General features: G+C 73.0%; 141 protein-coding genes, 4 pseudogenes and 1 riboswitch (2 of these 146 running past the window's edge). Of the genes and pseudogenes, 83 read left to right on the forward strand and 62 right to left on the reverse strand.

Going from position 1 to position 230,686, the window contains the following annotated elements:
* From ACGH2B_RS00265 to ACGH2B_RS00275, 3 genes and pseudogenes are all read right to left on the reverse strand, one after another.
* A protein-coding gene (locus ACGH2B_RS00265) for a GNAT family N-acetyltransferase (RefSeq protein ID WP_399082085.1) crosses the window boundary here: on the reverse strand, window positions 1–68 show its start. It extends 916 nt beyond the left edge of the window; only the first 68 of its 984 coding nucleotides appear in the window; its start codon is at window positions 66–68; its stop codon lies off the left edge, out of view.
* Window positions 69–488: 420 nt separating this feature from the next.
* Complete coding sequence (locus ACGH2B_RS00270) at window positions 489–1,112, reverse strand: endonuclease domain-containing protein (RefSeq protein ID WP_399096591.1); 624 nt, start codon at window positions 1,110–1,112, stop codon at window positions 489–491.
* A gap of 216 nt (window positions 1,113–1,328) precedes the next feature.
* A pseudogene (locus ACGH2B_RS00275) lies at window positions 1,329–2,355 on the reverse strand (IS630 family transposase); the annotation flags it as partial.
* A 119-nt stretch (window positions 2,356–2,474) separates the two neighbouring features.
* Here ACGH2B_RS00275 and ACGH2B_RS00280 point away from each other — a divergent pair.
* The 5 genes from ACGH2B_RS00280 (at window position 2,475) to ACGH2B_RS00300 (ending at window position 6,440) form a co-directional block, all read left to right on the forward strand.
* Complete coding sequence (locus tag ACGH2B_RS00280) at window positions 2,475–2,798, forward strand: hypothetical protein (RefSeq protein ID WP_399082088.1); 324 nt, start codon at window positions 2,475–2,477, stop codon at window positions 2,796–2,798.
* 805 nt (window positions 2,799–3,603) lie between these two features.
* A complete protein-coding gene (locus tag ACGH2B_RS00285; protein WP_399082091.1) occupies window positions 3,604–4,035 on the forward strand; it encodes an Rrf2 family transcriptional regulator in 432 nt (143 codons plus the stop codon).
* A gap of 93 nt (window positions 4,036–4,128) precedes the next feature.
* A complete protein-coding gene (locus tag ACGH2B_RS00290) occupies window positions 4,129–4,881 on the forward strand; it encodes an SDR family NAD(P)-dependent oxidoreductase (protein ID WP_399082094.1) in 753 nt (250 codons plus the stop codon).
* A gap of 158 nt (window positions 4,882–5,039) precedes the next feature.
* Window positions 5,040–5,456: a nuclear transport factor 2 family protein gene (locus ACGH2B_RS00295; protein WP_399082097.1), complete on the forward strand. Its 417-nt coding sequence runs from the start codon at window positions 5,040–5,042 to the stop codon at window positions 5,454–5,456.
* 237 nt (window positions 5,457–5,693) lie between these two features.
* Window positions 5,694–6,440, forward strand: a complete 747-nt coding sequence (locus tag ACGH2B_RS00300) for a Type 1 glutamine amidotransferase-like domain-containing protein (protein WP_399082100.1) — start codon at window positions 5,694–5,696, stop codon at window positions 6,438–6,440.
* A gap of 54 nt (window positions 6,441–6,494) precedes the next feature.
* Here the strand turns inward: ACGH2B_RS00300 and ACGH2B_RS00305 are convergent.
* A pseudogene (locus ACGH2B_RS00305) lies at window positions 6,495–6,616 on the reverse strand (DNA alkylation repair protein); the annotation flags it as partial.
* 213 nt (window positions 6,617–6,829) lie between these two features.
* A complete protein-coding gene (locus ACGH2B_RS00310) occupies window positions 6,830–8,173 on the reverse strand; it encodes an FAD-dependent oxidoreductase (RefSeq protein WP_399082103.1) in 1,344 nt (447 codons plus the stop codon).
* A 922-nt stretch (window positions 8,174–9,095) separates the two neighbouring features.
* Between ACGH2B_RS00310 and ACGH2B_RS00315 the strand changes: the two genes are divergently transcribed.
* Window positions 9,096–12,959 (forward strand): WD40 repeat domain-containing protein, encoded by a 3,864-nt coding sequence (locus ACGH2B_RS00315; protein WP_399082106.1) that lies wholly within the window; start codon window positions 9,096–9,098, stop codon window positions 12,957–12,959.
* Between the two features lie 182 nt (window positions 12,960–13,141).
* Here ACGH2B_RS00315 and ACGH2B_RS00320 read toward each other — a convergent pair whose 3' ends face one another.
* Window positions 13,142–14,023 (reverse strand): LysR family transcriptional regulator, encoded by an 882-nt coding sequence (locus ACGH2B_RS00320; RefSeq protein ID WP_399082109.1) that lies wholly within the window; start codon window positions 14,021–14,023, stop codon window positions 13,142–13,144.
* 74 nt (window positions 14,024–14,097) lie between these two features.
* Between ACGH2B_RS00320 and ACGH2B_RS00325 the strand changes: the two genes are divergently transcribed.
* Both ACGH2B_RS00325 and ACGH2B_RS00330 read left to right on the forward strand, forming a co-directional pair.
* On the forward strand, window positions 14,098–14,850 hold the full coding sequence (locus tag ACGH2B_RS00325; RefSeq protein WP_399082112.1) for a hypothetical protein: 753 nt from the start codon (window positions 14,098–14,100) through the stop codon (window positions 14,848–14,850).
* A gap of 46 nt (window positions 14,851–14,896) precedes the next feature.
* Window positions 14,897–15,892 carry a DMT family transporter gene (locus tag ACGH2B_RS00330; RefSeq protein ID WP_399082115.1) on the forward strand — a complete coding sequence of 332 codons (996 nt, stop codon included), beginning with the start codon at window positions 14,897–14,899 and terminating at the stop codon, window positions 15,890–15,892.
* Between the two features lie 61 nt (window positions 15,893–15,953).
* Here the strand turns inward: ACGH2B_RS00330 and dapF are convergent, their stop codons facing one another.
* From dapF to ACGH2B_RS00345, 3 genes are all read right to left on the reverse strand, one after another.
* Entirely contained in the window at window positions 15,954–18,008 is a 2,055-nt protein-coding gene (dapF, locus tag ACGH2B_RS00335) for a diaminopimelate epimerase (RefSeq protein WP_399082118.1), read from the reverse strand.
* A 136-nt stretch (window positions 18,009–18,144) separates the two neighbouring features.
* The gene (locus tag ACGH2B_RS00340) at window positions 18,145–18,849 is read right to left on the reverse strand and encodes a 2OG-Fe dioxygenase family protein (RefSeq protein ID WP_399082121.1); all 705 of its coding nucleotides are present in this window, start codon (window positions 18,847–18,849) and stop codon (window positions 18,145–18,147) included.
* A gap of 97 nt (window positions 18,850–18,946) precedes the next feature.
* Window positions 18,947–20,017, reverse strand: a complete 1,071-nt coding sequence (locus ACGH2B_RS00345) for an iron-containing redox enzyme family protein (RefSeq protein ID WP_399082124.1) — start codon at window positions 20,015–20,017, stop codon at window positions 18,947–18,949.
* 236 nt (window positions 20,018–20,253) lie between these two features.
* Between ACGH2B_RS00345 and ACGH2B_RS00350 the strand changes: the two genes are divergently transcribed.
* Window positions 20,254–22,062, forward strand: coding sequence for a BTAD domain-containing putative transcriptional regulator (locus ACGH2B_RS00350; protein ID WP_399082127.1), 1,809 nt, complete (start codon window positions 20,254–20,256; stop codon window positions 22,060–22,062).
* A 182-nt stretch (window positions 22,063–22,244) separates the two neighbouring features.
* Entirely contained in the window at window positions 22,245–22,823 is a 579-nt protein-coding gene (locus ACGH2B_RS00355; protein ID WP_399082130.1) for a hypothetical protein, read from the forward strand.
* A gap of 35 nt (window positions 22,824–22,858) precedes the next feature.
* On the opposite strand, the gene ACGH2B_RS00360 is transcribed toward ACGH2B_RS00355, so the two are convergent.
* Complete coding sequence (locus tag ACGH2B_RS00360) at window positions 22,859–23,764, reverse strand: type II CAAX prenyl endopeptidase Rce1 family protein (protein ID WP_399082133.1); 906 nt, start codon at window positions 23,762–23,764, stop codon at window positions 22,859–22,861.
* Between the two features lie 1,251 nt (window positions 23,765–25,015).
* A complete protein-coding gene (locus ACGH2B_RS00365) occupies window positions 25,016–25,174 on the reverse strand; it encodes a hypothetical protein (RefSeq protein WP_399082136.1) in 159 nt (52 codons plus the stop codon).
* Here ACGH2B_RS00365 and ACGH2B_RS00370 point away from each other — a divergent pair.
* The 5 genes from ACGH2B_RS00370 to ACGH2B_RS00390 all read left to right on the forward strand — a co-directional run bounded on the left by ACGH2B_RS00370 (window position 25,173) and on the right by ACGH2B_RS00390 (window position 30,575).
* Window positions 25,173–25,934, forward strand: a complete 762-nt coding sequence (locus ACGH2B_RS00370; protein ID WP_399082139.1) for a hypothetical protein — start codon at window positions 25,173–25,175, stop codon at window positions 25,932–25,934. The two genes, ACGH2B_RS00365 and ACGH2B_RS00370, sit on opposite strands and share 2 nt — an antisense overlap.
* 342 nt (window positions 25,935–26,276) lie before the next feature.
* Window positions 26,277–27,311: an N-acetyl-gamma-glutamyl-phosphate reductase gene (gene argC, locus ACGH2B_RS00375; RefSeq protein WP_399082142.1), complete on the forward strand. Its 1,035-nt coding sequence runs from the start codon at window positions 26,277–26,279 to the stop codon at window positions 27,309–27,311.
* Entirely contained in the window at window positions 27,308–28,459 is a 1,152-nt protein-coding gene (gene argJ, locus ACGH2B_RS00380) for a bifunctional glutamate N-acetyltransferase/amino-acid acetyltransferase ArgJ (RefSeq protein ID WP_399082145.1), read from the forward strand. Before argC ends, argJ begins: the two co-directional genes overlap by 4 nt.
* Window positions 28,460–28,470: 11 nt before the next feature.
* Complete coding sequence (gene argB / locus ACGH2B_RS00385) at window positions 28,471–29,382, forward strand: acetylglutamate kinase (RefSeq protein WP_399082148.1); 912 nt, start codon at window positions 28,471–28,473, stop codon at window positions 29,380–29,382.
* 47 nt (window positions 29,383–29,429) lie between these two features.
* The gene (locus tag ACGH2B_RS00390) at window positions 29,430–30,575 is read left to right on the forward strand and encodes an acetylornithine transaminase (protein WP_399096594.1); all 1,146 of its coding nucleotides are present in this window, start codon (window positions 29,430–29,432) and stop codon (window positions 30,573–30,575) included.
* Window positions 30,576–30,634: 59 nt separating this feature from the next.
* On the opposite strand, the gene ACGH2B_RS00395 is transcribed toward ACGH2B_RS00390, so the two are convergent.
* Together ACGH2B_RS00395 and ACGH2B_RS00400 are read right to left on the reverse strand one after the other, a co-directional pair.
* Entirely contained in the window at window positions 30,635–31,156 is a 522-nt protein-coding gene (locus ACGH2B_RS00395; RefSeq protein ID WP_399082151.1) for a GNAT family N-acetyltransferase, read from the reverse strand.
* A gap of 132 nt (window positions 31,157–31,288) precedes the next feature.
* Window positions 31,289–31,495, reverse strand: coding sequence for an MbtH family protein (locus ACGH2B_RS00400; RefSeq protein WP_399082154.1), 207 nt, complete (start codon window positions 31,493–31,495; stop codon window positions 31,289–31,291).
* A 236-nt stretch (window positions 31,496–31,731) separates the two neighbouring features.
* On the opposite strand from ACGH2B_RS00400, the gene ACGH2B_RS00405 reads away from it, so the two are divergent.
* Window positions 31,732–32,835 (forward strand): alpha/beta hydrolase-fold protein, encoded by a 1,104-nt coding sequence (locus ACGH2B_RS00405; RefSeq protein WP_399082157.1) that lies wholly within the window; start codon window positions 31,732–31,734, stop codon window positions 32,833–32,835.
* Window positions 32,836–32,920: 85 nt separating this feature from the next.
* Here ACGH2B_RS00405 and ACGH2B_RS00410 read toward each other — a convergent pair whose 3' ends face one another.
* From ACGH2B_RS00410 to ACGH2B_RS00445, 8 genes are all read right to left on the reverse strand, one after another.
* Window positions 32,921–34,648, reverse strand: a complete 1,728-nt coding sequence (locus tag ACGH2B_RS00410; RefSeq protein WP_399082160.1) for an ABC transporter ATP-binding protein — start codon at window positions 34,646–34,648, stop codon at window positions 32,921–32,923.
* Complete coding sequence (locus tag ACGH2B_RS00415; protein ID WP_399082163.1) at window positions 34,635–45,575, reverse strand: amino acid adenylation domain-containing protein; 10,941 nt, start codon at window positions 45,573–45,575, stop codon at window positions 34,635–34,637. The genes ACGH2B_RS00410 and ACGH2B_RS00415 overlap by 14 nt, the downstream gene beginning before the upstream one ends.
* Window positions 45,576–45,633: 58 nt before the next feature.
* Entirely contained in the window at window positions 45,634–47,421 is a 1,788-nt protein-coding gene (locus tag ACGH2B_RS00420; RefSeq protein ID WP_399082166.1) for an ABC transporter ATP-binding protein, read from the reverse strand.
* Window positions 47,418–48,473, reverse strand: coding sequence for an iron-siderophore ABC transporter substrate-binding protein (locus ACGH2B_RS00425; protein WP_399082169.1), 1,056 nt, complete (start codon window positions 48,471–48,473; stop codon window positions 47,418–47,420). Before ACGH2B_RS00425 ends, ACGH2B_RS00420 begins: the two co-directional genes overlap by 4 nt.
* 86 nt (window positions 48,474–48,559) lie before the next feature.
* On the reverse strand, window positions 48,560–49,426 hold the full coding sequence (locus tag ACGH2B_RS00430; protein WP_399082172.1) for an ABC transporter ATP-binding protein: 867 nt from the start codon (window positions 49,424–49,426) through the stop codon (window positions 48,560–48,562).
* A 40-nt stretch (window positions 49,427–49,466) separates the two neighbouring features.
* Window positions 49,467–50,522: a FecCD family ABC transporter permease gene (locus ACGH2B_RS00435; protein ID WP_399082175.1), complete on the reverse strand. Its 1,056-nt coding sequence runs from the start codon at window positions 50,520–50,522 to the stop codon at window positions 49,467–49,469.
* Window positions 50,519–51,613 (reverse strand): FecCD family ABC transporter permease, encoded by a 1,095-nt coding sequence (locus tag ACGH2B_RS00440; RefSeq protein ID WP_399082178.1) that lies wholly within the window; start codon window positions 51,611–51,613, stop codon window positions 50,519–50,521. The genes ACGH2B_RS00435 and ACGH2B_RS00440 overlap by 4 nt, the downstream gene beginning before the upstream one ends.
* A 151-nt stretch (window positions 51,614–51,764) precedes the next feature.
* On the reverse strand, window positions 51,765–53,117 hold the full coding sequence (locus tag ACGH2B_RS00445) for a lysine N(6)-hydroxylase/L-ornithine N(5)-oxygenase family protein (protein ID WP_399082181.1): 1,353 nt from the start codon (window positions 53,115–53,117) through the stop codon (window positions 51,765–51,767).
* A 261-nt stretch (window positions 53,118–53,378) separates the two neighbouring features.
* Between ACGH2B_RS00445 and ACGH2B_RS00450 the strand changes: the two genes are divergently transcribed.
* Together ACGH2B_RS00450 and ACGH2B_RS00455 are read left to right on the forward strand one after the other, a co-directional pair.
* Window positions 53,379–54,326, forward strand: coding sequence for a methionyl-tRNA formyltransferase (locus tag ACGH2B_RS00450; protein ID WP_399082184.1), 948 nt, complete (start codon window positions 53,379–53,381; stop codon window positions 54,324–54,326).
* Window positions 54,327–54,526: 200 nt separating this feature from the next.
* Entirely contained in the window at window positions 54,527–55,201 is a 675-nt protein-coding gene (locus tag ACGH2B_RS00455; RefSeq protein WP_399082186.1) for an HdeD family acid-resistance protein, read from the forward strand.
* 72 nt (window positions 55,202–55,273) lie between these two features.
* Here the strand turns inward: ACGH2B_RS00455 and rph are convergent, their stop codons facing one another.
* On the reverse strand, window positions 55,274–57,871 hold the full coding sequence (gene rph / locus ACGH2B_RS00460) for a rifamycin-inactivating phosphotransferase (RefSeq protein WP_399082189.1): 2,598 nt from the start codon (window positions 57,869–57,871) through the stop codon (window positions 55,274–55,276).
* A 639-nt stretch (window positions 57,872–58,510) separates the two neighbouring features.
* Between rph and ACGH2B_RS00465 the strand changes: the two genes are divergently transcribed.
* Window positions 58,511–59,200, forward strand: coding sequence for a heparin lyase I family protein (locus tag ACGH2B_RS00465; RefSeq protein ID WP_399082192.1), 690 nt, complete (start codon window positions 58,511–58,513; stop codon window positions 59,198–59,200).
* A gap of 312 nt (window positions 59,201–59,512) precedes the next feature.
* Here ACGH2B_RS00465 and ACGH2B_RS00470 read toward each other — a convergent pair whose 3' ends face one another.
* Together ACGH2B_RS00470 and ACGH2B_RS00475 are read right to left on the reverse strand one after the other, a co-directional pair.
* Window positions 59,513–60,661: a DUF2993 domain-containing protein gene (locus ACGH2B_RS00470; protein ID WP_399082195.1), complete on the reverse strand. Its 1,149-nt coding sequence runs from the start codon at window positions 60,659–60,661 to the stop codon at window positions 59,513–59,515.
* Window positions 60,662–60,789: 128 nt separating this feature from the next.
* On the reverse strand, window positions 60,790–60,921 hold the full coding sequence (locus tag ACGH2B_RS00475) for a hypothetical protein (RefSeq protein WP_399082198.1): 132 nt from the start codon (window positions 60,919–60,921) through the stop codon (window positions 60,790–60,792).
* A gap of 356 nt (window positions 60,922–61,277) precedes the next feature.
* Here ACGH2B_RS00475 and ACGH2B_RS00480 point away from each other — a divergent pair, with 356 nt between their 5' ends.
* Complete coding sequence (locus ACGH2B_RS00480; RefSeq protein ID WP_399082201.1) at window positions 61,278–62,183, forward strand: Rieske 2Fe-2S domain-containing protein; 906 nt, start codon at window positions 61,278–61,280, stop codon at window positions 62,181–62,183.
* A 169-nt stretch (window positions 62,184–62,352) separates the two neighbouring features.
* On the opposite strand, the gene ACGH2B_RS00485 is transcribed toward ACGH2B_RS00480, so the two are convergent.
* Window positions 62,353–63,882, reverse strand: coding sequence for an FMN-binding glutamate synthase family protein (locus tag ACGH2B_RS00485; RefSeq protein ID WP_399082204.1), 1,530 nt, complete (start codon window positions 63,880–63,882; stop codon window positions 62,353–62,355).
* Between the two features lie 347 nt (window positions 63,883–64,229).
* Window positions 64,230–65,210, reverse strand: a complete 981-nt coding sequence (locus ACGH2B_RS00490; protein ID WP_399082206.1) for an AraC family transcriptional regulator — start codon at window positions 65,208–65,210, stop codon at window positions 64,230–64,232.
* A gap of 489 nt (window positions 65,211–65,699) precedes the next feature.
* On the opposite strand from ACGH2B_RS00490, the gene ACGH2B_RS00495 reads away from it, so the two are divergent.
* Together ACGH2B_RS00495 and ACGH2B_RS00500 are read left to right on the forward strand one after the other, a co-directional pair.
* Window positions 65,700–66,920: a styrene monooxygenase/indole monooxygenase family protein gene (locus ACGH2B_RS00495; RefSeq protein ID WP_399082209.1), complete on the forward strand. Its 1,221-nt coding sequence runs from the start codon at window positions 65,700–65,702 to the stop codon at window positions 66,918–66,920.
* Between the two features lie 64 nt (window positions 66,921–66,984).
* Window positions 66,985–68,709, forward strand: coding sequence for a styrene monooxygenase/indole monooxygenase family protein (locus tag ACGH2B_RS00500; protein WP_399082211.1), 1,725 nt, complete (start codon window positions 66,985–66,987; stop codon window positions 68,707–68,709).
* Window positions 68,710–68,901: 192 nt separating this feature from the next.
* On the opposite strand, the gene ACGH2B_RS00505 is transcribed toward ACGH2B_RS00500, so the two are convergent.
* Window positions 68,902–69,516, reverse strand: a complete 615-nt coding sequence (locus ACGH2B_RS00505; RefSeq protein ID WP_399082214.1) for a TetR/AcrR family transcriptional regulator — start codon at window positions 69,514–69,516, stop codon at window positions 68,902–68,904.
* A gap of 103 nt (window positions 69,517–69,619) precedes the next feature.
* On the opposite strand from ACGH2B_RS00505, the gene ACGH2B_RS00510 reads away from it, so the two are divergent.
* A complete protein-coding gene (locus ACGH2B_RS00510) occupies window positions 69,620–70,309 on the forward strand; it encodes a nitroreductase (protein WP_399082216.1) in 690 nt (229 codons plus the stop codon).
* Window positions 70,310–70,523: 214 nt separating this feature from the next.
* Here ACGH2B_RS00510 and ACGH2B_RS00515 read toward each other — a convergent pair whose 3' ends face one another.
* From ACGH2B_RS00515 to ACGH2B_RS00525, 3 genes are all read right to left on the reverse strand, one after another.
* On the reverse strand, window positions 70,524–71,111 hold the full coding sequence (locus ACGH2B_RS00515; RefSeq protein WP_399082219.1) for a hypothetical protein: 588 nt from the start codon (window positions 71,109–71,111) through the stop codon (window positions 70,524–70,526).
* 99 nt (window positions 71,112–71,210) lie between these two features.
* Entirely contained in the window at window positions 71,211–72,209 is a 999-nt protein-coding gene (locus ACGH2B_RS00520; protein ID WP_399082222.1) for an LPXTG cell wall anchor domain-containing protein, read from the reverse strand.
* A 293-nt stretch (window positions 72,210–72,502) separates the two neighbouring features.
* Entirely contained in the window at window positions 72,503–72,877 is a 375-nt protein-coding gene (locus ACGH2B_RS00525) for an MmpS family transport accessory protein (RefSeq protein ID WP_399082225.1), read from the reverse strand.
* 208 nt (window positions 72,878–73,085) lie between these two features.
* Between ACGH2B_RS00525 and ACGH2B_RS00530 the strand changes: the two genes are divergently transcribed.
* The 12 genes from ACGH2B_RS00530 (at window position 73,086) to ACGH2B_RS00585 (ending at window position 86,717) form a co-directional block, all read left to right on the forward strand.
* Window positions 73,086–74,252 carry a sensor histidine kinase gene (locus tag ACGH2B_RS00530; protein WP_399082228.1) on the forward strand — a complete coding sequence of 389 codons (1,167 nt, stop codon included), beginning with the start codon at window positions 73,086–73,088 and terminating at the stop codon, window positions 74,250–74,252.
* Window positions 74,253–74,326: 74 nt separating this feature from the next.
* A complete protein-coding gene (locus ACGH2B_RS00535; protein ID WP_399082231.1) occupies window positions 74,327–74,983 on the forward strand; it encodes a response regulator in 657 nt (218 codons plus the stop codon).
* Between the two features lie 855 nt (window positions 74,984–75,838).
* Window positions 75,839–77,113 (forward strand): cytochrome P450, encoded by a 1,275-nt coding sequence (locus ACGH2B_RS00540; RefSeq protein WP_399082234.1) that lies wholly within the window; start codon window positions 75,839–75,841, stop codon window positions 77,111–77,113.
* Window positions 77,110–78,243 (forward strand): acyl-CoA dehydrogenase family protein, encoded by a 1,134-nt coding sequence (locus ACGH2B_RS00545; protein WP_399082237.1) that lies wholly within the window; start codon window positions 77,110–77,112, stop codon window positions 78,241–78,243. The genes ACGH2B_RS00540 and ACGH2B_RS00545 overlap by 4 nt, the downstream gene beginning before the upstream one ends.
* 4 nt (window positions 78,244–78,247) lie before the next feature.
* Entirely contained in the window at window positions 78,248–79,387 is a 1,140-nt protein-coding gene (locus tag ACGH2B_RS00550; protein WP_399082240.1) for a GNAT family N-acetyltransferase, read from the forward strand.
* A 44-nt stretch (window positions 79,388–79,431) separates the two neighbouring features.
* Window positions 79,432–79,905, forward strand: a complete 474-nt coding sequence (locus ACGH2B_RS00555) for a type II toxin-antitoxin system RatA family toxin (RefSeq protein ID WP_399082244.1) — start codon at window positions 79,432–79,434, stop codon at window positions 79,903–79,905.
* Window positions 79,902–81,158, forward strand: coding sequence for an aspartate aminotransferase family protein (locus ACGH2B_RS00560; protein WP_399082247.1), 1,257 nt, complete (start codon window positions 79,902–79,904; stop codon window positions 81,156–81,158). The genes ACGH2B_RS00555 and ACGH2B_RS00560 overlap by 4 nt, the downstream gene beginning before the upstream one ends.
* A gap of 35 nt (window positions 81,159–81,193) precedes the next feature.
* The gene (locus ACGH2B_RS00565) at window positions 81,194–81,472 is read left to right on the forward strand and encodes an acyl carrier protein (protein WP_399082250.1); all 279 of its coding nucleotides are present in this window, start codon (window positions 81,194–81,196) and stop codon (window positions 81,470–81,472) included.
* On the forward strand, window positions 81,469–82,716 hold the full coding sequence (locus ACGH2B_RS00570) for a beta-ketoacyl-[acyl-carrier-protein] synthase family protein (protein WP_399082253.1): 1,248 nt from the start codon (window positions 81,469–81,471) through the stop codon (window positions 82,714–82,716). The genes ACGH2B_RS00565 and ACGH2B_RS00570 overlap by 4 nt, the downstream gene beginning before the upstream one ends.
* 27 nt (window positions 82,717–82,743) lie before the next feature.
* On the forward strand, window positions 82,744–83,784 hold the full coding sequence (locus ACGH2B_RS00575; protein ID WP_399082255.1) for an SDR family oxidoreductase: 1,041 nt from the start codon (window positions 82,744–82,746) through the stop codon (window positions 83,782–83,784).
* A gap of 111 nt (window positions 83,785–83,895) precedes the next feature.
* A complete protein-coding gene (locus ACGH2B_RS00580; RefSeq protein WP_399082258.1) occupies window positions 83,896–85,410 on the forward strand; it encodes an arabinofuranosidase catalytic domain-containing protein in 1,515 nt (504 codons plus the stop codon).
* Window positions 85,411–85,685: 275 nt separating this feature from the next.
* A complete protein-coding gene (locus ACGH2B_RS00585; protein WP_399082261.1) occupies window positions 85,686–86,717 on the forward strand; it encodes a chitinase in 1,032 nt (343 codons plus the stop codon).
* A 111-nt stretch (window positions 86,718–86,828) separates the two neighbouring features.
* Here ACGH2B_RS00585 and ACGH2B_RS00590 read toward each other — a convergent pair whose 3' ends face one another.
* Both ACGH2B_RS00590 and ACGH2B_RS00595 read right to left on the reverse strand, forming a co-directional pair.
* Complete coding sequence (locus tag ACGH2B_RS00590; RefSeq protein WP_399082264.1) at window positions 86,829–87,590, reverse strand: chitinase; 762 nt, start codon at window positions 87,588–87,590, stop codon at window positions 86,829–86,831.
* 732 nt (window positions 87,591–88,322) lie between these two features.
* Window positions 88,323–88,961, reverse strand: a complete 639-nt coding sequence (locus ACGH2B_RS00595) for a class I SAM-dependent DNA methyltransferase (protein ID WP_399096597.1) — start codon at window positions 88,959–88,961, stop codon at window positions 88,323–88,325.
* A 194-nt stretch (window positions 88,962–89,155) separates the two neighbouring features.
* Between ACGH2B_RS00595 and ACGH2B_RS00600 the strand changes: the two genes are divergently transcribed.
* The gene (locus ACGH2B_RS00600) at window positions 89,156–89,644 is read left to right on the forward strand and encodes a carboxymuconolactone decarboxylase family protein (RefSeq protein ID WP_399082267.1); all 489 of its coding nucleotides are present in this window, start codon (window positions 89,156–89,158) and stop codon (window positions 89,642–89,644) included.
* A complete protein-coding gene (locus tag ACGH2B_RS00605) occupies window positions 89,641–90,564 on the forward strand; it encodes an RNA polymerase sigma-70 factor (RefSeq protein WP_399082270.1) in 924 nt (307 codons plus the stop codon). The genes ACGH2B_RS00600 and ACGH2B_RS00605 overlap by 4 nt, the downstream gene beginning before the upstream one ends.
* Before the next feature lie 244 nt (window positions 90,565–90,808).
* On the opposite strand, the gene ACGH2B_RS00610 is transcribed toward ACGH2B_RS00605, so the two are convergent.
* Both ACGH2B_RS00610 and ACGH2B_RS00615 read right to left on the reverse strand, forming a co-directional pair.
* Window positions 90,809–91,522, reverse strand: coding sequence for a B3/4 domain-containing protein (locus ACGH2B_RS00610; protein ID WP_399082273.1), 714 nt, complete (start codon window positions 91,520–91,522; stop codon window positions 90,809–90,811).
* Between the two features lie 82 nt (window positions 91,523–91,604).
* Complete coding sequence (locus ACGH2B_RS00615) at window positions 91,605–92,441, reverse strand: EamA family transporter (RefSeq protein ID WP_399082276.1); 837 nt, start codon at window positions 92,439–92,441, stop codon at window positions 91,605–91,607.
* Window positions 92,442–92,595: 154 nt separating this feature from the next.
* On the opposite strand from ACGH2B_RS00615, the gene ACGH2B_RS00620 reads away from it, so the two are divergent.
* From ACGH2B_RS00620 to ACGH2B_RS00635, 4 genes are all read left to right on the forward strand, one after another.
* On the forward strand, window positions 92,596–93,180 hold the full coding sequence (locus ACGH2B_RS00620; protein WP_399082279.1) for a helix-turn-helix domain-containing protein: 585 nt from the start codon (window positions 92,596–92,598) through the stop codon (window positions 93,178–93,180).
* Window positions 93,181–93,555: 375 nt separating this feature from the next.
* The gene (locus ACGH2B_RS00625; RefSeq protein ID WP_399082282.1) at window positions 93,556–95,118 is read left to right on the forward strand and encodes a protein kinase; all 1,563 of its coding nucleotides are present in this window, start codon (window positions 93,556–93,558) and stop codon (window positions 95,116–95,118) included.
* 158 nt (window positions 95,119–95,276) lie between these two features.
* Window positions 95,277–96,782 (forward strand): transferase, encoded by a 1,506-nt coding sequence (locus ACGH2B_RS00630; RefSeq protein ID WP_399082285.1) that lies wholly within the window; start codon window positions 95,277–95,279, stop codon window positions 96,780–96,782.
* Between the two features lie 578 nt (window positions 96,783–97,360).
* Window positions 97,361–97,981 carry a DUF4328 domain-containing protein gene (locus ACGH2B_RS00635; protein WP_399082288.1) on the forward strand — a complete coding sequence of 207 codons (621 nt, stop codon included), beginning with the start codon at window positions 97,361–97,363 and terminating at the stop codon, window positions 97,979–97,981.
* A gap of 91 nt (window positions 97,982–98,072) precedes the next feature.
* Here ACGH2B_RS00635 and ACGH2B_RS00640 read toward each other — a convergent pair whose 3' ends face one another.
* A complete protein-coding gene (locus ACGH2B_RS00640; protein ID WP_399082291.1) occupies window positions 98,073–98,615 on the reverse strand; it encodes a DUF3592 domain-containing protein in 543 nt (180 codons plus the stop codon).
* Between the two features lie 737 nt (window positions 98,616–99,352).
* On the opposite strand from ACGH2B_RS00640, the gene ACGH2B_RS00645 reads away from it, so the two are divergent.
* Together ACGH2B_RS00645 and ACGH2B_RS00650 are read left to right on the forward strand one after the other, a co-directional pair.
* Complete coding sequence (locus ACGH2B_RS00645; RefSeq protein WP_399082294.1) at window positions 99,353–99,730, forward strand: hypothetical protein; 378 nt, start codon at window positions 99,353–99,355, stop codon at window positions 99,728–99,730.
* A gap of 424 nt (window positions 99,731–100,154) precedes the next feature.
* Window positions 100,155–100,778 (forward strand): FMN reductase, encoded by a 624-nt coding sequence (locus ACGH2B_RS00650; protein WP_399082297.1) that lies wholly within the window; start codon window positions 100,155–100,157, stop codon window positions 100,776–100,778.
* Between the two features lie 18 nt (window positions 100,779–100,796).
* On the opposite strand, the gene ACGH2B_RS00655 is transcribed toward ACGH2B_RS00650, so the two are convergent.
* Together ACGH2B_RS00655 and ACGH2B_RS00660 are read right to left on the reverse strand one after the other, a co-directional pair.
* On the reverse strand, window positions 100,797–101,894 hold the full coding sequence (locus ACGH2B_RS00655) for an LLM class flavin-dependent oxidoreductase (RefSeq protein WP_399082300.1): 1,098 nt from the start codon (window positions 101,892–101,894) through the stop codon (window positions 100,797–100,799).
* 458 nt (window positions 101,895–102,352) lie between these two features.
* Entirely contained in the window at window positions 102,353–102,679 is a 327-nt protein-coding gene (locus ACGH2B_RS00660) for a hypothetical protein (protein WP_399082303.1), read from the reverse strand.
* A 519-nt stretch (window positions 102,680–103,198) separates the two neighbouring features.
* On the opposite strand from ACGH2B_RS00660, the gene thiI reads away from it, so the two are divergent.
* Complete coding sequence (thiI, locus tag ACGH2B_RS00665) at window positions 103,199–104,473, forward strand: tRNA uracil 4-sulfurtransferase ThiI (RefSeq protein ID WP_399082306.1); 1,275 nt, start codon at window positions 103,199–103,201, stop codon at window positions 104,471–104,473.
* A 231-nt stretch (window positions 104,474–104,704) separates the two neighbouring features.
* Window positions 104,705–105,280 (forward strand): histidine phosphatase family protein, encoded by a 576-nt coding sequence (locus ACGH2B_RS00670; RefSeq protein WP_399082309.1) that lies wholly within the window; start codon window positions 104,705–104,707, stop codon window positions 105,278–105,280.
* 190 nt (window positions 105,281–105,470) lie between these two features.
* Here ACGH2B_RS00670 and ACGH2B_RS00675 read toward each other — a convergent pair whose 3' ends face one another.
* From ACGH2B_RS00675 to ACGH2B_RS00685, 3 genes are all read right to left on the reverse strand, one after another.
* Window positions 105,471–106,229 (reverse strand): CbtA family protein, encoded by a 759-nt coding sequence (locus ACGH2B_RS00675; RefSeq protein ID WP_399082312.1) that lies wholly within the window; start codon window positions 106,227–106,229, stop codon window positions 105,471–105,473.
* A 22-nt stretch (window positions 106,230–106,251) separates the two neighbouring features.
* Window positions 106,252–106,470, reverse strand: a complete 219-nt coding sequence (locus ACGH2B_RS00680) for a CbtB-domain containing protein (protein ID WP_399082315.1) — start codon at window positions 106,468–106,470, stop codon at window positions 106,252–106,254.
* 61 nt (window positions 106,471–106,531) lie between these two features.
* Window positions 106,532–106,613, reverse strand: a riboswitch (cobalamin riboswitch).
* 172 nt (window positions 106,614–106,785) lie between these two features.
* On the reverse strand, window positions 106,786–107,427 hold the full coding sequence (locus tag ACGH2B_RS00685) for a DUF4232 domain-containing protein (protein WP_399082318.1): 642 nt from the start codon (window positions 107,425–107,427) through the stop codon (window positions 106,786–106,788).
* 238 nt (window positions 107,428–107,665) lie between these two features.
* Between ACGH2B_RS00685 and ACGH2B_RS00690 the strand changes: the two genes are divergently transcribed.
* From ACGH2B_RS00690 to ACGH2B_RS00720, 7 genes are all read left to right on the forward strand, one after another.
* Complete coding sequence (locus ACGH2B_RS00690) at window positions 107,666–108,649, forward strand: MerR family transcriptional regulator (protein WP_399082321.1); 984 nt, start codon at window positions 107,666–107,668, stop codon at window positions 108,647–108,649.
* Between the two features lie 76 nt (window positions 108,650–108,725).
* Window positions 108,726–109,385, forward strand: coding sequence for a Crp/Fnr family transcriptional regulator (locus ACGH2B_RS00695; RefSeq protein ID WP_399082324.1), 660 nt, complete (start codon window positions 108,726–108,728; stop codon window positions 109,383–109,385).
* Window positions 109,386–109,688: 303 nt separating this feature from the next.
* Window positions 109,689–110,069, forward strand: a complete 381-nt coding sequence (locus ACGH2B_RS00700; protein ID WP_399082327.1) for a hypothetical protein — start codon at window positions 109,689–109,691, stop codon at window positions 110,067–110,069.
* Window positions 110,059–112,131: a hypothetical protein gene (locus ACGH2B_RS00705; protein ID WP_399082330.1), complete on the forward strand. Its 2,073-nt coding sequence runs from the start codon at window positions 110,059–110,061 to the stop codon at window positions 112,129–112,131. The genes ACGH2B_RS00700 and ACGH2B_RS00705 overlap by 11 nt, the downstream gene beginning before the upstream one ends.
* A gap of 13 nt (window positions 112,132–112,144) precedes the next feature.
* Window positions 112,145–112,873 (forward strand): hypothetical protein, encoded by a 729-nt coding sequence (locus ACGH2B_RS00710; protein WP_399082333.1) that lies wholly within the window; start codon window positions 112,145–112,147, stop codon window positions 112,871–112,873.
* Window positions 112,870–113,142 carry a DNA-binding protein gene (locus tag ACGH2B_RS00715; RefSeq protein WP_399082336.1) on the forward strand — a complete coding sequence of 91 codons (273 nt, stop codon included), beginning with the start codon at window positions 112,870–112,872 and terminating at the stop codon, window positions 113,140–113,142. Before ACGH2B_RS00710 ends, ACGH2B_RS00715 begins: the two co-directional genes overlap by 4 nt.
* A gap of 66 nt (window positions 113,143–113,208) precedes the next feature.
* Entirely contained in the window at window positions 113,209–114,306 is a 1,098-nt protein-coding gene (locus tag ACGH2B_RS00720; RefSeq protein ID WP_399082339.1) for a hypothetical protein, read from the forward strand.
* 115 nt (window positions 114,307–114,421) lie between these two features.
* Here ACGH2B_RS00720 and ACGH2B_RS00725 read toward each other — a convergent pair whose 3' ends face one another.
* The 5 genes and pseudogenes from ACGH2B_RS00725 to ACGH2B_RS00745 form a co-directional block, all read right to left on the reverse strand.
* On the reverse strand, window positions 114,422–115,522 hold the full coding sequence (locus ACGH2B_RS00725; protein ID WP_399082342.1) for a C45 family autoproteolytic acyltransferase/hydolase: 1,101 nt from the start codon (window positions 115,520–115,522) through the stop codon (window positions 114,422–114,424).
* On the reverse strand, window positions 115,519–117,162 hold the full coding sequence (locus ACGH2B_RS00730; RefSeq protein ID WP_399082345.1) for an amidohydrolase: 1,644 nt from the start codon (window positions 117,160–117,162) through the stop codon (window positions 115,519–115,521). Before ACGH2B_RS00730 ends, ACGH2B_RS00725 begins: the two co-directional genes overlap by 4 nt.
* A 46-nt stretch (window positions 117,163–117,208) precedes the next feature.
* The gene (locus ACGH2B_RS00735) at window positions 117,209–118,654 is read right to left on the reverse strand and encodes a purine-cytosine permease family protein (protein WP_399082348.1); all 1,446 of its coding nucleotides are present in this window, start codon (window positions 118,652–118,654) and stop codon (window positions 117,209–117,211) included.
* A 205-nt stretch (window positions 118,655–118,859) separates the two neighbouring features.
* Window positions 118,860–119,210 (reverse strand): annotated as a pseudogene (locus tag ACGH2B_RS00740) (hypothetical protein); the annotation flags it as partial.
* Between the two features lie 93 nt (window positions 119,211–119,303).
* Window positions 119,304–119,858, reverse strand: a complete 555-nt coding sequence (locus ACGH2B_RS00745) for a heme-binding protein (protein WP_399082351.1) — start codon at window positions 119,856–119,858, stop codon at window positions 119,304–119,306.
* A 342-nt stretch (window positions 119,859–120,200) separates the two neighbouring features.
* Here ACGH2B_RS00745 and ACGH2B_RS00750 point away from each other — a divergent pair, with 342 nt between their 5' ends.
* From ACGH2B_RS00750 to ACGH2B_RS00780, 7 genes are all read left to right on the forward strand, one after another.
* Window positions 120,201–121,436 (forward strand): sensor histidine kinase, encoded by a 1,236-nt coding sequence (locus tag ACGH2B_RS00750; protein WP_399082354.1) that lies wholly within the window; start codon window positions 120,201–120,203, stop codon window positions 121,434–121,436.
* Window positions 121,433–122,071: a response regulator gene (locus ACGH2B_RS00755; RefSeq protein ID WP_399082357.1), complete on the forward strand. Its 639-nt coding sequence runs from the start codon at window positions 121,433–121,435 to the stop codon at window positions 122,069–122,071. Before ACGH2B_RS00750 ends, ACGH2B_RS00755 begins: the two co-directional genes overlap by 4 nt.
* A gap of 391 nt (window positions 122,072–122,462) precedes the next feature.
* Complete coding sequence (locus ACGH2B_RS00760) at window positions 122,463–123,764, forward strand: amidohydrolase family protein (RefSeq protein WP_399082360.1); 1,302 nt, start codon at window positions 122,463–122,465, stop codon at window positions 123,762–123,764.
* A 205-nt stretch (window positions 123,765–123,969) separates the two neighbouring features.
* A complete protein-coding gene (locus ACGH2B_RS00765; RefSeq protein ID WP_399082363.1) occupies window positions 123,970–125,196 on the forward strand; it encodes an amidohydrolase in 1,227 nt (408 codons plus the stop codon).
* A gap of 461 nt (window positions 125,197–125,657) precedes the next feature.
* Entirely contained in the window at window positions 125,658–126,062 is a 405-nt protein-coding gene (locus ACGH2B_RS00770; RefSeq protein ID WP_399082366.1) for a VOC family protein, read from the forward strand.
* A 117-nt stretch (window positions 126,063–126,179) separates the two neighbouring features.
* Window positions 126,180–127,304, forward strand: coding sequence for a hypothetical protein (locus ACGH2B_RS00775; protein ID WP_399082369.1), 1,125 nt, complete (start codon window positions 126,180–126,182; stop codon window positions 127,302–127,304).
* 54 nt (window positions 127,305–127,358) lie between these two features.
* The gene (locus tag ACGH2B_RS00780; protein WP_399082371.1) at window positions 127,359–127,919 is read left to right on the forward strand and encodes a DinB family protein; all 561 of its coding nucleotides are present in this window, start codon (window positions 127,359–127,361) and stop codon (window positions 127,917–127,919) included.
* A gap of 86 nt (window positions 127,920–128,005) precedes the next feature.
* On the opposite strand, the gene ACGH2B_RS00785 is transcribed toward ACGH2B_RS00780, so the two are convergent.
* The 3 genes from ACGH2B_RS00785 to ACGH2B_RS00795 form a co-directional block, all read right to left on the reverse strand.
* On the reverse strand, window positions 128,006–128,503 hold the full coding sequence (locus ACGH2B_RS00785) for a nucleoside deaminase (protein ID WP_399082374.1): 498 nt from the start codon (window positions 128,501–128,503) through the stop codon (window positions 128,006–128,008).
* A gap of 32 nt (window positions 128,504–128,535) precedes the next feature.
* Window positions 128,536–129,006: a cyanase gene (cynS, locus tag ACGH2B_RS00790; RefSeq protein ID WP_399082377.1), complete on the reverse strand. Its 471-nt coding sequence runs from the start codon at window positions 129,004–129,006 to the stop codon at window positions 128,536–128,538.
* Between the two features lie 79 nt (window positions 129,007–129,085).
* Window positions 129,086–129,679 (reverse strand): carbonic anhydrase, encoded by a 594-nt coding sequence (locus ACGH2B_RS00795; RefSeq protein ID WP_399082380.1) that lies wholly within the window; start codon window positions 129,677–129,679, stop codon window positions 129,086–129,088.
* Between the two features lie 257 nt (window positions 129,680–129,936).
* On the opposite strand from ACGH2B_RS00795, the gene ACGH2B_RS00800 reads away from it, so the two are divergent.
* Both ACGH2B_RS00800 and ACGH2B_RS00805 read left to right on the forward strand, forming a co-directional pair.
* Window positions 129,937–131,199 carry an amidohydrolase family protein gene (locus ACGH2B_RS00800; protein WP_399082383.1) on the forward strand — a complete coding sequence of 421 codons (1,263 nt, stop codon included), beginning with the start codon at window positions 129,937–129,939 and terminating at the stop codon, window positions 131,197–131,199.
* Window positions 131,200–131,262: 63 nt separating this feature from the next.
* Complete coding sequence (locus ACGH2B_RS00805) at window positions 131,263–131,913, forward strand: GntR family transcriptional regulator (RefSeq protein ID WP_399082386.1); 651 nt, start codon at window positions 131,263–131,265, stop codon at window positions 131,911–131,913.
* Between the two features lie 132 nt (window positions 131,914–132,045).
* On the opposite strand, the gene ACGH2B_RS00810 is transcribed toward ACGH2B_RS00805, so the two are convergent.
* Both ACGH2B_RS00810 and ACGH2B_RS00815 read right to left on the reverse strand, forming a co-directional pair.
* Window positions 132,046–133,623: a VanZ family protein gene (locus ACGH2B_RS00810; protein ID WP_399082389.1), complete on the reverse strand. Its 1,578-nt coding sequence runs from the start codon at window positions 133,621–133,623 to the stop codon at window positions 132,046–132,048.
* A 393-nt stretch (window positions 133,624–134,016) separates the two neighbouring features.
* A complete protein-coding gene (locus ACGH2B_RS00815; protein ID WP_399082392.1) occupies window positions 134,017–135,525 on the reverse strand; it encodes a glycoside hydrolase family 76 protein in 1,509 nt (502 codons plus the stop codon).
* Window positions 135,526–135,831: 306 nt separating this feature from the next.
* Here ACGH2B_RS00815 and ACGH2B_RS00820 point away from each other — a divergent pair, with 306 nt between their 5' ends.
* The 6 genes from ACGH2B_RS00820 (at window position 135,832) to ACGH2B_RS00845 (ending at window position 146,743) form a co-directional block, all read left to right on the forward strand.
* The gene (locus ACGH2B_RS00820; protein ID WP_399082395.1) at window positions 135,832–137,586 is read left to right on the forward strand and encodes a SpoIIE family protein phosphatase; all 1,755 of its coding nucleotides are present in this window, start codon (window positions 135,832–135,834) and stop codon (window positions 137,584–137,586) included.
* Window positions 137,587–137,710: 124 nt separating this feature from the next.
* Entirely contained in the window at window positions 137,711–138,580 is an 870-nt protein-coding gene (locus ACGH2B_RS00825) for a serine/threonine protein kinase (RefSeq protein WP_399082398.1), read from the forward strand.
* Window positions 138,581–138,584: 4 nt separating this feature from the next.
* Window positions 138,585–140,756, forward strand: coding sequence for a protein kinase (locus ACGH2B_RS00830; protein ID WP_399082401.1), 2,172 nt, complete (start codon window positions 138,585–138,587; stop codon window positions 140,754–140,756).
* Between the two features lie 23 nt (window positions 140,757–140,779).
* A complete protein-coding gene (locus tag ACGH2B_RS00835) occupies window positions 140,780–142,906 on the forward strand; it encodes a serine/threonine-protein kinase (RefSeq protein ID WP_399082404.1) in 2,127 nt (708 codons plus the stop codon).
* A gap of 215 nt (window positions 142,907–143,121) precedes the next feature.
* Window positions 143,122–145,866 carry a BTAD domain-containing putative transcriptional regulator gene (locus ACGH2B_RS00840; RefSeq protein ID WP_399082407.1) on the forward strand — a complete coding sequence of 915 codons (2,745 nt, stop codon included), beginning with the start codon at window positions 143,122–143,124 and terminating at the stop codon, window positions 145,864–145,866.
* A 166-nt stretch (window positions 145,867–146,032) separates the two neighbouring features.
* Window positions 146,033–146,743: a DUF4232 domain-containing protein gene (locus ACGH2B_RS00845; RefSeq protein WP_399082410.1), complete on the forward strand. Its 711-nt coding sequence runs from the start codon at window positions 146,033–146,035 to the stop codon at window positions 146,741–146,743.
* 150 nt (window positions 146,744–146,893) lie between these two features.
* Here the strand turns inward: ACGH2B_RS00845 and ACGH2B_RS00850 are convergent, their stop codons facing one another.
* Both ACGH2B_RS00850 and ACGH2B_RS00855 read right to left on the reverse strand, forming a co-directional pair.
* A complete protein-coding gene (locus ACGH2B_RS00850; protein WP_399082413.1) occupies window positions 146,894–147,286 on the reverse strand; it encodes a VOC family protein in 393 nt (130 codons plus the stop codon).
* Between the two features lie 155 nt (window positions 147,287–147,441).
* Window positions 147,442–148,116: a TetR/AcrR family transcriptional regulator gene (locus ACGH2B_RS00855; protein ID WP_399082416.1), complete on the reverse strand. Its 675-nt coding sequence runs from the start codon at window positions 148,114–148,116 to the stop codon at window positions 147,442–147,444.
* Between the two features lie 125 nt (window positions 148,117–148,241).
* Here ACGH2B_RS00855 and ACGH2B_RS00860 point away from each other — a divergent pair, with 125 nt between their 5' ends.
* A complete protein-coding gene (locus ACGH2B_RS00860) occupies window positions 148,242–149,456 on the forward strand; it encodes an SGNH/GDSL hydrolase family protein (RefSeq protein ID WP_399082419.1) in 1,215 nt (404 codons plus the stop codon).
* A 47-nt stretch (window positions 149,457–149,503) separates the two neighbouring features.
* Here ACGH2B_RS00860 and ACGH2B_RS00865 read toward each other — a convergent pair whose 3' ends face one another.
* Together ACGH2B_RS00865 and ACGH2B_RS00870 are read right to left on the reverse strand one after the other, a co-directional pair.
* A complete protein-coding gene (locus ACGH2B_RS00865; RefSeq protein WP_399082422.1) occupies window positions 149,504–150,994 on the reverse strand; it encodes a UbiD family decarboxylase in 1,491 nt (496 codons plus the stop codon).
* 22 nt (window positions 150,995–151,016) lie between these two features.
* Window positions 151,017–151,604 carry a non-oxidative hydroxyarylic acid decarboxylases subunit B gene (locus ACGH2B_RS00870; protein WP_399082425.1) on the reverse strand — a complete coding sequence of 196 codons (588 nt, stop codon included), beginning with the start codon at window positions 151,602–151,604 and terminating at the stop codon, window positions 151,017–151,019.
* A gap of 181 nt (window positions 151,605–151,785) precedes the next feature.
* Here ACGH2B_RS00870 and ACGH2B_RS00875 point away from each other — a divergent pair, with 181 nt between their 5' ends.
* The 4 genes from ACGH2B_RS00875 (at window position 151,786) to ACGH2B_RS00890 (ending at window position 167,485) form a co-directional block, all read left to right on the forward strand.
* Window positions 151,786–152,736: a helix-turn-helix domain-containing protein gene (locus ACGH2B_RS00875; protein ID WP_399082428.1), complete on the forward strand. Its 951-nt coding sequence runs from the start codon at window positions 151,786–151,788 to the stop codon at window positions 152,734–152,736.
* A 481-nt stretch (window positions 152,737–153,217) separates the two neighbouring features.
* On the forward strand, window positions 153,218–157,192 hold the full coding sequence (locus tag ACGH2B_RS00880; RefSeq protein WP_399082431.1) for an amino acid adenylation domain-containing protein: 3,975 nt from the start codon (window positions 153,218–153,220) through the stop codon (window positions 157,190–157,192).
* The gene (locus tag ACGH2B_RS00885; protein ID WP_399082434.1) at window positions 157,189–166,569 is read left to right on the forward strand and encodes an amino acid adenylation domain-containing protein; all 9,381 of its coding nucleotides are present in this window, start codon (window positions 157,189–157,191) and stop codon (window positions 166,567–166,569) included. Before ACGH2B_RS00880 ends, ACGH2B_RS00885 begins: the two co-directional genes overlap by 4 nt.
* A gap of 43 nt (window positions 166,570–166,612) precedes the next feature.
* Window positions 166,613–167,485: a TauD/TfdA dioxygenase family protein gene (locus ACGH2B_RS00890; RefSeq protein ID WP_399082437.1), complete on the forward strand. Its 873-nt coding sequence runs from the start codon at window positions 166,613–166,615 to the stop codon at window positions 167,483–167,485.
* A gap of 47 nt (window positions 167,486–167,532) precedes the next feature.
* Here ACGH2B_RS00890 and ACGH2B_RS00895 read toward each other — a convergent pair whose 3' ends face one another.
* Both ACGH2B_RS00895 and tatA read right to left on the reverse strand, forming a co-directional pair.
* A complete protein-coding gene (locus ACGH2B_RS00895; RefSeq protein WP_399082440.1) occupies window positions 167,533–168,333 on the reverse strand; it encodes a hypothetical protein in 801 nt (266 codons plus the stop codon).
* A 142-nt stretch (window positions 168,334–168,475) separates the two neighbouring features.
* Window positions 168,476–168,739, reverse strand: a pseudogene (gene tatA / locus ACGH2B_RS00900) (Sec-independent protein translocase subunit TatA); the annotation flags it as partial.
* A 135-nt stretch (window positions 168,740–168,874) separates the two neighbouring features.
* On the opposite strand from tatA, the gene ACGH2B_RS00905 reads away from it, so the two are divergent.
* Window positions 168,875–170,392, forward strand: a complete 1,518-nt coding sequence (locus tag ACGH2B_RS00905) for an LCP family protein (RefSeq protein ID WP_399082443.1) — start codon at window positions 168,875–168,877, stop codon at window positions 170,390–170,392.
* Window positions 170,393–170,419: 27 nt separating this feature from the next.
* On the opposite strand, the gene mgtA is transcribed toward ACGH2B_RS00905, so the two are convergent.
* The 4 genes from mgtA to ACGH2B_RS00925 form a co-directional block, all read right to left on the reverse strand.
* A complete protein-coding gene (gene mgtA, locus ACGH2B_RS00910; protein WP_399082446.1) occupies window positions 170,420–173,068 on the reverse strand; it encodes a magnesium-translocating P-type ATPase in 2,649 nt (882 codons plus the stop codon).
* Complete coding sequence (locus ACGH2B_RS00915; RefSeq protein ID WP_399096600.1) at window positions 173,061–173,351, reverse strand: ArsR/SmtB family transcription factor; 291 nt, start codon at window positions 173,349–173,351, stop codon at window positions 173,061–173,063. The genes mgtA and ACGH2B_RS00915 overlap by 8 nt, the downstream gene beginning before the upstream one ends.
* Window positions 173,352–173,719: 368 nt before the next feature.
* Window positions 173,720–174,667, reverse strand: coding sequence for a hypothetical protein (locus ACGH2B_RS00920; RefSeq protein ID WP_399096604.1), 948 nt, complete (start codon window positions 174,665–174,667; stop codon window positions 173,720–173,722).
* Window positions 174,668–174,828: 161 nt separating this feature from the next.
* Window positions 174,829–175,347: a lytic polysaccharide monooxygenase auxiliary activity family 9 protein gene (locus ACGH2B_RS00925; protein ID WP_399082449.1), complete on the reverse strand. Its 519-nt coding sequence runs from the start codon at window positions 175,345–175,347 to the stop codon at window positions 174,829–174,831.
* A 319-nt stretch (window positions 175,348–175,666) separates the two neighbouring features.
* Here ACGH2B_RS00925 and ACGH2B_RS00930 point away from each other — a divergent pair, with 319 nt between their 5' ends.
* From ACGH2B_RS00930 to ACGH2B_RS00940, 3 genes are all read left to right on the forward strand, one after another.
* A complete protein-coding gene (locus ACGH2B_RS00930; protein WP_399082451.1) occupies window positions 175,667–176,020 on the forward strand; it encodes a WXG100 family type VII secretion target in 354 nt (117 codons plus the stop codon).
* Window positions 176,021–176,045: 25 nt separating this feature from the next.
* A complete protein-coding gene (locus ACGH2B_RS00935) occupies window positions 176,046–176,366 on the forward strand; it encodes a WXG100 family type VII secretion target (RefSeq protein WP_399082454.1) in 321 nt (106 codons plus the stop codon).
* A gap of 77 nt (window positions 176,367–176,443) precedes the next feature.
* A complete protein-coding gene (locus tag ACGH2B_RS00940; RefSeq protein ID WP_399082457.1) occupies window positions 176,444–177,820 on the forward strand; it encodes an EsaB/YukD family protein in 1,377 nt (458 codons plus the stop codon).
* Between the two features lie 188 nt (window positions 177,821–178,008).
* Here ACGH2B_RS00940 and ACGH2B_RS00945 read toward each other — a convergent pair whose 3' ends face one another.
* On the reverse strand, window positions 178,009–178,752 hold the full coding sequence (locus ACGH2B_RS00945; RefSeq protein WP_399082460.1) for a response regulator transcription factor: 744 nt from the start codon (window positions 178,750–178,752) through the stop codon (window positions 178,009–178,011).
* Between the two features lie 400 nt (window positions 178,753–179,152).
* Here ACGH2B_RS00945 and ACGH2B_RS00950 point away from each other — a divergent pair, with 400 nt between their 5' ends.
* Window positions 179,153–180,160, forward strand: a complete 1,008-nt coding sequence (locus ACGH2B_RS00950) for a hypothetical protein (protein ID WP_399082463.1) — start codon at window positions 179,153–179,155, stop codon at window positions 180,158–180,160.
* Window positions 180,157–182,925: a right-handed parallel beta-helix repeat-containing protein gene (locus ACGH2B_RS00955; protein WP_399082466.1), complete on the forward strand. Its 2,769-nt coding sequence runs from the start codon at window positions 180,157–180,159 to the stop codon at window positions 182,923–182,925. Before ACGH2B_RS00950 ends, ACGH2B_RS00955 begins: the two co-directional genes overlap by 4 nt.
* Before the next feature lie 135 nt (window positions 182,926–183,060).
* Here ACGH2B_RS00955 and ACGH2B_RS00960 read toward each other — a convergent pair whose 3' ends face one another.
* Window positions 183,061–183,813: a hypothetical protein gene (locus ACGH2B_RS00960; RefSeq protein ID WP_399082469.1), complete on the reverse strand. Its 753-nt coding sequence runs from the start codon at window positions 183,811–183,813 to the stop codon at window positions 183,061–183,063.
* A 199-nt stretch (window positions 183,814–184,012) separates the two neighbouring features.
* On the opposite strand from ACGH2B_RS00960, the gene ACGH2B_RS00965 reads away from it, so the two are divergent.
* The 5 genes from ACGH2B_RS00965 to eccCa all read left to right on the forward strand — a co-directional run.
* On the forward strand, window positions 184,013–184,330 hold the full coding sequence (locus ACGH2B_RS00965; RefSeq protein ID WP_399082472.1) for a WXG100 family type VII secretion target: 318 nt from the start codon (window positions 184,013–184,015) through the stop codon (window positions 184,328–184,330).
* 142 nt (window positions 184,331–184,472) lie between these two features.
* Window positions 184,473–185,015 carry a WXG100 family type VII secretion target gene (locus ACGH2B_RS00970; RefSeq protein ID WP_399082475.1) on the forward strand — a complete coding sequence of 181 codons (543 nt, stop codon included), beginning with the start codon at window positions 184,473–184,475 and terminating at the stop codon, window positions 185,013–185,015.
* Window positions 185,016–185,148: 133 nt separating this feature from the next.
* Window positions 185,149–228,924 carry a hypothetical protein gene (locus tag ACGH2B_RS00975; RefSeq protein ID WP_399082478.1) on the forward strand — a complete coding sequence of 14,592 codons (43,776 nt, stop codon included), beginning with the start codon at window positions 185,149–185,151 and terminating at the stop codon, window positions 228,922–228,924.
* Between the two features lie 471 nt (window positions 228,925–229,395).
* Window positions 229,396–229,821, forward strand: coding sequence for a YbaB/EbfC family nucleoid-associated protein (locus ACGH2B_RS00980; protein WP_399082481.1), 426 nt, complete (start codon window positions 229,396–229,398; stop codon window positions 229,819–229,821).
* A gap of 64 nt (window positions 229,822–229,885) precedes the next feature.
* Window positions 229,886–230,686, forward strand: partial view of a type VII secretion protein EccCa gene (gene eccCa, locus ACGH2B_RS00985; protein ID WP_399082484.1) — the beginning only. It continues 3,294 nt past the right edge of the window; 801 of the gene's 4,095 nt are visible here — the first part of the coding sequence; its start codon is at window positions 229,886–229,888; the stop codon falls past the right edge of the window.

A 230,686-nucleotide genomic window follows, 5' to 3' on the forward strand; every position in this document is an offset into this window, starting at 1 on the left:
TCGTCGCCGCGATACGGCCGGAACCCGAAGCCGGCCGGAAGGTCCTGTCCTGGCGTGTCATCCGACATGCCCGGATGATCTCGAACTTCGAGACAGGTCCGCCACCTTATTCCTGCCGCGGCCTGCTGCGGCCTGCTGCGGCCTGCTGCGGCCTGCTGCGGCGGTTCAACGAGCCGGCCGCGTTCGAGGCGGGCCCCGGCGCGGACGAGGGCGACGAGGCGGGGTGCGTTCACGGCCCGCCACCGCTGCTGGGCGGACCTCGGCAGGGCGTTCGCGACATCGGCGGTCTTGTGAACCGGTCACGCTGATGGCGCGTCAGGGTCGGACAGGTGCCGGGTGAGCCTTCCCTGAGGGCTTGCCGCGCTCCGCGCCATCGACGAGCCCCGGTCACCCGGGCGAAACTTCAGCGGACCCCGCTTGTAGCAGACACGCAATGTGGTGGTCTGTGGCCGGCCTCCGTCCCAGGACGGAGCCCGGGCGTGACGGTGTCATGGGACGCCGCGCGGCAGATCCGCCAAGGCCGGTTTCCCGGCGTACTGCTCATCTTTGATGAAGGACCAGGAAGTGGGGAGGTACTGGTCGTCGCGGCCTTTGATGACTTCGGCCTCGGGTCTCTGGGCTGGGGGTGCGTCCAGGTAGGCGTTGATTCGGGGGCTGTCGCGCAGTTCCGGGGGCCATTTTTCATAGACGGGCAGCCGGTTGAGGTTGCACGGTTTGCAGAGAATTCCGCGCACACAGCACTTGCGTATGCGTGAAGGGCCACAACAGGCGTGGTCGTGGTCGATCTGCCAGATCGCCGGTGCTTCGTGAGGGATGCCACCGTCACACGCTTCCGAGTTGTCGCCGCACAGAGCGCACTGGAATCCCTGCGCTCTCCAGATGGCGTTGTACTTGGCTATCGAGAGGCCGTACTTCCCCATGCGCCGCTGCATGCGCCGACACCGGCGGCACACCCTGGTGCCCTCGACGAGACGCGGAACATACTCCTCGCACAGGGAGCAGTACTCTTCCGCGTCCTCCCAGCCCCATTCCCACTTCCCGCCACCCGCCCCGACCGGCATGAGACCCCCTCCGTCAGCCCTCTCAGTCCCGGCGGCAAGAAGATAGGCCATACCACTGACAGGCGGCGGGATCACCCTGTCGTCAGGGGCGGGCGCTTGCCATAGAGGCGGTGCCTGGAGGGCGAGGGCGGCGAACGTGACAGCGTCCAGGCCGATGATCCATGCCGGGAACACCACTCCCACGAGAAGGCCCGCGAGAGCGGGGCCCGCGATGGTCGCGCTCCACAGGCCGGTGCTGAGCACGCTGGTGGCCGCCAGATGCTGGTCGTCGGCGGTCTTCGTCCAGACGAACGGCTTGGGCTTCTTGTTGCACTCGTTGATCCAGCCGCAGATGTCCCGTTCGAGTTCGGCGACGCTGCGGTGGGCCGAACAGCGGAGTTTGCGGCAGGTCAGTTCGCGGAACCAGCGCTCGACGAGGTTGAGCCAGGACGCCGAGGTGGGGGTGAAGTGCAGATGGAAGCGGGGGTGACGGAGTAGCCACTTCTTGACCGGCTCGGTCTTGTGGGGGGCGTAGTTGTCGAGAACCAGGTGCAGTTCGATATCGCCTGGAACGGCGGCGTCGATGACCTTCAGGAAGCGCAGGAACTCCTGATATCGGTGGCGGCGGTAGTGCTGGGCGATGGCCGAGCCGGAAGTGATGGCGAAGGCGGCGAACAGGCTGGTGGTGCCGTGCCGGACGTAGTCGTGGGTCATCTTCGCCGACGTGGTCGGCGCCATCGGCAGCACGGACTGGGTTCGGTCCAGGGCTTGTATCTGCGACTTCTCGTCCACCGCCAGGACCAGAGCGTTCTCCGGCGGGGCGAGGTAGATGCCCACCACGTCGCGGGCCTTGGCCACGAACTGCGGGTCGGTCGACAGCTTCCAGGCCGCCACGATGTGCGGCCTGAGGCCGAACGCCCGCCAGATCCGCGGGACGGCCGACTACGACATGCCCTCCGCCTCGGCCATCGAACGCGTCGACCAGTGCGAATCACCCGTCGGGGGCGCCTGGCCGAGCGTGCTGGCGCCCAGGCTTCGACCTGCTCGTCGGGGATCCTTCGCGGTGGCCCCGAACGCGGTCGGCGCCGGGCTCTCCAGCCGGTTCGCGGCGCACCGGGACCGCCACTTGCGTACCGTTTCACGAGACACTTAGATCGTCCGCGACCCGCGCGTTCGGCAGGCCCTCCGCGCACGCCAGCACGATCCTCGACCGCAACACCAACGCCTGAGACACCGTCCGCCTACGCAACGAGCCCCGCAGCACCCGGCCTTCGCGATCGGACAACTCCAGCGACAACGGCTTCGGACCAGGCATCACCCACCCTATAACCGCAAGTAAACTAACTAACAACTCAGGACACTGGTGCTCCGACCGCATAATTCACCGGGTTAATTGAGTCGATACAGGCCCAGGAGTCCGAGTAGCCTCGCCCCGTGGTGGATCAAGAGCAGTACGTTCGGTATCGGGAAGACTCCAAGGTGCTGGCAGCGATCGGGAAGCATGTCGACGCCCAGGTCGGCCGTGTCTCGGTGCGACTGCCCAGGGCTGTGGCCGAGGCCGCGGTAGCCGCCTGGGAGCGTGACGAGTCGGACGACGTCGGCGAGGAGACCCATGAGCAGTACGAGCTGCGGGACCATGCTGGTGACCTGGCACTGATCGGCCTTGCGATCTCGGAGGGCGGCCGCTGGGAGGGCGAGGAGGTCGTCGTCGACCTGCATGTCCACTCCGCGGGGGCAGCCTGGTTGGCGTCGCAGTAGTCAGGCCGCAGCGGCCACCGGTTTGCCGCCCCAGCGGATGCCCTTCTCGCTGCGGATACAGGCTCGTTCACGGCGTTGAGCCTCGCCGCGCATGTCGATGGGCCCGTACCTCCTTTCTCGGGGTACGGGCCCTCGTGCGTTTTCTGGGGCTGGTGACCATGGAACCGAAGAGATACGGCGAGGCATCGGTTCAGGAGGTGATCTTGATGACGGTGCAGCAGGACCTGCACATCACGGCATGGTGAATACTGTCGAATCAGCCTTACTCAAGATCCTGACCACTGCGGACGGACCTTGTCGACCGGAAGAATCGCCGCTCTACGCTCCGTTTGCCGAACTGGTACTGGTGGCGCTGGCGGCGCATAGCGAACCGCTGCTTCGACAGTAACGATGGTCATCGATCGTCTGCCACCGCACTGCGGCCCGGCCTTCATCTGCGATGCAGAGGAAATGACCACCTACGCAAGGAGTGGGACGGCAGGCAGGAACAGCCAGTCGACGTCGCAGAGGCGGCTCCATAAGCGGCCTTGGAGCCCTCCTGGTTCGAGCAACACCCCACTCACCGGCCGGTTGGCGGACTCCTACCGACGTTCGGTTTCCGCTTGAGTGCTGGCCCTGGCGCATGCCACGGCTCGATGGGCGGTGGCCCCGGTCGGCGGAGGAGAGCTCTGCGATGACGTGCTCGCGGTGGGCGCACTCCTCCACGAAGCCGGGTCGACCGCACCGCAAAGGTTGCCGCATCTCGTTGTAATCATTATGGTTACGACTATCCGGCACCGGCAGGGCGAGGGAGGTGGAGTCCGACGTGAGCGCCAACAGCAGGCTGACCATCGCGGCGCACGCTCTGACGTGGATCGGGCTGTATCAGCGGCGGGGCCATGAGGTCGCCACCTCCGAGCAGATCGCGGGGAGCGTCAACACCAACCCGGTGGTGATCCGCCGCCTGCTGAGCGAGTTGCACAAGGCCGGTCTGGTCACTTCGCGGCGGGGCGCGGGTGCGGGCTGGATGCTCGCACGGGACCTGGCGGCGATCACCCTGCTCGACGTCTACCGGGCGATCGAGCCGGGACCGGTCTTCGCGCTGCACCGCGCGGCACCGAACCCCGAGTGCGTCGTGGGCCACGGCATCGGGCCGGCGATGACCGCCGTGTACGACGGCGTGGAGGCGGCGCTGCGCGAGGAGTTGACCAGGACGACACTGGAGGACGTACTGCGTGACGTCCTGAAAGCCGCCTGACCTCGGGCTGTCGACTTCCCCCGATCGGAGGAGGTCGCCTTTCACGCCCATTGACGTAACAACAATAGTTACATCGACGAACAGGAGATTCTCATGGGACAGCTCGACAACAGGACCGCCCTCGTCACCGGGGCCTCCAGCGGCATCGGGCTGGCGATCGCCCGCCGTTTCGCCGCCGAGGGAGCGTCCGTCCACCTGACCGGCCGCCGCAAGGCCGAGCTGGACGCCGCCGTCGCACAGGTCGGCCCCCGAGGTCACGCCGTCCAGGGCGACACCTCGGACCTCGGCGACCTCGACCGGCTCTTCACCGAGATCACACACCGCAGCGGCCGTCTGGACATCCTCGTGGCCAATGCCGGGGTCGGCGACTACGGCCCGCTCGGCGCGATCACCGAGGAGGAGTTCGAGCGCACCGTGTCGATCAATTTCAAGGGCACGGTCTTCACCGTCCAGAAGGCGCTGCCGCTGTTGAAGGACGGCGCCTCGGTGATCCTGCTCTCCTCCAGCTCGGCCCTGCGGGCCACCCCGGGCCTGAGCGTCTACGCCGCCACCAAGGCAGCGATCCGCAGCCTCGCCCGCACCTGGGCCGCCGAACTCGCCGACCGCGGAATCCGCGTCAACGCCCTCACCCCCGGCCCCGTCGAGACCCCGGGCCTGAACGGACTCCTCGCCGCCTTCCCGCCCGGCGACCGGCCCACCGCCGCCCACCCCGCCCCGCCGACCCCGCTCGGCCGTATCGGCCGCCCCGACGAGATCGCTTCCGCCGCCCTCTATCTCGCCGGCGACAACAGCACGTTCACCACCGGCGCGGAACTGTTCGTCGACGGCGGCGCCACACAGCTCTAGACGCGAATCGGCGGGACCGGCGAATCGGCAGGGTACTCGTACAGCTCGGCGGGCCGCTGAGGGCAGGCCTCCTCGTTACGGGGCCGCGGCCCGCCCGGCGCCTCAAGAAAGACCAAGAGACGGCAGACCGAGAGACACAAGAACGAAGGAGAAGAACGATGGCAGCGGACGCTCAGACCTCGCGGTCCGTGGCTGAGCAGTTCGTGGAGCGTCTCGGCAGGCAGGATCCCGACGGCATCCAGGAACTCTTCGCCGAGGAGATCGACTGGCACGTCCCGGGCAGCGCCGAACTGCCCTGGACCGGACGCCGCACCCGCCGGGAGGAGGTCGCCCCGTACTTCACCACGATGTGGCCGCACTTCGCTGCCGGCAGGAGCAGGGCCGAGCTGGAACGTGTTCTCGTCGACGGCGGTGACGCGGTACTGCTGGCGGTCTTCACCCACACCGTCGCCGCCAACGGCGAGGAGTTCACCACACCGGTGGCGATACACCTGGCGGTCGAGGACGGCCGGATCGTCCGCATGCACCTGTACGAGGACACGTTGACCGTGGCCGGGGCGTTCAGCGTCGGCTGAGCGGAAGAGACGTTCCGGAGCGCTGCGGCCCGGGGCGCCGCTGCGCTCCGGCGGGCCGGGCACCGTCCCGACCGTCGCGCCAGGACGGGCGCACGCCGTCCGCTGTCGGCCCTGGTCGCCCTGGATGGCCGGCGTATCGGGCCGTCAAAGGAACTATTCGTTTGCGGGCGTGGCCGATGGCTTGGCACGGTTCAGGGCATCGTGCGCGTTCGGCTTCTGAACTGAGGAGGCGCCCTCGTGGCTGTCATTCCTGAACGTCGGCTGGCTCTCCTCGGAGGCGGCTTCTCCACCGACGACGACGGTCTCCTGGATGACTGGGTGCTCGATCAGGTGCCCGTTCCTCGCCCCAGGGTGTGCTTCGTCCCGACAGCCAGTGGCGATGCCCCCGCCTACATCGAGCGGTTCTTCGGGGCATTCCGGTCACGTTCCTGCGAACCCGGCGTCCTGCGTCTCTTCCGGCGGGAGCTCGATGACGACGCCCTGCGCACGTTCCTGCTCTCTCAAGATGTCATCTACGCAGGCGGGGGCAGCACCGCGAACATGCTGGCGGTCTGGCGCGCGCACGGCGTGGACCGGCTGCTTCGCGAGGCCTTCGACCGGGGGACCTTGCTGTGTGGCATCAGTGCCGGTGCCAACTGCTGGGCCGAGGCCTCACACACCGATTCCTTCGGACCGCTGACGCCTCTCCCGGACGGCTTGGGCCTGCTGTCCGGCTCGGTGTGCCCGCACTACGGCAGTGAGCCCGGCTGGCGATCGTCCTATCAAGCGGCCGTGGCACATCGCGCGCTACCGGCCGGCTGGGCGGTCGAGGACGGCGTCGGCGCCCTCTTCACGGGCGGCCTGCTGACGGACTCCGTGACGCGTACGCCTCAGGCCCGCTTGTACCGGGTGGAGCCCGGCGAGGAGGGCGGAGTCGAGGAACAGGCCATGCAATGCCGCCTGCTCGTCGCACCACAGCAGCCGGCTTCCCGCATGAAGTGGTGAGGGGGCGGCCCTGCCTGGTACGAGGCCGACGACCGCTTCGGCATCCGGGGCTTTCTGCTGCCTCTTCAGCCGCTTCGCGAGCGCGCGCGGCTTGCCGAGGTCACGCCGTGATCGGCACCGTGTTTCTCGTTCGCCGTGCGGATTTTCGGGTCGTCGAGATCGGCCAGCTCGGCCATCGCCTCGGCAAGCGTCGTCCCGGCTACGTCAGCCACTTGTCCGTCACGTACGGAATTCACCCTATGCCGGTGTTTGCCCTGCCGTGCCTCACCGCTCGGTCCAGCGGGCGGGGAGGCGCGGCAGTGGCGGGGCTGGACACCGTGGCCGGGGCAGCGCCTGTGGTGCCCGGAGGCGGCGCTCCGGGGTGGCGGGTTTCCCGCCGTGCGGGGTGGCTACGCGCCACGTGGTCGCAGCAGCACCTTGGCGAGGATGCTCGGGTGTGCCAGCGCCACCGGGGAGGCCAGGCGGTGGAAGACCCGTACGAACACGCGCACCACGGCCGGATCGTGGACCGCGAGGCGCAGCAGCCGGGCCTTGTACCAGGCGACGGCGCGCAGCGGCAGCGGGGCGCGCCGGCCCTGTACCGCGTAGTGCCACATCCAGTCCTCGCTGGTGGACATGGCCCAGGGGATGCGGGTGAGCCGCGCGATCCGGCGCTGCAGCCGGCGGGTCGTGCCGTTCAGCTCCCGGCACTTCGTCAGCTCCCGGCCGAGTTCGACCGCTTCGCGCACGGCGATGTCCATGCCTTGGCCGAAGACCGGGTTGAAGGCGCACACGGAGTCCCCGACCGCCAGCAGCCGGTCCGGCCAGCGGCGCAGCGCGGCGTAGTCGTACCGCTGGTTGCGTGTCTGCTTGAACTGGTGCAGCGGCGCCAGCGGGGTGGCGTTCTTCAGCAGGATGTCCAGGTGCTTGTTGCCCAGCCCGGCGGCGAACTCGTTCCATCCCGCCTCGTCCGTGGGCGGGTGCTGGTTGCCGGCTCCGAAGAGGGTGACCAGCCAGCGGCCGTTGCCGACATCGGCCGCGTAGGCGCCGCCGGGCTGGTCGGGGGCCTGGCACATCTGCTGGAACCCGTGTATGCCCTCGAAAGGCCGCGGGACGGCGATCAGGCGGCTCACGTAGGCGAGATGGGGGTCCACCACCGTCCGGGACGGCGAGGGGTATCCCGCCTGTTCCAGCCACTCGGGCAGTTGGGAGAACCGTCCCGAGGCGTCGACCACCAGGTCGGCCCCCTCCGCCCGCGCCTGGCGCTCGGCGGTGGCGGCGGTGAGGCGGACACCGGTGACCCGGCGGCCGGCTGCGTCCCAGAGCAGCCCTTCGACCCGGGTGCCGTCCAGGACGGTGATCTGCTCCAGGGCAGTCACCCGGCGCCGCACCGCGGCTTCCAAGGTGTCCCGGTGCACGGTCTGGACCGTGATCCCGGTCTCGGTGGCGGGAAAAGTGCCGGCCACCACCTGGGTGCGGGCCCCGAGGCCGTGATCGATCCGGGGCGCCCCGGCCGCGCTGAGCTCCTCCCCCAGCCCGGGGAAGAACTCCTCCAGGCAACCGGCGCCACGGGCCAGCAGTCCGTGGACGTGGCGCGCCTGCGGAGTGCCCGGTCTGCGCTCATCCCCGTCCGGCAGCCGGTCCCGCTCCACGAGCACCACCTCCCGGAAGTGCTCGCTGAGCACCCGGGCAACCAACAGCCCGGCGATGCTGCTTCCGACAACTACCGCACGCCCCCACCGCTGCGTGAGCATCCCCGCCTTGCCTTTCCGCACATGAAGTACACAACTCGAAGATCGATACTGATGTCCGTCGCACAGCAAGATCCACTCTTCTCCTGTGCGCGTCCCCTCCGGCTGAACGGCCGGTTGCGGGAGGAGGGCCGGGCGCGAAACGTCGCGGCGAAGACCCGGTGGTCGGCGGGTCATCCGCGGCGCTGGTCCGATGCGCCCATGCCGCTGTCGTGGTTCAACTCGAAGGCGCGGAACCTCTCCGGCGCCACGCTCGTCCGTACGACGGTTTCCGGCAGCTCTTCCTCGCCGCCGGTACAGCGACCCGCCGCGCGGAGCACCGGCCGGATCTGTTTGCTCCCGCCGGTGAGGAACTCCCGCCGCCCGTACGTGATCTCGCCGTGAGGTCCGTACGCGAGGCCGGCGCGCTCCGCTCCCGGAAAGCTCCGAGGGGCTCTTCGGTGGAGCGCCGCGGCCCTGCCGTGTCCGAACGGGCGGCAGCGTTTATTAAGGTCATCGCCGTTTCCCCCGTTCCGACCGCCGCTGCCCGTCGCCGGTCACGGATCGCCACTTCCGCGCAGTAGCCGGCCCGCACCGATCGCAGCACGCAATCAAAAAATCGAACACGGTTGATGATCTTGCCAGCCGCCTACGCTCCCACACGGCGAAAATAGGCCAACAATTGAGCCAGGGGAACCGTTCGTCGGGAACTCGGCCCCACTCGGGAACGAGGCCCGGGGCGGTCCGCTCATCCCGTAACTTTTCGGCCAGGGCCGACGCCGCCCGGCGGCGCGCGGAGCCGGGCGCCGCGGACACCGCTCGCACCCAAGAGCCCGTCGCGCGGACTCCCGCTCCCCGTACGGCATCGCGGCCTACCATGGGCCGCGCACCGGCCGTGCTCGACGGACTCGGGGGACGCACACACATGGAAGAACACCGGCGTGATGTGACAAGCCGTCAGGAATCCGGACCGGGCAGGCACACCGTCGCGCAGATCGCCTGGGCCACGGAGCGCGGCAGCGTGTACCAGTCGGCGGAGAACATGATCGTCGTCAACGGCGGCGTGCTCCACCGTCATGAGCACTACCACTCGGAGGGCGAGGAATACGGGCGCGTCCTCTCCCCCGCGGCGGACGACGAGTGCCCCTACCCGGGGCTCCGCCCGTTCCGCAGGGACGAGTCCGCATGGTTCTTCGGCCGGGAAGCGCTGGTCAGCAAGGTCCTGGACCGGTTCGAGGAGTCCTTGGACGACGGCGTCCCGCTGGCCGTGGTCGCCCCCTCCGGCGCGGGCAAGTCCTCGCTGCTGCGCGCGGGTCTGCTCCCCGCTCTGGCCGAGGGCCGCCTGCCCGGAAGCCGCGACTGGCCGCAGCTCCTGCTGACCCCGACCGCCGATCCGCCCGCGGCGCTCATCGCCGGGCTCGCCGCGCTCACCGGGGCCGGGCGGACATCGGTCCGGGAGGCCGCGGCGGCCGGCCCCGGCGCGCTCGCCGCGCTGCTGCGCGAGCGGCTCGGACTGCCGCCGGAGGGCCGGCTGGTGCTCGTCGTGGACCAACTGGAGGAGGTGTTCACCCTCGCCCGGGAGGAGCCCGCACGCCGCCGCTTCATCGACCTCCTCGACGGGCTCACCGGCGGCGAGAAGCCCGTGGCCCTGGCCGTCTACGGTCTGCGCGCGGATTTCTACGGGTCCTGCGCCGCCTTTCCGCACCTGCGTGACGCACTGATGAGGCGTCAGGTCTTCATCGGCCCCATGACCGACGACGAGGTGCGCAACGCCGTGATCCGGCCGGCGCAGCGGGCCGGACTGTCGCTGGGCAAAGGGCTGGTCGACGTCGTCCTGCGCGATCTGCGCGGCGGCGCCGGGCAGGACCGGGGGACGTACGAGCCCGGCCGGTTGCCGCTGCTCGCGCATGCGCTGCGGGCCACCTGGCGGGAGCGCAGGGGCGACACGCTGACGGTGGACAGCTACCGCGACACCGGGGGCATCGACGGCGCGGTGAAGGCCACCGCCGAGGAGGAGTTCGAGAAGCTCGGCCCGGCCGCGCAGCGGGCGGCGCGGCGGCTCTTCCTCAGCCTCGCCAGGGTCAGTGAGAACGGCGAGGTGACCCGGCGCCGGCGCACCCGCAGGGATCTGCTGCTGACCGCTGCCGACCCGGAGGCGGTACCGGAGGTCGCCGAGCGGTTCACCCGGGCGCGGCTGCTCACCCAGGGGGTGGAGCGGGAGGAAGGCACCGTCGAGATCACCCACGAGGCGCTGCTGCGGGCCTGGCCCCGGCTGTGGCACTCGCTGACCGGGGCGGGCCCGGCCGGGGAGGCGGTCCGTCAGGAGCTGGAGGAGGCGGCCGTCGCCTGGGAGCACGGCGGGCGGAAGGAGGCGGCGGCGCTGTACCGGGGGGCGAAGCTGGAGGTGGCCCGCGCCTGGGCGGCGGACACCGCCCCGGAGGACCTCACGCCGCTGATCTCCGACTTCCTCGACGCCTCCGGGCGGCAGCAGCGCCGTACCCAGTTGCTCGGACGCGGCGCGGTCGTCGCCGTCACGGTTCTGGCGCTGCTCGCCTCGGGTTTGGCGGTGTTCGCGCTCGACCGGAGCCGCAGCGCCCTGGAACAGCGGGACAACGCGGTCTTCGAGCGGATCACCGCCGAGGCGGACCGGCAGCGCGACGCCGACACCGCGCTCGCCGCGCAGCTCGACCTCGTCGCGTACCGGATGCGCCCGACGGCCGCGCTGCGCACCCGGCTGATGACACAGGCGGGTGCCGTGCTGCCCACGACGCTGCCGGAGAGGTTCGGCACCGTCCACTCGGTCGCCTTCGGTCCCCACGGCGAGCTGGCCACCGGGGCACGGACACTGCGGTTCTGGGACCGCGCGGACCCGGCCCGTCCTGCCCCGCTGACCGGCGCGCTCGGTGCCGGGAAGGGCGTCGAGGTGCGGCCGGTCGCGTACAGCGCGCGGGGCGATCTGCTGGCCCGGGGCGGTTCGGACGGCACGGTGCGGATCCTGGACGTCTCCGACGCGCGGCACCCGGCGGCGCTCTCGGCCCCGGTGCCGGTGGCTCGGGGCCCGGTGTCGGGGGTGAGGTTCAGCCCCGACGGCCGGACACTGGCCGTCAGCGCCTACGGGGGCCTCGCCGACCCCGGACCCAGCACCGTGCAACTGTGGGACGTCGCCGATCCACGGCACCCGCGCCATCTGGCGACCGTGCTGTCCGTCCGGCAACAGAGCGTCTCCTCCGTCGCGTTCAGCCCGGACGGCGCCACGCTGGCCGCCGCCGGCGGCACCGTCGGCTGGACCGGCGACGCGTCACTGCTGCGGCTGTGGGACGTCTCGGACCCCGCCCACCCGGCCGCGCTGGGCGGCCCGGTCAGCGGCCACACCGGCATCGTCAACCAGGTGGCGTTCAGCCCGACCGGGCACGTGCTGGCGAGCGCCGGTGCCGACAGCGAGGTCCTGCTCCACGACGTGTCGGATCCGCGCCGGCCGAGGACGGTGCGGCAACTGTCCTTCGACGACCCGGCCAACTCGGTCGCGTTCAGCCCGGACGGCCGCGTCCTCGCCACCGGGGACCAGAGCGGGAAGATCACCCTCTGGAACGCCGGGGCGCCGGCCCTGACCCGGGCCCTCGGCCCCCCGCTGCGCGGCCACACCTCGATCGTCAGCAGCCTGGCCTTCGACGCCACCGGATCCACGCTGGCCAGCGGCAGCGCCGACGGTACGGCGCGGCTGTGGCGGCTGCCGCCCACCCTGGCCGTCACGGGCGGCGGGCTGAACGCGGATGTGCTGGCGCTCTCCGCCGGCGGACGGCTGCTCGCGGTCTCCTCCGGCACCGAGGTCACCGTCTGGGACGTCTCCGACCCCGCGCGCCTGAGACGCCTGGGCACCCTCCCCCGCTTCCGTACGGTCGTGAACGCGCTGGCCTTCCGGCCCGGAGCGGCCGGCGAGGCCGTCCTGGCCACCGGTGAGTCCGGCGGCGGCGTGCGGCTGTGGGACGTCTCGGCGCCGGCCCGCCCGGTGACGATCGGCGGGGCGCTGCCCGGACAGCGCAAGCCGGTCGGTTCCCTGGCCTTCGCCGCCGACGGGCACACGCTCCTCGCGGCGTCGGCGGTCTTCCAGGGCGGCTACGGCGGCGGCGTGCGCGCCTGGGACGTCCGGCGGCCGGACCGCCCCGCGCCGCTCGGCGACGGCGAACTGCCCGATCAGCGCCTGCCGGTCCTCGGGACGGCCGCCGCGCCGCGCGGCGGGTACGTCTACACCGGTGACTATTTCGGCAACATCCGCGTCTGGCGCACGGGTGAGGGAACGGCGCCCTCCCTGATGGGCCGGGCCGCGGGCCGGCAGCAGATCTTCGCCCTCGCCGCCGCCCCGCGCGCGCCGCTGCTCGCGGCGGGCAACAGCGACAGCACCGTCCGGCTGTGGGACGTGTCGCGGCCGCGGTCCCCGGCCGCCGTCGGACAGCCGCTGTCCGCCGGCGCCATGGTGACCGGCGTCGGCTTCGCCCCCTCCGGCCGGTTCCTCGCGGGCGGCACCGTCCACGGGCAGATCCGTCTGTGGGACACGGCCGACCCGCACCGGGCCACGGCCTACGGGGACCCCGTCACCGGCCATTCCGGCAGGGTCAGCGCGCTGCTGTTCGGCCCCCGCGCCGGACTGCTGATCAGCGGCGGCCAGGACGGCACCGTACGCCTCTGGCAGACCGACCCCGCACGCGCCCGCACGGTCCTGTGCGCCTCCACACGGCAGGCCATGACCCCCGCCCGGTGGGCGAAGTACGTCTCACCGGACCTGCCGTACGAACCTCCCTGCGCCGCCGGGTGACGCGGGCGCGCGGTTCCGGCGCGCGGCTCGCCGGTGCGGACGGCGGATCCGTGGCGCCCCGGGGTGCGTCCCTCGCCCGGGAACCGGTGCACCGCCGCCGGCCGCGGGTCGGCCCTGAGCGGCGGCCACGTCCGCCCGGTCCGGGACGGCGACGCGGGCGCGGCCACAGATCTGACGGTGCCTCACCTGAGTGACGCGACCAGGTCGTCCACGACCGGGGGGCCGTCCGCGAGGCGGAGCGCTTCGACGCGGTGGGTCAGCTCCGGTGCCGTCAGCGGGACGCCGGTCAGGTCCTGCCGCCCGGTGAGGACGGAGCGCGGGAGCAGACCCAGCCCCTGTCCTCCGGCGAGCAGTTCCGCGTACGTCCGCACGTCGAGGCCGTCGTAGCGCAGGGCCACGCGCAGTTCCGGGCCGTCCCCGAGCACGGCGCGCAGGTCCGCCAGGGGGGCGCTCACGTCCGGCGCGTCGATCCAGCGGGCGTCCACCAGGTCCGGCAGCCGCAGGCCCGTGCGGTGTGCCAGGGGGTGGGTGGGCGGCAGGGCCACCACCACCGGCTCCCGGCAGACCGGTACGGTCCGCAGCCTGTCCGTCCGGAACGGGCGCAGGGGGTCGTCCGGCAGGGCGAAGCCGTCGACCAGTCCGAGGTCCAGGGTGCCGGTGGCGACACCCTCGGCGACCGCCTGCCGGGGCAGGGTGCGCACCGTGAACTCGTGGACCCCGGCGCGCCGGGCGACCTCGCCGGTGATCCGCAGCGTCCGCGCGGTGGCCGCCAGCGGGCAGACGCCGACGCTCAGCCGGCCGGTGGGTCCGCTCGTCAGCCGCTGGATCTCCGCGCGGGCGGTGTTGATGCGCAACAGGATCGGGGCCACGTGATCCAGCAGCCGGGCGCCCGCCTCGGTCGGGCCGACCGGCCGGCGGCGGATCAGTTCGACGCCCAGCTCCGCCTCCAACGAGGCGATCTGCTGGGAGACCGCGGACTGTGTGTAGCCCAGTTGGCCGGCGGCCTTGGAGAAGGAGCCCTGGGTGACGACGGCCGAGAACGTCTGGAGCAGTCGCGGATCCATCGCATCAGTATCGCTTATCAAGCAATCAGAAACGATCGTTTGAGCTTTTCCCGGACGCCCTGGATGATTCCAGCGTGCTGACGATCACCGCTCCGCCCGACGTACGGCCCGCCCGCATCGCGCTCGTCGGCGAACGGTCGGCGGGCGTGCCCGCCCACGCCCGTTACACCCCGATGCTGGAAGCGCTGTGGCGGCGGGAGCGGCTGCTGGTCGACGCGTACTGGATGTCGACCGCCGAGCTGGGGGACGCGCGGGACCTGGCCGGGTTCGACGGTGTCTGGCTGGTGCCGGGCAGTCCGTACCGGAGCGAGGCCGGAGCGGTGACCGCGGTGCGCACCGCGCGTGAGCGGAATCTGCCGCTGCTGGCGACCTGCGGCGGCTTTCTGCACGCCCTGCTGGAATTCGCCCGCCATGTCTGCGCGATGGACGACGCCGCGCACGCCGAACACGCCCCCGGCAGCGGGCGTCCGCTGATCGTCCCGCTCCCGCACGACCTCGCGGGCCACGAGGCGACCGTGCACATCGAGCCCGGCTCGCTGGCCGAGGACGCCCTCGGCGCCCGGACGACGGTGGAGCGCTACCAGTGCACGCACACCCTCGATCCCCGCTACGCGGGCACCCTGCGCGACCACGGGCTGCGCTTCACCGGGCACGACGACGCGGGCCACCCCCGGATGGCCGAACTGCCGGGGCACCCGTTCTTCCTCTGCACGCTCTTCCAGCCCGAGCTGGCCGACGACACCTCCCGGCCGCATCCGCTGGTCCGCGCCTTCGCCGCGGCGGCCGCAGCCGCGGCGAACGGCCCCGGGTCCGGCTCCGGACCGTGACCGGCACGCCCCACCGCACCACGCCCGCAACCCGAGAGGACCTCACGTGGCAAATTCCGCAAAAGCCCTTTCCGATGTGCCGGCCAAGTCGTGGGTCCCGCATTTCATCGTCTGCTCGATGATCTGGGGGTCCGGATTCGCACTCATCAAGATCGGTGTCCAGGCCGGGATCGCCCCGGGCTGGGTCGCCTTCTGGCGCTGCTTCTTCGGAGCGCTGGTGCTGTGGGCCCTGGTGCTGGTGCGGCGGCTCGACGTCCCGCGTGACTGGCGGCTCTGGGGGCACGCCCTGGTGGTGGGGACGGTGCTCAACGCCTTCCCCTTCACCCTGTTCGCCTGGGGCGAGCAGTACATCAGCTCGGTCACGGCCGGGGTGTGGAACTCCACCATTCCGCTGTTCACCCTGGCCTGGGTGCTGATCATGTTGCCGGACGAGAAGCCGACGCTCCGGCGGCTCATCGGCATCGCCACCGGTCTGATCGGTGCCCTGGTGGTGCTCGGCGTGTGGTCCGGCGGGCAGTCCACGCTGCTGAAGGGCAGTCTGATCTGCCTGGTCGCCACCACCTCGTACGGGCTGGGCTACACCTACACCCGCAGGTTCCTCTCCCATGCGGACGTCCCCGCGATCACCCTGTCCGCCCTCCAGGTCGGCTGGGCGGCCCTCGAACTCGCCCTGTGCGCACCGCTGCTGAACGGCGCGCCCCACTGGGGCGGCTGGGGGGCGCTGGCCGCCATGGTGCTGCTCGGCAGCATCGGCACCGGCCTCGCCTACATGTGGAACCTGTCGGTGATCCGCGCCGTCGGCTCGACGGTCGCCTCCACGGTCGCGTATCTGACGCCGCTGTGGGCGGCGATCGTCGGGGTGTTCTTCCTCGACGAATCGCTGGGGTGGAACACCGTCGTGGGCGCCCTGCTGATCGTCAGCGGTGTGCTGCTGACCCGCACCTCGCCGTCCCGGCCGGCTCCCGCGCCCGAACCGGCCGGCGGGCCGGAGCCCGCGGACGACGGGGCGAGGTCCGTGGAGGCGGATCCGGCGAAGCCCTGACCGGGCCCCGGGCGTGAGTCCGGGCGGGACACCTGACGAAGGCGTCCCGCCCGGACTTCTCTCAACTGCCGGACGGGGCGGCCCGGTCCGGCGGGGCGGCCGCCGGACCGTCCGGCAGCAGGACGGTGTCCAGCCGCCGCAGGCCCTCGGCCACCGTGCCGGTGTCGCGGGCGAAGCCCAGCCGGAAGCCCTCGCCGGAGCCCATGGTCTCCCCCGGGGTCAAAAGGACGCCGGCCTCCAGCGCCCGGCGGCACAGCGCCAGGGACGGCTCGCCCGTCCGCAGCCGCACCCAGGCGAACGGCGCGCCCTCCGGCGGTACGAGCCGCACGGCCTCGGGGTGGCGGGCCGCCCATTCCTCGACGAGCCGCCGGCCCGGGGTGCACAGCCGGTGGTACTCCCGTACGTACTCCTCGTGCCGGTCCAGCGCCGAGCAGGCCAGGGTCTCGCAGAGCACGGAGTTGGCTATCGAGGTGAGGAACTTCCGTTCCGCGCACGCCGCCGCGACCTCCGGCGCGCCGTACACCCAGCCGGTCCGCAGCCCCGCCAGGCCGTAGGTCTTGGACAGTCCGGAGACCGAGACCACCCGGTCCTGGCCGACGGCCGCGGAGCGCGCCAGGTCGATCTCGTACTCCTCGTCGACCAGCAGGTAGGCGTCCCGCTCCGTGGCCAGTGCGGCCAGCGCGCGCAGTTCCGGCGCGGGGATCCGGCGGCCGGTGGGGTTGCAGGGTGAGTTCAGCGCGATCAGCCGCAGGTTGTCGCCGGCGGCCGCGGTCACGGCGGCGGCGTCGACGGCGAGGTCCGGTCCGTACGGCAGGACGGTGACGCGCGCGCCGAGCCGGCCGGGCAGGTCCAGGAGCGGCTGCCAGCCGGGGTTGAACGCGATCACCTGGTCGCCGGGGCGCAGCAACACGTCGAACAGCAGGAACAGCGCCTCCTGCGCGCCGTGGGTGACGGTGACCGACTCGGGCCGCCCGCCGTACAGTCCGGCGATCCGTTCGCGCAGTTCCACGGTGCCGCGGTCGCTGCCGTAGCCGAGTGTGAGAGCGGTGGGCACGGTCAGGTCGGAGAGGCTGCGGCTCGGGACGTAGCTGTTGCCGAGATCGATGTCGTAGCGGCCCGCGGAGTCGACGAACGTCCAGCGGGCGATGGAGTAGGGCGCCTCGGCCGCGGTGGCGGCGGGGGGCGTCATACGGCGGCCCCCTGCGCGGTCGCGGAGGCCGGTCTCCGGGGGGGTCTCGTCCGAGGTGGGCGGCAGTCCGAGGCGGGCGCGGAACCGCGGCGCCAGGGTCCCGGCGGCGACCTGCTCCACGGCGCCGGCCAGGGTGACCGCGCCGTGCGGGTCGATGGCCGTCTCGACGGCGCCGCCGGGCATGTGGACCCGTACCGTGCGGTCCACCAGGCCCAGGGCGTGGGCCGCGCTCGCCGCGGCGCAGGCGCCGGCGCCCGAGGCCATGGTGTAGCCGGCCCCGCGTTCCCAGATCTCGATGCGGACCTCGTCGCGGCCGAGCACGTGCAGGAAGTGCACGTTGGTGCGCTCGGGGAAGGCCGGATGGCCCGCGATCCGCGGTCCCAGTTCCTGTGCCAGCGCGGCGGACACCTCCGGGAGCGGGACGACGGTGTGCGGGTTGCCGTTGTTCAGACAGCTCACCCGCAGCCGCCGCCCGGCGACGTCCAGCGGCCGGTCGAGGACCGGTCCGGCCAGGCCCGGGGCGGGGATGTCCGCGGCCTCGAAGGTGGGCCGGCCCATGTCCACCCGGACGAGGCCCGCGTCGGGGTCGTCGATCCGCACCGCGGTGTCCCCGACGCGCGTGCGCAGGACGAAGTCCCGTCCCCCTCCGTGGTATTGGGATAAGTACAGGGCGAAGATCCGCAGGCCGTTGGCGCTCTTGCCGCAGGCGCTGCCGTCGGAGTTGAAGGTGCGCAGGGCGACCGGCTCACCGGCCCGCACCGGACCGGCCGGCCCCAGCAGCACCCCGTCGGCGCCGACGCCGAAGTGGCGGTCGCACAGCAGCCGCACGGCCTCCGGCGTGACGGGCGGACCGGGCAGGCCGGTCCGCGGCGGATCGACGACCAGATAGTCGTTGCCCAGGGCCTGGTACTTCACGAAGTCGTGCATGTGCCACCCGCTTCCGCTCGTCGCTGTTGGTATCCGGGAACCGTGGCCGTGCCCGGCCGGGTGCCGTCCCGCGCTCGGGGCCGTACACCGGCGTTCGGTGTGCGGCCCCGAGCGGTTCTTCCTCCGGACGGCGTGACTAGTTCGCCGACGGCTCCGGCCCGTCCTCCAGGGCCGATTCGTCGTGCTCGTCGCCGTACCACTTCTCGCTCCAGCGGGAGAAGGCGACGATGACGATGTCACGGTGCCCGGGACCGCCGTCGGCGGAGAGCACGTCGGTGACGTCGTGGGCGATCGCGCGGTCGTCCAGCAGCACGGCCTGTCCGGCTTCCAGGGTCCCGTCCCAGAACGGCTCCGCTGCGCCGGGCTGCCAGAGCCGGGTCAGACCGCCGGCGACGTTGTTGCGCCGCAGGACGGCGATCATCACGAATTCGTGCCCGTCGTGGTGGACGCCCTCCGGGGTCAGCGGGCCGGGCTTCGCGCCGGTCGCCCGGGTGCGGTTCTGGTGCACATTGATCTGCCAGTCGTCCGCGGTGTCCAGCGGGAACCCTTCGGCACCGGCCCGGATGATCGGCGTGAAATCCGCCTCGATCGGCAGATATTCCCGGCGGATACCGCCGCCGACCTTGTTGAACTTCTTGTACGCGGTGTAGTCCCGGTGCGGCAGGAGTTCGAAGGACCAACCGGCGCTCTCCGTATGGCTCATGCGGTACTGGGAGAACCGCTTGTACCGGGTGCCGTTGCCCATGTATTCGTCGACCGGGCAGTTGTCGTAGCTGTCCAGGAGATCCTGCTGGACCGCCGGGATGTCGATGAGGGAGAAACGCTGAGCGGTCAGTGGCATCGGGGCCGACTCCTTACCGTAAGGCGTGTTCCGCGAGATCTTTCCGGGGCTTTCCTTGCCGGTCTTTTCCGCCGGGCGGTCCGGGTACGGTGGCGCGTCACCCGCTGCCCAGCGGTACGGCGTCCCGGACGCCGTTCTCCCCCGCCGTGTCACCGGACATCCGCCCGGAGACCTCGGCCAGCCGCTCGTCGAGATAGCGGGCCGAGGAGTTGAGCCGCCACAGCGCACCGCGGGCCATACCCCGCCGCATGTACTCCGACGGCGCGGACGGCTTCACGATGTTGTGGAACCAGCCCGCCGCGTGCTGGGAGTCGACGGTGATGTGCAGACGGTGGTAGACGATTCCCACGTCCGGCAGGCCGAGGCGCTCCCAGGCGCCCACCACCTGCACGAAACGGTCCGGCACCAGCCATTCGGTCATCCCCAGGAATCCGACGGCCTCCGGATACCGGTGGCGGTACCGGCTGAGGAGTACCGCGAGATTTCCGCTGAGGAGCGCGGTGGCGGTCAGCGACTCCTCCAGTTCCTGCTCGGAGACGTCGAACACGTCGAATATCTTGTTGAAGAGATGGGTGTGAACCTCGGCGGGCTTTCCGTTCCCCATCTCGTCCCAGAAGTTTTCCGCGATCTCCAATTTCGCGGGTCCGGCGGTTCCCACCTGCATCAATGCCAGCAGATCGTCGAACCGGCCGTCGACCACGGACTCCTGGATCATGTACGTGCGCACATCCGCCGCGGTCGCGTGATGCCGGATGAAATCCATGTAGTACGGGTGCTTGAAAACCCGGTGACTCCGTGCCTGCCGCTTGAGCCAGGAAAGGAACTGGCCGGATTCCGCGGGCATGTCGTCCAGCATCGCGGCATCGAGCTGACGGTCCTCGCCACGCAGCGTCGCCTGCTCCAGCGAGCGCGTCACCTCATGCACCGCGATTGATCCCTCCGCGGTCGGCGCTTCGGGGATACGCAGGATCAGGTGGTGCATACGGGACAACAGAAGCTGCTGATGATAAAAGCTCTCCGCCTCTCCCGACAATGCTCTTTCGTTGAGTTCCGTGACCGCTGCCAGGATTCGGTCACGCTTCTTCCCCGCGAATGCGCGGTCCACCTCGTCGGCAGGCTTCGACAGCCAGCCGGATATTTCCTCGACCAGCGCGAACGAGTCGTACATGATCTCAACCCTTCGGTTTCGTGCAGCACGTTACGGAAGGTCTGCACGGCGATTCCCGGCCAAATCGTTGCCGTACGAGGTACGGCCACTAATCGACTTGTACCGCTTGGCGATCACCGGATGTATAAAGACTGGCAGGTGCTTGTGGCATCTGCGTTGCGGGGCGGTGGCGCGAGTTCTCGCCAGCACGGAACTCGATCATCGCGATCACGGAGAGTCGTCGACGGGAGACGCGAATGGTGACGCAGGGGGAAGGTTTTGAATTCCTTTTGCTCGGTCCGCTGCGCGTGCTGCACAGAGGGCAGGAAGTACCCGTGCCGGCCTCGAAGTTACGGATAATCCTGGCCTCACTGCTGCTCCAGGCCAATCGCATGGTTTCGGCGGATGAACTGGTCACGCACCTGTGGGGGGAAAGTCCGCCCACAGGCGCCCACATCACGCTGCGTTCCTATGTCATGAGATTGCGCCGGGTACTGCGTCAGACCTCCGACGAGCGGCTGGAGCTGATCCGGACCGTGTCCGGCGGCTATCTCGTGACCGCCGACGACTCCCGACTCGACCTGCTGCGTTTCCGCTCCACCCTGACGGCGGCCCAGCGCGCGGGCGCCGACGGCGAGCAGGCGCGCCGGAGCGCGCTGCTGCGTGAGGCGCTGGATCTGTGGAACGGCCCCGCCCTGTCGAACGTCCCCTCCGATTCCCTGCACCGCGATTTCGTCCCGGGGCTCACCGAGCAGCGCGACAGCGCGCTGGAGCAGCGCATCGACCTCGATCTGGAACGCGGGGCGCACCGTGAGGTCGTCGCCGAACTCCACGACGTGGTGCGGACCTCACCGTGGCGGGAACGTTTCTGGGCGCAGCTCATGCTGGCGCTCTACCGCCAGGGCCGCCAGGCCGAGGCGCTCGACGCGTTCCGCCAGGTCGGCGAGCGGCTGCGGAACGAACTCGGTATCGCCGTCGGCGCGGAACTGGGCCAGTTGCACCAGCAGATCCTCACCAACGATCCGGCGCTGGACCTGCCCGCCCGCGCCGCCCCGGCGGTGTCCGCCCGGCCGGCCACCGGTGCCGTACCTCATGAACTGCCCGCGGACATCTGCAACTTCGTCGGGCGCTTCGGTCAACTGAGCCGGCTGCACGAGCTGCTGACCGCCGAGGAACGGCGGATCACCGGAGCGCCGGTCCACGTGGTGGACGGCATGGCGGGCGTGGGCAAGACCGCCTTCGCCGTGCATCTCGCCCATCAACTGGCTCCGCACTTCCCGGACGGCCAGCTCTTCGTCGATCTGCAGGGTTTCGCGCAGCCCAAGCGGCCCGTCCAGCCGACCGCCGTACTCAAACTCGTGCTGCGTTCGCTGGGTGTGTCCGGTGCCGAGGTGCCGCCGAACGAGAGCGCGCGGGCGGCGCTGGTCCGCAGTCTGACGTGGGACCGGCGGATGTTGCTGGTGCTGGACGACGCCGAGGACGAGGCGCAGATCCAGTCACTGCTGCCGACCGCGCCCGGCTGCCGGGTGATCGTCACCAGCCGCCGCAGGCTGGCCCGTCTGGACCACGCGCGGCTGATCACCCTGGACGTCCTGCCCCAGGCCGAGGCGTCCCAGTTGTTCGCGGCGGTCGTCGGGGCGCGCCGTATCGAGGCCGAGCCGGTCCAGCTCGTCGAGTCGGTCGTCGAGCACTGCGGGCGGCTGCCGCTGGCCCTCAAACTCGCCGGCGCCCGGCTGCGGGCCCGCCCCGGCTGGAATCTGAGCCACTTGGCGGAACGTCTCTCCTCGGGCCATTCCGCCGGTGCCTACGGCGTCGCCCGCTCCCTCCGGCTCTCGTATCTGCGGCTGTCCGTACCGCAGCGGCGCATGCTGCATCTCCTCGCCCTGCGCCCGGAACCTGACATCGATATCAAGGCCGCCACCCTGCTCGCCGGGACCACCCCCCGGGAGGCCGAACCCCTGCTGGAGAGCCTCGCCGACGCCAACCTCCTCCAGGAGCCGACCCCCGGCCACTACCGCCTGCACAAACTGGTCCAGGCGTTCGCCGCCGGCCAGGACGGTCCGTGAGCCCCCGCGGCGGCGCCGGGGAGCGCCCGCTCCGAAGCCGCTGACGCTTTCCTCATCACGGCCTTCGCGGCAGCCCCCGCGAGCGCGGTGCCGGCGGTACAGGACGGCTGACCTGGTGGAACGGTGCCCCCGCCGGCCCCCTGACGGTCCGACGGACCACGCCGTCCGGGGAGAATCGTCCTATGCGCCTGCCTCACACCCGTCCGCTGTCCGCCGCCGTCCTGACCGCCCTGGCCGTCCTGCTGTCCGGCTGCGCGGACGGACGGACCGACGGCGGTGGGAGCGGGAGCGGGCCGCGGGAAAGCTCCGGACCCGCGTCGGAGCCGTCCGCGTCCGCCGGGGGCGCCCGCGCCTGGGAGCCGGACGACGCGTTGCGGCGCGCACAGCGTGCGCTGGACGCCGCCGCCGACGACGGTACGGAAGCGGAAGTCGCCGACTCGGGCACCGCGTACATCGGCTCGGGGCTGGACAAGTCCTTCCCCGCGAACGCCGGGCGGCCGTACCGGTTCGAGATCACCTGTGACACGGACGGGGCCGGGGAGCTGACCCTGACACTGTCCCGGGGCGAGGAGGAGCAGCCCTACGGGGTGGAGTGCCAGGACCGCGAGGCGGACCACTTCAACCTCCCGGCGGGCAAGCCCTTCACGGCGCGCGTCGCCCCCGACCAGCACGGCACGGGGCTCCTCGCATGGCGTCTCAGCGCGATCGCCCCCGGCGATGTGGACGGGTGCGACGACGACATCGACGGCTGCGAGGACTGAACGGTCCCGCTCCCGCGTACGGGCGCCGGTGAAGCTCACGTTCCGGTGAGCGGGCCCCGGTGCCCCAGCCGTCCTCGGGTCGTCAGGAGGAGGACGGCGGCCAGGAGCGCGAAGACGGCGTCCTGCACGAGTCCGTACCGGAGGGAGTCGGCGACGCCGGGGAAGAGCACCGGCAGGAGGGAGGCGTTGAGGACGGTGTGGAGCAGGACGGCGACGGGGCCGCTGCCGGCCGTGTTGTTGTGGATCCAGGTGAACAGGTACGAGACGGCGGCCGTGAAGCCGAGGAAGACCAGGTACGGGACGAGGAGCCCGGTCGGGTGGGACCCGGCGTGGTGGTAGCCCCGGATCAGGAAGAGCGGCAGATGCCACAGGCCCCACAGCAGGCCCAGTACGAAGGTGCCGAGCGCCGGACCGTAGCGGGCCTGGAGGCGCGGTGTGGCGAAGCAGCGCCATCCCGGCTCCTCCCCGAGCGGCCCGCCCGCCAGCAGCACGGCGGCGAACCCGGCGGCGTACCCGCCCAGCAGCCCGGGCGTGGGGTGGAACGCCGCCGCCGCGCCGGGCAGCGGCAGCACACAGAGCATCAGCAGGGCCGGGACGCCGGCCAGGACCAGCAGGTACCAGCGGATTCCGGCGCGCCAACGGGCCAGGTCGCGCAGGAGCGCCCGTACGCCGGTGCGGCCACCGGTGGCCGCGGTCACCACGAAGGCCGCCAGGAAGGGACCGAGGAACGGCGCGGGGAACATCCACGGCACCAGCGGGAGCCGCAGGACGAGGATGCCGACCAGCTCATAGGTCCAGGCCGGGACGTAGGCCAGCGCGAAGAAGCCGAGCAGCGGCCGGTTCCGGAGCGAGCGGACCAGCGGCCCGGGACGGGGCGGTGACACGGTGCCGGTCAGGACCACGGCGCTCTCCTCGATCTGGTGCGGACGTCGCGGGTCCACGCTCCACGGCGGCGGCCCTTCGCGGGTATCCGTCCTTGGAGGGATACACCAAAACGGAGCCGCCTTTCGGCGGAGGGACGCCCCGGCAGGGCTCTTGTACGGTCCCGGCCACGACCGGTGACGCGCGGTTCGGGCGCGGCCCGAACTCTCCGGCCGGAGCGGCCGTCGCGGTTGCCGCGGCGATCGCGGCGGTCACGGCGATCGCGGCGGTCGTCGGCGTGGTGGCCACGCCGACGGCGGGGGCCGGTGACGCTCCCGGCGGTCGTGGCCGTTCTCGTGCCCGTGGCGCCGGGTCAGCGGTGGCGCGGCCACCGGCGGGCGGGCGCGTCGGTCCGCGTCGCCAACCGCGTGGACGTCGCCGCCCGGGCCGGGAATGCGGGCCGCGCCCGGCCCTGACGGCGCGTCGCTTCCGGTGGCGGGCGCCCCCTCGGGACCGGTCGTCAGGACCGCGGCTCCGTACGCTTCCCCACGTCCCGGCCCCACCGCCGGATCGGCCGGCGCCCCTGTTTCCTCGGTGGGTTCCTCCCGTCACACGGCGGACAACGGCGTACCGGGCGGGGCCCTGGCCTGCTGCGGGGCCCGTCTGTTCCCACGTACGTACCCTGATCGGACGTGTGCACCATCCGCTTTTCCCACCATTGAGGGAACTCGTTGATCATCGCGGCTGGAGCGGCCGCGCGTCGCACAGACTCTGCCCGTGTGCCAACTCCACGTATTACCCCGGCCGATAACCGGCCTCGCCACTTTCCTGCTGCTCACCGGGTGCGTCTCGGTACCGGTCCTGGCCTCTTCCGCGGCGGCTGATCAGACGCGTCCCACCGGGGGCGGCGTCGTGCACCGTACGCCGGGCGGCTCCGGGCACGGCGGCGGACACGCCGCCGCCGGAGAAGATTCCGCCCACGCCTCGTCCGGCGACGCCACCGCGCACGCCGGGGACGGCGGGGCCTACGCGTCCTCCGGTGACAGTTGCGCCTACGCCGGGACCTGGCCGCCCGCCGGGATACCGGCCGGGTTCCCGATGCCGTCCGACTGGCGCTTCCCCTGCGCACGGCCGACGCCCACTCCCCCGCACGAACCCTCGCCGCGGCCCCGCCCGACGGAGTCCGGCCCGAGCCCGGCCCCCGCGACCCGGGCGCCCGCCCGGCCGCCCGCACCACCGCCGCCACCGCCTTCGCCGGTCCGTCCGGCGCCATCCGCCTCCGATCCCCGGCGGCCCTCGCCGGCTCCGGCCTCCCCGGCGCCCCCGCGCAGTTACGCGCCGGCGGTGCACGCGCCGCGCAACGGCGGCTCGATGGTGACCCGGACCTTGCTGATCACCACCCCGGCCGTACTGGCCGGGGTCGCGCTCCGTCCCCGCTCGCGCCCCTCGTCCGGTTCCGCCGGACGCCGTTCCTCGTAGGAGATATCCATGTCCCAATGGCTGGTACTGGCGATCGCCATGGCCGCCGCCTGCGGCGTCGTCCTGGCCATCACGGTGCTCAAGCAGCGCCGCATCGGCGACGACGACGACCCGTCCGAAACCCCTGACGTCATCGAGTACATGACGATGATGGTGGGTGTCGTCTACGCGATCGTCCTGGGTCTGGCGATCGCCGGGGTCTGGGAGGCCCGGGGTGCCGCGGAGGACACCGTGCGTACCGAGGCACAGGCCCTGCACGAGATCAGTGAGCGGGCGCGGGTCTACGACCCGGCGGTGCGCGACCGGATCCGTACGGACGTCGACCGGTACGTCACGTATGTGGTCCGGAAGGAGTGGCCGGTGATGGCCGACCGGGGCGAGATCACCGACCGCGGCACCGAGCTGCTGGGGAAGGTCCGCGCCGATGTCACCGATCACCGGGCCCGTGACAGCTTCGAGGAGCAGTCCTACCAGCCGCTGACCGATCAGGTCGCGGTGGCGGACGGGGCACGCAACGCCCGTGCCGACGCGGCCGGTTCGACCCTGCCGTCCGTCGTGTGGTTCGGGCTGATCACCGGTGCCGTGGTGACCGTGGGTCTGATCTTCACCCTGCAGATCCGGCGGTCGGGCAAGGAGCTGCTGATGGCGGGCCTGTTCAGCGCGCTGATCGCGTTCTTGCTGTTCCTGGTCTGGGATCTCGACGCGCCGTTCAGCCGTGGTCTGGCGGCCGGGGTCGACTCCTTCACCGCGCTCTTCCCGCACGCCGGCTGACCGCACGGCGACACCTTCCGAAAGGCGTCCGGCCTGGGCTTCCGCTCAGGCCGGACGCCTTTCGGCGTTCCGCGGCCCCGGCGGACCGGTGGTGCGGCGCGGGGAGGTAAGCGGTCCAGCGCGCGGGCGGCGCTCACCGGCCGTGCGCCGCACGGCAGTTGCTCATCGCCGGCCCGCGGCGTGCCGTACACCGCACCCCACCAACATCACATTTAGGTTAGGCTAAGCTAAGTCGCAGTGGCCTGCGGTGGGCCGCCCCCAGCGGTGGCGCGCACCCGCCGCCCGACCGGGCGTCACCCGGGCGCGCCGCCCGCCCCACGCACACCGAGAGAACGGAAGAACATGACCGTACGGGTCGCGGTGGCCGGTGCCAGCGGCTACGCCGGCGGGGAGCTGCTCCGCCTGCTGGCCTCGCATCCCGGCGTGGAGATCGGCGCGGTGACCGCGCACAGCAGCGCCGGCCGGCCGCTGGGCTCCGTCCAGCCGCACCTGCCCGAACTGGCCGACCGGCCCCTCCTGGACACCTCCGCCGCCATCCTGCGCGGCCACGACGTGGTGTTCCTGGCCCTGCCCCACGGGCAGTCGGCCGCCCTCGCCGGGGAGTTGGACCCCGGCGCGCTGGTGGTGGACTGCGGCGCCGACTTCCGGCTGCGGTCCTCGGCCGCCTGGGAACGCTTCTACGGCTCCGCCCACGCCGGGACCTGGCCGTACGGCCTGCCGGAACTGCCCGGCGCGCGCGAGGAGTTGCGCGGCGCCACCCGGATCGCGGTCCCCGGCTGCTACCCCACCGCGATCACCCTGGCGCTGTTCCCCGCGTACGCCGCGGGTCTCGTCGAGCCCGAGGCCGTGATCACCGCCGCCACCGGGACCCCCGGCGCCGGACGCTCCGTCAAGCCGCGGTTCCTCGGCTCGGAGGTGATGGGCTCCATGAGCCCGTACGGCGTCGGGGGCGGCCACCGGCACACCCCGGAGCTGGTCCAGAACCTGTCCCGGGTCGCCGGCGAGCACGTCACCGTCTCCTTCACACCGACCCTGGCGCCCATGCCCCGGGGCATCCTCGCGACGTGCTCCGCCCGGCTGCGCCCCGGGGTCCCGGCGGCGGAGGACGCGGTGCGCGCCGTGTACGCCGACGCCTTCGCCGAGGAGCCGTTCGTCCGGCTGCTGCCCGCCGGGCGGTGGCCCGCCACCGGCGCCGTCCTCGGCTCGAACACCGCGCAGGTGCAGCTCGCCGTGGACGCGGACGCCCGCCGGCTCATCGGTGTCAGCGCCGTCGACAACCTCACCAAGGGCACCGCGGGTGGCGCGGTGCAGAGCATGAACATCGCCCTCGGCCTGCCGGAACGGCTGGGCCTGCCCACGAATGGAGTGGCCCCGTGAGTGTGACCGCACCGCTGGGATTCCTCGCCGCCGGAGTGCCCGCCGGTATCAAGGAATCCGGCGACCTCGACCTGGCCCTGGTCGTGAACCGGGGCCCCGCGCGCGCCGCCGCCGGTGTCTTCACCTCCAACCGGGTGCAGGCCGCGCCCGTGCGCTGGTCCCGCTCCGTCCTCACCGGCGGACGGCTCTCCGCCGTCGTCCTCAACTCCGGCGGCGCGAACGCCTGCACGGGCCCCGGCGGCGCCGACGACGCGCGGACGATGGCCGACCGTACGGCGCTGGCGGTGGGTGCCGGAGCCGACGAGGTCGCGGTGTGCTCCACCGGCCTGATCGGGGTGCGGCTGCCGATGGACCGGGTGACGGCCGGGATATCCGCCGCGGCTGAAGGGCTCTCGGCCGAGGGCGGCGAGGACGCGGCCGTCGCGATCCGGACGACGGACTCGGTCCACAAGACGGCGGTGGCCACCGGCGACGGCTGGACGGTCGGCGGAATGGCGAAGGGCGCGGGCATGCTCGCCCCGGGCCTCGCCACCATGCTCGCCGTCCTGACCACCGATGCCGACGCCGGTGCGGACGTCCTCGACGCGGCCCTGCGCGACGCGGTGGCGACCACCTTCGACCGGGTGGACTCGGACGGCTGTATGTCCACCAACGACACCGTGCTGCTGCTCGCCTCGGGCGCCTCCGGCATCACACCTGCCGCCGCCGATCTCGCCGCCGCCGTACGGACCGTCTGCGCGGATCTGGCCCGGCAGCTCATCGGCGATGCCGAGGGCGCCACCAAGGAGATCGCGGTGGCGGTCGTCGGCGCGGCGTCGGAGCCGGACGCCGTCGAGGTGGGCCGCGCCGTCGCCCGCAGCAACCTCCTCAAGTGCGCCCTGCACGGTGAGGACCCGAACTGGGGCCGGGTGCTGTCCGCGGTCGGCACCACCTCCGCCGTCTTCGACCCGGACCGGCTGAACGTGGCGGTCAACGGCGTCTGGCTCTGCCGGAACGGCGCCGAGGGCGAGCCCCGGGAGGCGGCCGATCTGTCCGGCCGCCGGATCGTCGTCACCGTGGATCTGCGTGCCGGTGACGCCGCGGCCACCGTGTGGACCAATGATCTGACGGCCGCGTACGTCCACGAGAACAGCGCGTACAGCTCATGAGCGGAGTGGGGATGACACCGGTACAGACACCGGTCGCGATACCGGAGACGGCCGGCCTGCCGTGGCGCGAGGAGCTTCAAGGCCGGACGGTCGTCGTCAAGTTCGGCGGCAACGCCATGGTGGACCCGGCGCTGCACCGGACGTTCGCCCAGGACGTGGTGGAGCTGCGGCAGGCGGGGCTGCGGCCCGTCGTGGTGCACGGCGGCGGGCCGCAGATCAGCGCGCTGCTCGACCGGCTCGGGCTGGAGACGCGCTTCGAGGCCGGGCTGCGGGTGACCACACCGGAGACGATGGACGTCGTCCGGATGGTGCTCACCGGCCAGGTGCAGCGGCAGCTCGTCGGGGCGGTCAACGCCCACGGGCCGTTCGCGGTGGGCCTGTCGGGCGAGGACGCGCACACCATGACGGCCGTGCGGCGCCCGGCGTGGGTGGACGGCCGCCCGGTGGACCTCGGCCAGGTCGGCGAGGTGGTGGCCGTGGACACCGGCCTCCTCGACGCGCTGCTGGAGCAGGGCCGGATCCCCGTCGTCTCGCCCGTCGCGCGCGGCGCGGACGGGCAGGTGTACAACGTCAACGCCGATCTCGCGGCGTCGGCGCTGGCCACGGCGCTCGGCGCGGACCGGCTCGTGGTCATGACCGACGTCGCGGGTCTGTACGCCGACTGGCCGCACAGCACCGAGGTGATCGGCCGGCTGACCGCCGCGGAGTTGGACACGCTGCTGCCGGGGCTGGCGAGCGGCATGCTCCCCAAGATGGAGGGGTGTCTGCGGGCCGTGCGCGGCGGCGTCGGCCGGGCGCGGGTCGTCGACGGCCGGGTGGCGCACGCGCTGCTGCGGGGCGTGTTCACCGAGGACGGCCCCGGCACCACGGTGGTGCCGGACACCGGGTCCGGTGGGCCCGGTGACGAGGAGGACGGCGCGTGACCGCCGGCAACGCGGCCCCGCTCACCGACCGCTGGCGCGCGGCGGTGATGGACACGTACGGCACTCCCCCGCTGGCCCTGGTCAGGGGCGAGGGCAGCACGGTGTGGGACGAGGACGGCCGCGCCTACACGGACTTCACCGGCGGCATCGCCGTCAACGCCCTCGGGCACGCCCATCCGGCGCTGGTCGAGGCGGTACGGGCGCAGGCCGCGCGGCTCGGCCATGTGTCGAACCTGTTCGTCGCGGAGCCGCCCGTCGCGCTCGCGGAACGGCTGCTGGCGCTGGCGGGCAGGGCGGGGCGGGTGTTCTTCGCGAACTCGGGCGCCGAGGCGGTCGAGGCCGCCTTCAAGATCGCCCGCCGGACCGGACGGCCGCATCTCGTCGCGGCCGAGGGCGGGTTCCACGGCCGCACCATGGGGGCGCTGGCCCTCACCGGGCAGCCGGCCAAGCGCGATCCGTTCCTGCCGCTGCCCGCGGACGTGACGCATGTGCCGTACGGCGATACGGCCGCCCTGCGGGCGGCGGTCACCGGGCGGACCGCGGCGGTCGTCCTCGAACCGCTCCAGGGCGAGGCGGGCGTCGTCCCCGCGCCCGCGGGCTATCTGCGTGCCGCCCGGGAGATCACCCGGGCCGCCGGGAGCCTGCTGGTCCTGGACGAGGTGCAGACCGGGATCGGCCGTACCGGCCACTGGTTCGCGCACCAGGCGGAGCCGGGCGCGGATCCCGATGTGGTCACCCTCGCCAAGGGGCTGGGCGGCGGGCTGCCGATCGGCGCCACGGTCGCCTTCGGCGACGCCGCCCGGCTGCTGACGCCCGGTCAGCACGGCTCGACGTTCGGCGGCAACCCGATCGCGTGCGCGGCCGGTCTGGCCGTCCTGGACACCATCGAGCGGGACGGGCTCCTCGCCCGTGCCGCGCGGGTCGGCGAGCGGCTGCGCGGCGGCATCGCGGCGCTGCGGCATCCCCTGGTCCGCGAGGTGCGGGGCGCGGGGCTGCTGGTGGGCGTCGTCCTGACGGCGCCGGTCGCCGCGCGGGTCGGTCGGCTGGCGCAGGACGCCGGGTTCCTGGTGAACGCCGCGGGTGCGGATGTCATCCGGCTGGCCCCCGCGCTCACCCTGCCGCGGGAGCGGGCCGACGCCTTGGTGGCGGCGGTGCCGGCACTCCTCGACGCGGCGTCGGGCGAGGGCGTCTGACGCCGAGCGGTCGTACGGAAATGGGGCGGGCCCGTCGCGGGCCCGCCCCTTCGTGGTCGTTACAGGGCGCGGGCCAGGACGCGGGCGTCGCGGCGCGGGTCCAGGGACCGCGCCCAGTCGGGCGGCGCCAGGTCCGGGTCGGCGGGGGCGAAGCCGTGGCGGAGGAAGAGCCGGCCGCTTCCGGTCGTCGCGGTGAACAGCGTCGCCAGCGAGCTGCCGCGGGCACGGGCGAACGCCGCGTGCAGCAGCCGGCCGCCCATGCCCGATCCCTGCCGGTGACCGGCGACGCAGAAGTTGTACAGCACACCGGCGCCGGGGTATTCGCGCAGCCCGAGGCAGCCTTCGAGGGTTCCGTCGGGGGCCTCGGCGACGTGGAAGTCCGCGGCCCGGGACAGGTAGTGCGAGAGCGGGCGTTCGCGGAGCGCGCCGGTGCGGGCGAACGGCCGGGAGAGGGCGGCGAGCGCCCGTCCGTCGTCCTCGCGGGCCGGCCGCACCGAGAAGCCGGGGGCGCGGCGCCGCCGGACGGCGGGGGCCCGGGGCGGTGTGGCGAGGGCGGCGGGGGACGGCGGGGCCGTGGTCAAGACGTTCCTTCCTGGGGCGCACCGTTCACGGGTGCGCGGGGCTTCCGGGCGGCTTCCGGGGGCGGCGCGTGGCCGCCGTCGCCGGAGCGGACACGCGCCGCGCCCCGGTCCGGCCGGAGCGGCGGCTCCGGCTCAGGCGCCGGCCGTGAGGGAACGCGGGCGCAGATCCGTCCAGTTGGCCTCGATGTACTCCAGGCAGGCGGCGCGGTCGGTCTCCGCCAGGGCGACCGTCCACCCTCCGGGCACCTCGGCGAAGGACGGCCAGAGGGAGTGCTGGCCCTCGTCGTTGATCAGGACCAGGAAACGGCCGTCGGCGTCGTCGAACGGATTGGTGCTCATGTGGTGGCTCCTCCTGGAGCGGGCCGCGCCCGGCGGGCCCGCGGGGCGGTTCGGTGGTGAAGGCGGTGCGGAACACGGAGAGTTCAACACTTAGGTTAGGCTCGCCTAATTATAGAGCTTAACTTCTCCCCTCCTCCCTCACAAGGAGCACCGATGCCTCCACGCGAACGGGCGCGGGCCGGGAACGGCGCCGGCCCCCTCCCCCGGATTCCGGCGAGCCACCGGGGAGTTCGGCCATGACACGGACCACCCCGGACCCCGGCGCCGCCCACCCCTTCGCCGCCTTCGGCCTCCCCGGCGCGCCCGGGAGCGACGCGTTCTGGGCGGCGCCCTCCCCCGCGTACGTCCCGGACGGCGACGGCGGCTGGACCGCCCTGTTCCGGTGGCGCGGCGCCCCGGCGGTGGCCGAGTTCGAGAGCTGGTCGAAGCCGGTGCCGCTGGTCCGGTGGGGCGATACGGACTGCTGGTACGCCGAGGTGCGGATGCCCGCGCGGCTCCGCGTGACCTACCGGTTCCTCGTCGACGGCGCCTCGTACGCCGACCCCCGGAACCCGGCGGGCGCCGGCGGCGATCGCTCCCTCGCCGCCACACCGGACGCGCCGCCCCAGCCGCACTGGCCGGCGCTCGGCCCGGACGACGTCCTCCCGCTGCCGCGGACCCGGATCCGCTGGGCCGGTGGACGGCTCGGGGGCCGCCGCACGGTACGGATCCACCCGGTGGGCGGCGGCGGGCCGGTGGTCCTGCTGCTCGACGGGGACGACTGGCTCCATCTGCACCCCGCCATGACCGCGTTCGACGCGGCGCACGCCGCCGGTGAGATGCCCCCGGTCACGCTGGTCTTCCTGCCCGCCAAGGACCGGGCGGCGGAGTTCGGCTGCCGGCCCGAGCTGTGGGAGGCGGTACGGGACGAACTGCTGCCGCTGGTGGCGGAGAGCGGGGTCCCGGCCGACCCGGACCGGCTGGTGGTCGCCGGTCAGAGTCTGGGCGGGCTGAGCGCGCTGTACGCGGCGGTGGAGTTCCCCGGGCTGGTCTCCCGTGTCGCCTGCCAGTCGGGCTCCTTCTGGTGGACACCGCGGTCCGGGGAGGCCCAGGACCCGCTCGGCGGTCCGGTCGGCGGCGCTCTCGCCGCGCGGCTGGCCAAGCGTCCCGCCCCGCCCGGGCTGCGGATCGCGTTCGATCTGGGGGAGCACGAGACGCGGATGCGGCCGCACTGCGAACGCGTCGAGTCCCTGGTCGCCGGGGCCGGTGCGACCGTGCGGACGTCGCGGTCGGCGTCCGGCCACGACCGGGCGGGCTGGCGGCAGGCCCTGCTCAGGGATGTCGCCTGGGCCCTGGAGTGAGACGGCCGAGGGGCCCGGACTCCCGGCTTTCCGCCGGGAGTCCGGGCCCCTCGTCACAGGGTCACCGGATCACGCGGTCACCGTTTCACCGGGTCACCGCGCGCCGGTACGCCTCGTCGCCGGCGAGCAGTTGACGGTGGGTGCCTTCGGCGGTGACGACGCCGTCGTCCAGGACGAGGACCCGGTCGGCGGCGTCCAGCAACGCCGGGCTGCTGGTGAGGACGACGGTCGTCCGGCCCCGCCGCAGCGCCGCGAGGTTGCGCGCGACGAGCTGCTCGGTGACCGCGTCCACCGCCGTCGTCGGATCGTGCAGCACGAGCACCCCGGCGTCCGCCGCCAGGGCCCGGGCCAGCGACAACCGCTGCCGCTGGCCCCCGGACAGGTTCGAGCCGCGGTCGCGGACCTCGTACTCCAGCCCTTCGCGGTGCAGCGCGACGACATCGGTCAGCATCGACGCCTCCACCGCCTCGGCCACCATCCGGCTCGTCCCCGCCGGGTCGATGTTGGAGCGGAGCGTGCCGCCGAAGATCTCCGCGTCGGAAGGGTTCACCAGGAGCTGCGCGCGGACCGCCTCGACCGACAGGTCCACCAGCTCCCGGCCGCCCAGCCGGACCGCGCCCTCGTAGGCGGCCGGCGGGACGTTCACCGCCAGGACGGCCGCCAACTCGGCCGCCGCCCGCGGCTGGTAGGCCGCGATGGCGGTGAACTCACCGGCCGGGATGTGGAACTTGACGCCTTGCAGGGACCCGTACCGGACGCGGTCGACCTCCAGGGACCCGCCCGGCTCCGGGCGCTCCGTCCCGGGCTCCGCCACCGGCGGGGCGGACAGCACCAGCGCCATCCGCTCCGCCGAGGCGCGGGCCATCATCACGTACTTGGGCATGTCGGAGAAGAGCTTGAGCGGCTCCATGATGAACTGCGCCAGGCCCACCGCCATGACCAGCTCGCCGATGCTGATCCGCCCCTGGTAGGCGAGCCAGCCGGCGGTCAGCGTCACCGAGGCGGCGAGGACGGCGTTCAGGCCCAGCGCGGCGCCCGCGTAGGTGCCGTTCACCCGGGCGACGGTGATCGCCTGCCGCCTCGCCTCCGTGCTGACCCGCCGGTAGGAGCCGAACGCGGCGTGGTTGCCGCCGAAGCCGTGCAGCGGCCGCAACCCCGTGATCAGGTCGGCGACCTTCGCCCCCGCCCGCGCCACCCGGGCCTGCTGCTCCCGGGTGCTGCTGCCAATCCGCTTCGACATGACGCTCAGGACCGACAGGATGGCGACGGTCCCGGCGATGACCAGCGCGCCGAGCTGGAGACTCGCCATGCTCAGCGCGACCGCCGCGATCAGCACCGAGAGCAGGGAGCTGATCAGCATCGGCACCACCTCGACGATGTCGGCGGTCTGGTCGGCGTCCTCGGTGGCGATGGTGAGCACCTCGCCGGACTTGAGGTCCGTGTCCCGGGCCACCGGCTGCAGGCCGCAGGCCGCGACCCGCACCCTCCAGTGGTGGGCCTCGGTCGTGTTGGCCTTCTGCAGGATGCGCATGCCGAACCGCCACGACAGCGACACGACCGTGATGAGCACGGCCAGCGCCGCGATCGACAGGGCCAGCGCCGGCAGGCTCCGGTCCCGCATCGTGTGCTCGACGATCAGGCCGAGCGCGATCGGGAAGGCGGTCTCACCCGCCTGGTACAGGCCCATGAGGACGGTGCCCCAGAGCATCGCGCCGCTGTTGCGGCGGACGGCGGTCCGGAGGATTCCGGAGCCCGTTTCGGGTGCCGCTTCGGGGCCCGGTCCACGGGCCCCTGCGGTGTCAGGAGTTGTCATCGAGATGGCGGGCAATCGCTTCCGGGGTTCGCAGGGTGAACAGATCACGGATGGTGATCACAGGGCCGAATTCGCGGCGCAGCAGTCCGGCGAGCCGGACGGCCAGCATGGAGTGTCCCCCGAGGGAGACGAAGTCACTCACCGCGCTCACCTCGTCGTCGTCCAGGTCCAGGGCCTCGGCGAAGAACTCGCAGACCACGGACTCGGTCCCGCTTTCCGGGCCGCGCTCCCCCGACGAGGTCAGCGCGCCCAGCGGCCGGGGTTCCGGCAGGGCCTTGGTGTCGGCCTTGCCGTTGACCGTCAGCGGGATGCGGTCGACCTGGGCGTAGTGCGTCGGGCGCAGGAAGTCCGGCAGTCCGGCGCCCGCCTCGGCGGCGACCGTCGCCAGGTCGGCGCCGTCCAGCACGAGGTAGGCGGCCAGCCGGTACGCGCCGTCGACCTGCGGGTCGGGCTGCGCGACCGCGGCGGCGAAGCGGACCGCCGGATGCGCCGCGAACGCCGCCTCGACCTCACCCGGCTCGACCCGGTGGCCGCGGATCTTGACCTGCTGGTCGGTGCGGCCGAGGTACATCAGGTTCCCGTCGGGCCGCCGGACCACCAGGTCGCCGGTGCGGTACATCCGCTCGCCGGGCTCGCCGAACGGGGACGCGACGAAACGGTGCGCGGTCTGCGCGGGCTGCCCGAGGTAGCCGCGGGCGATGCCGGTGCCGGAGACGTACAGCTCACCGGGGACGCCGTCCGGGAGCGGCCGCAGCCACGGGTCCAGGACGTACACCTCGGTGTTGTCGATGGCCACGCCCACCACCGGGTCCTGGCACTCGAAGGTGCCGACGCCGAGGGTGTTGATGGTGTATTCGGTGGGCCCGTAGAGGTTGTAGCCCACCGTTCCCTCGGTGTCCGCGAGCCGCTGCCACAGCGCCGGGGTGACCGCCTCACCGCCCAGCAGGACCAGTGCGGGGCGCCGCCCGGGGATGTCGAGCAGCCCCTCGGCCACCAACTGCTGCGCGTAGGTGGGTGTCACGTTGACGACGTCGATGGCGTGTTCGCGGCAGTACGCGGTCAGGGCGGGTGCGTCGCGGCGCAGCTCCTCGTCGCAGATGTGCACCTCGTGGCCGTCGGCGAGCCACAGCAGCTCCTCCCACGACATGTCGAAGGCGAACGACACGGTGTGGGCGATCCGGAACACGCGGTCGCCGTGGTCGGCCAGCACCGGCGCGAAGATCCGCCGCTGATGGTTGATCAGCATGTTGGTGAGCCCGGCGTACTCGGTGACCACGCCCTTGGGCTTCCCCGTGGAGCCCGAGGTGTAGATGGTGTACGCGGGGTGGCGCAGCCGCCGCGGGTCGTCCGGCGTGAACGTCACGAACGGCTCGGCCGCCGGGAGCGGGCGGTCCAGTTCGATGAGGTCGCCGGTGAGCCGCGGCGCCACCGCGCCGACGGTGAGGATCACGTCCGGTCGGGCGTCCGCGACGATCGAGGCGATCCGCTCGGCCGGGTGGTCCAGCTCCAGCGGCACGTACGCGGCGCCGGTGCGCAGCACCGCGAAGAGCGCCACGATCGAGTCCAGGGAGCGCGGCAGCGCCAGGCCCACGGTCCGCTCGGGGCCGATGCCCCGCCCGGCGAGCACCCCCGCCAGCCGGCGGCTGTCGTCCCTGAGCTGCGCGAACGTCATGCTGCGGCCGTGTGCGACGAGCGCGGTCCGCTCCGGGGAGCGGTCCGCCGCCCGGTCGAACCGGTCGACCACGGTGTCCGTGCCGATGTCGGTACGGACCCCCGGCTCCGGTACTGCGCCAAGTCCCGGCAGGGCGCCCACCGGCCCGTTCGCGCGGGTGAGGTCGTCCAGGATCCGTACGTAGTCGTCGAGCAGGCGCCGGGCGTCGGCGGTGGAGCCGTGGCGGTGCTCCAGCTTGACGGTGAGCCGTTCACCCGGGGTGACGACCCAGGTGAACGGGTAGTGGGTGGAGTCGTCCGACCTGACCTCGGTGATGCCGTGGCGGGCGTTCATCGCCGCGAAGGCGTCCATGTCCAGGAAGTTCTGGAGCACGAAGAGGTTGTCGAAGAGGGTGTCGTGGCCTGCGGCCCGCTGGATCTCGCCGAGTCCGAGGTGTTCGTGCTCCATCGCCTCGACCCGGGCCGTCTGGACGGCCGTCAGATACTCCCGGACCGTGTGGTCGGGCCGGGCCCGGGTCCACATCGGCACGGTGTTGAGCAGCACGCCGACGATGTCCTGCGCGCCCGCGCTCTCGCGGCCGGACACGGTCACGCCGAACACCGCGTCGCCGCGGCCGGTGTGCGCGCCGAGGAGCAGGCCGAACGCGCCGGTCAGGACGGAGTTGAGGGTGACGCCGTGCCGCTTGGCCGTCTCGCGGAGCCGGTCGGACCGCTCGGCGGTCAGCGTGTGCACCAGGGCGGGCGGCAGACCGTCCGGGAGTTCGGGCGCGGGCCCGGCGAGCAGCGTCGGTCCGGTGAGCGGGGCCAGGTGCTCCGCCCAGAAACGCTCGGAGGCGGCGGGGTCCTTGGCCGCGATCGCCCGGGCGTACTCCTCGAAGCCGGGGGTGGCGGGGAGGACGGACGGCCGCCGGCCGCCGAGGACCGCCTGATAGGCGTCGAAGAGGTCGCGGAGCACGATCTCGCGGGACCAGCCGTCCCAGAGCAGCAGGTGGTAGCTGAGGAGGAGGCCGTCGCAGCCGCCGGGCCGCCGGATGACGGTCATCCGGATCAGCGGCGGTTCGGCCGGGTCGAATCCGGTGTTGCGGTCCTCGGTCCGCAGCGCCTCGATCTCCTCGTCGGTCGACAGCTCGACCGTGCGGACGCCGATCTCGCGGCCCGCCTTGAGGACCTGCACCGGGCTCCCGTCGGCGTCGGTGGTGAAGCCCGCGCCGACGACCGGGTGCCGGGCCATCACACAGCCCATGGCCTCGGCCAGGGCGTCGGGTTCCAGACGCCGGTCGAAGGCGAAGTAGCTCTGCGCGACGTAGTGTCCGGCCGCGCCGGCCAGTTGGGCCTGGAAGTACAGGCCGCGCTGGAGCGGGGTGACCGGTGCGGTGCGCTCGGCCGTCGTCGCGGCCCGGGCGATGGACTCCAGCGCCTCACGCCAGTGCCCGGTGAGCGTGTCGGGGACGCCCTCGGCGAGGGTGAACGCGGCGTGCAGGGAGCCGGTGGCCTCGTCGGTCCAGGCGTTGACCTCCACGGCGTACGGGCTTGGCCGGTCGCCGCCGGTGAGGTGCAGCGCCCGGGACTCGCCGCCGCGGCCGAGGTAGTTGAAGAGGACCTGCGGGCGGGCGGTCAGCAGCGGCGCGGTCTGCGGGTTGAGGTACCGCAGCCGGCCGTAGGCGGCGTGCCCGGCCTCGTCCGGCTGGCGTTCGGCCAGTTCGCGGGCGGCGGCGACCGGGTCGGTGTGCGCGGTGAGCCGGACGGGCGCGATGGCGGTGAACCAGCCGACCGTCCGCGTGTAGTCGTGCTCCTCCCGCGCCGGGACCCGGCCGTGCCGCTCCAGCTCGATGGTGAGATCGGCGGGCGACGGCTGGACGCGGGTGAGCGCGGCGCGCAGCGCGCCGCAGAGCAGCTCGGTCAGGGCGACGCCGAGCGCGGCGGGCGCGGTGCGCGTCACCAGGTCGCTGAGGTCCGCGTCGAGGACGACGGTCCTCTCGCGCAGGGCGCCGACGGCGGGCAGCAGCGGCGGTGCCTGGAGGGTGTCGATCCAGTGGCCGAGCGCGTCGGTGCCTTCGGCGGCGCGCAGCGTCAGTGCCTCGGCGTACTCGGCGTACGAGGTGGTCGCCGGGGCGAGGGGTGCGCCGCGCAGGGCGGATGCGAGGTCGTCCAGCAGGATCCGCCAGGACACCGCGTCGACCGCGAGGTGGTGGACGGTGACCACCAGGGTGCGGGCCGGGGCGAGCCAGGTGAAGGCGGCGATGTCGCCGGAGGCGGGGTCGAGCTTTCCGGCGGCCTCGTTCGCGGCGGCCGTGGCGTCGGTGGTCTCCGCGCGGACGACGGTGGCCGGCCGGGCCGGTTCGGTGACGAGGCTCCACACGCCGTGCTCGGTCCGCAGCCGCAGCCGCAGGGCGGGGTGGGCGGCCAGCAGGGCGTGGGCGGCGCGCTCCACCTCGGCGAGCCCGGCGTTCTCGGGCACCTCGACCGCCCTGGCCTGGGCGAACCGGGCGAGGGAGCCGCCCAGTTCCCGCTGGCGCAGGATGATCGGCGTCGGCGGCACCGGTCCGTCCGTGTGCCGTGCGGGCGCCGGGGCGGGCTGCCCGGTCCGGGGCGCGGCGGCGGTGAGGGACGCGGCGAGGGCCCGCGGTGTCTTGTGGACGAACACGTCGCGCGGGGCGATCGGCAGGCCGAGGGCGCGGGCCCGGTTGATGACGGTGATGGCGACGATGCTGTCCCCGCCGGCGGCGAAGAAGTCGGTGTCGGCGTCCGCCTCCGGGAGGGCGAGCGTGTCGGCGAAGACACCGATCAGCGCGTCGAGCGCGAAGCCGGCGGCCACGGGCGCGCCGGGCGCGGCGCCGGTGGCGGCCTCCGGCGCGTCGTCCCGTGCCGCCCGCGCGATCAGGGCCTTCCGGTCCAGCTTGCCGTTGACGGTCAGCGGCAGGGCGTCCACCGGCAGGACACGGCCCGGCACCATGTGGACGGGCAGCTTCTCGGCGAGCAGGACGGAGAGTTCGCCCGGCAGCCGGCCCACGACGTGGGCGACCAGGTGGTCCCCGCTGTCCGCCACGGTGACGGCCACGTCGGCCACCCCGTCGAGTTCCCGGATCGCGGACTCGACCTCGCCCAGCTCGATGCGGAAGCCCTTGAGCTGCACCTGGTCGTCGGCGCGTCCGGCGAACTCCAGCTCACCGCCGAGCGTGCGGCGGGCGAGGTCGCCCGTGTGGTACATGCGGGAGCCGTCGCCGGTGAACGGATTCGCCACGAACCGGCCGGCGGTCAGGCCCGGCCGTCCCAGGTAGCCGAGCGACACCTGGTCACCGGCGACGTAGATGGCGCCGACCGTGCCCGGCGGCACCGGCCGCAGCCGGTCGTCGAGGAGGTGGGTGACGAGTCCGGGCAGGGGGCCGCCGATGGGGCTGACGTCGTCGCCCGCGGCGAAGTCGTCGTCGGTCAGGATCCGGTGGGTGACGTGCACGGTGGTCTCGGTGATGCCGTACATGTTGACCAGTTCGGGCGTGGCGGTGCCGTACCGCCCGACCCAGCCGCGCAGCCGTCCGAGGTCCAGCGCCTCGCCGCCGAAGATGATCCGGCGCAGGGCGGTGAGGGGTTCACCGGCGAGCCGGTCGGCCTCGGCGAACTGGTGGAAGGCCGACGGCGTCTGGTTGAGCACCGTCACGCCCCGCTCCCGCACCAGCCGGTGGAAGTCGACCGGGGAGCGCGTCAGCCCGTAGTCGGGGACGAGCAGTTCCCCGCCGTGCGCCAGCGCGCCCCACAGCTCCCAGACCGCGAAGTCGAAGGAGTACGAGTGGAACTGGACCCAGACGTCGTCCGGGCCGAAGTCCATGTCCGGCCGGGTGTTCGCGAGCAGCGTCACCACGGCGGAGTGCGGGACGACGACGCCCTTGGGACGGCCGGTCGAGCCGGAGGTGTAGATCACGTACGCGGGATCGTCCGGTCCCGGCCCGTCGTCCGCCGGGGTGTCCGGGGCGTCCCGCGGTGGTGCGTCGCCCTGGACCAGCACCCGGGCGGTCACGCCCGCGCGCTCCAGCAGCGCCGTGAAGCGGGCGCGCTGGTCCGGGGCGACGAGGACGGCCTGCGGCGCGGCGTCGGCGAGGATGTACTCCAGCCGCTCGTCCGGGTAGGCCAGGTCCAGCGGTACGTAGGCGCCGCCCGCGGTGACGACGGCGATCAGCGCGGTGACCTGTTCCACGGAGCGCGGTACGGCCACGGCGACGCGGCGGCCCGGCCGGACCCCGGACGCCCGCAGCGTGGCGGCCAACGCGTCCTTCTCCCGGGCCAGTTCGCCGTAGGTCAGGGACCGGGTGGCGCCGTCGAGGGCGCACTGGGTGACGGCGGTGGCCGCCGGGTCGCGCTCGGCGGCGGTGGCGAAGAGGGCCCCGAGGGTCACCGGCGCGACCGGGGCCGGAGTCCGGGTGTCCGCCGGTGTCAGCTCGGCGACGGGGGCGTCCGGCCGGGTGAGGAGGGCGCCCAGGGCGGAGGTGAACCGGCGCAGGATGTCCTGGGCTCCGCTCTCGTCGAGCAGGGCGCCGTCGTGGATCAGGTTGAAGCGGGGGCGCCCGTCGGGGGAGCGCTCGACGACCAGGGTCAGCGGGTAGTGGGGGGCGCCCTCGTTGGCCAGGCCGGTGATGGTCAGGGTGTCGCCGGGGCGGCGCAGGGCGGCGACGTCGGTGGCGACGTCGAACACCACGAGGGTGTCGAAGAGGGTGCCGGTGCCCGCCGCGCGGCCGATCCGGGCCAGGGAGACGTGCTGGTGGGGCAGGACCGCGCCCTGGTGCTCGCGTACCGCGGTGAGCAGTTCGCGAGCCGTGGTGCCGCCGTCCCAGCGGGCGCGCAGCGGAACGGTGTTGATGAACAGGCCGACCATGCCGTCGATGCCGGGCACGTCCGCGTCGCGGCCGGAGACGGTGGAGCCGAACACCACGTCGTCGCGGTGGAGGATGCCGCCCAGGGTCAGCGCCCAGGCGGTGTGCACGGCCACGCTGAGGGTGGCGCCGGCCGACCGGACGGCGGCGTCGAGGTCGTACTCGGGCTCGGTGGCGGTGTCGGCGAAGCGGTCGGAGGGGGTGTGTCCCTCGGCGACGAGGGAGGGGCCGGGCAGTCCGGCGAGTTCGGCGGACCAGACGCGGTCGCTCTCCTCCTCGTCGCGGGCGGCGAGCCAGGCGACGTAGTCGGGGAAGCCGCCCGTCGGGTGGACCGTGCCCGGGGCGTGGTACTCGGCGAGCAGCGTGCGCAGCATCGGCGGGACGGACCAGCCGTCGGCGATGAGGTGGTGCACGGTCTGGACGAGGACGGTGCGGCCGGCTTCCGGGTCGCGGATCAGGGTGAAGCGCATCAGCGGGCCGGTGGCCAGGTCGAATCCGGCGCGGCGGTCGGCCTCGGCGTGGGCGCGCAGCTCGGCGTCGGTGATGCCGGGCCGGTCGAGGACGGTGAACGGTGCCTCGGTGCCGGTGGTGAGTACGGAGACGACGCGGCCGTCGGCGAGGGCGGTGAACCGCGCGGCGAGGTTCGGGTAGAGGGTCAGCAGCCGGGTGGCCGCGGCGGCGAGCCGGCCTGTGTCGACGTCGCCCTCCAGCATCAGCAACTGCTGTTCGACGTAGCTGCCCGCGGAGTCGTCGTCGAAGACCGAGTGGAAGTACAGGCCCTCCTGGAGCGGGGTCAGCGGCAGGACGGTGTGCAGCCCGGGGCCGTCCAGCGCGTCGACGTCGTCCTGGGTCAGGCGGACCAGCGGGAAGTCGCTCGGTGAGTGGCCGCCCGTGTCGAGTGCGGCCAGTGCGTCGAGCGCCGCCGTGTAGTAGCCGCCGAGGGTGTCGATGTCCGTTTCGGTGAACATCCCCTCGGGCCAGGAGACGGTGGTGACGAGGGCGTACGCGCCGTCGGCGGCGGGTTCGGCGATGGCGTTGAACTCCAGGGCGCGCGGCAGCCGCATCCGCGGGTCGCGCTTCTCGCCCAGTTGTCCGGTGGCTCCGGCGAGCTGCCAGTCCCCGGCGGCTCCGGCGTCGAAGCGGCCCAGGTAGTTGAAGAGGACCTGCGGCGCGGGGGCCGGGAAGGCGGCGTCGGAGAGGTGGCGCAGGGCGCCGTAGGAGAGGCCGTTGCGGGGGACGCGGGCGAGGTCCTCCTTGACCGCCTTGAGGGCGGCGGTGAGGTGCCCGGGGTCGGTGAGGCCGTCCGCGGTGCCGGGGTCGACGGTCACCGGGAAGAGTGTGGTGAACCAGCCGACGGTCCGCGACAGATCCGGTTCGGCGCCGGAGGCGTCCGCCACATGGCGCGCTTCGCGGCCGTGGCCCTCCAGTTCGATGTGGGCGAAGGTCTGCTCCTGGCCGCGGTCGCGGCGCCACCGGGCGAGGGCGACGGCGAGCGCGGTCAGCAGGACGTCGTTGACGCCCGCGTGGAACTTCGCGGGTATCTCGCCCAGCAGCGCCGCCGTGGTCCCGGGTCCGGTCGTCAGGGTGGTCTGCCGTTCCCGGGCGACGGTGTCGGCGGCGGTGAGCGGGCGCCTGCCCAGCGGGGCGTCCTCGCCGGGCAGCGGGCGGGCGTAGTGGGCGCGGTCCTCGTCGAAGGACGCGTTCTGGAGGAGCTGGGTCCAGCGGCGGAACGAGGTGCCCACCGCGGGCAGTTCGAGGCTCTCGCCCGCGCGGTACCGGCGCCAGGCGGTGGCCAGATCGTCCATGAGGACGCGCCAGGACACGCCGTCGATCACCACGTGGTGGGCGACGAGGACCAGTTGGCGGGCGGCGCGGCGCCAGACGGCCCGCAGCATCACGCCGTTTTCGGGGTCGAGCCCTTCGGTGGCGAGGGCCACGCAGTCGTCCAGCGGCCGGTCGCTCTCCTGCCATCCGGGGGTGGCCGGGCCCGTCTCCGGGATGTCGAAGCTCCAGCGGTCGCCTCGGACGAGCCGGGCGCGGAGCATGGCGTGCCGGGAGACGACGGCGGTGAGGAGCGCGTCGAGGGCGTCGGCGGTGAGGGCTTCGGGGGTGGTGAGGACGACCGACTGGACGAAGCCGTCGATCGCGTCCGTGGTCTCGCCGAGCCACTGGACGATCGGCGAGCCGGCGACGGGGCCGGTGGCGATGTCGTCGTGGTCCACGGGTGCGGTGTCCTGGCGGGTGGCGACGGCGGCCAGGGCGCCCAGGCGGCTGTGGGTGAAGATCTGCCGTGCGGTGACGTGGAGTCCGGCCCCGCGCAACGCGCCGAGCAGCGAGATCGCGAGGATGCTGTCCCCGCCGAGGTCGAAGAAGTCCTGGTCGACGCCGACTTCCTCCAGCCGCAGCACCGAGGCGGCGGCCGCGCACACCGCGCGTTCGTCGTCGGTGGCGGGCCGGACGAACGTACCGGTGGTCCGCTCCGGCTCGGGCAGCGCGCGCCGGTCGATCTTGCCGTTGGGGGTGAGCGGGAACTCCCGCAGGACGACGAGGTGCGCCGGGACCATGTATTCGACCATGTGCCCGGCGGCCCACGCCTTGACGTCCTCGGCCCGCAGGTCCTCGCCGCCGGCGGCGGGGATGACGTAGCCGACGAGGGAGGTGCCGCCCGCGCTGTTCTTCTTCGCGACGACGCAGGTGTGGCGTACGCCGGGGTGTTCGGCGAGACCGGCCTCGACGTCCTCCAGTTCGAGCCGCATGCCGCGGACCTTGACCTGGTTGTCGGCGCGGCCGAGGAAGTCCAGGGAGCCGTCGGGGGCGAAGCGTGCGAGGTCGCCGGTGCGGTACAGCCGGGAGCCGTCGGAGGCGAAGGGGTTGGCCACGAACCGGGACGCGGTCAGGCCGGGGGCGTTGACGTAGCCGCGGGCCAGGAGGAAGCCGCCGACGTAGAGTTCGCCGCCGACGCCGACCGGGACCGGGCGCAGTTCGTCGTCGAGGACGTAGAGCTGGGTGTTGGGGTTGGCCTTGCCGATGGAGGTCGACAGGCGTTCGGCCTCGCCCCGGTAGATGACGTGGGAGACGCCGATGGTGGCCTCGGCCGGTCCGTAGCCGTGGTACAGCGGGATGTCGAGCTTGGTGCGGAACCGTTCGTACAGCTCCGGGGTGAGGACTTCGCCGCCGCACCAGACGTGCCTCAGGCTCGCGAGGCGTCCGGATTCGCCGTCGATCTCCAGCAGGACGTCGAGCATGGAGGAGACGAGGTAGGTGAAGGTGACGCGCTGTTCGTCGATGACGCTCAGCAGGTGGTGCGGGTCGCGTTCGCCGCCGGGCCGCAGGACGACCAGCTTTCCGCCGCACACCAGGGGCAGGAAGATCTCGTTGATGGAGATGTCGAAGGAGAGCGGCGCCTTGAACAGGGAGGCGTCGTCGTGGCCGAAGCCGAGGATCTCCCGGGACTGCCACAGCAGGCGTTCGCTGATCGCCTCGTGCCGGATCATCGCGCCCTTGGGGCGGCCGGTGGAGCCGGAGGTGAAGATCACGTAGGCGAGGGCGTTGCCGTGGACGGTGACGCCGGGGTCTGCGGTGGGCTCGGCGCCGTACGCCCAGTTGCCGAGGTCGACGGCGACGGCGGGCGGTTCGGCGGCGTCGTGTGCGCCGTCGCCGTTGAGCTGCACCACGACCCGTGCGTCGTCGATGACGACGGCGCGGCGCGCGGCGGGCCACTGCGGGTCGAGCGGGACGAACGCGCCGCCGGCCCGGAGTACGGCGAGCAGGGCGATCACCATCTCGGCGGAGCGGCCCAGCGAGATACCGGCGAGCTGTTCGGCGGTGAGTCCGCGTCCGATGAGGTGGTGGGCCAACTGGGCGGAGAGGTCCGCGACCTGACGGTAGGTCAGGGAGCGGCGTTCGTCCACGACGGCGAGGGCGTCGGGGCGGGTCCGCGCCTGCTGGAGGAAGAGCTCCACGAGGGTGGGCCGGTCCCGGTCGGCCTCGGTGTCGTTCCACGCGGCCAGGGTGGCGAGCCGTTCGGCCGCCCCGGTCGCGGCGATGGTACCGAGGGGCCGGTCCGGGAAGTCCGTCAGATCGTCCAGCGCGAGCTGGACGCCGGGGAGCCAGGCGTCCTCGGGGACGGTGATCCGCATACCGTCCGCACCGGCGTCCCGGACCTCCCAGCCTTCGGGCGCCGTACCGCCGTTGGCGGCCCAGCCGAGGACGTCCGCGAAGAGCGTGCCCGGGGTGAGGTCCAGACCCGCCGGGCTCCGGCCGGTCGCCCAGTGGGCCAGTCCGATGGCGCACGCCTCGGCGATGGTCCGGTCCGCGTGGTCGCCGAGGCGGCGGCGTACGTCGGCCAGGCGGGCAAGGGGGATCAGCACGAGACGAGCGCTCGGTTCCATCATTTGAAGACTCAACACCCTTCCAAGGTACTAAGGTCAGCCTAACTTAAGTAAGGCTGACCTAACTACCCTCTCGCCAGGCGCGCCAGAGCCGCGCGTAACGGCCACCGAGGGCCACCAACTCGTCGTGCGTGCCCTGTTCCACGACACGGCCCGCGTCCAGCACGGCGATCCGGTCGGCGGCCACCGCCTGGGTGAGCCGGTGCGCCACGAACAGCGTGGTGCGGCCGGCACAGGCGGCCAGCACCGCCCGCTCCAGTTCGGCGGCGCCCTCACTGCCCGCCTCCGCCGTCGACTCGTCGAGCACGACGACGGGCGCGCGGCCCAACACCAGCCGGGCCAGGGCGATATGGGTGACCTTCGTACTGTCCAGCCGCTCCCCGCCCTCACCGACCCCGGTGGCCAGTCCGTCGGGCAGCGCCTCGGCCCACTCCGCGGCGCCCACGGTGCGCAGGGCGTCCCACAGCTCGGCGTCGCTCGCCTCCGGCGCGGCCAGCCGCAGATCGTCGGCGAGCGGGCCGGAGAACACATGCGTCTCCTGCGTCAGGATGCTGACCAGCGCCCGCGCCCCGGCCCCGTCCAGCCCGGCGAGGTCGGCCGTGCCGATCCGCACCGACCCGGCCTGCGGGGTCCCGATACCGGCGATGAGGGCGGCCAGCGTCGACTTGCCCGCGCCCGTCGCGCCCACCAGCGCCAGCGAACCGCCCGCCGGGATCGTCAGATCGACGTCCCGCAGGACCGGCTCCTCCGCCCCGGGGTAGGCGAACGTCAGTCCTGACACCGTCACCGGATACCCGGAGCCGTCCACCGGCGCCGGGTCCGCGTCGCCGACGAGGCGTTCCGCCGTGGACTCCGACACCACTCCGACGAGCCGGGTCAGGCTCGCGCCCGACTTCTGCGCCTCGTCGAAGGTGAACATGATGGCGCCCAGCGGGGTGAACAGCCGGTGGAACACCAGCGGAGCCGCCGACACCGCGCCGAGGGTGGCGGAGCCGGTCTCCAGCAGGGCGAAGCCCACCAGGAGGATCAGGACCAGACCGATGAACTCCGCACGGTTCTCCCGCCCGACGAACCGGCCGAAGAGGCGGAACACCTCGATCCCCAGGTCCCGCACCCGCCGGGAGCCGCCGGCGACCTTCTCACGGAAGTCCGCCTCCAGACCGTAGGCCCGTACCGTCTCGATCCCGTCCAGGCCGCTGATCAGCGCCTGCGCACGGTCGGCCTGGGCCGCCCGCTGCGTGCGGTAGAGCGGCGCGGAGCGGGGCAGGTACCAGCGCAGGGCGAACCCGTAGGCGGGCAGCGCGCAGGCGCCCGCCAGACCGAGCCGCCAGTCGAGGCCGAACATGCCGACGGTGGCGATGGCCACCAGCACCCCGGCGGAGAACACCGTCGGGATGGCCTGCCGGATGCCCTTCGACAGGACGGCGACGTCGTCACCGACCCGGGAGAGCACATCCCCGCGGCCCACCTGCTCGATCCGGGCGCTGGGCATACCGAGCACGGCGCGGACGGCGCCCTCGCGCAGCCGCGCGAGGAGGTCGGCGCCGAGCCGCCCGATCAGATAGGTCGACACCGCGGTGGCCGCGGCGCCGAGCAGCGCGGCCCCCGCCATCCAGGCGCCGATCACGACCAGGGCGGAGGCCGGTTCACCGCCGGTCACTCCGTCCACCACCCGGCTGAGCAGGAGCACCGGGAGCATCTGGAGCGCCGCCCCGGCCACCGTGCTGAGCACGGTGGCCGCGGTCAGCCACGGCATCTCGCGGCAGTGCGCCGCGACCCACCGGGCCGCCTCCCGCCCCGTCGTCGTGCGCAGGGCCGCCGGGGCGGTGCGCGTCTGCGTGGCGCTCACTCCCGGCCGGCCGACTTGACGAGCTGGTCGACGGCGTACGGCAGGGAGAGCAGGGTGGCCTGCGACATCGCCGCGCCGACCGCCGGGCCCTCACTGTCGAGGAGGTACGACACCTTGCCGTCCTTGGCGACCTTGAGGTTGCTGAAGAGCGCGGACTTCTTCAACGCGTCGGTGTCCGCCTTGTCGTTGATGACGAACACCCGGTCCACATCGACGAGGTCCATCCGCTCGGGCGAGAGCGGGACGGAGAACTTGCCGCCCGCGATCTTGTCGATCTCCTCCTGCCCCTTGAAGCCCATGCCCTTCAGGAGCTGCCCGCGGACGTCCTTGGTGGTGAACGGCGCGACGGCGTCCTTGTACCAGGAGAGCGCGACGGCCTTCTGCCGGGCGAATTCCGGGTGCGCCTTCCGGACGCCGGCGAGCTTGTCCTGGATGCCCTGGATCATCTTGTCGCCCTCGCCGGACTTGCCGAGCGCCTTGGCGATGTGGCGGGCGTTGTCCTGCCACGGCGCGCTGAACGGCTCCTTCTCGGCCTTGGTGCGCGCCACCGTCGGCGCGATCCGGGAGAGCTTGTCGTACGCGTCCTTGTCGATCTCGGAGTACACCGCGACGATCAGGTCCGGCCGCAGGGCGGCGATCTTCTCGTAGTTGGGGCCGGAGTCACCGTTGTTCATGATGACCTCGGGCCGGGCGCCGCCCCACTTGTCCTTCACCCAGGGCCACTGGGTGTTGACGTCGGGGCTCTTGCCCCCCGGGTTCGGGTACTGGTCGACCATGCCGACGGGCTTGACGCCGAGGGCCAGGACGTCCTGGTCGTCGGTGTAGCCCACGGTCACGACCCGCTCGGGCGCCTTGGGGACGGTGGTGGACCCGAACGCGTGCTCCACGGTGACCGGGAACGCGCCGGAGGCGGCCGCGCCGCCGCCCTTCCCGCCCTCGTCCGCCGATCCGGCGCCGCACCCCGCGAGGAGACCCGCGCCGAGGGCCGCGGCGGCCACCGCTGCCGCCACCCGCCGCCAGGACTTCGTACGTGTCGTTCGGTCGAGGAGCATCCGGGTTCCCTTGCTGTCGCGCTGTCACATACGGGCCCACCTAAGGGCAGGCAGACCTTAGCGTGAGCAAGTGAGGTTAGCCTAGCCTAAATTGCGGCATCGGCCGTCTGAACTGCCACTCCCTGGGCGTGCGTCCGCCCGATGGGCACGATGAGCGGGCGGTCCCCCACCGGATCGTCGATGACCTTGGCCCGCAGCCCGAACGCCTCGTCCAGCAGCTCGGCGGTGATCACATCGCGCGGGTGCCCCTGGGCCAGGACCGAACCCGCCTTCATCACGATCAGGTTGTCGCTGTAGCGCGCGGCCAGATTGAGGTCGTGCAGCACCATGACCACGGTGCGGCCCGCCTCGTGCAGATCGTCGACGAGGTCGAGCACATCGATGGCGTGCGCCAGGTCCAGATAGGTGGTGGGCTCGTCGAGCAGCAGCAGACCGGTGCCCTGAGCCAGCGTCATCGAGATCCAGACGCGCTGCCGCTGCCCGCCGGAGAGCGTGTCGACGGCGCGGTCGGCGAGATCGGCCACCCCGGTCATCTCCAGCGCCCGTTCCACCACCGAGGCGTCGTCCGATGACCACTGCCGCAGCCAGCCCTGGTGCGGATGGCGCCCCCTGGCGACCAGGTCGGCCACGGTCAGGCCCTCCGGCGCGACCGGCGACTGGGGCAGCAGCCCGAGCTTCTTCGCCACGTCCCGGGTCTTCAGCCGCCCGATGTCGTCACCGTCCAGGACGACCGAGCCGCTCGACGGCTTCAGCAGCCGCGAGAGGGTCCGCAACAGGGTCGATTTACCGCAGCCGTTGGGGCCGATGATGGTGGTCACCACCCCTTGCGGAACTGTCACGTCCAGTGTGTCGATGACGGTCCGCTCGCCGTATCCGACCGTGACGCCCCTGGCGGCGAGCCGGGGGGCGTCACCGGCCCCGGTCTCGGCCCCGGTGGTGTGCTGAGCGACCATGACTCCCCCTCAATTTAGGCTTACCTAACCTTTCTACCACCTAGCGGCGATTGGCCCTCACCAGCAGGTGGATGAGGAAAGGACCGCCGATCGCGGCGGTGACGACGCCGACCGGCAGGGTGATCGGCAACGCCGTACGTGCCACCAGATCCGAGCCGAGCAGCAGCACGGCCCCCACCGCGCCCGATGCCGGGACCGGCGGCGTCGGAGACCTCGTCAGACGCATCGCCACCTGCGGCGCCACCATCGCCACGAACGGGACCGGACCCGCCGCGCTGACCGCCATCGCGGCCAGCAGCACCGCGCACAGCAGCAGGACCGCCCGCACCCGGGTGTACCGCACGCCCAGGCCCGCGGCCACGTCGTCACCGAAGTGCAGCGGCTTGAACTGGAAGGCCACGCAGGCCACCACGGCCAGCAGGACGAGCGTGCCCCACAGGGCCAGGCGGACCTCCTCCCACGACCGGTTGTCCAGCGAACCCACCAGCCACGCCTGGGCCCGCGCCACGTCCCGGATGTCGGCGGTGGCCAGCAGCCAGGTCGTGAGCGCCTCCGTCACGGCGCTCACCGAGATGCCGATGAGGATGAGCCGGAAGCCGTCCACCCCGCGCCGCCATGCCAGGAAGTACACCAGCAGACCGGTGCCCAGACCGCCCGCCAGCGCCGCCCCGGAGAGCCCGAGGGCGCCGGCGACCGCGGTGCCGCCCGACACCGTCACCAAGAACACCGACACCACACCGGCGCCCCCGGTGATCCCCAGGATGTCCGGACTGGCCAGCGGATTACGGGCCACGGACTGGGTGATCGCCCCGGAGACCCCCAGCGCGACCCCCACCACGAGACCGGCCGCGGCTCTCGGCAGACGGAGATCCATCACCACGAACTCGTCGACCCGTTCGCCCCGGCCGAAGAGTGTCGCGACCACCCGCGGCAGGCCGATCGGGAAGTCCCCCAGGGAGATGGAGAAACAGAACAGCAGCAGGGCCAACGCCGTCAGAACCAGCGTGACCAGAAGAATCCTGGGCCTCCAGACGAAGGACACCCGGCCGAGCCGGACGCCCGGCACCACCTCACGCTTCACCGCTGTTTCGTTCATGCGCTCTTGAACTTTCCCCGCCACACCATGGCCGCGAAGAACGGCGCGCCCAGGAGGGCGACGAGAACACCCGCGTCCAGCTCCCCCGGCCGTACCACCAACCGCCCCACGATGTCGCAGATCAGAAGGGTGACCGCGCCGAGCAGACCCGCGTACGGCACCAGCCACCGGTAGTCGGGCCCGGTCAGATACCGGGCGATGTGCGCCACCATCAGCCCCAGGAACGCGATCGGACCGCAGGCAGCGGTGGCCGCGCCCGCCAGCAGCGTGATGGCGACGATGCCGACGGTCCGGACCACCGTGAGGTTGACGCCCAGCCCCCGCGCCACGTCGTCCCCCAGGTTCAGCAGGTTGAGGAACGGCAGCATGATCAGCGCCAGCATCAGCCCGACCCCGGCGAACAGGGCCATCGGCCAGATGACGGAGAAGGGGACACCAGCCACCGAGCCGGTGTTCCAGAACCGCAGGGCGTTCAGCGCCGCCTTGTCGGACAGCGCGATCGCCGTCGTCATCGCGGCGAGGAAGACCGTGACGCCCTGCCCGGCCAGCGCGAGCGTCAGCGGATTGCCGGCGCCCCGCCCGATGCTGGCGAGCCCGAACACCACGGCACCGGCGAGCCCGGCGCCCAGGAAGGCGAACCAGACGTACTGGAACGGATCGGCGAGCCCGAGCAGGGAGATCGCCGACACCACGGCGAACGAGGCGCCGGTGTTCACCCCCAGCAGACCGGTGTCCGCGATGGGGTTGCGCGTATATCCCTGGATCAGCGCGCCGCCGACGCCCAGGGCGATACCGGCCACGATCGCCAGCACCGTCCGGGGCAGCCGCACGGTCTGCACGATCAGCCGGATCTCGGTGCCGTCCCGGTCGGTGCCCGGCGCCGCGAACAGCCCGTGCCACACCTCGCCGGGGCCGAGCGCACGGGCGCCGACGACGAGCGAGAGCACCGCGGCGACCACCAGGACCGCCAGCACGGCACCCAGCCCCGTGATCCGGCGCCGCCGCACGGCCGCGATCCGGGCGAGCGCCGGACGCTCCCCCGGCGCCGTGCCCGTGTCGGCACGGTCGACCGCTCCCTGACGCCGGGTCACTCGCGGACCTCACGCTGACGGCCGGACGGATCACCGGCGCGGCACCGGATACCAGAGGGCACGGACGTTCCCTTTCTCGTGGAGTGGCGGCAGGCGGATGCCGTGCCGGCGACGGAGGACATCCGTCACCGGCACGGCAGTTGACGGAGGATCAGGCAGCCGGCTGGCGGGCGTCCGCGGCCGGCCGGACCTCGCCGGAGCCGACCGGGGCGTCGCCGCGGAGGATCGACTCCAGGATCTCGCCGACCCGTATCGCGGTGTTGGACAGCAGGGAGGAGGTGATGCCGTGGGTGTGCTCGGTGCCGCCCTGGAGGTAGATGCCGCAGCGCAGCCGCGGGTCGGTCGACACCCGGTAGTCCCGTCCGACGCGGACGCGGCCCCGCTCGTCGCGGCGGCACTGCTCGGCGACCTCGCCGAGCAGACCGAGGCCGTCGGCCTCCAGGTAGCCGGTGGCGCACACGACGACATCGGCGTCGAGCAGGCTCTCCTCGCCGGTGACCAGGGACTTGACCGTGGCGCGGACCCCTTCGGGCGTCTCCTTGACGTCCGTGAGGCGCGAGACGTTCATGAAGCGCAGCCGCTCGGCGCCGAGCACCTTCTCCCGGTACGCCTGCCGGTACAGGTCGTCGATGAGGTCGATGTCCACCACGGAGTAGTTGGTGTTGCCGTGGTAGTCCATCAGCCGCTGCTTGACGTCCTCCGGCGCGCTGAAGTAGTCGTCGACCGCCTGGGGGTCGAAGATGCGGTTGGCGAAGCCGCTGTCGTCCGCGGGACTGTAGCCGTAGCGGGAGAAGACGGCGCAGATCTCGGCGTCCGGGAAGCGGCGGTGCAGATAGGCGACGTTCTCGGCGGCGCTCTGACCGGCGCCGACGACGACGAAGCGCTCGGGCTCGGTGCCCGTCAGACCGTCAACCTTCGTCAGCAGGTCGGAGTTGTGCCACACGCGGTCGGTGCGCTCCACGCCCTCCGGCATGACCGGGCGCAGTCCGGTGCCGATGACGAGGTTGCGGGCGCGGTGGACGACGGTCTCGTCGCCGCAGCGGGCGGTCACGTCGAGGTACTCCACCACGCCGTCGCGTACGACGGGTTCGACCGCGACGACCTGGTGCCCGTACGAGACCATGTCGTCGACCTTCGCCGCGGCCCACTCGAAGTACTCGTGGAACTCCACCCGGAGCGGGAAGAGGTTCTTGTGGTTGACGAAGTCGATCAGGCGGCCCTTGCTCTGGAGGAACCGGAGGAAGGAGTACTCGCTGGTCGGGTTCCGGAGCGTCACCAGGTCCTTGAGGAAGGACACCTGCATCGTCGCGTCGTCGATGAGCATGCCGCGGTGCCATCCGAAGCCGGGCTGCTGCTCGAAGAAGTGAGCGGTGACCGCCTCCTGCCGTCCGACGCGCGCGTTGTGCTCGGTGAGCGCGAGCGCCATGGCCACGTTCGACGGCCCGAAGCCGATGCCGATCAGATCGTGGATCAGTGGTGCGTCGCCAGGAAGAGGCTGTGACATGTCACTCCCATTCGTGCGGGACGGCCGCCTGCCAGGCGCCCTGTCAGGGGTGGGGGAAGAGGGGGTCCGGGCACGCCGGTGACCGGCAGCCGAGCGGAACTTAGGTAAAGCTAACCTGATCTGGCCGGACTGTCGACCAGTCAAAACGGGCAATACGCCGCCACTCCGGTCAATCGGCCGCAGAATCGGGGTCGTTGCGATGTTAGGTAAGCCTTGCTTTACTTACCCCTGATCGTTTCGCTCTTCTGAGGAGGAACCCTGATGCGGGTCGTCATGTTCGGTTACCAAACCTGGGGCCATCGCACCCTGAAGGCGCTCCTGGACTCCGAACACGACGTCGTGATGGTCGTGACGCACCCCAAGAGCGAGCACGCCTACGAGAAGATCTGGAGCGACTCGGTCGCCGAACTGGCGGAGGAACACGGCGTCCCCGTCGTCATCCGCAACCGCCCCGACGACGACGAGCTGTTCCAGCGGCTCAAGGAAGCCGACCCGGACATCATCGTCGCCAACAACTGGCGCACCTGGATACCGCCGCGCGTCTACAGCCTCCCGCCGCACGGCACCCTCAACGTCCACGACTCGCTGCTGCCCAAGTACGCCGGCTTCTCGCCGCTGATCTGGGCCCTCATCAACGGCGAGACCGAGGTCGGCGTCACCGCGCATCTGATGGACGAGGTGCTCGACGCCGGGGACATCGTCGACCAGCGCGCGGTCGAGGTCGGCCCGGCGGACACCGCCACCGACCTCTTCCACAAGACCGTCGAGCTGATCGCCCCGGTCACCATCGGCGCGCTCGACCGGATCGCCGCCGGCGAGACCGAGTTCACCAAGCAGGACCGCTCCCGGGCCAGCTTCTTCCACAAGCGGGCCGAGGAGGACATCCGGATCAACTGGGACTGGCCCGCCGAGGTGCTGGAGCGGCTGGTCCGCGCCCAGTCCGCCCCGTACCCGGCCGCCTTCACCTTCCACAAGGGCAAGCGGCTGGAGATCCTCTCCGCCGTCGTCTCCGAGGGCGTGTACGGCGGTACTCCCGGCCGCATCTTCTACCGCGAGGGCGACGGTGTGGTGATCGTTGCCGGCGCCGACGCCCGCACCGGCCGCAACCACGGTCTGGCCGTCACCCGCGTCCGCACCGAGGACGGCCGCGAACTGCCCGCCGCCGCCTACTTCACCTCCATGGGCGGCTACCTGACGAGCCGCCCCTGAGCCCGGGCGGCACCCTCGGCGCCGCCCGGTCGCCGGCCCGCTCCGGACGGTCCCGGACGGGCCGGGAGGCGCCCGCCCCGCACCGCGCGAGGCGGGCGCCTCCCCGTGCGGCGGCGCTCTCCCCAAGCGGGAGTGGGCCGAAGGGGTGACGATGGAAGCGTCCGTACCCGACCGTGCTGTCCATGAAAGAGGTGGCAGGTATGACGACCCCTTCCACGGCCTCGGACGGTGACCCGCCCCCGGACGCCCGCGCGGCGGGCAACCCGCTGGGCGCCCTGGTCAACCTGGGCTGGCAGGCACTGTTCACCATCGGGCTGGCCTCGGTCGCCCTGGGCGTGATCGTCCTGGTCTGGCCGGGCAAGACGCTGCTCGTCGTCGGGATCGCCTTCGGCGTCTACCTGTTGGTCAGCGGTGTCTTCCAACTGGCCGGTGCCTTCGGCGCCCATGTCCCCGGGCATCTGCGGGCGCTGCACTTCGTCACGGGCGCGATCAGCGTGCTCCTCGGGCTCGTCTGCTTCCGGGGCACCCTGCAATCGCTCCTGCTGCTCGCCCTCTGGATCGGCTTCGGCTGGCTGGTACGCGGCATCATGATGACCGCGGCCGCCGGTTCGGACCGTGCGACCCCCGCACGTGGCTGGCAGCTCTTCCTCGGCATCATCACGCTGCTCGCCGGCATCGTGATGGTCGTCTCGCCGTTCGGCTCGCTCGCCGCGCTCACGCTGGTCACGGGCATCATGGCGATCGTCCTGGGCGTCGGCGAGATGATCAACGCCGTCCGGCTGCGTCTCGCCCTCGGCCATGGCACCAAGGGCACCGGCACCGCCACCAGGCACCGCCGCTCGGTGTTCCACCCGCGCCCCCACCCGCAGCACTGACTCCGGGCCGCCCGCCGCCGGTGCGCGGCACCCGCCCGCGGCGTTCGCCGGGCGGGTGCCGCCGCGTCCGGGTCACGCCAGGATCTCCACGTATCCGTCGGCCCCGTGCACGCGGATCAACTGGCCGTCCCGGATCAGCCGGGTGGCCCCGTCCACGCCCACGACGGCGGGCAGACCGTACTCCCGGGCGATGACCGCGCCATGGGTCATCAGCCCGCCGACCTCCGTGACCAGGCCCGCGATCTGGACGAACAGCGGGGACCAACTGGGGTCCGTGAAGGCCGTGACGAGGATGTCGCCCGGCTCCAGCGCGGCCTCCGCGATGTCCAGGACCACCCGGGCCCGCCCCTCGACGGTCCCGGCGGAGACCGGCAGACCGGTCAGGGCCCCGTCCGGTACGCCGTCGCGCCGGTACGCCCCGTTCACGCCCTCACCGTCCGAGGTGAGCACCCGGGGCGGGGTGAGCGCCCGGTACGACCGGAACGCTTCCCTGCGGCGCCGGATCAGCCCGGCATCGGCCCGCCGCGTCCGCACGGCCTCGCGGAACTCCTGGAACGTGAGGTGGAAGGCGTCCGCCGGCTCGGCGAGCACCCCCGCCTCGACGAGATGTCCGGCCTCCTTGAGCAGGGCCTTCTTGTAGAGGAAGAAGCGGCTGACGATGCCGTACTTCGGGTACTCCCGGTACCCGATGAAGGTGCGGACCCGGTCGATCATCCGCTTCGTCTCAGCGGCCTTGTGCTCCCCGTCCGGCAGCACCCGCAGCCGCGCCAGGACGTCCCGCTCCTTCTCCAGCGCCTTCCGCCGCCCTTCCTCGAAGCGCCGCCCGGCGGCGCCCGGCCCGAAGGTGCGGACGTTGTCGAGGAGTGCGGGCAGGAGCGTGGCGGGGCGCTCGCGCCACCGGGGCCGCGTGAGGTCGATCTCGCCGACGCAGCGCATGCCGTACCGGTCGAGGTAGTCCTCGATGGCGTCGCGCGCCCCGGTCCCGCCCGGGAGCTTCGCCAGCGCGTCGAGGAAACCGTCGTCCTCGGTGTTCTCCAGGAACGCCACCACCTCCGGCCACGGCCGGATCGCATCCGCGACGTCCAGCAGCGCCAGGCCCATCTCGGAGGTGACGTTGCCGGGCGCGGACAGGGTGAGCGTGTCGGCCGGGTTCTTCTCGCCCAGCCACTCCCCCAGCTTGTCGTTGAGCCACCAGGTGGCCTCCATCCCCGCCATGATCACCCGCATGCTCAGCGGGTCGCCTAGGAGCCGTTTGTGCTCCTCGAACGCCTCCAGCAGGAAGTCGAAGAGCGCCGGTCCGCTCCGCGACTCCAGCTCGCGTTCCAGGGCGGCGGTGGCGGTGCGGCTGCGCGCGATCAGTTCGGTGACGAGGGCCGGATCGGTCGCGACCGGGTCGGGCGGACCGCCCGCCGGCGGCCCGCCGGGAGCGGGGTCCGGCAGCGACGGAAGGAATCCGTCGCGGGCGATCACGGTCTCCAGCGCGTCCCTGACCAGCGGATCTCCCCGTCCGATGAGGTCCAGGAGAGCGGCGCGGCTCGTGGGCGAGGCCAGCCTCCGGGTGACGTCGACGAACAGCCGCCCGCCGGCCTCGTGCATCGGCGCCATGGCCGTCAACTGCCACACCGAGAGCCCCAGCGGCTTCATGGGGTCGGTCATCATCTGCTGATGGCCGACGGAGACGTAGACGTGGTTCTCCCCGTCATCGGTCTCGGGGACGGGGAACAGCGTCGTGATCGGCCGGCTCTGGACGATGTGGAACTCCTCGCCGACCAGACACCACTCGATGTCCTGCGGAGTGCCGAAGTGCGCCTCGATCCGCCGCCCGAGCCGGACGAGCCGTAGCGCCTGCGCGTCCGTCAGCGCGGGCCGCTCCTGCCGCCGCGCGTCGACCGTCACTTCCCGGGTACCGCCGCCGGGCCGGGCGTGCACCGCGCGCCGCTTGACGGCGATCTTCCTGGCGACGACCTCGCCGTCCCGCACCGTGAGGACGTCCGGGTCCACCAGCCCGGAGACCAGGGCCTCACCGAGACCGAACCCGGCGTCCACGGTGGCGGTCCGCCGGTCGCCGGTGACGGGGTCGGCCGTGAACAGGACACCGGACGCCTGCGGGAGGACCATCCGCTGCACGACCACGGCCATCCGGACCGTGCGGTGGTCGATGCCGTTGCGCCGGCGGTACAGCACGGCCCGCTCGGTGAAGAGCGAGGCCCAGCACCGGCGGATGTGCCGCAGGATCTCCGCCGTCCCCACGACGTTCAGGTACGTGTCCTGCTGACCGGCGAAGGAGGCCGTCGGCAGGTCCTCCGCGGTCGCGCTGGACCGGACGGCGCAGGCGGTCCGCTCGCCGAGCGGGGCGAGCGCGCGGGTGATCTCCGCCGTCACCTCGTCCGGGACGGCGGCCCCTTCGACGGCCCGGCGCAGCCGTGCGCTGAGCGCGCGGACCGCCTCCCGGTCGTCCGCGTCCACCCGCGAGAGCCGGTCGAGCAGTCCGCCGACCGCCGGTGTCCCCGCGAGCACCCGCCGGAAGGCGGCCGTCGTCACGCAGAACCCCGGCGGCACCCGGACCCCTTCGATCCGCGCCAGCCCGCCCAGGTGCGCGCCCTTGCCGCCGACCACCGCGCCCCGCGTCTCGTCGACCCCGGCGAGGTCCGTCACGTACCGCCCGGTCATCGCGCCCTTTCCGGGGCAGCCGTGCCGCCCCGTACCACCGTCACCGCTCGCCTCACCGGCGCCTCCGTCTCCGTCGCTTCTTCCGTCGCGTCTTCCGTCACGCACGCCTTCGTCCCCGTCCGTCTCCTCCGGCGGGCCGCCCGGCCGCGCCGCCCGGTCGGACCGCGCACCCGCAACCGCGCGGCGGCTCGCCACCGCGTCCCGTACGTCCCTGACGCCGACCGCGGCCCGCGCCCGTCGACCCACTGTTTCCGCAGGTCATGGCTTCGGCCGACGATTGTGCGGCATCCCCCGGGCCTTGCGGCAAGCCCCCCTGTGCGCTATATCTTGAAACTGGCAGGGAGACGTTTCTCCTTGCCTTTCTGTTCGAGGGCTCTTTCTTCGGGACCTCTCTCTTCCTGGCTTTCCCTTCGGCGTCCTTCTCCGCGGCGCCTCTTCCCGGCTTTCTCCTCGGCGCCGGTCGCTCACACCGCCTCCCGGCCCGTGACCGTCTCCCTCCCGCCGCGGATCCCCGTACGGCGGGGTGTACATCCCGCGGGGCGCACGTCACACTTCCGCCCGTTGCCGTACGGTCCACCGGCCCGGGGAGTGCTCATGTCACGTGCCCGCTCACTTCGCACACCGTTATGGACGACGGCGGTGACGGCCGGGCTGCTGGCGCTGCCGGTCACCGCCTTCCCAGGAGGGGCGGCGTCGGCGGAGTCCGCGGCGCCCCGCCGGGTGCTGTGGACGCCGGACATCGAGGCCGGGCCGTCCGCGTTCCCCGGTATCCAGTGCTCCGGAGGCAGCTTCGGGGTGGTGAGTGATCCGGCCAAGGGGAAGGTGTGGCGCGCCCGGCAGCCCGGTGGTCAGGAGCGGTGCGAGGCGGTCGGCCCGGACCTGGAGCCCGGCAGCGTCTTCTCCCTGAGCTGGTCGTCCAGGACGGACATCCGCGACAGCAAGAACCGGTACATCTTCCAGCTCAAGTGCAGCCCGAGCAGCGGCACGGCGAACCATCCGGTCGAACTGGACGCCACCCGGGACCGCGTCCGGCTCCAGGCGTGGACCCATGACCACACCGCGGTGCCGCTGTGGACCGCGCCGGTCAAGAACGGCACCTGGCACTCCTACACCCTCAAACTCCGTGAGGGCCGCACCGACGGCACTCTTGAGCTGTGGTTCGACGGGGTGAAGCAGAAGTTCGCCGACGGGTCGACCCGGTACACCGGCACCACCTACGACGGCACCAGGGACTACCTCAAATGGGGCTCCTACCACCCGTCGACCGGCGACTCCACGCACTGGTTCACCTCGCCCCGTATGACCACGACGGCGGCGACCGGCCCGTGATCCGGCCGGTGCGGCGCTGACGGCGGGGCAGCGGGCGCCGGAGCCGATGCCGGGCGGGCACGGCGCACGGCCGTCCGCGCCCTCGCGCCCTTCCTTCAGGCCGGACGATCCGGAAGCGTCCACCTTGCCGTCAACGCTCCGCAGGCCCGGCCGGCCTGAAGCGCTCGCCTGTCGTCGACGCCCCGCAGGCCCGGGAACAGCGGTGGCACGGACGCCGTGTCCGCGTCCGTGCCACCGCTCGGCTCCGGTCCGTCGCGCCGCCGCCTCCGCCCCCGTGGCCGTGCCCGCTTCCGTGTCCCGGCCGTGCCGTCGTCAGCCCACCGGTACGTCCGTGCCGGTGAGTTGGGCCCGGATGCCGTCCTTTGTCACGGAGAGATCGCGCAGCCGGAGGTCGCCCGGCAGGCCGTCCGGCAGCCGGGCGGAGAACTCCATCCGCTCCGCGACCTTCGGCTCCCGGAGTTTCTGCAGGCCCTGGATGAGCGAGGGGTCGATGCCGGTGGGCTTCAGCAGCGACGGATGGTCCACGAGGGTGTCGAGCAGGTGGCCCGTCATCCGCTGCCGCGGGCTGACGGGCTTCCCGGCGGCCGCACGCAGCTCGTCCTCGTCCATCTTGCCGGCGACAGGGGCGGTCAGTTGCAGGCCGCCGCCCTTGCCCGGTACGTACGTGAGCAGGCCGGGTACCACCACGCGCGTGTCCTGGACGGTCAGGCGCAGACCGCGGTCCCCGGTGCGCTCCAACTGTGCGCGTCCCTCGACCCGGGCCCGGGTGCCGCCCACGGGCAGGGCGCCGCCGGCCAGCACGGTGTTCTTGCCGGGGCCGGGAGTCAAGCGGAGCTGTGAGGCGCCCACTTCGCGGTTGAGGTCCTTGAAGTCCAGCAGGATGTCGCCGCGCACCCGGCTGAGCACCGCCCCCTTCACGGAGGACGGCAGGCCGCCGACGATCCGGAGGTCGTCCACCGCGCCCTTGACCTGGGCGACGGAGACCGGCCCGGCGTCGACATGGGGGACGTTGACCTCGACGTGGTCGATGTTCCCCGCCAGGATCTGGCCGATGAACGGGAAGCTGTCGATGTGCACTTCGGGTTCGGCGTGCAGTTTCAGCGCCTTCTGCATCTGCCGCGCCGCCGCGTTCTCCGCGTAGAGCACGGCCCACCGGTCGCCGAGGGCGAGGAACGCCAGGACGACGGCGAGTGCGACGGCCGTCTTCACGGTTCTCCGCACGATGCGGCGGGGTCTGCGCCCGGCCCGCGGGGGCTCGTGCTCGTCGCCGGAGCCCGTGGCGGTGGTGGGGGTGGCGCCGGTGGCGGCGGGGGCTTCCCGGGCCGGTGGAGCGTCCGGCTCCGCGGCGCTGCGGGGTGACGGTACGTCAGAGGGTGGATCCGTCGCGGCCGGATCGTCCGGGGTGGTGCGGCCCGCCGGTATCCGGGCCTCGGGGTCTGCGGAAGGTTCGTCGGAGAGCATCGCCACCATGCGACCACAGGCCGGAGGCGCGGGCCAAGTCTCGTCTCCCGCAGCCCGTCCGCGCGGCGCCGGGGCCCGGCCGTGCCGCCGGAGGTGCGCGGCGGTCCGGGGTGCCGGCGGCCGGGTCGCTACGTCACGACGGGGGGGCGGTCGCCGGTGCCGGTGGGAAGGCCGGAGTTGCCGACGTACCACTTGCCGACATACCACTTGCCGCTGGTCTTCTCGGCGCGCACCTCGGCGCTGAAGCTCTCCGGGTTCACGCTCCGGGAGCCGGAGAGGATGATCGCCCGCGGGGGCTTCCCGGCACGAGGATCCGGGCCGACCGGTGAAGCCGGTCGGCTGCCGTGTCCTCCGGGCAGCGGCGGAATCACGGGGGTCGGCGGTCACCCGCCGGAACGAGACGGGGAACGCCCCCCGGCCCGCGGCGGAACGGCCGGGACGTACCCGCCGGGGCGTGCGCCCCGCCAGGCGTGCGGGGCTCCTCACCGGTCCTTATGGTGGAGGGAGACGACCGTACGGGGCCGGGAGATGCGCCGTCCGGTGCCCGCCCGGTCCGCCGCCGCGGCGGAAGGGGTGAGCGACAGTGCGCAGGACGACCGTTCGGCACGACCGGCCCGTGCATACCGGCGAGAGGGTGGAGGCGCCCGGACATCCGTCGCTCTCCGCCGCCGTGGTGCGGTCCCTCGACCGGTTGGGGCGGATGCGCCGCCTCGACCTGGTGGCCACTCCGCTCGCGCGTGTCGTGCGGGCCGTTCCCCTGGGGCGCTTCCGGGACGTCGCGCACGGGCTGCCGCTCGGCCATCCGCTGCATCCCTCGCTCGTCCAACTGCCGCTCGGGGCCTGGCTGTCCGCGGCGGCCCTGGACACCCTGCCCGGTGCGCGGCGCGAGGCACGGTTCCTGGTGGGGGCCGGGGTCCTGGCGGCGGTGCCGGCGGCGGTGGCGGGCTGGCTGGACTGGGCCGAACTCCAGGCGGAGCAGCGGCGCACCGGTCTGGTGCACGCCGTGGCGGGCTCCGCGGCGACCGGTCTGTACGCGGCCTCCTGGGTGCAGCGCGGCCGTGGCCGCGCGGTGCGGGCCAAGGCGCTCGGCTTCCTCGGACTGGCGGCGGCCGGGGCGGGCGGGATGCTGGGCGGCCATCTGGCCTACCGGCTGGGCGCGGGCACGAACAAGACCGCGTCGGTGCCCGATCTGGTGGCGGACCGCTGGCACCCGGTCGGCCAGTTGGAGGACTTCCCGGTGGGGCAGGCGGTGCGCCGGATGGCGGGTGAGGTGCCCGTCCTCGTCGTACGGGAGGCGGACGGCCGGATCCTGGCCCTGGCCGACCGGTGCAGCCATCAGGCCGGGCCCCTGTCGGGCGGACGGCTCTTCGACGGATGTGTGGAGTGCCCCTGGCACGCCAGCGTGTTCCGCCTCGTGGACGGCGCGGTGGTACGCGGCCCCGCGACCGCGCCGCAGCCGTCCTTCCGGGTCATGGTCCGCCCGGGCGGCGAGGTGTGCGTGGCCCCGCCCGCCGCGAGGTGAGGCGTGGGCGGGCCGGGCGGAGCCCCGATCCGGGACGCGGAACGGCTGCCGGGCGGCGGCCGTTCCGCGCGGTGACGTGGGGACCGGACGGGGCGGTCGCCGCTTCCCCCGGGAGACCGGGGCCGGGCGTGACGGCCGGTCCCGGACTCCCGGGGAAGCCCGCTGCGCGTTACGCGGCGTCCGGCTCGCGGGTGAGGAGTTCGGTGATCTCCCGGGCGAGGTCCGGGCCGAGGGTGCCCCAGCCGTCCTTGTAGCCGTAGACGCCGGCCAGGGTGCGGGCCTCGTAGTCACCGTTCATGATCTCGATGTCGGTGGCGGTGATGAGCGCCGGGTGGGCGACGCCGACGGCCGAGGAGACCTTCAGCAGTTCCTTGCGCAGGGTGCGCAGGTAGACGGCGGCGCGGGTGGCCTTCGACGCCGGGTCGAGGCCGCGGGCCAGCCAGGGGTTCTGGGTGGCGATGCCGGTGGGGCACTTGTCGGTGTGGCACTTCTGCGCCTGGATGCAGCCGATGGAGAGCATCGCCTCACGGGCGACGTTGATCATGTCGACGCCCAGGGCGAAGGCGACGGCGGCGTTCTCGGGCAGGCCGAGCTTGCCGGAGCCGATGAAGGTCAGGTCGTCGGTCAGCCCCCGCTCGGCGAAGGTGCCGTAGACCCGGGAGAAGCCCATCCGGAACGGCAGCGACACCGAGTCGGCGAAGGTCAGCGGCGCCGCGCCGGTGCCGCCCTCGCCGCCGTCGACGGTCACGAAGTCCACGCCGCGGTCGCCGCGCGCCATCAGCGTGGCCAGCTCCTGCCAGAAGTCCATCTCACCGACCGCGCTCTTGATGCCGACCGGCAGACCGGTCTCGGTGGCGAGCAGTTCGACGAAGTCGAGCATCGAGTCGACGTCGTGGAAGGCGGTGTGGCGCGAGGGGGAGGCGCAGTCCTCCCCGAGCGGGATGCCGCGGATCTCGGCGATCTCCGGGGTGACCTTCGCGCCCGGCAGCATCCCGCCGAGTCCCGGCTTGGCGCCCTGGGACAGCTTGATCTCGATCGCCTTGACCGGGGCGCCGGAGACCACGGCCTTCAGCTTGTCGAGGTTGAAGGTGCCGTCCTCGTTGCGGCAGCCGAAGTACGACGTGCCGATCTGGAGGATGAGGTCGCCGCCGTTGCGGTGGTACGGGGAGAGGCCGCCCTCGCCGGTGTTGTGCATCGCTCCGGCGAGCGCCGCGCCCTCGTTGAGCGCGGTGATCGCCGCGCCGGAGAGCGAGCCGAAGCTCATCGCCGAGATGTTCACCACGCTCGCCGGGCGGAACGCCTTGGCGCGGCCGCGCGGCCCGCCCAATATCTTCGCCGAGGGCAGCGGGGCCAGCGGATCGTGCAGGTCGGGCAGGTCTCCGGCGAAGGTGCGCTGCTTGAGGTACGCGTGGCCCTGGACGTGTTCGACGTCGTTGTCGGTGCCGAACCCGAAGTAGTTGTTCTCCTCCTTCGCCGACGCGTAGATCCAGGTGCGCTGATCGCGGCTGAACGGACGCTCCTCGTCGTTGGAGGTCACGATGTACTGGCGCAGCTCCGGCCCGATCGTCTCCAGCAGGTACCGGGCGTGCCCGATCACCGGGAAGTTCCTGAGCAGTGCGTGCTTCTTCTGGACGAGGTCTCGGGCAGCCACCAGCGCCAATGCTGTCGCGGCGGCCGCGCCGATGCTCCGGGCGCGCATGATCGTTCCTCTCCTCGTTGCCCGGCCCCTCGCCGTGCGGCGCACGTCGTCGTGTCGGGTCGGGCGGTGGGCGTGGCGCGGCGGGCACCGGCACCTGGGCACCGGCGCCCGCCGACGAAACATCGAACGATAGTAGAGGCCGGGCGGCGGGCCGCGGGCCAGGGCCGGAAGTCCGGGCGGCCCCGGCCACCGCACCGCGCCCCGCCCGCTGCCGGGCCGTACGCCTCCGGGGCGGCCCGCCGTCGCGGCGGGCGCGGGCGGGTGCAGGTCCCGGGCCCGGGGGCGTTCCGTACGGGTCCGGGAAGCCGTCGGGACGGGCCGGTCCCCGCGGGCGGGGCTCCCGGCCGCTACGAACGCAACGTCTCCGACGGCGGCTCCCCGAACTGCCGCCGGTAGGCGAGCGCGAAGCGCCCCGGGTGCAGGAAGCCCCAGCGGGAGGCGACGGCGGTGACGGTCGTGGTGCCCGGGTCGGAGGCGAGGAGTTCCTTGCGTACCCGGTCGAGGCGGACCTCGCGCAGATAGGCGAGCGGGGTCGTGTCGAGGTGGCGGCGGAAGCCGTCCTGGAGGGCGCGGACGCCGACGCCGACGCACTCCGCTATCTCCGCGACGGTGAGCGGTTCGGCGGCGTGCCCCTCGATGACCTCCATGGCGCGGCGGACCGCGAGCGGCGCGACGCGCGGCTGCTCGCCGAGGAGCGCCGGTGTGTAGGTGTGCGGCTGGGCCATCAGCAACTGGGTCATCAGCAGCGCCTCTAGCTGCCGCGTCACGAGGGGCCGGCTCGTCATCCCGCCGGGTTCTTCCGCCTCGCGGCGCATGAGGTCGACGACGTTGAGCCAGGAGCGGGAGCCCGCCGCGGTGAGGTCCATGCCGAGGGAGAAACGGATCGGGCGGCGCACGGTGCGGCCGAGCAGGCTGCCCAGGTGCGATTCGAGGGACGTCCGGTCGAACCAGACGATGAGCTGCGGGTTGCCGCTCCCCCACCGCATGTCCAGCTTTCCGGTCGGAGAGGGGACGGAGGCGAGTTCCGGGGAGGAGATGATCTCCTCCCGGCCGCAGGTGATCTCCGCGTGTCCGGCGAGCGGGATCTGGACGAGGAAGAAGCTCTCCAGATCGCCCGGCGTGATCCGGACCTCCGTCCCGTAGTCGAGGTAGTACAGCCCGGTCCGTTCGAAGGAGGTGCCGTGCAGCCGGGCGTCGAGCGTCGCCGAGCGCTGCGTGATGCGCAGCTCGTGCGGGCAGAAGGCGCGGCCGACCTCGGCCCGCGCCTCCCATATGTCCGCCGTGTGGAAACGCTGATGGTTTGCGAGCGGTGGCTCCGCAGCGGGCATGTGGACCTCCACCGCCGAGATGCGCGTTCGGGACAGCGACCCGCGTAATCCGGATAGCGCCGATGATCTTGCCATACCAAGGTGGATGCCTGACCGCCGCGGATCCGAGAAGAAGCAGGGAAGCAACGATGCAGGCAGTGCCGGGCCGGACCGCCCCGCGCGGCGACCGGACCACGCCCGGCGGGCGCCCCACCGCCCCCGCCCGCCGCGGGCCCCGCACCGCCGCCCCGGGCGGGACCGCGCCGCCGCCCGGCTCCGCTTCCCCGTCCGGCGCCCCGCCCCCACCCGAGGCCGCACCGCCACGCCGGTGAGCCCCGCCGACCGGCCGGACGCCCCGGGACCCGTCCCCCCGGTCCCCCGGGCCGTCCGGCCGCCCGCGGCTGCCCGCCCACCCCTCCGGCGGGCAGCCGCATCCCGTACCCGACCGCACCGCCACGCCCGCCCGGCGCGGCCCCGTCCCACCGCACACCCCGCTCCCGGAGGCCCCTCATGCGCAAGATCACCATCGTCGGAGCCGGTCAGGCCGGTCTCCAGCTCGGCATCGGCCTGATCTCCCACGGCTACGACGTCACCCTCGTCTCGAACCGCACCGGGGACCAGATCCGCGAGGGCCGGGTCATGTCCAGCCAGGCCATGTTCGGCACCGCCCTCGCCCACGAACGCGGCCTCGGCCTCGACTTCTGGGGCGACGCCTGCCCGCCGATCGCCGGACTCGGCGTGAACATCGCCGACGGCCGGGGCGGCCGGGCCCTCTCCTTCAGCGCCCGCCTCGACGCCACCGCCCGCTCCGTCGACCAGCGGGTCAAGATGCCGCTGTGGATGGGCGAGTTCGCGCGCCGCGGCGGCCACCTGGAACTCCGCGAGGCCGGCATCGCGGACCTGGAGCGCTATGCCGCCGAGTCCGATCTGGTGATCGTCGCGGCCGGCAAGGGCGAGATCGCCAAGCTCTTCGAGCGGGACGCCCGGCGCTCCCCGTACGACGCCCCGCAGCGCACACTGGCCCTGGCGTACGTCACCGGTATGGAGCCGCTGCCCGACCGCCCCGGCGTCAGCTTCAACGTCGTGCCCGGCGCGGGCGAGTACTTCACGATGCCCAGCCTGACCACCACCGGCCCCTGCGACATCATGTTCTTCGAGGGCATCCCGGGCGGCCCGCTCGACCGCTTCGGCGGGCTCGCCCCCGAACAGCAGCTCGCGACGTTCCAGGAGCTGCTGCGCGCCTACGTCCCGTGGGAGGCCGAGCGCTGCACCGGCGTCGCGCTCACCGACTCCAACGGCACCCTCGCGGGCCGCTTCGCGCCGACCGTCCGCAAACCCGTCGCCACGCTGCCCTCCGGTGCGCGGGTGCTCGGCCTCGCCGACGTCGTCGTCCTGAACGACCCGGTCACCGGCCAGGGGTCCAACAACGCCGCCAAGTGCGCGGCCGCCTACCTCGCCGCCATCCTGGACCAGGGCGAGCGCCCGTACGACGCCGCCTTCATGGAGCTGGCCTTCGGCCGCTTCTGGGACAACGCGCGGTCTTCGACCGCCTGGACCAACGCGATGCTCGGCGCCCCGCCGCAGCACGTCCTGGAGCTGTTCGGCGCGGCGAGCGCCAACCCCCGTATCGCCTCCCGTTTCGTCAACGGCTTCGACGACCCGCGGGACTTCTTCCACTGGTTCATGGACCCGGCCGCGGCGCAGAACTACCTCGCCGAGGTGGCTTCCTGACGCAGAGTCAGGAAGAGCGCACCGGTACGGCGGCACCCAGGGAACGAGAGCGGGACAGCGGGACATGAGAAGGATCGCGGTGATCGGCGCCGGACAGGCCGGTGCCCAACTGGCCCTCGGGCTCCAGGCACACGGCTACGACGTCACCCTGGTCACCGACCGCGGCCCCGACGAGATACGCCGGGGCCCGGTCATGTCCAGTCAGTGCATGTTCGACACCGCGCTGCGGAGCGAGCGCGAACTCGGCCTGCACGACTGGGAGGACCGGGCCCCGGACATCGGCGGCATCACGTTCTCCCTGATCGGCCCGCACGGCACACCCGGCGTCACCTGGCACGCGCCCCTGGAGGCCCCCGCCCGCTCCGTCGACCAGCGGGTCAAGTGCGCCGCGTGGCTGGAGCGGTTCGCCGAGGACGGCCGCGGCGAACTCATCCTGCACGAGGCACGCGTCCACGACCTGGAGTGGTACGCCCGCACCCATGATCTCGTCGTGGTCTCCACCGGCAAGGGCGAGCTGAGCGGCCTCTTCCCGCGCGACGCCGAGCACTCCCCGTACGACCGGCCGCGCCGCGCGCTGGCGCTGACGTACGTCACGGGGTCGGCGCCGCGGGACGGGGAGGCCGCCGTCCACTACCGGATGGTCCCCGGCATCGGCGAGTTCTTCTCCTTCCCCGCCCTCACCACCACAGGACCCTGCGAGATCATGGTCTTCGAGGGCGTCCCCGGCGGCCCGATGGACTGCTGGGACGACATCCGCACCCCCGGGGAACACCTCGCCCGCTCGCTGGAACTCCTCCACCGCTTCTTCCCCGACGCGTACGAGCGGCACCGCCACGCCCGGCTGACCGACGACGGCGGGGTGCTGCGCGGCCGGGTCACGCCGACCGTCCGCCACCCCGTCGCCCGGCTGGCCTCCGGCCGGCACGTCCTCGGCATGGCCGACGCCGTCGTCCTCAACGACCCGGTCACCGGCCAGGGGGCGAACAACGCGGCCCAGGCCGCCGCCCACTACCTCGGCAGCATCCTCCGCCACGGCGACGCCGACTTCTCCCCGCAGTGGATGCAGCGCACCTTCGACACCTTCTGGCGCGGCTGGGCGCAGTGGGCAGTCGGCTGGACCAACTCCCTGCTGACGGAGTTGCGCCCGCACCACCGCGAGATCCTGACGGCGGCGGCCGGCATCCCCTCGGTCGCCTCCGCCCTCGCCGCCGGGTTCGACGATCCGCGCACCCTCTACCGCTGGTGGTTCGAGGAGGCCGAGGCGCACCGCTTCCTCGCCGAGCGGCGCACCCGGCACGCCGCCCGCTTCGACGCCCGCGCACTGCGGCGCGCGCTGGGTCAGTACGCCACCGGCGTGACGGTGGTGACGGCCCGCGCCCCCGACGGCCGCCCCATCGGTATGACGGCGAACTCCTTCACCTCGGTCTCCCTGGACCCGCCGCTCGTCCTGTGGTGCCCCGGCAAGAACAGCCCGAGCCTGCCGGACTTCACCGACGCGACCCACTTCGCCGTCCACGTCCTCGCCGCGGACCAGCACCATCTCTCCCGCCAGTTCGCCACCCCCGCCGACGACAAGTTCCACGGCGTCCCCACCACCCCGGGCCTGGCCGGCACCCCGCTCCTGGACGGCGCGGTCGCCCGCTTCCAGTGCCGCACCGTGCAGCGCCTCGACGCCGGTGACCACGTCATCTTCCTCGGCGAGGTCGAACAGTACGAGGCGGACGGCGGCGCCCCGCTGGTGTTCCACTCGGGCTACTACCACGTGGCGACGAAGCACCCGGATCTGTGAGCGGGCGCGCGCCGGGCGGGCGGTGAGGATCGCGGTGAGCGCCACGAGGCGGTAGCTCCGGCCGCACTCGGCGGCGGGACCCAGGGGCTTTCGCCCGGATCACCGTGCGTGCCGGAAGAAGACGCCCCGCGAGGCGGGGTCCGGCCGGGTGGATCATGACCGCTTCGGCCGCGCCCGCAGGCACCTTCCTCGTCAGCCCTCTCCCGTCCTCCCCGGCAAAGCCTGATCGAGGAGGATCTCCGCCGCCGCCCGCGCGTGCCGGCCGTAGTCCGCTTCGTCCAGCACCATGGCGCGGCTGGCCGCCCCGTCCGCGAGGGTGGCCAGTTGTTCGGCGAGCGGGAGGGGTTCGCGGCAGCCCAGTTCCGTCACCACCGCGGCGATCAGTCGCACCATGCGCAGCTTCTGCTCCCGCGCATAGGAGTGCACCGCGCTCTCCGGGTCGGGGAACTCCGCGGCGGCATCGATGAACGGACACCCGCGCACCGGAGAAGCGTCCGCCACCGGCGGGTCGAACAGCCTGCGGATCCGGTCGCGCGGAGGGATGTCCTCACGGGTCAGCACGCCTTCCAGGGTGGCCCCCGACAGTGCGAGGCCCCGCAGGTGGGCGATGACCAGATCGTTCTTGGTGCGGAAGTGCGCGTAGAGCGTCCGCTTGGACACCGGCGCTTCCTCGGCGACCTGTTCCATGCCGGTCGCGCCGATGCCCTGGGTCGCGAACAGCCGGGCGGCGGCGGCCAGAACGCGCTCCCGCCCGCCGCGCCCTCGCCGCCGGGATGCCGCGGCAGCCGTACTCACGGTCGTCTCCATGAAGCAAGTATACGCACTCGTTTACTTAAGTCGGCATGCCGCGTTACGGTGCCCCAGGTAAACGACCCCGTTTACCTGAACTCTTCCGTCATCAAGGAGTCCCATGAGCAGGCGCGTCCCCGCTGAGCTGAGCGACTGCGCGGAGAAGCTGATACGCGGCCGTCACGCGACCCGCGCGTTCCGTCCGGAACCCGTACCCGAGGACACGATGCGCAGGATCTTCTCGCTGGCCGGCGCCGCGCCGTCCAACTCCAACACGCAGCCGTGGCAGGTGGAGGTGGTGAGCGGCGCGGCACGTCAGCGCCTGGCCGGTGCCCTGCGGACGGCCCACGCAAAACGGCGCACCTCGGTGGAGCTCCCGTATTCCGAGGGGATGTACGCGCAGGCGCACCGGGCACGCCGGGCGGCGTTCGGCGCCGAACTGTACGGGGCGCTGGGCATCGGCCCCGACGATCACACGGCACGTGCGGCCTACGACGCGGAAAGCCTGCGTTTCTACGGCGCGCCGCACGCGGCCTTCCTCTTCGTCCACGGTGACGGAGAGGCCCGGTTGGCCGCGGATGCCGGCGCCTACCTGCAGACGCTGCTCCTGGCGATGACCGCGTACGGCGTGGACAGTTGCCCGCAGGGCCTGCTGAGCTTCTACGCCGGGACCGTCCGCACCGAACTCGGCGTCACCGGAGGAAAGCTGCTCGTCGGCATCTCCTTCGGGTACGCCGACGAGACGGCGCCGGTGAACCGCGTGCGGGCCGGGCGGGCTCCGCTCGCGTCGACCACGGCCTTCCACGAGTAGGCGGTCCCGTGCGACGCGGCAGGCGTTCGCCGCGCCGCGGGGTGCGCGGAGCGCCGCGCCGCGGGTGTCTCCGCCCGATGCCCGCAGCGGTCGGCGTGTTGGTGCCGCTCGGGCCCGGCCCAGCGGTGCCGGGTCCGGGGGCGACCGGTCGTCTCCGGGGCGCGAGGCCCGGGGAGCCGCCGCCCGGCCCTGACGGCGGCGGCTCCCGCCGGTATCAGGCGGTGGGAGGGGAGAATCCGGCGCCGGCGCCGCCGGTGACCTGGCAGTCCGTGCCCTTGTAGTTCTCGACGAAGGTGCCCTGGAGGGCGGTGTGCCCGTCGTACGGGTGGTCCAGGGGCAGGTCCTTGTGCACCCGGAAGCGCAGCTTCATGTGGACGGACTCGCGGGGCTTCAGCGTCTTCGGGCCGGGGATGGGGCCGCCTGCGTCGCCGTTGGCCTTGCGCAGCGTCTTCCAGGCGTTCTCCGAGGTGTCCCAGTACTGCAGGTCGCTGTACTTGGTCAGGTCCTGCTCACCCGGGTTGTAGACGTAACTGCCCAGGTCGCCCTGGAGTTGGAACGACTTCAGCTCCCGCGCCGAGGAGTTGGAGACCGTGGCGGTGTACGTCGTCCACTCGCCGAGGCCGACCCGGGCGGGGATGCCGAACGCGCGGCCCACGAGGGAGCTGTCGGCGGGCCGCCCGACCTCGTTGCAGGACGGCAGTTCCGCGGCCGGGGCCGCCTGGGAGGCGGGCGCGGCGGCGAGCACCACGGGAATCAGGGCGGCCGTAGCGGCCGTGGCCGACAGTGCGCGGCGCAGTTTCATGAAGATCTCTTCTCGTTCGTCGGACCCCGGGCCTCCGCTCCGGTGCGGGGGAAGGCCGTGGATCCTCGGGTTGTCGGATGGCCGGCGGGCCGGTCGGGCCTACGCGGCGGCGCCCGGGGCGGACGCGCCCTTGCGGCGGCGCACGACGAGGACCGTGCCGGCGCCGGCGGCCAGTGCGGCGCCGCCGGCGAGCGCGAGCGGGAGCGCGGACGAGGAACCGGTCACGGCGAGGTGGCCGCCGCCCTGCGGACCGTGGCCGCCGCCGGATCCGGAGCCACCGCCCGTACCGCCGCCGGTCCCGGCACCCTGGCCGGGAGCGGCCGTGGCGCCCGGCTCGTCCGGGGTGCCGGGCTTGCCGGTCGGGGGCTGCGTCGGCTTCGCGCCCGCGGGCAGGAGCTTGAGGTCGGACCAGGTCTCCTTGGACGAGCCGCAGGAGCCGTCACCGTTGCGGAAGTCGCCGGCGGCGACCGCGTATCCGGCGCCGGGCTTGGCGGTCTTGACCATGTGGGTGCGCAGTTCGAGCGTGCGGGTGCTGTGCGCGCCGAGGGCGAAGGTGCCGAAGACCTCCCCGGAGGACTTGTCGTGGAAGGACTCCCACTTCCCGGTCCTGGCGTCGTGGTACTCGGTCTCCATCTCCCAGTACGGCCGGTCGACCTGCTCGGATGAGGCCATTTCCAGGTAGGGCTGGACCTGCTCCAGGGCCTTGCCGGTGGTGTTGCTGAGCGTCAGCGTGAAGGAGGACCAGACACCGCCCGCGACCAGCTCGCGCGGCAGCCCCTTGACCGCCACCTCGAGCTGGTCGGACTCGAACGCGCAGGACTGGTCCGTCCCGCCGGCGCCGGTGTCCTCGCCACCGCCGGTGTTCTCGCCCGCGCCGTCGTTCCCCGCGGGGGTTTCTCCGGCGGTCGGGGTGGCGGTCGGCGACGTCCCCGGGGCGGGGCGGCCGGCCCCGTCCCCGTCCTGGGAGGGGGAGGCGGTCGTCCGGGGTCCGGCCCCGGACACCGGTTCCGTGGCGGACGCGGCGGGCGCGGCGAGTACGGTTGCGGGCCCTATCACGGCCGCCGCGGCGGCGGCCGTCAGGGCACGGCGAATCTTCATCGAGCAGACCTTTCGTATCCCAAGTGCCTTGCGAACGGCACCTGTTGACGTGCGTCATGTTCAGGTCGTGCGTGACTCGTGGTGTACGTGAGGACGCATACAGACATGCCCCGCATCCGCACACCCGTTCCCCATATATGAGCACTCGCGCCACGGAACGGTTCCACGCCGCCGCCATTCCGCGGAGCGGCGGTCGCGTCCGCGCGCACCGCCTCCGGCCCCGTCCGCACGGCGGCGGAACACCGGGACGCGGGTGCGCCTCCCGGTGCCGGGAGGCGCACCCGCGGGCGGGCTCAGTCCTGCTGGAGGTTGACCGAGCAGGTCAGGAGGCCCTTGGCGTCGGGCTTCGTCCGCTCGTCCTTCAACTCGCCGTCGACATAGATGCGGCAACCGGTGCCGGGGGTTGCGTTCTTGACCCCGAGGTCGTTGAAACCGAAGCCGACGTTCTGCGCCTTGCTCCAGGGCAGGTTCCGTCCCGTCAGCTCCGTGCCCTGGCTGTCGCCGGAGAAGCTGTAGACGACATCGGCGGTGCCGGGGCCGGTCACCTCCATCCGTACGTCCCAGCTTCCGCCGAACAGACCGCCGGCGGAGAGCGACAGGACCGTCACGGCCACGGCGCCGGCCACCGCCGACACGATCGCGGGCTTACGGAACGCGGGAAGGTTCACGGTGTCTCCTGGTGGTGCGGAACGGTCGGCCCGGACGCGGCTGTCCGCGGTGTCTCACGACCCGTTCCCGAGCATTCTGGGACAGCGCCGGCGCCCGCCGCCTCCCCCGCAGGTCCGTCTTCGCGCGCCCGGATACCGGCCGAAAGTACGTATCCGCGCTCCCTCCGCCGTGCGGGTCGCCGTACCCGCGGCGGATAACCTCCTGGCCATGAGTCATCCGTTCCCCCGCCCCGCGCGGGAGACCGTCGCCGCGGCGTGCGCCTGCGTGCTCGCCTTCGTCCTGGACGCGGGGGTGGTCAGCCGCAGCGGCGTCGGGGCCGCGGTCCTCGCCGGCGGCGTCCTGGCCCTGGGCGCGGTCGCCGTCGCGCTGTCGGCGTACCGGAGCGGCCGGACGTGGCAGGTCTGCGCGCTCTGTGTGGCCGTCGCGGTCCTCTCGTCGCTGACCACGGCGCTGGTGGGGCACACGGTGTCGCAGCGCACCCCCGGCTGGACCGAACTCCTGGGCTTGCTCGGGCTGTTGTGCGTGGTCTGCCGGTACGGGCAGCGGTGGCCGCTCGTGCTGTCGGTGGTGCCGCTGTTCGTGGCGGTGACGCGTCTGGAGGACCGCGCGCCGGGGCTGACGGAGCTGCCGCTGATCGGCTCGGTCCACCGGCTGTTCACCCTGCCGGCGGTGGGCTGCATCCTGCTGGGCGGCTATCTGCGTACCGAGGACGGCAGGCGCCGGGCGGCCGCCGAGCGGGTGCGGCAGTCCGAACGCCTGGATCTCGCCCGGGACCTGCACGACCACGTCTCCCACCACGTCACGGCCGTGGTCGTCCTCGCACAGGCCGGGGAGCAGATCGCCGGGCGGTCCCCGGAGACGGTGCGCGAGGTGTTCACCGACATCGAACGGTCCGGCCAGGAGGGGCTGGTGGCGATGGGCCGGATGGTCCGGCTGCTGCGCGACGCCGGGGGCGGCGGGGCTCCGGCCCCGGCCACCCCCGTCATGACGACGGTCGAGGAGCTGGTCCGCCGCTTCCCCGGCCCCGGGCAGCACGCCTGGCTGGACGTGGCCGACGGGACGGACGGCGCCGCGTGGTCGCCGCAGGTGGCCCGGTCCGTCGAGCGGGTGGTCCAGGAGGGTCTGACCAACATCCGCAAGCACGCCCGGACGGCCACCACCGTGCACGTCGCCCTGGGAACCGAGGAGGACCGGCTGGTCGTCCGTGTACGGAACGACGCGGCCGGGCAGCAGCGCGGCCGGGCGCGGTTCCGGCACAGCGGCTTCGGCCTGCTCGGTCTGTCCGAGCGGGTCGCCGAACTGGGCGGCGAACTGACCAGCGGTCCCATGCCCGAGGGCGGCTGGGAACTGGCGGCCTCGCTCCCCCTGAGGTGAACGCAGCCGGTGCGGCGCCCGCGCCCCGCACCACTCCCGGCCCATGCCCCGACCTCGAAGGAGTGGCCCCCGCAGTGAGCGTCTCAGTGGTGATCGCCGACGACCAGGCGATGGTGCGGACCGGGTTCCGGCTCATCCTGGAGGCGCAGGACGGCATCACGGTGACCGGCGAGGCGGCCACCGGCACCGAAGCCGTCGAGGCCGTACAGCGGCTGCGCCCCGATGTGTGCCTGATGGACATCCGGATGCCGGAGCTCGACGGCCTGGAGGCGACGAAGCGTCTGCGCCAGGGCCCGGACGCGGCGCACGACACGAAGATCGTCATCGTCACCACCTTCGATCTGGACGAGTACGTCTACGGCGCGCTGCGCGCCGGGGCCAACGGCTTCGTGGTGAAGAACTCCGGCCCCCGGCTGCTGATCGAGGCGGTCCACGCCGCCGCCGAGGGTGACTCCCTCATCTCGCCGTCCGTGACCGTCCGCCTCCTGGAGCGGCTGAGCGGGCCGCCCCGCGCCGAGGCGGCGGCGGCCGCGGCGCGCCGTCTGACCGGCCAGGAACTGAAGGTCACCTCGCTGGTCGCCCGCGGGCACACCAACAACGAGATCGCCGAGCGGCTGGCCCTCGCGGTCAGCACCGTCAAGAGTCACCTCGGCCGCATCCAGGAGAAACTCGCGGCCCGCAACCGGGTGGAGATCGCGGCCTGGGCCTGGGAACACGGCGTCGTCAGCTAACGCCCGCTCCCCCGCGGCCCCACCGGAGCCGTCCCGGATCGCCCGGCCCCGGTCCGGGGCGGCCGGTGCGGGGGGCGCCCGTACGGGGGGGCCGGTCCGGGGGCGCCGGTCCGGGGGCGCCGGTCCGGGGGCGCCGGTCCGGTACGTGCCCCACGCCGGTGCGGGCGGTCCCTTCCCGGCGGAACCGCCCGGTGAGCCGCCGCCCGCGCGGACCGGTCGCGGAGCCGGGTGGTTCCGGTGCCGCCGCGTGCGCCCCGCACGCCGCGCTCCCGCGGGTGGCCGGATAGCGCCTCCGGGCGGACGGCGGGGCGGAACGGGCGTGTCCATGACCGCACCGGGTCGTTGAGGGGCCGTGACACGTCGCCACGAGGGGGCCGGCCCGGCAGGGATGACGCTCGGGCGCCCGCCCTCCGCGCCGTCGGCCGACCGCCCCGGTCCGCCGGGCGCCGCCCAGCGGCCGCGGCGGCGCTCGGCCTCCCCCACGGGCACGGGTCATGGGGTGGGCCCGGCGGGACGAGGGGCGAGTTCCGGTCGGGGTGGAGCGGGCACGCGGGGAGCCCGCAACGTCTGAATTCGCACCCTTGCCTGTCCATAACCTGGCGACATAGCGTCCTTTGAAGCGACAAGGCGGGCGAACGGCGGCGCGATGACGGGCCGTACGCCGACGCCGTCGCGGGGCCGTGACGTCGCCCCCGGCCGTACGGCACGGGGGCGGCAGGAGAGGGGGCGGTGGCGGAGCAGTGACGGAACACCTTCATCCCAGGCGGCGGTGGCGCCCACCACGGCGGAGCACCGCCCGGCCGCACCGGCGCCCGCCGGCCACCGAGATCCGCACCGACCCCCGAGGTACGCATCGTGAACTCCCCGGCACCACAGGCGCAGGCACTCCTCCACTCACTGTTCACGCCGGAAGGGCGGGAGAACCCGCACCCCGCGCTGGAGGCGCTGCGGCGGACCGCCCCCGTCCACCACGACCCGGATCTGGACACCTTCTTCCTGACCACGTACGCCGACTGCCAGACCGTCCTCACCGACACCGGCTACCGCGCCCCCGACCTGTCCTGGTGCGAGGAGCATCTGCCGGACTGGCGTGAGCACCCGGCGGCCGGCTTCTTCTACTCCTCGATGCTGCGGGCCAACGGCGCCGACCACACCCGGCTCCGCAGGCTCACCGGGAAGGGCTTCACCCCACGCCGGGTCGCCGCGCTGCGAGCCGCCGTCGAGGAGATCACCGACGGTCTGCTCGACGATCTGGCCGACGCCACCTCCGGCGGCGGCACCGCCAACTTCCAGGAGCTGATCGGCTATCCGCTGCCCGTGGCGGTGGTCGGTGAGCTGATCGGGGTGCCGGTGGCCGACCGCGCCCGGTTCCGGGCGCTCGGCAGCGACGCCAGCCGGCTGCTGGAGCCGGTACGCACCCCGCAGGACTGGGCGCGGGCGGACACCGCTGTCACCCAACTGCGGTGCTACTTCGAGGAGTTGACGGCGCGGCGGCAGCGCGAACCGGCCGGTGATCTCGCCACCGCGCTGGCCCGGGAGAACGAGGGCACGCTGACCCCGCGGGAACTCGCCGACGCGCTGCTGCTGGTCTTCGTCGCGGGTTTCGAGACCACCACCGGTCTGCTGGGGCTGGCCGTGCACGCCCTGCTCCGCCACCCCGGACAACTGGCCCGGGTCTCGGCCGATCCCGCGCTGGTGCCACAGGCCGTCGAGGAGGCGCTGCGGTGGGACACCCCGGTCCGGATGACCGAGCGCATCGCCGGGCGGGACGACGTGATCGGCGGCGTACGGGTGCCGGAGGGCGCCAACGTCACCGCCGTGCTGACCGCCGCCAACCGCGATCCGGCGCTCCACCCGGACCCGCACCGTTTCGATGTGACCCGCACCGGCACCAAGGTGCTCAGCTTCAGCGGCGGTCCGCACTACTGCCTGGGCGCCGCCCTGGCCCGGATGGAGGGCGCGGTGGCGCTGCGGCGGCTGCTCGCCCGCTTCCCCCGTCTGGCGCCGGCCGGGGAGCCGGTGCGCCGGGAGTCGTTCAGCCTCCGGGTCTTCGAGGACCTGCCCGTCAGCCACGGTCCCGCCGCCGGCGGGCCGGCCGTCACCCCTCCCGGAAAGGCCACCGCCGTATGAGCTTCCTGGACACCGAGCGTGAGGTGCTCGAACGGCTGCTGCCCGGCCTCGATGCCGCGCTCGCCGCCCATCCGCTGGCCGTGCTGGAGCGGCCCGGCTCCCCCGCGGTCGCGGCGTTCCGGGACGCCGGGGGCGCCGGTCTGCTGGTGCCCGCGGAGCACACCGGTATCGGCGCGAGCCCCTTGGAGGCCGTCCGGCTCCAGCGGGCCGTGGGCGCCCGCTGCCCGTCGCTGGCCGTCGCCACCACGATGCACCACTTCTCGGTGGCCGGGCTGGTGGCGGCGACCCGGCACGACGCCGGTCTCGCGTGGATGCTGCTGGAGGCCGTCGTGGGCGACCGGCTGCTGCTGGCGTCCGGTTTCGCGGAGGGCCGCACCGGTCAGTCGGTGCTGCGGCCGGCCATCACCGCCGAGGTGCGCGACGGCCGTGTCGTGCTCAACGGCAGCAAGAAGCCGTGCAGCCTGGCCCGTTCCATGGACATCCTCACCGCGTCCGTGACGCTGACCGACGCGGACGGCACCGAGCGGCTGGCGGTGGCCGTCGTGCCCGCGGGGGCCGACGGGGTGTCCGTACGGCCCTTCTGGGGGAACTCCGTGCTGGCCGGTGCGGAGAGCGAGGAGGTGGTGCTCACCGATGTCGTGCTGGATCCGCAGATGGTTCTCGCCACCGGCGTCACCGCCGACTCCGCGCTGGACGCCCTGCACATCGCGGGTTTCCTCTGGTTCGAGCTGCTGATGACGGCGGGGTATCTGGGCACGGCCGGTGCGCTGGTGGAGCGGGTGCTGCGGCGCGGCGGGGGCACGGCCGCCGACCGGGCCGGGCTCGTCACCGGGCTCGACGCGGCCATGCTGGCGGTGGAGGCCGTGGCCCGGGAGATGGGCGAGCGCGCGGAGTGGGGCGAGGCGCTGCTGGTCAAGGCGCTGACGGCGCGTTACGCCGCGCAGGACGCCATCGCCCGTGCCACACCTCTCGCGCTGGCCGCGCTCGGCGGGATGTCCTTCATCGGCTCCGACGAGGGCAGCTACCTCGCCTCGGCCGCGACCGGCCTCACCTTCCACCCGCCGTCGCGCGGCACGGCGGCCGAGGCGCTGTGCGCGGCCCTGGACGGCCAGGCCCTGCGGGTCGGGTGACGCGATGCATCCGGCGAGCGGCCTCACGGCCGAGATTCTGACCGGTATCGACGCGGTCCCCGCCGCGACGTGGGACGCGCTGGCCCCGCCGGACGATCCGATGTGGGCGCGGGAGGTGTTCGCGGCGATGGAGCGCGGCGCCATCGGCCCGGACGGTTACGCCTACGCGGTGGTCCGCGAGGCGGGCCGGACGGTCGCGCTCCTGCCGCTGGCGGCCGTACGCGGGCTGCGCCTGGACCGGGTCGTGGGCGAGCGGGAGCGGCGGCTGCTGGCCCCCGTACGGCGGCTGTGTCCCGGGGTGCTGCGGGTGCCGATGCTGTTCTGCGGCAACTTCCTGGGCCAGGGGCACGTCCTGAGCCGCGGGCCGCTGTCCGCGCCGGTCGCCCGGCTGCTGGTGCGGACGGTGCTCGACCACGCGCGGCGCCACCGGCTCGGCACCGTCGTCCTCAAGGACTTCGCCCCCGGCGAGCTGGCGGCCCTGCGGCCGGCCCTGGAACCGGCCGGATTCTTCCTCCTGCCGAGCATGCCCGACACCGAACTCGCCCTGGAATACGCCTCGTTCGACGCTTATGTGGCCGCGCTCCCCGCCAAGGCGCGCCGTAACGTCCGCAGCAAGGTGCGGAAGTTCCGGGCCCGGGATGACCTGCGGATCGAGGTGCTCGACGACTTCACCGGCCTCGTCCCGGACATGCTGGAGCTGTACCGGCAGGTGATGGCGCGGGCCGAGCAGACCCTCGACGTCCTCGACGCGTCCTTCCTGCGGGCGCTGGCGCGGCCCGGCGGCCCGGAGCAGCGGCTGGTGGCCTGTTTCGAGGGGGACCGGCTCGTCGCGTATCTGCACTGTCTCTTCCGCGGTGACGGCGCGGTCGGGGCGCGGATCGGGCTCGACTACCGGCTGGCGCACGAGGCGCACCTCTACCACCACGTCCACTACGCGGCGATCGAACTGGCCATCGCCCGCGGGTGCCGGCACATCCGGTTCGCCCAGACCGCCTACGAGCCGAAGCGGGAGCTGGGGTGCGCGCTGGTCGAGCAGCGCTACGCCCTGACCCATCTGCGTCCGCTGCCGCGCGCGGTGTTGCGCCGGCTGCTGCCGCGCGCCCTCGGCGCGGCGCTCACCCGGACGCTCGCACCCCGGTCCTGAAGACTCCCGACGCCCCTCAACCACCGTTCACGGAAAGGGACTTCATGCCCCGTGTCGAAGTAGAGATCCCTATCGCCGCCCCGCCGGACCGGAGCTGGGCCGCCGTCGTCGACGTCGAGAGCTACCCCGCGTGCATGGCGAACGTGGAGTCGCTGACGATCACCGGGTGGACCGGGCCGCGGGAGCGGACCACCGCCTGGTCGGTGCGGCTCAAGGGTTCGGTCCTCGAATGGACCGAGGCCGAGCGGCTCGACGAGGTGGCCAGGCGCTTCGACTTCCACCAGGTCAGCGGCGATCTCGCGCACTTCGTCGGCCACTGGGCCATCCGCCCGGGCGACGACGGCGGCAGTCTGGTGTCGCTGCACGTCGAGTTCGACATCGGTATTCCGCTGCTGGCCGAGATGCTCAACCCCGTCGCCGCCACCGCGCTGCGGGAGAACGCCGAGCAGATGCTCAGGGCGCTGGAGCGCCGCCTGACCGGTGGCACCGCGCCGCTCCCCCGAGGAGACCGCGCATGACCGCGCCGCCCGGGGGCGACCTGCCGTCCGCGGTCTTCGCGCAGGTGCGCCGGCATCAGTCGCCCAAGCTCGCCCTCACCGGCAAGTTCGCCGGGCGGGGCGCCGTGGAGTCGGCCGCGTCGGGCTCGTGGGTCACCCTCTCCGACGGCCGCACGGCCCTGGACTTCGGTTCGTACGCCGTCACTCTGCTGGGCCACCGGCACCCCGCGGTCACCGCCGCCGTGCGGCGGCAGCTCGCGGTGCAGCCCGCCTCGACCCGGAGTCTGGCCAACCCCGTCAGCGCGGGGGCCGCCGCCGTTCTCGCGGAGTACCTCGGCGGCGCCCTGCCCAAGGTCCACTTCGGGCTCAACGGGGCCGACGCCGTGGAGGTCGCCGTCAAGCTCGCCCGCCTCGCCTCCGGCCGGGACCGGGTGCTGGCGGTGCGCGGCGGCTTCCACGGCAAGACGATCGGCGCGCTGTCGCTCACCCACCATCCGCTGTTCCGCGCGGGGCTGCGCGGCTGCACCACGGACGTCGTCCACCTCGACGCCGACGACGCCGGGGCGGTCGGCCGCGAGTGCGCCCGGGGGCCGGTCGCCGCGCTGATCTTCGAGCCCGTCCAGGGGGAGAACGGCGCCGTGCCGCTCTCCCCCGAGGTGCTGGCCCGGTGGACGCACGACGCGCAGGCGCACGGCGCGTTCGTGATCGCCGACGAGATCCAGTGCGGGCTGCGGCGCTGCGGGGAGCGTTCGGTCGCCCTCGCCGAAGGGCTCCCCGTCGACGCGGTGCTCGTCGGCAAACCGCTCGGCGGCGGCGTCGTCCCGCTCTCCGCGATGGTCTGTTCACAGGAGCTGTACGCGCCGTTGGCGGCCGATCCGTTCCTGCACTCGGCGACGTTCGGCGGGCATCCGCTGAGCTGCGCCGCCCTGCCCGCCGCGCTGACCGCGGTGGAGGAACTGGCCGGTCACGGGCGGCTGCTCGCCGAGCGGCTGGCCACCGGTCTGCGCGTCCTCCACCAACGCCATCCGCACGTCATGAGCGGTTTCCGGGGCCGGGGCCTGCTGTGGGGCATCGACTTCACCGCGCCGCAGGCCGCCGGTGAGGTCGTCGTCGGGCTGGCCAACGCCGATCTGCTGGTCTCGCCCTGCCTGAGCCGCCCCACGACCGTACGGCTGCTGCCGCCGCTGACCACCACGCCCGATGAGCTGGAAAGGGCCCTGGACATCCTCGACGCCGCCCTCGACGGGGCGGGCCGCACCCCGACCGCCGGCTGACCCGGCACCCTCCGACCGCTCCCAGGAGAGACGACGTGACCGACCCCGCAGCCCCGCAGACTTCCGCCACCGGCCCCGAACTGGCCCGTACCGTCCGGGCGGCCATCGCCGACGTGCTGGGCACCGCGCCCGACGACATCACCGACGACACCGACCTCGAAGCCGATCACGGCGTGGACAGTCTGGAGCTGATGGCGATCGGCGCCCAGTTGGAGCGGGCCCTCGGCGTCCAGATCTCCCCCGAGGACCTGATCCGCGCCGAGAACGTCGGCCACGCCATCGCCCTGCTGGCCGAAAGGAAGGCCGGCCGGTGACATCTCCCCCGCATCCCGCCGGCCGGCACCGCGCCGTCGTCACCGGCATCGGCGTCCGGACACCGGCCGGCAACACCCTCGACGAGGTGCTCGCCACCGTCATGGCGGCGACGCCGACCGCCGCGCCCGTCGGCGAACTGATCGAGCGGGGCGCGCCGGTGCGCTTCGCCTGCCGGGTGCCGGACTTCGACCTGGCGCCCCACCTCAGCCGCCGTGAACTCCGGCAGATCGACCGCGGCACCATGCTGACCCTGTGCGCCGCCGCCGACGCCCTCCGGGACGCGGCGCTGCCGAAGCTGCCGCCGGAGCGCGTCGGCGTCCACCTCGGTACCGGTATCGGCGGACTGCCCACCATGGAGGCGACCGCTCTGCACCACGGCGCCGATCCGATGGGGATGCCGGTGCACACCGTCCCGCGGGCCATGGCCAATTCGGCGGCCGCGCACATCGCCATGCGGTACGGCTTCCTGGGCTCGTGCCTCACCCACACCACGGCGTGCGCCAGTGGCGCCAACGCGATCGGGGAGGCGCTGCGCCGGATCCGGCACGGGGAGCTGGACGCGGTGGTCACCGGTGGTTTCGACGCGGCGATCACCCCCATCATGATCAGCTCGTTCGCCCGGATGCGGGCGCTGTCCCTGCGTAACGACGCGCCCGGTGAGGCCAGCCGCCCCTTCGACGCGGACCGTGACGGCTTCGTCATGGGTGAGGGCGCGGCCCTGCTCGTCCTGGAGCGGCGGGAGTCGGCGCTCGCCCGCGGGGCGCGCATCCACGGGGAGGTCGCCGGTTACGCGACCAACTCCGACGCGTTCCACATAGCCGCGCCGCATCCGGAGGGCGCCGCTGCCGCCGCCTGTATGGCCGGTGCCGTCGCCGACGCCGGGCTGCGCCCCGGCGACATCGGGCACATCAACGCGCACGGCACCGCCACCCGGCTCAACGACAGCGCCGAGGCGCTCGCCCTGCACCGCGCCTTCGCGGGCGGGCCGCCGCCGGTGACCTCCGTCAAGGGGGTCACCGGGCATCTCATCGGCGGCTCCGGGGCGCTGGAGGCCGCCGTCGCGCTGGTCTGCGCCGCGCGCCGCACCGTCCCGCCGGTCGCCAACCTCGCCCGCAACGCCCACGCCGACCTCATCGACGTGGTCGCCGGGGCGCCGCGGGAGGTGGCCCTCGCGCCCGTGCTGTCCAACTCCTTCGGTTTCGGCGGGCAGAACGCCTGTCTCGTGCTGACCCCCGGGCACTGACCCGTCCTCTTCGGCAAGGAGCCCGTCATGCGCATCCTCCTCACCGGGGCGACCGGCATCGTCGGCACGGAGGTCGCCGACCGCCTGCGCGCCGCCGCGCCGCCCGGCACCCGCCTCACCGGCGTCGCACGCCGTGCCGCCTCCCGCCCTGTGGTCCGCTGGCACCTCGGCGCCGAACCGGCCCCGCCGGAGCTGGCCGGCCCCTGGGACGTCATCGTGCACACCGCCGCCTCGACACGCTGGACGCTCTCCCGCACCGAGGCCCTCGACGCCAACATCCGCCCGCTGCGCGCCGTCCTGGCCCTGGCCGGGCCCGCCACCCATCTCGTCCACGTCTCCACCGCCTACGTCGGCGGCGTACGCAACCCCGATGATCTGCGCGGCCCCGAGTTCGAGGGGTACCGCAACGGCTACGAGTGGTCCAAGGCGGTCTGCGAGGAGATCGTCACGGCCGAACACCGCGGGCCGGTCACCGTGGTCCGCCCGCCGCTGATCATGGGCGGCCGCGCCGACGGCCGCATCTCGCGGTTCTCCGGCCCCTACACGCTCTTCCCGGCGCTGGTCTCCGGCCTCGCCGCCGTCGTCGTCGGCGACCCGGACGGCTACGCGGAGATCAGTCCGCTGGACGACGTGGCCGACGCGATCGTGGCGGCGGCCCTGGGCCCCGCCCCGGCCGCTCCGCGCACCGAGACCCTCGCCGCGGGCCCGGCCGCCCTGCGGCTCGGTTCACTGGTGCGGATCGCCTGCGACACCGTCAACGCGTTCCGCGCCGCGCACGGCGTCGCCCCCGTCGCCGTCCCCCCGACGGTCCCCACCGAGAGCTGGAACCGTTTCTTCCTGCCGCTGGCCCGGCAGTGGCTCTCACCGGTGCAGCAGCAGGCGGTCGATCTGCTCGCCATGTTCCAGAGCTATACGAGCATGGCCGAGCCCTTCACCCCCACCCGGCCGGTGCGCGATCCGGGCGCGGTGCTGGCCACCTCCGTACGCCACTGGGCGCGGAGCAGGCCCCGGCAGGCGCTGGCCACCCCCAGCCCCTGGACGCTGGTCGGGGGCCCGGACCGTACGTAACAGGCCGGGCGGCGGCTCGTGACTCCGGCCGGCATCATACGGCCGTTCAACTCCCTGGCTGCGTAGGCTGATTGCGCTCCGACTCCGTACCGGCTCACCCGGGGAGACACCATGCGCACCAGGAAATCCGCCGCCCTACCCGCCCTTCTCCGGCCCCCGGCGCGCAGTCGCCGACGGCATCTGATGACCGCGCTGGCGGCCCTGGGGATCGTCGTCGTCGCGCTGATCGGGCTGCCGTCGGTGTCGCAGGCGGCCGCCCCGCTGCCGTGCGACATCTACGGCGGGACCGGCACCCCGTGCGTCGCCGCGCACAGCACCACCCGCGCCCTGCTGTCGTCCTACGACGGGCCGCTCTACCAGGTGACCCGGGCGTCGGACGGCGCCACCTCCGACATCGGCCTGCTGTCCCGGGGCGGTTACGCCGACGCCGCCCGCCAGGACGCGTTCTGCTCCGACACGACCTGCGCCATCACCCGGGTCTACGACCAGACCGCGCACCACAACGACCTCGATCCGGGCCCGGCGGGCACCGCCGGTATGGGGCCCGACCGCGGCGCCGACGCCGCCGAGATCGCGGTGCGGGCGGGCGGGCACAAGGTCTACGGCATCTGGATCTCGCCGGGCGTCGGCTACCGCAACCACGGCGCGGGCTCGGGCACCGCCGTGAACGGGCGGCCCGAGGGCGCCTACATGGTGGCCAGCGGCACCCATGTGGGGTCCGCCTGCTGCTTCGACTACGGCAACGCCGAGGCCACCCCGGCGGACACCGGCAACGGCCACATGGACGCCGTGAGCATCGCCACGACCTGCTACTTCGCGCCGTGCAGCGGTTCGGGCCCCTGGGTCGAGGCGGACCTGGAGAACGGCATGTTCCAGGGCGCGAACGGCTCCAACACCGCGAACACCGGGAACCGGAGCCCGTTCGTGACGGCCGTGCTGAAGAACGACGGGCGCACCACGTACGCCCTGAAGGGCGGTGACGCGCAAAAGGGTGCGCTGTCGACCTGGTGGGACGGCCCGCTGCCGGACCGCGGCGGCTACGAACCCATGCATCAGGAAGGCGGCATCATCCTCGGCACCGGCGGCGACAACAGCAACTGGAACCGGGGCACGTTCTTCGAGGGTGTGATGGTCGCCGGTTACCCGACCGACGCGGCCGAGAAGGCGGTCCAGGCCAACGTCGTCTCCGTCGGCTACTCCGGCCGGACGGACGAGCCCAACGGCCCCCAGTCCACGATCACCGGCCCCGGTCGCCGGTGCGTGGACGTCGCCGCGGACGACACCGGCACCAACGGCGCCGCCGTCCAGCTCTGGGACTGCCAGACCTACGCCGAGGACCAGCACTGGCACCACCACACCAACGGCTCGCTGAGCACGATCGGCCGGTGCCTGGACATCGAGGGCAACGGCACGGCCGACGGCACCCCCGTCCAGTTGTGGGACTGCGACGGCGCCGGCGGCCAGGTCTGGCGGCAGCGCGCCGACGGTTCGCTGCACAACCCGCGGTCCGGCCGCTGCCTGGAATCCCCCGGCGGCGCCACCGCCAACGGCACCCGGCTGCGCCTCGCGGACTGCGACGGCTCCGCGGCGCAGAAGTTCCGGCTGGGTGAACCGGCGTCCGGGTGAGGGGCTTCACGGGCACCGGCCGCGGGGAGGGGTGTCCTTCGCGCCGTTCCGACCCATCCGGCCGCCACCCCTGACCCGGCGTCCTCCTCCGCCGAATCAGCGCCGTGCGCCACACACCTCACGGGCGGGCTCCGCACCGGTCACTTCCGGTGCGGGGCCCGCCTTGTCCGTCTGCCGCCATCCGTATGCCGTCGGGTCCGGTGTATTGACGCGCCCCGGAGCGGGGTCCACGCTATGGAGCGATTGGTCTGGACCATCTCTCCCTGGGAGGTCATGTGCCCGCTCGTCGCCCCGGAACGACCGTCGCCGCCGTCGCCGCGTGCTGCCTCGCGCTCACCGCCGCCGGATCCGCGCTCGGCGCGGACCGCACCGCCGCGCCACGGCCGACGGCCCTGGACAGCAAGTGGTACGCCGCGGCGCCCTACCTCATGCCGCTCGACAACGACCCGCCGGACGCGGGAGCGGTGATGGACGCCACCGGCCTCAAGGCGTTCCAGCTCGCCTTCCTCCTGGCGCCGAACGGCGGTGGCTGTTCGCCGACGTGGGACGGCACCAGCCCGGTGGACAAGGACACCGCGGTGGCGAAGGTCATCGACGCGATCCGCGCGAAGGGCGGCGACGTCTCCGCCTCCGTCGGCGGTTACGGCGGCACCAAACTCGGCCAGACCTGCGGCACCCCCGAGGCGACGGCCGCCGCCTATCAGAAGGCCATCGACAAGTACGGCCTCAAGGCGCTCGACTTCGACCTGGAGGAGCCGGAGTACGAGAACACCGCCGCCATCCACAACGAGATCGGCGCCGCCAAGATCCTCCAGCGGGAGAACCCCGGGCTCTACCTCTCCGTCACCACGGCGGGTACGGCCGACGGCACCGGCTGGTTCGGCAAGCAGATGCTGAACGAGGCGAAATCCCAGTCCTTCACCCCGGACAACTTCTCGATCATGCCGTTCGACGGGGGTTTCGACGGCGCGGATTCCCAGACCGCGGCGCTGACGAAGTTCAACGCTCTCCTGCGGTCCACCTTCGGCTGGGACGAGGCCACCGCCTACGCCCACGAGGGCATCTCCCAGATGAACGGACGCAGCGACACCGGGGAGTTCTTCACCCAGAAGGACTTCCAGAAGGTGCTGGACTTCGCGGTCTCCCACCGCATGGCGCGTCTGACGAACTGGTCGGTCAACCGGGACCGTCAGTGCACCCCGCCGGACAACAACGGCAAGACGTCCGGCACCTGCAGCAGCGTGCCGCAGGGCGCGTACGACTTCACGGCCTTCTCGGTGAAGTTCGCGGAATCCAGCGGTAGTTGACGCTTGATCAGCAGAAGTCGCGGGTCCGTGTGCCGGGCCGGGACCTGCGGGTCCCGGCCCGGCACACGGACCGCTCACCGCCGTGGCGGTGCCCCTCGCGCGCTCAGCAGCTCAGCAGCTCAGCTTGTCCCCGGGTACGGTTCCCAGGATCTGCACGAAGCTCTGGTAGCTGTTGATCCGGCTCTGCACCTGGTCGGGGTTGCCGCCGTTGCACTCGATGGTCCCGTTGATGGCGCGGATCGTCTCGCCGAAGCCGGCGCCGTTGACCATCGCGTCGTGCGGCGTCATGGTGCCCGGCCCCTTCTGCGTGTTCCAGTACCACAGGGCGGTCTTCCAGGCGACGGCCGGGTCCTTCTCCACCAGCGACGGGTTGTTCAGCAGGTCGATGCCGAGCGCGTCACCAGCCGCCTTGTAGTTGAAGTTCCAGCTCAGTTGGATCGGGCCACGTCCGTAGTAGGCGGCCTGGCCCGCGGGGCAGCCGTAGGGCTGGGTGGCGTCGCAGTAGTGCGGGTAGTTGCCGGTGTTCTGCTCCACGACGTAGACGAGACCGCCGGTCTCATGGCTGACGTTCGCGAGGAACGCGGCGGCCTCCTGCCGCTTCACGGTGTCGCTCCCGGTGTTCGCGAACCCCGGGTAGGCGCTGAGCGCGTCGGTCAGCCCCTGGTACGTGTAGAACGCGTTCCGGTTCGGGAACATCTGGTTGAACTGGGCCTCGCTGACGACGAATCCCTCGGCCTTGGTAGCGGCATTCATGCAGGTCAAGGCGGTCGGGGAACACCCGGGCGCGGCGCCCGCGGGGGCGGCGGGCGCCAGTACGGCCACGCCCGCGGCCAAAGTGGCGACGCTGAGCAGGGCGGCGATACGTGATCTCATCCGGAACTCCTTCGCGCGGCCGCACCTGCGCCGGGCTACGGGACCGGACGGACACACCGGACGCCGGAACACCGGGCAGCGGGCAGCCGCTGTGGGGGAATTGCCTTACCGAGCGGGCCTGTTGGGCGGCGCCGCCGCACAGGCCGGTGGAACACCACGGCACGCGAAAAGGACCGCGAAACCGGCTGCGGTCTAGACCAACGCCAGGCTAGAGCCGTTCCGCGCGGCGCGTCCATACCGCGTCATCGGGAAGCGTGATCCCGTTCGCGGTGGGGTGACGGGAGGCGCCCGGGGCGGCGGCGAGGGAGGCCGGGCGGCGGCGGCCGTCCGGGGCGGTGAGGGCCGGGGCGCCGCCGGGGCCGAGCGCGACGGCCGGACAACTCGGCTGTGCCGTACGGAATTTCGCCCTCTTCTGGGCTGCGGGCCGACGCCGGTCACGGGCCCCGGGGCGGTGCCCCCGCCCCGGCCTGGGCGGGCGGGGAGCGCGTGGGCCGACCGGTGTCGCGGGAGCTTCCACCGGCGGGGGCGCGGCAGCGGAACGTCCAGCCGGGGAAGGGAACGGCGGCAGACGCTCCAGCCGGGGAAGGAGCGGGGGCGGAAAGCCCCCGGGAAGGGCCCGGCCCGGCGCGCCACGCAGCGCGCCGGGCCAGGAGGAACGAGCCAGGAGGGGCCGGGCCGGAAAGGGCCGGGCCAGAAGGGCCGGGCCGGGAGACCCTGGCGCCCGGCCCTGGCTCAGCCCTTGCGCATCAGCAGATGGCCCCGGCGGAACCGCTCGCCCTCGCCCGGTTCGCGCAGCATCCGGCCCACTTCGGTGAACCCGGCGTCATCGGCCAGTTCCGCGAGGCCGTCGATCGGCCAGCGGTAGGCCGTCGTGACCTTGTGGTCGAACGGGGTGACCGGCCCGCCCTCCGACTCGAAGAAGCCGAGCAGGAGGTGGCCTCCCGGTGCCAGCAACCGGCGGAACTCGGCGAAGTACCGGGGCAGTTCACGGGGCGGGGTGTGGATCACCGAATACCAGGAGACGAGGGCGCGCAGCGTGCCGTCGGCCAGATCCAGGGCGTCCATGGAGCCGACCTCGAACCGCAGGTCCGGGTAGGTCTCACGGGCCAGTTCGATCATCGCCGGCGACAGGTCGACGCCGAAGACGTCCAGTCCCAGGTCCCGCAGGTGCGCGGTCAGATATCCGGGGCCGCACCCCAGTTCCGCGACGGGCCCGGGGTCGGGGGTCCGGGCGAGGTCGGCGAAGGCGGCGAGCACGGCGCGGTCCAGCGGGAGTCCGTCGAGCGAGCCGCGGACGAGGTCGGCGTAGAGCCCGGCGACGGCGTCGTAGGCGTCCGCCGTCGTTTCGAGGTGGCGGGAAGAGTCGGTCACAGAATCGGTCACAGGCGAGAACCCTAGGGTGTTCCCGCCGGGACCCGCCGCCCGGGCCGATCGGCCGCGCCATGGCGGCAGTTGTCCGGACTCGCCGCCGCCGGGTGAGACACAGCTCACATCGGTACGTGTCACAGGCGGCCGCGCCGTCTCGTCCCAGGTACGGAGTGATCGACGAGTACGGAGGAGCACACATGGACGCACGCTTGACCTTCACCACCGGCCCGGACGCCCCGAGGTCCTTCCGGCATCTGATGGCGGCGGGGCAGGCGCTGCGGGAGGGGCCGTTGCCCGCGGCGACGCAGGAGCTGGTGGCGCTGCGGGTGAGTCAGCTCAACGGCTGCGCGGTCTGTGTCGACATGCACACCAAGGAGGCGGCGGCCGCCGGGGAGAGCGCGGTGCGGCTGGCGCTGGTGGCCACGTGGCGGGAGGCCACGGTCTTCACCGAGGCGGAACGCGCCGCGCTGGAACTGGCCGAGGAGGGCACCCGGGTCGCGGACGCGGCCGGCGGGGTCGGTGACGCGGTGTGGGCCCGGGCCGCCGCACACCACGACGAGGAACAGCTCACCGCCCTGGTGATCCTGATCTCGTTCATGAACATGGTGAACCGGCTGAACGTCCTCACCCGGCAGCCCGCGGGTGAGTACGTACCGGGGCAGCTCCACGGAAAGGACGCGGTGTGAGCAAGGTCGAGGAGTTCGAGGAGCTGCGGCCGCTGCTCTTCTCGCTCGCCTACCGGATTCTGGGCAGCGTCGGGGAGGCGGAGGACGCGGTTCAGGAGACCTGGCTGCGGTTCGACGGTGCGGCGACCCGGCCCGCGTCGGTCAAGGCATATCTGTCGGCGGCGGTGACGCGGATCGCGATCGATGTGCTGCGGTCGGCGCGGGTGCGGCGGGAGGCGTATGTGGGGCCGTGGTTCCCGGAGCCGCTGCTGAGCGATCCGTACCAGGATCCGGAGCGGTCGGCGGAGCTGGCCGATTCGCTGTCGATGGCGGCGCTCCTGCTGCTGGAGCGGCTCAGTCCGCCGGAGCGGGCGGTGTTCGTCCTGCGGGAGGTGTTCGGCTTCGGGTTCGACGAGGTCGCCGCCGCGGTGGAGCGGTCGCCCGCGGCCTGCCGTCAGCTACTGGTGCGGGCGCGGCGGCACATGGCGGACGGGCGGCCGCGGTTCGCGGCGGTCCGCGCGGAGCAGGAGGAGCTGGCGTCCCGGTTCTTCGCGGCGCTCCGCGAGGGCGACGTCGACGGTCTGCGGGAGCTGCTCGCCACGGACGTGACGATGATCGGCGACGGCGGCGGGAAGGCCCCGCAACTGGCCCGTGCGGTCATCGGCGCCGAGAAGGTGGCCCGGCTGCTCGGCTCCGTCTTCCCCTGGATGTCCCGGGTCGGGGTGGTCCTCGAACCGCACGAGATCAACGGCCATCCGGGCGCGGTCTTCCGCACCGGGGACGGCAAGGTGCTCCACACTCTGGTGCTGGACGTGCTCGACGGCCGGGTGCAGACCGTCCGCGGGGTGCTCAACCCGGACAAGCTCCGCCACCTCGGCCCGGTCGCCGACGCCTGGAGCGTCGACCGCGAGATGCGCCGGCTCCGCCGGCAGCAGAGCTGACGCAGGGCCGGCCGCCCGCGCGGTTCCCCGGGCGGCCGGCCCGTCAGCCACCGGATCCGTCAGGCGCCGGGGCCCGGCGCGCTCCCGGTGCGGTCGGCCACGGCGTCGGCGAGGACGCGGGTGTCCTCCCGGCGGCGCGGACGGCATCGACCCGGCGGGGGGGCGTCCGCGGTGACGGGGAGTTCGACGGCGGTGGTCTCCAGCGCGCCCGCACCGGGGCGGGCGCGGCCCGGAGCCGGGCGGCTCAGAGCCGGACGGCGGCCTGGGGCCGGGCCGGGTCGAGGTAGGTCACGGCGGTCCGGTCGGCGTGCGGGGCGAGCAGTTCCGCCAGCTCGGTGGCGGCGGTCTCGACGAGGGGGCCGTCGTCCGGGGCGCGGAGGGTTTCGAGGACGAAGAGGACGTGCGCGGAGTCCTCGGTGACGCGGGTGCGGTGGGCGTCGCGGTGGTTCCAGTGGCGGGTCAGGACGCCGGTGGTGTCCGTGTAGATGATCTCGCCGGGCGCCGGGTTCTCCACCGCGTCGGGGGCGCCGAGCGGGGTGAAGGACTCGCTACCGTCCGCGTACCGGATGTCGATGTCGCCCGTGACCCGCTCCAGGTCGAAGGCGCCCGCGGGCAGCCCGTGCCGGACGGAGACGGCGTTGTACGTGTCGACGGCCGGGTTGATGCGCGGCAGCGCGCCCTTCTTGGCGAGGCGGCGGCCGAGCGCGTCGACGCTGGGGCGGACCCGGCGCGGATTGGTGCCGAAGGAGCGGTAGGCGGCGTGCCACGCCTCGATGCGGGGATCGCTCTCGTCGGCGGGCCGCCAGCCGTCCTCGGCGCAGCTCCGCTCCAGCTCCTCCAGTGCGGCGGCCGTACCGGGCCACGGCGTACGGCCACGCAGTCCGGCGGCGGTGACCAGGGCGAGGAGCGTGCCGGGGAAGGCGTCCCCGACGGCGGGGGCGAGGCGGAGGACGGTCATGGGTGGTTCCTTTCGGGTGCGGTGATACATGCCGGAGCGGTCCGGCGGGCGGCCGGGCGCGGCGGCCCGGGCGGCGGGCCCGTCACGTCAGGGCGAGGAGCCCGACGGCGACGGCGGCGGTGCCCAGGCCCACGAGCTGGCCCCGGTGGATGCGTTCGGCGAGCACACCGCGGGCCAGCAGGACGGTGCCGGCCGGGTAGAGGGCGGTGATCACGGCGACGACGGTGAGATCGCCGCTGCGGGCGGCGAGGAGGAAGAGCAGGTTCGCCAGCGAGTCGAGGACGCCCGCGCCCGCCGACATCGCGTAGGCGGGGCGCTCCGTGCCGAGCCGGTGGCGCAGCAGACCCGCCGCGGTCAGGGTGAGGGCCGAGGAGACGGCCCGGCCGATGATCAGCGGGGCGATGCCGCTGCCGGACGGCGCCTGGTGCAGGCAGACGAGCTGGAGGGCGATGGCGCCGCCCGCGCCGAAGGCCAGCAGCAGCGCGGTCCGCGACGGGCGGACCCCACCGCCGCCGTGCCCGGCGCTGACCAGCACCACCGCGAGCAGCGCGAGCGGCAGTCCCACGAGGGCGGCGGTGCCCAGCCGCTCCCCCTGGCACAGGCCCACGCCGACCGGCAGGGCGGCCGAGACCAGGGCGGTGACCGGCGAGAGCACGTTCATCGGGCCGATCGCCAGGGTCCGGTAGAGCAGGGCGAACGCGGCGGCCGAGGCGATCCCGGAGGCGGCGCCCCAGCCGAGGGCCGCCGCGCTGAACGAGGCGCCGAGAAACGGCCACAGCAGCAGTTCGACGGTGAGGCTGGCCGGGGCGGCGATCATCACGGTGCGCAGGACATGGGCCTTGCGGGCGCCGAGACCGCCGAGGAAGTCGGCACAGCCGTAGGCGAGGGAGCTGCCCAGGGCCAGCAGCAGAGCGATCACGGTACTTCCCTTACTATGTCAACGGAACGACCGCACCGTACAACCAAACGACCGAGGCGTGTCAACCGACCGACCGCGATGCGGGACGGCGTTCCGCTCATGACCGGCGGCGGCCCGTCCGGGGAGACCGGGGGCCCAGAAGAAGGGTGATCGGATGGCCGAGACGGAGACCGCCCTGCGGACGCTCGCGCAGAACGTCAAGGCGGCGCGCACCCGCGCCGGTCTGTCCCTGGACGAGCTGGGACGGCGGGCCCAGGTGAGCAAGGGCGCCCTGGTGGGCCTGGAGAAGGCCCAGGGCAACCCCAACTTCGCCACCCTGGTCCGGCTCGCCGACACCCTCGGCGTCCCGGTCTCCGCCCTGCTGGAGGGGCCCGCCGAGGACCGGGTGCGGGTGGTGTCCGCCGACGCCGTGGCGCCGCTGTGGACCGGGCCGCACGGCGGTGAGGCGCGGCTGCTGCTGACGACCTCCGGCCCGGCGCCGGTCGAGGTCTGGCGCTGGCGCCTGGAGCCCGGCGAGGAGTACCCCAGCCACCCGCACCAGCCGCAGGTCGTCGAGACGGTCAGCGTCACCTCGGGCCGGATGACCCTGATCGTCGACGGCACCGAGCACCCCGTCGCGGCGGGCCAGACCGCCACCTTCGACGCCGACGCCCCGCACACCTACCGCGGCTCCGGCACCGGAACCTGCCACCTGATCATGACGGTCCACCTCCCGCCCGGGAGCGGAGCGCCCGCCTGACACCCGGCAGCGCGCACACGGGACGTACCGCCCCCTCCGCCGCAGCCGCCCCTGACGGGGCGATCGGCCCGGTCGCGGACGGGGCACCGTGGCCGGTACGGAGCGCTCCCCGGGCCCGGGGAGACGGGCGTCGCCGGACGTGACCTCGCGTGCGGGAGGCGGAGGCGACCGCGTGGGGTGCGGCGGGGCCGCGCCCCGGGGCGGGCGCCGGTGACGTGCGGCGGCCCGGTCGGGGAGCCGGAGGTGCGGAACGCGGCGCCGCCGCCCCCGGCGTCCGGCGCCAGTCGGTATCGTCACCGCACAGTTCATGTGACAACACTCCTACGATGTCGGCGACGGCAGGTACTTACGGGGTCGCGACGAATGGGTGGGGCTGTGACGCAGGAGGGCGCGCCGGGGCGGCTGATCGGGGGGCGGTACCGCCTGGCGGCCGAGCTCGGGTCCGGCGGCATGGGGCGGGTCTGGGAGGGCCAGGACGAACTGCTGGGCCGCCCGGTGGCCGTCAAGGAGGTCCGGCTGCGCGCCACCTCCCCCGAGGAGCGGGACGAGGGACTGACCCGCGCGCAGCGTGAGGGCCGCAACGCCGCCGTCCTCGCCGATCATCCCAACGTCGTCACCGTCTACGACGTGGTGATCGAGGACGGCGTCCCGTGGACGGTCATGCAACTGGTACGGGGCCGGTCCCTGCGGCAGGAGCTGACGCACGGGCCGCTCGACCCCGACCACGTCCCGCACATCGCCGCCGCCCTGCTGTCCGCCCTGCGCGCGGCGGACGCCGCCGCCCTCGTCCACCGCGACGTCAAGCCCGGCAACGTCCTGCTGGCCGACGACGGACGCGTGCTGCTGGCGGACTTCGGGATCGCCCGGATCATCGGGGACGAGACGATCACCGCCCCCGGCGCCTTCGTCGGGTCGTTCGAGTACACCTCGCCGGAGCGCGCCGACGGCCGGCCGGGCGGGCTGGCCTCGGACCTGTTCTCCCTCGGACTGACCCTGTTCCACGCGGTGGAGGGCTACCCGGCGTTCCGCCGCGACTCGCGGACCGCGACGCTCTCCGCGGTCCTGCTCGCCCCGCTCCCGGAGATGAAGCGGGCCCGCGGCGGGCTGCGGGAGCTGATCACCGCGCTGACGGCGAAGGACCCGGAGCAACGCCCCGGCATCGACACGGCCATCACGCTGCTGCGCGGCGGCGGGCGGGGACGCCGGGCGCCGGACGCCACCGGAGCGGCGGACGGCGGGCGGCCCCGCACGGGCGACACGACCGCCGTCACGGCCGTCGTCCCGGCACCGGACGGCGGGGGCGGGGCGACGCTCACCGCCGGCAGCGCCTTCCCGCCGCACACGCCGCACTCCCCCGGCGCCTTCCCGCCGCACACGCCGCACCCCTCCGACGGCACGAGCCGCAAGCGTGCGGGGCGGCTGCCGGTCACCCTCGCCGGCGTCTCGTCGCTCACCGTCGTCATGACCGTCGGCGCGTTCTTGATGACGCACCCCGGGGGCGACGCCCCGTCCGAGCCGCCGCCCGCCGTGACCACGTCCGCGAGCGCGCCGGCCGAACCGGGGCGGCTCACCGGCCCCGGCGGCACCTGCCTCGACGTGCGCGGCAAGGCGGACGGGGGCGACCACGCGCCCGCGGAACTGGGGCGGTGCCGCTCCTCGGCCGCCGGTCAGCTCTGGACCCAGCGCCCCGACGGAGCGCTGGAGACGCTGCGGCGGTGCCTGGGTCCGGTGGACGACGAGGCCGTGCCGGACACGCCGGTCGAGTTGCAGGACTGCACCGGCGCCGACGGGCAGAAGTGGGCGCCGCGGTCCGACGGTTCGCTCTTCCACGCGCGCTCGGGCCGGTGCCTGGCGCCCGACGGCACGCCCCGCGACGGCGTCCGGCTGCTGCTGCGCGACTGCACCGGCTCCGCCGACCAGAAGTTCACCCTGCCCTGACCCGCCCCGGCTCCTCCGGTTCCGTTCCGCGCGGCGGTGCGGAAGAGTGGCGTACGCCGGTCCGCCGCCCCCGTGCGGGGCAGCGGCGGGCCTCGGCGGCGGGCCGGGACACGGCCCGCGCCCCGGCACCCGGGGCCGGGCGAAGGGGGCGTACCGAAATGTCTTCGAGGCTACGGGCATGGGTCCGGCTGCTCACCGTGGCGACGCTGATCGTCTGCTACCTCACCCTGCACCTCGCGCTCGACGCGGGCGAGGAGCTGCGCGCCCGGGACCGTTTCCGGGACGCCCCGGCGCGGGCCGCCGCGTTCACCGCCGCGCTGGAACGGGCCTCCGACGGGGCCGCGCCGCCCTCCGGAGTCCGTACCGGCGCCGCGTGGTTTTGGGAGCACGCCCCGGCCGGGCCGAGCCGGTCGGCGGTGCTCGCCGCCGCCGACGCCGCCCGGGCGGGCCGCAGTTCCGCGGCGCGCGAGCGGACCGCGGGGCTCGTGGCGGAGGTCCGCCGGGAGCGGGCGCGTCTCGACCGGGACGCCGCCGCGTCCCGCACCACCGCACTGTGCTGGGCGGTACCCGCCGGAGCACTGCTCGTTCCGGCGCTGTGGCTGCGACGGCGGCGGCGGGCGGGCGTGGCGGACGTCGCCGCCGTGGTCAGCCGGCTGGCGCCGCGTCAGCCGTGGTGGCGGCGGCCGGTGTACCTGGTGGCCGACGGCTTCGGGTACGCCCTGTTCACGGTGGGTCTCCTGGGCGCCCAGATGGCGCAGCAGCAGGGCCACAAGATGTCGCTGACCGCGCAACTGGCGCTGCTGACAGGCGGGTTGGCCGCGCTGGGAGCCGCGGTCCCGCTCCTGCGCCACACCCGGCCGCGGGCGGTACGCGGCGCCGCCCAGGCCCTGCGCGCCGACGGCCGCCGCCCCGTGCTGTATCTGCGCAGCTTCGCCGACGACGCCGCCGCGGCCGAGGTCGACGACGGACCGTACGTCAAACTGCACTCGCGCGAGGAGCAGCTCGCGGGGGCGTTGGGCGCGGTCGGTCCGGTGATCACGGTCGGCCGGCCCGGGGAGCCGCTGCCGCGTCTGGGCGCGGCCCGGTTCTACCTGCCGCTCGACGACTGGCAGCCCGCGATCTTGGAGCTGATGGAACTCTCCCGGCTCATCGTGTTGCGCCTGGGGGCGGGCGACGGACTGTGGTGGGAGGTCGAACAGGCCCGCCGGACGCAGCCCGCGCGGAAACTGGTCCTGCTGGCCTCCGGCGACCAACCGGGCACGGCCGCACGGCTGGACGCCCACCTGCCCGCCCCGTCCGGCCTCGACACGGTGGTCCCGGAGGACCCCTGGACGTCCGCGGTCCTCGTCTTCGACGACACGTGGACGCCGCGGCTGTACCCGGTGACCTCGGAACCGGCCCCACGGCGACGCGGCCCGCTCACCCGGTGGATGGTCCGCCTCACCCGCCTCTACCTGGCGATGATGCTGCCCCGCACCCCCACACACCACCTGGCCCGCACCCTCCAGGAGGCGCTGGACAGCGGGGGAATCCGCGTCCGGCGGATGGCATGGCGGGCCACCCTCGCCACCCAGGCCACCCTGTTTCGCGGATTCGCGCTGGTCATATCCCTGGGCCTGCTCATCTGGCTCGGATACCGGACGCTGCGGTTCCTCCTCGGCTGACCCGGCCCCGGTCACGGCCCCGTACACCGGACCGAACCGGCCCCGGCCCGACCCGGGACGCGGCGCCCCCGCGCCCACTACGCTCGCCGTCCCCGGACAACGTCCGGCGGCCACACGACTCTTCGGGGGAGAACGTGGACGGTGCATGTGACGGCGCGTATGACGAGGCGCGCCGGGACACGACGGCGGATACGGGGCGGGGCCGGGCGGCGGGACCGCCGCCCGGGGCCGCGGGTGCGGGAGAGCCGGGCGGCCCGGCGGGATCGACGGGGCCGACGGGGGTGGGCGGCCCGGCAGCCCTGACCGGCCCAGCAGATCCGGCAGTTGCAGGAATTCCGGCAACTCCCCGAAGCCCGGGAGGTCCGGCGGGACCGGCTGCCCCCCTCGGCCGGACACGGTCAACCGGCCCGGGGTATCCGGCGGTTCCGGGAAGTCCGGCAGGCACACCGGGGGCAGCGGGGCCGGGCGGCCCGGCAGGACCAACTCCCCCCGGAATTCCGGCATTTCCGGGGGGCCCGGCGGCCCCGGGCGCCCCTGCCGGCTTCTTCGTCCCGGTGCCCCCTCCGCGGTTCAAGGCGGTGAAAGGGCTCGCGCTCGCCACCACGCTGCTCATCCTGGCGGTGCTCGTGGGCGACGCCCTGAACACCGTCTCCGACTGGCGGAACTACTCCGTCTTCCGCGCCTTCCGGGCGGGCGCGGCGACGCTCGCGGACCTCCGGGCCGCCGACACCTTCTCGTTGTGGGTGTCGCTACCGGCGGTCGTGGTGTCCGCCGCCGCGGGCGCGGTGTTCCTCGTCTGGTTGTGGCGGGCGCGGTGCAACACCGAGCTGTGGAGCAGCCGCACCGCGCACCGCCGCGCCCGCGGGTGGGCGATCGGTGGCTGGTTCACGCCGGTGGCCAACCTGTGGATCCCGTACCACGTCGTGACGGACGTCTGGCGGGCCAGCGCGGAACGGCGCCCGGCACCGCGCGGCCCGGTGACCGCGTGGTGGGCGGCGTACGTCGTCGGGCAGGCGCTCAACCGGTCGCTCGGGCAGTACTACCTGGCCAAGAAGATCACCGAGCCGGTCCTGCGCAGCGCCGCGGTGCTCTCCACCGTCTCCCTCGCACTCGACGTGGCCGCCGGCGTCCTGCTCATCCTCATCCTCACCCGGATCACCACCTGGCAGAACCGCAGACCACAGCAGCGGACGGCATGAGAACGCGCCGGGGCCCGCAGCCACCGGGGCGCCCGTCTTCGAGGCGGTGACGGACCTGTTCCGCCGGCGCCCGCTCCCGGACCGGCCGCCCTCACCGCCGAGCGGTCGCCGTCCGCCCGCGCCCCGGGCGCGCCGCCTGCCGCCGATCCCGGTCGGCGGGCGGCCGACGGCGCCGTATCGCACGGACGGCGCCACGCAGAACGGTCCTGGCGGGCAGCAACAGCAGCACCGGCGTCAGGACCATGAGCGCGAGCCCGATGAAGAGCAGCATGCCGGACAGGAACCGTCCGGTCGCGGCGGAGTTGAGGCTCGCCGTCTCCGGGTGCCCCGCCTCGTAGTGGACGGGGACCGTGGCACCGACCGCCGCGTCACCCCCTTGCTCGAAGCGGTACTCCCGCCCGTCGCCCGTGGTGAACCGCACCTCGATCCGCTCGGTACGGCTGCCCTGCGGACCGGTCCGCTCGCTCCTCGCCAGCACGATCCCGTCGGCCGTACGCCCCCGCGCGGCGAGCGCGGACGCCTCCCCCAGCCCGTCGGTCCCTTGCCGCACGAACCCGTACCCGAAGACGGTGAGCGCCGACGCCAAGGCCGCCACCACCACCCCGGCCAGGGCCTTCCCGGCAGTCCCCGCCACCGCGCGCCCCCGGCGCCACCGCCCCGACGCGCCTCTCGACGCCCGTCCGTCCACCACGCCCGCCCCCGTCCGCCCCGCACCCTGCCGGTGCTCCTGTGAGTGTTGTCCCCGCCCTGGCCCTCCCTACGCGGCGGCAGGCTCCGTCTTCGTACGCGGTACGGAGCGGGCGGGGCATGGCCGGTGCGGCGGCTCCCGGTGCGGGCAGCCGGCCGTCGGCGTACGCGAAGCGCCGCGGCGGACGGAGCCGGTCGCCGGGCCCCGTGCGGACACCGGACGGCCCCGTACCGCGAAAAGGGGAGAGGTCCTGCTCCGGGAGGCGGGCGACCGGAGCGCTTCGGCACGCCCCGAGAGCGCAGGTCGGCGGACCGGACCCGGGCGGTTCCGGCGGATGGCGGGGGCACCGTCTACGCCGGAATGGCCTCCGAGCCCCCGCAGCCTGCGGATTTCCAGGCCGCCCTGCCTCTTCGGCGGAGGTGGACCACGAGCCGGCACTCCACGTTCCCGGAACCGCCCCGGGCCCGTGCGCCACGGCCGGACCGCTCCCCTCCAAGTACCGGAAGGAACACGGCATTTACCACAACCCATCACGACATACAGCCGGTTTTGCTCCAAGTCGAAAGAGATGGTGCACCGATGGCAGTTCGTGCGACATTTCCGGTGCGTCGCCGAGGCGCCCGCCACACCGCGGGTCGGCGGGGGCCGTGGAGCGGCGCGTCACCTGACCTCAAGGGGGAAACATGCGAAAGATCACCAAGGCCGTCGCCCTGACCTTCGCGGCGGGCGCTCTCGCCACGGCGGGCCTGACCACCACCGCCAACGCCGCCCAGGCCGCGGGCAGCGTACGCGGCTGTCCGTCCGGCGCCGTCTGCGTCTACCCGCAGAACGCCGGCTGGAACAACGACCGCCCGTCGCTCGTCTACTACAGCTACGGCGCCCACAATCTCAGCAACCAGGTCGGTCAGCACTACGTCTTCAACAACCAGACCGGCGGCGCCACCGCCCGCACCTGCACGGGCTACAACGGCACCGGCGACTGCCAGGGCTACCTCGGCGCCGGCTACTTCATCGACAAGGACCTGACCCCGATCAACTCGATCCTCCTCGTCAAGCCGTAGCACCGCCGGACGGCGACAGAACGCGCCCGGTCCGGTCCTTTCGGGGCCCGGACCGGGCGTTGCGGTGGAGCGGTGGAGCGGCGGGCCGGAGCGTTCCCGGCGCGGCCGGCGCCTGGTGGCCGGGCCCGCGGGTGCGGGAATCCCCTGGTGTCCGCCCCGAGAGAGCCAGAACCCGGCCGCGCCTCCTCCACCCCTGATTGAGATGCGCCCGCCCGCCCCCTTGCCGAACTGCCCCGATGCCTCGTGAAGAGATGTCGCGGAGCGGCCGGTGGCCGTGGACCTGCCGGGTGCGGCGGTGGACCGTAGCCTGAGGAAAAGGCACCGGGCGGTGTGCGCGGCCGTCCGTGCGCGGTCGCGTGGCGGGCCGCGGGTACGGTGCGGCGCCGCCCGAGACGGGCCGCCCGAGACGGAGGGTCGTGGCGCGATGACGAACCTGGCGATCATCAGCGGCGGGTTGCGGGAGCCGTCCTCGACCCGGCTGCTCGCCGACCGGCTGGAGGCGGCGGTCCGCGCGGAGCTGGTGGAACGGGGGCAGGACGTTCACTCGTCGTTCGTGGAGTTGCGGCCGCTGGGCCGGGCGATCACGGACGCGATGCTGTCCGGATTCCCCACCGGCCCGCTGGAGGAGGCGTTCGAGACGGTGGCGCGGGCCGACGGAGTGATCGCGGTGACACCCGCGTTCAACGCCTCGTTCAGCGGACTGTTCAAGTCCTTCTTCGACGTGCTCCCGGAGGACACGCTCTCCGACATGCCGGTGCTGATGGCCGCCACCGGCGGGACGGAACGGCACTCCCTGGTGCTGGAGCACGCGATGCGGCCGATGTTCTCGTATCTGCACGCCGTCGTCTCCCCACGGGGCGTCTACGCCGCGACCAGCGATTTCGGTGCGGACACCGCCCAGCAGGGCACAGCGCTGCAGGACCGGGTCAAGGCCGCCGCGGCGGACTACGCCCGGCTGGTCCAGGGCTGCGGGACGCGGGTACGGCGTGACGAGTTCGAGGACGTCGTACCGATGGAACAGCTCCTGGGCGGCGGCGCGGCCTCCTGACCGGCGGGCCCCGGAGCCCTAGGCGGCGTCCGTGCCGGGGCCCGCTTCCCGGGCGGCGACGGCCGGGTGCGGGGGTGCGGAGGCGGGGACGCCGGGCGGGCGGAGGGCGGCGAATTCCTTGCGGAGGGCGGGGACGACCTCGCCGCCGAGCAGGTCGAGCTGTTCCAGGACGGTCTTCAGCGGCAGTCCGGCGTGGTCCATCAGGAAGAGCTGACGCTGGTAGTCGCCGACGGCGTCGCGGAAGCCGAGGGTCCGCTCGATGACCTGCTGCGGTGAGCCGACGGTCAGCGGCGTCTGCTCGGCGAACTCCTCCAGGGACGGCCCGTGCCCGTAGACGGGGGCGTTGTCGAAGTACGGGCGGAACTCGCGTACCGCGTCCTGGGAGTTGGGGCGGATGAACGCCTGGCCACCGAGACCGACGATGGCCTGGTCGGGGGCGCCGTGGCCGTGGTGGGTGAAGCGCGTCCGGTAGAGGCGGATCATGCGCCGGGTGTGGGACATCGGCCAGAAGATGTTGTTGTGGAAGAAGCCGTCGCCGTAGTACGCGGCCTGTTCGGCGATCTCCGGGGAGCGGATCGAGCCGTGCCAGACGAACGGGGGGACGCCGTCCAGCGGGCGGGGCGTGGCGGTGAAACCCTGGAGCGGGCCGCGGAACTTGCCCTCCCAGTCGACGGTGCCCTCCCGCCACAGCCGGTGCAGCAGCGCGTAGTTCTCGATGGCGAGCGGGATGCCCTGGCGGATGTCCTGGCCGAACCACGGGTAGACGGGGCCGGTGTTGCCGCGGCCCAGCATCAGATCGACGCGGCCGTCGGCGAGGTGCTGGAGGTAGGCGAAGTCCTCGGCGATCTTCACCGGGTCGTTGGTGGTGATCAGCGTCGTGGAGGTGGACAGCGTGAGCCGGTCGGTACGGGCGGCCAGATATCCCAGGAGCGTGGTGGGCGACGACGGGACGAACGGCGGATTGTGGTGCTCGCCGGTGGCGAACACGTCCAGCCCCACCTCCTCCGCCTTCTCCGCGATGGCGAGTGTGGCCTTGATGCGCTCATGCTCGCTCGGCGTACGCCCGGTGGTCGGATCGGCCGTCACGTCGCCGACGGTGAAGATGCCGAACTCCATGGTGACCGCCTCGTTCGGTTGAGTGCTCGGGGCGTGGCCGGGCGTCCGCCCCGGTATCGCGGGACGGCGGCCGCTCCTCGGCCCGGCCGGACGGACCCCGGCACCGGCCACCTCCGGCCCCCGCGCCGCCGGGCCCACGCCACAGCCAGCGTGCCACGCCACCCGTACGGCGGCATTCCGGAACGGGGCGAACGGCGCGGGCGAACCGTACGGCGCGGTACGAGGAGCCCGGTCCGCGCCTCCGGCCCGAGGGACCGGCGGACGCTCACCGTGACCCCACCGGGGCCGCTCGCGGGCGGGCCGGCTCCGGCGGGTCAGAGGAGGGACGGGGGCGGGGTGCGGGCGGCCCGGGTGAGCAGATCCGCGGCGCGTTCGATGTCGCTCCCGGTCGTGGTGCGGCCGACGCCGAGCCGCAAGGTGGCACGGGCCCGTCCGGCGCGCAGGAGGTCATCAGCCCGTCAGCGATTCCCCAGCCACACCAGGCGCTCGGTGAAGCCGCCCCGGTCGCGGGCCTTGGTTTCGCGGAGTTTTTCCAGTTGGTCGGGGGTGATGCCCAGGTCGGCGGCGAGGGCGTGGATGACCTCCAGGACGTCCGCGAGTTCTTCCGGGGCGTCGGGCTCGTCCGCCGTGAGGAATTCGGTGACCTCCTCGCCGAGCTTGTCCCGCAGGCGCCTGCGGTACTCCTCCGGGCCCGCGGTCCGGATGACCGGTTCGGCCCCGTCGTCCCGGATGATCTGCGGAATCCGGTCCCGCACCAACTTGCCGGCCGTGCTGTAGCGGTTCACCTGCTGCACCCGTCGCCGTGGGGCGGGCACCGGACCGCCGCCCCTCATGCGGCCACAGCCTAGGGAAGCCGTCCCGCCTCCGGTCGGCTGCCCCGTCGGACCCACCCGTTCGGCGGGGGCCTTACGGCGAGGGCGCCGCACCGGCCGGCGGCCAGCCCTGGACGACCGGCCCTCCCCCGTACCCGCCCCCTCCGCGGCCCCCGCGGCCGGACGTAGTCTTGTCGGTGCCGGTGGTTCGCCGGGCTTTCCCGCTCCCGCCTCCCCGTCCCGGAGTGCCACGGGGCGGGAGGGGCGACGGCCGGTGAGCGGGTCCGGGGGCCTCTCCGTGTTCCGGGGACTCTTCCGGTGTTCCGGGGACTTCTCCGGTGTTCCGGGAAGTGCCGTGCGCGCCGTGGTGTGGCCGGGCCTGGGGCTCGCCGTGCGGCCGGTGCCGGTTCCGCTCCGGCTCAGTTCGTTCCTCTCGTGGGCGCGGCGGAGGACACCGCCGGTGCCGACCGGGACATTCCGAAAGGTTCATACATGACCGGCAACCCCGGTGTCCCCGCTCCCCGGGACGCCTCCGCCGCGGCTTTGGCCGGCGGTTCCTGTGTGCTGCTCAAGCACGGTGAGGTCTTCCTCAAAGGGCGTAACCGTCAGCGGTTCATCGACCGGCTGCACGGCAATCTGCGGATCGCGCTGCGCGGTGTCGGCGGCTCCACCTGGATCAAGGGGGCGCAGAACATCACCGTGGTGGGCGGTGACGCGCCGGTGGAGGCGCTGGTGGAGCGGGTCCGGCGGGTCGTCGGGTTCCACTACGTCGAGCCCGCGGTGCGGGTGCCGTCCACGATGGAGGACGTCACCGCGGCGGCCGTCGGGGCGCTGCGTGCGCTGTGCGGGCGGCGACGGGTGCGGAGTTTCGCGGTCCGGGTGCGGCGGCGGAACAAGGACTTCCCGCTGACGTCGTCGACGATGGAGGTGCATCTGGGGGCGCGGATCCAGGAGGCGGTGCCGGAGCTGCCCGTGGATCTGTCGGCGCCGGATGTCACGCTCTCGGTGGAGATCGATCACCGGGAGACATATCTGTCGTGGGAGCGGCACCGGGGGCTGAGCGGGCTGCCGGTGGGGTCGAGCGGGCGGGCGCTGGTGCTGCTGTCCGGCGGGTACGACTCGCCGGTGGCCGCTCACCGGGCCATGCGGCGCGGGCTGGCCTGCGATTTCGTCCACTTCAGCGGGGCGCCGTACACGAACGCGGCGTCGGTGTACAAGGCGTACGCGCTGGCCCGGGAGCTGAATCGCAGCCAGCCGCCGGGGGCGCTGCACGTCGTCGCGCTCGGTTCGGCGCAGAAGCAGCTCGCGGTGGCGGGGGCGGGCAGGCTCCAGGTCGTCGCGCAGCGGCGGCTGATGGTGCGTGCCGCCTCGCGGCTCGCGGCGCGGACGGGGGCCCAGGCGCTGGTGACGGGCGACAGTCTGGGGCAGGTGGCGAGCCAGACGCTGGCGAACATGGTCGCGGTGGACGAGGCGGCGGAGCTGCCGGTGCTGCGGCCGCTGATCGGCTGGGAGAAGCAGGAGATCATCGACGAGGCGCGGGCGATCGGTACGGCCGAGGTGTCGGTCCTGCCGGACGAGGACTGCTGCTCGCTGCTGGCCCCGCCGCAGGTCAGCACCCGGGCCGGGCTGCCGGGACTGCGGTCGGTGGAGCGGCGGCTGGAGATGGACGAGGTGATCGAGGCGCTGCTGGCGTCGGCCCAGGTGCTGCGCCCCGGCGAGGACGAGGCGGAGCCGGCGCGGGGCGGGGACTGCCCGGCACACGGCTGATGGAGCGTCATGGGGGCTGTCCGCTCCCCTGACGTGCCGTCACGACTGGCCCGCTCTCGCCCTGTCGGGTACCACCGGATGCCCGGAAGGCGCGCGGAGTACGGATGTTAGGTTCGCGGTCGGCGCGGCCCCCGGCGGGCGAACGCCTCGCCGTCGCCCCGGATCGCCGCGGCCACGCGCCGTACCCCGTGGTGCGCCGCGCCGCCCCGCCCGCCCCGTGAAGGAGCCCTCGTGACCAGCCGTGTCCTGCTCGTCTCCCCGGCCATGACCGCGTCGCTGCGGCGTGCGGCGTTCGACGACGGTGATCCGCTGGACGCCTCGGGGGCGGCGCGGGCCCGGGCGGCGGCCGGTTCGCTGCCGGCGGCGGACGCGGTGGCCGTCTCGCCGGGCGTGCGCTGCCGGGAGACCGCGGAGGCGCTCGGGCTGACCGTGGACGACGCGCCGCCGGAGCTGGCCGGACTGGACGCCGGACGCTGGCGCGGCCGGACGCTGGAGGAGGCCGGCGCGGCCGAACCGGAGGCGGTGGGGCGGTGGCTGGCCGATCCCACGGCCGCGACACCCGGCGGCGAGTCGGTGGCGGACGTGTGCGCGCGGGTGGCGCGCTGGCTGGACGCGCTGGGTCCGGCCGGCGGCCGGACCGTGGCGGTGGTCGAGCCGGAGGTGGTGCGGGCGGCCGCCGTCCACGCGACCGCCGCTCCCCCGTCCGCGTTCTGGCGGTTCGACGTACCTCCGCTGACCCGCACGGAACTGACCGGACGGGCGGGACGCTGGAACCTCCGGCTCGGAGGGCCGCTCATCGCGGGGTGACGGGGGCTCGGTCGTACGGTGCGGGCGCGGCCGGAGCGGGGCGGCCCGCCCTGCCGCTACCGGCCCCGTCCGCCCTCGGGGCGCGGAAGGGGCCGAGACCGCGCGCGGCCCCGGCCCGGTGCCGCATCGGTCCGGCAACGTGAAGGGCCCCCGGCCGGCTGCCGGGGGCCCTTCATGTACACGGTGCGGCTCAGGGGCCGGCCGGTACCGCCTCGGCGGGCGCCGCCGGTGCCGGGCGCAGCAGCCGCTCGGCCAACTCGCCGAAGAGCAGGCCGAAGCCGGCCCACAGGGTGAGCTGCATGCCGAGGGCGGAGAGCCGGAAGCGCCACAGCAGCGCCGCCGGGAAGTGCTCCGGCACCTCGTCGATCACGGGCAGGAAGCCGTACGCCAGGCCGATGACCACGGCGAAGGCGAGCACCGCCGCGACCGTCGCGTACCAGGTGCCGATCCGGGGCGCGAGCTGTTTGCCCAGGAGGGTGGCGGCGACGGCGAGGAGGACGCTGAGGAGCATCATCAGGAAGTACAGGGCGGTCCGCTTGCCGATGGTGTCGGGATCGCCGACGGCGGGCGGGTTCGCCGGGTACTTCAGGAACGGTACGACGTAGACCGCGAGCAGGGCGCAGCCGGAGAGCAGCAGCGCCGTGGCGCGGGGACCGAAACGGCCCACGCGGCCCAGGGCGAAGCAGTAGCCGAGGGCGGCGATCCCGCCGAAGGCGACGCCGTAGACGAGGATGCCGGTGGCGAGACCGGCGGTGGACTGCACGGTACGGGAGACGAGTTCGGCCTCGTCGCCGTGGGAGTGCCCGGCGTGGGCGGCCTCCTCGAAGCCGATGGCGCTGCTGACGTCCGGCTCGCCGAGGAAGTAGGCCACGATCAGGGCGAGCACGCCGGCGCCCAGGCCGGCGAGCATGCCCCGCACGAGCAGATTGCGGACAGTGGTGGAGTTCATGGAGGTCGCGGCGTCCCTTGCGTCAGTGGCAGGGGAAGCCGAGCAGGTGGCGGGCGTCGTGCACCCATTCATGGACCCCCGCGCCGTTGAACACGGAGGTGGCGCCCTGCTCGGCGCCGACGAAGTAGAGCAGAACCAGCATCAGGATGCCGAAGAAGACCGCCCAGGGGGCGACCGCCTTGAGCGGCAGCTTGGCGGGGATGGCAGGAGTGGCGGTCGGCTGGGCGACATGGTGCGCCATGGCATGGCCTCCTTTGGGAGTTCGCGTCCCGTCTCGGTGGTGCACAGGACGACGGCCCCGGGTCTGACTCACACGCCGCCCGTCCGTGCGGAGGGGCGGCGTGCACACAGTGGCGCGACCGTGCCGGAGTTGCACCGGCTTCCGTCGTGCCGTCGTCGATATCGGACCGAAGGTACCGCGTGGCGGAGGACCGGCCAAGACCGGGCCGCACAGCGAACCGGCCACCCCCTCGGGCGCCGGTGTCCTGGAGTCCCAGGTCAGCGGCGGGGGGTGGCCGGATCGGTGGCGCGGTGGCGCGGTTGTCCGCCTCTGCCGTTACTTGCCCACGCCGACCGGGTCGACCATGACGCCCGACCCGTCGGACTTGTCGGTGACGGCGAGGTTGATGCTGGCGGGCAGCGACTTCGAGTGGGTCTCGTTGGGCGGGGTGATGATCAGGGAGGTGAAGGTCACGCCGCTGCCGCCGGAGGTGTTCGCCGGGGCGTGCAGCGTGAAGCGGGTCTCCTCGCCCGGCTTGACCTCGACCTTCGGCCCGGCCTCCTGGGAGCGGGAGGCGCTGATGGTGCCGTCCTTGCCCTTGAGGTCGACGCCCGGGAAGCCCTGGAGCGAACACGGCGCGGATCCGGTGTTCTTGAGGTTGACCAGGTAGGTGTTCTCGCTCATGCCGTGGGAGAGGCTGAAGTCGAGCTGCGCGGTCTTGCACGCGTCGCCGGCGCCGGAGCCGGAGCCTGCACCGGAGCCGGAGCCTGCTTCCTGACGCGGCTTCTCGCCCTTCTCGGCGGGGGCCGGGGCGTCGCCGGAGCCCTGGGAGGAGCCCTGGGAGGAGCCGCCGGAAGCCTGGGCGGACGACGAGGAGGACCCATCGCTCGCCGCGGAACCGTCAGCGCCGTCGCAGGCCGTGAGCGTGAGCCCGGCGACGAGGGCCAGACCGGCGAGAGGAAGGGTGTGGGCGCGCATCAAATCTCCTTGCGGGTGGTGCCGCTCGACCGTGGATGGTGAGCCTTACGTGCCCACCGAGGCTCCCACGGCGCCACGCCCGCACCGCCTCTGACCCCCCTGTCTCCACACTCCGTTGACAAACGCGGCGGCGCCGGTGGCCGAGAAACCGGACTATGTCCGGACGCGCACCACCGCACCGCCCCGGCGGCCCGTCCGGGTTGCACCTCCACCCACTGGAGACTCGACGATGGGCGCCATGGACGGAACGACCCGCTACTCGATCGGCGAACTCTCCCGGCGCACCGGCGTGCCCGTGCGCACCATCCGGTTCTACTCCGACGAGGGGCTGGTCCCGCCCGCCGACCGCACCCACGCCGGCCACCGGCGCTACGCCCCCGCCGCCCTGCGGCGCCTGGAGCTGATCCGCTCCCTGCGGGAGCTGGGGATCTCCCTGGCGACGATCCGCCGGGTGCTCAGCCATGAGCTGCCGATGGCGCAGGTCGCGGGGGCGCAGGCCGACGCCGTCGACGTGCAGATCCGTGCCCTGCGGCTGCGGCGGAGCGTGCTGCGCGCCGCGGCCGCCCGCGGCACCGGACCCGAGGAGACCACCCTGATGCACCGGCTCACCCAGCTCTCCGCGGCGGAACGCCGCCGGATCGCCGACGACTTCCTGGACGCCACGTTCGGTACAGGGCGGGACCCGGACGCCGCGGCGATGGTGCGCACCGCACTGCCCGACCTGCCCGAGGACCCGTCCGCCGAGCAGGTCGCCGCCTGGACCGAGATCGCCGGACTGCTGGACGACGCGGACTTCCGGGAGCGGATGCGGCGTTCGGCCGGTCATCAGGCGTCCGGCCGGCCGCTGCCCGTCGAGGCGCTGGCCGGGGACGAGGTGACGCGGCAGGTCCACGACGCCCTCGCCGGGGCGCGGGACGCGGAGCTGGACCCGTGCGGCGCGGAGGGGGCGGCGCTCGCCGGCGCCCTCGTACGGCGGTTGGCGGCGGCGTGCGGACGCGCGCCGGACGCGGCGTTCCGTGCCGGGCTGACCGAGCAGTTGGCGGTGGTGTGCGATCCGGACGTCGAGCGGTACTGGCGGCTGGTGTGGGCCGTCAACGGGTGGGCGGTGCTGCCGCGGTTGGTGCCGGTCCACTCCTGGTTCCTGCGGGCGCTGCGCGGCACGGACCGGGACCTGTCCGCAGACGGTCCGGGCGCGGCCGGCGACGGGCCGGGGGACGCGTAGGGCGGGAGAGCCTGGCCGGTGAGGGGAAGCGGGGATTCCGCCCCTGCGGCGCCGGGCGTTGCTCTAGCGTGATCGCATGAGCGAACAGTTCGGCGCCGCCTTGGCGCATGTCCTGCGCGATCTCGTCCCGTCGGAGGCGTGGGCGGCACTGGCGGACCATCCGCGGCGCCGCCATCCGGCCGGGACGGTCCTGCTGCGGCAGGGCGACTCCGGAACACATGTCTGCGCGCTGCTCGGCGGCATGGTGAAGGTGGTGCGGACCGACGCCGACGGACGGGAGCGGCTGCTCGCCTTCCGCGGCCCGGGCGAAGTGCTGGGCGAGATGGCGGTCCAGACCGGCGGACTCCGGCTGGCGGATGTGCGGACTCTTAGCGCCTGCGAAGTCGCCATCGTCCCGGCGGACACCTTCCACCGTTTCGTCAAGCGGTACGACCTGGCGACGCAGTTGGCCGCGTACGCGGTGAACCGGCTGCGCGAGCAGACCCAGGCGTCCGAGGGCGCCATCGAGCAGCGGCTCGCGGCGACACTGCTGCGCCTGGTCGAGATCTGCGGTGCGGACACGTTCTCCCTCACCCGCGAGGACCTGGCCCAGCATCTCGGGGTGAGCCGCAACTCCGTCACCAAGGCGCTGACCCGTTTCGGCCCGCAACGGGTGCGGGCCGAACGGACGCGTATTCATGTGGTCGATGCGGTGTATCTGCGCGGGGTGGCGGTGGGGTGCGCGTCCGCTCCCTGATTTTCCGCGCAAAAGGCGCTCCGTTCGGTGACCTACGGCACCGAGTGGGGCGCCTTTTTACGTTCCCGCACGCCGGACCGTTTTTCGGAATTCCCTGTTCCGGAATTATCCGGCCCTTTTCTCTCCCTCTCGAAACGTTTTCCCCGCAGCCTGTTCGGATGCCGGTCCGCACGTTCGGAATGTGGGGGTGACCACGCGTTCCGTGCACCGCGGGAGCGGACGGCGCATCCGGCGTACGGGAATCTCGGATTGCCAGGAAATGCCGGTCATCACGAGGCCGGCCGAATCCGTCCGGGAGGGCATGTGCGGGAGAGCGAAGAGAAGAAAGAGCATCAGGCGTGGGAGGACGGCGCGGGGCAGGCGCTCCTCGGTGCAGGAATTCTTGAGGTGTTGCGAGGTGCGGGCGCGGTCGGTTCCGGAGTGGAATCCGAGGCGCTGTCCGAATTTCTCGGCGCCCTCCAGTGGGTGGCCGACGAGGTGTCCGCGCGCTCGGAGGCGGTGCGGTCCCCGGCGGCCGCTCCCCCGGAATCCCCGCACCTCACGCTGCTCAGCGCCGAGCGGGGCAACCTCAACGCCGGTACGGTGCGCGGCGGACAGCATGTGACCGGCACCGTCCGCTCCATCGCGGAGCGGACGCCCCGGCGGCGCGGCGGCCGGAGCCGGGGGACGCGCGATGACCGCTGATGCCGCTCCGTACGGCGGACACGACGCCCCGCACCGGACGGACGACGGCGCCCTCGATGTGGCCCAGGCGATGCTCCGTAGCCGGCTGGTCGTCCTCTCGGCGCCCGGCGGCACCGTCAACACCGGCCTGGTCTACGGCGATCAGCGGCACGGATCGGTCACCGGGGACGGGTCCGCGGAGCCGATGCGGCAGGGGCCGGTCCGGGCCCGGGAGCTGGCGGTGGTGCGGGAGCAGTTCGCGCCGCCGCCCGGGTTCGCGCCGCTCCCCGAGCCGCCGGACGGCCCCGCGCTCCTCGCCCTCGTCGGGGCACCGGGCACCGGACGCCGGACGGCGGCGCTGCGACTGCTCGCCGGTGACCGGGCGGACCCCGCGATCGTCCAGGTCGACGGGTCGGTGGACTTCGCCCGGTGGCGGCCCGGGCCGCAGGGGGCGCACGGCTATCTAGTCCGGGAGCCCGGCGATCCGCACACACTCCGGCCATGGGAACTGGCCGATCTGGAAGAGGCGTTGACGGAGGCGCGGGCCCGGATGGTCCTCGTCCTGTCGGACCGGCCCGGCCTCGTCCGCTTCCTGACGCAAGATCTCGGCGTGCAGGTCAGGCGCCATGAACCGCCGCGCCCGGAGGACGTCTTCGCGGCGCATCTGCGCCGGTGGTGCCCGGACGGGCACGAGCGCACCCGGCGGCTGCGGGCGCTCGGTACGCGGTTCCGTGCCGAGGCGCTGCCCCAGGGGCTGCCGCCGGGGTACGCCGCGCAGGTGGCGGAAGCCGTGGCGCGGGCCGCTCCGGGGACGGGGCGTGCCGCGTTGCTCGGCCGGCTGGCCGCGGCCGAGGCCCCGGAACTGCTGGCGCGCGCGGCGGCCACCCCGGAGGTGCTGGCCATGCTGCTGGCGGTGTGCGTGTACGGCGGGCTGGACGGGGCGACCGTCGCCGAACGCGCCGCGGATCTGCTGGCGGCGGGGCTCGCGGAGGAGTGCGGGGACGCGTCGCCGGGCGGAGCCGGTGGCCCTCGGGCCCGGGAACCTTGGCACCGGCCCACGGCGCCGCAGGGGCGGGACACCGTACGGCGGCCGCCCCTGAGCGAGGTGCTGCCGCGTATCGGAGCACGGGGCGGGGAAGCGGAGCCCGTCACGTTCCTGTGGCCCGCCGTCGGTGAGGCCGTCCGGGACGTGGTGTGCCGGGAGCACTCCGGGCTGCTGCCGCTGCTCCACCGCTGGCTGGGCGGCGCCGGTCCCACCGAGGTGGAGGCCGAACGGGCCGGACGCGCGGTAGCGGGCCTGGCCGTCGGGTCCGGCGGCCGCACACTGCCGCTGGTCCGCCGGCTCACCCTCGCGGAAGGCGGACCGGGCGCCGATGTCGCCGGCTGGGCGCTGGGCGTCGCGGCGGAGGAACCGGTGGTCGCGGACTCCGTACGGGAGCTGCTGGCGGAGTGCGCCGCGGCGTCCGGGGCCGCACCGCGTACCGCGCTGGCGTACGCCTGCCGGCCGGAGCGGGGCGGCGGCATTCCGGTCGGTACGGCGCTGCCGCTGCTGCACCGGGCGGTGGCGGGGCGCGGGAACGGCGACGCGGAGGTGGCTGTGGCGCCGGCCGTGCGGGAAACCGTGCGGCGGCACTTCGCGGCGGCGGGCGCGCGGGACCGTGCCTGCCTCGTGCGCCACCTGGCGGAGTGGGCCGCGGCCGAGGACGTACCGGCGCTGCTGGCCGCGCTCTGCGTGCCCGCGCTGCTCTCCGGCGCTCACGCCTGGTTCGGCGCCGAGGTGGCGGCGGGCCGGCGGACGGCCGCCCGGCTGGTCGCCCTCGTCCGTCATGCGCTCAACGAGAGCGTGGCGTACCCGGCGATGCGGGACGCGCTGCTCGTGTGGTGCCACTGGGCGCAGGAGCGGCCCGAACGGCTGGCGCAGGCCGAGGAGTTGTTCAACCGGCTCGTCGACGGCCGCCAGCCCGGCGTGCTGCGCCTGCTGCTGTCGGTCGAACGGGGCGGCGTCGCGATGCCCGTCCCCGATCTGGCGCGGCGGTCGCTGGCCGAGTGGCGCCGCAGGTACCCGTCGCGGGAGACCGCGTGAAGGAGAGGACGGCATGGAGGAGGTAGCAGTGACGGCGTACACCCCGTGGTCCGGTCTGTTCGGGGCCGTCGAGCGGTGGTTCGCGGACGAACGGAACGGCCCGTGGCAGCCGCTCGACGGCGGGGACGGGCCGCTCACCCCGGGCGAGGCGCGGGCAGTGCTGTACGACCGGTCGGCGAACGCGGCGGTGCGGGCCGAGCTGTGGCGTCAGGTCGCGGCGCGGGCCCGGGCGGACGCCGACGGCAACGGCTGGCGGCTGGTCGCGGTGTGGCTGGCCCTGCCCGGTCTGCGCGGGACCGTGTTCAAGGTCTCCCGGCGTTTCCGGGCGGACCGGCAGGACCTCGCGTCCGAGCTGGTCACCGGCTTTCTCACCGCACTGGCCGAGGTCGGCCCGGCGACCGCCGACCCCGGCGACGTCCTGCTGCGAGCCGTCTGCGGCCAGGCGTGGGACCTGGCGCGGCGGACGCTGCGGGAGCGGCCCGTCGAGGACGTGGACGTCGCCGCGCGGTACGCCCCGGACGACGCCTGGCAGGCGGAGTTCGAGGCGCCCTGGCACCCCGGCGACCGGGAACTGACCGCTTCCGTACGGATCACCGTGCCCGCGGAGCGCGCCGAGGGCATCCGCATCGGGGCGCTGGCCCAGGAGTGGGGGCTGGCCGGCACGGCCACCGAGGCCCGGCTGCTGCGCCGGGGCCGCCGGGTCGGGGCGTTGTCGCTGCGCGGTGGCGGGAGGCGCGGATGAGCGAGGAGCACCGGACGCCCCTGACGTTCCGGGAGATCTTCGACCTGCCGGTCAGCGTCGATCTGAAGACCGCGTGCCGGGCGTTCGGGATGCATCCGGACACCGGCTACCGGCTCATCGCCCGGCATGACTTCCCCTGCGAGACGGTCCGCGTGGGGCGCCGCCACCGCGTGGTCACCGTCGTGCTGCTGCGCGCCCTGGGCATCGAGGAACGGCCGGTCTTCGAGGACGAGATCGCCGACGGCGTGGCACTGACGCTCTTCGACTGAGCTGTCCGGAACGCGGCGGGCGGTGGCGCCGCCCGCCGCGTCACCCCTTTTTCCTGAAGGAGACACATGATTCCCACCTGCTTCGTGATCGCCCCGGAGGACCCGGCGGGCACGCCCGGCCCGTCGGGAGCGGTGTCCGCGCCGTCCCGCTCGGCGCTGTTCCGGGAGGAGGTCGTCCGCCCGGTCTGTGAGCAGTTCGGGCTGGCCCTGCTGCCGGCCGTACCCCTGCCCCGCGTGGCCACCGACGCCGTGCTCCGTCATCTCGTCGAGGCGGACGTCGTCGTCGCCGATCTCACCGGGAGCAGCCCCGAGGTGGCGTACGCACTCGGTGTCCGGCACGCCGTCAAGCGGCCCGCCATCCAACTGCGGGAGGCGGGCACGGCACCGCACGGGTCCGAGCTGTTCCCGGCCGTCGAGTTCCCGGGGCTGTCCGCCGGAGTGCCCGCGGCGCGGCGGGAGTTGGCGGCGGCCCTGATGGCGGTGGTGTCCGCCCCGGTGGGCGGCCCGGTCGGCGGCGGTGCCGCCCCGGAGCCCGGGTGGCCGCCGCGTCCGGGGGCGGACGGGGGTGACGCCCCGGGCCGTGGCGGGGACGGGCCCCAGGAGGCGGCGGAAGCCCCGGGGTACTTCGATCTGGCCGTGGCCGCCGAGGCTGAGATGGAGGCGGTCACCGGGGACATGGCGGCGATGGAGGCGGCCATGGCCGATCTCGCCGCGATCTCCGAGCTGTACGGCGGGGATCTCGTCACCGCCGGGCGGCCCGGCAAGCCGATGAGCGCCCAGTTGACGGTCATCAACCGTTTTGCCAAAGCCATCGAGGGCCCGTCCGACGAGTTGCAGGCGGCCGCGGTGGCGATGGCCGAGCGGATGGACGTGGCGATCGGCGCGATGGGGGCGTTCCTGCGGTGGTTCGGTGAGACGCCGCGCGACGAGTGGCCGGCGGGCGTGGACGACCAGCTCGATGAGGTGATCGCGCTGGGCCGGGAGATCCGGGAGTCGACGGACGGGCTGCGGGAGGTCCTGCCGATGCTGGAGATGCTCGGAAGTGTCAGCCGCCGGCTGCGTGGTCCCAGCCGGAAGATCGGGGCGTCGCTCCGGACGCTGTTCGGCAGGGTGAGCGTATTCGAGGAATGGGAGGTCACGGCGAGGGCCCTGAAGGAGCGCTGAGCCGTGCGGCCCGGGGCGGACGCGCCCCGGGCCGCACGGGGTCCGGCTCCGGGCCCTGCCTCGGCTCAGCAGGAGTGCAGCGTCCCGGCCGGGCCGCTCGGGCGGCCGCCCGCGGCTACGCGCGCATCTCCCGCCACCCCCGCTCCCCCGCGTCCGCCGGTGTTCCGTCCAGGATGTGGGCGGTGCGGGTGGCTGGTTCGAGGAGGACGGTGGCGAGGCTTGCCCAGCGGTGGCCTTCGGGGAGGGTCATGTCGGGGAGGCAGGTGAGGGGGGCCTCGCCGGGGCCGGAGATGAGGAAGGGGACGAGGCCGGCGGGGGACGTGGGGGGTCCTGTTTCGGCCAGGCGGGTGCGGAGCAGGGCGTAGCGCTCGCCGGAGTCGGGCTGGTAGAGCCAGGTCTTCTCCTGTGCGGCGGGGACGGGGGTGAGGAAGTGGTTGGTGCGGACGTAGGTGCCGCCTTGCGGTGCGACGGGGAAGACGCCGTCGGGGCTGAGGTCGAGGAGGGCGGCGTCGGTCGGGTCGAAGAGGGTGAAGGAGCCCGAGGAGGCGAGCGGGGCGCCGCGGATGATCTCGACCGCTTCGGCGACGCTGCCGGCCTCCTCCAGGACGACGGCGGCCAGGACGTGCATGGGGACGCCGCCGATGCCGTCGCGGCGGTGGCCGAGGATGTTGAAGTGCAGGGCGAGGCCGGCGCTGTTGACGCCGATCTTGCCGAGGATGCCGTGTTCGGTCAGGCCCACCACGTCGTGGCGTCCGCCGCGGGATTCCAGGGTGTGCCAGAACGGGTTCAGCTCGACGTGCCAGTCCCAGGTCTGGATGCCGAAGGTGCGCGGGGCGCCGGTGTCCGGGTCGGTGAAGCGGCGGACCAGTGTGGAGCATTCGCCGGGCGGTACGGCGTTGCTGCGGGCGAGGATCTCGGTGCGGGCGTTGAGGGCGGCGACGGTCAGCGGGTCGGTGCCCGCGCCGTGGGCGATCCCCTCGATCTGGGCGCGGGCCGAGGGCCGGAACGCGTCGACGGCGTCGAGGGCGCGGGCGGCGTCCTCGCGGACCTGCCGCGGGGAGATGCCGCCGAGCCGGAAGAAGCGGTCGTACCCGGCGATGCCGCCGGGGAGGGTGTCGCGCAGCCGCACGCCGCGCAGACGGCCGCGTTCGAACGGGTCGGGGGCGGCGGCGGTGAGGTGGAGGCGGGTTTCGGGGCGGTCGATCGGCGTGGTCACGGGCGTCCTCCGGCGGGGGCGGGGTGGTGGAGCAGGTGGCCGCCGACGGCGGTGGCGAGCACCGGGTTGGCGGCCTGTGCCGCGGGGTCGAGGGTGAGCGGGTTGGCGGCGAAGACGGTGAGGTCGGCGAGGTGGCCGGGGGCGATCCGGCCGAGGTCGCCGGGGCGTCCGGCGGCGACGGCGGTGGCCCGGGTCATGCCCGCGTACGCCTCCCGGGCGGTGAGCGCCTGGCCGGGCTGGACGGGCGCGGTGCCGGGGGATTCGACGGGGCGGCGTAGCTGGCAGTCGGCGAGGGCGACGCGGGGGTCGCCGGGGCCGATGGGCCAGTCGGAGCCGAGGGCGACGACGGCGCCGTGGGTGAGCAGGTCGCGGGTGCGCCAGCCGCGGGCGGCGCGGTCCGGGCCGATCCGCCGTGACCAGGTGTCGTCGCCGTCGGCGCGGGTGTGGCGGGTGCCGTGGACCGGCTGGAGGCTGGCGACGACGCCGAGGTCGGCGAAGCGGCCGAGGAGGTCGTCGGGGACGGACTCCAGGTGCTCGATGCGGTGCGGGCCCTGGGTGGCGGGGCCCGCCGCCTCGATGGCGTCGAGGGCGACGCGGACGGCCCGGTCGCCGATGGCGTGGGTGGCGGTGGCGATGCCGCGGCGGGCGAAGAAGCGCACGGCGCGGCGGTAGGCGTCGACGTCGCGCCAGAGGGAGGTGTCGTTCTCGCCGTGGGTGTCGGGGTGGTCGAACCACGCGGTGCCGTTGTCGGCGGTGCCGTCGAGCATGAACTTGACGCCCTCGACGTGCCAGCGGCGGCCGTGCCGTCCCTGGAGTCCGGCGGCGGCCTCCCAGACGTCGGGTCCGGAGTCGGCGGCGACCAGCGGGGAGCAGCGGATGCGCAGCGGCAGTTCGCCGTCCTCCTCGATCCGGCGGTAGACGGCCTCGCTGGGGTCGGTGAAGTCCATGGCGTGCAGCCCGGTCAGACCGCTCGCGGCGAGGAGGCCGAGCTGGTGGCGTACGTAGCCGGCGGCGGCGTCGACGGTGACCTCGGGGTAGTGCGCGAAGACCAGGTCCATGGCCTGGAGTTCGAGGACGTAGCCGGTGGGGCGGCCGTCAGGTCCGGTCTCGACGGAGGACTTGTCGCTGAAGGTCTCGCGGCCGGTGAGCCCGGCCAGTTCCACCACGCGCGGGCTGACGACGAGGGCGTGGGCGTCGCGGGTCATCAGAGAGATGGCGCGGCCGGGGAAGCGCTCCTCGAACACGGCGCCGTGCGGGGCGCCGGGGAAGTGGTTCAGGTCGAGGTCGTAGCCGGTGATCCAGGCGTCGGCGGGGCTCTCGCGCAGGGCGGCGGCGACGGTGTCGAGGACCTCCGCCAGGCTGCCGGCGCCGGAGAGGTCGATACCGCTGCCGATCTCGACGGAGCCCCACACCGGGTGGGCGTGGGCGTCGGTGAGGCCGGGCAGCAGGGTGGCGCCGGGGAAGTCGTGGATCTCGGTGGCGGGACCGGTGTACGCGGCGGCCACCTCGTCGCCGCCGACGGCGACGACGCGTCCGTCGCGGACGGCGACGGCCCGGGGCGGGGCCGTCCCCCCGGCGGGTCCCGGTGTGTCGGCGAACGTCTCGACGTGCGCCACGCGGACAAGGACATCGGCGTGCATGGGGAGCCTTCTTCTTCGTGGGTGGTGCGGGGGTGCGGGGCCGGGGTCAGGCGGCCGGGGCGGCGTTCGCGGCGGGGTGCCGGGAGCGGCCGAAGGCGGTGTGGACGGCGGCGGAGACCAGCAGTCCGGCGAGGAGGGAGAGGTTGGCGCCGCCGCACAGCGCGGCGACGGGGCCGGTCCAGAAGCTGGTGCTGACGCAGAGCACCCCGGCGACCGCGCCGGCGAGGAACGCCGCCACGCCCGCGCGGTTGACGCCCGCGTCGTACCAGAAGGGGCTGGTGCGGCTCTCGTCGAGGAGGGCGCGGCCGTCGTAGCGGTTGCGGCGGACGAGGATGTCGGCGGCATAGACGCCGACGGCCGGTCCGGTGACCACCACGACCAGCTCCAGCATGGTGTTGACGCTGGTCAGGAAGTCGAAGACGAGGAGGGCCCAGAGCGTCATGGCGGTGGCGAGCACGCCGATGATGAGGACGGCGGGGATGCGGCCGAGGCGGACGCCGATCGACTGGAGGGTGAGTCCGGCGCTGTAGGCGGTCAGCCCGTTGTTGGCGACGGTGTTGCCGACGACGGCGATGACGAAGAGCGGGATGAACCACGGGGGCAGGATGCCCTCCAGCGCCCGCTGCGGATCACTCATGTCGAGGCTGGTGGCGGCGAGCGCGCCGACGGCGGTGAACAGCACGCTGGGCAGGTACGCGCCGAGCGCCGTCCAGCCGGCCACCGCCACCGGGCTGCTGTCCCGCGGCAGGTAGCGTGCGAGGTCGGGGCTGTTGCTGTACGAGAGCGGGGTGGAGGCGATGAGTGCGAAGCCGCCGGCGAGGGTGACCCACAGCGCGCCGCCGTGCAGGGCGTGCCCGGGCCGGTACGACCAGTCGGTGTGGCCGATGACGTATCCGCTGACCACCACGAACACGAGGGTCAGGGCGACGCTGAGGACGGTGTAGAGCCGGACGATGGTGGCGTGGCCGTAGACGGCGACGACGAGGGTGGCGGCGGCGATGGCGCAGATGATCACGGCGTCGGTGACCGGGCCGCCGGGGAGGCCGAGCTGTCCGGCGAGTCCGATGCCGGCGACGGAGGCGGCGGACCAGTTGAGCGCCAGGTAGGCGGCGGAGATGAGCCAGCCGGTGAGGGCGATGATCACCTTGTTGCCGACGATGCCGTACATCGCGCGGGAGATGACGGAGCCGGTGGTGCCCGCGGCGGGGCCGCTGACGGCGAGGACGCCGGTGAGGATCCAGAGCAGGTTGCCGGTGGCGATGACGGCGAGCGCCTGGCCGAGCGTCAGGCCCATCAGGACGAGCGACGCGCCCACGACGAGGCTGAGGTAGCTGACGTTGGGGGCGGCCCACACCGAGAACAGTTCCCGGGGGCGGCCGTGGCGTTCGCCGTCGGGTATGTGGTCGATGCCGTGGGCTTCCGGCTTTCCCGCCCGGTCCGCGGTCGTGGCCGCGGGTTGCCCGGCGGTGGCCGTCAGGTCTCTGGTCGCCATCGCGTCCTCCCAAGAAGCACCAACAGCCTCATCGCTATTGGTTGCGTGCCCAATACGGGGGATCCAATAGCGCCGAGCGGCGCGACGTCAAGGGTTCACCGGCAAGACACCTGTCGGACGACGGAATCCGTTGCGCCCCCGCGGGGGCCGGTTGCCGCGCGGCCTGTGAACGCGCGTGGCGCCCGCACCCTCGAAACGGGACCGGCCGCCCCCCTTCGAACGGCAGCAGCTTCCCGTCGGACGGGCGGACGGCCGCGTGGTGCGGCTTCAGGCGGGAGCCGAGCCCGCCCTCGGAGCCGTAGGGGGCGACCTCGGTACGGCGGGTGCGCGGCGAGCCGGGGGCCACCGACCGTCACGGCGAAGGAGTCGTGGCCGGTGACATAGCCCGCGCGGCCGTCGGCGGAGACGTCCACGCCGAAGGAGCGGCGTCGGCGGCGCCGGTGGATCTCGGGCGGGCGTCGATCACCTCGACGGTGCCGGTGGTGCCGGGCCGGTTGACGCCGACGCACACCTGACGGCCGTCCGGGGCGAGGGCGGCTGACGGCCGTCCGGGGCGAGGGCGGCGCGGAGGGCGAACCGGCGGCGCACCGTGCGGGGGCGTGGTGCGCCGCCGGGGTCCGGGCGGCCGTGCGGCCGGGGGACGTCGGCCTTACTCGGCCAGTGCGGCGGCGCCCGCCCGCGCGAACGTCTCGTCCTGGTCGCCGGAGGGGGCGCCGGCGACACCGATACCGGCGACCGGCGCACCCTCGGCGGCGACCGGCGCGCCGCCGGCGAGGAAGAGGGTGCCGGGGATGTCCTTCAGCGTCGGGGCGCTGTCCAGGCGCTTGACCAGCTCGGAGGTGGGGGCGTTCCAGGAGACGGCGGTGTACGCCTTCTTGACCGCCGACTCGTAGGACTGCGGGCCCGCGCCGTCGCCGCGCAGGGTGACGAGGGTGTTGCCGTTGCGGTCCACGACGGCGACGGACACCTTCTGGTTCGCCTTCTTCGCGGCGTCCAGGGTGGCCCGGGCCGCCTTGGTGGCGGCGTCGACGGTCAGGTGGGTGGAGTGCGTCAGGTTCCCGGCGGCCGCGGCGGCCGCGACCGGCTTCGCGGCCGGGGTGGAGGCGGCGGCCGACCAGGCGCCGACGCCGCCGATGACGAGGGCGACGGCCACGCCACCGGTGACGACGCGGGTACGCCGGGAGACCTTCTCGACGTGCTTCATGGGATCAACTCCGTGGATTCACAGGGATGGTGAGGAAAGGCCGGGCGGGAAGGGCCCGGGTGCCGCGGTGACGTTCCGGTCGTCCGTTCCGGTCGTCGCCGGTGCCGCCGGGGCCGCTCCCCCGCTTCCGTCATCCATCCTGGTGCCGCCCGCCGCCGCCCCCCGTCGTCGTACCGGCTCGCCCCGGCGCGCGGGTCGATGGACGGGCGGGTCGGCCGATCGGTTGACCCGCCCCGGCCGCGGCGGGGGAACAATGGGAGACCCGCCCCGTGTCCGTGCAGCTCACAGGGCGGATACGGACCGGCGCGGAGGTCGCCGGCGGCGGCAGGAAGGCGGTGCGCGGTGGGCGCGAGTGAGCGGGTGCCGGACGGCGAGCCGGACGCGCGGCGGCCGGTGGCCGTCCTGCATGTGACGTTCTTCCTGCTGCTCGGTTCGTCGCTGGCGCGGTTCGTGCAGCGGCACGCCGGGGAGGCGCACGCGCCGTGGGTGCTGGCCCTGGCGGCGGCACTGGCGCTGCTGTACGTCGCCGGGGCCGGGCGGGGCGGACCGGCGGTGCCGTCGCTGCCGCCGGGCACCCGGGTGCCATGGCCGCCGGCGCGGCGGCTGGTGTGGCTGGGCGCGGTCGTCGTGGCGTGGGCGGTGCTGGTGGAGATGGCACCGAGCTTCGGCTGGGTGGCGGTGCCGCTGTTCTACGCGGCGCTGCGCACCCTGCCGCCGCCCGCCGCGTACGCGCTGGTCGCGGCCTTGACCGTCTTCGTGATCATCGCGCAGTTGACGCTGGCGAAGCGGTTCGACCTGGATCTGGTGATCGGTCCGGCGGCGGTCGCCGCGTTCGCCACGGCGGTCTTCGCGCAGTTGCAGCGGCAGGCGGCCCGGCAGCGGGCGCTGATCGACGATCTGCTCCGCACCCGGCGGGAGCTGGCGGCGGCGGAGCGGCGGGCGGGCACCCTCGCCGAGCGGCAGCGGCTGTCGATGGAGATCCACGACTCGCTGGCCCAGGGCCTGTCCAGCCAGCGGATGCTGCTCCAGGCGGCGGAGCGCACCTGGGACGCGAACGCGGCGAAGGCCCGCGGCCACGTCCGTACGGCCGCGTCGATCGCCGAGCACAACCTCACCGAGGCGCGGCGCTTCGTCCAGGATCTGGCCCCCGCCGATCTGGCGCGCGGCGGCGGGCTGCCGCAGGCGCTGCGGGCGCTCGCGGAGCGCGGCGGCGACGGCCGGCTGACGGTCCGGGTGCACATCGACGACGCGGGCGGGGTGGAGCTGCCGGAGCCGGTGCGGGCGGCGCTGCTGCGGATCGCGCAGGGCGCGCTGGCCAACGTCCGCGAACACGCCGGTGCGCGTACCGCCGCACTCACCCTGACCGTCCTGGACGATCAGGTGGTCCTGGATGTCGCCGACGACGGCCGCGGTTTCGATCCGGCGGCGCTGCCCGACGTGCCGTCCGGGGGACGCGGCCACGGCGTCCCGGCGATCCGGGCCCGGGTCCGCCGGCTCGGCGGGACCCTCACCATCGAATCGGCGCCCGGCGAGGGCGCCGTCCTGACCGCCGCGATCCCCCTGGAGCAGCCGCAGTGAACACCACCCCGTCCCCCGTCCGGATCCTGCTCTGCGACGACCACGCGGTCGTACGGGCCGGATTGCTGGCGCTGCTGGACAGCGCGCCGGGCATCGAGGTCGTCGGCGAGGCGGGCACCGGCGAGGAGACCCTCGCGCTCGTCGCGAAGGTCCGCCCCGACGTGGTCTTGATGGACCTCCAGCTCGGTGACGGAATCGACGGTGTGGAGACCACCCGCCGGCTGACGGCCGCCGCGCCCGCGCCGCATGTGCTGGTGCTGACGACGTACGACACGGACGCGGACATCACCCGGGCCATCCAGGCGGGGGCGACGGGCTATCTGCTGAAGGCGGAGCGGCCCGAGGAGCTGTTCGCGGCGATCCGCGCGGCGGCGCGGGGCCGCACCGCGCTGTCGGCGCCGGTCGCCGGCCGGGTGATGGCCAACCTGCGGCAGCCGCGCCCCGCCCTGACCGACCGGGAGCGGGACATCCTGGCCCAGCTCGCCCAGGGGCTGGGCAACCGCTCCATCGCCAAGGCGCTCTTCATCAGCGAGGCGACGGTCAAGACCCACCTGGGCCGGATCTACGACAAGCTCGGCGTGGACACCCGCGCCGGGGCGGTCGCGGTGGCGAAGGAGCAGCGGCTGCTGCCGTGACGTGCGCCGGGCCGGTCGGGATCCCGGATCGGCGAGATGTGCCGCGCGCCCGGCGACGGGGCTCGGCGCCTGCCCCGTACATCGTGTCGGGTGCGCGTACGGGTGCGCCGGGCCGTTCCCTGCGGCGGGCACCCCTGGCGGACGCGGGAGGGCGAGGGAGGGCACCGCCCGGGAGTGCGGCGGCCCGTGCCTCCGTCCGGCATACCGAAGCCGCGACCGGCGGCCCCCGCCCCGTTGCCCCGGATCCGAGCGACCGGCTGGTCGCCCTCCGCCGCTTCGTCGATCTCCCGGACGGCGGACCTTGTCGCACCCCACCGCTTTGGTATACCAATTGGGCGATCCGTTGACCGGCCGCCGTGCCGCAGGTCAGAGAACGCCGAAGGAGCCCGCCATGTGTGTCGAGAACGTGCCGCCCCCGTCCAGCCGGGTCACCCGCCGCGGTGTGCTCGCCGGGGCCGCCGCCCTCGCCGGAACGGCCGCCGCCCTCTCGGCCGCACCGGGCGCCGTCGCCGCCCCGGCACGCGGCACCGGGCGCGGGCCGGGCACCGGCGCCGGACCCGCCGGTGACCTCGTCGTCGAGGGCGGCACCCTGCTCGACCCGGCGACCGGCGAGGTCACCGAGAACGCCGTCGTCGTCATCCGCGACGGCGTGGTGCGGGCCGCCGGCGCCCGCTCCCGTACCGAGGTGCCGGACGGTCTGCCGCGGCTGGACGCGCACGGCCGCTGGGTGCTGCCGGGCCTCATCGACGCGCACATCCACCTCAACACCGCCGCCGAGGCGCGGGACGCGGTCCGCAAGGGCGCCACCGGCGCGCGCAGCGGCTCCACCAGCTTCTACCAGGACATCGCCGTACGGGAGTTGGCCCGCCAGGCCCCCGAGCAGGCGCCCCGGCTGCGGGCGGCGGGCATCTTCGTCACGCCCGACCTCGGCGACACCGTCCTCGCCGACCCCGGCCTCACCCCGCTGGCGCGGCTGAAGGACGGGGTGCGTTCGGCGCAGGCGCTGCGCCGCGTCGTGGAGGTCAACCTCGCCCGCGGCGCCGACGTGGTCAAGACGCGGGTCAACGAGCGCGCCGGACTGCCCGAGCAGGACCCGCTGACGCAGGTCTACTCGTACGAGCAGCTCACCGAGATCGTGACGGCGGCGCGGCGCGGCGGCAAGGGCGTGCTGTGCCACAGCTACAGCGAGCGCGGCTGCGACGACGCGGTGCGGGCGGGCATCCGCTCGCTGGAGCACGGCGTGTTCGTCGGCGAGCGCACGCTGCGCGACATGCGGCGGCGGGGCACGTACTTCACGCCGACGATGACCGCCATCGCCGGGATGATCGGCGACCCGGACCCGGTGCTCGACGAGCGCGGGCGGACGTACCTGCCGGTCCTCAAGGCGGCCGTACGGACCGCGCACGAGCTGGGCGTGCCGCTGGCGGCGGGCACCGACTCGTCCGGCGGCCAGGTCACGCCGATCGGCCGGGAGGTGGAGCTGATGCACGCGGCGGGCCTGCCGGCGCTGGACGCGATCCGCACCGCCACCACCGGCGCCGCCCGGCTGCTCGGCATGGAGGGAACGGCGGGCCGGCTCGCCCGCGGCTTCGCGGGCGATGTGCTCGTGGTGGACCGCGACCCGCACACCGACCTGTCCGTCCTCAGCACGCCCCGGCACGTCGTACGCGCCGGCCTGCCCGTCAAGGTCTGACCTGGGCCCGGCCGGGCGAACGGCGGGACGCCCCCGGCGCCGCCGGGAAGGGATCCGCCCGGCCGGCCGCTCCGGATCCGCCGCCCGCGCCCCGGCCGGGCGGCGTTTTCCCCCATGTGCCCCGGGCCGCCCGGCCGGGCCCCACCGGCCGTCCGGCACGCCCCAGCCGCCCGGCCCGACCCACCGCATCCGTCGAGGAGTTGACATGACGCCCCCGCCCACCGACACGTCCGGGCACGGCGCCGGACCCGCCGAACGCCCGGTGGTCTTCCGGAACGTCCGGCCCTTCGGGGCGCCGGAGCCGGTGGACCTCACCGTCGCCGGTGGCCTGATCAGCGACCGCCCCGCGCCCGAGGGCGCCGAGATCATCGACGGCGGCGGCCGGATCGCGCTGCCCACGCTGGTCGACGCGCACATCCACCCCGACAAGACGACCTGGGGCGGGCCCTGGGAATCGCGCCGGGCGGCGCGCTCCCTCGCGGAGTTCGCGGCGCAGGACGCGGAGCTGTTCCGCCGCCAGGACCGCTCCGTCGCGGAGCGGGCGTACGGGCTGATGGCGCACGCCGTCACCCGCGGCACCCGGGCGATGCGCGCGCACGCCGACGTCGCCCCCGCGTACGGCCTGGCCGGGGCGGAGGGCCTCGCGCGGGCCCGCGAGCGGCTGCGGCACGCCCTCGACGTGCAGATCGTCGCCTTCCCGCAGCACGGCGTCCTGCGGACACCCGGGACGGCGCGGCTCCTGGCGGAGGCGGCGCGCGCCGGTGTGGCGGACCTGCTCGGCGGGATCGACCCGGCCGGTTTCGACGACGCGCCGGAGGAACAGCTCGACCTGGTCTTCGGCCTCGCCGACCGCTACGGCGTCGGGCTCGACCTCCATCTGCACGAACGCGGTGACCAGGGCCTGGCGTCGCTCCGCCGCATCCTCGACCGCACCCGGGCACTGTCCCTGCACGGCAAGGTGACGATCAGTCATGTCTTCTGTCTGCCGGGCCTGCCCGAGGCGGAGCTGGCGGCGATCGCCACGGAACTGCGCGAGCTGGACATCGCGCTGACCACCGTCGCGCCCAGCGGCGCCCTGGTCCTGCCGATCGCCCGGCTCACCGCCCACGGCGTCCGCGTCGGCCTCGGCTCCGACGGCGTCCGCGACTCCTGGAGCCCGTTCGGCAACGCCGACATGCTGCACCGCGCCCATCTGCTGGGCCAGGCCCGCGGCGACCGCCTCGACGCGGAACTGACGTCCTGTTACGAGACCGGGGCGCACGGCGGCGCCGACGTGGTGGGCCTGCCCCGCGCCGACCTCTCCCCCGGCTCCCCCGCCGACTTCCTGCTGGTCCACGGCGAGTGCGTGCCGCAGGTCGTGGTGGATCTGCCGGCCCGCGACCTCGTCGTCCGCGGTGGTCGGGTCGTCGCCCGGGGCGGCGTACTCGTCTGATCCGAAGAGCCGGTCCGTCCGGCGCGGCCCTTCCCCTTTCCCCTCCTCGTCCGAAGAGATGGCCATGACCCCGGCCCTCACGACATTCGGCGCCGGTCCGGGCGGCAGCTTCCTCGCCCTCATGAGCAGCGCCACCGCCGGCGTCCCGGCGCGGAACTCCGGTATCGCCTCGGCCGGCGCCAACTCCGTTGAACGAGTGGGTGGTTCGACCGGTTCGGCGGTCTTCCACACCGGCGCGGCGAGCGCGGCCGCCGCCTTCGCCGGGTCCATCCGGGCGGCGGCCCCGCACGGCTTCCCCACCGCTGCCCGGTATCCGCGACGTGAGCCGGGCCGCCGTTCCCGTCCGTCAATCCAGGTTGACGGGCGAGAACGGCGGCCGCTACAGTCCGCGGCGGCATCGCGTGCTGGTCACCGTCCGGGTGAGGCATGGAGGTGCGGGGACATGCCTTCGGAGGCATTCCATGCAGGTCGAACTGAATCACACCATCATCCACGCCCGGGACAACCGGGCATCCGCCGCGTTCCTCACGGAACTGCTGGATCTCGAAATCACCGCCGAATGGGGCCCGTTCGTCGCGGTCGCGCTGGGCAACGGCGTCACCTTGGACTTCGCGACCGTCCCCGCCGGTGACATCGCCCCGCAGCACTACGCCTTCCTCGTTTCCGAGGAGGTCTTCGACGCGGCGTACGCGAAGATCACGGCGCGCGGCATCCCGCACCAAGCCGATCCGCGCGGCGAACGCCCCGGCGAGATCAACCATGACGACGGCGGGCGCGGCGTCTACTTCCGCGACCCCGCGGGGCACTTCATGGAGCTGCTGACCGTGCCGTACGGCGGTTGGCCCGCGGCCCAGGCACCCGCCTGACCTGAACTGCCCGATGGGCCCCTCGGTACTGCCCTCGGGTACCTGGGAAAGCGGTTCGCTCCGGTGTATCCAGGAGTTTCAGCCGCCGATCCTGGGCGCCCGAGGGAAGAGAGAGCAGTGCGGACACCGGAGTACGACAAGGCCGGCGAGGGGCCGAAGGCCCGGCAGGCCACCGCGGGCAGGGCACCCGCCACGCACCCTGAGCCGCGGCGCTCCCTCCCGCAGCAACTGGCCCAGTTGCAGCGGAGCGCGGGCAACGCGGCGGTGACCCGGGCCCTCGGCCGGACGGATCACCCCCTGCACCGGGGACACCGCCCCGCACCGGCCACCACCCCCGCCGTCCAGCGCGCCCCCGCCGCCCCGGCGAATCCGCAGGAGATGCTGTCGACCGGGTACTGGGAGCGGGCGGCGGGGGTGACAAAGCCCGACGGCTCGGCGGATACCGATCTCAAGTCGAAACTTCTCGATCTGGACAGCAAGAAGCAGGCGAATCCGAAGGCCAAGGGGAAGAAGGGCGCCAAGCAGGAAAAGGCATCCCCGGGGCGCACGAAAGACGCCATCATCACGGAGACCGGGCCCGCACTGCTGAAGCAGCTCTCCGAAAAACCTCAGAACTCCGGCAGGATGGAACTCTTCCGCTCCATGTCCGTCGAGGAGGCCGAGGGCCTCCTGACCTATTGGGGGAAATCCGAGGAGCGGCAGAAACTGACGGATTACATTGCCAGCGGCCAGGGAACGGGCGGGGAGTTCAACAAGCGTCACCAGAGCATGGTGTTCGGCAGTCACCTGGGTGACCAGGAGCAAGCCGACACCTACTACGCGCGGAAAGGCCCGGCGTACGAGGTGCAGGTGAAATTCACCCTGAAGCCGGGGGCCCACGAGGAGCTTTTCAAACCGGATTACACAGCCCTCGCCCAAGGGTACGACAGTTCCCTGATCCGCCACGCGCACAAAGGTGAGAAAAATTCCCACCCGAATGCGGAGCAGAGCGAGGGAGCACTTTCGGGCTACGTGGGACTGAAGCCCGAACAGCACGGCCCGTTCAGCCTGGGCATGGCGGTGAACAAGAAAGACCGGAAATCCCCCACCCCGAGCCATCTGCTCTTCCAGTTGTTCGTCGAGAACGTCTCCCTGGTGAAGGGCAAGACCAAAGAGATCGAGGAGCACCTCAAAGCGATTTCCGCGCCGCCCGCCCCCGCGCCCGCCCCGGCCCCGCAGCAGAGCGCCGCCCCGGCTGCGTAGCTCCCGGAAAAAATCCGATGGCGGTCCGGGTCGCCGCGGGACACCATTCCCCGCATGACTGACGAACCCGCGCGCTGGACCCAGGCCACGGTCCACCCCGACATGTGGGCGGACCCGGACGACGACCCCCGCGAGCACACCGGCCCCGCCCCGGAAGGTGAACTCGCCACGCTCCAGGACTACTTGACGGCCTATCGGCTCACCCTGCGGATGAAGTGCGAGGGGCTGCCACCGGAGGAGCTGGCGCGCCGTTCGGTACCGCCGTCGACGATGTCGCTGCTCGGGCTGGTGCGGCACCTCGCCGAGACGGAGCGGGACTGGCGCGGCTGGATCGGCGACGAGCCGCCGCCGGCGAAGCTGTACGGCGCGCGGGACGCGGACTTCGACGGTGCCGTCGGTGAACAGTCCGTGGTCGACGCCGCCTACCGCGATCTGGAGCGCGAGCAGGAGGCGACCGACGCGGCGCTGGCCGCGCACCCGGACCTGGGTGAGCGGGTGGGCAAGGACGGCATATCGATCCGGGAGCTGCTGGTGCACCGGATCGAGGAGTACGCCCGCCACTGCGGCCACGCCGATCTGCTGCGCGAGTGCGTCGACGGGCGGGTGGGCCAGTAGCCGGGGCGCTCCCGGCGGGGTACGCGCCGAGGGCCGCACCCCCGGATGGCGGGGTGCGGCCCTCGGCGCGTTCACGACGGCGGAGGTCAGGCGGTGGGGGTGCCGGCCACGCGGCGCTCACCGCCGTTGCGCTCCTGCCACCGGCGGTAGACGTCGACGGCGTCCTCCCGCGGCTCGTACGTCATGGGCAGCCGGCGCTCGGTGTGGTCCTTGGCGAACTCTCCGTAGAAGGTGGCGAGTTCGAAGTACTTGCGGTCGTCGACGTAGTGCGGCTCGTAGGCGTCCCGGGTGGTGAGGAAGACGACCTCGTCCGGGGAGCAGTAGTAGAGCGAGCCCAGGCACATGGGGCACGGGTGTGCCAGCACGTAGATGGTGGTGCCGGTCAGGTGCTCGGTGCCGAGCTTTGTGCACGCCTCGCGGATGGCGAGGATCTCCGCGTGCGCGGTCGGGTCCGAGGTCTGGGCGACCAGGTTGGGGCTCTCCGCCAGGACCTCGCCGTCCTTGACGATGACGGTGGCGAAGGGGCGGCCGCCCTCCTCGACGTTGCGCCGGGCGAGGTCGATGGTGCGCTGTGCGAAATCCACGGTTCCTCCGGTGAAGTGGCCGGTACGGGCGGTCAGAAAGGCTTGGTCGGCAGGTACTTGCCGTCCAGGGTCACGACGGCGCGCTCGCCGCCCTCGGGGTCGGCGACCTTCTTCACGTCGAGCTTGAAGTTGATCGCGGAGATGATGCCGTCACCGAACTGCTCGTGGATCAGGGCCTTGAGGGTGGTGCCGTAGACCTGGAGCATCTCGTAGAAGCGGTAGATCGTCGGGTCGGTGGGGATGCCGCCGGGGATCGAACCGCGGGTCGGGATGGTCTGGAGCAGCAACGCCGCGTCCTCGTCCAGGTCCAGCAGTGCGGCGACCGCCCGGGCGGACTCCTCCGGCAGGGCGTGCTGCCCCAGGACGGCGGCGGTGACGAAGGCGACGGACAGCCCTGCGGCGTCCGCGATCTCCTGCCAGGTCAGGTCCTTACGGGTCTTGGACTCGACGGCGACGAGCGCCAGGGCCTGACGGGCGGCGGGGTCGAACTGGGCGTGCGGCATGATGCGTTCCTTCCGGGAGGGCCGGGCGCGGGTGCGTCCGGTGCGGTACAGCTATCAGCGGGCCGGCGGTACGGGCCGGTCAGACACCGGCGCGGTCGGGGGTTTCGAGCCGGCCGACCGAGCCGGAGCCGATGTCGAAGACCCAGCCGTGCAGCGTGAGGCGCTGCTCGGCGAGGGCCCGCGCCACCGCGGGGTGGGTGGTCAGGTTCCGCAGTTGGGCGGAGACGTTCGCCCGCACCAGGGCCGTCACCTCACCGGTCCCTTCCCCGGCCGCGGCGCGGGCGAGTGAGGCGTCGGCGTGGCGCAGCCAGGAGGCGAGCCGGGGTGTGCCGCTGAGGTCGCGGCCCTCAGCCAGCGCCGTCATCGCGCCGCAGCCGGAGTGGCCACAGACGATGATGTCGCGGACCCCGAGGACGGCCACCGCGAACTCGATGCTGGCGGCGGTACCGTCGGGTGCCGGACTGTGGGCGGGAACGAGGTTGCCCGCCGTACGGATGACGAACAGCTCCCCGGGCTCGCTCCGGGTGATCAGCTCGGGCACCACCCGGGCATCGGAGCAGCCGATGAACAGTGTGGTGGGCCGGTGCTCGGTGGCCAGCCGGGCGAAGAGTCGGGCCTTCGCCGGGAAGACGTCCCGGCGGAAGTTGGCGACACCGTCCATGAGGTCGGGCACGGTCACTCCCTTCAGTGGCTGCGGCCCCTGGCGGGCCGACGAGATCCACCCTGCACGACCTGGACCTATAGCGTCCAAGACGCAGTAATGATGCTTGGCATCGGCTTCATCTATAGCTCCCCGTTCCGGGCGCTCCGCCCGAACCGTCAAGCGGTTTGGTATACCGTTTGGCTCCGCCCCGCCCGTCACCCGCCGACGCCCCCGCCGCGGCCGCCGGTGGTGCGCGGCGGACGAGCCGCGAACCGCTGGAGGTACCCGTGTCGCACCCCGTCGGCGCCCCGCCGATCCCGTCCGCCCCCGCCGCGCTGCGGAACGTGACCCTGCCCGACGGCCGCCGTGCCGATATCGCCCTGCACGAGGGGCGGATCGCGGCCGTCACCGACCACCGGGCGGACGGCGGCGCGGTCCGGGGCGGCACCTCCGTGGACCTCGGCGGCGCACTGCTGCTCCCGGCGTTCGTCGACGGCCACGCCCACCTGGACAAGACCCTTCTCGGCGCTCCCTGGCAGCCGCACCGGACCACCGCCACGCTCCGCGAACAGATCGCCGACGAGCGGGAGTTGCGCGCCTCGATCGAGGTGCCGGTCGCCGCCCGCGCCACCGCCCTCGCCGAGCGGATGATCTCCCTCGGCACCGGCCACGTCCGCTCCCATGTCGATGTGGACCCGGACATCGGGCTGGCCGCGCTGCACGCGGTGCTCGGCGTCCGCGAGGAGTTCCAGGACCGGCTCGGCATCCAGTTGGTCGCCTTCCCGCAGAGCGGCGTGGTCAGCTCACCGGGCGTCGCGGACCTGCTCGACGCCGCGCTCGCCGAGGGCGCCGATCTGATCGGCGGGCTCGACCCCGCCGGATTCGACGGTGACGTGGACGGCCAGCTCGACATCGTCTTCCGCCTCGCCGAACGGCACGGCGCGGGCATCGACATCCATCTCCACGACGGCGGCGAGAGCGGCACCGCGCAGTTGCGGGCCGTCGCCGAACGCACCGCCGCCCTCGGGCTCGGCGGCACCGTCACCGTCAGCCACGCCTACGCCCTCGGCCAGGTGGAGGGGTCCGAACTCGCCGTCACCGCCGACGCGTTGGCCGCCGCCGGAGTCTCGATCATGACGAACGGGCCGCGTGACACCATGCCCCCGGTGCTGCGGCTGCGCGAGCACGGCGTACGGGTCTTCGCCGGGTCCGACAACATCCGTGACTCCTGGTGGCCCTACGGCACCGCCGACATGCTCGAACGCGCCACCATCATCGGCCTCCAGGGCGGCCTGATGACCGACGAGGAGCTGCACGCGGCCGCCTCCCTGATCACCGGTGAGGCCGCCGCCGCCCTCGGTCTGACCGGCTACGGACTCGCCCCCGGCGACCGCGCGGACCTCGTGGTGATCGCCGCCGGCGGTGTCCCCGAAGCCGTCGCCGCCCACCCCGAGCGGCTGCTCGTCCTGCACGGCGGCCGTGTCGTCGGCCCGGCGCCCCGCACCGCCTACCCTCGGCTCACCCTCGCGCCCCCGGAGGTTGGCCGCTGACACCCGCCGCGCCCCGGGTGCGCGACGCCGGGCGGGGCGCACGCCGATGAGAGAATTGACCGCATGACAGCGTCTGAGAAATTCGAGCCCGAATCGGAGCGGGTCACCCGGCAGTTGCGTGACGAGATCATCGACGGCGTGCGCGCGCCGGGCAGCAAGCTGGTCGAGCGGGAACTCGCCGCGGAGCTGGGCGTGAGCCGGCTGCCGATCCGGGACGCCCTGAAGGCGCTGGTGACCGAGGGGCTGGTGACACCGCGCCCCCGGACGTGGGCCGTGGTGCGGGAGTTCACACCGTCGGACCTCGCCGATCTGGAGGAGGTGCGCTCGGCCCTGGAGACGCTGGCGTTCCGCCTCGCCGCCCAGCGCCGCACCCGCGCCGGACTGGCCCGCCTCCGCGCCGACCTCGACGCCGAACTGACGGCGGCCCGCGCGGGCGACGCCGTACGGGCCCGGCGGGCGGCGGCCGACTTCCACGAGACGGTGATCTCGCTCGCCGACAACGAACTCCTCAACGAGCTGGAACGCACCCTGCGCAGCCGGATGCGGTGGCTGCTGGGACAACACGACGACCTGGTGGCCATCGCCGAGGAACACGAGGCGCTCTACGACGCCATCCTGGCCCGTGACGCGGACCGCGTCACGGAATTGACGGCGCGTCACCTGGCCACCAGCCACCGCGCGGCCGCGGCCCGGCGCCCCCGCGCGGACGGCTGACCGACCGTTCCAGGCGCGGCCGTTCCAGGCACGGCCCTTCCAGGCACCGCCGTTCCAGGCACCGCCGTTCCAGGCACCGCCGTTCCAGGCGCGCGGCGGCGGACGGGCGGTCCGCCGCCGCGCGCCGGGCGGTCATGACCCGGTGGGGGACTTCGCCTCACCGCCCGGAGCGTCCGCGGCGTCGGGGCCGGGGGCCGGTGACGGCAGGGCCGCGGGCCGAGCGGGCTTTCCGGCCTCGGGCTCGGGTTCGGATGGCTTCTCGGACGTGGCCTCGGGCTCCGCGGGCTTCCGCTCGGCGGGCTCGGCGGGCTTCACGGACTCCGCCTGCTTTTCCCTCTCGGGCCCGGCGGGCCCCGCGGACCTCCCGGCCGTGGGTTCGGACGGCTTCGCGGACGCGGGTTCCGAGGGCTTCCCGGACACCGTCTCCGCGGCCTCGGCCCCGGCTCTCCCGGCGACCGCTCCGGCCCCCTCCGCCTCCGTACCGGCGGGCTGCGCCTCGGAAACCCGGGCTCCCGCACCGTGGCCCCCGGACTCCCCCGCCGCACCGGTCGCCTTTTGCTTGCGGGCGCGTCCGTGCGGGAGCGGTGTGTTGATGACACCGGACCAGATCTCGTGGCGGCCGAGGCCCTCGGGGTGGCGGCGGGCGCCCCGGACGGACCAGATCACCAGTCCGACGCTGAAGAGCGAGGAAATGCCCAGGACCGCCGCCACGGCCAGAACGCCCAGCTCGTTGCCGAGCACGCCCGCACCGGCCAGCCACAGCCCGAACACGATCACGGACAGGACCGGGAAGACCGGCGGCAGGGCGAGGAGCCCCGCCCGCAGGGCCAGCGCGCCCAGACCCGGCCGTCCTCCGTCGCGGGTCGTCAGCCGCAGCAGCAGGACGCGCTTGCCCGGCGTGGCGCCGATCAGCCACGGCACCACCACGAACCACAGCACGATCAGCGCCAGCGGCATCAGCAGCGCCTCCTCGTCCATACCGAGGTAGAACACCGCGAAGGTCACCGGCAGGCCCAGCGCCACAAGACCGGACAGGTCCAGCAGCATCGCCACGAGCCGGCGGCCGAACGGGACCTTGCCGTCGGCGGCCAGCGCCCGGTCGTCCAGGGTGTCCAGCTCCGGCAGGAAACGCGCCAGCGGCGCGACGACGAACCAGCCCAGCGACGCACCGGCCGCGTTGGCGAGCAGATCGTCCACCGCGAAGAGCCGGTAGGGGCAGGGGTAGATCCCCCACAACCCGGTGAACTGGGTCAGCTCGAAGAAGAGGGACGCGCCGAACCCGGCGAGGGTCGCGGCGAGCAGTCCGCGCCGGAAGTGCAGCCGGACGAAGATGCCCAGCGGCAGCAGCAGGAGAAGGTTGAAGACCGTCTGCCAGAACGCCGAGTTGTGCAGGATCAGCGCGTCGAAGGAGACCTGGTGGTGGGACTCCTTCCACATGTCGGCGACGAACATCCCCGGCGTCCACTGCGGCTGCCGGAAGGTCGGGAACGCCTGGCAGACGTCCACGGCGCCGCTCGGCAGCGGCACCACCACGAGGCAGAGCGCCGAGACGGCGAAGTAGACGAACGCGAAGATGGAGAGGGTGCGCCAGCGGGTCATGATGCCGTGGCGGCGGTAGAGGACGATCGCCACCGGCACCGACAGGAACAGGGCCAGAGCGGGGAAGAGCATCGCCGCCGTGTTCAGCGGGAGGAGGTAGGCGCCGGTCATCGTGCGTTCTCCCGCGCCGCCGCGGTGGCACACGCCCCGTCCGCCGGCCGTCCGCCGGGCGGTGAGGGTTCGATGCGGCGGTCCGCCTCCGCGTACCGCACCGCCGGCCGGACTGTTCCTGTGGGGAGGAAGGTCCCGAGGTTCATTGATGTCCTGTCATCTTCACGGCAAGGATCGCGGGAGCCCGCCCCGGCATACGGGTCACACCGGTACCTCACGGCCGGGCAGAGCCGGGCCCCCGCACGATCCTTTCAGACGGACAGCCCCACCGGGAAACTCCTGCGCACCCCCTGCGACCTGCCTGTTTCCTCCCCCGGTGGCGAATCGGGAGGTACCGCGCCACTCCCCCCACGCCGGACGGGGGAAGGTGGGCGGCCGGGCCCCGGGGGCCTTCTACGGTGCCGCGTTCAGCAGGTCCACCGCGGAGTGCTGGCAGCCGTAGCCGGTGCCGTCGCCGCGGTCGCCGTTCCAGTGCGGCCCGTACTGGTCGAGCGCGTTGCGGTCCTTGGCGTAGGCGGTGTCCGCCTGCTTCTTGAGGTAGCCGTCGTACGGGTGGCCGTCCAGCTCCCGGTTGAGGGCGCCGAGACCGCGGACGTACGCGCCCTTGAAGCTGGGGCCGTCGCCGGTGCAGCCGTTGGACTCGCCCGGCTCGCGCAGGATCCCGCCGGGGTTGAGGTCGCCCGATCCCGTGGAGGCGTCGGCCAGTTCGCGGGCGCTGCGCAGCAGTTGGCCGTCGCCGGTGGCCTGGTGCAGCTCGGCGAGACCGCCGAGGATCACGCCCTGGTTGTAGGTCCAGGTCGGCTGGCCGTTGTTCTGGCAGGAGTCGTTGAGACCGTCGTTGACCAGGTGTTTTCCGTTGATCATGCCGCTGCCGCGCAGCCAGTTCCAGCCGCTGGTCGCCCGGTCGAGGTAGCGGGTGTCGCCGTCGGTCCGGTTGTGGAGCGCGGCGTTGAGGGCGATGTACAGCTCGTTGGTGACGGCGTTCTTGTACGCCGTGTCGGTCTTCCACTGGACGCCGCCGCCGCACTTGTCCGTCCAGTACCCGGCCATGTGGTCGGCGTCGGCGCGCGCGGTGTCCAGGTAGCGGGTGTCGCCGGTCAGGTCGTACGCCCTGACCCAGGCGAGGCCCCACCAGCCGGTGTCGTCGAGGTACTCGTTGCGGAACTGCCCCAGGCGTCCGCCGTCGGTGCGGTCCTTGTTCTTGTCGTACGTCTCGTCGACGGCGTAGGCGTAGCTCTTGACGCCGGTGCGGCGGATGGTGTCGATGAGGGCGGTCAGGGCGTTGGCCCCGGTCCACCAGCCGTCGCCGCCGAAGAGGCCGGTCCCGCGGTCGTAGGACATCATCAGCGCGGTGGCGGCGGCCTGGCGGCGGTCGGCGCTGTTCCAGTCGGAGCGGGCCCAGCCGGTGCAGGCGATGGCGTCGTCGCCGGTGACCTGCGCGCAGGCGCGGAGCGCGCCGATCCGGCCGGTGTTCCAGTCGTCGACGTTGTACATCTGGGTGCGCCAGCCGCCGACGCCGCCGGGCGCCGTGGTGTCGCCGAGGCGGCTGCCGCCGTCCCAGGTACGGCCGCCGTCGAAGGAGCGTTCCACCCAGACCTTGTCCCCTTCGACAACGTTGTCCAGCGTGCCGAAGGCCATGGCGCTGCCGTCGTCGACGTGCAGGGCGACCGTCCGGCCGTGGAGCGTCGTGGTGACCGGCGCGCGGTCCTTGAGGGCGTTCGCGGGGTCGCGGGCGTCGCAGAACTTGTTGCAGATCCCGCCGTCCGCCGCGGCGGCGGGCGCGGGCGCCGCGACGGCGGCGATCAGCCCCGCGGCGGCGAGCGCGGCGGCCGCCCGCCGCACGGTCGCGCGCCGCGGGGACGCCGGTGCCACGCCGGGTCGTCTGTCCGGGGTCGGTGTCATACGGACTCCTCGTCGTCGGGTCGCGGAGGGGGCGCCGGGCGGCGGCCCCGCCGGATGCGTCCACAACTCAAGACCCGGGGGCGCACGGCGTCAAGTTCCTTGGAAAGCGGGCGGGTTGGCGACCCGAACGGGCGGCGCGGCGGGTGGTACGGGCCCGTCCGCCGAGGGACGGGCCACGGGCGGGCCACGGCGGGCGGGCCCCGCGCCGGACCGGCCGCGTCCGGCCCGGACGGACGCGGCCCGGCGCGCCCGCCCGCCACTCGCCCGGCGCCACCCGAGATGCGGGGCGCGGCGGCGGGCCGGACGATGGAGGACCGGGCGGCGGGCGGTCCCTGCCCGTTTCTGGAGGTCACCGTGGAGGCCGATGCGCAGGCCGGCGGGGTGCCGTTCCCCGGCACCGTCCTCGCCGCCCTCTTCGACGGGGCGCCGGTCGGTGTCACCGTCCACGACACCGCACTGCGCTACCGGTACATCAACCCCGCCCAGGCCCGTATCAACGGTCTCACGGCCGCCGGACACCTCGGGCGGAGCATCGCGGAGGTGCTGCCGGAGGACGACGAGCGGCTGGAGGTGCTGCGGACCGTTCTCGGCGACGGGGAGCCGCGTGAGATCACCTTCAGCGGGACGACCCGGCACCGGGAAGGCACCCGGCGGCGGTTCTGGCGGGGCAGTTACCACCGGATCGAGGCGGACGGCGTCCCCGTCGGGGTGCTGGGTCTGGTGATGGAGATCAGCTCCTCGCGCCACCAGCGGGAGGAGCTGGAGCGCGCCCGGAGCTATCTGACGATGCTGGACACCGCCGCCACCGGTATCGGCACCACCCTCGACGTCGACACCACCTGCCGGGAGCTGGCCGAGTTCGTGGTGCCGGCGCTGGCCGACATCGCGACCGTCGATGTGCTGCCGCCGGACATCGGGCACGCGGTGCGGCCCGCACCGCCCGGGGTACTGCGGCTGCGCCGGGCGGCCCTCGCGATGACCGCCCGTACCCGCGAGACCGCGCGGGGACGGTTCCAGGGGCCCGGCGAGTACGTCGACTACCAGGGCGACTCGGTCGTCCAGCGTTCCCTGGCGATCAACCAGCCGGTGCTGACGCGCCCCACCGACGCGCAGCTCAGCTCCACCGGACCGGCGCCCGAACGGGCCGCCGCCTACCGGGCGTTGGGCCTGCACTCGATGCTCGTCGTCCCGCTGACCGTCCGCGGTACCCCGCAGGGCATCCTCGGGCTGGGCCGGGTGGGCTCCTCCCCCGCCTTCACCGAGGAGGAGGACCTGGTCGTCGCGCGGGAGCTGGCCGGGCGCACCGCCGTCGATCTGGAGCACGCCCGCCGGTACGCCCACGAACGGGGTATCGCGCTGGAGTTGCAGCGCTCGCTGCTGTCCGAGCCGCGCGGGCAGCATCCGCACATCGAGATCGCCACCCGCTATCTGCCCGCCGAACGCGATGTGCTGGTGGGCGGCGACTGGTTCGACGTCGTTCCGCTGAGCGACGGGCGGCATCTGAAGGTGATGGGCGATGTGATGGGGCACGGCGTCGAGGCGGCCGTCGCGATGAGCCACTACCGCTCGCTGCTGCGGCTGATCGCCGAGGACGACCTGCCGCCGCACCGCGTCCTGGAACGGCTCGACGCCATGGTCGAACGCTCCGGTCTCGACCGCGCGGCGACCTGCCTGCTCGCCGTCGTCGACCGGCTGGCGGGGGTGTGCGAGGTGGCCAGCGCGGGCCATCTGCCGCCGGTCTTCATCGAGCGGGGTCCCGGCGGCGCCCGGGTGGCCGACATCCCCGTCGGGCCGCCGCTGGGCACCGGCTACGGCGCGTACAGCACACAGGAGTTGCCGTGCGGTCCGGGAACGGTGCTGTTCATGTACACGGACGGGCTGGTGGAGCGGCGCGACGAGGCCATCGACGTCTCCGTGGCCCGGCTGGCCGATTTGCGGATGCCGCCGAGCGGGCGGCTGGAGGAACTGCTCGACGACGTCCTGAACCGCTTCGGCGCGGACGCGGAGGACGACATCGCCGTGCTCGCGTCCCGCATCCGCACCCGCCCGCTGCCGGGCTGACCGGCCGGTACTGCCCCGTGCGGCCCGCGGCCCGCCGCTCCGGGCCCGGCGGCTCACCCCGGCCGCCGGGCCCCGTCACCGCCGGGTAGGCTCGCGTGCCGGTGCTTGACGACGGGGAGACGGTATGGAAGGGCTGCGGCAGGACGATCCGCCGCGAATCGGGGAATTCGTGACGCTGGCGCGGCTGGATCCGGCCGCGCGGCAGGACGTTCCCGAACGCCGGTATCTGGCGCGCAGCGCCGACGGGGCACGGACGGTACTGATCGGCCTCCCCCTCCCGGACGCCGATCCGGGACGCTGGGCGGCCGAGGCGCAGTGGGCCGGGAAGCTGGCGCAGCCCGGACTGTGGCCGGTGGCGCGGACCGGCGGGAGCGCCGCGTTCCCCTGGTACGCCTCGCCCTACCGGCCGGTGCTGCCGCTGCCGGAGGCCCTCGACGCCTGCGGCGGTCCGCTGCCGGAGGAGGCGGTGCGCTCGCTCGGCGCGGCGCTCGCCGAAACGCTGGCGTCGGCGCACGTCCTGGGGGTGGTGCACGGCGGGCTGAGCCCCGCGTCGGTGCTGCTCACCGCGTACGGTCCGCTGCTCTCGTGCTTCGGCGCGGTGCGCGCGGCGGCGCCGGAGGGCGCGCCGCGGGCCGGGCTGCCCGGTATCGACGCGGGCACCCTCGCGCCCGAACTCGCCGCGGGCGGACCGCTCCAGGCGCCTGCCGATGTGTACGCGCTGGGCGCCGTCCTGGCGTACGCGGCGACCGGACACACCGTGCCGGAGCGGGCGGAGCTGCCCGCCGGGCTGCGGGCGCCGGTCACCGCCTGTCTGTCGCGGGATCCCGCCGCGCGGCCCGGACCGGCGCAGGTGCTGGCGCAGTTGGCGCCCGGCGCGGCCTGGGGCACGCAGGGTGCGGGCGCCGAGCCGGCGCCGTTGCCGGGCCGGGTGGTCGCCGCTCTGTCCCTCCAGGCGGCCGCGGTGCTCGCCGCCGAACTCCCCGAGGTGCGCTGACGCGATGCTGACCGCTCTTCTCCACGACGATCCGCGGACCGTCGGCCCGTATCTGCTGCTGGCCCGGCTGGGCGGCGGCGGGATGGGCACCGTCTATCTGGCGCGTACCGCGGGCGGCCGTACCGTCGCGCTCAAGGCGCTGCACCAGCGGCTGGCCGGGGACCCGGCGCTGCGTACCCGCTTCCGGCTGGAGGCGGACGCGGCGCGGGTGATCGGCGGCCGGCACGGCGCGCAGGTCCACGACGCCGATCCGGACGCGCCGCGGCCGTGGCTGGCGACGGAGTACGTGCTCGGGCCGCCGCTGGACGACGCGGTCGAGGCCGCCGGTCCGCTGCCGGAGCAGGCGGTGCGGGCGCTGGGCGCGGCGCTGGCCGAGGGGCTCGGGCAGTTGCACCGCTCGGAGGTGGTGCACCGTGATCTCAAACCGTCGAACATCCTGGTCTCGGCGGCCGGGCCGAAGATCATCGACTTCGGGGTGGCGCGCGCGGTCGGCGAGGCGCCGCTGACGCAGGCCGGTGCCGCGATGGGGACGCCGGCGTTCATGTCGCCGGAGCAGGCGGGCGGCGGGGAACACACGGCGGCGGGCGATGTGTTCGCGCTCGGCGGGCTGCTGGTGTTCGCCGCGTCCGGCCACGGCCCGTTCGGCTCCGGGCAGCCCACGGATCTGCTCTACCGCGTCCGCTACACCGAGGCGGACCTCGGCGGGGTGCCGCCGGAGCTGGTGCCGGTGCTGAGCCGCTGTCTGGCGAAGGACCCGGCGCGGCGGCCGACGACCGGGGAACTGGCCGCCGCGCTGGTGCCGGGCGAGGCGCCGCGGGTGTTCGCGGAGGTGCTGCCGGACGGTGTGCTGCGGCTGATCGCGCGGCGCGCCGACGACGTGTGGCGGCAGCCGCCGCCCCGGCAGGCCCCGCCGCCGCCCGACGCGCCGCCGGGTCCGGTGACGCTGCCGGGCGCTCCGGCCGGGCCGTCGCGGCGCCGGATGCTGACGATGGCCGCCGGCGGGGTCGTCGCGGGCGCCGGGGTCGCGGGCGGGCTGTGGGCGTGGCTGGGCCGGGGCGGTGGCGACGGCGGCGGCGACGATGCCGCTCCGGCGCCGAAGCCGGCGAAGCCGCCGACGCGGCTGTGGACGTTCGCCGGGCGCACCCCGGACCGGGACGGCGCGGTGGTGCTGACCAAGCACGGGCTGGCGATGCCCGCGGGCATCGTGGTGTCCGGCGTCAACCCGGAGAGCGGCGAGGACACCTGGCAGGCGAACGTCTCCGACGCCTGGCGGTGGGCGAGCGACGGCACCGACATCTACGCGCTGCGCGACCGCAGGCAGGGCAGGAAGCTCGCGGTGTGCCTGCTCGACCCGTCCGACGGCCAGCCCGGCAAGCCGCTGGTGGAGTTGGCGGATTTCCGCGGCGCCGAGAACCGCAACCAACTGCTGTGTGTGGTGGAGCGGACCGCCTATCTGGTGGCCCGGACCGTCTCCCCCGACCGCTGGTACGTCCTCGCCCTCGATCTGCGCAGCGGCAAGGTGCGGTGGCGTACGCAGGTGGACGCGGCGAACGACGGTTATCTGCCGCCGATGCTGCGCGGGACGGTCGTCGGTGACCGGCTGGTGGTGTCCCGCTCCGACGCGGGCATCCACTTCGTCCGGCTGACGCCGTACTCCCTCAAGGACGGCAAGGCGCTGTGGACGCTCTCCGCCCCGTACTCGGGTGAACCGCCGTCCGAGCTGGTGGTGGACGACCGGTTCGTCTACCTCACCGACGAGGCGGTCAGCGCCCGGAAGCTGACCGACGGCGACGGCGGGTGGCTCTTCGGCAACGACCGCAACGCCGGCGGCAACACGGGCGAGAAGCGCGTCTACGGCGCGCCGGTCCTCCACGACGGGGTGCTGTACTGCACCGAGGGCGACCGCGGACTGGTCGCGATCGACGCGGTGACCGGCAGCCTGAACTGGGCGGAGAAGGACCTCAAGGGCCGCCGTCTCAACCGTGTGGTGCCGCCCGCCGTCGGCCGGAAGTACGTCTACAGCCTCGACGACAAGGGGCTGCGCGCGGTGGAGATCCGCAGCCGTACCGCGGTGTGGACGTTCCCCACCGACGCGACGGTGCTGACCGCCGATCATGAACGCGGAAAGCTCTATCTCCGCGAGGAGCGCGCGACGTTCGCGCTGCCGCTGGCCTGAGCATCCACCAGGGGGACGGAAAGTTGAGAACACTCGGTGCCGGAGATCCGCTCCGCCTCGGCCCGTACCGCATCGTCGGGGTGCTCGGCGAGGGCGGTATGGGCAAGGTGTACCTCGGGCGGGACGCCGCGGGGCGCCCCGCGGCCGTCAAGGTGCTGCTGCCGGAGCTGGCGCACGACCGGCATCTGGTCGACCGGTTCGTCCGGGAGGCGCAGACCGCGCGGGCGGTGACCGGCGAGGGCGTCGCCCGGGTACTGGGCGCGGAGCTGGAGTCGGGGCGGCCGTGGATCGCCTCGGAGTTCCTGGCCGGGCCGACGCTGGACGACGCGGTGGCGCGGCACGGGCCGCTCGACGAGGCGCTGCTGCGGGAGACGGCGCGGGCGCTGGCGCTCACGCTCGCCGACATCCACGCCACCGGTCTCGTCCACCGTGACCTCAAACCGTCGAACGTCGTCCTGACCTCGCGCGGCCCGCGCGTCATCGACTTCGGCATCGCCCGCCCCGAGCACGGGCTGACGCTGACCCGGACCGGTCAGATCCCGGTCACGCCGGGGTACGGCGCGCCGGAGCAGGTGCTGGGGCAGCGCGTCGGTCCGGCGGCCGACGTCTTCTCGCTCGGCGCGGTGCTGGCCTTCGCCGCGAGCGGCCGCCCGGCGTACACGGGCGCCGAGGTCACCGCGATCCTCTACGAGGTGGTGCACGGCTCCCCGGACCTGACGCTGGTGCCGGAGCCGCTGCGGTACCTCGTCGAGCCGTGTTTCGCGAAGGATCCGGCGGCGCGGCCGCTGCCCGCCCAGGTCGCCGAGGCGGCGCGGGCGCCGCAGCGGGGCGTCCGGCTGTGGAGGTCGGGACCGTACGCCCAGGACATCCGCGAGCGGGAGACGGCGGCGCGGAAGATGACCGGGCAGACCCCGCCGACGGTGGTGCCGGACGGGACCGGCGCGGCGGACGGCTCGGCGGCGACGGTGGTGCCCGCCGCGAAGCCGTCGCGGCGGCGGCTGCTGGGGCTGCTGGCGGGCGGCGGCGCCCTGGTGGCGGCGGGTGCGGGCGGCGCGGTGTGGTGGCTGTCGGAGGAGGGCCCTTCGGCCCTGGCCGACCCGTTCGACATCCCGTCGGCCGCCTCGGTTCGCCCCGCGGAGCTGGGCAGCGGCTCCGGAACACCGGAGGCGCTGTGGGGCCCGGAGGAGGGCGTGGCCGACGCGGGCTCGCCGGCGCCGCTGCCGGTGCGGGACGTGGTGGTCTTCGCGGCGGCGGGCGGCGGGATCGCGGCGCGGCGGGTCGCGGACGGCAAGGAACGGTGGCGGGCCGGGGAGGCGCGGGCCGACGCGGGCTATCTCTCGATCGCCGACCGGCTGGTGGCCACCGCCGACGGCGACGGCGTGCTGCGCACCTACGTCGCCGCGACGGGCGAGCCCCGGTGGACCGCCGACGCCGCGGTGAACACCCTGCTGGCCGCCGACGCCGCCCATGTGTACGTCCTGACGTCCGAGGGCGAGGTGCGGTGCGTGGCGACGGCCGACGCGTCGGTGCGGTGGACGCGGCGTCCGCCGCTGCCGCTGACCGGCGGGCGCCCGGCGGCGGCGCTCGGCGCCGGGGTGCTGGTGCTCTGTTCGTCCGCCGGCGATGTGGTCGCGGTACGCGCCGCCGACGGCAGCCGGGCGTGGATACGTAAGGGGCAGGCCGCGGGCGCGCTGCGGCCGGTGATCGACAACGGCACGGTGTACCTGGGCGGGCACACCCTGGCGGCGGTCGGCGCGAGCGACGGCGCGGTGCGGTGGAACAAGCCCGCCATGCAGCCGATCCGGCGCGGGGCGTACGGCTTCGGACCGCCGGCGGTGGCCGCCGGGGTGGTGTACGCCGTCGACGGCGACGCGCTGCGGTCGCTGCGCCCCGACGGCTCCGACGCGAACGTCACCACGATGCTGGCCGGGGTGACACCGCCGTGGCAGCCGCCGGTCGTGCAGGCGGGCAGCGTGTGGGTGGTGGAGAGCCGCGACACCGGGGTGAGCGGCTGGCCGCGCAACAGCGACGGTCTCGCCCAAGGGCAGGTCTACCCCCTCAAGGAAGGCACCGGCCGGACCGCGGCGGGCGACGCGAACCGGCTGTTCGTCCTGAACTCCGGGGCGCTGGTGGCTCTCCGGGTGTTCTGAGGCGGGGCCGGCGGGTGCGGGTCCGGCGGGCGCGGGCCCGCCACCGGCCGGACGGGCCCCTCTCCGGGCGGCGGCCCCGCTCACCACCCCGGGTGTTCCCGTGGTGACCGCGGGTGGCACACCAGGCGGGGTCTCCCCGGGAATGCGGGGCCGGGCCGGGGAGCGTTCGCCCGTCCTCCGGTAATCTGTCGGTTCCCCCAGGAGGAGATAGGTCAGTGGAGTTCCGGCTGCTCGGAGCGGTTTCCGTCGTCACCGAGGTCGGCGATCTGCCGCTCGGCCCCGCGAAGCGGCGTAGTCTGCTCGCCGCTCTGCTGCTGCGGTCCAACCACCCGGTTCCGGTGGAGGCGCTGACCGACGCCCTGTGGGACCAGGAGCCGCCGCCCCGGGCCCGCAGCGTCATCCAGGGCCATGTCTCGCGGCTGCGGTCGCTGATGAGCGACGCCGGGGCCGGGATGTACGGGGTGGAGCTGGTCACCCAGGGCGCGGCGTACGTGCTGCGGATGCCGGAGAGCCTGCTGGACGCGCATCGCTTCGAGGAGCTGGTGGCGCTGGCGCGCGGGCAGCGGGCGGCGGGCGACGCGGTGGCGATGTATCAGGAGGCGCTGGCGCTGTGGCAGGGGCCCGCGCTCACCGGCGCGTACCGCAGCGCCCCGCTCCAGTCCGCAGCCCACGCCCTGGAGGAGCTGCGGCTGACCACCGTGGAGCTGCTGGCCGAGGCGTACGGGCAGCTCGGCGAGTACGCGCGGGCGGCGGCGCTGCTGCGGGCAGAGGCGGCGGCCCAGCCGCTGCGGGAGTCGCTGTCGGCGGCGCTGATCCGGGTGCTGCAGCAGGCGGGGCGCCGTTCGGAGGCGCTGGACTGGTTCCACCGCACGCGGCGGCTGCTCGCCGAGGAGCTGGGCGTCGATCCGGGGCGGGAGCTGGCGGACGCGTACGCGGTGGTGCTGCGCGGGGACGACTGCACCGCGCCCCCGGCGGTCCCGGCCGCTCCGGCGGCGCCTCCGGAGCCGCGGCCCGCGCCGCCCGTGAAGACCGCGCCCCCGGAGACCGTCGATCTCCTCCCCCGGGTGCCGCGCGGTTTCCACGGCCGCGCGGAGGAGCTGGCGGCGCTGGATCGCGCCGCCACCGGGGAGGCGCCCGTCTGTCTGGTCACAGGCCCCGCCGGGGTGGGTAAGACCGCGCTGGTGGTGCACTGGGCCCACCTCAACCGCGACCGTTTCCCCGGGGGGCTGCTCTACGCCGATCTGCGGGGCTTCAGCGACACCCCCGAGGCGGAGCCTGCCGAGGTGGTGCGGGAGTTCCTGCTCGCGCTGGGCGTGGGGCCGCGCCGGATACCGGAGTCGGCGAGCGGGGCGTCGGCGCTGTTCCGGTCGCTGGCGGCCGGCCGTGAGCTGCTGGTCGTCCTGGACAACGCGCCCGGCTCGGCGCAGGTGCAGGAGCTGCTGCCGGGGGGCGCGCGGTGCGTCACGGTGGTCACCAGCCGCCACCGGCTGCCCGGTCTGATCGCCTCCGACGCGGCGCGGCCGGTCCCCGTGGACGTCCTCGGGCCCGACGACGGCACCGCGCTGCTCGCCGGGGTGCTCGGCGCGGAGCGGGTGCGCGCGGAGCCGGGGGCGGCCCGGCGGCTGGCCGAGCTGTGCGGCGGGCTGCCGCTGGCGCTGCGGGTGGCCGCGGCCCGGCTGACCGACCAGCCGGAGTGGTCGCTGTCCACGTTGAGCGGTGAACTCTCCGACGAGTCACGGCGGTTGGGCCTGCTGGACGTCGAGAACACCGGCGTGCGGGCGGCGCTGCGGCTGACGGTGCGCCGGCTCCCGGCGGACGCCGCGCACCACTTCGCGCGTCTGGGCCGCCACCCCGGCACCCATTTCGACCGGTACACGGCGGCGGCCCTGGCGGGCACCGACCCGGCCGCCGCCGAGGCCGCCCTGGAGCGGCTCGCCGCGGCCCATCTGGTGACCCGGGCCGCGCCGGACCGCTGGACGCTGCACGATCTCGTCCGGCTGTACGCGCGGGGTCTGGACGCGGACCCCGACACCTTGGTGCGGGCGCTCGACCACTCCGTGGCGACCGCGCTGGCCGCCGCCGACGCGGCCGAACCGGGCGACGAGTCGTGCTTCCCGCTGCCCGATGACCACCACGCGCCCCGGGAGATCCGCCGGTTCACCGGGCGGGACGAGGCGATGGCGTGGTACGAGAGCGAGCGGGAGGGGCTGACGCTGGCGGCGGTCGCGGCGGACGCGGCGGGGCTGCACAGCCGGACCTGGCGGCTCGTCCTGGGGATGTGGCCGCAGATCGTGTGGCGGGTGCGGGAGGGCTGGTCACCGCTGCTGGGCACGGCGCTGGCGGCGGCGCGGGCCGACGGTGATCTGCGGGCGCAGTCCCGGATCCTGGCGCTGCTGGGATGGGTGCTGACGGAGGAGGGCCGGGTCCCGGAGGCGCTGGCCCATCTGGAGGCCGCCCCGGTGCTGGCGGCGCGGGCCGGGGACGTCCGCGCGCAGGCGACGGCGCTGGTCAACCTGTCGCTGGCGCAGGCGGCGCTGGGCAGTCCGCAGGAGGCCGCGCAGGAGTGCGCCGACGCGGCGCGGCTGGCGCGCAGCGCCGGGGACCCGTACACCGAGCGGCTCGCGCTCTATCACCTGACCCGTCATCACCTGGACTGCGGGGCCTGGAAGGCGGCGCTGGTGACGGTGGCGGCGGCGCAGAAGCTGGACGAGGCGGCGGACACCTCCGTGGCGGGCCGGGTGCTGCTGATCGCCGCCGCCGGGGAGGCGCTGCTCGGCATGGGTGACGAGGCCGGGGGCGCGGCCCGGCTGCGGGAGGCGGCCGACACGGCGGAGGCGTGCGGTTTCGACGACGGCGTGGTGCGGGCGCTCGGCGTGTTGCTGAAGGTCCCCACGGCCGCGGATCCGCAGCTCCAAGAGCGTTACGACAATGCGCTGGCGCGCCTGCAATCACGCCCCTGAACTGTGAGGACGCGCTACGAGCCGGGCTGCCCTCCGGGTGGTGGCGAGGCTGACAGCGGGACGTGAGTGAGGCGTTTGCGGAACGTTTCCGGGCGCGGGAAAAGTGGTGTGCACACCGCGGGAACGACCTGGAAGTCCCGCACGAGCCTCAGGGGGAACCATGCGCATGTCCCGTCTTTCCCGGTCGTCCCGCGTCCGTGCCACCGTTCTGGCCGCCGCCACCGCCACGCTGGCGTTGAGCCTGACCGCCTGCGGCGGCGCCGACGACGCCGCGAAGAGCGACGACGCCTCCGGCCAGAGCCGGTCCGCGTCCGGGCAGGACGCCAAGGGCGGCTCCGCGCGGGCGAACAGCGGCACGGACGCCAAGGGGCAGACGGAGTCGGCCTCCTCGACGGGCGGCGGCAGCGGCAGCACGGGCGGTGCGGGGGCTTCCGCCGGCAAGGGCGGCGAGAAGGCCGGTGCCGACCTGTGCGTCGGTGACGAGCTGCTGGTGACCGCCGAGCACGAACTCGCCGACCAGCAGGGCGACCATCTGCTGCTCACCGCGGTGAACAAGGGCGACAAGCCGTGCCTGGTGACCTCCTACCCGTCCGTCAAGATCAACGGTGAGGGCGCCGTCCTGCCGCTCTCCAAGAAGGCCGACGGCGGCGACCAGCCGATCATGCTGCGCCCCGGCGGCAAGGTCTACAGCGCCGTCAACATCTTCGACTACGGCAAGGACAACAAGACCGGCACCGGCCTCTCCGTCGCCCTGCGCGACAACGACGGCAACGACAAGCCCGCCTACTCCGTCGACGTCAAGGGCGACAAGCCCGAATTCACGTACAACGAGGCCGACGTCCTGAACTGGAACGCCGAGAAGCCCTACGACTTCTGAGACCAGTCGGACCACTCAGACCTCTGAGACCTGGTCACCGGCGGCCGGCTTCCGCCGGTGACCACGGCCGTGCTCCAGGCACGGGAAGCGGTGCGGGCGGGAACCCGAGGGGGGTTCCCGCCCGCACCGCCGTTCACGGCATTCACGGCATCAGGTGCGCGGGGTCAGCCACTCCTGGAGTTCGATGAGGTTTCCCTCGGGGTCCGTGAAGTGGGCGACCCGCATCCGGTCCGTCATCGGCGCGGGGCCGTGCACCGGGGTCGCTTTGCGCGTGGCCAGTTCCGCGCAGTGGCGGTCGAGGTCGTCGACGCGCAGGACGACCAGGGAGCGGTGGCCGGCCGGCGCACCGGCGAGCGTGTCCAGGACCTCGGCCATCTGCGCGCGGTCCTGGAGCGCGATACCCACGGTGCCGCCGGCGGCGGTGAACTTCGCGTACGGCCCGTCGGGCGCCTCGAACTGCGGGGTGAGTCCGAGGACGTCCCGATAGAAGCGGTAGCAGCCGGTGAAGTCCGTGACGAGCAGCCGGATCTGGGCGAATTCCATCGGTGTCCCCCTGGTGAGCGGTGTGCGGCCGGTTGGCTCCCGCGCGCGGCGGGCTCCGCCGCCGGCCGCCCGGGTCCATGCCTTTCGGGCCCTTGCCCCGCACGGTAACGGGAAGGGGCGCGGCTGCCGGGGAAATCGTGCGCGTCCGGCGGCGGTCAGCCGACGGCGGTCCGGTCGCCGGCCGGGGGGCGGGTGTCCTCGGGGCGGGGGCCGAGGGCGCCGGCGGGGAGGCCGAGTTCGCGTTCGGCGGTGGTCCGGGCCATGCCGGTCACGGCGGCGGGGCGGTCGGTGGTGTCGGTGTTGGCGTGGGCGCCGAGCCCGTCGATGACCACCAGGATCTGGATCATCGTCACGTACGGGTCGGCGGTGCGGAACTCCTCCCGGTCGACGCCCTCGCGGATCACCGTCTCCAGCCGCTCGCGCCAGGCGGCTTCCTGCTCGCCGACCCGTTCACGCAGGACCGGGTGGTAGCGGCTGAGGTGGCGGGCGTTGATCCACAGGCGGCTGACGCCGTCGTACGCGGGGCCGGTGGCGCGGGCGAAGAACCGGGCCAGGCTCTCGGTGGGGGTGGTGCCGGTGCGGTCGGCGGGCAGCAGGGCGTCCAGCTCGGTCCGGGCGGCGCTGCCGAACGCCTCCGCGACGAGTTCCTCGACCGACGGGAAGTAGTGGCCGATCAGCCCGGGCCGGACGCCGAGGTCGTCGGCGATCCGGCGCAGGGTGATGCACTCCAGGCCGTCGGCGAGGGCCACGGCTGCGGCGGCCGCGACGATCTCGGCCCGCCGGGCGGCGGGGGACTTCCGGGTGCGCTTGCGCGGGAAGGTGGAGGACATACCGCGACGCTATTGATTGGGTTTCCGCTGTGCAACCGTGGTCCGTTCCCCGGCGGTCCGGCCCGCTCCGCGCTCCGCGCGGGTATTCGTGTGCGCATTCGGAAAGCAGTTGACAGGCTGGGGCCATGACCTCTCAGCACGACGACACCGCTGACCCGGCCGCCGCCCCGGCGGACCTGATCCGCATCCCGCTCACCGAGAAGCTGCTGCGCGGCGCCCTCGACGTGGAGCGCACCGCACAGGGGCTGCTGCCGCACCGGCTGCCCGCACGGGCCCGCGCGCAGTGCACCGACGCGCAGCTCGCCCTCGCGGAGTCGCAGCCCTCCGGCGTACGGCTGGCGTTCCGCACCCACGCCACCACCGTCGAACTGGACACCCTGCGGACGAAGATGGCGAACGTGGGCGCGCCGGAGCGGCCGGACGGCGTCTACGACCTGCTCGTCGACGGGGAGCTGACCGCGCGGGGGGCGACCAGCGGTGGCAACGTCCTGCTGATGGACATGGCCACGGGGACGGCCCGGACGGAGCCGGGGAAGCCCGGCACGGTGCGCTTCGCGGGGCTGGCCGAGGGCGCCAAGGACATCGAGATCTGGCTGCCGTACAACGAGATCACGCAGTTGGTGGCGTTGCGCGCGGACGCGCCCGTCGAGCCGGTGCCGTCGCGCGGGGCTCCGGTGTGGCTGCACCACGGCAGTTCGGTCAGCCATGGCTCGAACGCCGCCGGCTCCAGCGCCACCTGGCCGGCGCTGGCCGCCTCCCTCGGCGGCGCGGAGCTGGTCAACCTGGGGCTGGGCGGCGGTGCGCTGCTCGATCCGTTCACCGCCCGCGCCATGCGGGACGCGCCCGCGGACCTGCTCAGCGTCAAGATCGGCATGAGTATCGTCAACGCCGATCTGATGCGGCTGCGGGCCTTCACCCCGGCGATGCACGGTTTCCTGGACACGATCCGGGAGGGCCACCCCACCGCTCCGCTGCTGGTGATCACGCCGCTGCTCTGCCCGATCCACGAGGACACCCCGGGGCCCAGCGTCCCCGACCTGGAGAATCTCTCCGACGGGCGGCTGCGGTTCAAGGCCGCGGGCAAACCCGAGGAGCGGGCCGCGGGCAAGCTGACGCTGAACGTCATCCGCGAGGAGCTGGCCCGCGTCGTGCACCAGCGCGCCGCCGGGGACCCGCAGCTCTTCCTCCTCGACGGGCGGGAGCTGTACGGCGAGGAGGACTTCGCCGAACTGCCGCTGCCCGATCAGCTCCACCCGGACGCCGCCTCCCACCGCCGGATCGGCGAGCGGTTCGCGGCGCTGGCGTTCGGCCCCGGCGGCGCGTTCGCCACGAGGGGCTGAGCCCGCCGCGGCCGGGCCGTCTCGCGCCGAGACGGCCCGGCGGCGGATCAGCGGTAGCCGTACGCGGCCCAGTCCGCGACGACCCGGCGGCGCAGCTCCTCGGGGTAGGAGGTGGCGAACGACGCGGTGACGGCGCGGGAGGTGCCGTCGAGCTGGCCGGGCAGCAGGGCGCAGGTCACGGACTTGCCGCCACGGCCCGCGGCGACCTCGTCGGGCGTGAGGTAGGGCACCAGCGGGATGCCGGGGGCGTCCGGGTAGGTGTACGTGCCGTGGCCGGGGTGGGTGCGGGTGGCGAGCGCCCAGACGACCTGGCGGATGTCGGTGATGTCGATGTCGTCGGTGACCAGCAGCACCTTGGGGACGAGCCAGCCCGGGTGCGAGCCGAACAGGACGCGGGCGACGGTGTCGGCCAGTTCGCGTGCGGTGGTCCGCATCCGGCGCAGCCCCTCGCGGTCGAGGGAGACCACCAGCCAGCAGGTGGCGGCCTCGTAGGAGCACCAGGCGAAGTCGACCGGGAGGCCGGCGGTGCGCAGCACGTCGAGGGCGGTGGCGGAGATCATCGTGCCCCAGATGGTGTGGTTCTCCTCCGGCGGCAGGCCCGCGACGCAGACCGGCAGCACCGGGCGGTCGCGGTGGGTGACCGTCTCGACGTGGAAGACGGGCTGCGGGCGACTCGCCCCGAACGAGTAGCCGTGGTACTCCCCCATCGGCCCCTCGGGCGCGGTCTCCTCGGCGTCGAGGTAGCCCTCCAGCACGATCTCGGCGTTGGCGGGGACGTACAGGTCGTTGCTCTCCGCCTTGACGACCTCGACGGGGCTGCCGGTGAGCGCGCCGACATAGCCGTCCTCGCTGACGTGGGCGGGCAGCGGCATCCCGGCGGCGGCGAGCGCGGCGGGCGGTGCGCCCAGCACCATCGCCCACGGGGTGCGCAGGCCCTTCTCCCGCCACAGCGCGTGGACCATGCCGATGTGCTGCTGGGGCATGGCCGGGCCGGTGAGGGTGGTGGGGCCGTGGAGCATGGCGCGGGCCACGGACCAACTGGTCCAGGAGCCGTCGGGGGTGCGGACGATGTGGAAGCCGTAGGTGCCGAGGTAGCGGCCGCCGTCCTCCTGGTGCAGCAGCGGGACGGGCAGCGCCGTCAGATCGACGTCGGCGCCGCGCAGCACGTTCTCCTTGCACGGGCCGTCGGTGACGGTGACGGGCTCCAGCGGTTCGGCGTGCATCGCGGTGATCAGTTTTTCCACGATGGCGCGCGGGGTGGCGTGCCGGCCGAGTCCGACGTGGGCGGCGAGGCGGCCGTGGGCGCCCTTGTCCGGGGTGCTCATCCCGGCGGGCGCGCCGAGGATGCGCACGCCCGGGGTGCCGGTGGTGAGGTCGGTGAAGAGCGGGGCGGGGGCGTACGTCTCGTAGGCGCGGCGGGTGACGGCACCGGCTTCGAGGTGCGGGTCCACGGGCCGCTCGACGAGGACGGCGTCGCCGGTGGCGAGCAGTTCGTCGAGGAAGTCACGGAAGTTGAGGGCGGGGCCGTGCTGGGTCATGGTTTCTCCAGGTGATGACAGGTCAGGAGTCGTGCGGGGTACGGGCGTCTCGGAATCCGGTCCAGCGGCGGGCGTCGGGGGCCGGCAGGCCGAGCTGGTCCAGGAGGCGGGCGGTGAGGTGGTCGACGAGGTCGTCGACGGTCTCCGGGCGGTGGTAGAAGGCCGGCATCGGCGGAACGATCCGTGCCCCCATGCGGGCGAGGGCGAGCATGTTCTCCAGGTGGAGTTCGCTCAGCGGGGTCTCGCGCGGGACGAGGACGAGACGGCGGCGCTCCTTGAGGACGACGTCGGCGGCGCGTGCGATGAGCCCCTCGGCGTAGCCGGTGCGGATACCGGCGAGGGTCTTCATCGAGCACGGCGCGATGACCATGCCGTCGGTACGGAACGAGCCGGAGGAGACGGCGGCGCCCTGGTCCTCCGGGCCGTGGGTGACGTCGGCGAGGGCGGCGACGTCCCGGGCGGTGTACCCGGTCTCCAGCTCGATGGTGGCGCGGGCCCAGCGGGAGAGGATCAGATGGGTCTCGACGCCGGGCGTCTCCCGCAGTGCCTGCAGGAGCCGGATGCCGAAGACCGCTCCCGTCGCGCCCGTGATGCCGACGATCAATCGCATGGTGCCGCCTTCCGGTACGTGGTCCCACGTGCCGTACGCGGAACAATTCCGGTCATGGGCAGGGCGCGGGGAGCGCGCGCACCGGACCGGGCGCACGGCTGCCGCACTCCGCGGTGACCGTTGCTGTGCCTTCACGCTAGGCATGGCCGCGGCGCCTTCCGCTGTACCCTCAGGACGCATCATGTGCAGAAACGGACAGCTTCCGCGGCGGGCGGCGGCCGGGACGGGTGCCGGGATCACCGAGGCCGCGTTCCCGGTGACGCCGGGCGGGCCGCCGGGCGTGGAGGTCACCTCCCTCGCCGGCTTCGCCGCGCTCACCGACCGGTGGGGCGGCGGCGTGTACGCACCGCTGCGCCCCGCGTTCCATCTGCTGATCACCGTCCGGTCCGGGGTGCTGCTCTGCTCCGTGGACCTCACCGCGTGCGCGGTGGGCGAGGGCGCGTGGCTGTGGGTGCGGCCGGGGCAGGTCCTCACCCTCGCCTGCGATCTCGCGGCGGCGGAGGGAACGGCCGTCCTCTTCCAGCCCGGCTTCCTCGGTGCGGCGACCGCGTCCGCCGCGCGGCTTCAGCGGCGTGCCTGGCGGCTGCCGCTGACCCCGGCGGAACCGGCCGCCGGGCAGGTGCGCGCCACGCTGGAGATGCTGGAGCGCGAGTACCGGCGGCTGACGGATCTGCCGCTGGAGGTGCACGTCGAGGTCGTGCGGCATCTGCTGGCGGTGCTGGTGCTGCGGCTGGCGCATCTGCCGGGCGGACCGCGCCGGGAGATGGCGGGCGGTGAGATCTTCCACCGCTTCCAGCAGGCGGTGGAGCGGGACTTCACCCGCAGCCACCGCGTCGAGGACTACGCGCGGGCGCTGGGGTACTGCGTGCGGACGCTGACCCGGGCGACGGGCGCGGCGGCGGGCTGCGGCGCGAAGCGGTTCCTCGACGACCGGATCCTGCTGGAGGCGAAGCGGTTGCTGGTGCACACCGACCTGTCCGCGGCGGCGGTCGGCGAACGGCTCGGCTTCCCCGGCGCGGCGGTCTTCACTCGCTTCTTCCGGCTGCGCACGCGGGAGACGCCGGTGGCGTTCCGGGAGCGGGCGCGGGGGTTGGAGGGCGAGGCCCCCGGGTCCCCGAAACGGGGCGCGTGACCCGGAGAACGCCTGGTCACCAACGGTCGAGGGGGGATGACACAACGCGACGTGAACCATCTGCCCATTGACACGTCCTCCCGCCCTGATCAATCATCACTGCTGTCGCAGGAACGGGTTTTCGACTCATTCCGCCCGCAACGGCGCTCTGTTGCGGTGCCGGTCCGGCGGACGCGGTGTTGCGGCGCGGAAGTGAACATGTAGTGGGTGCAAGGGCGAACAACGGCCCTTTGCCCGCCGGTTCGGCGGGTGGGAGGCCGGGGCCCGGCCCCGCCGTCCGCCGCCGGCGGCCTGCCCCACGCTCATGGACGGCCACCGACCGTCCGCCGCCCCCTCGCCGTGCGCGAGGGCGTCCGTGCGTCCCCTGCCCGCGCCGCCGCACGGTGACCGCCCTTCCGCGCCCGCAACGCCCGCGGCGGCGAGCCGTTGCCCGGCACTCCTTCCCGTCCGCCTTCCCCCAGAGGAAAGAGATGGTTCCCCGGTGACCGAGACCTTCACGCCCCCCGGCAGCGGCACGTCCGGCGCCACGGGGGCGCCCGGCGGCAGCACGGCGGTGCGGAGCGAGGGGGTGCCGCGGCCGCTGTCCCCCGCGCAGCGCCGGCTGTGGGTGCTGAGCCAGATGGCGGGGGCGGAGGACGCGTACAACGAGCCGCTCGCCTACCGGCTGCGCGGCCCGCTCGACGCGGCGGCGCTGGGCCGGGCGCTGGACGCGATCGCGGCGCGGCACGAGATATTGCGGTGCCGCATGGTCGCCGTCGACGGGGAGACATACCAGATCGCGGCGGCCGCCGACAGCGGATTCCCGCTGGTCACCATCGATCTGTCGGACGGGCCGGTGCCGGCGGAACGGCTCGCCGCGGTGCTTCGGGAGGACGCCGCCGTCCCGTTCGACCTGAGCACCGGCCCGCTCGCCCGCGGCACCCTCGTACGGCTGGCGCCCGAGGACCATGTGCTGATGGTCACGGCGCACCATCTGGTGATCGACGGGGCGTCACAGATCATCCTGGTGAAGGAGTTGAACGCGCTCTACGCGGCGTTCCTGGCGGGCGCGGGCGATCCGCTGCCGCCGCTGGCCCGGCAGTTCGCCGACCACGCGGCCGATCAGCTCGCCCGGGCGGCCGAGGCGGAGGTCGTCGCGCAGGAGGCGTACTGGCAGGAGCGGCTCGACGGCGCGCCTCCGGTGCTGGAACTGCCCGCGGACCGGCCCCGTCCGCCCCGGCAGGACTTCCGCGGCGACCAGGTCGCGCTGGAGCTGGACGCGGCGACGACCGCCGCGCTGCGCAGCGCCGGGGCGGAGCACGGCGCCTCGCTCTTCGCCTCGGTGCTGACCGGCTGGTCCATCCTGCTGTCGCGGCTCTCCGGTCAGGACGACATCGTTGTCGGCATTCCCAGCGGAAACCGCCGCGGCCGGGACGCGGACGACGTCATCGGTTTCTTCGCCAACACCCTCGCGCTGCGCAGCGATCTGTCCGGTGACCCGACCGTCGCCGAGGTGCTGCGCGCGAGCCGCGCCGGGATCCGTGGCGCGCTGACCCACCAGGAACTGCCGCTGGAGCGGGTGGTGGAGCTGGTCAACCCGCCGCGCAGCAGCGCCCATACGCCGCTGTTCCAGACGACGCTGTCCTGGACCCCGGAGCTGGCGACGCTGCTGAAGCTGCCCGGGCTGGCGGCGGAGAAGCTGGAACTCCCCTTCATCGCCGCCAAGTTCGACCTGATGCTGATGGTGACCGAGGAGGACGGCCGGCTGACCGGCCACATCGATTTCGCCACCGCGCTGTTCGACCGGGCGACGGTGGAGCGGTACGCCCGGTACCTGGAGCGGGTGCTGACGCAGATGGCCGGCGACCCCGGGCGGACCGTCGGTGAACTGGAGCTGCTGGACGAGGCGGAGAGCCGGGCCCTGCTGGCCGACTGGGACGCGACGCGGGACGGTGCCGCGGTGCCGGCCGCCGAACCCGCCTCGCTGATCGCCCGCTTCGACGCGCAGGCCGCGGCCCGGCCCGACGCCCCGGCGGTGGTGTGCGAAGACCGGCTCCTCAGTTACGGGACGCTGGCACGGCGGGCGGCCCGGCTCGCCGCCGCGCTGGCCGCCCGCGGGGTGCGCCCCGGTCAGGTCGTCGCCCTGCACACCGGACGGACGCCGGAGCTGGTGGTGGGGCTGCTCGGCATCCTCAAGGCGGGCGCCGCGTTCCTGCCGCTCGACCCCGGACAGCCCGACGCGCGCCGCGCCGCGATGATCGCGGACGCCGCCCCGGCGCTGGTGCTGACCGACCGCGCCGACGCGCCCGACGGCCATCTGGACCTGCGGGCCGTCGAGGCGGAGGGCGACCCGGAGCGGGCGCCGGTGGTGCCGGTGGCGCCCGACGACCTCGCGTACGTCCTGTACACCTCCGGTTCGACCGGGCGGCCCAAGGGCGTGGCGGTCACCCACCGCAGTGTGCTGAACCTCCTCGACACCTGGCTGGACCGGTTCGGGGCCACGCCCGGCGAGGCGACGTCCGCGTGGTCGGGCATCGGCTTCGACGCGATGGTCCACGAGCTGCTGCTGCCGCCCACCACCGGCGCCGTCCTCCACCTCGTCCCCGACGAACTGCGGGGCGACCCGGACGCGTTGCTCGGCTGGATGCGCGAGCACCGCGTCGTGCAGGCGTTCTTGCCGCCCGCGTACGTCCGGTGGATCGACGAGGCGCCGCGGGAGCGGCTGGCCGGGCTGGCGCTGCGGCAGTTGCTGACCGGTGTGGAGCCGCTGCCGGAGATGGCCCTGTACCGGATGACCGAGGCGCTGCCCGGGCTGCGGATCTGCTACGGCTACGGGCCGACCGAGGCCACCGCCTACAGCACCGCCCACACCGGCCCGCGGCCGGTGGAGGGGCCCTGCCCGATCGGCCGGCCGATCGGCAACACCCGGCTGTACCTCCTCGACGCGCGGATGCGGCCGGTGCCGCCGGGCGTGCCGGGTGAGATCTGGCTCGGCGGCGCCTCGCTCGCCGCCGGGTACCACGGCCGCCCGGACCTGACCGAGGAGCGGTTCCTGCCCGATCCGTTCGTACCGGGCGGGCGGATCTACCGCACCGGCGATCTGGCGCGGCGGCTGCCCGACGGGACCGCGCAGTTCCTGGGCCGCCGCGACGACCAGATCAAGCTGCGCGGCTTCCGGATCGAACCGCGTGAGGTGGAGACGGCACTGCTGGCGCTGGACGGGGTGCGGGAGGCGGCGGTCGTCACCGACCGGGACGCCGCCGGTGAGCTGCGGCTGATCGCCGCCCTGGGCCGGGGCGACGCTGCGCCGCGCCGGGCCGACGAGTGGCGCGCCGGCCTCGCCCGGTACCTGCCCGACCACATGATCCCCGCGCTCTTCGTGGAGTTCGCGGCGCTGCCGCTCAACCGCAGCGGCAAGGTGGACCGCGACGCGCTGCGGGCGGCGGCGCGGACGGTGCCGTCGCAGGTGAACACCGCGGCGCCGCGCGATCACACCGAACTGGCGCTGCACCGCATCTGGCAGGGCGTGCTGCTGCGCCCGTCGATCTCCGTCACCGACAACTTCTTCGACATCGGCGGCACCTCCGTCTCCGCCATCAAGGTCGCCTCCGCCGTCCGTGCGGAGTTCGGCGAGGCGCTGCCCATCCGCGACATCCTGGCGCACCCGACGATCGAGGCGCTGGCCGCGCGGCTGCGCTCCGGTGCGTCCGGACAGCCGGGCAGTCTGATCACGTTCCGGCCGGGTGACGGACGGCAGCGGGTGATCTGCGTCCATCCGGCGGGCGGTACCGCGTTCTGCTATCTGCCGCTGGCCACGGCGCTGCCGGCCGAGACCGGTGTCGTCGGCATCCAGTCGCCCGGTCTCAACGCCGGGGAGGAGCCGCTGCCGTCGGTGGCGGCGATGGCCGAGGAGTATCTGCGGCTGATCGAGGTCCGGCAGGACGAGAAGCTGGTGCTGTGCGGGCTGTCGTACGGCGGGCTCGTCGCACAGGAGATGGGGCGGTTGCTGGCCGAGGCGGGGCACCGCGGGGTCAGTGTGGTGCTGCTCGACACCCGCGCCACCGACGATCCGGCGGCGCGGGCGGCCGTCACGCCCGTGGACGCCGAGGAGTTCCGCGCGAAGCTGGTGCGGTTCAACGGGATGTATCCGGGCATCGAGGACGCGCAGATCGACCGGTACCTGCGGATCTACAACCACAACCGGATGACCGCCCGTGACCACGAGGTGCGGCCGTCTGGTGCCCGCCTGGTGTTCGTCCAGGCCACCGAGGAGGACGACGATCCGGCCGCCGCGGCACGGACCCGCGCGTTCTGGGAGCGGCGGGCCGGCGGCGGTCTGGTGACCGAGCCGGTCGCCTGCGGCCACTGGGACATCCTGGAGGGCGATCAGCTACCGCGGGTGGCGGAGCTGATCACCGCGGAACTCGCCCGGCCGGCGCAAGCCCCGGCCGGCTCCCTCGCCGGAGGTGCGGCATGACGACACGTCATCACACCGGCCACGGGCCCGCCGCCGACGGCACGCCCGGCGGGCTGGCGCGGGCGGTGCACGCGCAGGCGCTGCGCACCCCCGGCGCGCCCGCGGTGCGCGACGGCGCGGTGCGGCTGGACTACGCGGAGCTGGACGCGGCAGGCGCCGCCGTCGCCGACGGGCTGCGCCGCGCCGGGGTCCGCCCCGGGCAGGCGGTGGCGGTGCAACTGCCGCGCTCCTGGGAGCTGATCTGCGTGATGCTGGGCATCCTGCGGCTGGGCGCCCGCGTCGTCCCGCTGGACGCGCAGAGCCCGCCGGAGCGGCGCCGCCACATCCTCACCGACGCCGGTGCCGTCGCCCTCGTCCACGGCGTACCGGCGCCCGAGGCACCGGCGGATGTCCGGCCGCTGGACGCGGACGGGCTGCTCGCCGCGCGCGGCGCCTTCCCCGCGCCGCAGGAGCGGCCGGCGGCCGGCGGGCCGCACGCCTTCCTCTTCTACACGTCCGGTACGACCGGGCTGCCCAAGGGCGTCGAGATCGGGGACGCGGGGGTGCTGCGGCTGGCGCGCCCCGAGTTCGTCGGGACGGCTCCGGGTATGCGGTTCGGCTGCCTGTCCAATCCGGCGTTCGACGCGCTGACCTTCGAGGTGTGGGTACCGCTGCTGACCGGCGGGGTCTGTGTGGTCATCGGCGACGCGGACGTCCGCGATCCGGAGCGGCTGGCCGCGACGCTGCTGCGGGAGGAGATCGAGACGCTGTTCGTCACCGCGGCGCTGTTCAACGCCGTGGTGGACACCGCGCCCGGCTGTTTCGCCGGCGCCCGGCAGGTCCTCGTCGGCGGCGAGCAGCTCAACGCCCGCACCATCCGCCGCTGGTACCGCCACAACCCGGACGCCGCCACCCGGCTGCTCAACGGCTACGGGCCGACGGAGACCACCACCTTCGCGGTGTCGTACGCCATCCCGCGCGACTTCGACGGTGAGGTGGTGCCCATCGGGCGGCCGCTGCCGGGGACCGGCGCGGCGCTGGTGGTGGCGGACGCGGAGCGGACCGCCGCGCCCGGCGAGGTCGCGGAGCTGTACCTGTCGGGCTCCGGGCTCGCCGCCGGGTACCGCAACCTCCCCGAGGAGACGGCGCGCCGCTTCGTCCGGCTTCCCTGGTACGACGGCGGGCGCGAGGTCCACTACCGCACCGGTGACCTGGTGCGCGCCGGTGACGACGGGCTGCTGACGTATGTGGGGCGCGCCGACCGGCAGGTGAAGGTCCGGGGTTTCCGCATCGAACCGGGCGAGCTGGAGCGGCAGATCGCCGCGCATCCGGCGGTGCGCCGCGCCCATGTCTGCACCCGCCGCTCCGGCGGCGACGGCCCGTACGAGCTGCTGGCGTTCCTGGTGCTCAGGGGCGAGCTGACGTACGAGGAGTGCGAGCGCCACCTCGCCGACGGGCTGCCCACCTACATGCGGCCGCACCATCTCTTCCTGGTGGACGCGGTGCCGCTGACCGCCAACGGCAAGGTCGACGAGGCGGCGCTGCTGGCCCGCGCGGACCGGCCGTGGCGCGGCACCGGCGCTGCCTCGGCGGTGGTGACGCCGTGGCAGCGGGAGGTGCTGGAGCTGGCCGGTGAGGTGCTGGGGGTGGCCGATCCCCGGCCGGACGACCGGTGGACGGCGGCGGGCGGCGATTCGCTGAAGGCGCTGCGGTTCTGCTTCGCGGCGCGCCGCCGCTGGGGCTGTGAGCTGGACCGTTCGCTGGTGCTCGGCGGGGATCTCGCCGCCGTCGCCGAGGCGGTGGCGGCCGCCCGCGCCGCCGGGCCGTCGCCCTATCCCCCGGTGGCGCCGCCCTCGGGCGCGCGCTCCGCCCCGGCCACCGCCGAGCAGCAGCGGCTCTGGCTGCACCAGCGGCGCCATCCGGCCTCCCGCGCCTACCACGTCGGCCAGGCGTTCCGGCTGGACGGGCCCGTCGACGCGGCGGCGCTGCGGCACGCCCTGCGGCAACTGGTGGTGCGCCATCCGGCGCTGCGGACCGGTTTCGAGGCGACGCCCGAGGGGCTGCGGCAACGGGTCGGCGACCCGTACGACCCGTGGGCCGGTCCCGGTGTGCCGCCGGTGGACGACGAGGGGCGGCGCGCCTTCGCCGCGCGGTTCTTCGCCGAGCCGTTCGACCTGGCCGAGCCGCGGATGCTGAGCGCCTGTCTGCTGCCGGACGACGACGGCGGGGTGCTGCTGCTGCGGCTGCACCACATCGCCGTCGACGGCTGGTCGCTCAACGTCCTCTTCGAGGACCTGTCGGAGGCGTACGCGGCGTACCCGGACGGCGCGGCGAGCGCGCCGGAGAGCGGGTACACCCCGCTCGACCACGCCCACTGGCAGGCGGAGTGGTTCGCCCGCCCCGCCTATGCCGAGCGCCGCGCCGCGCTCGCCGCGCACCACGCGCAGGCGGGCCCCGGTGAGCGGCTGCTGCCCGTGCGGGAGGTGCCGTTCCCCGAGGCGCGGCTGCTGCACACCCGTCTCGACACGGTGCGCCGCACCCATGTCGACCGGCTCTGCGCCGAGCTGGGTCTGACCCGTTTCCAGGTGCTGCTCGGGGTCTTCGCGTGGAGCCTGTACGCGGTGACCGGGCGTACCCGGCCGCGGATCGCGGCGCCGGTGGCGGGCCGTCCGGTGCCCGAATTCGCGGACGGCGTCGGGATGTTCGCCAATACCGTGCTGCTGCCGCTGACCGTCACCCCGGACGAGGAGCTGCGCGCGCAGCTCCTGCGCTGGGGTGCGGAGGCGGGCGCGGTCCTCGACGGGCAGGACGTGGCGTTCTCGGACGCGCTGGACGGGGCGGCCGGTGCGGCGGACGGTGCCCCGTTCGACGTGCTCTTCGTCCAGGAGAACACCGACTTCGAGGCGTTGCGGCTGCCGGGCTGCGCGGCCCGCCCCCTGTGGTGGCCGCCGGCCGAGGCGAAGTGCCCGCTGACGCTCTCCGTCGTCGCGTACCGGGACGGTCTGGAGTGCGTCTGGGAGTACGCCACCGATCACTTCGACGCCGACGAGATCACGGCGCTGGACGCCCTGCTGCGGCGGGGCCTGGACCTTCTCGCCGCCGGTGGCGGTCACACCCCCGCCGAACTGGCCGCGCCGCACCGCGCGAGCCTGCCCGACCACGGCCGCGGGCCGCACGCCCGCCCGTCGTTCACGACGGTGGCCGAGGGCTTCGCCCGGCAGGTGGCGCGCACCCCGCACGCCCCGGCGGTCGACGACGGGACGCGGACCGTCGACTACGCCACGCTCGACGGGTACGCGGCGGCGCTGGCGGATGAGGTGCGGGAGGCGTTCCCGGTCGCGGACGGCGCCCCGGCGCGGGTCGCGCTGTACCTGGAGCCGTCGCTGACGCATGTGGTGGCGCTGCTGGCGCTGGCCCGGCTGAACCTGACGATCGTGCCGCTCGACCCGTCGTACCCGCCCGCCGTGTTGCGGCAGATCCTCGACCGGGCCGCGCCGCTGTGCGTCCTGGTACCGCCCGGCGGTGCGGACGGGCTGGACGCCGTCGATCCGGAGGGCCGTGTGGTGCGGCATCCGGTGACGCCGCGGACGGGCGGCCCTGCCGCGCCGGTGGCCCCGCACGACGGGGCGCGACCGCTGTACACGCTGTTCACGTCGGGCTCCACCGGTGTCCCGAAGGGCGTCGACGTCCCGGACCGGACGCTGTGCAACCTCCTCGCCTGGCAGGCGGAGGAGGGCGGGCTGGGGGCGCCCGCGGTCACCCAGCAGTTCTCGATGCTCTCCTTCGACGTGTCGTTCCAGGAGATCTTCTCGACGCTGTGCGGCGGCGGTGCGCTGCGGCTGATCGGCCCGGGCATGCGGCAGGACGCGCCCGCGCTGCTGGCGCAGTTGGAGGCGTCCGGCGCGGAGCGGATCTTCCTGCCGTACGTGGCGCTCCAGCTCCTGGCGGAGCACGCGGTGCGGCTGGAGCGGTATCCGTCGCGGCTGCGCGAGATCGTCACCGCGGGCGAGCAGTTGGTGTGCACGGACGCGATCCGCCGCTGGCTGGCGGGGCTGCCCGGCGCGCGGCTGTTCAACCACTACGGGCCGACCGAGACGCATGTGGTGAGCGCCCTGTGTCTGGAGGGGGATCCGGTCTGGTGGCCGGAGCGGCCCGCCATCGGGCGGCCGGTGGCCGGTGCGCTGCTGCGGGTCGTCGACGGCGACGGGCGGCCGGTGCCGCCCGGCACGCCGGGCGAACTGCTCATCGGCGGCATCATGGCGTCGCGCTGCTATCTCGACGCCCCGGAGGGGGATCTCAACGCCGAGCGGTTCACCGAACTGCCGGGCGAGGGGCTGTTCTACCGCAGCGGTGACCTGGCGCGGTTCGACCGGGACGGGCTGCTGCACCACCTGGGCCGCGACGATCAGCAGATCAAGCTGAGCGGGCACCGGCTGGAGCTGGGGCAGGTCGAGGCGGCGCTGCTGCGGCACCCGGAGATCACCAACGCCGTGGTGGCGGTGGAGGGTGCCGCGCTGACGGCGTGCTTCGAATGCCGCGGCACGCCCCCGGACGCCGCCGAGCTGACCGCGCATCTGGCGGCGCTGCTGCCCGCGTACGTCCGGGTCACCCGCTTCCGGCGGCTGGCGGCGCTGCCGCGGACGCCCAGCGGGAAGCTGGACCGGGCGGCGGCGCTGCGGGCCCCCGGTGACGAGGTGGGCGGCCGGGCGGCGGACGCCGGGCCGCGCACCCCCCGCGAGGCCGTACTGGCCGCGCTGTTCGAGGAGGTGACCGGGTATCCCATCGAGCCCGACCGGACGTTCTTCGACGCCGGTGCCTCCAGCCTGACGCTGATGCGCTACCACCTGCGCTGCACCACGGAGCCGGGGCTGCGCTTCACCGTCGCCGACCTCTTCGAGCACGTCACGGTACGGGCGCTGGCCCGCTTCCTGGACGGGACGGCGGAGCCGGAGGGCGCGGCACGGCCCGCGCCGGATGCGGGGTCCGTACCCGATGCGGGGCCCGTACCGGCGCCGTCCGTCACGTCGTCCGTCACGTCGTCCGTCACGTCGTCCGTCGCGGAGCCTGAGCCGGAGCCCCTGCCGCGGTCCGAGCCGATCGCCGTCGTCGGGATGGCGGTCCGGCTGCCCGGCGCGGTGGATCTCGCCGCGTTCTGGGAGCTGATACGGACCGGCGCCCGCGGGATCGAGCACTTCGAGGCCGCCGAGGGCATGGTCGGGGCGCGCAGCCGGATGGACGGGCTGCTCGCCTTCGACCCGGAGCACTTCGGTATCAGCCGCGCCGAGGCCCGGCTGATGGACCCGCAGCAGCGGCATCTGCTGATGTGCGCGGCGCAGGCGCTGGCGCACGCCGGGATCGCCGATCCGTCGGCCGGTCCGCGCACCGGTCTGATCGCGGGCGCGGGCGAGAGCACGTACTACCGCACGATGCTCCAGGAGGGCGATCCGGCGGCGCTGCCGGACGCGTTCCGCCTCGCGCTCCACCACGAGAAGGACTTCCTCGCCACCAAGCCCGCCTACCACCTGGGGCTGACCGGTCCGGCGTTCACCGCCCAGGCGGCGTGCGCCAGTTCGCTGGTCGCGGTGCATCTGGCGGCCGGGCTGCTGCGGGCGGGCGACGCGGACGTGATGCTGGCCGGCGGGGTGCTCGCCGACGCGACGCTGGGCGAGGGCTACCGCTACCAGCCGCAGCACATCTTCTCCGCCGACGGCCACTGCCGTCCGTTCAGCGACGACGCGAGCGGCACCGTCGGCGCCAGCGGTGTCGGCGTCGTCGTCCTCAAACCGCTCTCCCGCGCGCGGCGCGACGGCGACACCGTCTACGCGGTGCTGACCGGTTCGGCGGTGAACAACGACGGCGCCGACAAGATGGGCTACAGCGCGCCGTCGCTGGCCGGGCAGCGGGAGGTGATCCGGGCGGCGCTGCGGCGCAGCGGCCGCAGCGGCGCCGACCTCGCGTACGTCGAGGCGCACGGCACCGGCACCCGGCTCGGCGACCCGGTCGAGATCGGCGCGCTGCGGCAGGCGTTCGACGTACCGGAATCCGGCCGCACCGCGCTGACCTCGGTCAAGAGCCAGCTCGGGCATCTGGGCGCGGCGGCGGGCGTGGTGGGGCTGATCCGCGCGGTGCTCGGGGTGCACCACGGCGTGATCCCGCCGCACGCCGACTTCCGGGCCCTGAGCCCGCACATCGATCCGGACCCGACGCCGTTCCACTTCCCGACGACCGCGCGGCCCTGGCCGTCCGGCCGGCCGCGGGTGGCGGCGGTCAGCAGCTTCGGCATCGGCGGCACCAACGCCCATGTGGTGCTGGAGGCGCCGCCCGAGGAGCCCGCGGACGGCGCCGGGGAGGTGGACGGCGCGCTGTTCCTCTCCGCGTCGAGCCCCGCCGCGCTGCGCGCCGACGCGGAACGGATCGCCGCTCATCTGACGGCCCGTCCGGAGACGTACGGCGCGGTGCTGCGGCATCTGCGGTCCGGACGCCCGCAGCGGCGCTGGCGGGCGGCGGCGGTCTGCCCGGACGCGGCGAGTGCGGTGCGCTGGCTGCGCGGCGCGGAGCCGGTCGCGGCGCCCTCCGGGGAGGAGGCACGGACCGCGGACGCCCGCGACCCGCACGCCACGGTGGCCGCGTGGCTCGCCGGTGCGACGCTCCCCGCGCGCCCCGGCCCGGCCCCGGCCCCGTGGGACTTCCCGCCGCCCGCCTTCGACCTGGCGGAGTACGACTTCCCGCGGGCGCGGGCGGAGTCCGGGGACCGGCTCCCTGCCGGGGACGCCGCGGGCCACCCGGCCGCAGCCACCGCCGGTGCCACCGCGCCGCCCCCGGTGAACGCCGGTCCCGCCGCGCGGCCTCCGGCCGAGGCCACGGCCGGTTCCGCCGGACAACCCGCCCCCGGCACCGGGCCCGCCGTCCCCCCGCGCCTGCCCGAGGCCGACTGGCTGAGCCAGCCGCACTGGGTGCGGTGGCGCCGGGCCGTCACCGGTGGCCAGGGGCCGGCCTCCCGGCGGCTGGTGCTGGTGACGGACGGACCGGCGGCGGACGCGGCGTGGCCGGAGTTCACGGCGGCGTACGCCCGGGTGGTCCGGGTCGGCACCGGGGACGCCTTCGTCCGCCACGGCGACGACACCTTCACGGTCGATCCGGGCGACCGGACCGCCTGGCGCCGTCTCCTCGACGCCCTGGGGCCGGACGCGGGCGGCGCCACCGACTGGCTGCACGCCCTGCCGCTGGGCCTCGCCGGACCGGTCGGCGCCACGTCCCTGGCCCACGCCGAGCGGGCCTGCCTGGACGCACCGGCCGCCCTCCTCCAGGCGCTGGCCGACACCCCGCCCGCGGACCGCCCGCGCCTGTGGTGGCTGTCGTACCGGGCGCAGCCGGTCCACGGTGACGTCGAGCGGCCGGAGGCGGGGCTGCTGACCGGCGTCGCCACCGTCGCGGGGCAGGAGGGCGCGGCCGACGGCCGGTGGCTGGACCTGCCGGGCCCCGACCCGGCCGGCTGGGCCGGACCGCTGACCGCGCTGCTGGCCACCGTCCCCTGCGACGCGCTGCCGGAGCGGCTCGCGCTGCGCGACGGCCACTGGTGGCATCCGGTGACCGTGCCCGTCACCGCCACCGCCGATCCGGCGCCCGCACTGCCCGAGGGCGGCGACCACGTCCTCCTCGGCGGCACCGGCGGGATCGGCGTGAGCATCGCCGCCTGGCTGCTGGAGCACACCGCGGGCCGGGTCCTGCTGGTGTCCCGGCGGCCCCGGCTGCCCGAGGCGCTGGCGCCCTGGGCGGCGCGGATCGAGCTGATCGGGGCGGACCTCGCCGACCCCGGCGGCCACGACGCGCTCGTCGCCCGCATCGCGGACCGCACCACGGGCGTGGCCACGGTGGTGCACGCCGCCGGTGCCGCCACCGGCGGGCTCCTCGTCCGCCGTGCGGGCGGTACGGACGGCCAGCGGGCCAAGCTCCACGGCGCGCTCCTGGCCGAGCGGCTGATCGACCGCTGCTCCCCCGCGCTCGCCGTCAACTGCTCGTCGATGTCGGCGCGGCTGGGCGGCGTCGGCCAGTACGACTACGCCGCCGCGGCGGGGTTGCTGGACGCCTTCGCCCACCACCGGCCCGGCGCCACCGCGCGGATCACCCTCGACTGGGACGTGTGGCGGGAGACCGGCATGGCGCTGCGGGTCCCGGCGGGCGACGCCCGCCACCGCGCGCACCTCTCCGTCGGTCTGACCACCGAGGAGGGCAAGCGGGTCTTCGGCCGCGCCGTCGCGCTGCGCCTGCCGCACCTGCTGGTCTCCACCACGGACATCGAGGCGTCCCGCGTCTTCTACGCCGGTCCGGCACCGGAGGGCGCGGACGCCCCGGTACGGGAGGAACCGGCGGGCGGCGAAGCCGCGCCGGACGCCCCGGAAGCGGCCGCGCCCGCCCCGGCGGAGCTGCTCACCGACTGGCTCCGCGACTGGCTCGACGCCGACCCGCTCGACCCGGACGCGCCCCTGTACGACCTGGGCGCCGACTCGTTGACCCTGCTCGACCTGATCGGCGTGGTCAAAGCGCACTACGGCGTGGAGCTCGACCTGTCGTGGTTCGGGCCCCGGGTCACCCTCAACGACCTGCTGGCCCACCTCGCCCGGGACACGGCGCCCGCCGCCGCGGCGGGCGCGGTCACGCTCGACGTGTGGCAGGAGGGCACCGGGCCCGAGGTGGTGTGTCTGCTGCACCCGGTGGGCGGCGACATCCAGGCGTACCGGCCGCTGGTGTCGGCGCTCGACGGCCGGGCGACGGTCTGTCTGATCGCGGACCCGGCGCTGCGCGACCCGGACACACCCACGCTGCCGCTGGACGAGCGGGTCCGCCGTTACCACGCCGCGCTGTGCGAACGGTTCGGCGACGCCACGGACCGGATGCACCTGGTCGGCTGGTCGTTCGGCGCCTGGACCGCGGTGGGCGTCGCCGCGCTCGCCGAGGCGGCGGGCCGCCCGGTGCGCGGTGTCCACCTGCTCGACCCGCCGCCCCCGGACTCCGGCCCGGGTTTCCAGGGCTACGACGAGCAGCAGCTCGAAGCGCTCTTCGCGCACGAACTGGGCTCCGTGGACGGCGCGTTCACCGGTGAGGGCCAGGCGTACGCACGGCGGCTCGCGCGGTGTTGCCGGGGTAACCTCGCGGCCATGATCGACCACCGGCTGCCCCGGCTGGCCCGCACGCCCGCCCGGGTGTGGCTGGCCGAACGGCCGGCGGCGGGGCTGCCCGCCCCGCTGCCCGAGGCCGCGCACCGGGAGCGGTGGCGCGAGCATCTGGCGCTGCCCGGTGAGTGGCGGACGCTCCCCACCGATCACTACGGGATCGTCCTGCCGCCGCACACCCGGGCCGTCGCCGCCGCGCTCCACGCGGCGCCGGACACCCGGCCCTGACCGTCCTCCGCCCACCGACCCCACCCACCGAAGGAAAGCAGACATGGAGCAGTACGAACTCGACGCCATCGAGCGCCTGACCAGCCGGCCCGCCAGGGAGTACCGGACCATCGAGGTCGCACCGCTCACCAAGGTGATCGGCGCCGAGGTGTCGGGCCTGGACCTGACGCAGGAGCTGTCGGACGAGCAGCTCGCCGAGTTGAAGACCGCCTTCCTCGACCACCACGTCCTGGTCCTGCGGGATCAGGACATGAGCCCCGAGGACCATCTGCGGCTCGCCTCCCACTTCGGTGAGCTGCGGCCGGTCAACCCGCCGCCGCCGGAGGGCGACCCGCACATCCTGGAGATCACCACCACCGCCGGCGCCCAGGACGTGGCGGGCAACGCCTGGCACGCGGACGGCACCGCCGACGCCGAGCCGTCGCTCGGCTCGATGCTGCACATCCTCGAAACCCCGGAGGGCGGCACCGGCGGCGACACCCTCTTCGCCAACATGCACCTCGCGTACGAGATGCTCTCCCCGACGATGCGCGGTCTCCTCGACGGGCTGACCGCGATCCACGACGGGCGGCTGGCGTTCGGGGACCGGCCGATACCCGAGGGCCACATCACCTACCGGAACGAGCACCCGGTGGTGGTGCGCCACCCGGAGACCGACCGCAAGCTCCTCTACGTCAACCCGATCTACGTCCAGCGGATCCCGCAACTGTCGCAGCCGGAGAGCCGGGCCCTGCTGGAGATGCTCCACCAGACGGTGTCGGGGCGGCCGCTGCTCCAGTGCCGGGTGCGCTGGGAGCCCAAGACCCTGGTGTTCTGGGACAACCGCTGTGTGCAGCACCACGTCTCGTACGACTACTACCCGCTCACCCGCCACGGCCGCCGGGTGGCGATCAACGGCGGGCCGCTGAAGGGCTGAGCCGTACCCCGGGGCGGGGCCGGGCGACCGGCGCCGCCCCGGCCGTTTCAGCGCTCCGCGGCGCCGCCCGGGCCGCCGAAGTCCGGGCTCGTGAAATCGGGACTCGCGAAGTGGGGACCGGCGAAATCGGGGGCGCTGAAGCCGGGCCCCGGGCGCTCGCGGACCGGCGGCCCGGCCGCCCCGGGCTTCCCCGCCGCGTCCCCCAGCCGGGCCCGCAGGAACGGCAGCAGACCGCGGGTGACCAGCGCTTCCCGGTAGACGGTCAGGGCGCGGGCCGCCTCGGTCTCCGCCGTCGGACGGCCGCTCGCCGAGGGCCGGTTGCGGGCCGCGGCCGCCAGGACCCACAGCAGACCGCAGAGCGCCGCCACCGCCGCGACCGCGGCGGCGATCTCGCCCGCCACGATCAGCTCGTCGGCCAGCGGGCTCTGGAGTCCCACCGCGCGCAGCCCGAAGCCGAGCAGCAGGAAGATGGCGGCGGCGACCGCCGCGAGCCCCGGTACGAGCACCCCGAGCGCGGGCAGCACCCCGCCGGTGGCCCGGGTCAGCGGCCGGACCGGCGGCCGGGCCGCGGCGCGGGCGACGGCGAACCGGTGGTAGGCGCGGTACTCCTCCTGCGCGGCGGCGGCGATCACGGTCACCGAGCGCAGCGCCTCGGTGCGCAACTGCCCCGCGTCGGGGTCGCCGTCCGCGCGGCGCAGCGCCTCCGCGATCTCCCGGGTCGCCAGGGCGCGTTCCAGAAGCTGCGGGAAGTCCGCCTCGTCCGGTGGCCGGAACGCGTCGTTCGTCGGCATGTGAACCCCCGTGATCTGCGCGGTCGAAAAGGTGGTACGGGCACTCTCGTCAGCCATCGCCGGTCCCCCGGCCGGTGGCGGGCACGGCCGCCGGGGCGGAGCCGCCGGACCCGGCGGGGCGGGCGGTGCCCGGCGCGGGCAGCGGCTGCGCGGCGGGGCCGGCGGTCCCGTGGGCCGGGGTGGCGGGCGCCGGGTCGCCGGTCCCGGAAGCGGGGGCCGGGGCTGCGGGTGCCGGGCCGGGTGCGGCGTCCGGTGTGTGGAAGGTGGCGTAGGGCGCGGGCTCCGCGGGCGGCGGTCCGGCGTCGGTGCCGTCGCGTTTCATCGCCTTGGTCTCGCTCTTGAGGATCCGCAGGGATTTGCCCAACGCCCGTGCGGTGTCGGGGAGTTTGCGGGAGCCGAAGAGCAGGATCACCACGAGTCCCACGATCAGCAGGTGCCAGGGCTCCAGTCCGTTGCGCAGCATCGCCGCCGCCTCTCGGATTGCCGGTCGCCGGTGGTACACCGGCATTTACTTGCTACATTGCGCAACTATACAACTCTGGGCGGGGGGTGAACCGCCTTTCCCCCAGGAGAAATCCGGGCAATTGAGGGTGCACACGTGACAGGCAGCCATTCGGCACGCGACGGACGCCGCGACGGGGACAACGCCGCCCGGGGGCGGCGCAGGCGCAAGCGCAGCAAGGCCCGGATAGCCGGGGTGACCACCGCGTCCTTCGTGGTCCTGCTGGCCGCCGGCGCCGGATGGATCTACCACCGGCTCGACGGCAACATCACCACGTTCGGCGCCGACGGCGTCAGCCGCGACCGCCCCGCCCCCGCCGCCGGCGGCAGCAACGTCCTCGTCATCGGCTCCGACTCCCGCTCGGGCAAGAACAGCGAACTGGGCGGCGGCGAGGGCGACGTGGGCCGCTCCGACACCGCGTTCCTGCTGCACATCTACGGCGACCGCAAACACGCCCTCGCCGTGTCCATCCCCCGCGACGCCCTCGTCGACATCCCGCCCTGCAAGCTCCCGGACGGCTCCTGGACCCGACCGCGCGCCCACACGATGTTCAACTCCGCGTTCTCCGTCGGCGAGACGCCCCTGGGCAACCCCGCCTGCACCCAGAACACCGTCGAGAAACTGACCGGCGTCCGCGTCGACCACACCGTCGTCGTCGACTTCAACGGCTTCGCGAAGATGACCGAAGCCGTCGGCGGTGTCCCCGTCTGCGTACCGCAGGACGTCTACCAGGGCGATCTCAACCCGAAACGCGGCTCACGCGGCGCACGGATCTTCACCAAGGGCCCGCAGACCGTCGAGGGACGCAAGGCCCTCGACTACGTACGGCTGCGGCACGGCATCGGCGACGGCTCCGACATCGGCCGGATCAAACGGCAGCAGGCGTTCGTCTCCGGGCTGATACGCAAGATCAAGGAGCAGGGCTTCAACCCCACCGCACTGCTGCCGCTCGCCACCGCGGCCACCGAATCCCTCACCGTCGACCCGGAGTTGGGCAGCGCCCAAAAACTCCTGTCGTTCGCGATGTCGCTCAAGGACATCGATCTGCACAACACCGCGTTCGTCACCGTCCCCTGGCGCTACCAGGGCGCGCGGGTCGCGATCGTGCACCCCGCCGCCGACTCCCTCTGGGCGTCCCTGCGCGCCGACCGCACCCTCGACGGCGAGGACGCCGCCGGCAGCGGCGCCCCGAAGAAGAAACCCACCGCGCCCGCCTCCGAGGCACCCGTCTCCGGCACCGGCATCCGCGTCACCGTCCTCAACGGCACCCACACCACGGGGCTCGGCGCCCGGGTCGGCGACGCCCTGCGGGAAGCGGGCTTCACCGTCGTCGCCACCAGCACCGCACCGTCCCAGGACCACACCACCACACGGATCTCCTACGGCCCCGGCGAGGAGGACCGGGCCCGCACCACCGCCCGGCTCTTCCCCGGCGCCGAACTCCACCAGGAACCCGCCCCCGGCATCACGGTGACCGTCGGCAGCTCGTACTCCGGGCAGCCCTCCCCCGGCGCCACCACCGCGCCGCCCGCGGACGGCAAGGTGCCCACGGAGGTCTCCGACGACGCCCGCACCGCCGACGACGACGCCTGCGCCAAGCTGTCGTACGGCTGATGAGGGGCGCGGTCCGGGCCCGTACGGTCAGCGGGTGCCGGGCAGGTACCGCCGCCGCGCCGCGACGAGCGCCGTCCCGTACAGCGCGAGGACGGCGGCGAGCAACGCGTAGTACAGCGGCGGCGGTGCGGCCAGGCCCAGCGGCGGGCCCAGCGCGGAGAGCGGCAGCAGCAGGCCGATGACGGCGAGGGCCGCCGCGGCGCACGGGACCGGCCCCGGGCGGCCCCGCACCGTGAGATGTCCGGCGCGCAGCACCAGCATCACCAGCGCCTGGGTGAAGAGGTTCTCGGTGAACCACGCGGCGTGGAACACCTCCTCACCGCCGGCGCCCGCGGTGTGCAGGGCCACCGCGAGAGCGGCGAACGTCGCCACGTCGGCGGCGGCGTTGATCAGCCCGAACACCGTGATGAACCGCAGGAACGCACGCGGCCGCAGCGCCGCGGGAGCGCGCAGTACCGCCTCGCCCGGCCGGTCCAGCGCGAAGGCGAGCTGGGCGGCATCGAAGCAGAGATTCTGCACCAGGACCTGCGCGGGCAGCATCGGCAGGAACGACAGCAGCAGCCCGGCGCCGAGCATCGCGAGGACGTTGCCGAGGTTGGACGAGAGCGTGATGCGCAGATACGCGGCGAGCGAGCCGCTGCTGTACCGCCCGGCGGCGACCGCCCGGCCGATGGCGGTGAGGTCCTTCTTTGCCAGCACCACGTCGGCGCCCTCCCGCGCCACCGTCACCGCACCGCGCGGGGTGATGCCGACATCGGCGGCGTGCAGCGCGGGCACGTCGTTGACCCCGTCGCCGAGGAAACCGGCGACCTGCCCGGCCCCGCGCAGCGCGGCGACGATCCGGGCCTTGTCGGCGGGGGTGCAGCGGGCCACGACGGTGGCGCCGCCGACGGCCGCGGCGAGGGCCGGTCCGTCCAGCTCCGCCAGCGCCCCGGCGGTCAGCACCTCGCCGGGGTCGAGGCCCAGATCCCGGCAGGCGCGGGCGGCGGTGCCCGGGTGGTCGCCGGTGAGGATCTTGACGCGGACGCCGCGCCGGGCCAGGACGTCCAGCGCGTCGGCCGCCGACGGGGCGAGGGCGTCGCGCAGCGCGACGAAACCGAGGAAGGTCAGCCCCCGCAGATCGGCCGCCCGCCACTCACCGGTGCGGGCGGGGCGGTCCGCGACGGCGACCGCGAGCAGCCGCAGCCCGGCGTCCGTCTCCCGCGCCACCCGGTCGAGCAGCCGCGCCCGCCCGGCGTCGTCCAGCGCGGTCTCGGCTCCGTCGTCGCGCACCCGGGCGCAGCGGGCGAGGACGTCCTCGGCCGCGCCCTTGACGACGAGGGTGTGGGTGCCGAGCGCGCCGGGGCGGCGGACGACGGCGGCGGCGAGGCGCCGCACCGGGTCGAAGGGGAGCGCCGCGACGCCGTCGTGGGCGAGCGGATCGGCGCCCGCCTCGTCCGCGGCGGCGAGGATGGCCTCGTCGAGGCTGTCCGGGGCGGGCAGCTCGGCGAGTTCGAGGGTCCAGAAACCGGCGACGGCGGCCCAGCGCAGCACGCCCGGATCGGGGCGGCCCCGGGCGTCCACGGAGTGTTCGACCAGCGGCCGGTCCTGGGTGAGGGTGCCGGTCTTGTCGAGGCAGAGGACCTGCATCGCGCCGAGGTCGTGGAGGGCGGGCAGCCGTTTGACGATCACGCCGCCGGTGCGGGCGAGCTTCGCGGCGCCGCGCGCCAGCGTCGCGGTGACGACCACCGGCAGCATCTCCGGTGTCAGTCCGACGGCGACGGCCACCGCGAACGGCAGCGTCTCCAGCCCCCGCCCGCGCACCGCCGCGTTCGCCATCAGCACCAGCGGCGGGGTCAGCAGCATGAAGCGGATCAGGGTCCAGGCGATGCCGTGGACGGAGCGGTCGAACGCCGTCTCGCCGCGGCGCCGCCCGAAGGCGCGGTACGCGGCGGCGAAGCGGGTGTCCGCGCCGGTGGCGACGACCAGCCCGGTGCCGCTGCCGGTGGCGACGCTGCTGCCCTGGAAGCACAGGTGCGGCGGGTCCGCGTCACCGCCGCCTCGCGGATCGTCCACGGCGTGCTTGGCCACCGGGGCGGACTCGCCGGTCAGCGCCGCCTGGTGGACGCTCAGCCCGTTCGCCCGCAGCAGCCGCAGATCGGCGGGGACCAGATCGCCCGGCCCCAGCCGCACCACATCGCCGACGACCAGTTCCTCGACGGGGATCTCCCGCACCCGGGGCGGGGCGTCGCCGTCGGGGCGGCGCTGCACCGCCGCCGTGGTCGCGACCATCTCCCGCAGCGCCGCCATCGCCCGTCCGGCGTGCGCCTCCCCGGCCGAGCGCAGCACACAGCTCACGACGACCAACGCCGTGATCACACAGGCGGTGCCCCAGGACGACACGGTCGCCGAGACCAGTCCGAGGCAGAGCAGTACGGCGGTGAACGGATCGCGCAGGCTGCGCAGGAACCGGCGCGGCCAGGACGGGGTGTACCAGGCGGGAACGGTGTTCTCGCCATCGCGTACGAGCCGCTCGTCGGCCTCGCTCTCGGTGAGGCCACGCGGTCCGCTGGCCAGGCGGCGCATGAGCTGGAGCGGGGTGAGGGCGGCGTCCGCGGCGCCCGGGGCGGTGCCGGCGGGGGTCTGCCGGGGGCCGGGCAGATGGCCGGTGCCCGGTGCCGCTTCGGTCTCAGCCACCGAAGCGGCGGGCGCCGGACGCGTGCTGCCCGCCGCGGTCGGCGAGCCGTCCGACGAGGAGCCGGACGACGGCCACCACATCGGGGTCGTCGACGAGATAGACCACCCGGCGGCCCTCGCGGCGCGAGCGGACCAGACCGGCGAGCTTCAGCTTGGACAGGTGCTGGCTGACGGCGGGCAGCGCGCCGCCGACGCGTTCGGCGAGCCCGCTGACGTCGCTCTCGCCCTGGGTCAGCGACCAGACGAGATGCAGCCGCGGCGGCGAGGCCAGCAGTCCGAACATCGCGGCCGCCTCCGCCAGCACCTCGGCGGACGGATCCGCCCCGCCACCCTCGATGCCCCTTGCCACTGCCGTCTCCGTCCCCCTGGGCGTATGCCTCGTACCGGGGGTCAGTCTAGAGCGGCCGGGCGCGGGCAGGTCCGGCGGCGGGACGCCGGGGCCGCGCGGTGGCGGCGTCCGGCCGGAGGGGCGGTTCCCGATCGGCGCGGCGGCCGGTGGCGACGGAGCCGGACGGGCCCGGCGGGCGGCCGGGTGCGGACATGGTGAGACCCCGCGCACGGGGGATGACGCGGGGCCTCACTCGGGATAACGGGTCCAGGGGCGTCCGGGTTCCCTTTCCCGGGGAAAAAGCCGGAAGAATTTTCCGGGCCTCACGCCTCGCCCTCGACGAGGCGCTCCAGCATGTGCTGGAAATCGCCGTCCACGACCACCCGCAGCCCGGCCCCGTCCAGCTCACTGAGCGGGGTCATCACGCCGCGGCGCCACCAGAACACGTTGGGGCTGATCGCGCCCGCCGCGTCCTCGTGTCCGGCGGCGGCGAACTCGGCCATCGCCTGGAGCGCCGGGATGACCTGCGCGTCGCGGATGCGGTGGAAGCCGAGTTGATGGCGGAAGGGCATCGCGACGAGCGCGCCGTCGGCGGTGAGCGGGGTGCCCGTGATCCGTTCGACCAGTTCGCCGAGGACCAGTACCCGGCTGGCGGTGAAGAACGAGTCGCCGAAGAGCACCTCGAAGGAGGCGCCGTCCGGGCGGCGCACCGTCTCGTGTCCCTCGACCGGCAGGGCGCGCAGATTGTTCATCGCGCGGATGCGCAGCTCGGCGATGTCGCCGACGTCCAGCAGGGAGTCCTCGCTGAGCATCTGCACCGCGTCGGGCAGGTCGAGCGCCAGCACCTCCCGCAGCCCCTCGGCGGGCTCGCGGCCGTAGCGGAACGCGTCGGAGGCGGGCAGGGTCTCCTCCGCGACGAGGCGGGGGTAGAGGCAGGCGCGGATCTCGTCGGCGGAGAGGATCTCCAGCGGCTGCGGGCCGTCCATGGTGCGCAGCACCTTGCCGACGTGGTCGCGGACGAGACCGGGCCAGCTCCGTTCGCCGCGGCGGTCGCGGTGGCAGACGGCGGCGAGGTTGCCGAGGCCGAAGCGGCGGCCGCCGGAGTCGGTGACGACGCCCGCGTAGACCGTGACCTCCAGGCCCTGCTCGGCGAATGCCTGACGGACCTGGGAGCGGAAGACGCCGCCCTCTCTGTCCGAGAAGAAGGAGAACTCCCCGTCGCGTGGCGTGTCGCGGGGATCCCGCTTCGGTCCTCGGCGGAACAGGCCCATCTCGTCCTCCCGGCGACGGCCACGTACGACGGCCACGAAAGGCCGATCGTATCGGGTGTGCCGGGGCGGTGTTCACCGCGTGGCGCGGGGGCGGGGCGGGCGGTGCCCGGGACGGCCGGGCCGGAAGCGGAACCGGCCGTCCGGGGCGGGCGCGGTGCCGGTCAGCCGCCGATGTTGACGTCGATGCAGGCGTAGAAGGCGTTCTCGGTGTCGGCGATGTTCCAGACCGCGAGGACCTTCTGCTTGCCGGAGATGCCGCCGAAGTTCACCTGGTGGGTGACGGTGGCTCCGGGCTGGGCGCCGTGGTCGTCGAACTCGGCAACCTTGTTGCTGCCGACGAAGTACTGCCAGGTGCTGGTGGCGTGACGGGCCTCCAGCTTCCAACTGAAGCTGGCGGTGCTGGGGATGGGGGTGACCTTCCAGCCCTTGGAGTCGTCGTCGAGGTCGGCCCACCGCTCGTCGCCGCCGCTGCAACTGGTCAGCCCCTTCGGGCCCTCGACGCTCTGCGGCTCCCACTTGATGGGTCCGCACTTGACGGTGCCCGCCGCGCACTGGGCCTGGCGGCTGGGCGGGTTGGAGATGTAGCCGTGGGCGCTGGCGGAGCCCGCGGGGACGGTGACGACGAGCAGCGGGGCGATGGCAGCGCCGATGCCCATGGCCAGCCTGCGTTTCCGGTTCATGGCATACCTTTCGCGGAGGAGGCCACCGCGGAAGAGACCGGGACGCGGCGCCGCCTGGCACGCACGCCCCCCTGGCAGCCTCGGGAGTGGGGGTGAATGACGCGAAGGTGGTGCACTGGCGGCCGGGCCGGGGCCGTCTCCGGTAGCCGACACCGGAGGCACGGTTCCGACCCGCCCGCCAATTGGTCTGGACTTTACCTGTTGTCGGCGCACGGTCAAGAGGTCGGGACGGTTCCGGGGCGCGGGCGGGACATCTGAACAGGGGACTGTCTCGACGCGTCGCCCTGCTGCGACAGTGAGCCCAAAGGAGTCGACGCCGGTGGAGACCGGCCGTGATGAGGGCGGGCAGATGACGACGGATTACCAGGTAACTCCGGAGATGGTCGCGGAGGCCGCCGTCTCCTGCGACAACACCGCCGCCGAGGTCGAGGCCAAGCTCCAGATGCTCAAGGCGTACGTGGTCCAACTGGAGGACATGTGGCAGGGCGTCGCCCACCAGACGTTCGTCGGCTACATGCAGCAGTACGACGTCAACGCCCAGCACCTGCACCACGCGCTCACGGAGATCGCGACGGGCCTGCGCACCAACCACGTCAACTACACCCAGTCCGAGGAAGACAACATCCGGCGGCACAAGGCGCTGGAGTCCCAGCTTCCGCCGGCCCGGATCTGACGGACCCGACGAACCAGGAGCCACCGTGTCCATCGACAGCTCGCACATCAAGGTCGCCTCGGGTCTTGAGGGCGCCAGTGCCTACATCAACACCCTCGCCGATCAGATCCTCACGGAGCTGGACCAGCTCAAGGCCAAGATCGCCCCGATCGCCGAGACCTGGGGCGGTCAGGCGCAGGTGCAGTACCAGGCGCTGCAGACGGAGTGGGACACCGCCGCCGCGGGCCTGTTCGGGCCGCACGGCGTGCTCGGCGAGGTCTCCCGCGCGATGCACATCAACTACACCAACTACTCCGACGCCGAGGGTGCCAACATCCGCACCTGGCAGAACAGCGCGGGCGGCTGAGCCTCCCGTTCACCGCCGCTCCCCGAGCGGCGCCGCACCACGCACCAAGCACGCACGAGAGGGACTGACAGCACCCGATGGCCGATGAGCGCTGCCGGATCACGGTCGTGGGCGAGCACAGGCAGGTGGACCTCGCGGTCCCGGCCCGTGCTCCCATCGCCGAGTACATCGATGACCTGGCCCGCCTGTGCGAGCTGGAGGAGAACGAGCTGATGCCCGCCGCGTGGTCGCTGGCGACGGGCACCGGCGGGGCCATCGCGCCCGAACACAGCCTCGCCGACCTCGGCATGGCGGACGGCCAGCTCCTGTACCTGCGCGACGTGGTCGCCGACGAGTTCGACGAGCCCGTCGTGCTGGACGTCGCCGAGCAGGTCTCCGAGGTCTCCGAGCAGGCCCTGGAGCGGCGCTGGGACGCCCGGTCGCGGACCGTGACGGTGCTGGCCTGCGGGCTGGTCTGGTGGCTGGCCGCACTGGTGCTGGTCGCCGTGGCCGAGCCGGTCGAGGCCGCGGTCACCGGCACCGCCGCCGCCGCGCTGGGTCTGCTGCTGCCGGGGCTCTCCTGGCTGGCGACGGAGCGGCGCTGGTCCGTCCCGGGCTCGGTCCGGCTGGCGCTGGCGCTGAGCGCGATCCCGTGCCTGGCGGTCGCGTCGTGGACGCTGGTGGCCCAGGAGACCGCGCCGTCCGCCGCGCTGACGGCGAACGGGACGACCGCGCTGTGCCTGGCGGGCGGGGTGCTCGTGGGTGCCGTGCTGGCCGCCGTCGCGTCGATGGGCGTGACCACCACGGCGGTGCTTCTCGGGGCGCTGATCGGCACGGTGGTGACCGGTCTGCTGGCGCTGCTCAAGGCCGACACCGCGCAGTGCGCCGCGGTGATCTCCGTCGTCGCGTTCGGGCTGCTGCTGATCGCGCCGGCGACGGCCGGGCGGGTGGCCGCGTTCGGCTACCGGCGCCAGGGCGGTTCGACGCCGGAGGGCGCGGAGCTTCAGACCGCGGTGAAGACCGCGATGCTGCTGCTGGCGCTGTGGGGCGGGGTGCTGTCGCTGGCGTGCGCCGTCGCGCTGGTGCTGCTCGCCACCGACAAGACCTCGCCGTTCACCGCGGCGATCACCGCCTGCATCGGGCTGGGTCTGCTGCTGCGGGCCGGTGCCGCGAAGGTCGTGGTCGAGGTGGCGCCGGTCGGTGTCGCCGGTGCGATCGGGTTGTTCACGCTGCTGCTGGCCGGGCCCGTGCAACTGGATCTGCCGGGCTGGACCGGTCCGGCCGCCGCCCTGGCCGTCGGCGCCGTGCTGGTCCTGTACGGCTTCCGGCGCCTGATGCGCCCGGAGCTGCCCTCGATGCGGCGCCCCGTCTGGTTCGGTGGACTCGGTGCGGTCCTGGGCGCCTTCGCCATCCCCCTCACCGTCGCCGCCTTCGGCGTCTTCGACCAGCTCATGGGCGTCGGCCGGAATCTGTGAGGGACGACGTGCGGGCGACGGAGGGCTACCGGCCGGGGCCGGCGGCGGACTGCGCGGTGGTGTGTGCGCGGTCCGCCGGCCAGGCGTCGGTGGTGACCGCCGCCGTCCGGCGTCTGGGGGGTACGCCGGTAGTGCCGTCCGGTGCCGGGTCCTCGGCGTCCGGTACGGCGGGTGCCGCGGTGGTGCCGTCAGTTCTTGCCGAGCAGCAGGGAGCGGGAGCGGCTGGCCATCGGGCCGCGCGGCGCCCGGCCCACCGCGGGCGCCGGCGCCCCTTCACCGCCGGCCGCCGCGGGGTCGCGCAGCAGGCCCAGTTCGATGGCGGTGCGGGTGAGGTCGGCCTTGTTGCCGACGTTGAGCTTGGTGCGGATGCGCTTGACGTACGTGCTGACCGTGGCTTCGGTCAGGCCCATCCGGCGGCCTATCTGACTGTGGGTCAGGCCCTCGGCGAGCAGCCGCAGCGCCTCCAGTTCGCGGCGGGCGAGCGAGCGCGGTTCGGCGCCGCCGGGCTGCTGGAGTTCGGACTGGAGCCTCGGCACGAGCGTCGAGGAGAGGTGGAAGCCGCCGAGGACCACGGTGTCGACGGCGCGCAGCAGCTCCTCGTCGTCCACCCGGCCGGTGACGCAGCCCAGGACTCCGGCGCGGACGGCCTCCAGTACGCGGTGGGGCCGGTTGAAGTCCGAGACCAGAAGCACCGGGGCGCAGGCGACGAGCCGGGCCAGGGTCTGGCCGGGGAGTTCGGCCTCGGTGGCGCAGTCGTGCACGGGCGGCCCGTACAGGATCGCGTCAGGGGCCGGGGCGCCGAAGGGGAAATCCTGCACGCGTTCCACCGCGGCCACCACTTCGAGCCGCGGGCTCTGGGAGAGCACCCTCTCCAGTCCGTGCCGGACCAGGTTCTGATGCTCGATAATGGCAATTCGCGCACTATTGGACATGCGTATTCCCGTCCTCAGGTCTTTGCGTCACACTCAGATCCCCCTGCACAGCACACTATCCGGGCAGCGAGTCGATGCCGTTTCAATGTACCGGACAAAATCAACAGTGCACGGACTGTCGGGCGATCCGTAACGGAACCGAAGCAGTGCAGGTCAGGACGGTGACGCGACAGTCGACTCCCTGCAGACGCACCGGGGACGGATCTCTCACCGCTTCAGTTCCCGCCAGCAGGTCACGATTGCATAATGATTCGCCATGGCCGTGTAATAAATTCGCGTGACACCGCGAGACAAATCGCTCAAGCTGAATTGATTTTCCCCCGCCGACATTTCCTGTTTACCTCCCGGCGGTATTCTGTGCCGCCTGTCCCTTACGGCAAGACAATTGGAGAGTACGTACGTGGCTGACCAGGAGAAGCCCGCGCAGCCCGCTGCCGAGGCACCCGGCCGCCTGCCGGAGGAGGACCGGCACGGTTTCGTCTCCGCGTTCGTGGGCGGCGTCCGCCCCGAGGGCGAGCAGGGCAAGCCCGGTAAGCGGCTGGTGGCGATCGGTATCGCGGTCGTCGCCGCACTGAGCCTCGGTGCCCTCGCCATCGGCGCGCTCAGCAGCTCGGGCGACAAGAAGAACCAGGCCGACAAGGTGGCCCCGGCCGGCGCCACCGCCAAGGCCGACCACCGCCAGGACGGCAAGGCGTCCCCCGACGGTCCCGGTTCCGCCACGGGCGGCACCGGCGGGCAGCAGCAGACCATGCCGGACGGCCAGCGGATCATCCCCGCCGAGGACAACTCCACCTCGGGCTCGACGCACACCCCGCCGTCGCCCACCGCCACCACCAAGGACGAGAGCGGCAAAACCGTCTCCCGTACCTCCGCCCAGACGTTCACCGCGCTCGCCGGATTCGGCTGCCCGTCGAGCCCGGCGGCCAAGATCTGGACGAAGGACCCCAACTTCAGCCAGGAAGCGGGGTGGCTGAAGTCCTCCAGCGGCGGTTACACCGGTTCCGGCTGCAACGGCCAGTACCTGTCCATCCCCATGTCCGGCTCGTCGACGAAGTACGACGCGACGCAGTACGTGCTGTGGAAGTTCGACTACCGCGCCAAGATCAAGGGCGCGGCCTCCTGCCGTCTCGCGGTCTTCGTGCCGGGCAGCTCGGACATCCGGCACGTCGGCGGCAAGCCCGCCAAGTACGCGGTCTACGCGTCGGACCACAGCGGCGGTGCCGCCGCCGGCAGCTTCGACGTCGACCAGGTCAACAACCGCGGCAAGTGGCTGGCCCGTGGCCCGTTCAAGGTCGACGGCGGCTTCGTGACCGTCAAGATGTTCAACACCGGCATCGACTACACGTCGTCCACCAAGGACGCGCACGACGCTGCCGGGCCGGTCCAGCTCAGCTGCACAGCGGCATGATCGGGCGGTCCAGCGGCGCGGCCGCACTTCGCGTCGGAGCCCGGGGCTGGGGCGGGCACCGCACCATCGGCGCGGCGTTGCGCGCCGCTGGACCGGGCACCGTGGTGTCGGTCCAACCCGGCACGTACACCGAGAACATCACCCTGGAACGGGACATCACCCTCGTCGCCGAACAGGGCGCGGGAACGGTCCGGCTGGTGTCCCCCCGCGGCACGGCGCTGACCGTCCTCGGCGGCACCGGGGAGGTCCGCGGGCTCACCGTCCAGGGCATCGACCCCGAGCAGCCCGCCGTCGCCGTGAGCGGCGGCACCGCCGTCCTCGACGGCTGCGAGATCACCGGCGGGCGGGTGGAGGTCTCCGGCACCGCCGCGCCGACGCTGCGCGACTGCACGGTGCACGGCGCGGGCGGACCCGCCGTCCGTCTGAGCGGCGACAGCCGGGCGACCCTGGAGCGGGTGACCGTCACCGACACCCGCGGCACCGCACTGCTGGTGGAGCACGGCGCGGACGCGACCGTCACCGCGCTGACCGTCAACACCGCGGCCGGGCACGGCGTCCAGGTCCGCGGGCCGGCCACCGCCACCTTCACCGACTGCGAGATCACCAGGACCACCGCGGCGGCGCTCGCCGTCGAGGACGACGCCCGGCCGGTGCTCCGCTCCTGCCGGCTGACCGACGGCTCCGCCCAGGGTGTCCTGGTCACCTCCGCCGCCACCGGCACCACCCCGCTGCCCGTACCGGACGACGCCGACGCGGGCAGCGGCCCGGAGGGCGACGCCGGGGCGTCCGGGAACACCGCGGGCGTCCTGCTGCACGACTGCGAGATCGCCCGCAGCGGCACCGCGGGCGTACAGGCCGCGGGCCCGGTGCTGCTGACGCTGCGTTCCTGCCGGATCGACGAGTCCGGGGGCGTCGGCGTGCTCGCCGCCCAGGGCGCGGCGTTGCGGCTGGACGCCACCACCGTCGGCGACTCCGCCGACAGCGGGCTGGCGGCCGGCGGCACCGCGCAGGTCGAGATGCGCGGCGGCGCGCTCGCCCGCTCCCGCGCCAACGGCGTCTTCGCCACCGACGAGGCGCGGCTGACGCTCCTGGACTGCGCGATCACCGACAGCGCCTTCACCGCCCTGCACCTGGCGGGCTCCGCCCGCGCCACGGTCCGTGACGGGGAGCTGCGCGGCACCCCGCAGCACGGCGCGCGGGTCACCGAACGCGCCCTGCTGACACTCACCGGCACTCGCGTGGAGTCGGCCGAACTGTCCGGCATCGCGGTGGACGGCGGCGATCTGACCGCCCGCCGCTGCCGGGTGACGGACGCCGGGACGGGCATCAGCCTGACCTCCGCGCACCGTCCGCTCCTCGACAACTGCGAGATCGCCGACTGCGGCACCGGCCTGGAGGTGACCGCGGACACCGGCGCGCTGGTGGCGGACACCCGGGTGCGCGGCAGCCGCTCGGCCGGGGTGTTCCTCGGCGAGCGCTCCACCGCCTGGCTCGACAGTTGCGAGATCACCGACAGCAAGGGCAGCGCCCTGGTGCTGTGGAACGGCGCCCGGCCACGGGTCAGCGGCGTCCGTATCGCCCGCTCCGCGAAGAACGGCGTGTATGTCGCCGACGGCGCGGCGGGGCTGCTGACCGACTGCGACATCTCGGCCACCGGCTTCCCGGCGCTCTACGTCGGCAAGGACGCCAAGCCCGTGGTGCGCCGCTGCGTGGTCCGCGACGCCGACGAGGACCTGAAGCTGGCGGACGGCGCGGACCCGGTCTTCGAGGACTGCCGGGTCGACGGGGTGAAGGACAGCACCCTGCCGGTCTCCGCGTCCGCCCCCGCCCCGGCCGGCCCCCGCGCCCTGGCGGCGGGCGGTGCCCCCGGTACCACCCCGCCCGCCGGCGCCGAGGTCACCGAGGCGTCCACCGAGTCGCTGGAGGACCTGCTCGCCGAACTCCGGTCGCTGATCGGTCTGGAGCGCGTCAAGCAGGACGTGGAGACGCTGGTCAAGCTGATGCAGTTGGTCCGGCGCCGTACCGAGGCGGGTCTGCCGCCGCCCCCGCTCAGCCGCCATCTGGTCTTCGCGGGCAACGCCGGTACGGGTAAGACGACGGTCGCCCGGCTCTACGGCCGCCTGCTGACCGCGCTGGGGCTGCTCTCCCGCGGCCATCTGGTCGAGGCGGACCGGGGCGCGCTGGTCGGCGAGTACGTCGGTCACACCGCGCCGAAGACCACCGCGGTCTTCCGGCAGGCGGTCGGCGGTGTCCTCTTCATCGACGAGGCGTACGCGCTGGTGCCGCACGGCCAGGGCAACGACTTCGGTCTGGAGGCCATCTCCACACTGGTGAAGCTGATGGAGGACCACCGCGAGGACGTGGTGGTGATCGTCGCCGGCTACCCCGACGACATGGGCCGGTTCATCGACGCCAACCCCGGTCTCGCCTCCCGGTTCACCCGGACCCTGCTCTTCGACGACTACGACACCGACGAGCTGGTCGGCATCGTGGCGCAGCAGGCCGAGCACCACCGCTACGAACTGGGCGAGGCCACGACGGACGCGCTCACCACGTACTTCGCGGGCGTGGAGCGCGACGACCGGTTCGGCAACGGCCGTACCGCCCGTCAGCTCTTCCAGCGGATGACGGAGCGCCACGCGGCACGCCTCGCCGACACCGCCCTGCTCACCTCCGCCACCCCCGACGAGGCGGACCTCGAAGCGGAGACGAAGAACCTGGTGACGCTGTTGCCGGAGGACATCCCGCCGCTGCAGACGCTGTAGCCGCGGCAGGGCGAAGGACAGGCCGCAGGCCGGACGGCGAAGGGCCGGGCCACCGTTCCATGGGGAGCGGTGGCCCGGCCCTTCGCCGTACGACCCGGTGAGTGCGCGATCGCCGTACGACCGGTGAGCGCGCGGTCACTCCGCGATCGGCTTGCCCCGTGGCTCGGGGAAGGCGGACGAGTGGTCGGCGCTGGCGTAGAAGGTGCCGGCGCGGTCCAGCCGGACGATGAACTCTCCGGCGAGCTCCAGAGAGTTGGCGCACAGGGCCAGTACCTGGTTCATCTTCGGGACCATGCCCGCGGCGAAGTACTTGGCGGCGTCCTGGAGCCTTTCGTCCGGCTCGTTGCCGCCGTTGTGCTTGGCGTAGTTGGGGCCCACGCCACTGTTGCTCTGCTTGCCGTGGGGCGCGCTGCCGTCCTTCTTGCCCCAGTCGTCCTTGTGTGTCGCCTGCTGGCCGAAGGTGGCGTTGTCGGTCGACGCCGTGTACACGAGCGCCTTCAGCGTGGTGTAGGCGTCGACCGAGCGCCGGGACGCCTCCAGCATCGTCTGCATGGCGTCGGCGATGCTGCCGACGCCCACGTTGATCGCCGGATGGATGCCCGCGGAGGTGGTGTCGCCGCCGCCGTTGCCACCGTTCGTCTTCGGCATGTAGGTCGTGATGGGCGGGGCGTCGCCCCAGATCATCGACAGGGAGGGCGGCTGCTGGTAGCTGGGAACGGTCTGCTGTTCCTGCTTCTGTTTCTGCTTCTCCTCCTCCGGCAGCGCGTCGTACTCCTCCTTTTTCTTCTTTTTCTCCTCCTCCGACAGGCCGGCGTTCGGGTCTTGCGGCTTGTCCTCGTTGTAGACCCTGGGCGGGCCGTGCCGTGAGTTCATCGGATCCACTGCCATGGGTGCCTCCACCGGGTGCGCTCGGGTAGGGTCCGGTCAATCCCAGCTCATCCCACCGGATTCCGGCGGCGACCTTCCAGGTCCCTGTTCAGAGACGCCGACGGGGACGCCCCGGGGGAAGGTCCCCGTTCTGAGACACCGCACCTGTCGGAAAACTGGGGCGTACCCCCGCGCAGGTGACCGCGGCTAGGGTCGAAAGGTGGCCTCTCATACCCTGACCCTGACCGAGTTCCGCGTCGAGCTGGAGCATCTTCGCGACGCCATGTCCACGGTGAAGGGCTGCACCGCGGACATCGAGAACGACGTGATGCTCGTGAAGCAGGTCCTCAACCTCGCCGAGGGCGTCTGGCAGAGCCCGTCGGGTGCGACCTTCGGCAACCTCCAGCGGGAGTTCAGCGACAACATGACCGTCCTCGCCGACCTGCTGCGCGACATGTCGGACCGGATGAACGCCGCGTACGAGGAGTACCGGCAGGTCGAGGAGACCAACACCCAGAACTTCCACAAGAACCACTAGCCGCGCCGGACGCCGTCACACGACGGGCCGCCCGGCTTCCCGGTGCGGCGGCGTCAGGCGTCAGGACCACGCCCGCGAGGGAGCCACCCGAGCCGCCCGTCCCGGCCCGGAGTGCACTCCACCACCCTCTCCAGGAGCACCGGTGAGCCCCAAGCAACCCGATCCCATCGACCTCGATCCGACGAAGGCGCCCGTCTACGGCCTCCACGGGGCCAACAACGCCCAGATCAGCGTCGACGCCCAGATGCTGCGGGTCTTCAGCACCCAGCTCGGCGGCACCGACGGCGGCGGCGGGCTGGTCGCGAACCTCGCCTCCCAGATCTCCACGATCAACTCCGTGATGAGCAATCTGAAGCTCGCCTGGGCCGGCAGGACCAAGGACGAGATGCAGGCGTTCTACGACCGCTGGGACGCCTGCATGACCGATCTGTTCGGCAAGCACGGCGACGACGCCAGTGCGGCGAACGCCGTCCTGCCGCGGATCGCCTTCGCGCTGGGGGCCGCGGGCAACAACTACCTCCAGGCCGAGGACAACATCGTCCGGGAATTCACCGAGTTCAAGACGCAGATCACCGAGACCGGCCGGGACCCCGTGCTGCAGCCGGGACAGGCCCCGCCGCCCCCGCCCACGCCGAAGAGCATCAACGACCCGTCGAAGACCGCGGTCGCCGAGACCTACGGCTGACGCTCCGCCGCCCGGCCACCGCGCCCGGGTACCCGCTCCACCCTCCGCACCACCGGCGGTGCCCCCGACTCCCTCCGGGGGCACCGCCGTCTCTCCCCCACTCCGCTCGCTCCGTCCCACAGGTGATGTCGCCATGTACGAACCCGATCCGACTGTCACCGACAGCATCTACGCCCTCGGCAACGCGTGGATCGCATTCAGCGACCAGATGTGGGAGGACATGACGGCCATGGACGCGGCCGTCCATGGGATGCAGTGGAGCGGCGACGCCAACAACGTCGTCCAGGACGCCTGGAACACCCTGCACAACGCGCGCATGCAGGTGGCCGTGGACGAGGCCCGGAACATCGGCAACAAGATCAACGCCTTCGGTGACTACATCAAGAATCTGCAGGCGGAGGAGTTGCACGCCGCAGAGATGGAGTCGATCAAGGCACTGCTCGAGTTCATCCTGCCCACCATCGGCGCGGTCACCCTGGCGGTGCTGCTGCCGCTGGAGACGATCGTCGCGGCGCTGACCTCGGTGCTCGAGGCCATGGGCGCGGTCATCGAGGGCGCCGCCGCGGCGGCGGTCTTCGCCGCGGGCGTCGCCACCGACATCGCCATCCAGGCCGCTGCCCAGCTCGGCTTCGACATGGCCGCGCAGGCCCTCGGCTCGGCCGTCACCCACACCCCGATGCCCGACTTCGGGAGCGCCGACTGGTGGAAGGGCGAGGCCGTCAACATGGGCCTCGCCGGCGGCGGGGCCCTCCTCGGCCCGGGCATCAAGGGCATCGGGATGGCGAAGAAGGGCCTCAGCGACCTGACCACCGGTGGCGCGCCGGTCGAAGGTCCCAAGATCAACGCCCCTCAGACCGGTGCGCCCACCGGCGGTGGAGTCGGGGGCACGCCCGTCACCGGCCTGCCCGACAGCCCCCACCCGTTGACGGTCAACGCACCCGACGGCGGGATCGCGCCGGGCGGCGGCACTACCGGGCCGGCCCTCGGCCCGGGGAACACGGTCGCCCCGCCGAACGGCGTGACGCCCTCCGGCAAGCCGGTGACCAGCGGCCCGGAGGGGCCGAAGAACGTGACCGGCGCGCCCAACGGGACCGTCGGCGGCGGCAAGGTCCCGGGCGGCCCGGGGTCCCCCACCCCGACCAGCGGACGACCCGACGGCTCCGCCCCCGGCACCACCGGGCCCAAGAACACGACGGGCTCCCCGGACCCGACGCTCACGTCCAAGGCGCCCGCCCCGAACGAACACCCCACGACCACGCCCGCGTCCACCCCCGCCTCCAGGCCGCCCGTCTCGAACGAGCACACCCCGAACACCGCCACGACGAACAAGCACACCCCGGACAGCCAGGGGCAGTCGCCGACGCAGACCACCCCGACCAAGGCGAACGAGACCCCCCACTCCCCCGAGAGCCCCAAGACGTCGGAGACGTCCGGCCAGGCTCCCGAGCAGTCCGCGAAGGGCGGGGAGAACAACACGGGCGCCGGCGAGCAGGGCACCCAGCAGAAGCACAACGGCGCCGAGAATGTGCCGGTCAAGGCCAACGGGAACGAGTCCGTCCCGACGGGGGGCCAGCCCCAGAAGGTCACCCACGAGACGTCGGCGCCCCAGCAGGCGAAGACGGAACACGCCGGCGGGAGCCCCAAGACCGATCACGCCCCCGGGAACAAGACCGAGGGCACCGGCGGCAACGCCCCGAAGGCGGAGAACACCGGCACCGCCAAGCCCGAGAACGTCAGCGCCAACAAGCCCGAGAACACCGGCACGAAGACGGACCACGCCAACGCCACCAAGAACGAGTCCGCCGTGACGAACAAGGCGGACACCAGCAACACCGGTGGCACGAAGACGGATCACGCCAACACCACCACCAAGAACGAGCCCACCGGGCAGGGCGAGAAGCAGAGCCAGGGCGCGGCCACGACGAAGAACGAGACCTCCGGCGCCTCCACGAAGAACGAGACCACCGCCCCGGGCGAGAAGCCGAAGAACGAGGCCACCGGCGCAGGCGAGAAGCAGCAGAACCAGGGCCCGGCCACCAAGAACGACCAGCCGGCGAAGGAATCGGCCGTCACGAAGGACGCGTCGAAGGAATCCGCCGTCACGAAGGACGCCGAGAAGACGTCCGCCACCACCAAGAAGGCCCAGGGCGAGACGTCGACGACGAAGACCTCGTCGAAGAACGCCACCGCGGACAAGACCGGCGAGCACACGTCGGCCAAGGGCGAAACGGAGACTCACGCCTCCGCGAAGGACGAGCACAGCACCAGCTCCGCGTCCTCCGAGAAGAACACCGGCACGGACCACGAGGCCGGCGCCAAGGGCGACACCACCTCCGAAAGCACCCCGCACCAGCAGCCCGTCAAGGCCGAGGAACACACCCCGCACACCCAGGAACAGCAGCGTCCCGAGACCTCCCATCCCAACGCGGCGAAGGAGCAGGCGGGGACGCCGTCCGCGCTCAAGAAGGCCGGCAGGCAGGCCGAGTGGGAGGCACACAGCAATGCGGTGAAGAAAGAGTTCTCCGACAAGCTCACCGCGGTGGAGAAGAAGGCGGCCGACAGGCCGAAGACCGCGGAGCAGCTCAAGGATCTGGTGTCAAAGGGTCTCGAACGCGACCTGACGAACATCCGGGACAAGTTCACCAAGACCACTCAGACGTCCAAAGCCCTGCGTGGCCTGGACAGCACCGAGCGACAGACCGTCTTCGACACCGTCGTGCAGGACCTGCGGGCCAAACACGAGAAAATCTTCGGCAAGCTCCACGCCAAGGGCGACGCGACCGCGACGCAGATCGCCAAGGCCGAGCGCGAGTGGCAGCGTGAGCTGAAGCGGATGGGCCGCACCTTCCGCGGGCGCGCCATGCAGTACAAGCTGGAGAAAGAGTTCGCGCACCAGATCGACGGCCTCGTGGAGAAGGCCGCACGCGAGTGGCGCAACCTCGACCAGGAGTTCGCCGAAGCCGCCCTCAAGGAGTACCGCCAGAGCCTGGAGCACGCGGCGCAGAGCGCCCACGGGCCGCTGAAGACGGAGCCGCACTACATGGTCCCCGACGCACGGGACCGTTTCACCGGCCTGGCCGAGGACGTCAAGGACGGAATCTTCGACCGCACGCTCCGGAAGACTCTCTTCGAAGATGCGCTGGGCAAGACGTACGCGGACATCGACAGCAAGATCGCCGCGGTGGCGGAGACCGGCAGCGGGTGGTCCCACAGCGAGCTGAAGGCGATCGGGGACCGCTACCACGCGGGGGCCCGTAACCACTTCTCAGGCATGGTCGACGAGGCCGGTGCCGAGACGCTGTCGAAGAAGCTGCTGTCGTCCAAGCTCAGCAGCGCGGAGATCAAGGCGGCCGAGGACCGGGCGCTCAGGAAGTGGGGCCGCGAGCACGACACCATCGTCGGGCAGTTGGAAGCCGAGCTGAAGGCCACCGAGGACGTCCGGCAGTTCGTCTCGGAACTGCCGGATGCCCTCGGCAAGTCGCTCCGCAACGACGCCTTCCAAGACCTGCCCCACGGGACCGCCGGCCGACCGGAGCACACCGCCAGCGTCCACGCCTCCCTCAAGAACGACGCCGAGCGTCTGCTCGCCGACATCAAGAACAAGCCCGTGGGCGCCGAGGCGTCCGGCATCTCCGCGGAGGCCGCGTCCGGCCTGTCCAAGCTGGATCACAGCATTCCCGAGCGTTACCGGTTCGAGGCCAAGGTCCACGACCTGTGGAACCCGCGCGACCCCATGGCGTCACCGCACTCGCCGCAGCCGAAGGGCACCTTCGACGGTCCGGTCGGGGAATGGGGACCGAACGGCGCCAAGGCCCCCGAGCCGCACACCCGGCCCGCATTCGACGGCCCCGTCGAGGAATGGGGACCGAACACCCCCTTTACACCGCACTCGAAGGCCCCGCAGGACCTCGGCGCCCAGAGCGACTGGGTGAAGTCCCGACTGAACGACCGCGCGAAGGACATGGTGGACTACGTCCGCAAGGGCCTTCGCACCGACGGCTACTCCGCCGTACGCACCAACGGCGCGCTGAGCGAGCTGGACAAGTCCTTCCAGGACCTGCGGAGCTCGGCGCACGACCTGGCGCAGTCCGCCGAGATGCTGCCGAAGGTGGCCTCCGACGCCGAGCGGGAGTGGCGCGACCTCATCGGGGGGCGGGGCGACATGGACCCCGTCCTGCTGGACCAGCTCAAGGCGGAGTTCCAGCACAAGTGGATGTCCGGTTTCGACGAGATCCACGCGGACGGTCATCTGCGCGGTGCCAGTTGGACTCCCGCGGTCCCGAGGGAACCGTACAAGCACCCTGGCCTGGCAGCACAGCACACCACGGCCAAGGCCCAGCTCGTCAGCCACTACCAGCAGGTCCTGGACGTTGCGGAGGAGCGCAACATCCATCTGCTGAAGATCGCCGACGAAGTGAAGCAGGCCGCCACCTTCTGGGAGGTGTCCCAGCAGCGGTTCGTGGCCGGCAAGAAGTACTGGGACGTGTCCCAGCAGCGGTTCGTGGCCGGCAAGAAGTACATGGACGTGGGCTCCTTCCGGAGGGCGGAGTACCGGAACAACCACCGTGAGCTGCTCGGGCTCCCCTCCAAGTACGAGCTGACCCCGGCGGAGATCAAGACCGTCGTGGAAGAGGTCACGGCTGATCTCCAGGCCGAGTTCAAGAAGCTCATCGAGGCCCCCATACCCGGCAAGGGCACCGCCGGGAAGCAGCAGCCCCTGTACGAAGCCTGGCGGGACATCCACAAGAAGCACCTCGACGGCCTCGCGGAGCGCTTCGACAAGGTCCACGGCGGGCAGGGCGACCCGCACAGCACGCAGGCGTTCGACGACCACCTGGCCGGTCCGGCGTATAAGGACAAGCCGCTCCCCCACGATCTCGTCGGTCTCGTCAAGTCCAAGTACACCGAGGACTTCCAGGCGAAGCTGGACGCCGCTGACGGTGCGGAGCTGACGCCGGCCGACCTTCATGAACTGGGTGACCCCGCCGATCGCCTCAACTTCGCGAAGCAGGTGGCGAAGTACACCGACGAGGTCATGGCGTACCACGACGCAAACGTCACCGGGCCTGGTTCGCACATCGGCAACGACGATGTCCTCCGCGGCACCAGCCGGGAGGGCTGGCATCAGACCGTCCAGAGTCAGCTCCTGGACACCTACAAGGAGATGCGGCAGCTCACCGCCGACGGGATCGGACACCAACAGGCCGTCGACCAGGTGCTGCACGCCAGTGCGAACCGGTTGCGGGAGCACATCCGGGTGCAGCAGGAGGTGCTCGCGGACATCGAGGCGAAGCTGGAGGACGCCGCCGACTGGCACGACATCACCGTGTACGACGCGCCCTTCGCCAAGGCGCTCGACAGTCTCAAGAAGGACCTCGGCGCCGGGGTGAACGACGCGTTCGCGAACCTCCCCAAGGAGAAGGGGGCATGGCTCACCGCCCTTGACGAGGCGGAGCGCCGGAGCCGGAACACCGTCGCCCAGATGGTGGACGAGAAGGCCCTCGCCAACCGGGTCAAGTACCACCTGGAGCTCGACGAGCAGATCGCGAAGACCCGTAAGGCCATCGAGAACGACCTGCTGGGCGACTATGACGAGGCCACCCTGGACCGCGTCGCGGACGAGCTGGCGAAGAAGCTGGAGCAGGCGGCCGAGAAGCACCTCGGCGACATGCGCACCGGCAAGTCGATGATGCTCGGCGGGGAGCTGGACCCCGCGTTCCGCGAGTGGCGCAACGAAGCCGACACTCTCTTCGCCGACCGCTACACCTACCTCGACCGCGACGCCTTCCGGCAGGCGGCGACCTTCGAGGCGGGCGAGGTCTACGCGTCCAAGTTCGGCAACAACTTGGCGAACACTGACCCGGTCCCCGCCGAGGGGTGGCACGGCACCGCCGATGTGGCGGACGCCTTCCGCAACGACTGGGTCGCCCTGGACGACTACTTCCGTAACCCCACCGCCGACGACCTCGCCTCGTGGCTGACGACGGAGAAGAACACCTCCGACGCGTTCCTGCAGGGCACCGAGAAGTTCCGTGCCAACCGGCTGAAGACCGCGGAGGGGGTCACCTCCGGGCCGGGCGGAGCGGGCGGCCCCGGCGCGTCGCGGGACGGTGGTGCCGTCCAGGAGACCACGCAGCACTCCCTTGGGCAGGAGAAGCTCCAGCAGGAGAAGCTTCCGGACCACACCGCCGAGCAGAAGCACACGCAGGACACCGCGCAGCAGACCACCTCGGAGCAGATGACTCCAGGGCAGGCCCAGAAGCAGGAACAGCTCCAGCCGCAGACCCAGGTGGAGAAGCAGCTCCCGTACGAGGAGCAGGCTCCGAAGCCGCAGCAGCAGGTCGAGGTGGAGCAGCTCCCTGTCCAGGAGCAGATCCACGCGCCGCAGCAGGTCCACGGGGCGCCGTCCCTCACGCAGCAGGACGGGGTCGGCGCTACCGGTGCGCAGAAGAGCGTGCCGGACACCGCCGCGCAGCAGTCCGCGGAGCAGGACGCGCCCGTCCGGCGTCCCGCCTTCCTGCGTGCCGAGGGCTTCCACTCCCAGCTCGAAACCGGTGTGACGGACCACGGTTTCCGGGACACCTCCGCCGCCCGGCAACTCCTGCGGGAGTTCACCGACCACTTCGTCCACGCCGTCGAGCAGGACCACGCGACCGACGTCCAGGCCGCCGAAGCCGCCGCGAAGGCGACCCGCGAGGAGTGGGAGCGGCGGTACGCCGACTGGCGGCAGCGGCAGAACCTCCGGTACGAGTTCCGCTCCGTACTGAAGCAGGGCCCGCTCACGCCCCGGCCCGGTGTGATCCGCCACCTGCTGTGGAGCAATGACCTCGGCGGCCACCAGGCGCACTGGGACGACCGGGCCCGGAACTGGTACGACAGCAAGCTGGACCGGCTGGAGCAGCAGTACATCGAGACGCGCCTCACGCAGATCTCCGAGGAGGGGACGCAGCAGCCGTCGCCCGAGCTGACCCGGCAGTACCGGGCCAGGGCGCTGCATCTGACCGATCACGCCGTGGTAATGGGGGGACTGGCCCACGATCTGAAGCAGTTCTTCGGTGACTCCACCTTCTCGCTGCACGGGATCTCCCCCCGCGGCGAGACCGCCGACTGGTACACCGCCGAGGTCGCGAACCTCAGGGCGGAGGCCCTCGAAGCGCTGGAGCAGAACCCCCGTACGCTGCCGGCGGTGAAGGAGCGGTACGCACGGCAGACCGCCCTGTTGCAGGAGAGCGCCCAGCTCCGGGAGAACCCCGGACAGCTCGGGGAGGAGGACGGCTTCACCCCCGTCCCCTCGTACGCCGGTTCCGACGACTGGCGCGTGGCGGCGATGCACGCCGCCGAGCAGCGGCTGCGGGCGAAGTACACCGGCCTCCTCGACGAGGCCGCTCAGGACGCCGCGGCTGCCGCACAGGCTCCGGAGACCGCCAAGCCCCAGGCGCAGGAGGAGCACCCGCCGTCTCCGCAGGAGGGCACGGAATGGTCCGACGCCCGGGCGAAGGCACTGCGGGAGGGCAGCGCCGCGTTCGACCGCGCCGTGCGGTCCTGGCGCGAGGCCCTGACCACCGGTGAGCGCACCGGCTCGGCCTTCACCCTCGACGACGAGCTGACCGAGCTGGTCGCGAAGGAGGAGTGGGCGCGCTTCGCGCAGCAGCTCGATGCCCAGGTCCTCGCGGTGTTCGCGACGGAGCATCACGCGCAGGGCCCGGTGCTGTCCGATAAGGAGCAACTCGCTGCCGAGCACGTGGCCGAGCTGGCCGGGAAACTACCCGCCGCCCTGGATCTGCGGGCCTTCAAGGCGTCCGAGTTCGCGCGCGCCGACCGGCAGTTCGACGCCTTGCGGGAGGATGTCACCACACATCTGACGGACCATCACAAGGCGCTGTTGACGGCGTTCGACGTCCAGGAGCACGTCCTGTCCCCGGCGTCGGCGGAGCGGGTCCGCAAGCGGATGCACGCCGCGTTGAACACCGCCTTCGCCCATCACGAGGCGGCCGTGCACGGCGACACCCCCGAAGCGACGGCGGAGTGGCAGCAGGCATACGACGGCGTACTGGCCCATCTCCCCGACTGGACGGCCACGGCGCTGGCACGGGAAGCCTCCGTCGCCCGGGCGTTGAAGGGGGTCGATGCCGCGGCCGAGGCGTTGCACCAGCCGTCGGGCCCGGCACAGGAGTTCTTCGCCCACATCCCCGAGTCCGTACGGCAGGCGCTGCTGCCGACCGCTGCGGGACTGGTGAAGCTGGACGTCGCGGCCGCTGTCGGCGCCACGTTCGACGCGGCTTTCGGCCATGGCTGGAGCAAGGCCGCCGTCGCCGGGTGGGAGGCCCGGTACGCGGCGCAGTTGGCACCGGAGAAGGTCCGGACACGGTTGGCGTCCACCGTCGCCGAATGGTCCGTGCTGATGGGTGCCCCCGAGGTCTTCGCCGGGCAACTCGCGGAGTGGCAGGCCCTCTCCCCGGAGAACACGCTGTCGCCGGAGGCGATCAAGCGGGCCGCCCACGCCTTCCGCGGGCGTCTCATGGAGGCGTTCCACTCCTCCTTCTCCCGGTCGTCCTCGTTCGAGCAACTGATCGGCGGTCTCCCGGACTGGCAGCGCCGGTCCGAACGGCTGCGGGACAGGCTCGCCGAGCACCTGGACTTCGAGGCGAACACCCCGGACGCGCTCCAGGCCGCGGCCGAGGCGTACGGAAAGCTCGCCGACGGCCGGGAGATCGACGAGACCGCTCTCGCCCGCCTCGCGGAAGGGCACCGGCAGGATTTCTTCGAGGTCTACCGCGCGCTGTGGGCGCCGCATGACCTCTCCGCGTTCTGGCTGAACGCCCACGAGAAGGCCCGGCAGGCGTCCGCCACCAAGACGCCGGCGCCGGAGACCTCGCCGCAGTCGGCGCAGGTCACCCAGCAGCAGACGCCGCAGGAGACGCCCACGCAGCAGCCCACCACCGTGCAGCTCACCTCCGAGCCGCTCACCCAGGCCGCATCCGGCGCGGCCGTGGAGGCCGCCGAGGACAGCACCGCCGCCCTCCTCCGTGCCGAGCAGGAGAAGAAGGCCGCCGAGCAGGAGGTCGTCTCGGCGCTGGCGGCGTACGACGCCCTGGTCGACGCCGCCCGGAAGTCCGAGGGCACGTCCGAAGGCGCCACGGCGGGCCTGGAGCAGGCCCGCGAGCGGATCGACCGGGCACAGGACGAGCTGAACCGGACCACGCAGGCGCTGGACGCCGTGCAGCGGCAGCCGAAGCTGACGTCCTCCGGTCTCACCTCGCTGTACGGACCGGCGGGCATGCTCAGCATGCCCCAGGCGCAGTCGTCCGGAGACCTCCTGCCGGACGGCGGGGCCACGACGGACAACGTCACCGCGTGGGCACCGGAACAGATCGCGTACGAGATGTGGTCGGTGCTGAGCGGGCAGCGGTCCGCCGACGACGACCAGGCGGCGCTGGGGCACCTGCTGCGGGAGCTGCTGGCCACCGTCCCCGTACCGGTCGACATCTACGCCACCGACGACTTCGACCGCGTCTTCTTCGAGCTGCTCGGCAAGACCCTGCCCACCGCGGTGGCCGAGGCCCAGGCCGCCGGCGCGCTGGAGCCTGCCGTGGCGATGGAGGTTCTGGCGCACTTCTACGGCCCGCGGGAGGCGGGCGAGGAGTGGGACATCGACCTGCGGCACATCGCCGAAGGCGTGCAGACCTCCGCCCTTCCGCAGGTGCAGGCCTTCGCGCTCCAGCTCCGGTTCCGGCGTGAGAACGGTCCGGCCGAGGAGGCGCTGTCCCCGCTCACCGGCCTCGCCGGCGATCCGCGCAAGGTGCGGGCGGTCGAGGATGCCTTCACACACCTCACCGGTGAGCAGCTCACGGACGTGAAGACCCTCTCCGACGACGAGGTGGCCGCCCCCAGGCACCACACCCAGGGCGCCGCGCTGTCCCTGCCCGCCACGGGCCGCACGATCGGGGCGTGGCTGCGCAACACCGGCGCGGTCGAGCGTGAGCAGCAGCTCTCCGACGCCTTCGGCATCACGATCGGCCCCGAGGAGGAGGGCGGCCCGCACTTCAGCCACTCGATGCTGGACCGCATCGAGAAGGTGCTGAACGGCCTGCCCGAGGAGGACCTCAAGGGCAACCCGTGGCTGGGTTCCCTGGTGCACGACGTCAGCGGCAACGCCACCAGCTCCTACGTCCTCGCCAAGCGGCACATCCGGCTCAGCCGTCCGTTCCGGATGCCGTCCTGGCTGTACACGGAGCTGGGCCGGGAGGGTGCCCTCCAGCGGTGGCTGATGGACACCGTCGCGCTGGGCGGCTACCCGGAGCTGAGCTACTCCGAGGTCCTGGGGCTGCGGGGCCCGCGCCGCCATGTGATGGGCGGCGTCTCCGACGTGCTGGCCCAGGGCAATCTCGTCGAGTGGACGCTGCGGCACGAGATCGGCCACGCGGTGGAGACACGGCTCAACTGGAAGTCCACGGACTCCGGGAAGGACATGTTCGGCGGCTGGCGGACCCACCAGGGCCCCAAGGCGCTCCGTGAACTCGCCGGGACGTACCTCAAGGCCGTGGGCGTCGGCACCGACCACCCGGCGCACGACGAGCTGGTCGCGGGCGTGGCGGAGCACATCAAGCCGCGGGGGGAGGACCTGGCCCCCGACCCGCAGCAGGTCGCGGCGATGCCGTCGAAGCTGGCCGGCGACGACGCGGACCTGTCGGCGAAGCTGACGGAGCTGGCCGAGCGGGTCGCGGTGGCGCTGAACCACCCGTGGACGCTGGACGACGGCGGCGTCTCGTTCGCGATCGACGGACGTATCCACCAGATCGACAAGTACACCGGCAACTGGATCAGCTACCTCGCCTCGGCCCGCGAGCACGCGGTGTCCAACTACCAGTTCTCCCACCCCGAGGAGTGGTTCGCCGAGGCGTACGCGGCCCACCACGACCCGCGGACGGTCAACCCGCCGTCCGCGCGGCTGCACCCGGACGTGCAGGCGTGGTTCGCGCAGCACTCCCCCAACGAGGTGGCGATCCACGAGGTGGACACCACCGACATGCATCTGACGACGATGGACGGCTCCCGCGTCGGATTCTCCGAACTCAACAGCCTGCCCATCTTCATGGCGGGCGCTCCCGCCGGCCGGGCCTACCACACCGACGAGGACCTGCGCGAACGCTCCCGGACACTCCACGACCTCGACCCGAAGAACCGGCACTTCGCGCAGTTCGACCCGAAGAAGCCGAAGACGGTGTCGCTGGCCACCCGCGGCCTCGCACCGTGGCAGGCGGGCGATCAGCTCTATCTGGCGCTGCTGCACGGCAATCAGAGCTGGCTGAAGGTCCCGGTCGGCGACAAGTACGTTCAGGCCACGGCGGAAGCGGTCGGCGACATGCTCCGCAGGCGCCCCAGCATCCGGAACCTCAAGCCTGACGCCTGGATCGTGCTGGCCGCCTGCGAGGCGGGAGCCGTGGACAAGGACGGCAGGTCGATCGCGCAGACGATCGCCGACAAGACCGGTCTGCGGGTCGCGGCCCCCAGCACGGTGATCGCGCCGACGTCGGGGACGAAGGAATTCAGTTTCCTCCTCTATCCGGACGCCCAGGGCAAGCCCGGTGAGTTCCGCGCGTTCTACCCCGCGCAGTGGTCGGCCACCGCGCAGAGCGGCACCGGCTCGCAGCAGCCCGTCGACGTACTCGCCGCGCTCGACCGCTTCGTCGATGTGGGGACGCCGGTGACGCAGTCGGCGCAGGACCCCCACCAGGGGGAGCCTCTTCCCGAGGAGGACCAGCAGCCCACCTCCACCAGCATTCTCGAAGAGCCGCCGGCCCGGTCCACGGCCCCGCTCCCTTCCGAGGCAGACACCGAGAGCGACGAAGAGGTTACGGAGAGCGCGAACCAGGCGCTCGTGAAGAGGGAGCGGTTCCAGCTCGCCTACGCCGTTCGTTCCGGTTCCCTGCCGAAGGTGATCGCGGAGATCGCCGACGAGCTGACGGAGGCCGGAGCGGGTTCCGCCGCGATGGTGCTGACGTACAGCGGCAGCGACATGCACGAGCTGTTCCTCGGCAACGTCGACGGCTCGGTCTTCTGGACCTCCAAGGGGGAGAACGTCCGGTACTCCACCGACCAACTGCCGCCCCTCGACGCGTCCCTCATCGCCAGCATCGACCTGAAGGCCGACGGCACCCTGCGCAACCCCTCCCCCGACCTGCTCGCCCTGGACGACAAGGCGGACGACTTCTCCGGCCTGCGGTCCGGGATCATCGGAAAGCTCACCGAGCTGCCCACCGCATCGCACGTCGCCGACGTGCCGGAGCAGGTCACCGAACCCACCGGGACGGCGGAGCAGGAACAGCAGGCCACCCTCGACGTCGAAGACATTCCCGGCACGGCGTCCCAGATGGACGGTGACGTGCCGCCGCCCGCCCGGCTCCCCCGGAGCTTCGCGCAGGACAAGCGGTTCCCGATGGGGCTGTTCGTCACCCCGGTCTCCCTGGCCGGGATCCGGTTCGACGCCCAGCCGCAGCCGCACGACCCGGCGAAGGAGGCCGCGCACGCCACAGGCAGGCTGCGGGGCCTGGACACGTACGACACGCCCGCCGACGCCATCGCCGGCCTGCTGCCGGCGGACGCGCCCCTCAGCCTGCCGGGGGCCGTACGCGCGGAGATCCACCGGCTGGTGGATCTCCACCGTCCGCGCGGCTTCGTACAGCGGCTGCTGGGCGCCGGGCTGACGCTGAAGCTGAAGGCCGGGGGCCGCGAGTACGAGATCCATGTCGCGCTGCGCGATGTCGACCGCGAGAAGGCGACGGTGGTCGAGGACGACTACCAGCCGTTCAGCCAGTGGGTCCAGCCGCCCACGCAGAAGAACATCGGCAACCAGGAGGCGTACCGCCAGGCGTTCAGCTCCCGCAGCATGGGCCATTCGTCGGACAACTCCGTCAGCATCGGTGACTCCGGCAAGGCCCTCGCGGCGGCGGTGGGCATCTCCCCGCAGTTCAGCGCCAAGTTCAAGTCCTCGTCCGGCGAGAGCAGCACCGCCCAGGACCTGATGTACGCCAACCCGTCGGTGGGCCTGGACGGGAAGCTGACGTACTTCTCCCTCCCCGACGTCTCGCTGCGGGTCCGCACCACGCCGCGCGGCGGGAAGACGACCGTGTCCGCCGAGTCGGGCGATCTCGTCGTCGCCGTCCCGACCCAACTGACCACGGAGGCGGCGAACACGCCGAGCACTCCCTGGCAGAGCGAGAAGCTGCCGGAGGGCGTGTCGGAGACCGTCCACACCCAGCTCAACGAAGAGTTGCTGCGCGCCCTGCCGGTCGCGCAGGAGATCGGTGGCCTCGAAGACGCCCACGACGCGCTGCATCGCGCGTTCCTGGAGGCCGGCCCCGGCACGGACCTGCACGAGTACGTGCACAACCGGCTCAGCGAGATGACCGTCATGGCGGACTTCACGCGGATCATGGGCGGGGAGACCAAGCTGCCGGCGTTCCGGATGGCGAACGGCGAGACCCTGGCGCTGTCCCTGCGCGGCTTCCTTCTCTCCGCCGAGCAGACGGGCGACGCCACGGACGTCCCCACGACCATCAACGCCCGCAAGCTGGCGCTGCGCGGCGGCACCTCCTCCGCCGGCAGCAGCCGTGCGCTCACCGCCGGTGTCGCACTGGCACCGAACACCCAGGGCGCGACGCTCAGCGGCAAGAGCGCGATCAGCGTCGAGGCGAGCGCCACCTCGGGGAGTTCCACGTCCTACGACGTCGGCGGCGGCCACTGGCAGACGCTGCGGTTCCACGGCGACACCGTGCCGTTCGAGCTGGTCGTCCGGCTCGACATGGTCTCCGAGGAGTACTCCGGGGCGCCCGAGAAGGCCCCCATTTCCCGGGAGCACTCCGCGGACGTCCGGGTCGTGGTGCGCGTCCCCAAGCAGTTGGCCGAAGGCTTCCGCAAGGGGCTCGACCGGATCATCTCCGCGGCGAAGGGGCAGTCCGCCGCCGCGTCCCCCCAGCGGACCGCCCCGCTCACCCAGGACTCCACCGTCGGCGCACCGGCCACCGCGCCGGCCGAGGAGCAGACGGAGCAGTACGAGCCGCCGGCGGAGCTGAACCGGCCGACCGGGCCGCTCGGCATCTTCGCGCCCGCCGGGGTCTCCGGCGCCGGAGGCGTGCGCGGCGCGATGCTGCGCGCGCTCCGGACGGCGGAGAAGCGTGCCGGTATCCCCTCATGGAACCCGGAGGAGATGCGGGAGCGGTCCACCTTCCTGGACACCTACTTCCACCCCGAGTCGCTGAACAGCCAGCAGACGGATCTGTTCTCGGACAGCGGCATCTCCCACACGCAGACCCGGCAGCTCGCCGACAACTCGGTGGAGGTCGTGGTCTACCAACTGCGGGGCAGGCGGGTCCCCGTCCCCGTGGACGCCAAGCTCGTGGAGAACCTCGGGTTCGACCACCAGCCCGCCGCGATGTACAACGTCGGCACCTCCGCGTCCAGCGGCGCCGGCATCGGCGTGAACATCTCCGCCACCGCGAACCTGGGCTCGACCGCCACGGGCGGCTACGCGGCCGGCGCGACCGCGGCACGTACGGACGCCCGGAACCAGACGCGCTCGTACTACACCTACCGGCTGGACGGGCACATGCTGCCGCCGTCCGAAGAGAACAAGAACGTGCTGTACACCTTCAAGACGGAGCTGACGCCGTCCGTCACGGTGTACCGCCTGAAGCCGCAGGGCGTGATCAACCGGGCCGAGCGGGCACTGGCCCGTACCTGGGCGAAGTGGGACGGCAGTTACGTCCCGACCGCTACCGAGCCCCAGAGCCACACCGAGCCGCCGCTCACCGGCGAGGGACGTTGGGTGGCCCCCCTCCGGACCCCTCAGGAGCAAACCGCCCCGGCGCCGACCGAGCCCGTCCTGGAGCACGGGGACGATGCCCGTACGCTCGTCCAGCGCGACCGGATCATCGACGTCCTGGGCGTCTCCCAGGTGCGGGAGCACGTCGCCAAGGTGCTGTACGAGCAGCTTGGGGTGCCGAGGGCGCTGGCGGAGCTGCAGGTGCAGTCGCTGGTCTCCGCCGACCAGCTCATCGCCGTGCTGAACACCGCGTCGCACTCGACGGCCGGCGGGTTCTTCCTCGACGGGACGTTCACCGACAAGCGGTTCCGGCTGGCGCTCCAGGCGGAGGTCTCCGACATCACGCAGTCCGGCGACGGCCCGGTGCTGCTGAACACGATGAACGCCCATGAGAACTCGACCGGGTTCGTCAGCACGCACTCGGTGACGACCAGCAATCCCTTCCGCAACCACAGCCACACCGTCAGCCTGACCGGCGGCTCGGGCGCCCTGGCCTTCGGCGGCTCCTACACCGCCGCGGTGACCGACAGCCGCGAACGCGGCCACTCCCACATCCGGAACATCAACCCGGGCCACTTCGTGATCCGCGAAAACGTGCCGCTCTCCCTCCGGAAGGCAAAGGTCACCTGGAAGGTCACGGTCGTCCGGGAGGACCACAACCAAGCGGGCACCTGGAAGCAGGAGCGCGTCACCACCGCGCGGAACACGGTCACGGACACCACGCAGGAGCAGGCGCGGCCCGTGGGCGAGCCACTGGTGATCGAGGACGGTATCCGCTTCCTGCGCCAGCACCACCCGGCGACCGCCGAGCCGCAGACGTCCGGCTCCGGCACGGCCACGGCCCCCACCGCCACACCCGCCGTCCCGGAGAAGCTGCGCTCGCACGACCTGCCGCTGACCACCGTCACCGACACGCTGCGGCCGGCGCAGGGCGACGCCCAGGCGCTGCACACGCAGATCATGAGCGAGCTGAACGCGCTTTTGGAGAAGCACGCGCCCGGCAGCCGGAACGCGCTGTGGGACCTCCACGCCCCGGGCACCAGCCTGACCAACTGCCTGGACATCCTGCTCGACCCGCACTCGCTGATCAGCATGACCGACGCCCTGCGCGGCTCGGGCGTCGTCCTGCACCCGTCGTCCTCGCGCGGCTTCCTCCACGAGCACCAGTCGGCGATCGTGCTGCGTCTCAAGCGTGGCGCCGTCGCGTCGCGGAAGGGCACGCCCTTCGAGGGCACGGTGAGCAAGTACACCCAGTCCAACGTCCGTTCGGAGGTGGCGTACAAGAAGTCGCAGGGCAAGAGCCACAAGTTCGGACTGAACCTCTCCGAGTCCCTGCTCTCCCTCACCCGCGGCCGGTCGACGGCGCAGAAGGCCACGCACAGCGTGGCCACGCGCCGCCACGACGCCCTCACCCTCAGCGGGCCGCTGGTCGCCTTCACGGTGGAGGACGTGCTGGAGATATCCGTGCTGGACACCGTCCGCCTCTCCCCGCTCGCCGCGCCCCTCCGTCCGCTGGCCGCGCTCGCCCAGCCCGAGACGTACCGTCCGGAGGTCCGCAAGGTCCGGCTGACCGAGGAAGTGGTGGTCGCGGTCTCGGAGCTGGAGGATCTGCCGACCGCCACGGAAGACGCCGGCCGCACGCCGCGGCCCGCCCCGGCCGTCACCCAGCAGTTCCCCGCCTCCCGGCGCCCCGAGACCGACCACTCCATCAGCGCCGAGGACCTGGCGCTGAAGCACGCGGTGCTCCAGATGAACCCGGAGGCGGTGGGCGCGCTCTTCGACGCGTTCCTCGACAACGCGGTCAACGTTGGCCCGCTGGCCAACCTCGCGGGACGCGGCAAGCCCGCGCAGGACGTGCTCCGCAAGATCGTCAACTCCAACGTGCTCAACCATCACCTGGTCGAGCACGGCATGACGGGCATCCCCGTCGAGGTCCCGGTCGACCTGCTGACGGTCGACGAATTCCTCGCGGACACGATCGGCCGGATCTCCCTGTCGATCCTCCCGGTCGAGGCCGGCACCTTCCGCGGTGCCCGCCCGGTGACCGTCGAGCGCAGCGACTACGGCTCCCAGCACAACGGCTTCTCGACGACCCGGAGCCTGAGCACCGCCGTCGGCGCCTCCGCCGAACCGGGACACACCTGGCCCCACCAGCAGAGCGGCAACGCCAGCGGCGGCCTGGCCCACTCGCAGTCCCGGAGTGTGGCCAACGGCAGCGGCGGCTGGAACATGCACCAGGTCGAGGGCACGGCGATGGAGACCCCTCTCCACGACTTCGGCCGCTTCGCCGGGCGGGTGCGCATCACGATCGAGACCAGCAACGCGCTCGGCGCCCTGATCTGGGGCGGCAAGACCTACGACGCCACCTTCCTCGTCGATGACCTGCTGCAGATCGGCCTGACCCCGGTCGGCATGCTGCGCAACCTCGGCGACCTCGGCGGAACGAACAAGCACGCCATCCGCACACCGTCCGGCTGGTACGTGCCGCCGCGCCACGCGACGGGCCCGGAGGACGAGCTGCTGCTCCAGCTCCTCCACGCCGAGCAGGTGGACGCCGAGGAGTCCACCCTGACCTGGCAGGTCGAGCCTGTTGAGCACACCGGCGAGAACGTCACGGCCGCCAACGCCGACGACGTCGTCGCCTTCGGCACCGTCCTGACCCGCGACGAGTTCGTCGCCACCTACGTCCGGCCGGAGCTGGACCGCGACCCGCTCACCCGCGGCCACCAGGTCAGTTGGGGCGCCACGGTCAACGGCCTCGTGCAGCTCACGGCCGCCGCCCCGCCGGTGGTGTCGGAGGGGTCCGCGCGCCACGGCGAGGAGCAGCACACCGAACAGCACGACGCGAAGGTCCAGACCGACCCCGTCCTGAATCCCGAACCGCAGGAGAGTGCCACACACGAGGAAGCGGCCCAGCAGGAAGCACACCCGTCCGAGAAGCAGCTTTCCCCCAGCCCGTGGCCCGAACTGCGAGTGGACGACCAGCAGGCTTCGGCGCTGACGCAGGAGGAACTCAAGCCCCTCCCTGTGACGGCCGACGGTGACTGCTTCTTCCAAGCGATCAAGACCACCCTCCTCGCACACGGCCGGCAGGGCGAGCTGGACCGGTTCGCCGCCATGGAGGTGCGCCAGGAGCTCAAGGCGGCACTCGCCGACATGCTCGCCGGGGATGACCTGCGGTTCTGGCAGCAACTGACGGCGCCGCTCTCCGACTTCTACCGGGATGCCCGCCAGGAGGAGCCTCGGCTCACGCCGTCCGCCTCGGACCAACTGCTCGTGGAGCTGCTCAAGGACTACCTCGAACAGCACCCGGAGGGCTCCGACGGCGAGCTGAGGGAGGAGCTGCGCGAGAACGTGGCGGGCGGGTCCCTCAACATCGCCACCTGGCGCGAGGCCCTGAAGGGCTCCGGGGCCGACAAGAAGCTCGAGGAGTTCATCGCCGCCCCGGGTCACTACGACTCCGTCGCCGGCGACCTCGTCCCGCTGCTGTTCTCCCTGAAGTTCCCGGACCTTCCCGTCTCCCTCCTCCATCAGGGCGCAGGCACGTGGACCGGCCTCGGCTCCGACGCCCTCGTCGAGGGCGTCCAGCCGATCCGTCTCGTCCACGTCCGCCTGGAACAGGGCCAGGACCACTACCTGGCCACGGGACCGGCGCCGGCTTCCCAGCAAGAGGTGACGCCCGCGCCGTCGGCGTCCTCCTCCCAGCAGGAGACGCTCGCCCCGCCGGAGGTGACGGTCACCCCGCCGGAAGAGGCGCTCAACCCGACGGAGACCACCTCGGCGTCCGCATCCGACCAGAAGCAGCCCTTGCGCCCGGTCGGGACCGAGACGACGGCCGTCCCGGCGACGGATTCGGCCACCACGTCGCAGCAGCATCCGGCGTCCCAGGAGCCCGTCTCCTCGGAGCTGCTCCCGAAGGGGCAGCTCGGCGCCTACGGCCTGGTGGAGGTACTCGGCACGAGCCAGGACCAGTTGGTCGAGGCGCTGATGGCCGAGTTGCGTGCGGCGTTCGGCGACGCGGCGGCCGAGAAGGCGCGGAAGCAGATCCTCCCCTACCTCGGCACGGAGGAGCTGAAGCCGTGGGTCTCCACCATGAGCCGTGGCGGTAAGCGGTACGTGCCGATCGAGGTCCCGGGCTGGAAGGGGGAGGTCGAGGTCGGTGTGACCTTCCGCGACGCGGAGACCACCGGTGTCGTGCCCAAGGTCGAGTTCGAGAACGGCGCGGAGTCCGCGTCCGGCGTCAGCCACCTCAAGGAGAGCGGCCGGTTCCTCACGTACGGCGCCGGGTTCCGCGTCCAGTTGCCGACTGTGCGCATCGACCTCTCGACCGGCCGGCGGATCCAGAGCCCCACCGGTCAGGGCAGCGACCAGACCGACCGGATGTTCGCCCGCGCCAAGACCTCGATGCCCGCGTTCCGGGTCAGCGCCGTCGCCGAGTTCACCTTCGACCTCTCCAAGGTGACGGCCACCGGTCTCGGCGCGCTCCGCGGCGAGGAGCTGACGCTGCCCGCACAGGACGACACCGGTGAGCGGTCCGAGCACGGCTCCCGGACCGAGACGCCGCAGGCCGGAAAGGTGCGCACCGTGCCGGTGCCCGCGACGCTGCTCGTCCCGGACTGGACCGGCGCCTCGGTGAAGGGCTCCGTCAAGGACGGCAGCACGGAGCAGGACCTCGTCCGGCTGCCTCCGGCGCGCACGCATGAGCTGCTGGCCATCGGCGCTCCCGAGGTCGTCGTCGACGTGTACCCCGCCGACCTGTACGGCAACCGGCTGGGCGGTATGGAGGACCTGCTCCGGCAGAAGGTGGCCGGCTACGCCTCCGTCGAGGAGAGGGGCGAGGAGGTCTACGGCGAGGACTGGCCGCAGGTCCGTACGCAGTTGCTGACCCGCGTCGATTTCGGTGTGCTGCACGAGCAGCTCACCGCGGCGATGAACGGCGAACCGCTGGAGATCCCGCTGACGGGCGATCTGGGATCGGTGCTGTTCCAGGCCGAGGTCGCGTCGATGTGGCACATGAGCGACACCGCCGAGACGGAGTTCAACGTCGGCACCGACGTCACCCGCACCGTCACCGACGTGAAGTCGAAGGGCACCAGCTCGACGCACACGGCTCGGGGCCAGGTCGCGCCGCTGGCCGAACAGGTACCGGGCAAGCTCACCGGACAGCTCCAGCAGCAGCACGGTGAGGACGTCGTGGTCCAGAGCTCGCGCTCCAGCCGTACCGGCACCGCCACCAAGACGAAGGTGCCCGGTTCGCTCTTCGGCGGCGTGGCGCTCCTCCGTATCGAGTTCGTCAAGCGCGCCGGGGAGACGACACAGGAATCGGACGTCCCGGCCGTCACGCACTCCGCCCCGGAGACGGGGCAGCCCCAGGAGGTCCAGAAGACCGAAACGACCGGGAAGGCGTCCCGGTCCAAGGACACCTTCACCACGCTCGGCTTCCAGTTCCTGACCGAGACCTCGCAGACCGAGCAGGTCACGATCGCGGAACTCCGCAGGACCGCGGACATCGTCAAGCCCGAGAAGACCGAGGAGAACGAGGAGACCGGGCAGCCCGGCGGCATCACCGCATCCGAGCTGTCCGCGTGGACCTGGACGTCCTGGGGGAAGGCACTGGTCGACGCCGGGAAGGCGAATAGACAGCGTCCCGAACCGGCCAAGCGGATCCTGGGCCGCACCGTGTTCCGCGAGGGCGAGCAGACTTACGAGCCGCCCCTCGCGGTGTGGCAGTCCACGGCAGGCGAGAACGGGCTCCCGGACACCGCCGTGGTCTATGACGTGTTCCTCGGCGGCAACGTCGAGCTGATCCCCGAGGCAGTGCTGAAGCAGACGCAGCCGCAGCCGCAGCGGGCACGGTCGTGGGAGACGAAGTCGATCCGTCAGCAGCTCGACGCCATCCTCAACGTGGTCTTCACCCCGGAGGAGGCCGAGCACGTCCGGGCCGTTGTATACAGCGGCTTCAGCATCACGCGCTTCGCCGCCGGGCTGGGGTGGCTCACCCGCGGCGGCAAGCTGCACAGCCTCCTGCTGAGCAGCCCGGACGGTAAGAAGCACCGGGTCATCTCCGCTTCCCAGGGCACCACCCAGACCATGCGCTACCTGCGCACGGTGGACAAGGCCGACCTCAACCTGCTGAGCGAGACCGGGACCAGCAGCGCCCAGCGCCACCTGGTGTGGACGGAGCGCGGCTGGCAGGCGGCCAGCGGCTTCCACTTCCCCCTGTCGGAGAAGAACTCCTTCGGGCCCACCCTCGGCGGGGGCAAGGCGCTCCGCAGCCGCCAGGGCTACCGGGCGAACGAGCAGACCAAGAGCGTCAAGAGCGTCAAGTACCGCGAGCCGATGGTGGTGTTCGCGAGCGAGGTGACGGTCGAGTTCAGTGTCACCGACGAGAACGGCGTGGAGATCACGATCCCTCCGGAGGAGCGGTTCGCCACCCTGCCGTCCGTCGTGGCCATCCCGAAGGTCCTGTGCACGCCCTCCGAGAACGGCGAGTTCGTCTTCCGGAAGGTCAAGTCGCTGGCGGATGCCAGGAAGCGGCAGAAGGCCCAGCAGAAGGCAGCCGCCGAGACGTCCGGGAAGGCGCAGGAGCAGAGCGCCGCGGAGCAGAAGCCGGACGCCCCGAAGACGCAGTCGGTCCACCCGCCGCTGAGGGTCATCCAGTCGCGGCTGCTGGACCCGGCCGATCACGTGCTGAGCCTGGGCACCGGGCAGTGGCCGCTGCTCGCACTGGCCACGAAGCTGCAGCCGCTCTTCGGCAAGTCCTGGCCGGAGGCCGCGGCCCAGCTCTCGGACCACCTGAACCTGCGGACCCTCCAGCCGCTCGTTCCGCAGCTCAGCCGCCGTCCGAACGAGCTGGAGCCCATCGTGGTACGGGCGGGCGGCGTCACCGCCGTGGTCTCACTCACCGGGATCGATGTCGGCAACTTCCACGATCCGTCCTACAAGGAGAAGTTCGAGACGGAGACCGGAACGGACCGGACGGTCGGCACCGGCTCCATGAAGGACGAGCGCAGCCGTATCCGGAAGGTCTTCGACGCGGTCGCGAGCGCCCCGTTCGTCACGCCGCAGTACACCTACACCCACACCAAGGACACCAGCGTCGGCCACGCCCTGGACTCGGGCAACGCGTCCACGGCCAAGGGCAAGACCACGGAGCCGTACTACACGTTCCAGGGCGACGTCACGTTCCACTTCGCGGTGGAGGTGATCAACCCGCAGCCGCCGGAGCAGGACAAGGAGCAGCAGACCGGAGAGAAGCCGCAGACGCAGGCACAGCCGGAGGCGGCGGAGAAGGCCCGGAAGTGGCCGAAGACGCCGAAGGAGATGGTGGCCTACCTGAAGGACCGCCTCGCCAAGCCCACGGCGCAGGTCGTCGTCGACGCCAAGGTCGCGGCGCTCATGGCTTTCCCCGCGCGTGAGGTCACCGACGGCGACGGCGCCCTGGTGTCCGGCCACACGTGGTCGCGGACCGGTGCGCCCCGCCGCATCAAGGACACGGCGCGCCTCGGCAACACCGACATCGTCAACCAGGTCACCCTGCCGGACACCGTCACGGACACCGCCGCCCTGCTCGACGGGCTGGACCGGCAGGGCAAGCGGGTCTTCGGCCGGAGCTGGCCGACGGCCAAGCGGCAGATCGCGACCGAGCTGACCACCACCGCGATCACCCAGAAGCTCCGCGGGATGTCGGCGGACGAACCGTTCCACATCGAGGTCGAGGGCGGCTACGTCCTCGTCACCGCCGGTGTGGAGAAGGTCGAGGAGGAAGAGACCGGCGAGGGCTCCGAAAAGAGCCTGAAGGCCGGCGTGCAGACCGGCGAGACGGAGTTCACCGCCGGTACGGACGTGGGCCTCGGCGTGGGCTTCTCCGACGGTGTCGTCGCCGCCGCCGGCGGCACCTCCACCAGCCACAACATCGGCGCCACCGGCAGCATCTCGGCCGCCGCCGGCGTCAACGCCGTGATCGGCGGGAACGTCACGACGAGCAGCGGCGAGGAGGTGAACTCCACCGGTGGCACCACCGCCAAGTCCGTGATGACCACCAAGAGCAAGCAGCCCTCCGCCCTCCACCGGGGCAAGGCCGTCCTTTTCTTCCGGATGCACGCGACGGACGCCGGGCTGTACCGCCGGACGCTGCGCGCCCGTCACCGGCTCCAGGCGCATCTCGTCAAGGAGCAGCAGAAGAGGGCCGGCCGGGAACTGGCGCAGGCCAAGGCATCCGCCCAGGCCCAGCAGGAACCCGGCCAGGTCCAGGAGACGCCGACCCCGGCGTCCCGCCTGCTGCCGCCCGACGCGCTGCGCAAGGCGCTGCGGACACTGCGCTCGGACGCGGCCTCGGCCACCCCGCAGGACCTGATCGCCGCGTACACGAAGCGTCAGGAGCGGCTGCGGGAGCGGCTGACCGATCTGCGGGTGGCCGGCCAGGGCGAGGCGATCGGCACGGTGACGGTCGACTTCACCTTCACGACGGAGGACGTGGCGCCGGTCGAGGAGGAGTTCTGGAAGACCGTGCGGCCCACCGACGACTGGGTGATCCGCAGCCTCGACTCCATCGGCGGCATCCCCCAGATGCTGTCGAACGGCATCAGCGAACACTTCGACGCGGTCTACCGGAGCAAGTCGGCCCTCGCGGCCTGGCAGCAGAAGGCGAAGCAGTACTTCAACCGCGAGCAGCTCATGGCGGGGTTCGTGGAGCTGTCGTCCGTGGAGATACCGGACGACATCAGGAAGATGCTTCAGGACCCCGAAAAGGCCGAGGCGGAGCTCAGGGAGACCCTGCGCAACGAGGGGTGGACCGCGAAGGAGATCGACACGGCCGTCGCCGCGGCCAAGGCCGACGCACAGCAGGTCAAGGCGCGGCTCGTCAAGGCGCCCGGCCTCGACCTGCGGTACGACAAGCAGCTCGGGGTGCCGGACGACGTCTGGAAGGCCCTGGTGGGCCCCACCCGGGCCGCGATGAACCTCACCAAGGCGCTGAACGACAGGGTGAAGGCACCGAAGGAGTTCGCCAAGGCCGTCGAGAAGGCCGAGGCCGCCGCGCAGGCGGCCCGGGAGCTGATCGAGAAGGGCAAGGAGGCCGCGCGGACGGCCCAGGAACTGGTCGAGAAGGCCGAGGAGGCCGCCCGTCAGCAGCTCGGCAAGGTGCAGGAAGCGGCTCTGAGCCACGCCCCCCGTATTCCGGTGCCGGCCGAGGTCTGGACGGCGCTCGCGCACCTCGCCGGGACCGTGACGCACCTCGCGACGGTCCTGAAGGACGAAAGGCCCACGCAGGAGGAGACGGACGCGGCCGTCGAGGCGGCCGAGGCCGCCTTGCAGCAGGCCAAGGAGCAGCTCGCGAAGGCCGCGAGCTACGGCCAGCACCTCCGGGTGACGGCCACCATCGACCTGCCCGATCCGCTGCTGCTGGAGCGGATCGACGAGAAGGCCGAGGTGGCCCGGGGCACCGAGGCCGGGCACCGGTTCGGTACCACCCACCACCGCACCGGGCAACTGTCGGGCCAGGGCACCGCCGGCGTCTCGTTCGGCGCGCCCGGCGTGGACTCCCTGCGCATCACCGGAAACCTGGGCGGCGGCCGCTCGACCCGGGAGCTGCACGGCCAGAACGACAGCGGCCGCGTCATCACCGGCACCAAGACGAAGCGGGCCCAGGAGATCCGCAGCGGTTCCGCACGCGTGACGTTCTGGTACTTCCGGGGCGACGAACTGCTGGGCTCCACACAGGGCATGACACCGCTGACCGTGTCGTTCCCCTGGGACAAGTCCGCCCCGAAGGAGGACCCCGACCAGGCCGAGAAGAAGGCCCAGAAGAAGGCCGAGCAGGCGAAGGAGCAGCAGGAAGCGGCGCAGGAGCAGGAAGAAGCGACGGCTCAGCAGACGGCGGCGCAGGAGCAGGAGCAGGCCGGGCAGCAGGAGGAGACCGCACAGCAGCAGGCCGGGCAGCAGGAGGCGGCGCAGGAGCAGGAGCAGGCCGGGCAGCAGGAGGAAACGCCGCGGGAACGCGGCGCGCACCGCCCCGCCCCGTTCCGCACCTCCCTGGAGACCATCGAGGAAGCCGCGTCGGCGGAAGAGGATCAGCTCGGCGCGGCACACACCACCGCCGAGCTCCGGAAGACCTCCGCGCAGGCGCCCCAGAGTCCGACGTCATCCGCCACGAAGCCGGCCATGCCCAAGTCTGCGAAGGTCCGGAATCGGAAGAGGTCGGCCCCCGCATCGGCGATGCCCGAGCTGACGGAGACCGCCCCCGCATCGGCGATGCCCGAGCTGACGGAGACCGCTCCCACCCCGGAGAGCGGCTCCGCGACCACTCCGGTCGAGGAGCTGAAGATCCCCAGCTCCCACCCTGTCCGCGAGACGTACACGATCCACTTCAAGCAGAAGAAGGACGAGACCCTCGAAGCGGCGCTCGACCGGCAGGAAGAAGGTCTTTGGGCCGCCGCACTGCGCCTGGTCTACCTCGGGCAGAGCACCAAGTGGCGGGGCACGGCGCTCCCCGAGGCGAAGGTGTCCGTCTTCGGCACCGGCCCGTGGCCGGTGACCGACTCCACCGAGCAGCACACCGGCGAGACTCTGGCCGCCTTCCTCACCGAAAGCCTGCGGGAGAAGGCCCGTGAGGTGCTCCAGAAGACGCCGCCGGAAGGCGAAAATCCTTTGACGATCGAGGATCTTTCGATCACGCAGGCGGATACGCCCCAGGTCACGGACAGTTTCACTGCCGAGATCACTTTGCATATTCCTGGCGTGAGCGACGCGTTCCCGAATGGAGACGCCCCTCTGGTAACGCTGTCGATGGAACAGTTCTTGCGATCCCAGATCCAAAGCAGGCGGTTCATCAGCACGAACAACCGGCACATCGGGCGGGTGCTCCAAGCTGCGACCGAATCCAGCGGAGCGGTCTGGGACCACACCGGGTTCGACCTCACCCAAACTGACTTCCCGCATCGTGTCGGCGAGGAGAAGACACCCCGTCTGTGGGAAGAGGTCCCGTGGAACCCCGCACGCCACCTCTACGTGATCATGGCGCACGCCGAGCCCGGCGCCCTTCAGATGGCGTTCACGAAGGACAAGGGCGCTGTCCTTGACGACGTCTCAGGGGCAGAGGTCGCAGATGCGATGAACGACCGGTTCAGCCTGCTCAATATGGATGAAATGCCGCAGATTATTGCCGCGGCATGCTCTGCCGGCGCCACCAAGGGAGCCTCGGGAACGGACGCCCCCGAAGTGAACGCCGCCCAGCAAATGGCGGACGGAATCGGCCTGGAAGTATGGGCCGCCACCACCACCGTGGAGGTGTGGATCGAGCCCGGAGATCAACACCTCGGACTCATCTCCGACCAGGGTTCCGATCTCGGCGAGTGGAAGCGCTTCATCCCGAAGGCCTGGACCAGGTTTTCCCACCCACACAACGGACAGTACGAGGCGAGTTTCAGAAATCTTCTCAACCTGCTGAGCGGCGAAAGCTCATTGCGCGACCCGGTGAGCCGGTGGCAGGCGGCCGCCTCGCTCTGGACCGGACTGAGCGATCGGCTGGAGGAGCACCTCTTCCTCGCCCCCCTGGTTCACCCGGCGATCGATTTCGACGCCACGAACCCGGTGGCGCAGAAATACCGCACCGCGAATCCGGCACTCCGACGGACCCGCGACCTCGTGGTATGGATCCGGCAGCAGATCCTGGATGCTCGGAAACTGCTCGACACCTTGCCGAAGGACCTCAAGGCCCTGCCGATCCCGTGGCACCAGATCCTGAAGGAAGAGCTCAAAAACCTGCCGAAGGACCTCAAGGCCCTACCGATCTCGCCCGAGTACGTACAAAAAGAGATCGACGCCCTGGAAAACCGGCTCATGGAAGCGATCCGCTCCTGGAACGAGGAACTGGGAGACGATCTCAGCGCCCCCATGACCTCCAAGAAGCTTTCGGAGCACAACGACCGCGAATCGCACGGCGGTTTCGAAATCATCGCCACCCCGGAAGACCTCGAACCCCCCGCCGGCTTCCACACCATCACCACCCCGGAAGACCTCGAACCCCCCGCCGGCTTCGAAACCATCACCACCCCCGACGACCTCGAACCCCCCGCCGGCTTCCACACCATCACCACCCCGGAAGACCTCGAACCCCCCGCCGGCTTCGAAACCATCACCACCCCCGACGACCTCCAACCCCCCGCCGGCTTCCACACCATCACCACCCCGGAAGACCTCGAACCCCCCGCCGGCTTCGAAACCATCACCACCCCCGACAACCTCCAACCCCCCGCCGGCTTCGAATTCGACTTCCCGCAGCCATCCCTTCAGGTGGAGCAGCACGAGGGCTTCGAGGAGAACAGCACCGCCGAAGAGCCGCTCACCCAGGAGCGGACGCCCTTCAGCGACCAGGCAGAGCACGCCCTGGCGGACCCGAGGAACCGGCCGGCCCCCTTCCGCGCCTCCCCGGAGACCGTCGAGGAGGTTTCCGAGGAGTCGGAGGAGGAACAGGAGAGCACGCTCACGGAGATCACCTCCGCGTCCTCCCCGCGGCGGCACAAGCACCGCGGTGTTCTGAGCGCCCGCAACTCCGGCAGTACAGCACCGACGGTGAAGGACGACGAGAAGGCCGCGGCCTCCCCGCTCGCGGAGAAGACCGCCAAGGACGTCGAGGAGTCATACACGACCCTCTTCGCCCCGGAGCCGGAGGAGTACGCGGCAGAGGAGAAGAGCGAGGCGGAGAAGGCGCAGGAGCAGCAGGACGCCGTCGAATTCGCCTGGGAGCACCTCGACGAGATCGCAAAGCGCCTGGCCAACCTGGGTCTGAGCACCCGGCGACGCGGCACCGTGCTGCCCATCGCCGAGGTACGGGTCTTCGGTGCCGGACCGCTGCCGGTGGCGGACTCCCCCGAGGAGACGTACACCGGCCGGTCGCTGGCCGACAGGATCGCGGCGCGGCTGAAGCAGCAGTTGGCCAAGACCCTCGGCAAGCAGAAGCAGCCCAAGGGGGCCGAGCTGACTGCGGAGGACTTCACCATCACCCTGGTGAAGCCGGCGGCTGAGCACGGCACGGACACCACCACGGGGCCGTTCCGTTCGGAGGTCACCTTCCGCATTCCGGGAGTGAGCGACGCCTCGTACGAGAGCGACCACCTGTTGCAGATGACGGTGGGCGAGACGGGCGATGCGGCTGCCGTCCCGGTCGGCGACCTCGACAGCGCGCGGGTGTTGTTCCGTCAGAGCGTCACCGATCCGCTCGAAGAGCGGCACATCGGACGGTCCTTGCGGTCGCCCGATGAGACCAATGACTCCATCTGGGACATCACCGGCGCCGACCTGACGCATCGGCAGTTCCCGCACTTCACCTACGACGAAGAGACCGGGATGGTCTCGGGAGACGTCAGTAAGTGGAGCAGAACCCCGTGGCAGCCGTGGCGCCACCTGTACATGATCATGGCGCACGGATTCCCCGGTGAGGTCCAGTTCGCGGTCACCCAGTCCGGCACCAGCACCATCTACGAGGGCAGCGGAGAGACCCTCGCCGAGGTGGTGCGGCGGAGGAAGAGCCTGCGGAACATGCTCCGGATCGCGCCGCTGCCTCCCCAGCTCGTCATGAGCGTCTGCTACGGAGGCGCCACACCCGAGACCACGTCCTCGCAGCCTGGGGTGGCTTCCGCCCAGGAGGTCGCGGACCGGAACGGCCTGGAGGTATGGGCCGCCACCACTCAGGTCGCCACCCTGGACGTCGAGGGCCCGGACTACGGCGGCGCCTACCTGGGCCTGGCCACGCACCCCGTAACGGGTGAGTACGGCAAGTGGCTGCTGTTCCGCCCCGCCCTGTGGAAGCGGACCTCCCATCCCGAATACCGGATGCACGAAGCGGACTTCGAGCAGATCGGAGAGCTTCTGGAGGCCCGCGAGGAGTACCTCTGGGCCGACACCCGGGAATTCGTCCCCGAGATGTGGGCGGATCTCAAGAACCGCCTGGAGCAGCATCTCTTCGCCGAGGACCACCTGGAACACGCCGACCGCCCGGAGGACCACAAGGATCCGGAGCTGCGCGACGCCACCAAGCCCGCGCTGCGGCGCACCCGCGATCTGGCAACGTGGGCGGCCGAGCGGCTCAACGCCCTGGTGAAGAATCTCGACGAGGTTCCGGAGGAGCTCCGCAAGGCCGGTCCGGACTCCGCCATGTCGGACGTCCGCGAAGAGATGGCCGCCCTGCGCGACCGGATCGAGAACGGACTCCTCATGAAGTGGGACGAGGAGCTGGGGGACAGCCTCACGGACGCCCAGTCCTCGTGGGACGACGACACGGAAGCCACTGAACCGCCTGCCGCCTCCGCGCAGACCAGGACACCGGCCCCGCTGCCCGCCTCCCAGCTCACCCGTACGCTCTCTTCGTCCCCGAAGGTCTCCTTGGCCACCACCCTCCAGGAAGACGCGGCGGTGAAGGCGTTGGCCTCCGGAGACCAGGCCGATTTCAGGAAGCGGCTCGCCGACCAGGACCCCGCAGCCGAGGCCGCCGCGGCCCTCGCAGCCGCAGGGCTGAACCGGCTGCCCCAGCACACCGGCACGGTGCGGCTGCGGCTGCCGCTCACGGACTCTCGCCTCGCCTTCCCGGAGACACCCCGCTCCCTGGGGCTGGGCGCTCCCCTCTCCGTGGGGCAGGAGTTCGACCTCTCCCTCACCGTCGGCGGTACGGGGGAGAACCCGCACAGCACCGGCACGGTCGAGGTCATCACCTCGTCACTCCCCCACTCCTCGACGAGCCCCCTCTTCGGCGGGAACCAGGACGCGGCGGTGATCTTCCCGGCCGGTACCCGGGGCATCGTGACGTCCATCGACAGCGCACCGGAGCTGAGCACGCCGGAAAGCCCTGGTTACCGCGTGCACATCGCCCCGGTGGTGGAGACCGAGTCACCCGTCGAGGTGGCACAGCTGTCCGACAGCCTCGTCGCCCGGATGGGGTCGTTCGTGCCCCACCCGATACACGGCTTCAATGCCAAGCGCTTCCTGCTCGGCGACGGGACGCGGCTGACCCGGCTGACCGTCCGTATCCATCTGAAGGCCGCCGTCCCCGTGGAGAAGGACGCCGACTCCACGGAGAAGGACGCCGACTCCACGAAGAAGGCCACTGCCCTCCCAACGCCGGAGCAGGTGGAGGATGTTCAGCGACAGGCCCAGGAGATGCTGCGCGCCGTCCACAACATGGGGCACCGTTTCCCCGACGGCGACCTGGTGGAATTCGCGGTCGAGTTCACCCCGGACGCGGAAAGCGCACACCACGAGGTGAGCCTGCTGCTCGGTAGCGGCCGCGAGGATGCCCTCACCTGGTACACCGAGACCGAACCGATGGTTCTGGTCCACGAGCTCAGCCACCTCTTCGGCGGCTGGGACTGGTATCGGGAGGGCCCGCCGCGCCCGGTGGACGAGGACGGCACGATCATGGCCGGCCTGGACCTCGACGCACGCGGGAGGATCGACCTGAGCGCCGACCTCCCGGCGGAGCCGGTCGCCCTGGCACCGAACCTGCGGTGGCTCCCGTACGAGCTGAAGAGCATCTGGGTGGCGGTCGAAACCGCCCGGATGCGCCAGGCGGTCAAGGAAGGTGTGGCCTCTTCGGTCACCTCGGCACGGGAAAAGCTCCGTCCGAAGCAGCGCCCGGACGGCGCTCCGACCCGGGTCAGGGCGCCGCTCGACGTCCGGGAGCGGGTGCTCCGCGGTGACACGCTCCGCCCCGCGCTGATGGCTCCGCGCGGTGGGGCCACCTACCGCGAGACGCCCAAGCGGGTGGGAAGCCGCAATCCCAACGGCACGTTCTGGGCCGTTTACCCCTCCCGGGCCGAGGCGGACAGCGCGAAGAAGGGACGTCCTCACGCCTCGGACGACCTCACGCGCATCCGGCGCGATGACCGCGTCCTGATGTTCCCGACGGAGATGACCGCCGACGAAATCATGGCCGCGATCGAAGGCGCCTACCTCAACTGGTTGGAGAACGGGGGAAGTTGGCCCGAGAGCGCCGGCCGGGTGACCTTCGAGGGGATCTCCCAGAACCTGCACATATGGGGAGTGGTGGACGCCTCCGGCGAGATCACCGACTTCGGGCTGCACGAGAGGCAGATCGACCCGGCCCACGGCGGGCATCCCCTCCAGGCACCGCTGTACCGCCGCCTTCTGGACGAGCGCGCGGCGGGAAGCCCCCCGCAGATCACTGCTTCCACCATCCGGTTTGAACTGTTCGGCGACCCGCAAAAGGGCGTCGGCGGCGTCGCTCTCCACGACGCGGAGACGCAGTACGCCTACGGCATCGACTACGAGGAGGTTCCGGGGGGCGTCCTGGACAACGAGACCCGAATGGTGAGCGTGGAGATGCAGCAGACCACGTTCCCGAAGCGTCCCGCGAAGACCTCACCGGAGACGCCCGCGAGCCCCCAGCAGTCCACGGACGCTGCCCCGAGGCAGCCCCAGGAAAAGCTCTGGTACTTCGCCAGGGACACGGTGTTCGGACACCACCTGGCCTTCCCCGAGCATTGGGGTGGCGAGGATCTGTGGGACGCGATCATCAAGGCCCACGACGACGCTCTGAGCAAGGGGCAGTTCAACTGGGGCCCGGAACTCCCGGGCCAGTCCCAGGAAACCGCAGGGGGCCGGGCCGGCTATCTGTGGATCGGCGAGTCCCGCGGCGTACGCATCGTGGGGTACGTGGTGGCGGAACGCATCGTCTGGGTCCGGCCGTCGTCGCTCCAGCCCAGGAAGACGTGGGAGAACTGGCAGGACGACAACGCCCACGCCCTGGTGGCCCGGCAGCAGGGCTACGTGAACGTGGCCGGCAACGACCCGCGGGCTCAGGGGCGGCAGCAGATGCGGCTGATGCGGGCCACGTACTGCGTGATCGGTGACGGTGTCGCACGCCTGCGCGACATGCGTGATCTACGCACGTCCCAGATGCCCCGTGATCAGCTGCGCGACACGGCCCGAAGGGCCTACCGAGAAGCGGTCCTCCAGGGGCAGGACCTGGGCGTCCGGCTGGACATCGTGCTACCGGCGCCGCTGGAGATGTCCGACGAGGAGGAAGCGAGGCTGAACCAGCACCGGGACAAGATCCAGCAGATCATCGACCGCGGGTACAACACGCTGCCGCGCGCCGCGGGCCAGCCGCTGGTGCGCTTCAGGCTCGTGGTGGTCAAGAGCGCGCAGACGAGGTCCGCAGCGCCGCTTCTCCAGGCGTTCGACGCCGATGAGCCCGTGAACATGGCCGTAAGGCTCGTGGGCATCCCGAACACACCCGAGGCCGTCGGAAACCTGCTCGCCGCGGTGCGGCAGACCCTGCCGATGCCACCCGCGGACCAGCCCGGGGCATGGAGCGCGCCGGGGCTGACCGACGAACAGGTCACCACGGCCCTCACGGACGTGGGCCTCGCCCGCGACCTGCGAGGTCTATTCCTCGACCCGACATTCTCAGCGCAGTACTTCGCGTACGACGCCAGGAAACTGGCCCCCTTCGTGACCCAGGGGGACACCGCCGAGTATCTGCTCGCCCAGCAGCGTGCGCGCCTCGTCGCACAGATACGAGAGGCCCAGAAGGCCCAGGAGGCCATAAAGGCCGAGGGAAGCCCGGCCCCCGGGAACGAGCTGAAGGTCGCCAAGGGCATGCGAGCCCTGAAGGACCTGGAGGCCCTGCGCCACCTGGAGAGTCTGGAGGTCCCGGAGAACCTGCCCGCCGGTCTCACCCCGACCGAGCTGCTCCTGATGGTCCACCGCATGGTGCAGCGGGGCGTGGCGGAGGGCCTGAACACGCCCCTGCGCTCCGGCAAACTCATAGGCAGCACGAGCACGTTGTGGGTCAGGACCGGCGCGGACGGCCGCGTCGAAAGCTACTGGCTGGAAGACGTGGCGGAACCCTCCAGGGCCGAGGAGTCCGACAGCGGGGAGAGCCTCGACGACGGTCTCTCCGTCTCCGACGACGAACTCTCCTTCTCCGACGACGAATCGTCCACCGAGGACAACCAGCCTCACGAATCCGAGGAGTCCGACAGCGGAGAAAGCCTCGACGACGGTCTCTCCGTCTCCGACGACGAACTCTCCTTCTCCGACGACGAGTCCTACGAGGGGCCGGCCCATTCCCCGCGGGCACCCCGGAGCACCGGGGCCCTCTCCGCGCGGACGCCGGACGGGCCCCGCACCCGGGCGCGGCACACGGAGCACGCCCACCACACCGACCTGCCGCAGAATGATCTGCTCGGCGGCACCCTGTCGTACACCGAGCAGATGACGGAGGACCTCTTCACCGCGGGCCTGCCCACGGCCTCACCGAGCACGGCACAGCCGTCCGAGGCCATGAGCCCGGCCGCCTTCGACGCGCTGTACGAGATGGCACAGCACATCGAAGAGGTCGAGCAGTACCTGGACCACATGGCCAGTCCCCAAGTGGCCTGGACCGCTGAGAACCTGGCGGCGGGCCGCGCGCTGCTGCCCTTCCTCGAAGAGGCCGTCCGCTCCGGTGTCGCCCACGAGGAGCTGCTGACGAGGCTGCGGGCCGTCCTGGAACCGGGCAACTCCTTGGCTGCCCCGTCCCCCGCCGCGCTGTCGGCTCTCCAGCGGACGATCGGGGGCCCTGAGAGCGAGCCCCTGTGGGCCGGCAAGGTGCGGGCCCTGCTGAGCCAGCTTCAGGCGGAGCTGGCTCAGCCGGCCCCCGGGACGAACGCGTACCGGCAGTGGGTGCTCCAGGCACGCATGGACAGGACCCCCTCCCCCTATGAGCTGTCCGAGCTCGCCTGGCAGTACATCCCGCTCCTACCTTCGTCCGCGGAGGCCACCACGTCCCGCCCCCTGCACCGCGACCTTTACCGGGAAACCCTCCTGGGCCGGGTGAAGGAGCTGGAGGAGCGCTTCGGCCTGCCCGGACTCCCCTCGCCCTTCGCGGACATCGACGAGGAGAAGCTGAAGGGGGAACCGGCCGAGCTGCTGAAGGAGCTCAAAGAGACCGCACCTGTTCCGGCGGAGGAAGCAGCGCCCGGCGACGCCGAGCAGACGAACTTCCTGGCCCGCTGCTACCTGCGGAACCGCCTGCAGCTATGGGAGGGGCCGGCAGCCACCCGGATCCCGAACGCACAGCGGCGGCAGCTCACCGACTACCTCACGGCGATGATCAAGCCGTGGCTGAAGGCACACCACGGCCCGCACGCCACCGCGAACGCGTACGCGAGCGTGCCCCTGCCCGACGGCCTCATGCTGCCCGGCGGCTTCGCTCAGCTCGACGACGTTCCGACGGATGAGGACATGGACGTCGACTCGCCGTTCCCCGCGGACGAGTCACAGGACGCCGACATGGAATCCCTGAGCGACGCGTCGGACGAGGACGGTCTGTCGGACGACGAGGACGGTGAGTCGCTCCCCTCGCAGCAGGACGGAGAGGTCAACCGGCATGCGGAGACGGAGCGGACACACTTCCCGAACGCCAAGGTCTTCGCCTCGGCCCAGGAAGGCGCCGGCTACGGTGCCGCGGAGTGGAACGACCACACCCGGGCGCTGCCGGACCAGATGAAGGAGGCGCTGCAGGACTACTCCAACGGGCCCTGGCGAGAAGATGTCCGCCGTCTGCCCTTCGCCGTGACGGACATCCCGATCAAGGCACTGGCCCGGGACATGGACTCCGGCGCCGGCACCCTCACCCACTTCACCCGCGTCGTGCGCGAAGCACATTGGGTGAGTCCGGACGAGCAGTACGACGACATCCTGACCGAGGGCGTGCCGACGCCGATGTCGGGGCTCGATTTCCTGACGCAGGCCCTGGCCGCCACCGAGCAGCATGTGCTGGCCTTGGACACGGCGCTGAGCAGCCATGTCGTTCCCGAGGACCTGGTCGTCGTCAAGGGGCTCGACGAGTACTACTTCCCCGACACCGATCAGGTGAAGGCCGGGCTGGTCGTCCGCGAGGGACGGTTCATGTCGACCTCCCTCGGCCCGGTCGCCGCGGACTTCGAGGACCGGCCGTACATCCTGCACCTGCTGGTACCGCAGGGAGCCCCGGCCCTGTACCTCGGCGGGCTCGCCTCGGCCGGTGACCACGAGTCGGTCATGGACGACGGGTCGGTCACCGACGACGAGCAGACCACTGACGAGGAGCGGGAACTCCTGCTCGCCCGCGGCTTCGACTGGCAGATCACCCATGTCGAGGCCGCCGCCCCCGGATCGGAGGGGCCGGTGCACCTCTACGGCCGGGTCCTTTCCGTGGCGCACAACGGGGCCTGGGAATCGGGCATCCCCGCGGAGGACCTGGAGTGGGCCCGCGGGCTCGTGAACCCCGCGATCCTCGGGACCGGCCCCCGGGAAGAGGCACAGCGCAAGGCCGTGCGTGAGGTGCGGGAGAACATCGCCCGGCGCCGTGGCACGTTCGAAACCGATGACGCGGCGTGGCACGAGGCCCACGCGCTGCTGAGCCGGCACGGCATCACTCTGCGGCGGGGCCTGCCCGGCGGCGGCCAGGCCAAGAGCGTCCCCCTGCCCGTAAGCACACGGGACACGGGCGCCACCGGCGGCAGCCGGGAGAAGCACACCGTGTACTTCGCGCCGCGCTCGAAGGAGCTGGTGGGCGATCAGCTCGCCAAGATCGAGCAGCTCGGCGCGGAGCTGGTGGAGCTGATGCTCTCCAACCGCCGGGCCGGCCTGCCCGCGCCGGAGGTCGAGATCACCGGCATGGGCAACAAGTCCTCGGAATCCGCCGCCCGGCGGGCCATGGAGGTGGCGTGGAAGCTGGAGGCAAGCTTCGAGAAGCACCTGATGGCGCATCCGGGCAGCCTGCTCTCGTTGGATCCCAGATGTCTCTGCATCACCCACCGGTCGGCCGAACTCCCCGGCTCCGGCCGTAAGGAGGAGCAGCGCCGGGCCGAGATCACGGTGCACCGCATCCCGCAGCGGCTCTACCTCGGTGAGACCGGCGGGCAGCACACCGTACCCGTGGCCAAGTCACTGTTCCTGGTGTGGCTCGGTACCAAGGAACTGAGCCTGTCCGCCAAGGAGAACATCGAAGCGTGGCGGGCCAAGGCCGCGGAAGCCGGCTGGGAGCTGGAGTTCCTCGCCGACGCCGACGCCCGGAGGACGAACAGCGCCTTCTTCGCCGAGCTGGAGTCCGCGGGCTCGACGCGGGTCCGGTCGGTGGAGCAGCTCTTCGCCGAGCACGTGACCGCGCCCACGGCGACGCAGGCCGGGGAAACCCCGGCCGACCGGGCATGGTCGCTCTACCGGTACGCCCGCGACAAGAACGTGTTCCCCATGGCGTCGAACGCCGTGCGGTACCTGGCCCTGTGGATCAAGGGCGGGGTCTACGCGGACGTGGACATCGCCCCCGGCGCGGTCACCCTGCCGCGCGAGGGGCTGTTCATGGCACCGGACGCGATCCCGTTCATGGCGCCCCGGCTCCAGGACTGGGACGACTACCGCGGCGCTCTGCAGGAAGCGAACGCCCGATGGCTGTCCAGCCAGAAGACGCTGGACCCCACGCAGGTACAGGGACCGCTGAGGAAGATCGTCGAGTTCCAGTACCTGCGGGGACAGCTCAACAACAACTTCCTCGTGACCCCCGCCAAGTCCGGGTACATGACCTGGGTGCTGGAACGGCTCAAGGGCTCGAAGGAGCTGGCCGGGTCCCAGTGGGAGAAGACCGGCATCGCGCTGAACTCCGCCCGCCTGACCGGACCGCAGTTCCTCAGTGGCCAGATACATGCCTACCTCAAGGACAGGAACCGCCTGCCGGACGCAGGCGCGGTCTACAACTCCCACCTCTTCCTCCTCGGACGCCTCCAGCCCGACCCCGTGCAGATGAAGCAGTGGGGCGAGTTGCAGTGGCTCACCGCCGAGAGCGATGAGCTGACGTACGTCCTGCCCGGCACATCGGGGTCCCGGGGCGAGGCCTCGGGCTCCGGGAAGACGGCGCCGCTGCCCCAGGAGCACCTGGAGTGGGCCAGGGAGCTGCTGCCCGCGACTCTCCTCACCACCGGTCACGAGCCTGCCATGCAGCGCCTGGTGGACCAGGTGATCGAGTCGGTGGCGCGGCAGTACGCGGCCATGACGCCGCAGGAGGCGACAGCGATCGTCGACACCGCGCTGCTCGACCACGGGCTGATGCCGACGACCGCATGGCCCGCGAACTCCACGGCCACCGCACCGTCCCAGGCGGACATGGACTGGGCCCGTACCCAGGTCCGCCCCCGTACGGACATCGACAACCCCGCACAACAGGCCGCCCGGCAGGCGGTGCTCACGGAGATCGCCCGGCAGCGCTCCGCCCTGGAGCGGGAACCGGACGCCCTGAAGCGGCGGATCGCCGAACTGCTCGACGCGCACGGTCTGACGCCCTCGGGCGGCCTGCCCGGCGGCCTCCCCCCGGAGCAGCAGCCACTCCCCGAGGGCCCGACGCCGGTCGCGAGCACCTCCGGCAAGGGCAAGGGCAAGGGGCGCGCCACGGCGGAGGGCCCGGCCCGTTGGAACTTGAGCGGGAAGGACACCGAGGCACAGCCGTCCGAGGCGGACCTCCTCTGGGCCGGGCGTGTGGTGCCCGCCCGTGCGGTCATCGCGGACACCGACGAGCAGCGCGCGGTCCAGCGCGGGGTCAAGCAAGTCGTCACCGAGGTCGCGAAGCAGCGGCACCAGTTCACCGACGACACGGCTGCCATGAAGTACGGCCGCCGGCTCCTCGAGGAGCGGAACCTTCCGGTCTCCGGCGGACTGAGCGGTGGCGTTCCCTCGACGCACCTCCTGGATGACCAGCAGGCCGAGGAGGAGCTGTTCGCAGCGAGTACGTCCGGCGCCGCGGAGAACGCCACGCAACTCGACGACGAGCTGGACCTGGAGCAGCTCGACGCACTGACCGGCTACCTGCTCATCAACAAGGTCAACGCCTACATCGAGGCGCTGCCTGAGGGTTCCCGGGGCGATGGGGCCTCCCTCACGCCCGTGGTGCTCACGGAGGGCTGGTCGCTGCTGGCCGATCTCGACGAGCAGGTACACGCCCGCATCACCGACGGGACGACACGCACCCAGCTGCTGAACGTGCTGGAGGCGATGGAGCCCCTCGTCCGCATGGCGGTCGACGTTCCCTCCACACTGCCGTCCGAGAACGCGGCGGACGCCGAATGGGCCGCATGGACCGGGAAACTGGACATCTTCCTCTCGCAAGTGGAAAAGGGCCTGGCCGAAGGACTGTTGCCGACGCTCACCCCCCGGTTGGAAAGCAGGTTGCGCCGCTTGCGGCGCGACCTGTGGAAACTGCCCGCCGATGTACCCACCGACGACAGGGCGAACCTGACCCGCCGTCTCAACGACGCGCTGGCCTTCGTCCCTGACGGCGCGCCTGACGTGACCACGTCCACGCAGCACACCAAGGCGCCGGTTGCCACTCGGGTTCAGACCGCGCAGGGCCTGCGGGCGTGGTCCCTGGAGATCCCCGACCCCCTTCTGCAGCAGATGATCCAGGAGATTTCAGGCCACCCCCTGGAACCGAACGGTGCCACGGCGTTCCTGGTTCGCGATGACCTCCGTCTCGCCTTCGAACTCGTCACCGAACTGTGGGAGAAGTACCCCGGACAGCAGGTGGCAGAAGCCGTCGCACACTGGCTCTTCGGCCCCCGCAGTCTCATCGCGGGCGTGACACGCGAGCTCTACGCGAGGACGTTCAAGATCTGGGACAATTACCTCAGCGCCAGGACACCCGCGTTGCACCCGCTGCGACAGAACCAGAAGGAGAAAATCGGCGGCGGCTTCGACGAATATCTCCAGCAGGAACTGAAGTCGCACACCGGCGAACCTGTGAAAGAAAGCACCCGCAAATCCATGCGGACACAGGTCAACAGCTTCATGGCCTTCCTCAGCCGGCATCCCGAGCTCGAGCTCCAGCCCGAAGCGGACCGCCGACAGGCGGCGACCGCCACTCGGATCCTGACCGCGCAGGGCCGACGGGCATGGTCGCTGGAGATCTCCGACCCCCTCCTGCGGCAGATGCTCGAGGAGTTGTCGGGCCTCCGTCCGGAAACGAACAACGGTACGGCGGTCCTGGTCCCCGACGACCTCCGTCTCGCCTTCGAACTCGTCACCGAACTGTGGGAGAAGTACCCCGGACAGCAGGTGGCGAAATCCGTCGCACACTGGCTTTTCGGCCCCCACAGCACCGTCCCGGACACGAAAAGGGAGGAATACGCAAGGGCGTTCAGGTACTGGAACAAGTACCTCAGCACCAAGACACCTGCATGGCACCCGCTGCGGCAAAACCTGACGGAGGAATCCGGCGGCGAATTCAATGAATATCTCCAGCAGGAACTGAAGTCGCGCACAGGCGAACCTGCGAAATATTCTGCCTGCTCATCCGTGCGGCAAAAGATCAACACTTTCGTGGTGTTCCTCGACCGCTACCCCCGGTTCAAGGCCCTGACGGGCGACGCGACCACAACCGGCGACCAGCCCGAAGCGGACCACAGCCAGGCGGCGACCGCCACTCGGACCCTGACCGTGCAGGGTCAGCGGGCATGGCCGATGGAGATCCCCGACCCCCTCCTGCGGCAGATGCTCCAGGAGGCATCACGCCTCCCTCTGGAAACGAACGACGGCACGGCGGTCCTGGTCCCCGACGACCTCCATCTCGCCTTCGAACTCGTCACCGAACTGTGGGAGAAGTACCCCGGACAGCAGGTGGCGAAATCCGTCGCACACTGGCTCTTCGGCCCCAACAGCCGCACCACGTCGGGCACGACCCGAGCCCTCCACGCGAAGGCGTTCAAGCTCTGGGACAGGTACCTCGGCAGCAGGACACCCGCGTTGCACCCGCTGCAGCAGAGCCAGAAAGAGGAACCCGGCGGCAACTTCGACAAATATCTCCAGTGGGAACTGAAGCGGACAGGCGCCTCTGCGAGGCAGTCCAACCGCGACAGCTTGCGGAAGCAGATCGATTCCTTCCTGGCCTTCCTCGCCCGCCATCCCGGATTCAGGCTCCCGCCGGGTGACCTGACCACGCCCGGCACCCGGCCCGAAGCACTCCGCCAGGGCTCCCCCGGCGCGACCGGCACCGACACGCACACCCCCATGAGGACCGAAGCCCCCGCGACGGGGCTGACGGGCGACACCGCGTCCGCCCTGCCGCCGTCGGCACACGCCGCCGCGTCCTCGCCGACGCCGCCCGTCCGTTCCGCCCTGCCCACACCGGCGGCCCCTGCCTCACATCTGGCCCCGGAGGAGCCGGACACAACAGGAGAGCAGGAATGGCTTTCGGAGCTGGAGTCCACGCTGATGCTGCTGACGGTCGTGCAGCCGGATTCGCTGACCACCGCGCAGCTGGCGGGCTGGGAGGAGACCGTCGCCCTGGGTACGTCCTACCTGGCCGTGCTCATGTCCGGAGTCGATCCCTCCGGCCAGCACCTCATCGATCCGCTGGAAGCGGCTCTTGAGCCGTGGGTCCGCGCCCTGCCCGCGGCAGGTCTCGGCCCGCTGGCCTCCGATCAGCCGCTACCGCCGCAGCTGAACCCCGAGCAGACCGCTCTGCTGGACTTCAGTAGCAACCTGGCCGTCCGGGATGAGATCGCCGAGGTGATGGTCTCCTCCGCCCTCAACAGTCCGGCGCCGTCCTCGGCCACCGGGCCCGGCACCGACCGGTCCACGGCCACCCGGAACAGCGGGGCGGCGGCCACCGCCCGGCCCGCCTCCGTGGGTTCGGATCGCCCGGCACCGCTGACGGACGCCTCCCGCAGTGCCCTGAATCAGATGCTCCAGGAGGTGTCCGGTTGGCGCCTGGCCGCCACCGACGCCCCTGAGGACACTGAAAGCGGCCTTCGGATGGCCTTCGAACTCGTCGCCGACCTGTGGAAGAAGTACGACGGACAGCAGGTGGCGAAGGCCGTCGCGCACTGGCTCTTCGGGCCCCACAGCCCCGTCACGTCAAACCGGACACGGGAGGACTACACAAGGGCGTTCACGCTCTGGGAGCAGTACCTCAGCATCGGGAACCTGCATCCGCTACGGCAGAACGGGAAGGAGGGGAGCAACAGCGACTTCGACAAACATCTCCAGGAGACACGGAAGACCCCGAAGGGCAAGCCCGTGCGTGCGGCTACCCGTCAATCCATACGGGACCGCGTCAACAGCTTCCTGGACTTTCTCAACCGGTATCGCGACGAGTTCGCGCTCCCGCAGAGCGCCTCGGCCACATCCGACGAAACGGAGCTGACGGCCGACGCCGCATCCTCGCTGTCGCCGTCGGCACGCCCCTCCGCGACCTCGCCTGGGCTGCCCGTGACCGCTGAGTCCGATATGGACATCGATCTCGCCGTGGACCGGACGCTGGCGGGTACGGACACCGGTCACGTCATGGGCGAGGCATCGGGCCAGCCCGTGGAAGCTCAGGCGACCGCCGCGGCGGCGCACGACCAGGCATCCGAGCCCCAGATCTCCTTGCCCCAGCCGCTCGCGACGCAGCGGACCCGGGTGGTGCGCTCGTCGTCGGGCACCGGTGCGATGGACATGGACCTCGACGACGAGACGGCGGGGCCCGGTCCGCTGCCGCCTGTCACGGCGGCAGCACCGGCCCCGGTCACCGCATCGGCGTCGCACACCGCGCCCGCGTCCGACGGCTCCGCGGTGCGGGAGCTGTACTTCCTCAAGCCGGTGGCAGGCAGGATCACCGAGGAGACCCTGGAGGATGTGGTCAACTCGCTCGTGCTCCGTCTGGCCGCCCTCGGCTCGACGACGCAGCGGCGGGGCACGCCGCTGCCGTACGTGGAGATCGCCGTCGCCGGGGACGAGGGTGTCGTCCTGCCGGAGACGGGGACCGACGCGCCGTACACCGCTGCGGCGCTGACGTCGAAGCTGATCGAGGAACTGAAGGCGGAGCGGCAGGAGCTGGTACCGGAGCACACCGAGCACCTCCGGATCGTCCAGGTGCAGCCGAGCCGGACCACGGGCGCGCTCACCGTCGAGATGTCCATCGTCCTGCCCGGCGTGAGCGACGCGTTCCTCGGGGAGGACCAGAACCTGCCTCCGGTGCGGTCGCACAGCGGCCGGTACGTCTCCCTGCGGTTCCGCGACCTCCATCACACACGGATCGCGACCCGGCAGACCGGGGACCCGGCCGTCGATCGGGTCATCGGCCGGTCGTTCCACGCCTGGGGACACGACATCACCGAGACCTGGGACATCACCGCCACCGGTCTCGACGGTCGTTTCTTCCCGCACATGCCGCCAGGGAACGACAACATCAGGCCGATCGCGTGGGGAACGGTGGGTTGGGACCTGGAGCGTCCCATCTACCTGGCGATGACACACGCCATGCCCGGCTGGCTCGAACTGGTGAGGTCGGAGGGCGAGACGCACGAGGTTCTCCCGGTGGACGGCGCGACGTTCGGCGAGGCGCTCTCCCGGCGGGGGAGTCTGCACGGACTCAACCAGCTCGGCCGCCCGCAGATCATCCTCCTCGCGTGCTCGGCCGGTGCCGATGAACGGACGACCGGCGTCAACGCGGCCCAAGCGGTCGCGGACCGGACCGGAATGGAGGTGTGGGCCGCCACCACCACCGTCTCGTCGGTACCGCCGCAGGACGGCTGGTACGGCTCCCCCGTCGGTCTGGAACTCACCGACGAGGGCCACTACGGCGAGTGGAAGCTGTTCATCCCGAACTCCTGGACCAAGGAAGCACACCCCGCCCACGGGGAACTCGTGCAGAGCTTCGCGACGCTGTCGCGCCTGCTCCGCAACGAGACGGGCCCCGCGGACCCCCTGGCCGCCTGGCAGGAGGCCGTGTCCGTCTGGACGGGCCTGAACTCACGGTTGCAGGATCTCCTGACCACTCCGCAAGCGGCCGGACTGCACGGGACGGCCGCCGAGGAGCCGACGAACTCGCACCCGTCCGCACAGCCCGCCCTGCGGCGGACCCGCGATCTGGCGCTGTGGGTCCGCGATCAGTTGAATTCCCTGCACGACCAGCTCGGTACCGTGCTGCAGGATCTCGGTACCGCTGGTGAACTCATCGGCAGGCCGATGGACGCCGTTCTCACCGGCCGGTTGGCCGACACGCGCCACAGCGTGCAGACGTTGCGGAACAGCATCGTCCAGGGACGGATCCCCCTGTGGGACTTCCTGCTGGGAGATCCGCACGACGCCGCTCGGACCACCCGTGACCTCAAGCTGTACGAGCAGCCGGAGCTACCGGACGGGCAGGGAGCGTCCGCCCCGCCGCAGCCGGTCGAGGGGCAGGACCGGACACCGGGGCCTCTGCCGGGGCCGTCGGCCACCGCTCCGCAGGAGCCCACGGCGATGGAGACCGACGACAGCCCGGTGGTCCAGGAGGCGCCCGGCCGAACGGCCGCGGTCGTGGACGAGACCCTGCCGGAGCATGGACCGCGGGTGTCCACCACCCCGTCCTTCACCGTCCCTCGTACGAGGGACGTGAAGCAGTCGGCGGGCTCGTTCCGGACCGCCAACCTCGACCCGAAGCCGCTGGCCAATCTCGACGCCGAGCCGGTCGCCGCGCAGCCGTCGCGGCTGACGGCTCCCCCGGCGACCGCTCCCCAGGTCACGAAGGGGCAGGTCACCGAGGAGCCGGTGACGCAGGAGACGGCCGGCGCCGCCCAGCAGGCGCCGGAGGTGCCGGAGGTGCCGCTGGTGAACGGTCCGGACAAGGTCCAGGGACGGCTTCAGGTGACGGATGGCAGTGAGACCGATAAGAACGGCCGGGGCCTCGGTCAGCTCCGTTACCGGTTCGGCCGGCTGGACACCGCTTCCCTCTCGCCTGGCAGTCCGGTCACCCTGCTGGCGACCGCCGGGCGGGGCGGTCAGCCGCCGCGGGTGCTGCATCTGCACGGGGCCGTCTGGGACGACGGTTCGCCCGGCGAGACGGACCGGATCCTGCAGGCACTCCTGTGGCGGGTCTCCGGCGTGGCGCAGGGCAACGAATTCACCCCGGGCGCCGACCTCGTCCTGGCCCAGGCCAACGCGCCGGTGCTGACGCCCGAACTGCTCGGTGTGTACGGCTTCGAGCAGGTCGAGAACGGCGGTGGCCTGTGGCACGCACCGACCGGCGTGCTGATCGCGGCGGTGAAGGAGAAGAAGGAGCCGAAGGAGCTGGCCGTCGTCAGCTGCGAAACGCTCTGATCCGGCGCGGCCCGGTGTCGTACCCCTGCGTACGGGGGCGTCACCGGGCCGTCGTCGCCGGGCGGGGCGGGGCGGGGCCACGGACGCCTCGTGGCCCCGCCCCGTCCCGGGGCCCCGCCGGGTCCGGGCCGTACGGGCACCGGGCTACAGCGGCAGGCGGCGGCAGACGTCCGCCCTCTCCGCAGGCCACCGGGCCCCTCCACACGCGGGTGCGGGCCCCCGCACCCGCCCGCCACCCCCCGTTCACCGACCCGCTCCACGCCCCGCCCCGCCCGGTCCCGTCCCGGAGGTCCCCGAACAGGGATCTGGGCAGGTGCGGGGCGGGGCGGGAGGATGTGCGTGGACCGATGCCGTTCCCCGTGCGCGACGCCCAGCGGCCCCCGTCGTCTGTTGGCGCCCGAAAGGGCCGCCGTCATCCGTCGTGCGCCGGCATCTCCGCGTCTTTTCCAGCCCGCACGAGGAGCACCGCCCATGTCCGACCGCCCATCGTTCGACCTCGCGGCCCTCACGGAGCGGATGCGCAGCCTTCAGGGAAACCTCGCCGGCATGAACGACGCCATCGGCTCCGCCGAGGCGACCGGCCACGCGGGAGGCGGTCTGGTCACCGCGAAGGTGAACGGCGAAGGCCGGGTCACCTCGCTGCGCATGGACCCGTCGGTCATCGACCCGGACGACCCGCAGACGCTGGAGGACCTGGTCATCGCGGCGATCGACGCGGCCCAGTCGACGCTCCGGGCAGCCCGCGCCGAGCAGGTCGAGGAGTTCACCCAGGGACTCACCGGCCTCGCGGCGGGGATCCGGGAGAGCACCGCGCGCCGCCCGAAGACCCCTCTGGTGAACCCGTTCGCCGACGACGGTGCCCCCGGCCCGTCCCAGGACGGTCCCGCACCCCGCTGACCCGGTCAGCGGGGCCCATGCCCGTCGTCCTCTGCCGCCCCACCTCCCTGCACAGAGAGCCCTGATGTCGCGGATCGTCTTCCACCGCCCCGCCCGGGTCGCCCCGCCCCAACTCCCGACCGACCCGGTGGTGGTGGCCGCGCCACCACAGCCGATCGCCAAGGACTCCGGCGCCAACTGGCTGATGCTGCTGATGCCGCTGCTGTCCAGCATCAGCATGGCCGCCTACATGATCGTCGCGGGCAAGAAGATGCTGATCCTCCTCGGCATCTCCTTCGTCCTTCTCTCCATCGGCCTCACCTTCGGTGTCCGTATGCAGATGCGCGGCACCCAGCGCAAGCAGCGGCTGAGCGCCCGCGACCGCTATCTGGAACACCTCGTCGAGATCCGGAAGACGGCCCGTCAGGTCGCTTCCGACCAGCGCACCGTCGCCGCCTGGCAGCATCCGTCGCCGCACCGCCTGTGGGCCATCGCCCGGCGCCGGCGCCGGGTGTGGGAGCGGCGTCCCACCGACCCGGACTTCCTGCACGTCCGCATCGGCACCGGCCGCGCGCCGCTGTCGACGCCGGTGCGGCTGGCGACCCGTAACGACCCCACGGTCGAGTACGACGCGCGGGCCAAGGCCGCCGCCGACCGGCTCATCGAGAACACCGCCAGCGTCGGGCACCAGCCCGCGGTCATCGACCTCGACCAGTCCGGTGTCGTCAGTGTGGTGGGCGCGTCCGGGCGTGCCCGTGGGGTGGCCCGGGCGCTGCTGAGCCAGGTCGCGGTGTTGCACGCGCCCGACGACGTCTGCCTGACCGTTGTCACCGGCGGTTCCGAGGACGCGCAGTGGGACTGGGCGAAGTGGCTGCCGCACACCCAT

The sequence above is a fragment of the Streptomyces sp. BBFR2 genome (assembly GCF_044497305.1).
Taxonomy (GTDB): Bacteria; Actinomycetota; Actinomycetes; order Streptomycetales; family Streptomycetaceae; genus Streptomyces.

Bases quoted from the DNA above. Each gene is read 5' to 3' on its own strand.
- ACGH2B_RS00270 (WP_399096591.1), bottom strand. From the start codon at position 1,112: ATGGCCTATCTTCTTGCCGCCGGGACTGAGAGGGCTGACGGAGGGGGT.
- ACGH2B_RS00290 (WP_399082094.1), top strand. From the start codon at position 4,129: ATGGGACAGCTCGACAACAGGACCGCCCTCGTCACCGGGGCCTCCAGC.
- ACGH2B_RS00295 (WP_399082097.1), top strand. From the start codon at position 5,040: ATGGCAGCGGACGCTCAGACCTCGCGGTCCGTGGCTGAGCAGTTCGTG.
- ACGH2B_RS00310 (WP_399082103.1), bottom strand. From the start codon at position 8,173: ATGCTCACGCAGCGGTGGGGGCGTGCGGTAGTTGTCGGAAGCAGCATC.
- ACGH2B_RS00320 (WP_399082109.1), bottom strand. From the start codon at position 14,023: ATGGATCCGCGACTGCTCCAGACGTTCTCGGCCGTCGTCACCCAGGGC.
- dapF (WP_399082118.1), bottom strand. From the start codon at position 18,008: ATGCACGACTTCGTGAAGTACCAGGCCCTGGGCAACGACTATCTGGTC.
- ACGH2B_RS00340 (WP_399082121.1), bottom strand. From the start codon at position 18,849: ATGCCACTGACCGCTCAGCGTTTCTCCCTCATCGACATCCCGGCGGTC.
- ACGH2B_RS00345 (WP_399082124.1), bottom strand. From the start codon at position 20,017: ATGTACGACTCGTTCGCGCTGGTCGAGGAAATATCCGGCTGGCTGTCG.
- ACGH2B_RS00350 (WP_399082127.1), top strand. From the start codon at position 20,254: ATGGTGACGCAGGGGGAAGGTTTTGAATTCCTTTTGCTCGGTCCGCTG.
- ACGH2B_RS00355 (WP_399082130.1), top strand. From the start codon at position 22,245: ATGCGCCTGCCTCACACCCGTCCGCTGTCCGCCGCCGTCCTGACCGCC.
- ACGH2B_RS00370 (WP_399082139.1), top strand. From the start codon at position 25,173: ATGTCCCAATGGCTGGTACTGGCGATCGCCATGGCCGCCGCCTGCGGC.
- ACGH2B_RS00365 (WP_399082136.1), bottom strand. From the start codon at position 25,174: ATGGATATCTCCTACGAGGAACGGCGTCCGGCGGAACCGGACGAGGGG.
- argC (WP_399082142.1), top strand. From the start codon at position 26,277: ATGACCGTACGGGTCGCGGTGGCCGGTGCCAGCGGCTACGCCGGCGGG.
- argB (WP_399082148.1), top strand. From the start codon at position 28,471: ATGACACCGGTACAGACACCGGTCGCGATACCGGAGACGGCCGGCCTG.
- ACGH2B_RS00390 (WP_399096594.1), top strand. From the start codon at position 29,430: ATGGACACGTACGGCACTCCCCCGCTGGCCCTGGTCAGGGGCGAGGGC.
- ACGH2B_RS00400 (WP_399082154.1), bottom strand. From the start codon at position 31,495: ATGAGCACCAATCCGTTCGACGACGCCGACGGCCGTTTCCTGGTCCTG.
- ACGH2B_RS00405 (WP_399082157.1), top strand. From the start codon at position 31,732: ATGACACGGACCACCCCGGACCCCGGCGCCGCCCACCCCTTCGCCGCC.
- ACGH2B_RS00410 (WP_399082160.1), bottom strand. From the start codon at position 34,648: ATGACAACTCCTGACACCGCAGGGGCCCGTGGACCGGGCCCCGAAGCG.
- ACGH2B_RS00415 (WP_399082163.1), bottom strand. From the start codon at position 45,575: ATGATGGAACCGAGCGCTCGTCTCGTGCTGATCCCCCTTGCCCGCCTG.
- ACGH2B_RS00425 (WP_399082169.1), bottom strand. From the start codon at position 48,473: ATGCTCCTCGACCGAACGACACGTACGAAGTCCTGGCGGCGGGTGGCG.
- ACGH2B_RS00430 (WP_399082172.1), bottom strand. From the start codon at position 49,426: ATGGTCGCTCAGCACACCACCGGGGCCGAGACCGGGGCCGGTGACGCC.
- ACGH2B_RS00435 (WP_399082175.1), bottom strand. From the start codon at position 50,522: ATGAACGAAACAGCGGTGAAGCGTGAGGTGGTGCCGGGCGTCCGGCTC.
- ACGH2B_RS00445 (WP_399082181.1), bottom strand. From the start codon at position 53,117: ATGTCACAGCCTCTTCCTGGCGACGCACCACTGATCCACGATCTGATC.
- ACGH2B_RS00450 (WP_399082184.1), top strand. From the start codon at position 53,379: ATGCGGGTCGTCATGTTCGGTTACCAAACCTGGGGCCATCGCACCCTG.
- ACGH2B_RS00455 (WP_399082186.1), top strand. From the start codon at position 54,527: ATGACGACCCCTTCCACGGCCTCGGACGGTGACCCGCCCCCGGACGCC.
- rph (WP_399082189.1), bottom strand. From the start codon at position 57,871: ATGACCGGGCGGTACGTGACGGACCTCGCCGGGGTCGACGAGACGCGG.
- ACGH2B_RS00470 (WP_399082195.1), bottom strand. From the start codon at position 60,661: ATGCTCTCCGACGAACCTTCCGCAGACCCCGAGGCCCGGATACCGGCG.
- ACGH2B_RS00485 (WP_399082204.1), bottom strand. From the start codon at position 63,882: ATGCGCGCCCGGAGCATCGGCGCGGCCGCCGCGACAGCATTGGCGCTG.
- ACGH2B_RS00490 (WP_399082206.1), bottom strand. From the start codon at position 65,210: ATGCCCGCTGCGGAGCCACCGCTCGCAAACCATCAGCGTTTCCACACG.
- ACGH2B_RS00495 (WP_399082209.1), top strand. From the start codon at position 65,700: ATGCGCAAGATCACCATCGTCGGAGCCGGTCAGGCCGGTCTCCAGCTC.
- ACGH2B_RS00500 (WP_399082211.1), top strand. From the start codon at position 66,985: ATGAGAAGGATCGCGGTGATCGGCGCCGGACAGGCCGGTGCCCAACTG.
- ACGH2B_RS00505 (WP_399082214.1), bottom strand. From the start codon at position 69,516: ATGGAGACGACCGTGAGTACGGCTGCCGCGGCATCCCGGCGGCGAGGG.
- ACGH2B_RS00510 (WP_399082216.1), top strand. From the start codon at position 69,620: ATGAGCAGGCGCGTCCCCGCTGAGCTGAGCGACTGCGCGGAGAAGCTG.
- ACGH2B_RS00515 (WP_399082219.1), bottom strand. From the start codon at position 71,111: ATGAAACTGCGCCGCGCACTGTCGGCCACGGCCGCTACGGCCGCCCTG.
- ACGH2B_RS00520 (WP_399082222.1), bottom strand. From the start codon at position 72,209: ATGAAGATTCGCCGTGCCCTGACGGCCGCCGCCGCGGCGGCCGTGATA.
- ACGH2B_RS00530 (WP_399082228.1), top strand. From the start codon at position 73,086: ATGAGTCATCCGTTCCCCCGCCCCGCGCGGGAGACCGTCGCCGCGGCG.
- ACGH2B_RS00545 (WP_399082237.1), top strand. From the start codon at position 77,110: ATGAGCTTCCTGGACACCGAGCGTGAGGTGCTCGAACGGCTGCTGCCC.
- ACGH2B_RS00550 (WP_399082240.1), top strand. From the start codon at position 78,248: ATGCATCCGGCGAGCGGCCTCACGGCCGAGATTCTGACCGGTATCGAC.
- ACGH2B_RS00555 (WP_399082244.1), top strand. From the start codon at position 79,432: ATGCCCCGTGTCGAAGTAGAGATCCCTATCGCCGCCCCGCCGGACCGG.
- ACGH2B_RS00560 (WP_399082247.1), top strand. From the start codon at position 79,902: ATGACCGCGCCGCCCGGGGGCGACCTGCCGTCCGCGGTCTTCGCGCAG.
- ACGH2B_RS00575 (WP_399082255.1), top strand. From the start codon at position 82,744: ATGCGCATCCTCCTCACCGGGGCGACCGGCATCGTCGGCACGGAGGTC.
- ACGH2B_RS00580 (WP_399082258.1), top strand. From the start codon at position 83,896: ATGCGCACCAGGAAATCCGCCGCCCTACCCGCCCTTCTCCGGCCCCCG.
- ACGH2B_RS00590 (WP_399082264.1), bottom strand. From the start codon at position 87,590: ATGAGATCACGTATCGCCGCCCTGCTCAGCGTCGCCACTTTGGCCGCG.
- ACGH2B_RS00600 (WP_399082267.1), top strand. From the start codon at position 89,156: ATGGACGCACGCTTGACCTTCACCACCGGCCCGGACGCCCCGAGGTCC.
- ACGH2B_RS00610 (WP_399082273.1), bottom strand. From the start codon at position 91,522: ATGACCGTCCTCCGCCTCGCCCCCGCCGTCGGGGACGCCTTCCCCGGC.
- ACGH2B_RS00620 (WP_399082279.1), top strand. From the start codon at position 92,596: ATGGCCGAGACGGAGACCGCCCTGCGGACGCTCGCGCAGAACGTCAAG.
- ACGH2B_RS00630 (WP_399082285.1), top strand. From the start codon at position 95,277: ATGTCTTCGAGGCTACGGGCATGGGTCCGGCTGCTCACCGTGGCGACG.
- ACGH2B_RS00645 (WP_399082294.1), top strand. From the start codon at position 99,353: ATGCGAAAGATCACCAAGGCCGTCGCCCTGACCTTCGCGGCGGGCGCT.
- ACGH2B_RS00650 (WP_399082297.1), top strand. From the start codon at position 100,155: ATGACGAACCTGGCGATCATCAGCGGCGGGTTGCGGGAGCCGTCCTCG.
- ACGH2B_RS00655 (WP_399082300.1), bottom strand. From the start codon at position 101,894: ATGGAGTTCGGCATCTTCACCGTCGGCGACGTGACGGCCGATCCGACC.
- thiI (WP_399082306.1), top strand. From the start codon at position 103,199: ATGACCGGCAACCCCGGTGTCCCCGCTCCCCGGGACGCCTCCGCCGCG.
- ACGH2B_RS00675 (WP_399082312.1), bottom strand. From the start codon at position 106,229: ATGAACTCCACCACTGTCCGCAATCTGCTCGTGCGGGGCATGCTCGCC.
- ACGH2B_RS00680 (WP_399082315.1), bottom strand. From the start codon at position 106,470: ATGGCGCACCATGTCGCCCAGCCGACCGCCACTCCTGCCATCCCCGCC.
- ACGH2B_RS00685 (WP_399082318.1), bottom strand. From the start codon at position 107,427: ATGCGCGCCCACACCCTTCCTCTCGCCGGTCTGGCCCTCGTCGCCGGG.
- ACGH2B_RS00690 (WP_399082321.1), top strand. From the start codon at position 107,666: ATGGACGGAACGACCCGCTACTCGATCGGCGAACTCTCCCGGCGCACC.
- ACGH2B_RS00695 (WP_399082324.1), top strand. From the start codon at position 108,726: ATGAGCGAACAGTTCGGCGCCGCCTTGGCGCATGTCCTGCGCGATCTC.
- ACGH2B_RS00705 (WP_399082330.1), top strand. From the start codon at position 110,059: ATGACCGCTGATGCCGCTCCGTACGGCGGACACGACGCCCCGCACCGG.
- ACGH2B_RS00710 (WP_399082333.1), top strand. From the start codon at position 112,145: ATGGAGGAGGTAGCAGTGACGGCGTACACCCCGTGGTCCGGTCTGTTC.
- ACGH2B_RS00715 (WP_399082336.1), top strand. From the start codon at position 112,870: ATGAGCGAGGAGCACCGGACGCCCCTGACGTTCCGGGAGATCTTCGAC.
- ACGH2B_RS00720 (WP_399082339.1), top strand. From the start codon at position 113,209: ATGATTCCCACCTGCTTCGTGATCGCCCCGGAGGACCCGGCGGGCACG.
- ACGH2B_RS00730 (WP_399082345.1), bottom strand. From the start codon at position 117,162: ATGCACGCCGATGTCCTTGTCCGCGTGGCGCACGTCGAGACGTTCGCC.
- ACGH2B_RS00735 (WP_399082348.1), bottom strand. From the start codon at position 118,654: ATGGCGACCAGAGACCTGACGGCCACCGCCGGGCAACCCGCGGCCACG.
- ACGH2B_RS00745 (WP_399082351.1), bottom strand. From the start codon at position 119,858: ATGAAGCACGTCGAGAAGGTCTCCCGGCGTACCCGCGTCGTCACCGGT.
- ACGH2B_RS00760 (WP_399082360.1), top strand. From the start codon at position 122,463: ATGTGTGTCGAGAACGTGCCGCCCCCGTCCAGCCGGGTCACCCGCCGC.
- ACGH2B_RS00765 (WP_399082363.1), top strand. From the start codon at position 123,970: ATGACGCCCCCGCCCACCGACACGTCCGGGCACGGCGCCGGACCCGCC.
- ACGH2B_RS00770 (WP_399082366.1), top strand. From the start codon at position 125,658: ATGCAGGTCGAACTGAATCACACCATCATCCACGCCCGGGACAACCGG.
- ACGH2B_RS00780 (WP_399082371.1), top strand. From the start codon at position 127,359: ATGACTGACGAACCCGCGCGCTGGACCCAGGCCACGGTCCACCCCGAC.
- cynS (WP_399082377.1), bottom strand. From the start codon at position 129,006: ATGCCGCACGCCCAGTTCGACCCCGCCGCCCGTCAGGCCCTGGCGCTC.
- ACGH2B_RS00805 (WP_399082386.1), top strand. From the start codon at position 131,263: ATGACAGCGTCTGAGAAATTCGAGCCCGAATCGGAGCGGGTCACCCGG.
- ACGH2B_RS00810 (WP_399082389.1), bottom strand. From the start codon at position 133,623: ATGACCGGCGCCTACCTCCTCCCGCTGAACACGGCGGCGATGCTCTTC.
- ACGH2B_RS00815 (WP_399082392.1), bottom strand. From the start codon at position 135,525: ATGACACCGACCCCGGACAGACGACCCGGCGTGGCACCGGCGTCCCCG.
- ACGH2B_RS00820 (WP_399082395.1), top strand. From the start codon at position 135,832: ATGGAGGACCGGGCGGCGGGCGGTCCCTGCCCGTTTCTGGAGGTCACC.
- ACGH2B_RS00825 (WP_399082398.1), top strand. From the start codon at position 137,711: ATGGAAGGGCTGCGGCAGGACGATCCGCCGCGAATCGGGGAATTCGTG.
- ACGH2B_RS00830 (WP_399082401.1), top strand. From the start codon at position 138,585: ATGCTGACCGCTCTTCTCCACGACGATCCGCGGACCGTCGGCCCGTAT.
- ACGH2B_RS00845 (WP_399082410.1), top strand. From the start codon at position 146,033: ATGTCCCGTCTTTCCCGGTCGTCCCGCGTCCGTGCCACCGTTCTGGCC.
- ACGH2B_RS00850 (WP_399082413.1), bottom strand. From the start codon at position 147,286: ATGGAATTCGCCCAGATCCGGCTGCTCGTCACGGACTTCACCGGCTGC.
- ACGH2B_RS00855 (WP_399082416.1), bottom strand. From the start codon at position 148,116: ATGTCCTCCACCTTCCCGCGCAAGCGCACCCGGAAGTCCCCCGCCGCC.
- ACGH2B_RS00860 (WP_399082419.1), top strand. From the start codon at position 148,242: ATGACCTCTCAGCACGACGACACCGCTGACCCGGCCGCCGCCCCGGCG.
- ACGH2B_RS00865 (WP_399082422.1), bottom strand. From the start codon at position 150,994: ATGACCCAGCACGGCCCCGCCCTCAACTTCCGTGACTTCCTCGACGAA.
- ACGH2B_RS00870 (WP_399082425.1), bottom strand. From the start codon at position 151,604: ATGCGATTGATCGTCGGCATCACGGGCGCGACGGGAGCGGTCTTCGGC.
- ACGH2B_RS00875 (WP_399082428.1), top strand. From the start codon at position 151,786: ATGTGCAGAAACGGACAGCTTCCGCGGCGGGCGGCGGCCGGGACGGGT.
- ACGH2B_RS00885 (WP_399082434.1), top strand. From the start codon at position 157,189: ATGACGACACGTCATCACACCGGCCACGGGCCCGCCGCCGACGGCACG.
- ACGH2B_RS00890 (WP_399082437.1), top strand. From the start codon at position 166,613: ATGGAGCAGTACGAACTCGACGCCATCGAGCGCCTGACCAGCCGGCCC.
- ACGH2B_RS00895 (WP_399082440.1), bottom strand. From the start codon at position 168,333: ATGGCTGACGAGAGTGCCCGTACCACCTTTTCGACCGCGCAGATCACG.
- ACGH2B_RS00915 (WP_399096600.1), bottom strand. From the start codon at position 173,351: ATGTTCGGACTGCTGGCCTCGCCGCCGCGGCTGCATCTCGTCTGGTCG.
- ACGH2B_RS00920 (WP_399096604.1), bottom strand. From the start codon at position 174,667: ATGGGCCTGTTCCGCCGAGGACCGAAGCGGGATCCCCGCGACACGCCA.
- ACGH2B_RS00925 (WP_399082449.1), bottom strand. From the start codon at position 175,347: ATGAACCGGAAACGCAGGCTGGCCATGGGCATCGGCGCTGCCATCGCC.
- ACGH2B_RS00940 (WP_399082457.1), top strand. From the start codon at position 176,444: ATGGCCGATGAGCGCTGCCGGATCACGGTCGTGGGCGAGCACAGGCAG.
- ACGH2B_RS00945 (WP_399082460.1), bottom strand. From the start codon at position 178,752: ATGTCCAATAGTGCGCGAATTGCCATTATCGAGCATCAGAACCTGGTC.
- ACGH2B_RS00955 (WP_399082466.1), top strand. From the start codon at position 180,157: ATGATCGGGCGGTCCAGCGGCGCGGCCGCACTTCGCGTCGGAGCCCGG.
- ACGH2B_RS00960 (WP_399082469.1), bottom strand. From the start codon at position 183,813: ATGGCAGTGGATCCGATGAACTCACGGCACGGCCCGCCCAGGGTCTAC.
- ACGH2B_RS00975 (WP_399082478.1), top strand. From the start codon at position 185,149: ATGTACGAACCCGATCCGACTGTCACCGACAGCATCTACGCCCTCGGC.
- ACGH2B_RS00980 (WP_399082481.1), top strand. From the start codon at position 229,396: ATGTCCGACCGCCCATCGTTCGACCTCGCGGCCCTCACGGAGCGGATG.